Raw genomic sequence first — 230,686 nt, forward strand, 5'->3', positions numbered from 1 at the left:
GTTTCACGCTTCGTGCGGCATCGTTGGGCTCGTTGAGTCCGGGCTCGCCGGTTTATCTTCGCGGCGTGCAAGTGGGGCAGATACTGGGGTATTCGCTTGCGGCAGGTTCCCGCAACGTCCTCATCGACGCTTTCGTCAAGGCGCCGTTTGATCGCTTCGTCACGTTCGATACACGGTGGTGGCAGGCAAGCGGGATCGAGATGCGATTCGGGTCCGGCGGCGTGCGTATGCAGGCGGAGTCGATTATGGCGGTTGTCGCGGGTGGCGTGGCGTTCGAACCGCTCGGCGGCGTGTCTGCGGCATCCGCCGCGAGCGGGCAGACCTTTGCGCTCGCGGACAATCGCGAAGACGCGATGCGTAACGACGACGGGCTAGCCGCCGTGGTGCGAATGCGCTTCGCGCAGTCGGTTAGAGGATTGTCGGTCGGCGCACCGGTCGAATTCCGCGGCGTCGATTTGGGCACGGTAATCGCGGTCGATATCGACCTGAATCCGGAGCACGATCGCTTCGATATGCTGGTCACCCTGCAGTTGTATCCGTCGCGACTCGGACGAAACTATCGCGACGCGCTGGGAGACGGCACCGGGGCGCCCGCAAAAAACCTCCTGCAGCAGCTTGTCGCGCGGGGGCTTCGCGGGCAGTTGCGCATGGGAAGCCCGCTGACCGGACAGAAGTATGTGGCGCTCGATGTCTTTCCGCATGCCCCCGCGGCCCGAGTCGATATGAGCCATGCTCCCATCGAACTGCCGTCGGTGCCGAATACCCTCGAAGAACTTCAGGATCAGTTGGCGAATATCATTCGCAAACTCGACCGTATGCCGCTACAGGAGATCGGGAGCAATCTGAACGCATCGTTGGCGCATTCGAATGACTTGTTCGAACGTCTCGACGGGGAACTCGTACCGGCGGCGGAGGCCACGCTCGCGTCCGCCCGGGAAGCGTTTCGCTCTGCAAACGATACGCTCGACCAGCAGGCGCCGTTGCCGCGCGACGTCGACCAGGCGTTGATCGAACTCCGGCGCGCATCGGTGAGCGTGAATGCGCTTTCCGAATATCTCGAGCGGCATCCAGAATCGTTCGTTTGGGGGAAGGGCGCGGATCAATGAGGGGATCGAAAGCAGGGGCCGCCCCGTGCCGCATAGACCCTCTCGCACCGCTGCCGTGGACGCGGATTATGAGGGGACGACGCGACTATGCGCGGAGGACCCGGCCCGGTACGCCGTTCCCGTGTCTGTTTCGCAGGGCGTGTCGAACTCGTCTGCAGAACTAAAATCTGGAAATGCATCGTCAGAGCAAAAAATATAGCCGTCGCCGTAGCGCGTTTGAATATACTGGCGCCCGCTCGGCGAGGTGCCCAACAGTTTGCGTAGGCGGCAGACGATCACGTTGAGGCTGCGTTCGTTGAGCTTCGACCTCCTGTCGAGCTGGCTCAGAATGCAGGGACGCGACATCACGCGCATACGGTTGCTGGCCAGCACCGTCAGCACGGAAAACTCCAGCGGGGAAGCCGCAATCTCCTTGCCGTGTTTGAGCAGACGCGCACCCGCGGGGGCGAGTTCGAAGTTGTCGAAAACGATCGGCTTGTAATCGCGCGGGATCCTCGGCAAAGCCGGGCTGCAACGCAGCGCGTGACGCAGGCGTGCGAGCAGCTCGCGCGCATCGAAGGGATCGACGACATAATCGTTCGCACCGATCTCGAAGGCCAGCACTTTGTCGACTACGTCGTCGGACCGGCTGATGACGATGACCGGAAGCAGGCAGCCTGTTTCGCGCAGGCGCCGGAGTACCGAAAGTCCGTCGTTTGCCGGCAGGTCGTGGCGCAGGACGATGGCCGACGGGTACTCGAGCGCAAGGCGCCGCTCCAGCGCCTCGGCGCCGTACAGGACCGACATGTCGATCTGATTGCGCTGCAGATGCGCACGCAAGGTGTCCCGGCATGCCGGATCGGGCTCGACGACTAGCACCTGAATGTCCACGGGTTCTGTTCCTTTCGACGACTGACGCTGCGCGGCACCACGAAGGCGAGATGGCCGGCGCAGGCAAACCGATCATACGGAGCAACTGTGCAAGAAAGATGGGGAAATCTGGAGAAAATGTGGATTGAGGCGTACGCCGAAAGCTTTCGGCAGGCTTTGGGCGAAAATAGCGGCAGCCGGCTACCGGCACACTGCGGGCGCGGCGATCCGACCGTTTCACGCCCGAGTCCCTGGGACACGGCCAGCACTCCATGAAAATCACCACGACATCGAAACTCTTTTTCGCGATCCTCGGAGCCTGCGTGCTCGTGGCGGTTGCGTCAGGCATCGCGGTACGCCTGAGCTTCGACTATGCCTTTGTCGATTTTCTGCAGGAGCAAAGCGAGCCGGACATCCGGGCGATCGAGCAGGAGCTCGAAGCGTCTTACGCTCAGCACGGCAACTGGGATTTTCTGCGCCAGGAGGCGCAAGATCGCGGCCGTCCGCCGATGGCCATGGGCGCGCCGCCGGACCTGCCGTCCGAGGTAGCGGGCGGCCCGCGCGGGCCGGAAGGCTTACCCCCGCCAGGCAACGACGGCGGGCCGTCGCCTCGCGACTTTGCCGGGCGGGCGCAACCGCCCCGTCCGCCCTTTACGGTCTACGACACGCACAGGAAGCCCGTCACGAGCGAAGGTCCTCCCGCGCCGCCGGACTCCGCGCGCCGCGCGCTCGTGGTGGCCGGGCACACGGTGGGCTGGCTCGCGGTGGCGGGCCCGGCGGCGCTGGTCGACAGCGCGGGCCAGCGCTTCAAGCAGCGCGAGGCGCAGGCAACGTGGATCATCGTCGGCTTTACGATTCTGCTTTCCGCCGCGATCTCGATCCTGCTTGCGCGTATTCTGCTGGCGCCCGTGAAGCGCATCGTCGGCGCCACGCACCGGCTGGCAGGCGGCGATTACGCTACGCGCGTCAGCGAAACCGGCGGCGACGAATTGCAGACGCTCGCGAGCAATTTCAACCAGCTCGCGCAGTCGCTCGAAAAGAACGAGCGGATGCGGCGAGACTTCATTGCCGACATTTCGCACGAGTTGCGCACGCCGCTCTCGGTGTTGCGCGGCGAGCTCGAAGCCATCGAGGACGGCGTGCGCCGCCCGGATGCCGCGACCCTCGCCTCGCTGCAAGCCGAAGTGGGGATGCTCAACCAGTTGATCGACGACCTCTACGAACTCGCGCTGGCGGATATCGGCCAGCTCTCGTTCGAGATGGTTTCGCTCGATGTCGTGCCGGTCGTCGAAGCGGCCTGCGACGCCTTCCGCGAGCGCCTCGCGGCAAGAAGCATCGCGCTCGAATTCGAGGCCGAGGGCGGGAGCGGCGAGACCGCCATTTCCGGCGATCCTTACCGGCTCACCCAACTCTGCAAGAACCTGCTGGAAAACGCGCTGCGCTACACGAACGCGGGTGGTCTCGCGCGCGTGGCGATCAGGACTGCGGAGGATACGGTGATCGTCGACGTGCAAGACTCGTATCCGCCCGTTCCCGATCCGCTGTTGCCGCATCTGTTCGAACGCTTCTTCCGCGTCGATTCCTCGCGCAGCCGCCAGAGTGGCGGCGCGGGCCTTGGGCTTGCACTGTGCAAGCACATCGTTCAACGCCACAACGGCACCATCGAGGCCTCCCGCTCGCCGCTTGGCGGTCTGAGGATACTCGTTCGACTCCCACGTCTGAATTCCGCTCATGACTGACGCCGCCGCCCCCTCCACCGTCCTGATCGTCGAGGACGAGCCGAAGCTCTCGGCCCTGCTGGCCGACTATCTGGCCGCCGAGAACTTTACGCCGGCGATCCTCGAAGACGGCCGCGACGTCGTGCCTTACGTGCGCGAGCAGCAGCCCGCCATGGTGCTGCTCGACCTGATGCTTCCCGGGCGCACCGGACTCGACGTATGCCGTGAACTGCGGACGTTTTCGGAAATTCCCGTGATGATCATCACGGCGCGCGTGGACGAGATCGATCGCCTGCTCGGTCTCGAACTGGGCGCGGACGACTACGTGTGCAAGCCGTTCAGCCCGCGTGAAGTGGTTGCTCGCGTGAAGGCCATACTGCGCCGCGCCGAGGTTCGCTCGCGCGCCGGGCACGAGGGCGAAGACGCCGTGCCGTCGCCCTTCGTGATCGACAGGCAACACCATGTCGCGAAGCTCGATGGCAAGGAGCTCAACCTCACGCCGGTCGAATTCCGGCTCCTCGCGTTGCTGCATGCCGGCGCGGGGCGCATCTACGCGCGCGACTATTTGCTGCGGACGCTCTACGACGATCATCGCGTCGTGGCGGACCGTACCATCGACTCGCACGTGAAGAATCTGCGCAAGAAAATCGAGGCGATCCGTCCAGGTCAGGAATTGGTTCGGTCGATCTACGGTGTGGGGTATCGTCTGGAGAATGTTCCCGTAAGCGACTGAGCGGGGCGGGTTCATTGCGCGGTAGCGCTTTCCGCTGATCCACTAACAATCCGAAATTTTCCGGAAACCTGTTGCCCGGTTCGATGCGTTATGCTGATTTCCGCCGCACACGCCAGCTTTCTCCCCTAGCCTGGCTGCGCGGTGTATCAACCAGAGCCCTTTGTAACGCCCCCGGCCCCTCCGGGGGTTTTTTTCGTCAGCCGCGGCAGGCTACACATTGGCTTCGGTATAAGTGACGAACGGCAGGAGCGACTGGATCGACCGGTACATGCCGTTGTCGCGCGACGCCTCGATCATCGCGTTCACCAGCCGGCTCGCCATTCCGTCGAGGGGATGCGAGATCACCAGATCGACTTGCCCTTCGATCAGCGCCTGCCGGGTGATCTGGGTGAGATCCATGCATACCGTGACCAGTCTTCGCGGCACGTCATCGTCCTGCAACGCCTGAATCACGCCCTCGATGCCGCCGCCCGCCACGAAGATGCCCACCAGGTCCGGCTGGCGCCTGAGCAGGTCGAGCGTCGCCTCGTGAGCCAGATGAATGTCTTCCAGGCTGACCAGGGTTTCCATCACCTCGAAGTCCGGGGCGTACTCGCGCATATAGCCGCGGAAACTGATTTCCGCCTGCTCCTGGCACAGATAGCGGTGGCTGCCCAGCATGACGACTACCTTGCCCGGCGTTTTACTGAGCCGCGAGACGGCCCAGGCCGCGGTGCGCCCAACCTTGCGATGATCGATGCCGACGTGCCCGGCGCAGCCTTGCGCGCTCAGATCGGAAAGCAGGGCGAACACCGGCGTGCCCTCGTGGGCGAGCTGGTCGATGGCCTGGCTGATCTGCGGATGATCGGCCGCCACTATGGCAACGGCGTCCACTTTGCCGGACAGCGCCTGCAGCTTCGCCGCGACATGCCGTGGCGTCAGTTCGTCCAGATGCTCGATCACGGCTTTGACGGGAGCGGCGCTGTACGTGCCGGCGGCCGTATGCAGCGCATCGCCCAGGTCGCGATAGAACTGGACGCTGCGCTTTTGAAGGAGGAAGCCGAGCTTGTAGCCATCCGTACGCTCGTCGATGCGATGCCGGATCAGACCGGCCCGGCGAAAGCCGAGTCGTTCGGCCGCTTCGAGCACCTGTTGTGCGGTCTCGGGCCGGACCTTGGCGCGCTTGTTGATGACCCGGTCCACCGTGGCCACGCCTACGCCCGCTTCGCGGGCCACATCCATCATGGTCGGATACATGGCTACCTGCCTTCCTTCCTGATAAAAAACTATCAAATATGCCCGGCATGTGATGATGGATCGTGAGGCGAAATCCCTGAACCTCGTTGGCGAGGCGCAGTGCCTCACTATACTCGAAATCAGCGACAGGCCATCGCAATCAACAGGGTCTCGAAGATCGTTCGAGAGCGTTCGTGACGGGCATGGGATGATGCGAAATGATAGATTCCGCGAGGGTGCGAGATTACCGGCTGGATGGGCCGCGAGGCCGGGAGGCGGCGGCGAAGGGGCTGGTGTCGGCGCAATGGTTCGCCTGCACGGTGGACCGCAAGACGATGAAGGCACTGATGCGGCGCAGCGACTGGCAAGGCCTCCAGTATCTGGGGAGCTGGCTGCTTCTGCTGATGGGCAGCGGCGTGCTGGCCTGGCACTGCTGGGGGACGATCTGGGCCGTGCCGGCGTTCGCGCTATACGGTCTGTTCTACGCGGCCGGCGAGCATGGCGCGCATGAGCTTTCGCACGGCACACCGTTCAGGACTACCTGGCTTAACAAGGTCTTTTTTCAACTGACTTCGTTTCTCGCGCTGCACGAGACGGTCTACTGGCGCTGGAGCCACGTGCGCCATCACACCAACACGCTGATTGCCGGCAACGACCGTGAAATTGCCTTTCCGCGCCCGGTCAGTCTGCTCGGCCTGCTCGCCGACTTCTTTTTCCTGAAGTCCGGCACGATCGAGGTGCTGCGCACCATCCGTCATGCCTTCGGCAGCGTGAGCAACGCGACGCGAACATTCGTGCCAGCATCGGAAATCGGGCGGATGGTCTTCTCCAGCCGGATCTATACGGCGATCTTCGCCGCAACCGCGGCGTGGTGCGTCGCCATTCACAGCATCCTGCCAGCCCTGTTCATCGTTCTGCCGCGCTTTTACGGTTCGCCGCTCACGCAGGTCTTCAACATCACCCAGCATGCGGGCCTCGCCGAAGATGTGCTGGACCATCGTCTGAACACGCGCACCGTGCTGTTCAACCCGCTGTTCGGCTTCCTCTACATGAAGATGAACTATCACATCGAGCACCACATGTTTCCGATGGTGCCGTTCTACAACCTGCCGAAACTGCACGCGCTGATTCAGGCCCAATGTCCGCCGGCGCCGCGCGGATTATTCGCCGCCTACCGCGAAATCATCCCGGCCCTGTGGCGCCAGCGTAAAGATCCGGACTACTGCATCCGGCGCCCGTTGCCGCAACAGGCCGAAGTGCGTCTGACGCCGGGCGAGACAGCGCCGGTCAAGACCACCTACGCCTGATAGCGGTGAGGGGCGATGCCGACGACGCGCTTGAACATGTTGGAAAACGCCGTCGGGCTGCTGTAGCCGAGTTCGTAGGCTACGCGGGTGATCGACTCGCCCTGCGCAAACCGGGCAATGGCGGCGAGCAGACATGCCTGCTGCCGCCAGGCGACGAAGCTGATTCCCAACTCCTCGCGGAACAGCCGGGTAAAACTGCGGCGGCTGAGTCCTGTGCGGCGTGCCGCTTCGTCGAGACTGAGCGACACGGACGGCGCGGCCAGCAGGTCCCGGCAAAGCGCCGCCAGGCGCGGCTCGTCTGGCAAGGGGGCATTGAGCGGCAACGGCTGCATGGTGGCGATCTCATCGAGGAGCAACGCCATGATCCGTTCCGCGCGTGTCATCGGTTTGTATAGCGCGGGCTGATGCACGGCTTCCGAGATCAGATTCCTGAGCAAGGCGGACGTACCCAGGACACAGCATTGCCGGGGCAGCCGGCTGGCCTGTTTCGCACGTTCGTCGACAAAGGCGTTGAGCATGCGCACCTGGCCGCTCATTCGCATCTCGTGGGGAAACTCGGCGGGAAGCCACACGGCGCACCGGGGCGGAACCATCCAGTTTCCCGCACTCGTCAATACCGTCATCGCTCCTTCGGCCGCGTAGGCAAACTGACCGCGCGCATGCGTGTGGTCGGGATGGACGAAACCCGAAGGATAAAGACGCTCCGTGGCGATGACGTCCCGCGGGACTTCCACGTAGCTGACCGGAATGGCGGTTGGCATGGCCCGAACTATTGTCAGATTGACCTGATTATAAGAGCCCGATGAGGCACCGGCATTTACCATGCGGGCAACGGGTACGACCGGCTTTCCTGTTGTTCAATCATGGCGTGGAGAAACACCAATGGCACTGCGTAACGAACCCATGTTGGCCCGATATAGCCAATGGGCGAACGAGACGATTTACGACGTGGTGGCGGGGCTGCCCGAGGAGGCGGTCACGGCGCCCCTGGAGACGACCTTCGGCAGCGTGCTGCGCACGTTGGGGCATGGCTACGCCGTGGGTGCGATTTTCCAGGCTCATCTGGAACAGCGTTCCCATGGATTCACCGTGCGCAATGTTCCGGATTCGACGACGTTCGGCGCACTGCGCGCGATGCAACGGGACCTCGATACGCGGTTGGTGACGTGGATCGACACGGTGAACGCGCTCGAACTGGACGAGCCTGTCCGCTTTCGATTCCTTGATGGCGGCGAAGGCACGATGACGCGGCGCGAAATCCTCTTCCACGTCGTCAATCACTACACATTTCACCGCGGGTTCGTCGTGGATACGTTGCGCCGCATGTCGGCGGCGGTGCCGGCAACCGACCTGACCGTCTATCTGTGCGAGCGCGCTTGCCAGTCATGACGCGTCTACGTCGGCTTCCTGGCAGGGATGCCCCGAGCGAGGCGTCAGTGAATCGCGTCGAGCGACGGGGTTTCGGCTGGCCGTGCCGTTTCGTTGTTCCGGTACACGATCGGTGGCACACCGAACTGTTTGCGGAACTCGCGTCCCAGGTGAGAGGCGTCCGAAAACCCGCAGCTCGATGCGATGTCGGCGACGGTTCGATCCGAACTCGTGAGCAGCCACGCGGCCGTGCGCAGGCGGATCTGGTTGGCGAACGCGCGCGGGCTTTTCCCCGTCTCCGCCTTGAACAGACGCTCCAGTTGCCGCGGCGAAAGGTTCAGCTTGCAGGCCAGCTCCTCTAGCGGCACCGTCCGCCCGACCTGCTGCTCCATCAGGAGAATGGCGCGCTTCACCTTGGGGTGCGTGGCCGGCTCCAGCCCCGGCGGCTGAGGCTGGGGGGCGTTGCCTTGCTGCAGCTCGCCCACGAGCAGGATACGCAGCGCCTTTTGCACCGTGGCGTGGTCGAAGTGGCGCAGCAAAATGGCGGCGGCCACGTCGATGGCGGCGCGCCCGCCCGAGCAGGTGATGCGCCGCCGGTCGATCACGAACAGGCGGTCGGCCACGAGGGCGTCGGCATTGACGGCCGGAAAGCGCTCGACGAAATCCCAGTAGTGGAACCAGCTCACGCAGATGCGGTGCCCGTCCAGCACGCCCGCGCGCATGAGCGCGAACACGCCCGTGCAGATGCCGACGAGCGTGGTGCCCGCCTGCGCCGCGCGGCGCACGTACTTCAAGGTTTCCTCGCTGGCCTGCGGGCCCGAATGCAGCAGGCCGCCCACCACGACGAGATAGTCGACCGGCGGCGCGTCCTCGAACGTCTCCCATGGCGTGACCTGGATACCGCAACTCGCGCGCACGGGCGCGAGCGATTCGCCGATTACGCGCCACGAGCAGCGCACGGGCTTGCTGTAGTCGCCTTCGTCGGCGGAGAGCCGCAGCATGTCGACGAAGCCCGAGAAGGCCGTCAACGTGAAATTGGGCAGCAGCACGATGCCGAAGCGGATGTGCTCCTTGGGCAAGGCGTCGACGGACGTGACCGGCAGCGGATCGGGCATGGCGAAAAGCGAAGCGAAAAAGGCCCACGCGGGCCACGGCGTACGCCCCGCGGGCTGCGGGGCCGGTCACTCAAGCGTCGCTGATCGGCGCTCGCGACACTTGTGTTTTTGCGCCATCTATCTTCGCATAAACGAACAATCGGGGCTGCCGCGCCTGCGGTGGCGGCCTTGTCCCACGGCCATGCCGCTTTTGTTCTATCGGCGGAATTTTCGCTTTGGTGAAGTGACGTCATGCCGGATCGCCACGATCCGCCCACTTCCGGCGTCATTTTTCAGCAGGCATTTCATGAACGTCAGCGTCTTCGACCTGTTCAAGATCGGCATCGGTCCTTCCAGTTCCCATACGGTAGGCCCGATGATCGCCGCGTGCCGGTTCGCCTCTCACGTGGAGGATGCGAACCTGCTCGGCTTCGTGCGCCACCTGAAGATCGAGCTGTACGGCTCGCTCGGCGCGACCGGCAAGGGCCACGGTACCGACAAGGCCGTGCTGATGGGGCTGGAGGGCCATCTGCCCGACCTGATCGACCCCGACCTGGTCGAGCCGCGTCTCGAAGCCATCCGCAAGGACAAGCGCCTCGTGCTGCTCGGCAAGCATGCCGTGCCGTTCGACATGCGCGAGCATCTCGCGTTCTACCGCCGGCTCATGAGCGGCACGCATGGCGTTGCGCATCCGAACGGCATGCGCTTCCAGGCGTTCGACGAGAACGGTCAACTGCTCGTGGAGAAGGAGTATTACTCCGTCGGCGGTGGCTTCGTGGTCAATCGCGACGGCGACCGCATCAACGGGCTGCGTCCCGCCGGCGAGGTGCCTTACCCGTTTCGCACCGGCGACGACCTCATGCGCGTGTGCCGCGAGAGCGGGCTTTCGATCGCCGAAGTCGCGCTGCGCAACGAATGCGTCTCGCGCAGCGAGCAGGACGTGCGCGACGGCCTCCTCGCGATCTGGCGCACCATGGCCGCCTGCGTCGAGCGCGGCTGCCGCCTGCACGGCGAGCTGCCGGGCCCGATGCGCGTGAAGCGGCGCGCGGCCGACCTCGCGGTGCAATTGCGCGCGCGTTCCGAGGAGTCGCTGCGCGACCCGCTTTCGATGCTCGACTGGGTGAACCTCTACGCCATGGCCGTCAACGAGGAAAACGCCGCGGGCGGGCGCGTCGTCACCGCGCCGACCAATGGCGCGGCAGGCGTGATTCCGGCTGTTCTGCACTACTACGTGAAGTTCGTGCCGGGGTCGAACGAGGACGGCATCGTCGACTTTCTGCTGACGGCCGCCGCGATCGGGATCATCTACAAGGAAACGGCGTCGATCTCGGGCGCCGAGGTGGGCTGCCAGGGCGAGGTGGGCGTGGCGTGCTCGATGGCCGCCGCCGCGCTCGCGGCCGTGATGGGTGGTACGCCCACGCAGGTAGAGAACGCAGCCGAGATCGGCATGGAGCACAACCTCGGCATGACCTGCGATCCCGTAGGCGGCCTCGTGCAGATTCCCTGCATCGAGCGCAACGCCATGGGCGCGATCAAGGCGCTCAACGCTTCGCGCATGGCGCTCAAGGGCGACGGGAAGCACTACGTGTCGCTCGACAGCGTGATCAAGACCATGCGCGAAACCGGCGCCGACATGAAAACGAAATACAAAGAGACGTCGCGCGGCGGGCTTGCCGTGAACGTCATCGAATGCTAGGGCCTGAGAGGTCGCAGTGAGAGACCGCATTGAGAGAGCACACATGAGCAACGAACGAGGGAGCAGCCGATGAGCCGCTATTCGATTTTCAGTCTGTTTCGCAACGGATTGTCGTATCACGAGAACTGGGAGCGGCAGTGGCGCAGCCCGGAGCCGAAGAAGGAGTACGACGTGGTGATCGTCGGCGGCGGCGGGCATGGTCTCGCCACCGCGTACTACCTTGCGAAAGAGCATGGCGTGAAGAACATCGCGGTGCTGGAGAAGGGCTGGATAGGCGGCGGCAATACGGCGCGCAACACGACCATCGTGCGCTCGAACTACCTGTGGGACGAATCGGCTGCGCTCTACGAGAAGGCGATGAAGCTGTGGGAAGGGCTTGCCCAGGACCTCAACTACAACGTGATGTTCAGCCAGCGTGGCGTGATGAATCTTGCCCATACGCTGCAGGACGTGCGCGATACGCAGCGGCGTGTCAATGCGAACCGCCTGAACGGCGTGGACGCGGAGTTCCTCACGCCCGAGCAGATCCAGGCCATCGAGCCGACCATCAACCTGAACAGCCGCTACCCCGTACTCGGCGCCTCGATCCAGCGCCGCGGCGGCGTGGCCCGCCACGACGCGGTGGCGTGGGGCTTCGCGCGCGGCGCCGACCAGCGCGGCGTGGACATTATCCAGAACTGCCAGGTAACCGGCATCCGCCGCAACGGCGGCGCCGTGACGGGCGTCGATACCGTGAAGGGCTTCATCAAGGCGAAGAAGGTGGCCGTGGTCGCGGCCGGCAACACCACGACGCTCGCGGACATGGCCGGCGTGCGGTTGCCGCTCGAAAGCCACCCGTTGCAGGCGCTCGTTTCCGAGCCCATCAAGCCCGTCGTGAACACGGTGGTGATGTCGAACGCGGTGCACGCGTACATCAGCCAGTCCGACAAGGGCGACCTCGTGATCGGCGCGGGCATCGACCAGTACACGGGCTTCGGCCAGCGCGGCAGCTTCAACATCATCGAGGGCACCTTGCAGGCGATCGTCGAAATGTTCCCGGTGTTTTCGCGCGTGCGCATGAACCGGCAGTGGGGCGGCATCGTCGATGTCTCGCCCGACGCGTGCCCGATCATCAGCAAGACCGGCGTGAAGGGTTTGTACTTCAACTGCGGCTGGGGCACGGGCGGCTTCAAGGCGACGCCGGGCTCGGGCTGGGTCTTCGCGCACACCGTCGCGAAGGACGAGCCGCACCCGCTCAATGCGCCGTTCTCGCTGGACCGCTTCTACACGGGCCATCTGATCGACGAGCACGGCGCGGCTGCCGTGGCGCATTAAGTGTGCACCGAGCGTGCACCAGGCGCGCAATGAACGTGCAGTGAAGGGATAACGGAGAAAAACCATGTTGCTGATCGAATGTCCGTGGTGCGGACCGCGTGCCGAATCGGAATTCACCTGCGGCGGCGAGGCGGATATCGCGCGCCCGCTCGAAACCGACAAGCTCACCGACGAGGAGTGGGGCGATTACCTGTTCATGCGCCATAACCCGCGCGGCGAGCATCGCGAGCAATGGCTGCACGCGCAGGGCTGCCGACGCTGGTTCAAGGTCACGCGCGACACCGTGACCTACGCGATTCACGGATACGAAACGTTTGGCCCGGATACCACCGGTGCCTCCGCCGCCGGCGGGGCGCAGGAACACACGCAAGGGAGCAGGACGCGATGAGCCAGAAGAACCGACTCGGTGCGGGCGGACGCATCAACCGTGCGATTCCGCTGAGCTTCACGTTCAACGGCCGCACGTATCAGGGCTACCAGGGCGACACGCTCGCTTCGGCGCTGCTCGCCAACGACGTGCATTTCGTCGCGCGCAGCTTCAAGTATCACCGGCCGCGCGGCATCGTGACGGCGGACGTTGCCGAGCCGAATGCCGTCGTGCAGCTCGAACGCGGCGCGTATGCGGTGCCGAACGCTCGCGCGACGGAAGTGGAGCTGTATCAGGGCCTCGTGGCGACGAGCGTGAATGCCGAGCCGAGCCTCGAAAACGATCGCATGGCGGTCAACCAGAAGTTTTCGCGCTTCCTGCCTGCGGGCTTCTACTACAAGACCTTCATGTGGCCGCGCAAATGGTGGCCGAAGTACGAGGAAAAGATCCGCGACGCGGCGGGTCTTGGCAAGGCGCCCGAAGTGCGCGACGCCGACCGCTACGACAAGTGCTACGCGCATTGCGACGTGCTCGTGATCGGCGGCGGACCGACGGGGCTCGCCGCGGCGCACACCGCGGGCCTCGCCGGCGCACGCGTGATCCTCGTGGACGACCAGCGCGAGCCCGGCGGCAGCCTGCTTGGGTGCAAGGCCGAGATCGAAGGGCGTCCCGCGATCCATTGGGTCGAAAAGATCGAGGCGGAACTCGCGAAGATGCCGGACGTGAAGATCCTCACGCGCAGCACGGCGTTCGGTTACCAGGACCACAATCTCGTTACGGTCACGCAGCGGCTGACCGATCATCTGCCCGTCTCCACGCGCCAGGGCACGCGCGAGCTGCTCTGGAAAATCCGCGCGAAGCGCGTGATTCTCGCGACGGGCGCGCACGAGCGTCCCATCGTGTTCGGCAACAACGACCTGCCGGGCGTCATGATGGCCTCGGCGGTGTCGACCTATATCCATCGCTACGGCGTGATTCCGGGTCGCAATGCAGTGGTGTTCACGAACAACGATGCGGGCTATCGCTGCGCGCTGGACCTCAAGTCCTGCGGCGCGAACGTGACGGTCGTGGACGCGCGCCCGCAAGGCGAAGGCGCGTTGCAGTCCGCTGCGCGCCGCCAGGGTGTGAAGGTCATGTACAACGCGGCCATCATGGCCGCGCATGGCAAGCTGCGCGTCAGTTCGGTCGACGTGGTCGCCTGTACGAACGGGCAGACGGGCGCGAAGCTCGCCACGCTCGGCTGCGATCTCGTGGCGATGTCGGGCGGCTTCAGCCCTGTGCTGCATCTGTTCGCGCAGTCGGGCGGCAAGGCGCACTGGAACGACGAGAAAGCCTGCTTCATGCCGGGCAAGCGCGTGCAGCCCGAAGTGAGCGTGGGCGCGGCGGTGGGCGAGTTCGGCCTCGCGCGCGGGCTCAAGCTTGCGGTGGACGCGGGCCTCGACGCCGCGCAATCGCTCGGCTTCGCGCTGGCCCGCCCGACGGTGCCCAAGGTGGCGGAGCCGGACGAGACGCCTTTGCAGCCGCTGTGGCTCGTCGGCAGCCGCGAGGCTGCGCCGCGCGGCCCGAAGCAGTTCGTCGACTTCCAGAACGACGTGGCGGCGTCCGATATCCTGCTGGCGGCACGCGAAGGCTTCGAGTCCGTCGAGCACGTGAAGCGCTATACGGCCATGGGCTTCGGCACCGATCAGGGCAAGCTCGGCAATATCAACGGCATGGCCATTCTGGCTGCCGCGCTCGGCAAGACGATTCCCGAAACCGGCACGACCACGTTCCGCCCGAACTACACGCCCGTTTCGTTCGGTACGTTCGCGGGCCGCGAACTGGGCGATTTCCTCGACCCGATCCGCAAGACCTGCATTCACGAGTGGCACGAGGAGCAGGGCGCGGAGTTCGAAGACGTGGGCAACTGGAAGCGCCCCTGGTACTACCCGCGCGCGGGCGAGGACCTGCATGCGGCCGTCGCGCGCGAGTGCCTCGCAGTCCGTAACAGCGTTGGCATTCTCGATGCGTCCACGCTCGGCAAAATCGACATCCAGGGTCCCGATGCGGCGAAGCTGCTGAACTGGGTGTACACGAACCCCTGGAGCAAGCTCGAAGTGGGCAAGTGCCGTTATGGGCTCATGCTCGACGAGAACGGCATGGTGTTCGACGACGGCGTCACGGTGCGCCTGGCCGACCAGCACTATCTGATGACCACCACCACGGGCGGCGCCGCACGCGTGCTCACGTGGCTCGAACGCTGGCTGCAGACCGAGTGGCCGGACATGAAGGTGCGGCTTGCCTCCGTCACCGATCATTGGGCGACGTTCGCCGTGGTGGGGCCGAAGAGCCGCAAGGTCCTGCAGAAAGTGTGCAGCGACGTCGACTTCGCCAATGAGGCGTTTCCGTTCATGACCTACCGCACGGGCACGGTGGCGGGCGTGGCCGCGCGCGTGATGCGCATCAGCTTCTCGGGCGAACTCGCCTACGAAGTGAACGTGCCGGCCAACCTGGGCCGCGCGGTGTGGGAGGCGCTGATGGCGGCGGGCGACGAGTTCGGCATCACGCCGTACGGCACCGAAACCATGCACGTGCTGCGCGCGGAGAAGGGCTACATCATCGTTGGTCAGGATACCGATGGATCGATGACGCCGATCGACCTTGGCATGGACGGGCTGGTCGCGAAGTCGAAGGATTTCCTCGGCCGGCGCTCGCTGTTCCGCTCCGATACGGCGAAGCCGGGACGCAAGCAGCTCGTGGGCCTCCTGACCGAAGACGCGAAGCTCGTGCTGCCCGAAGGCAGCCAGATTACCGCGGGGCCCGTAACGGGCGACACGGCGCCGATGCTTGGGCACGTGACGTCGAGCTACTACAGCCCGATCCTGAAGCGCTCGATTGCGATGGCGGTGGTCAAGGGCGGTCTTGGCAAGATGGGCGAGCAGGTCACGATTCCGCTCGCGAACGGCAGGCAGGCCACCGCGAAGATCGCGAGCCCGGTCTTCTACGATACCGAAGGAGTGCGTCAACATGTGGAATGAAGCGAGAAGCAACGAGACGGCGGTGCTCGCGGACATCGTGCAGCGCTCGGCCGGAAAGGTGTGGCAGGAGTCGCCGCTCGTCGGCGTGGCCGATCTGCTCGAGGCTCATCAAGCCGGCAAATCGAGGGCGATTCGTCTGAGCGAGCGACCCTTTTGCGATCTGGTGAACCTGCGCGGCGACGCGGCCGATCGCGCGTTTGTCGAGGCTGTCGAGCGCGTGACCGGTTGCAGCTTGCCGGTGCGCCCCAATACGACCGCACGCGGCGAGGCTTGCGACCTGCTCTGGCTCGGTCCCGACGAGTGGCTCGTGCGCTCTCGCGAGCCGCAGCCGGCAAGGTTCGAAGCGGCGCTGGCCGCCGCGCTCGCTGGCCAGTTCGCCTCGGCTGTCGACGTGGGCAGCGGGTTTACCGTGCTCGAACTGAGCGGAACACAGGTGCGCGACGTGCTGGCGCGCGGGTGTCCGCTCGACCTCCATCCGAGCTTGCTCGCGCCCGGCCAGTGCGCACAGAGCCATTATTTCAAGGCCTCGATCGTTCTCGTGCCCATCAGCGGGGAGGCTTACGAGGTGATCGTGCGGCGCAGCTTCGCCGACTACTTCGTGCGGATCCTGCTGGACGCGGCCGCGCCGCTCGTCGCATGAAGCCCTTCGACGACCTGCGCGCCATCCTCGCTTCGCCCGGGACCAGCGGACCGGGGCGGGGCTGGCGCGTGTTTGTCGACGAACTCGCGATCGAGACGCGCGTGGGCATTCACGCGCACGAACACCTTGCGCCGCAGCCGCTCGTGATGGACGCGAGCCTCGTGTACCGGTGCGACCCTTCTGAAGCGAGCATCGATACGCTGATCGACTACGAGCAGTACTGCAATCGCATCTGTGCGTTTCTCACGACGAAACCTCATACGCGGCTGCTCGAAACGCTGGCCATGGAGATCGCGGAACTGTCGTTCTCCGGATGGCCGGCGCTCGATGCGCTCACGCTCACGCTATACAAGCCGAAGATACGCGAGGGCACGCGGCGTTTGGGAATCGAGCTCGACTGGACGCGCGCCGACTACGAGGCGCGCCGCGCGGGGCAAGCGGTACGCGACGCGTCGTGCGGCGAGGTTCGCGTTCATGGCTCGGGCATATACCGTTGAACTGACCGAGCGCGCTTACGCGGAGGGTGACGCGCAGGCCGCGCTTGCGCTACTCGAACAGAGCATGGCGCGCGGGCAGCGGCGCATTGCTTTGCTGCGCTATTTGCAGGCGCAGTATCTCGATGCGCCGCTCGATGGGCACCATCATGACTATGTGCGGCGCGTGGCTGCGGGGATGAGTGCGGGGGCGCTGGAGGCGCTGCTTGTGGAGGCGCGGAAGCGGGCGTGTCGCATAACACGCTCTTCGCCCCGCCCGCTAATCTGAAACGCAAGAGACACCGGGCCAGCTATGTACCTCCCGACTGCCGCTTTCGGGCATAGCGGGCGATGACGAACCATGCAACACCCAGTACGAGCGCAACCGTCATGCACGATGTGATAGTCAGGCAAAGAAGACAAAGCATTTCAATATCGTCTTCGTTATACAAAGCACTAATGCCACTTGCCCGAACTGCGGCACGCATCGAGCTCCAGAGCCAATCCGGCATCCATAGCGATGACCGGGAGATAAACGCCCCCAGGAACCAGCCGCCCAGGCATGACATCATGACAAATCCAAGGACGCGCGCGCCGCGCAGTATCATCGTTTTCATCGCACTTCAACCGTGCCGTAAGCGCGCAACGTGCTACCGGGAACCGGCAAGTCGGGCTTATGGGCGCGGATGTACCGCCGTAGTTGGTCAAAGGCAAATGGGTTGACAACGGTAATGCAACCTTCACTAAGGTGTGCCGGCCCTTCAGGATGGATACGAAAGTTCCCGCGCCTGATACCGTCAATCATGGTTGAGTCTCCCGTGACAGGGTTCCATAGTGCGAACCACTTCGTTCGATCCGTTGTTCCATAACCGTACTCCGACCAGAGGTCACGCGCCCAACCCAGTATTCCGCCCGACTGCCGATCAACGATGTAATAGGTTCCCGCTGGAAGCGGACCAAGGCCTTCAGTTGCAGTCGCTTGTGGATCGTCGCGTCCCCAACTCGTGCCGGAATAGGCTGAGACTGAACCAAAGCCAGAACAATACAACGAGGAGGTTACCCTGTCGTTTAGCGCGAATGTGCATCGTACAGGCATAGCGTCTCCTTAGATGTAGTTCCAAATGTCTTTGAAAATCATGTTGCCGTCCGAATATGCCCAGGTGATTTCTTCATAGCGGAATTCAACGATTTCAAAGTGATTCCTGTTCTGGTTAGAAAGCTCTTTGATATTCTGAACTCGCGGCGATATGCCAACCACTTTCACGTTCTTCATGAATATCGTGAAATAAGCCTCTTCCCGTCCCGCTTCAGTCGCTCGATAGAATCTGATTTCTCCAGACTGCAACGTCAGGCCACATGCGACGGCTTGATAGAGAAGCGTCGACGAACAATCAATTTCCTTTTCGATGGCCAGAGGGCGATGCGTTCGTGTTCCCACAAGTCGCCCCGTATTGCCGTCTGCAGGGGAATGCAGCCCGTGGCTCAAGCTAAGAACCTCAATGCTTCCTTCACGACCTAGAACGTCGCTCGAACCTTGAATATTTGCGCCACCTTCGTCTTTCAGCCACAGGTGCAGAGGAACTGCCATTGTGAAATCTCCAGGGAAAAGGAATGCGACAGGAACATCGGCATGTAATTAGCCGATGTTTTCCTTGATAAGCGATCGAAGCGAGAAGGCGATATCGGACTACTCCGAAATACATGCGCAGCTTCATTGTTGCCAGGCTGCCTTGATATCGGACAAGAATCACCTTGAGCTTCCCCTGAGGATTCGCCGGACAGAGGCAGTCAATACGCTAACGAATTCCCGCGCAAACTGGACTCGTACGGCATGCGATGCTCGATGAGCCAAAAGAGCAGTTGCCGGGATAGGTGCCGACGGAAGGCATCTTCAACAGTTTGCTAAAAGCGATGCCGCATGCCCACCACGCTGAGAAACTGCGACCGGCCCGTACCGTAAAACCCTTCGTCCCCCACCGAAGCCGTAGCGGGAACCAGAGCGTCGGCGTCGCTCAATGTGTCGCCGCTGGCATGTTGATAAACCGCCGAGACGTAAATGTCCGTTCGCTTCGAAAGGAAGTAATCGGACCCGAGCGAAACCTGGTTATAGTTCGCCCCCGCTCCGCTGCCGGTTGCCCGCGTGAAGCTATAGCCGGCGGCCAGCCCCAGTAGCGGGCCCGGCATGTAGTGCAGGAACGCCGATCCGCTATTGAAATTGAGCGTGGCGTTGGTGTCGAACTGATGGAAGCGGGAGTTGCTGTAAGCCGCGCCGACCGCCAATGGTCCGAAGGAATACTGACCACCCAGGCGGCCGATCTCGTTGGATCGGATATTGGCAAACTGAACGATCGGGTTGTCATAGTTGAGTCCGTCCGCACTGGTCGATGCCGTGACGGCCGGAATACCGCCGATGAGTGCCGTCTGGTTGTCGACGCGATTGACCATATAGCCGCCGGCAAGCGAGAGCGCACCGTTGGTATAGGAAACGGCGGCGGAATAAACGCTACCTGCCGAAGCGGATCCGGCGACGCCGTTCAACGAAGCCATGGCTTCCAGCGTGAAGCCTGCGAGGGTCGGGCTGACGTACTTGATCGAATCGTTGATATGGAGCAGCGCGTCGTAGTTATCGACATTGCCCACCGTGGCAAACAGCGCGCCGAAGTCGATATCCGCGGTCAAGGGTTCGACCAGGTCGGTGATGGGATCGTACTGCCGGCCGAACGTCAGCGTCCCGTATTTGTCGGATGCGAGACCGACCCACGATTGCAGGCTGAAAAGCGTGTTCTTTTCGGCAAGTGCGCCGGAGGTCGGGACAATGATACTTTGCAGGTCGAAGATTGCCGACAGTCCACCGCCCAGATCCTCCTTGCCTTTCACACCGAATCCGCTCGACTGGATATTGCTGTTGACGAAGCCGATCCGGTGAGCTGCGCTGGTTCCCCCCGCGTTCGTGACGTAGCCTATTGAGGTGTCAAGCACACCGTATAACGTGACGCTGCTCTGTGCATGACTCGTGGCCGGAATCCACGCGGACGCGCTGAATATCAGGGCTGGGATGGCGCGGTACCTACTGGGACGCGGCGGCCTGTGACGAAGTTCGATCATTTCTTCCTCTTGCGTTGACGGTTTTTTAATTCGGATAACTACATATAATGAATAGAATGAGCGGGGATATCCCCGCGCACCCGTTCAATGTGCGGCGCTAGTGCGCCCCGACTGCCGCATTCACGGCTTCCAGACCATTCGCGCCGCCCACGGTCGTCACGCCTTCGAGCCAGGTCTTGAGTAAATCCTCATGCGCTTTCAAGGCATTCCTGGCGGCCGTGTCCATATCGACCTTGTCTTGCAGGACGCTCGCGATGAGCTGATTCTCGAGGTCGACGTTGAAGGTAATCTGGCGGAATAGCCTGCCGAGATTGGCGCACTGGTCGGCAAAGCCCACGCGCGTCACGGTATTGACGGTGGCACCGCCGTAGTTGGGACCGAAATAGGTGTCCCCGCCCGAGAGATAGGTGAGGTGAAATTTCGTGTTCATGAGGTGAGGCTCCCACGCGAGAAACACGATCCATTTCTTCTGCTTCACTGCGCGGTCGACCTGCGTGAGCATGCCTGTCTCGCTCGATTCGACCAGGTGCCAGTCGCCGAGGCCAAACGCTTTGTCGCCTATCATCTTCGTGATGTTCTGGTTCGCGGGCGCACCGGGTTCGATGCCATAGATCTTTTCGTCGAACTTGTCTGCGTTTTTGGCCAGGTCGGCAAACGAATGCACACCGGCCGCGGCGACGTAGTCGGGTACGGCAAGCGTGAACTTCGCATTCGTCAGGTTGGCATGCAGCACGACGATCGAATGACTGTCCACGAATGGCTTGATGAGTGGCGCCTGCGCCGGCATCCAGTTCCCGAGGAACACATCCAGTTGGCCTTTCCTGAGTCCTTCATAGGTGATCGGCACGGACAGGTTCATGACGTTTTGCTGATAGCCGAGCGCCTTGAGTACGACGCCGGTAACCGCATTGGTTGCGTCGATGTCGGTCCAGCCGGGAGCCGCCATGCGGACCTGCCTGCACGCTTGCGGCTCTTGAGCTTGCGCGGCCAGCGTCGGGGCAAGCGTTGCCCCAAGCAGCGCCGTGAGTGCGATGTATCTGAGCCAGGTGGGCCCGATTGGCTTCATGCTTTCCTCCTTCTTTCGTTTGCCTGGTGGGTGGCGGTATCGGTATCGGATGGCGGATTTACTCGTGCGTCACGCGTGGAAAGCGCGCCATGGCTTCGAGCGTGTCGAGTTCGATGTGATTGCGCATATAGCGCTGGCTCGCGTCGGAGAACGGTTGCCAGTCCCACGACTGGATGCGCCCTTGCGTGGTCGCCGCATAGTGGAAGCGCCGGCGCCGCTGGCTCGCCAGCACTGCGGCATGCAGGCCGGCCAGGTCCCAGCGCACGCCAATCTCGTCGCGAAACGCGCGCACCGTTTGCGCGTGCGCCGGGTCCTCCGCCAGATTGCTGCGTTCCTGCGGGTCCGCAACGAGATCGAATAGCTGATCCGGATCGGCTGGCGTGTGGATGAACTTGAAGCGCCCGCGGCGGATCATCACGATCGGTGCAATCGCGCCTTCGGCGAGATATTCGCCGAACACCTCATCGTGGCCGCCGTTGTCGAGCAAGTGCGGCACGAGACTTCTGCCGTCCACCGGATCGGGCCACGCAGGTTCGCGCTCGCCGGTCGCCAGCTCGACGAGAGTCGGCAGCAGATCGATCGTCGAAACCGAGCCCGCTACGCGATGCGCGTCGAAGTGCTTCGGAGCGTGCACGATCAGCGGTACGCGGCTCGCGTTTTCGAAGAACGTCATCTTGTACCAGAGACCTCGTTCGCCGAGCATGTCGCCGTGATCGGAGGTGACGATCACGATCGTGTCGTTCGCGAGACCGCTTGCGTTCAGCGCGTCGAGAATCGCACCGAACTGGGTGTCGACATACGAGAGCGCGCCGTAGTAAGCGCGCCGGGCGTTCCGGACCTGCTGCGCCGTCGGCGGCGTGCGGTCGGTCTCGCAAACGTGGCGCAGGCGCTTCGAATGCGGATCGCTCTCGTCATGGCTCAGCGTGGTGCGCGGCAGGTCGATGTCCTCGTCGCGGTACAGATTCCAGTACTCCTCTGGAATAGCATACGGGTCGTGGGGATGCGTCAGCGAGGCGACCACGCAGAAAGGCCGGACATCGTTGCCCGCCTGACGTTCGCGCGCAATGTCGAACAGCTTCTGGCGGGTCGTGAACGTCACTTCGTCGTCGAAATCCAGTTGGTTGGTGCGCACGCACGTACCGGCTTCGAGCACCGAGCTCATGTTGTGATACCAGCTTGGCCGAACGTCGGGCCGATCCCAATCCGGCACCCAGCCGAAGTCCGCCGGATAGATGTCGGTCGTGAGGCGTTCTTCGAAGCCGTGCAGTTGGTCCGGCCCGCAGAAGTGCATCTTTCCGGAGAGGACGGTGCGATAGCCGGCGGCGCGCAGATAGTGGGCGAAGGTCAGCGTTTGTGCCGGAAATTCGGCGGCGTTATCGTAGGCGCCGATCTTCGACGGCAATTGACCCGCCATCAGCGAAAAGCGGGACGGCGCGCAAAGCGGGCTCGGGCAATAGGCGGAGTCGAAAACCACGCCTTCGCGGGCGAGCGCGTCGATGCGGGGCGTCCTCGAGACCGCGTTGCCGTAAGCGCGCAGCGACGACGGTGTCATCTGGTCCGCCATGAGGACGAGGAGATTAGGTTTGCTCGGATGATTCATGGATAGGGGCGGGATTCACGTTGACCGGCGGCTCGACAGGCGAGGCGTGTACGACGCCAATATGTCGGGTCATAATGCGCTCGTGAAGACCACGGCAGCTTATATCCGTATAAGGGAGCGTTATGTCCGGAGAGGAGCGTTTGCCTCCGATGCAGGCTTTGGCCGTGTTCGAGTCCGCGGCACGGCACGCAAGTTTTTCCGCCGCGGCCCGCGAGCTCGGGTCGACGCAACCCGCGGTCAGCCAGCGCATCGTGCAGTTGGAGGCTGACCTTGGGGTTCCGCTGTTTGAGCGCGGGCATCGCGGTGTCGTGCTGACGCCTCACGGGGAGCGGCTGTATGAGGCGGTGCGCGAGGGCCTTGCGACGATCCGCGAAGCCACTGTCGAAATCCGTGCGCGGCGGGCCGGCGGCGCACTGACGATTCTCACCGACGCGGGCTTCGCGACCTATTGGCTCATGCCGCGTCTTGCCGATCTGCGGCGCCTCATGCCCGATGTCGATGTCAGGATCGTCACGTCGCAACAGGGCTTCGACCCGCGTCGCGATCGTGCCGATGTCGCGATTGCGTTCGGCGATGGTGACTGGGCTCCCTGTACGTCTTCGCGTCTGTTCCAGGAGCAGGTGACGCCGGTGTGCTCACCGGGTTTTGCCGAGCGTCATTGGCCGGCGAGCGGGGCGGCCGGTCTGGTGACGTTGCCGCTGCTGCACGTGCAGCCCACCGAGCCGGCGCGCTGGATGTCATGGCGCGACTGGTTCGTCGCGCACGATCTGCCGGCGCCCGCCGATGGGCACGGGATCACGTTCAACAGCTATTCGCTGGTGATCGAGGCGGCAGTGATGGGCCAGGGCGTGGCGCTGGGCTGGACGCCGCTCGTGGACGGGCTGATCGCAACCGGCCAGTTGGTACAACTGATCGATACGCCTGTCAGGACGGCGCGCGGTTATTTCCTTGTGCGACCGCTGGCCCGGCCCGAGGCGCCCGCCGTGCCGCCGTTTCGCCGTTGGTTGTTCGATGCGTGCAATGCGGCCACGCGGGTCCACGGAGGCCTCTAGCGGGTTGGAACGGTTTCGGCGATCGCGCCTCGCCCGGCATCGGCGTTAGACATGTCTCGCGCCACGCCGCCGCGCGCCGGCGCGCCGTTCGCGACGTAATACGCGGCATGGGAGCGCGCGAGCGCCGGCCGGTTGCGAATGCGGTCGGCGATCTTCTCGGCGATCATGATGGTCGGTGCATTGAGATTGCCCGTCGTGATCTGCGGCATGATGGACGCGTCGACAATCCGCAGTCCCTCGACGCCATGCACGCGCCCTTCGGCGTCGACTACGGCCATGTCGTCGTATCCCATTGCGCAGGAGCATGAAGGATGGTAGGCCGTCTCGGCCCGGCCGCGCACGAATGCGTCGAGTTCGGCATCGGTCTTGTACTGCGCGCCGGGGTTCAGCTCTTCGCCGCGGAAGCGGTCCAGCGCGGGCTGGCGCATGATTTCGCGCGTGACGCGGATCGCGTCGCGGAACTCGCGCCAGTCGAGCGCTTCGGCCATATAGTTGAAGAGGATCGACGGATGCTGGCGCGGATCGCGCGAGCGCACCTTCACGCGGCCGCGGCTAGGCGAGCGCATGGACCCGACGTGCGCCTGGAAGCCGTGCATGCGGATCGCGTTGGTGCCGTTGTAGTTGATGGCGACCGGCAGGAAGTGGTACTGAATATTGGGCCACAGGTCGTCGTCGCGCGTGCGGATGAAGCCGCCGGCTTCGAAATGATTACTCGCACCGATGCCTGTGCCCCTGAGCAGCCATTCGAGGCCGATGGCCGGCTGGTTGTGCAGCAGCAGCGCGGGATACAGCGAGACGGGTTCCTTGCACGCGTACTGCATGTACATCTCCAGGTGATCCTGAAGATTTTGCCCGACACCGGGCAGATCGAGCACGACCGGGATGCCGAGTTCGCGCAGCCAGGCGCCGGGCCCGACGCCGGAGCGCTGGAGGATTTGCGGCGAGGCGATCGCGCCGCCGCACAGCAGCACTTCGCGGCGGGCGTGGGCCGTGACCGTGGTGTTCGAGTCGCCGTGCAGATACGCCACGCCGTTCGCGCGCTTGCCGCTAAAGAGGATGCGATCGGTCAGCGCGTGCGTGATGATGGTGAGGCCGGGGCGGCTGCGTGCCTGGTCGAGGTAGCCGCGCGCGGTGCTGGCGCGTCGTCCCTTTGCGGTGACGGTGCGGTCCATCGGGCCGAAGCCTTCCTGGCGATAGCCGTTCAGGTCGTCCGTGCGCGCGTAGCCCGCCTGCACGCCGGCCTCGACCATGGCCTCGAAAAGCGGATTGACACCGGGCTTGCTGGTGGTGACGTGCACGGGACCGTCGCCGCCGTGATAGTCGTTCGGCCCCACGTCGCGCGTTTCGGCCTTGCGGAAGTAGGGCAGGCAATCGCGATAGGCCCAGTTTTCGAGGCCGGAACGCCGCGCCCAGTGATCGTAATCGAGCGCATTGCCGCGGATATAGCACATGCCGTTGATGAGCGACGAGCCGCCCAGCCCCTTGCCGCGCCCGCATTCCATGCGGCGGTTGTTCATGTGCGGTTCGGGCTCGGTTTCATAGGCCCAGTTGTAGCGCCGGCCTTGCAGCGGGTACGCGAGCGCGGCGGGCATTTGCGTGCGAAAGTCGAAGCGATAGTCGGGACCGCCCGCTTCGAGCAGCAGCACCGAGACATCGGGGTCTTCGGTCAGCCGCGTCGCCAGCACGTTGCCGGCCGAACCCGCGCCGATGATGATGTAGTCGTACTCTTTGGCGACCATGCCGCGCTCCTTCAGGACATCGGCGGCGCCCGGGCCCGTGCGGCCCGCCGCGCCTATGATGATGGTGTTGTAGTCTTCCCTTGCCATGCCTTGCTCCTTCGCGGCGTCGGCATCGTCCGCACGTGGGCGCTCAGAACGCGGGCCGGTATGGCCCCAGCTCCACCTGAACCGACTTGAGCTGCGTGTAGTGCAGCAGCGTCGCAATGCCATTTTCGCGGCCGATGCCCGATTGCTTGTAGCCGCCCACCGGCATTTGCGCGGGCGACTCGCCCCACGTATTGATCCAGCAGATGCCCGCTTCGAGACGATGGATCACGCGATGCGCGCGGGCGAGCCGCTCCGTGACGACGCCCGCGGCGAGCCCGTAGTGCGTATCGTTCGCGCGCGCGACGACCTCGTCTTCGTCGTCGAACGTCAGGAGGCTCATGACCGGCCCGAAAATCTCGTCGCGCACGATCTTCATGTCGTCGCGACAGTCGGCGAACACGGTTGGCGGCACATAGAGGCCGCGCGCGAAATCGCCGCCGAGGCGCTCGCCGCCCGTCACGAGCCGCGCGCCTTCGCGCCGGCCGATTTCGATGTAGCCGAGCACCTTGTCGAGCTGCGCGGCGCTCGCCAGCGGGCCGAAGTTCGTGGCGGGATCGGTGGGCTGGCCCACGCGAATGCGTTGGACGCGTTCGATAACGCGCGCTTCGAACGCCGCTTGAATCGAGCGATGCACGAATACGCGCGTGCCGTTCGTGCAGACCTGGCCCGAGCTGAAGAAGTTTGCGGTCACGGCGATGTCGGCGGCGCGGTCGAGGTCGGCGTCGTCGAACACGATGAGGGGCGACTTGCCGCCCAGTTCCATCGTCACGTCCTTGAGCGAGGAGCCGCCCGCGAGCGCCATGACCTTGCGGCCCGTTTCGACGCTGCCCGTAAAGGAGATCTTCGCGATGTCCGGATGCACGCCGAGCATGGCGCCCACGCGCCCGTCGCCGTGCACGACGTTGAACACGCCGGGCGGCACGCCGGCTTCCCGATAGATCTCCGCGAGCTTCGTGGCGGTGAGCGGCGTGACCTCGCTCGGCTTGAAGACCATGGCGTTGCCCGCGGCGAGCGCGGGCGCGGACTTCCAGCAGGCGATCTGCAGCGGATAGTTCCAGGCGCCGATGCCTGCCGTCACGCCCAGCGGTTCGCGGCGCGTGTAGACGAACGAGTCGGCGCGCAGCGGGATCTGCTGGCCTTCGATGGCGGGGGCGAGGCCCGCGTAGTACTCGATCACGTCTGCGCCGGTGACGATATCCACCGTGCGCGTTTCGGCGAGCGGCTTGCCGGTGTCGAGGGTTTCGAGCCACGCGAGTTCGTTGTTGCGCGCGCGCAGCAGCTCGACGGCCCGGCGCAGGATGCGCGAACGCTCCATCGCGTCGAGCGCGGCCCAGACTCGCTGGCCTTCGCGGGCGGCGTGCACGGCGCGGTCGACGTCGGCTTCGCTCGCCTGCTGGCAGACCGCGAGCGTTTCGCCCGTGGCCGGATCGATCGTCTCGAAGGTCTCGCCGCTGGTGGCGTCGACATAGTCTCCGCCGATGTAGAGCCGTTGCAGGCCGTAGGGGGTCATCGTCAGGAATCCTTGTCTTGTGTCGCGTGAATCAGTCTCTGCCGCCTAGCAGCAGGTCGATGTACTCGTTGGCGAGGCGCAGGGCGGCTCGCGTGTCGAACACTCCTCCGGCGAGCGCGCCGCTCAGCCACAGGCCGTCGATCATCGCGGCGAGGCCGCTCGCGGCACGGCGGGCGCGGGCGCGTGGCAGCGCCCTGGTGAATTCCGCGCTGAGATTCGAGTAGAGCCGCCGGCGGTTGACGCGTTGCAGACGGCTTAGCGTGGGCTCGTGCATGCTCTGCGACCAGAACGCGAGCCATGTCTTCATGACGGGCCCGCTGACCTGCGAAACGTCGAAGTTCGCGGCGACGATCGCGCGCAGGCGCGCGCGCGGTTCGGCCTTCGCGGCCCGGCGCCGCCGCGTGGTGGCGGCCCACAGGTCGCGCAGGATGTGCCGCATCGTCGCTTCGAGCAGGCCGTCCTTGTCGCCGAAGTAGTGGCTCACGATGCCGGTCGAAATATTGGCGCGCTGCGCAACGAGAGCGAGCGTCGTGCCGGAAAGGCCCGCTTCGTCGATGGTCAGCAGCGTCGCGTCGATTAGCTGGGCGCGGCGCAGCTCGCGCATCCCGACTTTCGGCATGGTGTGTCCCCTGGGTGAGAGCGGCCAGATTAGCGGTTTTTTATTGAACGTTCAATCAACAAAAAATCGCTTTCGAAGCGTAGAACCCGGTCGTGTCGCATACGGGCAAACCGGCGTCGCGTTTTGCACATTCGGCTGGGCGGGCGGCGGGCTACCCTCGGCATGTCGGCCTGAATGCGTTTGCCGCAGGGCAGGTCGCGACGGGACGCAGGGTGGCAAGGCGCGTCGAATGCAACGTAGTTGACAACGTCAGTGGACATGGAGACGAAACGATGAGCAGCAATCGCGGTGTCGTATATGTAGGGCAGGGCAAGGTGGAGGTGCGGCCGATCGACTATCCGAAGATGGTCGATCCGCGCGGGCGCGCCATCGGCCACGGCGTGATCCTCAAGGTGGTGTCGACCAACATCTGCGGTTCGGACCAGCACATGGTGCGCGGGCGCACGACCGCCGAGGTCGGGCTCGTGCTTGGCCACGAGATCACGGGCGAGGTGATCGAAGTGGGGCGCGACGTGGAGACGCTGAGCGTCGGCGATCTGGTTTCGGTGCCGTTCAATGTCGCCTGCGGCCGCTGCCCGACCTGCAAGGAGCAGCATACGGGCGTGTGCCTGAACGTGAACCCCGCGCGAGCGGGCGGCGCTTACGGCTACGTCGACATGGGCGGCTGGATAGGCGGGCAGGCCGAGTACGTGCTGGTGCCGTACGCCGACTTCAATCTGCTGAAGTTTCCCGACCGTGATCGCGCGATGGAAAAGATCCGCGATCTCACGTGCCTTTCCGACATTCTGCCCACGGGCTATCACGGCGCCGTGATGGCGGGCGTGAAGCCCGGCGCGACGGTCTATATTGCGGGCGCCGGCCCGGTGGGCATGGCCGCCGCCGCTTCTGCCCGCCTGCTCGGCGCGGCCTGCACGATCGTCGGCGACATGAACGCCGAACGCCTGGCGCACGCGCGCGCCGTGGGCTTCGAGACCGTCGATCTTTCGCGCGATGCGACGCTCGGCGAGCAGATCGCCGCGATCCTCGGCAAGCCGGAGGTGGACTGCGCGGTGGACTGCGTGGGCTTCGAGGCGCATGGCCACGGTAGCCACGGCCAACATGAAGAGGCGCCGGCCACCGTGCTCAACTCGCTCATGGACATCACGCGCGTGGCCGGCGCGATCGGCATTCCGGGCCTGTACGTCACCGACGACCCCGGCTCGGCCGACGCGGCCGCGCGCAAGGGCAGCCTGAGCATCCGCTTCGGGCTGGGCTGGGCGAAGTCGCACTCGTTGCACACGGGCCAGACGCCGGTGATGAAGTACAACCGCAACCTCATGCAGGCGATTCTGTGGGACCGCTTGCCGATTGCCGACATCGTCAACGTGACCGTCGTGTCGCTGGACGAGGCGCCGGAAGGCTACCGGAAATTCGACGGCGGTGCACCGCGCAAATTCGTCATCGATCCGCACGGGCTGCTGAAAGCGGCATGAAGAGAGGGGCGCCATGCCCCTTGAACCTGCTGCTGTCCTGGGTTGTGCTGAGCCTGATACGACTCGATCAGGAGTGCAATGTAAGGCTATTGACAGTAGCGGGATTGACCGCATGCGCCATGGGCGCCACCTGCATGCGCCGCTCCTGCGTGGGAGCGGTGCCGAACGCGTCGCGATAGCTCTTGCTGAAATGGCAGGCCGATTGAAAGCCGCATGCCATCGTGATGTGCATGATCGACATGTCGGTCTGCAGCAGGAGTTCGCGCGCGCGGCGCAGGCGCAAGGTCAGATAGTAGTGCGTCGGGGTCATGCCGAGGTGTTCGCGAAAGAGCCGCTGCAACTGGCGCTGCGACATGTTCGCGAGCCGCGCGAGCTCTTCGCGCGAAAGCGGCTCTTCGATGTTGTTTTCCATCAGCGAGATCACCTCGAACAGCGATTTGTTCGCGGAGCCGAGGCGCGCGACGAGCGGCATGCGCTGCTGGGCGCTCGTGTCGCGCACGTGCTCGATGATGAACTGCTCGGCGATCTGCGTGACGCGCGCCGTCCCCACGCGCGGCACGATGAGATGCAGCATCATGTCGAGCGGCGCGACGCCGCCCGTGCAGGTGACGCGGTCGCGGTCGACGACGAAGAGTTCTTTCAGAAAGCGCGTATCGGGGAACTCCTCCTTCAGCGCCGACATGTTTTCCCAGTGGATCGCGCAGGCATAGCCGGCCAGCAGGCCGGCCTTCGCCAGCGCATAGGTGCCCGTGCAGAGGCTGCCGAGCGGCGTATCGGAGCGTGCGAACTGGCGCAATGCGGCCAGATGCGCCGGCTGCGTTTCGCGCTGCACGTTGATGCCGCCGCACACGAACACGATATCGGGCCGCCCCACGCATTCCACGGGGCCCGTATCCACCGAAAGCCCGTTGCTCGCGACGACGGGCCCGCCGGTCGGGCTGACGACCGACCAGCGGTAGAGCGTTTCGCCGCTCAGATAGTTGGCCATGCGCAGCACTTCGATGGCGTTCGTGAACGCGATCATCGTGAAGTTCGGCAACGGCATGAACGCAAAATGCGTCAACGAGGACGCGCGAGCCGGCGACATGATGCGGGAGGTCCTTCTGCTTTATGTGTGGGGACAGCGCGAACAGGTGCAGTGAGTGCGGTGCGCGGCTGTAGTCTCAAATTCTGCGCGTGGGTGCAACAAGCGTGCCATACGGCCAAACCCTGGCTAAACCCTGGTGCAAACCCAGGCGGGCTCGACGCGCCCGACCCTTTATGCGGAACCGGTACATCGATTGGTGCACTGCGGGTTGCACCGCGAGTGCACTGCGGCCGCGCACCCGCGCACGGTCGTGCGGCGGTTGCACGCAAACCGTGCCCGCCCGCCTTCACTTGTCGAAATTGGACGTGCATGGCGGAAATGGAAAAGAACGCGTCTGAATTCGTAAATTGACCGCTGCGGCGAAAGACAAGAATAGAGCCGTCGGTGAGGTGGTGAAACACGAGGCCAGTCGGGCGAAGCGCGCATCCGGCACAGCCACGGCGGCACTGCTTCCCATTACTAACGGACCCACGGACGCCAACGGAACCCCCCATGTCGAACGCCAACCCCTTCTTCGCGCAGTCCCTTGCAGAACGCGACGGCGCCGTGCGCCACTCCCTCCTCAAGGAACTGGAACGTCAGCAATCCCAGGTAGAGATGATCGCTTCGGAAAACATCGTCTCGCGAGCGGTGCTGGAAGCGCAGGGCAGCGTGCTGACGAACAAGTATGCGGAGGGCTATCCGGGCAAGCGCTACTACGGCGGCTGCGAATTCGCCGACGAGATCGAGGCGCTCGCGCTCTCGCGCATCAAGCAGTTGTTCGACGCGGGGTTCGCCAACGTGCAGCCGCATTCGGGCGCACAGGCCAATGGCGCCGTGATGCTGGCGCTCGCGAAGCCGGGCGATACCGTGCTCGGCATGTCGCTCGATGCGGGCGGCCACCTCACGCACGGTGCGAAGGCCGCACTCTCGGGCAAGTGGTTTAACGCCGTGCAGTACGGCGTGGACCGCGAGACGCAGCGCATCGACTACGAGCAGGTGGAGCGTCTCGCGCATGACCACAAGCCCGCGCTCATCATCGCCGGCTTCTCGGCCTATCCGCGCGAGCTGGATTTCGCACGCTTTCGCGCCATTGCAGACAGCGTGGGCGCGCGGCTCATGGTCGACATGGCGCATATTGCGGGTGTGATCGCGGCCGGCCGTCACGCGAATCCGGTTGAGCACGCGCACGTCGTCACCTCGACCACGCACAAGACGCTGCGCGGTCCGCGCGGCGGCTTCGTGCTGACCAACGACGAGGAGATCGCGAAGAAGATCAACTCGGCCGTGTTCCCCGGCCTGCAGGGCGGCCCGCTCATGCACGTGATCGCCGGCAAGGCGGTGGCGTTCGGCGAGGCGCTGCAGGACAGCTTCAAGATCTATATCGATGCCGTGCTCGCCAATGCGAAAGCGCTGGGCGAAGTGCTGACGGCGGGCGGCGTCGATCTCGTGACGGGCGGCACCGACAATCATCTGCTGCTCGTCGACCTGCGTCCGAAGGGGCTCAAGGGCAACCAGGTCGAGCAGGCGCTCGAACGCGCGGGCATCACCTGCAACAAGAACGGCATTCCGTTCGATCCCGAGAAGCCGACCGTGACTTCCGGCATACGCCTCGGCACGCCCGCGGGCACGACGCGCGGCTTCGGCGTGGCGGAGTTCCGCGAGATCGGCCGCCTGATTCTGGAGGTGTTCGACGCGTTGCGCGCGCAACCGGAAGGCGACGCGGCGACCGAACAGCGCGTGCGTCGCGAAATCTTCGCGCTCTGCGAGCGCTTCCCGATCTACTGATCGCGCGTCGAAACCGCGCGAACGACAACACGAACGAAGACGGAGTCAAGCATGAGCAACCTGCATGAGAACAGCATTGTCATCGACGGCCTGAACATCTCGAAGTTCGAGCGGCCGGTGTTCGAAGACATGAGAAAGGGCGGAGTGACCGCGGCGAACTGCACGGTCTCCGTATGGGAGAGCTTCGCGAAGACGGTGGACAACATCGCCACGATGAAGCAGATGATCCGCGATAACAGCGAGCTGCTGACACTCGTTCGGATTACCGACGATATTGCCAGGGCGAAGCGGGAAAACCGTACGGGCGTCATCCTCGGCTTCCAGAACGCGCATGCGTTCGAGGACAACCTGGGGTACATCGAAGCGTTCGCCGACATGGGCGTGCGCGTCGTGCAGCTCTGCTACAACACGCAGAACCTCGTCGGGACCGGCTGCTACGAGCGCGACGGCGGCCTTTCGGATTTCGGCCGCGAAGTGATCGCCGAAATGAACCGCGTGGGCATCATGGTCGATCTTTCGCATGTGGGCGGCAACACCTCGTCGGAGGCCATCGCATTCTCGAAGAAGCCGGTGTGCTACTCGCATTGCCTGCCCTCGGGACTCAAGGAGCACCCGCGCAACAAGTCCGACGCGCAGTTGAAGGAGATCGCCGACGCCGGCGGCTTCGTGGGCGTGACCATGTTCGCGCCGTTCCTCAAGCGCGGCATCGACGCGACCGTGGAGGACTATATCGAGGCCATCGGCTACGTGGTCAATCTGATCGGCGAAGACTCGGTGGGCATCGGCACGGACTTCACCCAGGGCTACAGCGTCGACTTCTTCGACTGGCTCACGCACGACAAGGGCCGCTATCGCCGCCTCACGAACTTCGGCAAGGTCGTGAACCCGGAAGGCATTCGCACCATCGGCGAGTTTCCGAATCTCACGCGCGCGATGGAGCGTGCCGGCTGGAGCGAGACGCGCATCCGCAAGATCATGGGCGAAAACTGGGTCCGCGTGTTCCGTGACGTGTGGGGCGCCTGAGCGCTCCCCTCTTTTTCACTCGACGGCCTGAAAACAAGGTGCCGCCGGCGTGCTCCGCCACGCCGGCGCAGGCATCGCTCACCCTACGGAGTCCCCGCATGCAACCGCAACTGCCCATCGACGTCGATGCCGAAACCGGTGTCTGGAAGACCGACGCCCTGCCGATGCTCTACGTGCCCCGGCATTTCTTCACGAACAACCACACGGCCGTGGAGGAAGCGCTCGGGCGCGAAGCCTACGCCGAAATTCTGTACCGGGCCGGCTACAAGTCCGCGTACCACTGGTGCGAGAAGGAAGCAAAGCAGCACGGCCTCACCGGCATGGCCGTGTTCGAGCATTACCTGAAGCGCCTCTCGCAGCGCGGCTGGGGCCTCTTCAGGATCGTCGAGGCCGACCCGGCCGCGTCCCGCGCCACGATCGAACTGCGGCACTCGTCGTTCGTGCTCGCACAGCCCGGCAAGGAAGGCAAGCTCTGCTACATGTTTTCCGGCTGGTTCGCGGGAGCGATGGACTGGGTGAACGATACGGCGGCCGGAAGCGCCGCCGCGGCGCCGCGCGCACAGTCGCGCGAAGTGCAGTGCGCGGCCGAGCACCACGCGTGCTGCCTGTTCGAAGTCTCGCCGATCGCGCACTGAGGCAGACGAGCCGTTTTTTCAACTGTATTTCGCGCAAGAGGCGCCCGCGATGCGTTATCCCAATCTGTTCAAGCCCATGACGCTGAATCAGCTAACCCTGCGTAACCGCATTGTCAGCACCGCGCATGCCGAGGTCTACGCCGAGCCGGGCGGGCTGCCCGGCGATCGCTATATCCGCTACTACGAGGAGAAGGCGAAGGGCGGCGTGGGCCTTGCCGTGTGCGGCGGCTCGAGCCCGGTGTCGATCGACAGCCCGCAAGGCTGGTGGAAGTCGGTCAACCTCGCGACGGACAAGGTGATCGATCCGCTCGCGCGCCTCGCCGAAGCCATGCATCGTCACGGCGCGAAGATCATGATCCAGGCAACGCACATGGGCCGCCGCACGGCCTTCCACGGCGAGCACTGGCCGCATCTGGTGTCGCCCTCGGGCGTGCGCGAGCCCGTACACCGCGGCAACGCCAAGATCATCGAGGTCGAGGAAATTCGCCGCATCATCGGCGACTTTGCGGCTGCGGCGAAGCGCGTGAAGGACGCGGGCATGGACGGCATCGAAATTTCGGCTGCGCACCAGCATCTGATCGACCAGTTCTGGAGCCCCCGCACGAATCATCGCACCGACGAATGGGGCGGCAGCCTGCAGAACCGGCTGCGCTTCGGCGTGGAGGTGCTCAACGCCGTGCGCGAAGCGGTGGGCCGCGACTTCTGTGTCGGCCTGCGCATGTGCGGCGACGAGTTTCACGAGGACGGGCTCGATCACGAGCAGTTGAAGGAGATCGCCCACGCGATGGCGGAGACGGGCCTGATCGATTACGTCGGCGTGATCGGATCGGGCGCGGATACGCACAACACGCTGGCGAACTGCATGCCGCCGATGGCGCTGCCGCCCGAGCCGTTCGTGCATCTCGCGGCCGGCATCAAGTCGGTGGTCAAGCTGCCGGTCATGCATGCGCAGAGCATTCGCGACGCGGGCCAGGCCGAGCGCCTGCTCGCGAGCGGCATGATCGACCTCGTGGGCATGACGCGCGCGCAGATCGCCGACCCGCATATGGTCATCAAGATCCGCGACGGCCGCGAGGACGAGATCAAGCAGTGCGTGGGCGCGAACTACTGCATCGACCGCCAGTACAACGGCCTCGACGTGCTGTGCGTGCAGAACGCGGCCACCTCGCGCGAAGCGACGATGCCGCACGTGATCGAGAAGTCGCGCGGTCCGCGCCGCAAGGTAGTCGTGGTGGGCGCGGGGCCGGCGGGGCTCGAAGCGGCGCGCGTGGCGCGCTCGCGCGGCCACGACGTCGTGCTGTTCGAGAAGTCGGACGCCGTGGGCGGCCAGATCCTGCTGGCGGCGAGGGCGCCGCAGCGCGAGCAGATGGCCGGCATCGTGCGCTGGTTCGACATGGAAACGAAGCGCCTTGGCGTGGACCGGCGCCTTGGCGTGGCAGCCGACGAGAAGACGATTCTCGCGGAAAAACCCGACATCGTCGTGCTCGCCACGGGCGGCAGCAGCTTTACGCAGCAGGTGCCGGACTGGGGCGTGGAAGCGGGGCTCGCGGTGAGCTCGTGGGACATTCTTTCGGGGCGTGTCGAGCCGGGGCAGAACGTGCTGGTCTACGACGGCGTGAGCACGCATGCGGGCGCCGGGGTGGCGGATTTCATTTCGAGCCGCGGCTCGAAAGTGGAGATCGTGACGCCGGACGTCAAGGTGGCCGACGACGTGGGCGGCACGACTTTCCCCATCTTCTATCGCCGGCTCTACGCGCAGGGCGTGATTCACACGCCGAACTACTGGCTCGACCGTGTTTATGAAGAAGGCGGCAAGAAGATCGCGGTGCTGCGCAACGAGTACACCGAGGAACAGGAAGAACGGGCCGTCGATCAGGTCGTGATCGAAAACGGCGTGACGCCGAACGACGCGCTGTACTGGTCGCTGAAGCCGGAGTCGGTGAACCGCGGGCAGGTGGACGTGCAGCGGCTTTTCGCGGCCGAGCCGCAGCCGTGGCTTGCCGAAACGCTCGGTAACGGACGATTCCTGCTGTTCCGCGTGGGCGACTGCATCTCCATGCACAACATTCACGGCGCCATTTACGATGCGCTGCGTCTTTGCAAGGACTTCTGACGATGAACCCGGCGCTCCTCATTACCGCATTGCTTTGGGCATCGGTGGCCGGTCTCGCCTTTGCGCTCGCGAAGCGCGCCGCCTACTGGCGGCTCGGCCGGGTGACTGCGGACAGCCGCTTCGGCTGGACGAATCTGTTCGCCATCCCGAAGCGGTATTTCGTGGACCTGCACCATGTGGTGGCCCGCGATCCGTACATTGCGAAGACGCACGTTGCCACGGCGGGCGGGGCGATTGCCGCGTTCGGCCTCGTGTTCGTCAACTACGGACTGGCGATCTATTCGCCGTGGCTCGAACGGCTGATCTTTCTCGCCGCGCTCGTGATGCTTGTGGGCACGGTGTTCGTCTGGCGGCGCCGTCACGGCACGCAGGCAGTGCCGGCGCGCCTCTCGCGCGGGCCGTGGGACACGCTGCCGTGGCTGCTGGGCTCGTTCGCGCTGGGGCTGCTGCTCTATGTCGCCGTGCCGGCCTCGGCCCTGTCCGGCGGCCTCGCGGTACTGTTCGCAGTGCTGATCGCGGCCGGCGCGCTTGCCATGACGCTCGGTGCGGCACGCGGCGGCCCGATGAAGCATGCGCTCGCCGGCTTGCTGCATCTGGCGTTTCACCCGCGCCAGGCCCGCTTTGCCGCTCATGCCGCTACCGGTGGCGGTGCGACTCAACGGCACGAAGCGGCGGTGCCGCCCACCGCGCTCAAGCCCGTCGATCTCGAGCAGAACGAATACGGCGTAGGCAAACCCGTCGAATTCCGCTGGAACCAGCTCCTGAGCTTCGACGCCTGCGTGCAGTGCGGCAAGTGCGAAGCCGCATGTCCGGCCTTCGCCGCCGGCCAGCCGCTGAACCCGAAGAAGCTGATTCAGGACCTCGTGACCGGCATGGTGGGCGGTACGGACAGCGCCTATAGCGGCAGCCCGACGCCGGGCATCGAGGTGGGCCGGCACGGCGGCAAGCCGCAACTGCCGATCGTCTCCAGCCTGATCGAGGCGCAGACGCTGTGGTCCTGCACGACCTGCCGCGCCTGCGTGCACGAATGCCCCATGCTGATCGAGCATGTCGATGCGATCGTCGACATGCGCCGCAACCAGACGCTCGTGCACGGCAGCGTGCCGGGCAAGGGGCCGGAGGTGCTCGCGAACCTGCGCGAGACGGGCACGGCGGGCGGCTACGACAAGGCCGCGCGCTACGACTGGGCGGTCGATCTCGACGCACCCGTCGCGCAGCCTGGCCAGGCCGTGGACGTCCTGCTCGTGGCCGGAGAGGGCGCATTCGACATGCGCTACCAGCGCACGCTGCGCGCGCTCGTGAAGGTGCTCAACAAGGCGGGCGTGAACTACGCGGTGCTCGGCGGCCAGGAAACCGATACGGGCGACGTGGCGCGCCGCCTCGGCGACGAAGCGACGTTCCAGCAGATGGCGAAGCAGCTCGTCGGCACGCTGTCGGGCTTGCGCTTCACGCGCATCGTCACGGCAGACCCGCATGTGATGCATAGCCTGCGCAACGAATACCGGGCGCTCGGCGCGCGCTTCGAGGTGCTGCACCACACCACGTTCCTCGCGGAGCTCGTCGCGAGCGGCAAGCTCGCGCCCGGCGTGCTCGACGCGTGGCGCGACCGCACGCTCACGTATCACGACCCGTGCTACCTCGGCCGCTACAACGGCGAAACGGAAGCGCCGCGCAAGCTGCTGCGGACCATCGGCATCAAGGTCGTCGAAATGGAGCGGCATGGGCAGCGGGGCCGCTGCTGCGGGGGCGGAGGCGGCGCGCCGCTGACCGACATTCCCGGCAAGCAGCGCATTCCCGACATCCGCATGGCCGACGCGCGCGCCGTCGGCGCGGACACGGTCGCGGTGGGTTGCCCCAACTGCACGGCCATGCTGGAAGGCGTGGTCGGGCCGCGTCCCGAAGTGCTCGACGTGGCCGAACTCGTTGCCGCGGCGCTGGAGTGAAACGATGACTACGACACTCAAACGTATCGATCCGCGCCGGCCCTTCACGATCACGGCGGCAGGGCTGCGCCGGATCACGCTTGGCGCGGCGGACGAGACGCACGCTTTGCACGATGAAGCCGCGCAGTTCGCTGCGGCCATGCCAACGGCGCATGGCGCAAGCACGAAGCCGCGCCGCACGATGCAGGCGGCGCAGCGCACGCTGCTCGTGGCCGCCCACAGCGACCGTGGGGCGCTCGACGAGCATGCCCGCCAGACCCTCGCGGCCGCCGCCCTGATCGCAGGCGCCGCCACGCAGGTCGTGCTCGTGGTGTTCGGCGCCTTTCACGACGACGGCGGCGCGCTGGGCGCGGACAAGATCATCGAGCTGGCCTCGTTCGGCAGCCGCGCGTTCGCACCCGAACGCGAGGTGCAGGCGCTGGCGGCCTGCGTAGCGCGTTTCGCGCCCGACCACGTGCTGCTTCCCGACAACGCCTACGGCGACGGCGACCTGGGCCGGCGCTATGCCGCGCTGGCCGGCGCGAGCGCCGCGACGAACGTGGTGCAGATCGACGCCGCGCAAGTGGGCGCCTATGTGCATGCCAGGCGGTCGCTGGCCATGCGTGCGCTGCCGGGAGTCGTGTTGCTCGCACCGGGCGCCGTGGACCCGCGCCTGCCGTTCGTCGGCGCGGGCGAGCGGATCGCGGCGGATATCGGCGAACCCCTCGACGCCGCCGATGCCGCCGATAGCCGCTACGCCGATCGGGGTATTGAGGCCGTCGACGCCGCGCGAGTCGCGCTGGAAGAAGCCGATTTCATCGTCTCGGCGGGCAACGGCGTGAGCGACGTGGCCGCGTTCGGCCAGTTGGCCGAGGCGTTCGGCGCGGCGGTGGGGGCGAGCCGCGTTGCCGTGGACAACGGTCTCTTCCGGCGAGACCAGCAGATAGGCGCGACGGGCAAGACCGTGGAGGCGAGCGTCTACGTGGCATTCGGGATTTCGGGGGCGGTCCAGCATCTGCAGGGCATCAAGGACTGCCGGCACGTGATCGCGGTGAACCTCGACGCGAGCGCGCCGATCGTCAAGCGCGCCAACCTGACCATCGTGGGCGATACGCAGTCGACCATCGCCTCGCTGATCGACGAGATCGGCCGCGCGCGCGAGGCGGCGTCGCATCCTCGGGATGCCGCAAGACTCAATCAGGAAACCGAAGGAGTGCCGGCATGAACGGAAAGCTGGAGAAGATCGCCGTGCTGGTCTCCGCGGGGCGGCACCCCGTGAGCGGCGTGGCGCGTTACAGCCGCAACGACGCAGCCGCGCTGGAGATCGGCCGCGCGCTCGCGGCGCGGCACGGCGCGCGCTGCGACGTGGTGCACGCCGGCGACGCCGCGAATCCGGCGCTCGCGGAATATCTGGCGCTGGGGGCCGCGCGCGTCGAAGTGCTCGCTTGCGAGGATACGGACGACATCGCCGCCGTGCTGGCATCGCGCGTTTCCGGCTACGACCTCGTGCTCACCGGCACGCGTGCGGAAGGCGCGTTCGACAGCGGCATGCTGCCTTATCGGCTGGCTCACCGGCTGGGTTATCCGCTCGTGAATGCGGCGGTTGAGGTCACCGCGGAGGCGGGGCGCGCAGCGGTGCGCCAATTCATGCCCAAGGGCGTGCGCCGCGCGGTGGACGTGGCGCTGCCCGCCGTCGTGGCGATTCATCCGCTTGCTGCCGCCACGGCGCGCTACGCCTACGCGCGCCTGCGCAGCGGCGCAATCGAGACCCGCGAAACAGCCGCTGCGCCCTGCGCCGAAGCCGCGCAATGGGCGCTGGCCCCGGCCACGCGCCGGCCGGTGCGCCTCGCGGCGGCGGAGAAGCGTTCCGGCCATCAGCGCATGCTTTCGGCCACCACGACGGAAAGTCGTGGCGGCCGCGTCGTAATTGATGGAACTTCGGTCGAAAAAGCACAAGTGATACTTGCCTATTTGCGCGAGCATCAACTCATTGATTATTGAATTTGCGCCGTCCAGGCCTGGCCTGGCGGCACAGCCCCACCCTGGAGCACACATGAAAGTTTCGGCAGACATCCGCGCGCTCGTCGACCGCCGCAAGAAGGGCTACAGCCTCGAGGCGCCGTTTTATGTGAGCGATGAAATCTTTGCCCTCGATATGGAGGCGATTTTCCGCAAGCACTGGATCCAGGTGGCTGTGGAGCCGGACATTCCCGAGCCGGGCGACTACGTCACGGTGGAGCTGGGCAGCGATTCGATCCTGATCGTGCGCGACGACGACGGCGTGGTGCGGGCATTCCACAATGTCTGCCGGCATCGCGGCGCGCGGCTGTGCAACGAAGAGAAGGGCGCCGTCGGCAATATCGTCTGCCCCTATCATAGCTGGACCTATAGCCTCACGGGCGAGCTGCGTTTCGCCGAGCACATGGGCGACCAGTTCGACCGCTGCAAGCACAGCCTGAAGACCGTCCACGTGGAGAGCCTGGGCGGGCTCATCTTCATTTGCCTCGCACCCACGCCGCCCGTCGACTTCGCCGTGATGCGCGCCGCGATGGAGCCCTATCTGCTGCCGCACGACATGGCGAACTGCAAGGTGGCCGCCTCGATCGACATCATCGAGAAAGGCAACTGGAAGCTGACGATGGAAAACAATCGGGAGTGCTATCACTGCGTGGCGAACCATCCCGAGCTGACCATCTCGCTCTACGAGTACGGCTTCGGCTACCAGCCGAGCGCCGCCAACGCGGAAGGCATGGCGGCCTTTGAGCGGACCTGCGAGGAACGCGCGCAGCAGTGGGAAACCCTGAGCCTGCCGTCGGTCGAAGTGGACCGCCTGCTGGACGTCACGGGCTTTCGCACGCAGCGCCTGCCGCTCGACCGCAGCGGCGAGTCGCAGACGCTCGACGCGAAGATCGCCTCGAAGAAGCTGCTGGGCGAGTTTCGCCAGGCCGATCTGGGCGGCCTGTCGTTCTGGACCCAGCCCAACTCCTGGCACCATTTCATGAGCGACCACGTCGTGACCTTCTCGGTCATTCCGCTTTCCGCCGGGGAGACGCTCGTGCGCACGAAATGGCTCGTGCACAAGGATGCGCAGGAAGGCGTGGACTACGACGTGAACAACCTCACGGCGGTCTGGCGCGCGACCAACGACCAGGACCGGGCGCTCGTCGAATACTCGCAGAGCGGTGCGCAAAGCAGTGCTTACGAACCGGGCCCATATTCGCCGTACACCGAGGGCCTCGTCGAGAAGTTCTGCGACTGGTACGTGGCGCGGCTTGCCGAGCAGATCGAGGCCTGAACGTACGCGCCGTACATACGTTCTTGACGGACCTATCACCGACTGCCGGAGAGCAGCTGGAGGACACCATGATGCGGGATGCGGCAACCTTCGAGCCGCTCGAGGGGCGGCTTACGAAGCCGGAATTCTGGAGCGCGCTGCCGGCGCGCTGGACGAGCGACGTCGAGGAGACGCTCGAGTGCTGCCAGGTGCGCGACGAGACCCACGACGTGAAGAGCTTTTTCTTTCGCTCTCCGCAAGGCCGGGCGTTCGCGTTCGAACCGGGGCAGTTCATCACGCTCGAACTCGAGATAGACGGCGAGACCGTGAACCGCTGCTACACGATCTCCTCGTCGCCCACGCGCCCCCACACGCTCTCGATCACGGTCAAGCGCGTGCCGGGCGGCGTGGTTTCGAACTGGCTGCACGACCATCTGCGCGAAGGGGCGCACGTGCGCGTACTGGGACCCTCGGGCGAGTTTACGTGTGCGCGCCATCCGGCGGCCAAGTACCTGTTCCTCTCGGCCGGCTCGGGCATTACGCCCCTCATGTCGATGAGCCGCGCGCACCACGAGCTGAGCGAGGACCGCGACATCGTGTTCGTGCATAGCGCACGCACGCCCGGCGACATCATCTTCGCGCGCGAGCTCGACCTGATGGCGGCGAACCAGCAACGGTTCCGCACCTCGTATGTGTGCGAGCGCTTGGGGGCGAACACGAACTGGCCCGGCGTCACGGGTTTTCTGAGCCTGCCGCTGCTGCGCCTTATCGCGCCGGACTTCATGGAGCGCGAGATCTTCACCTGCGGGCCCGCGCCGTACATGAAGGCGGTGCGCGATCTGCTCGACGAAGCGGGCTTCGACCGGGCACGCTATCACGAAGAGAGTTTCTCGTTCGAGACGCTCGCCGATGCGCCGGCAGACACGCAAGAGGCCGTGCAGGAGGCCGCCGGCGCCGAGGAACAAGACTTCGCCGTGAGCTTCGCGCGCAGCCATCGCGAGATCCGCTGCACGGCGGGGCAGTCGGTGCTCGAAGCGGCCCGCGCGGCGGGCGTGCGGCTGCCCGCCTCGTGTACGCAGGGGATGTGCGGCACCTGCAAGGTCAAGCTGGTATCCGGCCAGGTGCAGATGCAGCATAACGGCGGCATACGCCAGAGGGAAATTGACCAGGGTATGGTGCTGCTATGCTGCAGCAAGCCGCTCACCGATCTGGTCGTCGACAAGTAGCGGCGCGCCGTGGGGCGAATATCAGGTCGGACGAATCGAACATGGCTGGAGACACCCGATGGAACATGCAGGACCGGGCATGCGCAACATCGAAGGGACATTGGAAGGTGGCGTTGGACACGATGAAAATCACACGCTGCAGCGTGGCCTGAGCTGGAAGGACGCGTTCTGGGTCACGAGCGGCGTGCCGGGCGGCGTGCTGTTCACGATCGGCTGCGTATCGGCCACCGTTGGCCAGCCCGCGTGGGCGATCTGGGTCGCCGCGGTCCTGATGGGCCTGATCCAGAGCGCGACCTATGCGGAAATCTCCGGGCTCTTTCCGCACAAGTCGGGCGGGGCCTCCGTTTACGGCGCGATGGCGTGGGTGCGCTACAGCAAGCTCATCGCGCCGGTTTCCGTGTGGTGCAACTGGCTTGCCTGGTCGCCCATGCTCGCGCTCGGCACCGGGCTTGCCGCGAGCTACATGCTCACGAGCCTCTTCGCGCCTGACGCCGCGATCAACACCTGGCAACTGACCCTCGTCGATCTCGGCTTCGTCAAGCACGGTCTCTCGTTGCGCATCAACGCGACCTTCCTCGTCGCCGCGGCATTTCTGCTCGTGACGTTCCGCCTGCAGCACGGCGGCGCGTCGAAGGCCGCGCGCACGCAGCGCATTCTGGGCATCGCTTCGCTCGCGCCGCTCGTGATTGTCGGCGTGGTGCCGTTCGTGACGGGCGACGTGCCCGCCGCTCATCTGTGGCCGCTGATGCCGCTCGGCCACGACGCCCAGGGCGCGGTGACGGCCGCGGTGTCCGGCAAATGGAACGGCAGCGGCATCACGATGGCGTTCGGCGCGATGTTTCTCGCGGGCTGGGCCGCGTACGGCTTCGAAACCGCGGTCTGCTATACGCGCGAGTTCCGCAACCCGCGGCGCGATACGGCGCGGGCCATCTTCTGGTCGGGCCTCTTGTGTCTGTTCGTAATGACGCTCGTGCCGCTCGCATTCCAGGGCGTGCTCGGCACGGCGGGGATGCTCGATCCGAAGATCGTGGACGGCACGGGCGTGGGCGAGGCGATGGCGCGCATGGTGGGCGGCAGCGGCCTCGTGGTGAATCTGCTGGTCGTCATGCTCGTGCTCACCATCCTGCTCATCGTGATGACCTCGATGATGGGCTCGTCGCGCACGCTCTACCAGGCCTCGGCCGACGGGTGGCTGCCGCGCTACCTTTCGCACGTGAACGAGCACGGCGCGCCCACGCGCGCGATGTGGACCGACCTCGGGTTCAATCTGATCCTGTTGCTGATGTCCGACTACATGACGGTGCTGGCCATCTCGAACGTCTGCTACATGATCTTCGTATTCCTGAATCTCCAGTCGGGCTGGATTCATCGCATGGATCGCCCCAGGGCGGAGCGGCCGTTCCGCTGTCCGACCTGGCTGCTCGCGGCGGGCGCGCTGTGCGGCTACCTCGATCTCGCGTTCATTGGCGCAGGCGCGGATTTGCAGGGCATCGGCACGATGCGCAACGGCCTGATCGCGATGCTGCTGATCGTGCCGGTGTTCCTGTACCGCCACTTCTGGCAGGACCGTGGCCGCTTTCCCGCACGCATGGCGCAGGACATGGCGCTGCAGGACGAGGCGCACAACACCGGCATCCGGCGCTGGCTGCCGTATGGCGCGCTCGTGCTCGCGGTCCTGGTGGTCTGGCTTTCGCATCACCTGGCGAAGCCGTACTTCTGATTCTTTCGTTCTGCCACTGGTCAAGGCGAGGCTCGCCATCGCGGCCTCGCCGGCTGTCTTTGCAGCCTCTACTCACAGCACGACAGTCCGCTCGCCGTTGATGAACACGCGGCGCTCCACGAACGCCTTGACGGCTCGCGCGAGCGTCACGCATTCCACGTCGCGTCCCACGGCCAGGAGCCGCTCCGGGCCCAGCGAATGGTCCACGCGCTGCACCTCCTGCTCGATGATGGGGCCTTCGTCGAGATCGTCGGTGACGAAATGCGCCGTTGCCCCGATCAGCTTGACGCCGCGCGCATGCGCCTGGTGATAGGGGCGTGCGCCCTTGAAGCCCGGCAGGAACGAGTGGTGGATGTTGATCGCGCGCCCCGCGAGCCGGCGGCTCGTTGCATCGGAAAGGATCTGCATGTAGCGCGCGAGAATCAGCAGTTCCGCGCCGCTCGATTCGAACAGTTCGAGCACGCGCGCTTCCTGCTGCGCCCGCGTCTCGGGCGTCACGGGCAAGTGGTGAAACGCAAGCCCGTGTTGCCGCGCGAGCGGTTCGAAGTCGGCATGGTTCGACGCGACGCCCACGATGTCCATCTGCAGCTCGCCCATGCGCCAGCGAAACAGCAGGTCGGCGAGGCAGTGTTCGAGCCGCGAAACCATGATCAGCACCTTGGGGCGCACCGCTACGTCGTGTATGGCCCAGGTCATGCCGAAGTCGCGCGCGATGGGCTGAAAACCGTCGCGCAGCGCGGCGAGATCGAGCGCGGCGGGGCCTGCGTCCGTGACTTCGTGAAAGACGCAGCGCACGAAAAAGCGCGAGCTGATGTCGTCGTCGAAGACCGTGAGTTCGTCGATGTAGCAATGGCGCTTGTCGAGGTAGCCGACGACGGCGGCCACCTGGCCTGCCGCGCTCGGACAGGACAGCGTCAGAACATAAGGATGGGGACGAACGGTTGCGGGCATGCGGATTCTCCGGATGTCGAAAGAAAGGCCTCGTGCGCGGCACCGGTTTTGCGCGGCGCGAGTGCACGGGCGGTGGCGCGAGTACACCGTATTTCCTTCGGGCTGCATAGAATCGGCGCGCCGTATCGCCGGTATCGGCACGCCAACCGGAGTGCCGGGCGGAGCGCCCGAACGGCGGCACGGCGCGAGATGGACGCCGTTGTCGCAAACCGACCAATCCGTGTCGTCTTTGATGGCGTTACCCGAAATATGGGCAGTTACTGTGCATACCACGGCGGCGCGTTGCGGGCGCCGCCGGCACAGGCCAGGGCGCTTTTCCGGTATCGGCCGGACGGTACGTAAGGGGCATTCCCTTGCGGGCCGTGGCGGCGGCTGCGAGCCCCGGTTTCTCCATCCTCGGCACACGGGAGTGAATCGAACCATGAAAAGACTGGATGCCGCCATGCTGACCGGTGTGGCCGTTGCGCTTGCGAGTCTCGCGAACACGAGCCATGCGCAAAGCAGCGTCACGCTGTTCGGCGCGCTGGACGAAGGCCTGAACTACACGAATAACACGGGGGGCAAGAGCGCATGGCAGATGGCCAGCGTGGACCTCGTCACGAGCCGCTGGGGGATCAAGGGCACCGAAGATCTGGGCGGCGGACTCAGTGCGATCTTCGACCTCGAAAGCGGCTTCATGATGGAAAACGGGCAACTCTACTATGGCGGACGCCTGTTCGGCTATCAGTCGTATGTCGGACTCCAGGACACCCGCTTCGGCACGCTGACGTTCGGGCGCCAGTTCGATTCGATCGTCGACGTGATCGGGCCGCTCACCGTCAACAGCAGTTGGGGCGGCTATCTGTTCGCGCATCCGCTCGATAACGACAACACGGACGGCAGCTTCCACGCGAGCAACGCCGTCAAGTACACGTCGGCCACTTACGCGGGCTTGTCGGGCACCGCGCTCTACGGCTTCAGCAACGAGGCGGGATTTGCGCAGAACCGCGTCTACAGCCTCGGCCTCACCTATAACTGGTCGACGCTCACGGTCGGCGCGGCCTTCGAGGACCTTTCGGGGGCGGGTACGACGACCGGCGGCGCCGTCGCCACCAACGACATGGGCTTCTCCGCGCAAAGCCAGAAAATCTGGGGCATCGGCGCGAACTACGGCATCGGGCCCGTGGTGCTCGGCGCGGTCTATACGCATACGAATGTGGACCAGCCTTCGGCGTCGATCTATGTGGGTCCGCTCGCGGCGAACGGACTGCGTTTCGACAACGCGGAATTCAGCGTCAAATACAATCTGACGCCGACGTTCTTCGTGGGTGGTATGTACACCTATACGCGCGCCGAAGTGCAGCAGGACTCGGGCGATGCCACGCCGCACTGGAACGAGGGCGGTGTGATGGCGCAGTACAACTTCTCGAAACGCACCGCGGTGTACGGCCAGTTCGTGTACCAGAAGGTGTCGGGCAACACGAGCGGGACTATCCTCGACTACGCGTATATCCCGGGGTCGGCGGGCGTTTCGTCGAATTCGCACCAGATAGTCGGGCGCCTTGCGATCACGCACAGCTTCTGATGGAGCGGGGCAAGCCCATGAGCCTCGGTGCAATGCAGCATCCCTCGCGAACGGGCTTTCGCGCGAGGGAAAGCGAAGGTAGGGTGGCGGTCCGGCGGGGCGTGTCGCTTTTCCGCAAGCACCTGTCGGAATTCGTCGGTTAGCGGCGGTTTTTTCTGGCAACTATATAGACACACTGTGCGGGCCGGCGCCTGCACCACGAGGAGATGGAGTCGATGAAATCGCCAAAGATCGTGGTTGAAGGTTTGTGTAAGGTATTCGGGGACAACCCGAAAATCGCGCGCGACATGCTGGCGCGCGGTGCCTCCAAGGACGAAGTGTTTGCGAAGACCGGCCACGTGGTCGGCGTTCATAACGTGTCCTTCGACGTCAAGGAAGGCGAGATTTTCGTGCTGATGGGGCTTTCGGGCTCCGGCAAATCCACGCTGATCCGTCTCGTCAACCGGCTCGTCGAGCCGACGGCGGGCAAGGTCGTCATCGACGGTCACGACATCGCCGCGGTGCGCCGCTCCGAACTCACGGCGCTGCGCCGCACCGACATGAGCATGGTGTTCCAGTCGTTCGCGCTGATGCCGCAGCGCACCGTGCTCTCGAATGCCGCGTTCGGCCTCGAGGTGGCCGGCATGAACCGCAAGGCGCGCGAGCGGCGCGCGCTCGAAGTGCTCGAACAGGTCGGCCTCGCCGCCTTCGCAAAGAAGCTGCCGGCCGAGCTTTCGGGCGGCATGCAGCAGCGCGTGGGTCTTGCGCGCGCCCTTGCGGTCAACCCTTCGCTGATGATCATGGACGAGGCGTTCTCCGCGCTCGATCCGCTCAAGCGCAAGGAAATGCAGAACGTGCTGCTGGAACTGCAGAAGAACCAGCGCCGCACGATCATGTTCGTTTCGCACGATCTCGAAGAGGCGCTGCGCATCGGCAATCGCATCGCGATCATGGAGGGCGGGCGCGTGGTGCAGATCGGCACGCCGCAGGAGATCATCGCCAACCCCGCGGACGACTACGTGCGGGCCTTCTTCGAAGGCGTCGATACGAGCCGCTACCTGACGGCCGGCGACCTGATGCAGTCCAACAGCGTGCCGCTCGTGCGCCAGTTCGACCCGTCGGGCATCGCCGCCTCGTTGAATGGCAGTGCGGAATATGCGTTCGTGCTCGATGCGGAGCAGCGCATTCGCGGTTTCGTGACGCGCGAGGCGATAGGCAGCGCGTCGCCGTCGCTGCGCAAGGTCGAGAGCATCCGGCGCGCTACGCCGCTCGATCAGGTGGTATCGCGCGTCTGTGCGAGCCGCACGGCGCTGCCGGTGGTCGACGAAACGGACCGCTATTGCGGTTCCGTCGATCAGGCTTCCGTTCTGAAGGTCATTACGCGCAGTCGAGGTGCCCATGTCTGAGATCATTCCCCTGGGAAGCTGGGTCGACCAGTCCGTCCACTATCTGCTCGATCACGACGCCAGCACGTTCGATTCGATCGGCCGCTTCATCGAAGGCCTCGCCGCATTGATCGAGCACGGGCTTCAGGCCATCCCGATGGGCGTCATGATGGCGCTCTTCATCGGTGTCGGGCTCTGGCGCGTGGGCTGGCGCTTCGCGCTGTTCGCCGCGCTGTCGCTGTTCCTGATCTATGCGACGGGCTTCTGGGACCAGACGATCATCACGCTCGCGCTGACGCTGTCCTCCACGCTCATCAGCCTCGTGCTGGGCGTGCCGCTTGGCATCTGGACCGCGAAGAACAAGCACGTGGCCATGATCGTGCGTCCGATCCTCGACCTCATGCAGACCATGCCGGCATTCGTCTATCTGATTCCGGCCGCCATGCTCTTCGGCCTCGGCCGCGTGCCTGGGATACTCTCGACCGTCATCTTCGCCATGCCGCCCGCGGTGCGTCTGACGAGCCTCGGCATTCGCCAGGTGAACCGGGAGATCGTGGAGGCGGGCCAGGCGTTCGGCTGCACGCCGTGGCAGCTACTCTACAAGGTGCAGTTTCCTAACGCGCTGCCTTCGATCATGCAGGGCGTGAACCAGACGATCATGATGGCGCTCTCGATGGTGATCATCGCTTCGATGGTCGGCGCGGGCGGTCTCGGCAACGACGTGCTCGCCAGTATCCAGCGGCTCGACATCGGCCTTGGCTTCGAGAGCGGTCTTTCGGTCGTGCTGCTTGCGATCATGCTGGACCGCATTACGGAAAGCTTCGGCCGCACGCCCGGCACGGCGCCCGCACCGCGCTTCGCGGGATTGCGCAACGTGATGCGCGTCAGGCGCGAGCATCCGGTCGCCGCACAAAGCTGAACCGGCCCCAGGGAGCGCAGCGTGGTGTCCACGACCGACCGACTCGATCTTGCCAGGCCTGAATATTTCGGGTTCCTTACGTTGCCGAGTTTTTCGATGATCGCCTTCAGCACCGCCGTGGAAGTGCTGCGCATGGCGAACTACCTGGCCCGCGAGACGCACTATCGCTGGTCGGTCATCACGCCGGACGGCGCGACGGCGCACGCGAGCAACGGCATCGCGCTCAGGCCGACCACGACGCTCGAAGCGGCCGGCATGCCCGACGTGCTGATCGTGTGCGGCGGCACGCGGGTTCGCAGTGCCGTGAGCGAGGAGGTGAAGGCGCTGCTTCACGGCGCCGCCGATCGCGGCGTGCTGCTGGGCGGGGTCTGTACCGGGGCGTACGCGCTGATGTCCGCGGGCTTGCTCGACGGCTACCACTGCACTTCGCATTGGGAGGACCTGCCGGCGCTGCACGCCGAGTTTCCCAACGTGCGCTTCGCAGACGAGCTGTTCGTGATCGATCGCGACCGGCTCACCTGCACGGGCGGTACGGCGCCGCTCGACATGATGCTCAACCTCGTCAGCCTGCGTTTCGGACGCAATCTCGCGGCGCAGATCTCGGAGCAGTTCATTCTCGAACGGATTCGCCGGGACAGCGATCAGCAGCCGATTCCCATCGACGCGCGCATGGGGCCTTCGCGCGCGGAACTGATCGAGGTCGTGCGCCTGATGGAGGCCAATATCGAGGAGCCGCTTTCGCTCGACGAACTGGCGCGGCTCGTCAAGCTTTCACAGCGGCATTTGCAACGCATCTTCAAGGTCTGCCTGAATGTTTCCCCCACGCATTACTACCTGAACCTGCGCCTGCGCCGGGCGCGCGAGCTGTTGCGCGCGACCGACGCCACGATCGCCGAGGTGACCACGTCCTGCGGATTTCATTCGCCATGTCACTTCAGCAAGGCCTATCGCGCCCAGTTCGGCCACGCGCCCAGCGCCGAGCGGCGTCAGTCCGGTCGCGTGTAACCCCTGTTGATTTTTTCGTGTCTGTCGCCGCTTCCAACGAGAGGATGTTCATGAAACGCAATCATCTGAAAATCGCCGCTGGCGTGCTTGCTCTTGCCGCCACCAGTGCCCACGCGACGGACCCGGCGGCTTGCCGCACCGTGCGCTTCGCGGACGTCGGCTGGACCGACATCGCCGCGACCACGGGGCTTGCCTCGACGCTGTTCGAGGGGCTGGGCTATAACCCGACCAAAACCATCGCGTCCGTGCCCATTACGTTCGCGGGCATCAAGAGCAAGCAGATCGACGTATTTCTCGGCTACTGGGCGCCGACGATGGACCCGATCATCGACCCGTTCGTAAAGGCCGGCAGCATCAAGGTATTGCCGACACCGAATCTCACCGGCGCGAAATACACGCTCGCCGTGCCCGATTATGTCTATAACGGCGGCCTCAAGACGTTCGCCGATATTCAGAAGTACGCCGACAAGCTCGACGACAAGGTGTACGGGATCGAGCCCGGCAATGACGGCAACGCGCTGATCAACAAGATGATCCAGGGGAATCAGTTCGGCCTCGGCAAGTTCAAGCTCGTCGAATCGAGCGAAGCGGGCATGCTCGTGGAGGTCAACCGCGCGATTCGCGAGAAGAAGTGGATCGTGTTCCTCGGGTGGGAGCCGCACCCGATGAATGTTCAGATGAAGATCGACTATCTGGCCGGCGGCGACGACGTGTTCGGGCCGAACTATGGCGAGGCCAAGGTGTTCACGGCCACGCCGCCCGACTATGCGGCGCGATGCCCGAACGCGGCGAAGCTCGTTTCGAACCTGAAATTCACCACGGCGATCGAAAATCACGTGATGGTTCCCATCATGAACAAGGAGGACCCGAACAAGGCGGCGCTCGAATGGCTGAAGGCGAATCCGCAGACGCTCGACCCATGGCTGGCAGGCGTGCAGACTTTCGACGGGAAGGACGGGTTGCAGGCGGTGAAGGCTTATCTGGCCGCCCATTGACAGGCTGAAGGGGCTGGCCGGGGTTCAGTCCGGCCGCCCGGCGCGGATGGATGGGGCGGGCGCGATGGTGCGGCCCGAAAGCCGCATACGTTCGGGCGTTAGCGTCCGCCGCCCTCATAGACGGTGAGATAGTTCTTCACGTCGGTGACGCCCGGCACCTGGCCCGCCACGGTGGCCGCGTCGTCAACTTCCTTCTGGTGGGCAACCTCGCCGGCCAGGTCGACTTCCCCATGCTTGGCGATCACGCGAACATCGGCGACGTCGATTTTCGCCTTGCTGAGTGCGCTCACCACCTGGCGCTCCAGTTGATGATTCGCTTTTCGGGCCGCGGAGCGGCTCATCGGCGCGCTCGCGTCCGAACTTTGCGCGAAGGATACGGAAGGCAGGGCGGTAACTGCGAGAGCGACGGACAGTGCGGCGGTCGCCGCCGCGCGTTCAACGATTGATTTCATTGCCAGACTCCATAGTTGTTGGAATTTCGGAACCCGTTCGGGCAAGAAGCGGGCAAAAAGCGGGCAAAAAGACCTCGTCGGTGAGCTCCTGCAATGGGAGCCGGGGCCAGTTGACTGGCTCGCGATAGATGATACACGAGGGTTTTGCGGGACGCGTTGGGGCGGGACATGGCCTTGCGCGCGTTGCCGCCTGCGTGAAGACACCGCGCTACGGCTTCAACGCCTGTCCGATGCAGTGGAAGCGTATCCAGAGTAATCAGGACTGCGACCTGCATGGCGGCACGCAACTTGCGCGCCAGCGTTGTGCACGTTGAAATCAAAAGTACACATTGTTTGCTTACGCTTCATCGTATCGACGGTGCCCGAGTATCCGCGGGGCATTGGGCAGATCATTACGCGGGTATTCAAAAGGCTTCATGCGGGGCTGACTCTCCCGTAAAAATGCGGCACGAATTATTAGAACGAACGTGCGCGCTACTTCGCATAGCCCGGATTTTTGCGGAAACTTGTCGCCGAAATGCTCATCCCACATATTGCAATTCACTATTGAACAGTTATGATGAGCCCGCGTGATCTCGAACGTCACGGTTCGAACAAGCGGGGAAACGACGAGTCGATCAGCAACTTCTCGCCCGAGGGACGCAAGGGGCGGGAAGGTTATTCAGTCTTGCAGCGGCGTAGACCGACACTATAAGGAGACGACATGCTGAGCCCTCATGAGTTTGCCACTCTCATGCTGATCAAGGACTCACCCGATCAGGTCGAACTGGATCGAGCCGAGCTCGATACCCTGTTGGCACGACATCTCGTATCCCTCGAAGAAGGGACAGCAGGGCGCAGACCCTGCATCACGAGCGACGGCAAATCTGTTCTGCAAGCCGTCGGTTGCATTCACTAGACCCAAGACATCCGGACTGCCCGGCCTGAAAGTACAAAGCCGTACCTCCAGGCATCTCACGGCAGTCCGGCGCGCAAGACCGGCGCGTCCAGCACATAACAACGAATTCTGATCGAATGGGGGCGCTGCCTGTTTTTAAGCAGTGCGTAATGATTCAGATGGGGTTTTGATAGGCGCGTCTATGCCGTGCGCATTGGCCGTGCCCGATTTTGTTCAAGGAGGATGTTCCATGGCAAGGCAAATCGCGGTCGTGACCGGTGGTATGGGGGGTATTGGCGAAGCGGTCAGTGTCAGGCTGCACGACGCCGGATACGCGGTTATCGTGACGCATTCGCCGGGCAATACCGGTGCGAACGAGTGGCTCGCAAAGAGAGAGTCGCAAGGGCGGCAGTTCCTTGCGTATCCGGTCGACGTGGCCGACTACGACTCGTGCCAGCGATGCGTCCGGCAGATCGCGGCGGAGGTGGGCCCCGTGGATATCCTGGTGAACAACGCCGGAATCACGCGCGACGCGAGCTTCAGGAAGCTCGACAAGGTGAACTGGGATGCGGTGTTGCGCACCAATCTCGACTCGGTCTTCAACATGACCAAGCCCGTCTGCGAAGGCATGGTCGAACGCGGCTGGGGGCGTATCGTCAACGTCTCGTCGATCATCGGTTCGAAGGGCGGCTTCGGGCAGACGAACTACGCGGCTGCGAAAGCGGGCATGCACGGCTTTACGAAGTCACTTGCACTCGAAGTCGCGAAGCGTGGCGTGACGGTCAACACGATCTCGCCTGGCTACATTGCCACGAAGATGGTCATGGCCGTGCCGCAGGAGATTCTCGACACGAAGATCATCCCGCAGATTCCCGTGGGCCGCCTTGGCGAACCCGAGGAGATCGCCGCGCTGGTGCAGTACCTGTGCTCGCGCGAGGCCGGTTTCGTTACCGGCGCCAACATCGCGATCAACGGCGGCCAGCATCTGCAGTGACGGGTGCCATAGCCGCGGAGGCCCGGACGTGCGGCGAGGGAAGGACCCGCACCGCTGAGTCCGGTCAGGCCGCGTGAGCTGAAAGCGGGTGCCGGGGCCGGCACCCGTCGCGTGGGGCGCGTATTACCAGGGCACCGTCCTGCCGAGATAGTCGAGATATTCAAGGCCGGGCCGTCCGTGCTTCGCAAGCAGCACGTTCACGAGATTCGGCACGCTTTCCTCTAGGGTCAGGCGCGCATCGGGCCCGCCCAGGGCCGTGCGAACCCAGCCGGGCGCCATCAGCACGAAGGCCCGCCTGGTCGTGGCCTCGCTTGCCGCTTGCCGAACCGAAAAGCTGCGCATGAACATGTTCAGCGCGGCCTTGCTGCCGCGATAAATCTCGCGCAACGCCACCGTATTGTTGGCGATGCTGCCTTGCCCGGACGACATCGCACCTATCAGCCCGGCAGGCGAGACGAGATGCTGAAGCGCCTCCATGACGCGCATGGGGCTCAGCGCATTGGTGATCATCACCTCCACGAAATTTTCCGTCGATGCCTCGCCGATGGTCGTCTGCTGTTTGTCGGCCGTGCCGGCATTCACGAACAGCATGTCGAAAACTCTGCCCTCGAGTCTGTCGCGTAGCGCGGCAAGCTGGGCAGGCTCGTTGATATCCAGGACCTCGATCTCGAGGCGCCCCTCATGTTCGTCGGCCAGATCGTGCAGCAGCGTTCGCGTCGTCCCGCCGCGCACGGTGCCGACCACATTCCATCCCTTTTTCAGAAATTCGCCGGCCATCGCATGGCCGAGACCCCGTGAGGCGCCGACGATCAGAACGGTCGGGGCCGGTTGACTGGTGGAGGCAGAAAGCATGGAGAGTTATCCTTTGTTCGATCACACGTGCAAGATAGTCAAAAGCCTGAACGGGCACAAGACGCAACGAATGCAAGCCACAGTTGCATGGCGCGCCATGCCAAAACAGGCGCCTGCGGTAGACTGCGGCGATGGACGATCTGGATTTGAACCTTCTCGTTGCCCTCGACGTGCTGCTGGAGGAAGGCAGCGTTACGGGTGCGGCTCGCCGGCTTGGCTTGAGCACGTCGGCGATGAGCCGGACACTCGCACGGCTACGGTCGGCAACCGGCGATCCCTTGCTCGTGCGAGCCGGACGCGGGCTCGTGCCGACTCCGCATGCCGCGGCGTTGCGCGCCCGCGTGCATGCGCTCACCGGCGAGGTGCGAGCCGTACTTAGGCCTCCTGATGGAGGAGTCGATCTCGCTGCGCTCTCTTCGACCTTCACGATACGCGCCGGCGAGTGGTTCATGGAGCTGATCTCCGCGCCGCTCGTGGCGGCACTCACCGAAGCCGCGCCCCATATTCGCCTGCGCTTCGCACCGAAGCCCGACAAGGATGCCCGTCTGCTGCGCGACGGCCGCATCGACCTCGAAGTGGGCCTGCGCGGGGAGTGGGCGCCCGAGTTGTGCGAGGAATTGCTGTTTCGCGACGAATTTGTCGGCGTCGTACGGACCGGGCATCCGCTTCTTGCCGGCGGGAAGGTCACGCCTGAGCGCTTTGCGGCCTGCCGGCACGTCATGGCGTCGCCGGTCGGCGAATTCAGCGGGCCGGTGGACGACGCCCTCGACAAGCTCGGGATCGCAAGAGCCGTCAGCGTCGTGGTGCCGGGCTTCCCGGATGCCATGCGGCTCGTGCGCACGTCCGATTTCGTTGCGACGGTGCCGGGCTGCTGCCTCGGGAACGCGCTGACACGCCGTCACGCCACCGCGTCGGGGCTCAAGCGCTTTGCCTTGCCGGTGTCGTTGCCGAAACACAGCGTATCGGCCATGTGGCATCCGCGCATGGAGGCCGACCCCGCGCATCGATGGCTGCGCAATACGGTCATTGCGCTTTGCAGGCAGGCCTGGCCTGCTGCGTGAGAGGGCCGGCGGGGCGCCGCCCCATTCTTCACGATTCGTATCTTATGGATTCACGGATTCCGCGTTTCATGCCCAAAGCGCTTGCGGCTACCATTCGCCGATACCAGGTGGATACGACACGTCGGCAAGACGTGCGGTAGCCTCAAATACAGGAGACGTCATGGGCACTAGCAGATCCGGCCGGCGCGATATGCCGCTTTCCCTCGCCAGTCTGGCGATCGTATTTCTCTCGGTTGGCGGCCTGGCCGCTTTTCCCAGACAGTCGATCGCGGGCGCGGAGCAGGTTCTTTACTGGTGTACGACGGTCTTCGCCTCGCCGGTTCTGCTGTTCGCGTTCGGCTCGCTGCTGTTCGTCGTCGGGCTCGCCTGCAGCAAGTACGGCAAGATCCGGCTTGGCGAGGGCGCTCCCGACTATTCGACGGTCTCCTGGATCTTCATGTTCATCCTCTCGGGGCTGGGTTCGTCGGCGCTGTACTGGGGCTTCCTGGACTGGGCCTATTACTATCACACGCCCGGATTGAACCTGCCGCCGGATTCGCCGCAGTCGCTGAAATTCAGCGTGGCCTATTCGTTCTTCCATTCCGGTCTGAGCGCCTGGGCCATCTACGCGATTGGCTCGGTCGCGATGTGCTATCACTTCCACGTCCGCAAAAACAAAGGACTGAGCCTGGCCTCGATGGTGGAAGCGATTACCGGTTGCCGCGCGAGCGGTCCGGTCGGCCGTCTGGTCGACCTGCTGTTCATGCTGTGCATGTTCGGAGCACTGACGATTTCGCTCGTGCTTTCCGCCACGACGTTTTCCCGCCTGCTGTCCAACCTGACCGGCATTCCCGATACGTTCGCGACCCAGGTGACCATCATCGTCGCGGTAGCCGTGCTGTTCACGCTGAGTTCGTGGATCGGCATGGACGGCGGCATGAAGCGGCTCAGCCAGATGGTGTGCTGGGGCGTGCTGGCGTTGACCGCGTACATTTATCTGTGCGGCCCTACCCAGTTCATCACCAGCAATTCGCTTTCCAGCCTGGGGCTGATGCTGACGAACTTCGTCGACATGAGCCTGTTCACGGATCCGATGGGCGACGGCAAATTCACCCGCGAATGGACGGTGTTCTACTGGCTGTGGTGGATTTCCTATGCGCCGGGCGTGGCGCTCTTCGTGACCCGCGTGTCGCGCGGACGCACCATTCGGGAAGTCATTCTGGCGATGATGCTGGGCGGCTGCGTGGGGGTGTGGTTCGTGTTCGGCGTGCTGGAGAACTATAGCCTGCACAACTTCATCACCGGCGTCGTCAACGTGCCGGGCGTATTGAACCAGCAGAGCGGCGAAGTCGCGATTGGCTTGCTACTCCAGCATCTGCCGGCGGGCCGCCTCGTGATCGTGTTCTTCCTGCTGCTGATGGCGGTTTTCCTCGCTGCGCACATGGATGCGGTGGGCTACGCCGTGTCGGCAACCTGCACCCGCGATCTGGCGGAGGGGCAGGACCCCGCGCCGAGAGACCGGTTGTTCTGGTGCATCATGCTCACGCTGGTGCCGCTGGCGGTGATCTTCACCAGGGCACCGCTCAATACCATGAAGACGGCTGTGATCGTTACCGCGATTCCGTTCCTTCTGATCATGCTGGTCAAGGTGTACGGCCTGCTCAAATGGCTGCGCGAAGACTATGGCCATGTTCCGGGGCACCTGATCGAAGAGCAGGGCGGCATGCTGGTGGCCCAAGAACACCTGCCCGGTTGAGCGAGCACGACATGCAGCGTAGCTACCCGCTCAGCAGGGAGATGTGCGAGTTCGTGGAGGCCAGCGCGGCCTTTTGCGCGGAAGACGACAGTGTGAAGGCCGGCCGGGCCGCCTACGACGCGCTATGCCGGCACTTCACCCCCACGCGCGACGCCGGCGTGGCCATCGAGGAGCTGTGCGTTGCCGGAGAGGACGGGCCGGTTCCGATCCGGCTTTATCGCCCGGTTGGCGAGGCTCCGGCGCAGGGTTGGCCATGCGTGTTGTACCTGCATGGCGGCGGTTGGGTGGTCGGCGGGTTGGACTCGCACGAATTCATGACGATGCCGATGGCGCGCGACCTGTCCGCCGTGGTGGTCGCGGTTGATTATCGGTTGGCGCCGGAGCATGTGTTTCCGGCGGCGTTCGACGACTGCCTGGCGGCGTGGCGGTATCTGCTGGCGCAGGGCCGCGGCCACGGGATCGATCCGTCCAGACTGGTGCTGGCTGGCGATAGCGCCGGCGGCAACCTGGCGGCGGCGTTGTGTCTGGAAATCGCTCGTGTCGGCGGCCCGGCTCCGCGGGGACAGGCGCTGATCTACCCGGTGCTGGGTACCGACCAGAGCCTGCCGTCCTGGCGTGAGAATGCCGATGCGCCGCTATTGAGCGCCGCCGACGCGGATTACTACCTGAAGGTCTATGCGCCCGCCCCGTCCAGTCATGGGGACCCGCGCCTGGCGCCCCTTGCGGCGCCTTCATTGGCCGGGATGCCGCCGGCTTTCGTGGCGGTAGCCGAATTCGATCCCCTGCGTGACGATGGCCAGCGCTACGTCGAGCGGTTGCGTGCCGCCGGCGCGGCAGCGCAGCTTCATTTCGGGCGCGGATTGCTGCACGGCTGCATGCGGGCAATGCGCAGTTGCCCCGAGACGGCCTGCCTGTATCGGGCATTTATCGACGCGATAGCGGCAATGCTGGAGCAACGGCCCGGCAACCGCACGGTGTTGTAGCGCGCTTCCCGCTTGTCGACGCGGTCTCATGGAGATCGTCGACAAGCGAGTTCAGTCTTGACCAATCGATATCAATTAGTTGTACATAAATAATATAAGGAAGGAGATTCGGACGTGAAAAACTGCATTCTGCTTTGCACCGCACTCGGCACTATCGGAATGACGACACAGGCATTCGCCAGCGACAGTTCGGTTACCTTGTATGGCGTAATCGACGAGTCGATCCAGTACATCCATAACGTGGGTGGCGAACACTACCAGTTGGGGCTGCAGAGCAGCAACTGGTACACCAACCGCTGGGGTATCAAGGGCAGTGAGGACCTGGGCGGCGGCTTGAGCACGGTGTTCAGGCTGGAATCGGAGTTCGACCTCAATACCGGGAAGGCGGACGGCATTTTCAATCGCCAGTCGTACGTGGGGTTGTCCAGCAACCGCTGGGGAACGCTGACCGTGGGCAAGCAGCTCGACATCATGCAGGACATGGTCGTGCCGGTGCAGGGCGATAACTTTCTCGAATATTTCACGGCGCCGGGCGACATCGATCTCGCCGATGGGTCGACGCTCATTTCGAATGCGGTGCAGTGGGCGAGTCCGGTCTGGAACGGCTTGCAGATGGAAGCGCAATACTCGTTCGGAGGCGTCGCGGGTTCCATGAGCTCCGGTTCGACCGCAAGCATTGCCGGTCTGTACACGGGGAAGGCGCTGACGCTGGCGGCCGGCTTCTTCCATGCCGACAACGGTAATCCGGCATTTTCCGGGCGCGGTATCAACTCGACCAACAACGGCATGTTCAGTACACCGGTCAATTCGCATTACGCGAGTGCCAGCAAGATCAACGTCGCGCGGACGGGGGCGTCCTACGCGATCGGGTCCGTAACGTTCGGGGGCTACTACAGCTACTCGGAATATCTGCCGGACGGGTATTCGACATTCTCGAAGGCGGAGCGCTTCAATAATGGCGAGGTCTGGGCCTATTGGCAGGTGACCACGGCAGTCGGACTGGAAGCCGGCTACGATTACCTGAAATCGCACGGCGATTCGAGCGCGACGTACAACCAGTTCTCGCTGGCCAGCGACTACTCGCTGAGCAAACGGACCCGGTTGTATGCGACAGCGGCCTTTACCCACGCTTCGGGCAGCAATGGCGCCGGACCGGCCCAGGCGGTGATTGCCGATTCGTGGGGATGGGAAGGCGGCAACAGCAAGCAGGCGCTATTCGTGCTCGGGATTCAACACAAGTTCTGAGTTTCCGCGGCGCTGCCATTTGCTATGCTGATGGCTTGCGGCCGATCACGCTTTTTACGCGTCGGCGCGCGGATTCCCACCTCGTGCGCGTGAAATGGAAAACCCCCGACTGAATTATTCGCTGCGCCAGCTTCGCTATTTCGTCACGACGGCCGAAGTGTTGTCGTTCACGTCGGCAGCGAAGCTGATGCATATCTCGCAGCCCTCGATCTCGACCGCGATCGCCGAACTGGAGGACTCGCTGGGCGTGCAGCTTTTCATCCGGCATCACGCGTCGGGGCTTTCGCTGACGCAGGCCGGACGCGAGATTCTCGGCAAGACGCGCGACCTGCTGAAGAACGCGGAAGAGCTGCAGGCTTCCGCGCGCGGGATGGATACGGGCATGACCGGCACCATCGCGCTCGGTTGCCTGACTTCGCTCGCGCCGCCGCTCCTGGCCGGGCTCGTCAGCAGCTTTCTGTCCGATCATGCCGGTATCGGCTTCAGGACCACGGAAGCACATCAGGAAGACTTGTTCACGGGCTTGCACGACGGCACGCTCGACCTTGCGCTGACCTACGACATCGACCTCACCGCCGACATCGAGTTTCGTCCACTGGTGCGCCTGCCGCCGTATGTGATCCTGCCCACGGACCATCCGCTGGCGCAGCATCGTTCGGTGACGCTGGCGAGCCTCGTGGGCCAGCCCTATGTGATGCTGGATCTGCCGCACAGCCGCGAATATTTTTCGTCGCTCTTCGACGCCGTGGGAGAGCGGCCCGTGCCGGCGTTCCGGTCGGCCCAGCCGGAAGTGGTGCGGGGCATGGTGGCGAACGGCCTTGGGTACAGCATCCTGAATTTTCCGCTCAAGTCCACGCAGACCGTGGATGGCGCGGACTTCGTGGTCAAGCGCTTCAAGGACGACGTTGCCGCCACCACGCTCGGGATTGCCCAGTCGCGCAACATGAAGCCGCGACAGGTGGTGCAGCGTTTTGCATCCTTCGCCGAGACGGTGATCAAGAAGCAGCACGCCAAGGTTTGAACGGACCGCCATGCCGATGCCCCGTCGGCATGGCGGTGCCGGCGGGGTATCGACGCACGCATCAGGCGCGCTCTCGTCAGAACGAGTAGATGAACTGCGCGCCGAGCAGGTCGTTGTTCCTGCTGTACGAACCGTCGCTGCGCAGGAACACCTGCTGCGTGGCCCAGTCGTGGCGATACTCCACCTTGACCGTGATCTGCTGCGTCGGATAGAACAGCAGGTCCAGCGTCACGTCCTGGCGGGTGGCGCCCTTGCAGTCGAAGCCCAGACCGCCGTTGGCCTGCGAATTCGCAAGGCACTCCGAACCAATGCCGAAGCCGTTGTACGGGTCCATGCCGTTGCCGTTCAGCGCAATGCCGCCGCCCCCGCCGCCGTTCTTGCCGTCGGCCAGCACGTCGTAGCGCGCCGTCACGCCCATGCGGCCCACCACCGGAGCGTTGAACTTGTGGTGCGCGAGCAGCGACAGGCCGTACCACTGCGCGTTGCCGCCGTTGTACGCCGCACGCTGCTGCTGGCCGTAGTCCACTTCGGCGTTGTACTGCGTGTCCGCGAGCGTGTAGGTGGCATCGGCCTCGCCGAAGAAGAAGTAGCCCCCCGAGCTCGTCGCCTGGCCACCCGGTCCGTAGACCACCTGGCCGTCGGCGTTGGTGGCGCTCGAGAGCGTCTGGCGTCCGATGTTGAACGAGCCGCCGATATCCAGCGCGCTGGACCACGTGTAGTCGGTGCGGGCCGTGAAGGTCGGGATCTTGTTGCTGGTGGTGATCGGGTCGCCCAGCGCGTTGGTGCCCGTCTGCGTGACCGAGCCGTAGGTGCGGTACTGCTCGTTGCCGACCATGAACTTCCACGCCCAGTTGCTGCCGTCGGGCGACCAGTTCCAGCCCACGCCCACGTAGCTGCCCGGATCGGAGAAGTCGTAGAGCAGGCCGTGGGTGAGGGTGAGCATCTGGTTGGACTGCTGCACCTCGTAGCCGCCGAAGCTGGGCATCAGACCCGCGACGAAGGTGCCCGTGGCGGTGACCGGCACGGTGATGACGGCGGTGTTCAGGATGTCGTCGCCGGTGCTGCCGTGCTCGTTCTGCAGCAGCGTGATGCCGTTGCCGCGGTTGGGCATGAGGGTGACTTCGGCAGACGGCGCCATCGGTCCGACCCCGAAGGTCTTCTTGATGTCGAGGTAGAGGTCGCCGAAGGTGCTGTTGAAGTAGTTATAGGAGCTTTCGTGGTTCGCGAAGAGGAACGACGAGGTGCTCGCGGCGCGGTTGTAGATGTAGCTCGGGTCGATGTAGCCGGTGATCGAGAGGCCGGCGATGGGGCCGGTGTTGGCCGCGTCGGAGAGCGAATCGACCTTGAGCTGCTGGTTGGCGACCTGCTGCTTGATGGCGTCGAGATCGTCGTTGGTCAGGTGCGCGGGCGCCTTGCCGTAGCCGGGCGAGGAGGCGTCCACTTCCTGGGCCGGAGCGGCGGCTACCGGTGCTGCTGCCGCTGCGGTCTGCGCCGTGGCCTTCGTGTTCTTCGACTGCGCGAGCTCCGTCTTCAGCGATTTCACTTCTTTCTGCAGCGAACTGAGTTCCTGCTGCAGGGCCTTGATCTGGTCGCTGGTCGTATCGGCCATGGCCAGGCCTGGCAGGGCTCCGGCTACCAGCAGACAGATTAACTTCTTCCTCATCAACATTCTCCTTGTGGGTCGTTCCTGCAAAGACTTCGGCATGGGGTGCGCAAACCCCCGTCGGCGTGCAGTCCGTCCCCGGGACCGCCCGCCCTTCTTCCGCACGTGGACCGTGCGCTGTCGCTTCGCTTTGTGCTTCGGGTTGTGCTTCGGTGTACTACGGATACAGGTTCGGATGTCTCTCAGGCCCTGCGGGTGCTTGCGGTTCGGGCCGTGGCTGGATCGCAACCCGACCCGGAGCGCGCCGGAATCAGGCGCGAATCACGCCGCGCGGCGTCCCAGCGGCGCCCCCACGGCGCCCACCGGCGCGGCAGGCGGCTCCGCCCCGGCCGGATCGGGCTGGATGAAGGCCATCTGCATGTCGCGCATGCGTTTCTTCTCGCGGGCCATCATGATCTGGTTGGCCACGATCACCCCGATCGTCACCGCGCTGATAAAGAGCGTGGCCAGCGCATTCATCTCGGGATTGAGCCCCAGGCGCACCCGCGAGAACACCACCAGCGGCAGCGTGGTCGAGCCCGGGCCCGAGAGGAACGCGGAGAGCACCAGATCGTCGATCGAGAGCGTGAACGAGAGCAGCCAGCCCGAGATGAGCGCCTGCGAGATCAGCGGCAGCGTGATCACGAAGAACACCTTGAAGGGTGTCGCGCCCAGATCGAGCGCGGCCTCCTCCAGCGAGCGGTTCATCTCCTTGACCCGCGACTGCACGATGATCGCCACGTACGAGACGCACAGCATCACGTGGCCGATCCACATGGTCAGCACGCCCCGGCCCTTCGGCCAGCCCAGGAACTGCTCCATCGCCACGAACAGCAGCAGCAGCGAGATGCCCTGGATCACCTCGGGAATCACCAGCGGCGCGTTGATCATGCCCGCGAAGAGCGCAAAACCCCGGAAGCGCCCCATGCGCGCGAGCACATAGCCCGACCACGTGCCGATCACGACCGAGGCGAACGCGGTCATCAGGCCGATCTTCAGCGACAGCCACGCGGCGTTGAGCAGTTCGTCGTCCTGCAGGAGCGCGGCGTACCACTTCAGCGAGAAGCCCGACCAGACGGTGACGAGCTTCGATTCGTTGAAGGAATACACCACGAGGCTGATGATCGGGATGTACAGGAACAGAAAGCCGAGTGTAAGCACACCGGTGGAGAGGGTGCGGTTGGGCCTGATCATTTGCCTTGCTCCAGTTGCCTGACCTGGTTGTGCTGGAAGAGGGCCATCGGCACGAGCAGCAGCAGCACCATCGCCACCGTGACGGCCGAGGCCATCGGCCAGTCCATGTTGTTGAAGAACTCGTCCCACATCACGCGGCCGATCATGAGGGTGTCGGCGCCGCCGAGCAGTTCGGGGATCACGTACTCGCCCACCGCGGGGATGAACACGAGCAGGCTGCCGGCGATGATGCCGTTCTTCGAGAGCGGCAGCGTAATGCGGGTGAAAGCGACCCAGGGCTTCGCGCCGAGATCGTAGGCGGCCTCGAGCAGGGTGAGGTCCATCTTGACGAGGTGGGCGTAGAGGGGCATGACCATGAAGGGGAGGTAGGAATAGACCATGCCGATGTAGACGCCCGCGTCGGAGTGATAGAGGCGCAGGGGCGAGTGGATGAGGCCGATGGCCATGAGGGCGTGGTTCAGGAGCCCGTCGTCCTTGAGGATGCCGATCCAGGCGTAGACGCGGATCAGGAAGGAGGTCCAGAAGGGCAGCATGACGCCCATCATGAGGAGGTTGCGGGTGGCGGGGTTCGAGCGGGCGATGTAGTAGGCGACGGGGTAGCCGATGAGCAGGCACAGGAGGGTGGAGACGGCCGCCATCTTCAGGGAGCTGATGTAGGTGGCGATGTAGAGGTCGTCCTGGAGGAGGAAGGCGTAGTGGCCGAGCTGCAGGGCGAAATGGACGACGCCGTCCTTCATCCCGACGAGGTTGGTGTAGGGGGGCACGGCCATCATCTGGTCGGCGAAGCTGATCTTGAACACGAGCACGAAGGGCACGGCGAAGAAGAGCGTGAGCCAGAGGAAGGGCACGCCGATGACGGCGGTGCGGCCGGAGGGCACGAAGCGGGAGAACAGGCGCGAGAAGACGCGCAGCGCGCCGCCGGAAGCGGCAGAGGCATGGGTGGAGGGCAGGGAAGTACTCATGGTGTCCTCTTCCTCATTGCGTGAGCACGACGCCGCTGGCGGGCGACCAGGAGACGTAGACGTCGTCGTTCCAGGCGGGCGCGCCCTCGCTCATGAGGTGCGAGCTGGAGAGGTTGGAGACGACCACCTTGCCGCCGGGCAGGCGCACGTGGTAGAGCGAGTAGCTGCCCATGTAGGCGACGTCGGAGACGACGCCGCGTGCCCAGTTGTGGGGCGTGCCGGGCTTCTCGCGGGTGACGCGCACGCGCTCGGGGCGCACCGAGATGCCCACGGGCATGCCCAGCGGCCCGGTGATGCCGTGGCTGACGTACATGCGCGTTTCGAGGTCCCCGCTCTCGACGAAGATGTGGTCGGGCTCGTCCTCGACGACCTTGCCCTCGAAGAGGTTGGTCGAGCCGATGAATTCGGCGGAGAAGCGGCTGTTGGGGAATTCGTAGACGTCGGAGGGCGTGCCGGTCTGCACGATGCGGCCCTCGCTCATGACGGCGAGGCGGTTGGCCATGGTCATGGCCTCTTCCTGGTCGTGGGTGACCATGACGCAGGTGACGTCGACCTTGTCGATGATGCCGACGAGTTCGAGCTGGGTCTTCTGGCGGATCTTCTTGTCGAGTGCGGACATGGGCTCGTCGAGGAGCAGGAGCTTGGGGCGCTTGACGAGCGAGCGGGCGAGCGCGACGCGCTGCTGCTGTCCGCCGGAGAGCTGGTGGGGCTTGCGCTGGGCGTAGCGGCTCATCTGCACGAGGTTCAGGGCGTCGGCGACGCGCTCCCTGATCTCGTTCCTGGGCGTGCCTTCCTGCTTGAGGCCGAAGGCGACGTTGGCCTCGACGCTCATGTGGGGGAAGAGGGCGTAGGACTGGAACATCATGTTGACGGGACGCCGGTAGGGAGGCAGCGTCGCGAGGTCTTCGCCGTCGACGTAGATGCGCCCGGAGGTGGCGGTTTCGAGCCCGGCGAGCATGCGCAGCAGGGTGGACTTGCCGCAGCCGGAGCTGCCGAGCAGGGCGAAGAGTTCGTTCTTCGCGACGCTCAGGCTCACGTTGTCCACCGCGGTGCTCTCGCCGAACTTCTTGACGACGTTTTCGATGCGGACGAACGCGTCGTTGGTGGTGGCCTTGGTGCCCGATGCACCCGCGGCCGGATTGGCGTTGACTTGTGGCGTCGATTTCATGATGTAACCTTGGTTCCTGTCTGATCGCAGGCGCGAACGGTCCCGCACGGGGCGCATGACGCGACTCGCGAAATAAGTACTGCGAACGGAGCTCGTTGGGGGTTGCGCGCGTCGTCAGGGGAAAAGGGCGCGGCGCGCGCAACCGGACTTCGGACTACGACTGATGGCGCGGAGAGGTCGAGCGATCCCTCCGGCGCACTGTCTCCTTCACTCTCCTTCAGGGGTTTTGCGCAATCAGTGACCCGTCTTGAGCTGCGCCCACAGACGGTTTTCCAGACGCAGGATGTCGGCCGGCATCGGCTTCATCAGCGTCATCTTCTTCAGAACGTCTTCCGGCGGGTACACGGTCGGATCCTGAACCACGGCCGGCGTCACGAACTGGTGAGCAGCCTTGTTGGCGGTCGGGTAGAACACTTCGTTCGTGATCTGTGCGTTGACCTTCGGATCCTCGATGTAGTTGATCCAGGCGAGCGCGGCTTCGGGATGCGGCGCGTCCTTCGGGATCACCATGCTGTCGAACCAGATGAGGCCGCCTTCCTTCGCGTTGGCGAACCTGATCTCGTAGCTGCGCTTCGAATCGGCCGCGCGGCGGCGCGCGATGCCCACGTCGCCGGACCAGCCGAAGGTCACGCAGATATCGTTGTTCGCGAGGTCGTTGATGTAGCCCGACGAGTTGAACTGCGTGATATACGGGCGGACTTTCTTCAGCACTTCGAAAGCGGCCTGATAGTCGGACGGGTTCGTGCTGTTCGGGTCCTTGTGCATGTACTGCAGCGTCGCGGCGAATACGTCCACGGCCTGGTCGAGGAACGACACGCCGCAGCTCTTGAGCTTCGAAAGATTGTCCGGGTCGAACACGAGCGCCCAGCTATTCACCGGCGCGTTGTCGCCCAGCGCCTTCTTGACCGCTTCCACGTTGTAGCCGATGCCGTCGGTGCCGTAAGCATAGGGCGCGGCGTACTGGTTGCCGGGGTCCGCCTCGGCAATGATCTTCATGATGGCCGGATCGAGATGCGAGAGGTTCGGCAGCTTCGATTTGTCGAGCTTCAGATAGACGCCGGCCTGGATCTGCCTCGCCATGTAGTTCGACGTGGGCACGACGATGTCGTAGCCCGAGCTGCCGGCCAGCAGCTTGGCTTGCAGCGTGTCGTCGCTGTCGTAGTTGTCGTACTTGACCTTGATGCCCGTCTGCTTCTCGAAGTCGGGAATCGTGTCCTTGCCGATGTAGTCGGACCAGTTGTAGACGTTGATCTGCGTGTCCGCCGCACTGGCCGGTGCGCATTGGAGTGCGCCAAGGCTCGCCAGCGTGGCCAGCGAGGTGGCCGTAATGGCGGGACGAATACGGCACCAGTAAGGATAGCTAATCATAGTGTTTTCCCTAAAATGAAGAAGCGGGCGCGTGGGCTCGCTGTGGCTCGTGTAAAAGCGGGTAATGCTTGAAAAGGCTCGAGAAGGCTCGAGAAGCCGGTTCGAAGCGGCGTGAAAGTGCGAATCTTCAGACGTGCAGCAGCAAATGCTTGCGTTCCCACGAACTGATCACGCGGAAGAACGCCTGGTATTCGGTCTCCTTGAGGGCGACATAGGCCTTGACGAACGCCTCGCCCAGCATTTCCTTCAGCGGGTCGGCGCGCCGCATCAGCGCGAGCCCCTCTTCGAGGTTGCGCGGCAGCTCGTACGACTCCCGGTAGCCGTCGCTCGTCAGCGGGACAGTGGGCTCGAGGCCTTGCGTCATGCCCAGATAGCCGGCGGCCAGCGTGGCGGCGATGGCCAGATACGGATTGCAGTCCACGCCGGGAATGCGGTTTTCCACGCGGCGGGCGGCGGGCGACGAATGCGGCACGCGAAAACCCACGGTGCGATTGTCGTAACCCCATTGCACGCTGATCGGCGCCGCCATGAAGCGCGAGAGGCGGCGATACGAATTGATGTAGGGGGCGAAGATTGGCATGAGCGCGGGAGTGTAGGTCTGCAGACCCGCGATATACGAGTGAAAGAGGGCGCTGGGTTTGCCGCCGGGCTCGCTGAAGAGATTGCGGCCGCTCTGCGCGTCGATCAGGCTCTGATGGACGTGCATCGCGGAACCGGGTTCGTCTTCCATCGGCTTGGCCATGAACGTCGCGTACATCTGGTGCCGCAACGCCGCCTCGCGCACGGTGCGCTTGAAGAGGAACACCTGGTCGGCGAGCTTGAGCGCATCGCCGTGCAGAAAGTTGATTTCCATCTGCGCGGCCCCGACTTCGTGAATCAGCGTGTCGACTTCGAGGTCCTGAATATCGCAGTACTCGTAGATGTCTTCGAACAAGGGATCGAATTCGTTGACGGCCTCGATCGAATACGACTGCCCGCCCGTTTCCGGGCGGCCGGTGCGGCCTACGGGCGGCTGCAGCGGCAGATCGGGGTCGCGGTTCGTGTCGACCAGATAGAACTCGAGTTCCGGCGCCACCACCGGTGTCCAGCCTTTCGCGTCATAGAGTGCGAGCACCCGGCGCAGCACGTGGCGCGGCGAGATCGCAACGGGCGTGCCGTCGAAGTGCATGCAGTCGTGAATCACTTGCGCCGTGGGATCGACGGCCCAGGGAACGATGCGCAGCGTCGAAGGATCGGGCACGCACACCATGTCGGGGTCGGTCACGCCGGTCAGCGTGCCGTCTTCGGGGTAGTCGCCCGTGACGGTCTGGATCATCACCGCCTGCGGCAAGCGCATCGACTCGCCCGCTTCGAACTTGCTGCGGGGGATGATCTTGCCGCGCGCGATCCCGGACATGTCGGGAATGATCGCCTCGATTTCGGTGACGCGATGCTTCTTCAGGAAATCGTCGATCTCGTTCATGCCGCTCATTGCATCCTTCATTGCATTCACTCGATGGCACTGCCGCGTAGGGTGGCGCGGGCAGCGAATCGGCCCGGCGCCGGTTGGTCCCGCGTTGAGCACGGCCCTCGTTCAACGGGCGGTGCATTGCGAACGACGGCTGAAGCGTAGCACCGGCCAATAAGGGGTAAAAAAATAGTTTTCTTAGTCCATGCATAGGTTTTGGCTATTCAGGAAAATGGCGTGCTGCAGCAAATGAAAGGTGCAACATGCAATGCCCCCATGGTCATTCGGAATTGCATAGAAAAAAACGATGCACTAGCCAGAAATTCCGTTCTTTATGTTCTCTTTTTGCCCAGGCACAGTGCGCTCATGGCTTTCGACGGTCGCGGTAGCGGAGCCGCCGGAGGTATCCACTAACAGGAGAGTCTTCGTGAATCCAGCAACAGCAACGGTGCGCAGCTACGCCGACTGGCAACGTCTTGCCGCGGACGTCTCCCCGAGAACCCAGGCTCACATTGGCGGCCGCTTCGTGCCCGCGCGCAGCGGCAAGACCTTCACGGCGATCGATCCCGCCACGGGCGCGGCGATTGCCGAGGTGGCCTCGTGCGACGCCGCCGACGTGGACGACGCCGTGCGCGCCGCCCGCGCGTCGTTCGCGGCCGGCGTCTGGTCGCGCGCCACGCCGGGCCAACGCAAGCTCGTGCTCTGCCGTCTTGGCGAACTGATCGCCGCGCACGGCAGCGAGCTCGCGCTGCTCGACTCGCTCAATATGGGCAAGCGCGTAGCCGACGCGTTCGACATCGACGTGCCGGCTGCCGGCAGCCTGTTCGCCTGGTACGGCGAAGCGGTGGACAAACTCTCCGGCGAGGTGCCCGCGACCGATCCCGGCAATCTCGCGATCGTGACGCGCGAGCCGCTGGGTGTGGTGGGCGCCGTCGTGCCCTGGAATTTCCCGCTCGATATGGTTGCGTGGAAGGTGGCGCCGGCGCTCGCGGCCGGCAACAGTGTGGTGCTCAAGCCCGCGGAGCAGTCGCCGCTTTCGGCGCTGCGTCTTGCCGAACTGGCGCTCGAAGCCGGCTTGCCGGCCGGTGTGCTGAACGTCGTGCCGGGCTTCGGCGAAACCGCCGGCCGCGCGCTCGGGATGCACCCCGATGTCGATGTGCTCGCGTTCACGGGTTCGACGGCGATCGGCAAGAAGTTTCTCGAATACGCGGGCCAGTCGAACATGAAGCAGGTCTGGCTCGAATGCGGCGGCAAGAGCCCCAACCTCGTGTTCGAAGACACGGACGACCTGGACCTTGCGGCGCGCAAGGCCTGCTTCGGCATCTTCTTCAATCAGGGCGAGGTCTGTTCGGCGAACTCGCGCCTCTTCGTGCAGCGTTCGATACACGACGCGTTCGTCGAGCGGCTCGTTGCCTGCGCGCGCGACTTCTACCCGGGCGATCCGCTCGACCCCGTGAGCGGCATGGGAGCGATCGTCGATCAGGCGCAGCATGCGCGCGTGCTCGAATGGATCGAGCGCGGGCGCAAGAGCGCGACGCTCGCCACCGGAGGCGGTGCGCCGCTCGTGAACGGCAAGGGCCTGTTCGTCGAGCCGACGATCTTCGTCGACGTGAAGGCGGACAACCCGCTCGCCCGCGAAGAGATCTTCGGCCCGGTGCTTTCGGTGCTCGCGTTCGACAGCGAAGACGAAGCGGTGCAGCTCGCAAATGATTCGATCTACGGCCTTGCCGCCTCGGTATGGACCGGCAGCCTCGCGCGCGCCCATCGCGTCTCGCAGCGCCTGCGCGCCGGCACGGTGTCCGTCAACACGGTCGACGCGCTGAGCGCCCAGACGCCGTTCGGCGGCTTCGGCCAGTCGGGCTTCGGCCGCGATCTCTCGCTGCACGCGCTCGACAAATACACGGGCCTGAAGACCACCTGGATCACCTGGTGAATGCGCCCCGGATCAAACCGCCTTATCCATTGGAGTCTGGAAAAATGAATGCACACGACTTGCCGCAGCGCACGACGCGCGACTATCAACAGAGCGATGCCGCGCACCACCTGCACGCCTTCGTCGATCAGAAAGCCCTGAACGAGGAAGGGCCGCGCGTGATGGTGCGGGGCGAGGGCGTCCACCTTTGGGACAACGACGGCAACCGCTATCTGGACGGCATGTCCGGGCTGTGGTGCACCAATGTCGGATACGGCCGCCAGGAACTGATCGACGCGGCCTCGCGGCAGATGAAAGAACTTTCGTACTACAACATGTTCTTTCACACCACGCATCCTGCGGTGATTCAACTCTCGGAGAAGCTGTTCTCGCTGCTGGGCGATCGCTTCTCGCACGTCGTCTACACGAACTCGGGCTCCGAGTCGAACGAGGTGCTGATCCGCACGGTGCGCCGTTTCTGGGACGTGATGGGCAAGCCGCAGAAGAAGGTGCTGATTGGCCGCGTGAACGGCTATCACGGTTCGACGGTGGGCAGCGCTTCGCTGGGCGGCATGGCCTTCATGCACGAAATGGGCGACCTGCCGATTCCGAACATCACGCACGTGGACGAGCCCTACTGGTACGCCAATGGCGGCGACCTCACGCCGGAGGCGTTCGGCAAAGCGGCGGCGCTCTCGCTCGAACGCAAGATTCTCGAACTGGGCGCGGACCGCGTCGCCGCCTTCGTCGCCGAGCCGTTCCAGGGCGCGGGCGGCATGATCTTCCCGCCGGACGGCTACTGGCAGGAGATCGAGCGCATCTGCCGTCAATACGACGTGCTGCTCTGCGCCGACGAGGTGATCGGTGGCTTCGGGCGCACGGGCGAGTGGTTCGCGCACCGTCATTTCGGCTTCGAGCCGGACCTGATCTGCGTGGCCAAGGGCCTGACCTCGGGCTATGTGCCGATGGGCGGCCTCATCATGAGCCGGCGCGTGGGCGAGGCGCTCGTCGAGAAGGGCGGCGTCTATGCCCATGGTCTGACTTACTCGGGGCACCCGGTCGCCGCCGCCGTCGCGCTCGCGAATCTCGACGTGCTCGATCGCGGCGGGCTCGTCGAGCGGACGAAGACCGATACCGGACCGTATCTGCAGAAGGCGCTGCGCGACGCGTTCGCCGATCACCCGCTCGTTGGCGAAATTCAGGGGGTGGGCGCCGTGGCGGCGATCCAGTTCGCGAAGGACAAGGCCACGCGCGAGCGCTTCGCGAACGAAGCGGATCTGACCTGGCATAGCCGCTCCGCCGGCTTCGACCTCGGCGTGATCGTGCGCTCGACGAATGGGCGCCTCATCGTTGCGCCGCCGCTCGTGATCGATCATGCCCAGATCGACGAACTGGTGGACAAGATGCGCCAGGCGGTCGACACAACGGCAAAGACGATCGCCCGATAACGCATCAAAGCATCGCGACCCCGGATCGTGCCCCCGACGGGGGGCACGTCTGTCATCCAACGGTGGGCGAACCGGATCAATAGTTAGGCATACCTATTAAATGGCCGGATGGGCCGGTATGCATGGCAGAAGGAAAACGCTATGAAAAATGAAAACATTTCAGTCGACACGCTCGTAGTCGGCGCCGGCCAGGCCGGTGTCGCCATGAGCGAACACCTGAGCCGGCTGGGCATCTCGCACCTCGTGCTCGAGCGCAGCCGCGTTGCAGAACGTTGGCGCACGGGCCGGTGGGACTCGCTGGTGGCCAACGGGCCGGCCTGGCACGACCGCTTTCCTGGCATGGAATTCGAGGGCTTCGCGCCGGACGCGTTCGTGCCGAAGGAATCGATTGCCGACTACTTCGAAGCCTACGCGAAGCAGTTCGACGCGCCCATTCGAACGGGCGTGGAAGTGACCCGCGTGGTACGCAACGAAGGGCGCCCGGGCTTCGCCGTCGAAACGAGCGAGGGCGTGGTCGAAGCGATGCGCGTCGTGGTGGCGACGGGGCCGTTTCAGCGCCCGGTCATTCCGCCGATCGCACCGCAAGCCGCGAATATCGAGCAGATCCACTCCGCCGACTATCGCAATCCCGGCCAATTGCCCGAAGGGGCCGTGCTCGTGGTGGGCGCAGGCTCGTCGGGCGTGCAGATCGCCGACGAACTGCAGCGCGCGGGCAAGCAGGTTTACCTCTCGGTGGGGGCGCACGACCGGCCGCCGCGCGCGTATCGCAACCGCGATTTTTGCTGGTGGCTGGGCGTGCTGGGCGAATGGGACGCGGAGACCGTCACGCCGGGCAAGGAGCACGTGACGATCGCCGTGAGCGGTGCGCGCGGCGGCCATACGGTCGATTTCCGCAGGCTCGCGCATCAGGGCATCACGCTCGTCGGCCTGACGAAATCGTTCGACGGCCCGGTCGTGAGCTTCGAGCCGGACCTCGCGCTCAATATCGCGCGCGGCGACGAAAACTACCGCGCGCTGCTCGACGCGGCCGACGCGTGGATCGCCCGCAACGGCGTCGATCTGCCGGAGGAACCGGAAGCACGCGCCACGCTTCCCGATCCGGATTGCCTCACGCATCCAATACTCGAACTCGATCTCGCGAAGGCGGGGATCACGTCGATCATTTGGGCGACGGGCTACGCCGTCGATTACGGCTGGCTGCAGGTGAATGCCTTCGACGCGAAAGGCAAGCCGCGGCACCAGCGCGGCGTGTCGAGCGAGCCGGGCATTTATTTCCTCGGCCTGCCGTGGCTGTCGCGGCGCGGCTCGGCATTCATCTGGGGCGTGTGGCACGACGCCAGACACATTGCCGACCATATCGTCACGCAACGCAAGTATCTCGCCTATCGCGATCCCGGGCAGCGCGAAGACGAAGCGCCGCGTGCGCCCGCGTCCGACCGTGCGTGCCGGACCGCGCAGGCGAACAACATCAACGAACTGGGAGTCTTCTAATGCCGACGCATACGCGCATTCGCATGTTCAACACGCGGGATACCTACCCGAATCAGTCGCTCGACAACGATTTGTGCCAGGCCGTGCGCGCCGGCAACACCGTGTATGTGCGCGGCCAGGTGGGCACCGATTTCGACGGACGCCTCGTAGGTCTTGGCGATCCGCAGGCCCAGGCGGAGCAGGCGATGAAGAACGTCAAGCAGTTGCTCGAAGAGGCGGGCAGCGATCTGTCGCACATCGTCAAGACGACGACCTATCTGATCGATCCGCGCTATCGCGAGCCCGTGTATCAGGAAGTCGGCAAGTGGCTCAAGGGCGTCTTTCCGATTTCCACGGGCCTCGTGGTGTCGGCGCTCGGGCAGCCGCAGTGGCTCATGGAGATCGACGTGATTGCGGTGATTCCGGATAACTGGACACCGGATCCGGCCCGAGGACAGCGATCATGACTTTCTCCATCGTCGGACGCTGCCCCGAAAGCGAACAGCTTGGTATCGCCATCAGTTCGTCGAGCATCGCGGTGGGCGCCCGCTGCCCCTGGGCGCGTGCGGGTGTCGGCGTCGTGGCGAGCCAGAACGTGACCTTGCCGGCCCTGGGCCCGCGCATTCTCGACCTGCTGGAGAACCACCAGATCGAGCCCGGCACCGCCATGCAGCAGGCGCTCGACGCCGACCGGTGGAGCCAGTACCGGCAGGTGACGGTGATCGACCGTCAGGGGCGCACCGCGTTCTTCAGCGGCAAAGAGGCGCTTGGCACGCACAACGCCATGGCCGGCAGGCAATGCGTTGCCGCCGGTAATCTGCTGGCCGGCGCGCACGTCATCGGCGCGATGGTCGAGGCGTTCGAAAGCGCGCAGGGCCTGCTCGCGGATCGACTGCTCGCGGCCATGCACGGCGCCATGAAGGCGGGCGGCGAAGCCGGGCCCGTGCATTCCGCGGCATTGAAGGTGATGGGAGAGGTGGCGTGGCCGATGGTCGACCTGCGCGTGGACTGGGCCGACGACGATCCCGTCGGTCGTCTCGACAGTCTCTGGCAGGCCTACCGTCCGCAAATGCAGGACTATCTTGCGCGGGCGCTGAACCCCACTGCCGCGCCGAGCTACGGAGTCCCAGGCGATGAATGAGACGTCAAGCCGGGTACTGCTCGAACGGCTGGTGGGTTTCCCCACCGTGAGCCGCGACTCGAATCTCGCGCTGATTGCATTCATAGAGGAGTACCTGGCGCAATACGGCGTGGAGTGCGAGTTGTTCCACAACACCGGGCGCACCAAGGCGAATCTCTTTGCGACCCTCGGGCCGCGGGATCGTGGCGGCGTCGTGCTGTCCGGCCACACCGACGTCGTGCCGGTGGACGGGCAGGACTGGACGCTCGACCCGTTCCGTCTGACCGAGCGCGACGGACGTCTGTATGGCCGCGGCACGGCCGACATGAAGGGCTTTATCGCGTCGGTTCTGGCCGCGGTGCCGCGCTTTGTCGAGCAGGACTTGCAGTTTCCGGTGCATCTTGCCTTCTCCTATGACGAGGAAGTGGGCTGCCTGAGCAATCGTCAATAGTGGTGTACGGGCGGGACGGCATGATCAGGCGGCCAGCGCTTGAGGAGCCGGTGTGCTTTCAATCACCGGGTTTCCGTCTTTGAACGGAACGCCCTTCAGAAGCTGATCAATTTTCTCGGCGCTGCGAATCTTCCTCCAGGTCTGCCCGGCCGCTTCAATCAGCTTGAACGCCATCGCCAGGAAGGTCGCGCGCGACAGACAGTTGCGCGTGCGGCTCGTGCGATGGCGTACCGTCGCAAACGTCGATTCGATCGGATTCGTGGTCCGCACATGCTGCCAGTGCTCCGCAGGGACATCGTAGAACGTGAGCAGTGCGTCTCGATCCTTCGTGAGCTTCTCGACAGCCTTCGGGTACTTGGCCGCGTACACGTCGACGAACTGATTGAACGCAACAATCGCATCGGCGCGCGTCGCGGCATTCCAGATCTCTGCGAGCGCCGCCTTGGCCTTGCCGTGCTGCGATTTGGGCATCGCGTTGAGGATATTTCCGACCTTATGAAACCAGCAGCGCTGATGTCGCGTTTGCGGGAACACCTCATCGAGTGCCGCCCATAGTCCCATCGCGCCGTCACCAACCGCGAGCAGTGGCGGCGCCTGCAGGCCGCGCGCTTTCAGATCGAGCAGCAGTTCAATCCACGACTGTTTCGACTCGCGGTAACCGTCGCTGAGCGCAACGCGCTCCTTGCCGCCGTCCGGTTTCACGCCGATGATCACGAGCAGGCACTGCCCGTCCGAATCCTCTGTGCGGGCTTGAGTATGGATGCCGTCGGCCCACCAGTAGACCCAGCGCGAGGCGGACAGGTCGCGCTTGTTCCACTTCTCGTACTCTTCTGACCATGCGGCCTTCAGGCGGCTCACGACGCTCGCTGACAGCCCTTTAGCCTGCTCGCCGAGCAGCTCGGACAGTGCGTCGCCCATGTCGCCGGTTGAGACGCCTCGCAGGTACAGCCACGGCAGCGACGATGACACGCGCGGCGACTTGCGCACATAGGGCGGCACGATCGTCGAATTGAACTTGATGCCGGAGCTCGAGCGGTCGCGAACCTTCGGTACCTTGACCGGCACCGGGCCTACCGCCGTGACGATCTCGCGCTCTGGCAGGTAGCCGTTGCGCACGACCGCGCGCCGGCCGTCCATCGTCTTCACATTCGAATATTGCTCGAGCATCGCCGCCAGTTCCGCCTCGATTGCCTGCTGGATGATCCGCCGCGCCCCTTGCTGGATCAGATCGTCCAGGCCGGGTGCGCCCTCAAATTGCGGTTCTGCTGTTTGACTGCTGCTCGTTTCCTGCGTATGTTTCGCCATGGTGGTGGAGTTCGATTGAGGAAGTGTTACCGTGGAAAGCAACATTCTCCATCAATCGCCACCGCCTTCTCCTGCCTCCTCCCTACGCCGCATACACCACTTCCGACGATAACTCGGGCTGCCTCGGCGTGCGGCCGATGCTGGCCGAACTGGCACGGCGCCCGCACCGGCCGCGGCTCTGCCTGATCGGCGAACCGACCGCGCTCAAGCCGGTGCTGGGCCACAAGGGCAAGCTCGCGATGCGTTGCCACGTGAAGGGCGCCGCCTGCCACTCGGCCTATGCGCCGTATGGCGTCAACGCGATCCAGTATGCGGCGCGCCTGATCGGGCGCCTGGACGAGATCGGAGCCCAACTGGCTGCGCCCGAACATCACGATACCCGTTTCGATCCGCCGTATTCGACCGTGCAGACGGGTGTGATCAAGGGTGGACGCGCGCTGAACATCGTGCCCGCCGAATGCGAGTTCGATTTCGAAGTGCGGGCGCTGCCCGATTTCGATGCCCGGGAGGTGGCGGACCAACTGCAAGGCTATGCGGAACGCGATTTGCTGCCGGCCATGCGGGCCGTGCATCTTGGGACGGAGGTGCGTTTCCAGTCGCTGAGCGCTTACCCGGGACTCGCCACGCCGCCCGATAGCGAAGCGGCGCGGCTACTGGCGCTGCTGACCGGATCGACGGAGTTCGACACGGTGGCGTTCGGCACCGAAGGCGGGCTGTTCGAACAGGCCGGAATCCCGACGGTGGTTTGCGGCCCCGGAAGCATGGACCAGGGGCATAAGCCCGACGAATTCATCAGCACGGCACAGCTTGCGGGCTGCGATGCGATGCTGGCGCGTCTTGGCGATTACCTGGAGCGCCCTCAACGTTAGCGGCGCCCCGGGAAGGCTTAGTGATAGCCCGGATCCCCTTCCCGCACCTTGCCGCGAAACACGCGATACTGCATGGCGTTGTAGACCAGGATGACCGGCAGCACGATGACCGTGCCCACCAGCGTGAAGAGCTGGCTGGAATGGCTCGACGAAGCCTCCCAGATCGTGAGCGAGGGCGGGACGATGTTCGGCCAGATGCTGATGACGAGCCCCGTGAAGCCCAGAAAGCAGATCGCGAGCGTGAGGAGGAACGGCGTGGCTTCGTGGCGGCGCGCCACGGAGCGCAGGATGCCCCACACGCAGGCGACGACGAGTACGGGCACGGGCAGGAACCAGCCGAGATTGCCGCTGGCGAACCAGCGCGCCTCGACGGCTGGCAGGCCCAGCACCGTCCACAGGCTCACGATGACGATGGCCGCGAGCAGCACGATGGCGAGCGGACGCATCAACTGGCGCATCTTGCGCTGCAGTTCGCCATCGGTCTTGAGAATGAGCCAGCCGCAAGCCAGCGTCGCATAGGTGATCAGGACACCGAAACCGCAGAACACGCTGAACGGCGAGAACCAGTCGAACGGGTCGCCGGCGAAGCGGTCGTCGACAATCTTGATGCCTTGCAGCAGCGACCCGAGCACGATGCCCTGGCACATCGCCGCGAGCGCCGAGCCGCCCATGAACGCCAGGTCCCACGCGTGCTGCGTGCGGTTGGCCTTGGCGCGCAACTCGAACGCCGCGCCGCGGAAGATGAGCCCGACGACCATGAGGATGAGCGGCATGTAGTTGGCCGGCAGCAGCGTGGCGTAGACCACGGGAAACGCGCCATACAGGCCGGCGCCGCCCAGCACGAGAAAGGTTTCGTTGCCGTCCCAGACTGGCGCGACGGTGTTGAGCATGACCTCGCGTTCCCCCTTGCCTTCGAAGAACGGGAATAGCAGCCCGATGCCGAGGTCGAAGCCGTCGAGCATCACGTAGATGAAGACGCCGAGGCCGATGATGGCGGCCCAGATCACGGGGAGATCGATTTGCATGGCGTCACTCTCCTGTCACGGCGTCCAGCGCCCGGTTGTGCAATCCCGGATGCTTCAGCGATTCGCGGCTTTCGGTGCCTTCCGCCGGGCCCTTTTTCATCATCTTCAACATGTAGTAGACGCCCGAGCCGAACACGAGGAAATACACGATCACGAGGATCAGCAGCGATACGCCGGCCTGCTGGGCGCCGATGGGCGACACGGAATCGATGGTGCGCACCACGCCGTAGACGGTCCACGGCTGGCGGCCGACTTCGGTCGTGATCCAGCCGGCCAGCAGCGCCACGATGCCCGAGGGCCCCATGCAGAACACGAGCCACTGGAACCAGCGCGTTTCATAGAGGCGCCCGCGCAAGCGCAGCCACAGACCGAGCAGGGCGGTCAGCAGCATCAGCATGCCAAGGCCCGCCATGAGCCGGAAGGTCCAGAAGATGATGGGCGAGTAAGGGCGGTCCTGCGGCGCAAACTCCTTGAGCCCGCGAATTTCGCCGTCCCAACTATGCGTGAGGATCAGGCTGCCCAGATGCGGAATCCGCACGGCGTAGCGCGTGACTTCCGCCTTCATGTCCGGCAGGCCCACGAGGTTGAGCGCCGTGCCGCCGTGCTCGGTCTCCCATAGCCCTTCGATGGCGGCGATCTTGGCCGGCTGGTACTCGCGCGTGTTCAGGCCGTGCGCGTCGCCCACGAAGATCTGTACGGGCGCGAGCACGAGCAGAATGCCGAGCGCCATCGAAAAGCTGCGCCTGACGGGCACGTCGCGCCGCCCGTGCAGCAGGTGCCAGGCGCCGCAGGCCGCCACGATGAAGGCGGCGACGATGAACGCCGCAATCGTCATGTGCGCGAGCCGGAACGGAAACGAGGGATTGAAGATGACCTTGAACCAGTCCACCGGCACGAGGCGGCCGTTTTCGACGGCATAGCCCTGCGGCGTCTGCATGAAGCTGTTGGACGCGAGTATCCAGAACGTGGAGATCAGGGTGCCGACCGCGACCATCAGCGTCGCGAAGAAATGCCCCTTCGGACTCACGCGATTCCAGCCGAACAACATGACGCCGAGAAAGCCAGCTTCGAGAAAGAAGGCGGTGAGCACTTCGTAGGTCAGGAGCGGCCCGGTGATGTTGCCGGCAGCCAGGGCAAAGCCGCTCCAGTTCGTGCCGAACTCGTAGGCCATCACCACGCCGGAGACGACGCCCATGCCGAACCCTACCGCGAAGATCTTCGACCAGAAGCGGTACATGTCCTTGTAGGCCGCGTCGCCGGTCATCAAAAGGCGCCATTCGAGCACGGCGAGAAAGCTCGCCATGCCGATGCTGATGGCGGGAAAGACGATATGAAACGAAACCGTGAACGCAAACTGCAGCCTGGCCAGATGAAAGGCGTCGAAGATTTGCATGATGGATCAGAGCTCCAGGTAACGCCTGCGTTTCGACGGGCAGCGCGCTCCCGCCTTGCATCGTGCACGCCGCCGCGAGTCGCGAACGACAATGGAATGGGCAATGAAGGTCGCAGTGAACATTTCGCCTGTTGCGTTTGGAGTTACGATTGCCGGACATCCAGGCACATCGCCTCGCATCCGGCGCGAATTCAGGGGCGGCGTGGCGAGCCGGCGGGTTCTCGTCTGGCGAAGGCCGCAGGCTACTTGTGGATCATCGCGGTCACGAGCAGGTGAAATGGAAGCGTAAGCAGCAGGGCGCCGCCCACGCCGACGCACCAGAGAATGGCGATCCACTTCAGGTCGTGCAGGAAACCGCGACCACGCTCTGTGGGTTCGCGCTTCATCGTTGTGCCCTCACCGGATGTTTAGCCATGCTCGACAGGGCATTATGGCACCGGGTCGCGCCGCCGATCAAACCAGGAGCCAACCATGGCACAGAACGAACAAGCCGCGTGCTACGGGTTCGACATTAGCGCGCGGTCCAGGTGCAACCGGCTCGGCGGATGGATTGCCCACGTCGAGATCCATCACGAGGGCCGGCTCTTTGCAACCTGCAGCCCCGATACGGTGCAACCGGAGTGGTTGACGGAGGCCGAGGCCAACCGTGACGGGATCGAGCGGGGATGCCGGTTCATCGGCCACATGATGCGCGATCCGCAGGACCGCTCGTGGGTGGCGCTGCGGGCCCGCGCCGAGCAGTGGTTCTTCAGGATCGAGGCCACGCAGGAGGCCGAGCAGATCCTGCGCGAGCTGGCGGCGCGTTAGTTCTCACCACGATAGCGGCTGCGTAAAGATCTGGCCGCCATAGCCCCGGACGACTTCTTCAACCTCGTCGAGGGGCGGCTCGCGGGTTTCGAGGATCAGTGCGACGTTTCCGGCCTGCAACTCGGTTTCGATCGCGCTCGTGAGCTTGCTGTCGAGCACGTGCTCGACAGCATGGCCCGCGAGTCCCGCAGCGGCCCCGGCAGCTACCCCGGCAATCGCACCGGCCGGGCCGCCGAGCAGGCCGACGAGCCCCCCGGTCACGGCGCCGATGACCGTGCCCCAGTACGATTCGGTGTACTGCTCGAGTACGGTCGCCTTGCCGTCCGCGCCTTTCTCGACCATCACGCCGCTTTCGATCTTGAACCCGTCGCCGTCTTTTTCGAAATTGTGGAGGTCGCGGGCGGCTCGTTGCGCCATGTCCGGATTGTCGAAAGTGGCGGCAATCAGTTCTTGGGTCATGTTGACGCTCCTTGGCGGATGAACGGCACTCACTAAAGATACGCAGTTGGCGCGCGCATGGCAGATTAAATCTACCGATACGGATTATCGGTCGAATGCTTCGACGATCCTGCGCCCGATGTTTTCCGATAGGCTCGTTTCGCCGATGCAGTGCGGTGCGGCAATGCCGACCGCGCTCATGAGTGCGCGTGCGATCGGGGGTCTTTTACAAAATGCTGTCTCCAGTCCTGGCGTGCGGAATAGCGCCGAGGGTCAACGTGGCCAGATATGTCACTAGATGGGCCGGATTGGACAGTCCCGGCACTTCCCTTTGAAGCTACGATAGCCACGACACGATTCCGGGGCGCTCGCCTTTGGCGGCTGGCCGCACCGGATGCTCGTGATATCGTTTGAACACAGGGTTCGCCATGACGCCGCGTTGCCGGGTATCGAAACCGCGCTGCGGCGATTCACGGAAGCGCGCTGGCAAGGTTTGCCATATCCATCGAGGTAGGGCGCGCAAGCTGGCGCAGGCGTGCCCGCGGTTGCCGGAGAGCCGTTCTGAAGCGGGCCCGGGGGAGACTCAGCATGAATTCGAATGACCTGATCGCACAATACGGCCCACGCGAATCGATGGAATACGACGTGGTGATCGTAGGCGGCGGCCCGGCGGGCCTGTCGGCTGCGATCCGCCTGAAGCAGCTCGCAGCAGAAAAAGGCGTCGAGACCGGCGTGTGCGTACTGGAAAAAGGCTCGGAAATCGGGGCGCATATCCTCTCGGGCGCGGTCATGGACCCGCGCGCCTTGAATGAGCTGATCCCCGACTGGAAGGAACGGGGCGCACCGCTGAACGTGCCCGTCACCGAAGATAAATTTCTTTTCCTGTCGGAAACCGGCGCGAAGGCCGTGCCGAACTGGGCGCTGCCCGAGAACTTCAGGAACCACGGCAACTACGTCATCAGCCTCGCGAACGTCACGCGCTGGCTGGGCCAGCAGGCCGAGGCGCTGGGCGTGGAGATCTTCCCGGGCTTTCCGGCGGCCGAAGTGCTCTTCAACGACGATGGCTCGGTGAAGGGCGTCGCCACCGGCAACATGGGCATCGGCAAGGATGGCGAGCCGACCGAGAACTTCCAGCTCGGCATGGAGCTGCACGCGAAGTACACGCTGTTCGCCGAAGGCTGCCGCGGGCACCTGGGGCGTCAACTGAACGAGAAGTTCAAGCTCGACCGCGACGCGGACCCGCAGGTCTACGGCATCGGCATCAAGGAGCTGTGGGAGATCGATCCGGCAAAGCACCAGCCGGGGCTCGTGATCCACACGGCCGGCTGGCCGCTGCAAAACGACACCTACGGCGGCTCGTTCCTCTATCACATCGACAACAACCAGGTGATGGTGGGCTTCGTGGTGGGTCTCGCCTACACGAACCCGTATCTCTCGCCGTTCGAGGAATTCCAGCGCTACAAGACGCACCCGGCCATCCGCCAGTACCTGGAAGGCGGCAAGCGGGTCTCGTATGGCGCGCGGGCGATGACGGCCGGTGGCCTGATGTCGCTGCCGAAGCTGGTGTTCCCGGGCGGCGCGCTGGTGGGCGACGACGCGGGGTTCCTGAACGCCGCGCGCATCAAGGGCAGCCATGCGGCGATCAAGACCGGGATGCTGGCGGCGGAAGCGGCGTTCGAAGCGGTGCAGGCGGGGCGCCAGAGCGATGAGCTCGCCGCGTACCCGGAAGCATTCAGGCAGTCGTGGCTGTACACGGAACTCTACAAGGCGCGCAACTTCAAGCAGTGGATGAGCAAGGGGCTGTACCTGGGCACGCTGATGGTGGGCATCGAGCAGAAGCTGCTGGGCGGCAACGTGCCGTGGACGCTGCATCACCAGCATCGCGACAACGAGATGCTGAAACCCGCGTCGCAGTGCCAGCCGATCGAGTATCCGAAGCCGGATGGCAGGCTGACGTTCGACCGGCTCTCGTCGGTGTTTATCTCGAACACGAATCACGAGGAGAACCAGCCGGCGCACCTGACGCTGAAAGACGCATCCGTGCCGGTGAATGTGAACCTGCGCACCTATGCGGGCCCGGAGGGGCGTTTCTGCCCGGCCGCGGTGTACGAGTTCGTGAAGGACGACTCGAACGAAGACCGTCTGCAGATCAACGCGCAGAACTGCGTGCACTGCAAGACCTGCGACATCAAGGACCCGACGCAGAACATCGTGTGGGTCACGCCCGAAGGCGGCGGTGGACCGAATTATCCGAACATGTAGTGCATGAACGCGCGTGAATGCGCGAACGAACCGGAGCAACACTATGAGCAATGCAGCGAAGGAAGTGGTGGTGGTGAGCGGCGTCCGTACCGCGATCGGCGATTTCGGCGGTAGCCTCAAGGATTTCGCGCCGACCGATCTCGGCGCGCGCGTCGTGCGCGAGGTGCTCTCGCGTGCGAACGTGTCCGGCGAAGAGGTCGGCCACGTCGTGTTCGGCAATGTCATCCATACGGAGCCGAGGGACATGTACCTCGCGCGCGTCGCGGCGATCGACGGCGGCGTCGCGCAGCACACGCCCGCGCTGACCGTGAACCGCCTGTGCGGCTCCGGCCTGCAGGCGATCGTTTCGGCGGCGCAGACCATCCTGCTTGGCGACGCGGAGATCGCGATCGGCGGCGGTGCCGAGAGCATGAGCCGCGCGCCGTACACGGTGCCGGCCGCGCGCTTTGGTCAGCGCATGGGCGACGGCAAGCTGATCGACATGATGCTGGGCGCGCTGCACGATCCGTTCCAGACGATCCACATGGGCGTGACGGCAGAGAACGTCGCGAAGCAATTCGGCATCACGCGCGAGGCGCAAGACGCGCTCGCGCTCGAGTCGCACCGCCGCGCCGCGCGCGCGATTGCCGAAGGGCGTTTCAAGGATCAGATCCTGCCCGTCGCGCTCAAGTCGAAGAAGGGCGAAGTGCTGTTCGACACCGACGAGCACGTGCGCCACGAGGCGAGCGCCGACGACTTCTCGAAGCTCAAGCCGGTGTTCGCGAAGGAGAACGGCACGGTGACGGCCGGCAACGCGTCGGGCATCAACGACGCGGCGGCGGCCGTGCTGATGATGGAGCGCGGCGTTGCCGAAAAGCGCGGCGCGAAGCCGCTCGCGCGCCTCGTGTCCTATGCGCACGCGGGCGTGGACCCGGCGTACATGGGGATCGGCCCCGTGCCGGCATCGCGCCTCGCGCTCGAACGCGCGGGCATCACGGCTGCCGACCTCGACGTGATCGAGTCGAACGAGGCGTTTGCCGCGCAGGCCTGCGCGGTCGCGAAAGAGCTTGGGCTCGATCCCGCGAAGGTCAATCCGAACGGCTCGGGCATCTCGCTTGGCCATCCGGTGGGGGCAACGGGTGCGCTCATTACGGTGAAAGCGCTGTACGAGCTCAAGCGTATCGGCGGCCGTTATGCGCTCGTGACGATGTGCATCGGCGGTGGCCAGGGGATTGCGGCCATCTTCGAAAACCTGCAGTAATGCGCGGCTATCAAGAGGCTATCAAGAACGTCTGAACCCGCTGGCTGGCGGGTGCCGATAACCGGCAGCTCGCCAGCCACATCCTGTCTCTCTCCTGATCCCCGGCAAGCCTGCTTTCCGGTGGCCGCTCCAGAAACCCGGGACGAACAGCTACCTGTTTGATACCTCCGGGTGTTGCTCCAAACATACTGGCGACAAAGAATCGCATTACCGGCCTGCACGCGCGGTATCCGAAGCAGTATTCGATTCAGGCAGGCTACGCGCGTGCGTCAGACGGCCGCGTCGGCGCGAGGCGCGAACCTGCGTTCCCGTATGGCATCAGGAGGAGAGCAGTCATGTTGAGCGCGGAAAAAAACAGGCTATTGACCCAGGTTGGTCCAGGAACGCCGATGGGTGAATACCTCCGCCGCTATTGGCATCCCATCGCAGGCGCGACGGAATTCGACGACAAGGCGGTGCGCCCGATACGCCTGTTCGGCGAAGATCTCGTCTTGTTCAAGGATCTGTCCGGCCGCTACGGACTCGTGCAACGGTATTGCCCGCATCGGAACGCGGATCTCGCGTTCGGCTTCGTCGAGCGCGAGGGACTGCGTTGCGCCTACCACGGCTGGCAGTTCGAGGCCGGCGGACAATGCGTGCATCAGCCCTTCGAGGAGATCGTCGATCCCGAGGCGCGCCTGCGCAAGAAGACGAAGGTCGCCGCCTATGAAGTGCGCGAGAAGGCCGGCATGCTATGGGCCTACATGGGGCCTGCGCCCGCGCCGGAACTGCCGGACTGGGATCTCTTCAACTACAAAGACGGCTTTGCGCAGGCCGTTTTCGCGGAACTGCCGTGCAACTGGTTCCAGTGCCAGGAAAACTCGATCGATCCGATCCATTTCGAATGGACGCACAACAACTGGACCGCCCGCCTGCAGGATAGCGAGGCCGAGTACGTGCCCACGCACCTGAAAACGCAGTACGAGGAATTCGAGTACGGGTTCGTCTACAAGCGCTTGCGGGCGGCGGAGACCCAGCAGAATCCGATGTGGACTATCGGCCGCGTGACCCTGTGGCCGAACGCGTTCTATCTGGGCCATCACTTCGAATGGCGCGTGCCGATCGACGACGAAAACACGCTTAGCGTGTTGTGGGTTTTCAGCCGCGTGCCGAAAGAGCAGGAGCCCTACGTACAGGAGCGCATCCCGTCATGGTATGGCCCGCTCTACGACGAAAACGGCGAATGGATCAAGACTCACGTGGCGAACCAGGACTTCGCCGCCTGGGTGGGGCAAGGCCGCATCACGGACCGCACGAAGGAGACACTCGGTGCAAGCGACCGTGGCATTGTGATGCTGCGCAAACGCTTCTTCGACGAACTCGATGCGGTGGCCGCGGGCAAGCAGCCGAAGGGACTGATTACCGACAGCGCAATCAACCGGAACATTGTGCTGCCTTCCGCCTGCCGCGACGAGCTCATCAACGGCTTGCCGCGCGAGGAGCAGGACCGGCATCCGCTACTCGGGCCCTACCTGCGCGACTTCATCGGCCAGGCCGGCCAGCCCCTGGATGTGACGCTGGCCTACGAGGCCGCGATCGGCCAGAAGACGCGCGGCGCCACGTCCTTCGTGGTGCATGGCGCCGCTCCCGAGGCCATGGTGGAATCCGACTAACCTCGCAGTTGCCGGGCAGTTGCTTCGCAGTTGCCGGATACTCCGGCGCATACGCTTTCCATGAGGGCGCGCCACGCGCCGCTCATGGAAAGCCACCCATCGGCCGCCCTCGACGCGGCGACGGCACGAACAGGGGAGGAAGACGAAAGCAGATCGATCCATTATTGATAGTTCGTAGTACTACAAATATCGAGCGAGATATCCGGACCCGGATGACGTCGCGATAAGGTCCGCACGTAACTGTCCCTTCACTACAAGATCAATTTCATGAAGACCACCCTGAAACTCGCCGCCATGGCGGCGATGGCATGCCTGTGCGTACCAGGCCACGCACAGAGCTCGATTACGCTGTATGGCCTGCTGGACGAGGGCATAACCTACGTCAGCAACGAGGGCGGCAATCGCTTCATTGGCGCCATGTCGGGCGTGAATTTCGGCAGCCGCTGGGGTTTGCGCGGCACCGAGGTGCTCGGCGGAGGCTATAGCGCGATTTTCGACCTCGAAAGCGACCTCGATCTCAACACAGGCTCCTATGTTCCGGGCATTGGCAGCGCGCTGTTCGGCCGCCAGGCCTGGGTCGGTCTGTCGACGCCGTACGGCACCGTCACGCTCGGCCGCCAGTACGACTTCGCATGGGACTTCATGACGCTCGGCTATTTCAGCCCGGCGGGCTATGCGCTGGCAACCGGCGGGCATATCGGCGACGTGGACCGGCAGGGCGGCGACCGCCTGAACAACGCGGTCAAGTACACGACACCGGTCTACGACGGGGTTCAACTGGGTCTCATGTATGCCTTTGGCGGCGTCCCGGGCAGTCTCGCCAAAGACAGCGCGTTCAGCACGGGGCTGCGCTACGACGGCGGCAGTCTGCAGCTTGCGGCGGTCTACACGAGCGTGAGGAATCCTGCGTTTTTCGACCCCTATGGCCAATTGGGCGTGTCGTCGTTCCTTGGCCAGGCGACGACCTCGGGCGGCGTGGATGCTTACCCCGACGGCAACTTCGCGATCGACCGGCAGTCGTCGGCGGAGTTTGGGGCCTCGTATAACTTCGGCAGCCTGACGGCGGCAGGCAACATCACGGCGACGACGTTCAAGGGTTACGGCCAGTCGCAGACGGTCTGGATCTACGAAGGCGGCGTGATCTGGCAGATCACGCCGTTCCTGCAGGGCATTGCCGCATACGAGTACGAGAGGACCGATCACGTTCACTGGAACCAGCCGACGGTGGGAGCCTATTACTTTCTCTCGAAGCGCACGAGTTTCTATGCGGCCGTGTCGTACCAGGTCGCTTCGGGCGATGTCGTTGCCCAGCAGGGGCAGGATTTCTACTGGTATACGCCCTCGTCGAACCATGAACAGGCTGCTGCTCGCATTGCGATCATCCACAAGTTCTGACTCCCATGGAGTCCGGCTATCCGGCGCCGGGACGCAGCGTTCCCGGCTTGCCTCGCTGGCCCGTGATGCGTTCGCCGTACCCGATGTGCGCTGTATGAATTTTGTTTGATGAATGGAAAACGATGACGCATTCTCCCTTGTTGCAGGCACGCGTGCGAACGCTGCGCCACGAAGCCGCTGGTGTGCTGGGCGTCGAGCTCGTGCCCGAAGCCGGCCACCGCTTTCCCGCCTTCACAGCGGGCTCCCATATCGATCTGCACCTGCCGAACGGCGTGACGCGCAGCTACTCGCTCGTCAACTCACCCGACGAAACCGGCCGCTACGTACTGGGCGTGCTGCTCGACCCGAAGAGCCGCGGCGGATCGCGCTTCGTGCACGAGAGCCTGCACTGCGGCGCCGTGTTGACGATCGGCGCGCCGCGCAACCTTTTCGCACTCGACGAAAGCGCCGATGAAAGCGTGCTGATCGCGGGCGGAATCGGTGTGACGCCGATTCTTTGCATGTACCGGCGCCTGCGCGAACTGGGCAAGGCGGCACGCGTAGTCTATTGCGCGCGCAGCCGCACGCAGGCGGCGTTTCTCGATGCGTTCGCCGCGCTCGGCGGCGACGTCGTGCTGTGGTTCGACGACGAGCACGACGGTCAGGCGTTCGACCTGGCGGCTTTTCTGGCCGGGCAGAACAAAGCGGCACACGCCTATTGCTGCGGGCCGCTGCCCATGCTGGCTGCGTACGAGGCGGCATGCGCGTCCGCGGGTCTCGTCAACGTGCACCTCGAACGCTTTGCGGCCGCTCCGGCCGCGCTTGCCGCTCCGGTGGGCGCTTACGTCGTGCACCTCCAGCGCAGTGGCCGGACGATCGACGTGCCGGCCGGCGCGCGCCTGCTCGACACGCTGCTTGCGGCGGGGGTGGCATGCGACTATAGCTGCGGCGAGGGGATTTGCGGGGCCTGCGAAACGGCGGTCCTCGAAGGCGCGCCCGAGCACCGCGACAGCGTGCTGAGCGAGGCCGAGCGATCGGCCGGAAAGTCGATGATGATCTGCGTCTCCGGCGCGAGGCGCGGCAGCAGGCTGGTGCTGGATCTCTGACGCCGGTGGTCACTTGCGCCTCGCCAGGGCAGGGCCGCTCTTCTGGCCCAGCCGGCTCAGCATCAGCCTGACGAACGCATCCGTGACGCCCGGCAGCGTACGCCCGCGCTTTTTCACGAGCGCTGTGGCGCGCACGAAGGCCGGATCGTCGATCGGTCTCGCGACCAGTTCGGGTTCCGCGAGCACCTCGCGCGCGCTTTGCGGCAGGATCGTGAGGCCAAGGCCGCCGCGCACCATGGCCACGGCCGTCATCATGTAGGTGGGCTCGCAGGCGATCTCGGGTGTGGCGCCGCTGGCCTTGAGCGCCGCATCCACCACGCTGCGCACGCTCGTGCCCGGTGCCGTCAGCACGAGCGGCGAGCGCGCGAGGTCCGCCACGCCGATGCGCCGCTTGCGGGCCAGCGCGTGCGTTTTCGGGCAGACCGCCACCAGCCGGTCGGAGCCGCGATAGAGCACGTCGAGCGAAGCGTCGAACACGTCGCCGCCGGTCAGCCCGATATCCACTTCCTCGCTGCGCACGAGTGCAAGGACGTGACTTGCCACCGCGTCGCGAATCAGAAACGTCGAGCGCGGCACCTGCTGCCGGAATGCGCGGATCAGGTCGGGCAGCGTGCTCGCCGCGAAGGTGGGCAGGCATGCGAGCCGGACCGTGCCGCTCGATCCGCCGCCCAGCGCCCGGGCGTCGCGCAGCACCCGCTCCATGTCTTCCAGCGAGCGCTGCAGCAGCGGCAGCAATTCGCGGCCCGTTTGCGTGAGCGCCACGCTGCGGCTGTTGCGGTCGAAGAGCCGGGCGCCGACGATCTCTTCCAGACGCCGGATCTGCACGGTCAACGCCGGCTGGGAGAGATGCAGTTGCGCGGCGGCACGCGTGAAGTTGCCGGCCGTCGCGACGGTGACGAACGCACGAATTTCCCGCAGATTCAGATCCATAGCGTTCTCTGATTGCTGCAATCAAATCATTTCAATTGCGTTATTGCAGCGTCGAACTTACCCTCCCTCTCATCAAAAGACAAGACTGGAGACACGACCATGCTGCCTGTGCTGGGGCTTCTCACGATTGCCGTCCTGCTCGGCGCCATCCTTTCACGGCGCATGTCGCCGCTCGTCGCGCTCATCGTCGTGCCCATCGCGGCCTCGTTGATCGGTGGTTTCGGATTCCATACGAGCAAGTTCGTGATCGACGGGCTGAAGAGCCTCGCGCCCGTGGTCGGCATGTTCGTATTCGCGATCCTGTACTTCGGCACCATCACGGACGCCGGCACGCTCGACCCGATCATCGACCGCATCCTGCGGGCCGTGGGCACGCGTCCCACGCGCATCGTCATGGGCACGACGCTGCTCGCGCTCCTGATCCACCTGGACGGCTCGGGCGCGGTGTGCTTCCTCGTGACGATTCCGGCCATGCTGCCGCTCTACGACCGGCTGCAAATGGACCGGCGCGTGCTGGCGGCGGCGGCTTCGATGGCGGCGGGCATCAACTTCCTGCCGTGGACGGGGCCGATGATCCGCGCGTCCGCTTCGCTGCATCTGCCTGTTTCGGCGCTGTTCAATCCGCTGATTCCGGTGCAGGCAATCGGTCTCGTGTTCGTGTTCGGCGCGGCCTGGTGGCTCGGGCGCCGCGAGGAGAAGCGCCTTGGCGTGGCGGCGGCGGGCGGCGAAATCGCCTTGCCGAAGCGCGAGCTGACCCCCGAGGAAGCGGCGCTGCGGCGCCCGCGCAACTTCTGGTTCAACATCGTGCTCACGGTGATCGTGCTCGGCCTGATGGTGGTGATGGGCGAGAAGATTCCGCCCGCGCTCGTGTTCATGGTGGGGCTGTGCATTGTGCTGATGGTGAACTATCCGAATGTCGACATGCAGCGCAAACGTATCGACGCCCACGCGCGCGCCGCGCTGATGATGGCGGGCATTCTGCTGGCGGCGGGCGTGTTCACCGGCGTCATGCAGGGCAGCGGCATGCTCAAGGCGATGGCGCAGGCGGCGGTGGGCTTCGTGCCGCCGTCGCTCGCGAGTCACATTCCCGTCGTGCTCGGGCTGCTGGCCATGCCGCTCAGCATGTTGTTCGACCCGGACTCGTTTTACTTCGGTGTGCTACCGGTGATTGCCGAGGTGGCCGGGCAATTCGGCGTGCCCGCGGCGCACGTGGGCCAGGCGGCGCTGCTGGGCCAGATGACGACGGGCTTTCCCGTGAGCCCGCTCACGCCCGCCACGTTCCTCGTCGTCGGCCTGTGCGGTATCGAACTGGCCGAGCACCAGAAGTTTACGTTTCCGTTGCTGTTCGGCGCGTCGATCGTGATGACGATCGCCTGCGTCGTGCTGGGCATTTTCTGATCAGGTTCTATCGGATGGTGGTGTTGAAATGACAGCGACCCAAGGGACAGGCAACCCGAGCGGACCCGGCGCGGCGCGGCGCGTCAGGATAGGCGCCGGCGCGGGTTATTCGGGAGACCGGATCGAACCGGCCGTCGAGCTGGTGGAACACGGCAAGCTCGATTATCTGGTGTTCGAATGTCTCGCGGAGCGGACCATCGCCATCGCGCAGCAGGCGCGGCGCAAGGATCCGCAGCTCGGCTACGATCCGCTGCTCGAAGCACGCATGCGCGCCGTGCTGCCCGGCGCCGCGCGCAACGGCGTGCGCATCGTCTCGAACATGGGGGCCGCCAATCCGCAGGCGGCCGCGCGCAGGACAGCGCAGATCGCGCGCGAGCTCGGCCTGGGCGGACTGAAAATCGCAGCGGTGAGCGGCGACGACGTGCTCGACGTCGTGCTGCGCGAGCCGTTTCGCTTCGAGGAGTCGGGCGACGATGTCGCGCGTTACCGCGAGCGTATCGTTTCGGCGAATGCCTATCTGGGCGCGGCGCCGATTGTCGAGGCGCTCGCCGCCGGTGCCGATATCGTGTTGACGGGCCGCGTGGCGGACCCGTCGCTGTTCACGGCACCGTTGATTCACGAGTTCGGCTGGCGCTTCGACGACTGGGCCACGCTCGGCCAGGCGACCGTGGTCGGCCACCTGCTCGAATGCGCGGGGCAGGTCACGGGCGGCTATTTTGCCGACCCGGGCTACAAGGACGTGCCCGATCTCGCGCGCCTCGGCTTTCCGGTCGGCGAGGTCGCGGCCGACGGTTCGGTCACGATCACGAAGCTGCCGCAGGCGGGCGGGCGCGTTAGCGCGGCGACCTGCAAGGAACAGCTCATCTACGAGATTCACGATCCAGCCCGCTACTTGCAGCCGGATGTCGTCGCCGATTTCACGGAAGTGGAGATTGTCGAGGAAGCGACCGACCGCGTGCGCATTAGCGGTGGGCGCGGAAGCGCAAGGACGGCCACGCTGAAGGTCTCGGTGGCCTATGTCGACGGTTTCATCGGCGAAGGGCAGATTTCGTATGGCGGACCGGGCGCCGTTGCACGGGCGCAGCTCGCGCTCGATATCGTGCGCGAGCGCCTGGCGGCGACGGGCGTCGCTACGGACGAATTGCGCTTCGATCTGATCGGGCTGAATTCGCTGTATGGGGAAACGGGCGCCGCGCAGCGCAACGAGCCGGCCGAAGTGCGCGTGCGCGTAGCCGGCCGCACAGCCGATGCTAGCGAGGCGCTGCGCATCGGCAACGAGGTCGAAACGCTCTATACGAACGGGCCCGCGGGCGGCGGCGGCGTGACGAAGTCGGTGCGCGAGGTGCTGGCCGTGCAGTCGGTGCTGTTGCCGCGCGGCTTCGTCACGCCCGGATTCGCCTTCGTGGAGGCATGAGATGAAACTACGCGAACTCGCGCATTCGCGCACGGGCGACAAGGGCAATACGCTGAACGTTTCGGTGATCTGCCGCGATCCGAAGCACTACGAACATTTGCGTGAAGCGCTGGGTGCGGAGCGCGTCAAGGCGTGGCTTGCCGATTTCGTGCATGGCGAGGTGGTGCGTTATGAACTGCCGCGACTCGCGGCGTTCAATTTCGTGCTCGGCCAGGCGCTGGGCGGCGGCGTGACGCGCTCGCTCGCCCTCGATGCGCATGGAAAGTCGGTCAGCTCGATCGTGCTCGATCTCGAGATCGAGGCTCCGGCCAACTAACGATACGTCCAGGTCCGTCCTGGCACGGTGCGCCGGATATCCGTAGCCGTTCTGTGCGCAAACTTTGCGCGTGCGCAATAGCTGTCGGAATACACCTTCCGCGTTGTACGCGCACAACCATTCGTTCCCTCGGTGCCGATTATATTTTCGCCCGTCCGGCTGGGGCAACGTTGCCCCGTCGATCTGCAAACCGCAGACGGATGTCGGCCGGGAAACGGGAACGAACATGATGAAACTCAAGCTTCAAAAAACACTGGTTGCTTTCGGTGTACTTGGCGCATTCAGCATCGCAGCGCACGCGCAAAGCAGCGTCACGCTCTATGGTTCGATCGATGCGGGCCTGCTGTATGTCAATAACTGGCAGGGCCACAGCAATTGGGCGGAAAACAGCAGCACGCTGTCGAACACGTATTTCGGTCTGCGCGGTGCTGAAGACCTGGGCGGCGGGACCAAGGCGATCTTCCGGCTCGAGAGCGGTTTCGACCTGACGAATGGCGGTCTCGCCGGCAATGCGCTGTTTAACCGTCAGGCCTACGTCGGCCTCCAGAGCAAGGACTACGGCACGCTCACGCTGGGCCGTCAGTACGATTCCGTGGTCGATTACCTGTCGCCGCTGTCGCTGGCCGGCCAGGCCGGCGGTGTCAACGTCGCGGCGCATCCGCTGAACAACGACAACATCGGCGCCCAGTACTCTATTGCCAATGCGGTCAAGTACGAGAGCATCAATTATTCGGGCTTCCACTTCGGCGCGCTGTACGGTTTCAGCAATCAGGCCGGCGGTTTCGCCAACGGCCGCGCATGGAGTGTCGGCGCCGGCTATTCGAACGGTCCGCTGACGATTGCCGCGGCTTACGATCAGTCGAACGACGACCCCAATGGCGTCGCCAATACGGGTGGCGCGGTCGTGGTTCCGCAAGGCGCGAGCCTGCAGCGCACGTACGGCGTGGGCGCGAACTATGCATTCGGCCCGGGCACGGTCGGCGTGCTCTGGACGCAGACCCAGCTTCAGAATACGAATCTCGCGGGTGCGGACCTTCCCCTCGACGCGCGCTTCGACAACATCGAGCTGAACGGCACCTACGGGCTTACGCCGGCGCTCGCGCTGGTGGGCGAGTACACGTACACCTGGGGTAAGACATCGGGTTCGGGCACGGAATCGAGCAGTCCGAAATGGCATTCGGCAACGCTGGGCGTGGACTATTCGCTCAGCAAGCGCACCGATCTGTATTTTGCTGGCGTGTACCAGCATGCCGCAGGCGACATCTACAACGACGGCCAAGGCTATGTGCTGAGCAACTCGACGTCCATCGCCGATTTGTTGCCGGCGTCGTCGACGCCCAATCAGGTGGGTGTAGCCGCCGGGATGCGTCATCGCTTCTAAATCCGGAATCGGGTCGGCGGGGCGCCGCGCGGCGCCTCTCTGATTACGCCGTACTCTGTGTCGACGGGCGTGCCAGCTACGATTCGCGGCTGGCACGCCCGTTGTGTTTGAAGCCATCTTGCCCGGAGTGCCGGGAAACAGGACGCCATGAAAGGTTTCGCAAGGCTAGCTCTCTCCATCGCCGTACTGATTCACCTCGCCGCCTGTGCGGGGATCGACCGTAGCCGCGAGGAGGCTTTGAACTGGGCAGCCGATGTCGATGTAACGCAGGCGCAGAACGATGTGGCGATCCGCCTGCCGGAAAATGTCCTGTTCGACTTTGGCAGCTCGGATCTGCGCGCCGATACCCGCGCCGCCATCGCTCGTTCGGCCGCGATGGTGGCACGCAGCGACAAGCGGGTCGTGGTCGAAGGCCACACCGACAACGTCGGATCACGCGACGCCAATCTGGCTCTGTCCGACGCCCGTGCCCAGGTCGTCGCAGCGGCACTGGAGCGCGATGGCATTGCCGCCTCCCGCATTACGATTCGCGGCTACGCCTCCGATCATCCGATCGCGGATAACGACACCGAAGAAGGGCGCGCGCAGAATCGCCGGGCGGAAATCAGGATCGTGGACGAGTCGGTCGACAAGGTGCTCGGCCGGGCGCCGAAATGGACGAAATGGCCGAACGGCGATGCGGACAGCGCGGTGTCCCGCGAACGGCAAACAACCGGCGAAGAAAGCGCGTCATCCCGCGAACGGCCCGCGACGCCAGGTCCGGCCGCGCCGGCGGAAAATGGAGCCGCGCGCTTCGTATGGCCGGTACAGGGCCACGTCGCTCAAGCGTTCGTCGAGGGGAAAACGCGCGGGATGCTCATTGCCGGAAACGCGGGCGAGCCCGTGAAGGCCGTGGCGAGCGGTTTCGTGGTCTATGCAGGCAACGCGGTCGAAGCTTATGGGCCGCTTGTCATCGTCCAGCACCGCGACGGATTCGTGACCGCCTACGCGCACAACGGGCGTTTGCTGGTCAAGAGTCGCCAGGTTGTCGCGCAGGGGCAGCCCATTGCAGAAATGGGCGCGGACGCGACGGGCAACGGTATGCTGCAGTTCGAGATCCGCCGCAACGGTCAGCAACTCGATCCCCTGAAGTATCTTCCGCAGCCGGAAAACTGAACCGGCGCGCTTGTCCGGCGCGCTTGTGCGGCTCTATCGCTTTCGCTTCGCGCGTTTGGGCCCGGTTGCGCTGCGCCAGCCCGAAATCGCGACCGCGATCAGCATCGGGCCGCCCAGCAGGGTGATGAGGGTACCGGCCAGGCTGCCTTTCCATGCGCCGTCCGTTACGTCCGTATTCATGACGGCCTGGCCGGAGAACGTTGGAGAGACGCGCAATTGCGTTGTCTCCGGCGCGTTGCAATAACGTGCCTTGATTTCGGCCATCTGCCCGGCAGTGACAATCTCGCGCGGGTTATGGTGCGGATACCGGGGCGCGCCGGGGGGTGTCCAGTTTTCTTCAAGATGCTGCGCCTCGCCGGGTCCGAAGCGCCATCTGGCGGAAAAATCCCAGTAATCATCGTAGCGGCCGCTGCGCAGCGTGGCGTCGCAAGCGTCGAGATGCGCGGTGACGACGGGCCAGTTGCGCGCCAGGAGCATTTTGCTCGTGTCGAAAAGCCCCACCATGCCCGCTATGGACAAGATGGCGCCGAACACGAACAGGATCGCCGACCGAAGCCAGACTCCCTTCTTCGCGAGGCCGCCGGTGCGCGGTGGCGGTGTTGAGGCGCCGGGAGAGGTGCGAGCCATGCGGGTCGTCTATTTGCGGTCGGCACGCCATGCGGAAGACTTGCCGCATCCCAACAGCATGCAGCTCATCGCGCATAAGGTGGCTAAGGCTTTCATCTGGCTCCTGGTTCAGCCGCGCCGCGCCATCACGCGTTCGAGCGAAATCTTCAAGTGCCGCTGCATCGCGGCCTGCGCCTGGATCGCGTCGCGCGCTTCGAGCGCTTCCAGGATGTCGCGATGCTCGGCAAGCGCCGCGAGCCACGTCGTCTCGCTCTCGAAGTGGTCGCGCAGCTTCGAGGAAAGCGGGGTATGGCGCTTGTCGTACAGCGTTCCCACGGTTTGCACGAGGATCTCGTTGCCCGTCATCTGCGCGATCGCGACATGGAACGCGCGGTCTTCCGCTTCCGGAATGTGCCCGGCGTGGACTTCGCGCTCCATCGCGTTGTAAATCGCGCGCAGTGCTTTCAGAATCCTGGGCGTGCAGAACGCCGCGACGCTTCCCGCAATCGCGCCTTCCAGCACGGCGCGCGCGTTCATGACGTCGACGAGGCTGTCGCCCAGTTCTTCCTCGGCCGGCGCGGCATGCGGGGCCGCCGCGCACACGTAAACGCCGGACCCCATGCGGATTTCCACGCGCCCCTCCAGCTCCAGCACCACCAGCGCCTCGCGCACCGAAGGCCGCGATACGCCGAGCCGCTCGGCCAGCGCGCGCTCGGAAGGCAGACGCCCGTGGCTCGCGAAGTCCGGCTCGGCGATCAGCGCGCGCAGCTTGTCGGCGATCTGCAGGTAGAGGCGGCGGGATTCGGCGGGTTTGGCGACCACGAGGGTTCCTGTCGTTGGGTGCTGCCGTTGTGTGATGCCGCGGGCCTTGCGCGGCCCGAAAGCGGGGAGCCGCGATTGTAAATCGAAGCGGCCGTGGCCCAGCCTGTGCGCGTGCGCCGCGGCCCGGACCCCCGGGTAAAGGTGGCTTGACCAATTCTATTATGGCTTGTATTTTCGCAACTGGTCAGGCCACTCTAGAGCGAGTGGCCGGCGCGCGTCGCGTTCCAGGACGCGCGTTTCTTCGCACGCAGCCCAACCCTCCCATGAAAACCGTCATCTGCGAACAACCGGGCCGGCTCGAAGTCGTCGAACGGCCCAAGCCCGAGGCCGCCCCCGGCGATGTGCTGATCCGCGTGAAGCGCATCGGCGTCTGCGGCACCGACCTGCACATCTTCACGGGCAACCAGCCCTATCTGTCGTATCCGCGCGTGATGGGCCACGAGCTCTCCGGCGTCGTCGAGTCGGCGCCGCCCGGCGCGCGCGTGAAGGCGGGCGATGCCGTCTACGTGATGCCTTACCTTTCGTGCGGACGCTGCGTGGCGTGCCGCGCGGGCAAGACCAACTGCTGCACGAACATTCGCGTGCTGGGCGTGCACGCGGACGGCGGCATGGCCGAATACCTCGCGGTTCCGCACGAGTTCGTGTTCCCGGCGCATGGCGTGTCGCTCGACCAGGCCGCGATGATCGAATTTCTCGCCATCGGCGCGCACGCGGTGGCGCGGGCCGACGTGCAGGCCGGCGCGCGCGTGCTCGTGGTCGGCGCGGGGCCGATCGGCATGGCGGCCCTGATCTTCGCCAGGCTGCGCGGCGCGCGCGTCGTAGTGCTCGACGCTCGCGTGGACCGGCTGGCGGTCTGCAAGGCGTCGCTAGGGGCCGACAGCACGGTGACGCTCGATACGTCGGGCGCAGGCGCCGACGCACGGGCGCTCGGCGAGTGGACGGACGGTGAATACTTCGACGTCGTGTTCGACGCCACGGGCAACGCGGGCGCGATGGAGCGCGGCCTCGAATTCGTCGCGCATGGCGGCAAGTACGTGCTGATCTCGATCGTCAATGCGCGCATTGGCTTCTCCGATCCGGAGTTCCACAAGCGCGAGACGACGCTGCTCGCGAGCCGCAACGCGACGCCCGCCGATTTCGAGACCGTGCTCGACGCCATGCGTGCGGGCAAGATTCCCACTGACGTGCTGAACACGCACCGGCTCGAACTCGATACGTTGCCCGAAACGTTCCCTGGGCTGCTCGCGCCCGAGGCCGGGGTGATCAAGGCGCTCGTCGCCTGCTGAAAGGGAATACAGCATGGGACAACCGATTTTGCAGTTCGGCACGAGCCGCTTTCTCCAGGCGCATGCCGATCTGTTCGTGTCCGAAGCGCTGCGCGAAGGGCGCGCGCTCGGGCGCATCACGGTCGTGCAGACCACCTCGAATCCCGAGAGCCGCTCGCGCATCGAGGCGTTGCGCGAACGCGGCCGCTACCCCGTGCGGATTCGCGGCGTGCGGCACGAGACGACGATCGACGAGACCCGCGAGTGCGATGCGATTGCCGAAGCGCTCGACGCGAACCTCGATTGGTCCGCCGTGCGCGAGCGTTTCGCGCACGATGCGCGTGTGGTGATCTCGAACACAGGCGACACGGGCTATGCGCGCTATCCGGAAGACAGCGCCGATCTGCTCGCGCCTGGCGCACGCGTGCCGCGTGGTTTCGTCGCGAAACTAGCGGTGTTGCTGAAGGCCCGCTACGATGCCGGCGCCGAGCCGCTCACGCTGTATCCCTGCGAACTCGTGACGCGCAATGGCGACACGTTGCGCGCGCTCGTCGCGCAGCTCGCGCGCGAGTGGAACGCCGCGCCGGGCTTCGTCGAGTATGTCGAGCACGGCTGCATGTGGGTGAACTCGCTGGTGGACCGGATCGTGTCCGAGCCGATCGCGCCCGTGGGAGCCATTGCGGAGCCCTACGCGCTCTGGGCGATCGAGCGGCAAGCGGGCATGGTGCTGCCGTGCGAACACGAGTCGATCGTCGTGACCGACGATCTCGACCACTATGTACGGCTCAAGCTGCTGTTGCTGAACCTGGGGCACACGTATCTCGCCGAGCGTTGGCTCGCGGAGGGGCGGGCGGCCGACGAGAACACGCTGCACGCGATGCGCGACCCGGCGATGCGCGGCGAGCTCGAAGCGCTGTGGCGCGAGGAAGTGGTGCCGGTATTCGACGCACTAGGCAAGGGCGACGCGGCGCGCGCCTATCTCGACGAACTGCGCGAGCGCTTCGGCAATCCCTTCCTCGATCACCGGCTGGCCGACATCGCCCGCAATCACGAGGAAAAGAAGGCGCGGCGTTTCGCGCCCGTCATCGATCTGGCACGCGAGCTAGGTCTCGAGCTGGCGCAGCCGCGCTTGCGTGCGGCGGTCGCTGCGCGTGCGCCCGCCTGAAGGACAGCATCCCGGCAACGATACCCCTGAGAGGAGACAGCTCCATGAGGAAGATGCGTTGGGTAGTCGTGTTTCTGAGCTTTCTGGCCATCGCGGTCAATTACATCGACCGGGCGAACCTCGCCGTTGCCGCGCCGCAGATCGAGAAGGCGCTCGGCATCGGCCCGGCCGACATGGGCCTCTTGCTGAGCGGATTCTTCTGGACTTATGCGCTCATGCAGATGCCGTTCGGCTGGTTCGTGGATCGCGTCGGCGCGCGCATTGCGCTGCCGCTGGCAGTCGGCTGGTGGTCGGTGTTCACGGCGACGACGGCCTTCGCGACGAGCGTGGTGGGGATGTTCGGCTGCCGGCTTCTGCTCGGCATGGGCGAGGCGGGCGCCTATCCGTCGTGCGCGAAGCTCGTGAGCCAGTGGTTTCGCCGCGAGGAACGCGCGATCGCAACGAGCATCTTCGATAGCGGCTCGCGCGTGGGCTCCGCGCTGTCGATTCCCGTCGTCGCGCTGATCGTCGGCACGCTCGGCTGGCGGGCCGCGTTCGTCATCACGGGTCTGTTGGGCGTGGTGTGGGTGATCGGCTGGTTCGCGATCTACCGCGCGCCCGCGCACGGCGACATGACGGGCGAGCCCGACGCGGCTCCCGCGCCGCAACGCAATGCCCGCGAAAATGGCGGCGTGACCTGGGCGTCGCTGTTCCGCTACCGCACGCTGTGGGGGATGATGCTCGGCTTCTTTTGCCTGAACTTCGTCATCTACTTTTTCATCACCTGGTTCCCGAGCTATCTCGTGCAGACGCGCGGCTTCTCGCTGAAGTCGCTCGGTTCGCTCGGGATGATTCCGGCGCTGATCTCGATTCCGGGCGGCTGGCTGGGCGGCTGGGCCTCGGACGCGCTCGTGCGCCGCGGCTGGAGCCTCACCGCGGCGCGCAAGACCTGCATGGTGGGCGGCATGCTGGCCTCGTCGGCGATCACGCTTTCGGCCTTCACGTCGGACACCTGGCTCATGCTCGCGTGCTTCGGCATTTCGTACGGCAGCCTTGCGTTCGCCGCCGCAAGCATCTGGGCGCTGCCGGCCGACGTCGCGCCGACGCCGGGCCACGTCGCTTCGATAGGCGGGATCCAGAACTTTGCCTCGAACATCGCCGGTATCGTCATCACGACGTTCACCGGCGCGATGGTGGCGTTGACGAAGGGCTCGTTCACGATTCCACTCGTGGTTGCGGGCGGTTTTTGCGTGCTCGGCGCGTTCAGCTATCTCGTGATCGTCGGCCGGATCGAACCGTTGCCGGTCAAGCACGCGCAGGACGAGCTACCCGGAACCACGCGTTCGTCTATCTGAGCAATACGGTTAGGATGCCTTAACGTGAGCGGGCGGCGGTGAACGGCGTCAGTCGGCGGGACCCGGCTGAGCCGCCGTCGGTTCAGCGCTCAGGAACCGGGCGATGGAGTGGCCGCTGATCGCGCGGCTATAGAGAAAGCCCTGCGCCTGGGTGCAGCCGTTCTCCAGCAGGAAGTCGCGATGGCGGCGGGTCTCCACGCCTTCGGCGATCAGCTCGAAATTGAAGGCCTTCGCCACGGCGATGACCGCAAGCGTGATCGCTTCCATTTCCGGGTCCTGACCGATTTCCTTCACGAACGCACGGTCGATCTTGAGGCGGTCCACGCGGAAGCGTTTCAGGTAGCTCAGGCTCGAATAGCCGGTGCCGAAGTCGTCGATGGCGATGCGCACGCCCAGGTCGCGCAGGCTGGCGAGAATCTTCGCCGCATGTTCAGGATGGCGTATCAGTGCGCCCTCCGTCACTTCGAGCTCCAGCAGCTCGGGGACGAGACCCGAATCGCCGAGCGCGCGGCGCACCTGATCGACGAGGTCGGAGTGTTCGAGCTGCAGCGGCGAGACATTGACCGAAACGCGCAGGCGGCTACCCGGCATGGCGTTCCACCGCGCCCCTTCGTTGCAGGCTTCGCGCAGGACCCATTCGCCAATCGCGCGGATGAGGCCGGTGTCCTCCGCGAGGGGAATGAACACCGCCGGCGAGACCTCGCCGAGTTCGGAGTCGGTCCAGCGCAGGAGCGCTTCGGCGCCGACCATGCCGCCGCTTGCCATGTCGAACTGCGGCTGGTACATCACGTTGAGCTCGCTGTTCTTGAACGCGCGGCGCAATCGCGTCGAAACGCGCAGGCGCGACGCCGCGGCCTCGCTTAGTTCCGGACGATAGAACTGGTACTGGTTTCGTCCATTGTGCTTCGCGAGATACATGGCGGCGTCGGCGTTGCGGATCAGCGTGTCGGCGTCGGCGCCGTCGGTGGGAAAGACGCTGATGCCCATGCTCGCTTCGATGAAAAGCTCGTGAGCGGAAATCCGCACGGGCTCCGTCATGACGACGAGCAGCTCGTCCAGTAACGCGGCGACCTCACTGCGCGAAATGCCCTCGGTCACCACCATGAATTCGTCGCCGCCGTAGCGCGCGACCGTGCCGCTGCCGCCGATCATGCGTTCGAGACGCCTTGCGATCTGGCCCAGCAGCGCGTCGCCGATGCGATGACCCAGCGAGTCGTTGACTTCCTTGAAATGATCGAGGTCCAGGAAGATGACGGCGACAGGGTCGCCCGAGCGCGCCGCGCGCTGCAGCGCCGCGGCGAGCTTGTCATCCAGTTGCTTGCGGTTCGGCAGGCCGGTGAGCGTATCGTACTGGGCCTGGCGTTCGAGTTCGGCCTGATAGCGGATCACGGCGGTCACGTCGCTCATGATGGCGACGTGATGCGTGACCTTGCCGTTCGGCGCGGGCACCGGCGCGACCAGCATGTTGATCCAGTAGACGTCGCCATCGCGATGCCGGCATTGCAGCGTGAGGTTCGCGTCGGCGTCGGACTGCAGCGCGGCGTGGACTTCGGCCCAGCCGCTTGCTGCCTCGTTTGCCGTTTCGCTGGCGGCTGTGCTTGTTATCGCGCTTGTTACCGCGCTTGTTACGGCATTTGCCGCTGCATGGCCCGCGCCATCGGGCGTGTCGCGCACCGCGAAGAGCGTGCCGAAGTCCTTGCCCGCAACCTCTTCGAATCGCAGGCCCGTCAGCTTTTCGAACGCGCGGTTGACGTACCTGACGGGGTGCGCGTGCTCCTTTGCCTGGGCGATGACGATCCCGCTGATACTCGCGTCGAGCGCGCGGCCCTGCAGACGCAGCGCCAACTGCGACTCGCGCGTCGCCGTGATGTTTTCGTAGGCGGTCAGCACGCCCACGCCGGTGCCCGACGGGTCGATCAACGGCAGCTTCGTTTCGGCGATCCAGACGGTGCTGCCGTCCACGGCAATGGCCTCGCGTTCGATGCGCTTCTTCACGAGTTCGCCGGTCATGATCCGGATGTCTTCCGCGCGCACCGCGGCCGGATCGTCGCCCCAGCGCAACTGGTCGTCGGTCAGCCCGACGAGCGCCTTGCGCGAGACCAGTCCCGCGTCTTTCGCATAGATCTCGTTGCCGCCTGCGTAGCGGTGCGAAGAATCTTTCCAGGCAATGCCGGTGGGAATATTGTCGAGCACATATTCGAGCATCTGCATCGAGCGGAACAGCTCGGCCTGCGCGGCGAGCTCTTTCGTCATGTCCTCCATGACGCATAGCGTCGCACGCCGGCCGTCGAGTTCCGTGTGCAGATGAAAGACCGCCATCGAAAGCATTTCGCCCTGCTTCGTGCGGTGAGACCAGATGCCGGCCATGCCGTCCTGCAGCCCCCGGGCCTGCGGAACCGTGGCGCCGTGCAACGGGGTCTCGCCGGTGCGGATATCGTCGAGCGTCATGCGCAGCATTTCGTCGGCGCGATATCCCATGGCCTCGACGGCCATATCGTTGACGGCGACGATGCGGCCCGATTCGTCGTCGACGATCCAGATCGGCAGCGGGTTACGCACGAAGAGGCGCTGGTACTTCTCGCGGTTGGAGTCGGCGGTACGCAAGGCCACGCGCAGCGACTTCGTGATGCGTCCGTTGCGGTACAGGAGCGCGAGCAGCATGAGGGCCGCGGCGAGACCCGAGCCGAGCAGCAGGTCGGAGACCACTTCCGCGTCGTGCGAAGCCTTGCTGACCGAGGTGTCGAGATGTTCGTCCTCGGCCATGCGCACTTCGCCGATCTTCTGCATGGTCTGGAAGAAGCGGGCGTCGAGCTCCCCGAGCTTGGGCGCGCCGATCGTCACGCTGCCTGGCTTGAGCAGCGCGCGCATGGCCAACTCGTTACTGAGCTTGCCGAGGTGCCGGATCATGTCCTTCAGTTCGTCGAGCAGGGCAATGCAGCGCGATTCGCTGCCGCAGGATTGTTGCGCCGCGCTCGCGTAATCGAGCAGTGCCGGCAGCGGATAGATGTAGGCAGAGGCCGGCCGTCTGAAGAAAGGCCGCATGCCGACCACGGTATAGAGCTGTTCGTGTTCGTCGAGCAGCGCGTCCTGGAGCGCGTCGAGATTGCGCTTGAGGAGCGCCACGGATTGCTGCTGGCCGAGCGTGTGGTTCTGTTCCTGCGTTTGACGCAGCGCGAGCGTCGTATTGAGCCCGATGGCGGCCAGAATGGCGGCGACGGCGAGCCCGGTGACGAGCCGCGTGCGCAACCTGCCGGAAAGCGCGGCGCTCACGTCCCTGAACGTCGGGCCATGCGCGTCTTTGCTCCTGTTATCTGGTGCACCGCGTGCTTTCATTGCCTGGCCCCGCCCTTGCATGCACAGGGCATAACGGCAGGGCTACCGGAGAACTTGAGGGTGCAACCCCGCGCGGGTGTAGAGGGTTTCTACGGCTTGTCGCATGCTTGTGTGTCATTGGGATGTAATAGAGCCGTTGTTGTTCGCGCGCCTTTCATCCGTGTCTGATAGTCCCTGCTTTCGTCCCATGCTGATATTGCCTGTCAGGGCGAAATCTTTGCCCGGATTGTCACCGGTTGCGTTACCGGCAGACACGTTCAAACCATCAACGGAGGCTTCGCAATGGCAGTTCCTTTGCATCTATGGTTGAAAGATGATGGCGGCGCGGACATTCCTGGGTCCAGCGAGGTTTTGGGCCGCGAAGGCAGCATCGAAGTTTTGAGTCTGTCGCACGGCCTGAATATGCCTGCGGACGGTCAAACTGGAAAGTTGATGGGCACGCGCACGCATCGCCCACTCACCATCGAAAAGGAAATCGATCGTTCGTCCGCGCTTCTTTATCGAGCCGTAGCATGCGGGCTAACGTTGCAGTCTGGAGAGTTGAGGTTCTATCGGACGAACGAGGCGGGGCTAGAAGAGGTTTACTTTATCATTCTTATGAAAAACGTGAAGGTCGTTGGAATTTCTCCGCGAGTTCTGAATATCAAGGAGGCCACAAATCAGCATCGAAATCACTTTGAAGTGGTGGAATTTCGCTATGAGGAAATTACGTGGAATTACACCGAGGGCAACATGATATTCAAAGATTCCTGGAACTACTTCTAAGGGATCGACACTATGCCTGTCTTTTGTACCTTCACACTCAATAATCGGGAAATGTCTACGCTCGTTTGCTCTGGCTACGGCGCAGTAGACGCCTATTCTGGACACGACAGGGGCCGCGATAGTCCAGTTGATGTCGCCGACGTTGGTGTCGGGGCTATCCCGCCCGGCACGTACTATATCGTTGACCGTCAATCAGGCGGGCGTATGGGCTGGCTTCGCGATATGCTTGGTCCCTTTGTCGGTACGACCGATCGGCGTTTATGGTTTATGCTTTGGAACCCCTACACCGGAGATAGCACGATGATCAACGGTATCAGGCGCGGGAATTTCCGGCTGCATCCAGACGGGCCACACCATGAAAGCGATGGCTGTATCACGGTTAAAAATCCGGCTGAGTTCGACCGGCTTCAACATCATATCCGCCAGCACGCCCCGGATCTGCCCGTGCCGGGTAGCGACATGAAAGCGTACGGCCAGGTTGATGTGCGATGAAGCGATTAGCATTCGTCGGTTGGTGCATTGGGTCGCTTGGTCTATGGCTTGCCATGGTTTTCTTTATTGGTCATTTTATTTTGTCTCATATCTGGTATGAAATTCCCATCAATTTTTACCAGATAACGAATGATTTTGCGCTATGGGTGGTGCGTAAATTCAAACCAGGCTATGACCCCGGAGTGTTACAAATGGATGACCCCGGACTCCTGGTCCTGGTTATTGCAACAGGGTTGATTTGCGCCGCCATTGTTATACCCGTTGGCACCTTTGGATGGCGGCGATTCAGTGCAAGACGCGCACCACGGGAATCCAGGTAACCTGGGACTTGGCCCCGCTTCGGCGGGGCCTTTCATTCGAATTTCAATGCGCCAGCCTGCCGCTCATATAACCACGCTTCCCTGCTTCCCAGGCGGCAACTCACGCACGACCACATATTCAGGATCGCGCTGCTGCTTTGCGAAGATCGTGAGAATCTCCCGCCACGCGGGCCACAGGCCGGAGTAAGGCACGGGCATCTGCGCAGCCACGGTCTCATGAAATTTCGGCAGCGCGTGGAATGGCACACTGGGGAACATGTGACGTTCGACGTGATAGTTCATGTTCCAGTAAAGAAAACGCACGACAGGATTTAGCTTCACGGTGCGGCTCGAGACGCGATGGTCGAGCACGTTCTCCTTGAGGCCTGTGTTGCGTGAGGGCGCAGAGTTCGTGCAGCCAGGTGCCGTAAGCGCGCGCCAAAAAGAGAAACAGCACCGGCAGCCAGCTATGTGCGAGGATCGCCCAGACGAAGATGGCCCCGTAGCAGGCGAGCAGGATGCGCGAGTTTTCGCACATCTTCTTGTACTCCTTCTCCGGCATTACAACCGGGGCACGCCTTCCTGGCTGCCGCTACAAACTCCAATCTCGATCTACCTTCGGGAGAACCTGCCGCCGGAACACTGAAGACTGCGCGCCCCAGCCAATTTGACGAGATTTCGTCAACGTTTCCGTTGAGCGATCCGTTCGCCGCGCTTATTTTTGATCTCGAGAGCAGATGAACTGACGGGCCGGGCAACCCACGGCGAACCGGATCAAGGAGACAGCGGTGTCGAACACGCAAACAGGCTCGCGCGAGGCGTCCGCCTTCGCGGGGCATCAGGCTTACCGGCTGATAGGCGGTGCGGGCGAGGCGGCGCGCGCCGCGGGCCTCGTCAATGCCGAGTGGTACAAGTGCCCCGTGCCGCGGGCCACCATGAAGGCCTTGATGCAGCGCGACGACGCGCGCGCGATTCGCGACACGCTGATCTGGTACGCGGCGATCGTGGCGAGCGGCGTGCTCGCGGGATTCGCGTGGCATGCGCATTCGCTGTGGGCCATCCCCGCCTTCTTCCTGTATGGCACGCTCTATTGCAGCCCGGCCGACTCGCGCTGGCACGAGTGCGGGCACGGCACGGCGTTCAAGACGCGCTGGATGAACGACGTGGTTTATCAGCTCGCCTCGTTCCAGGTCTTCCGGCGCCCCACGGTCTGGCGCTGGAGTCACGCGCGGCATCATACCGATACGCTGGTGGTCGGCCGCGATCCCGAGATCGGCGCGCCGCGCCCGACGGATTGGTTCGCCATCCTGCTCAACGTCTTCGCGATCAAGCATGTCGCGAACGAAGTGCCGAAGATCGTTTCCGCGGCCTTCGGCAACGTCGGTGCGGAAGAGAAAACCTTCATACCCGAATCCGAGTGGCCGAAGGTCGTGCGCGAAGCGCGCCTCACGCTCCTCGTTTATGCGGCCGTGGTGGCCGCCTGCATCGGCTTCCATTCGGTGCTGCCGCTCCTGTATATCGGCTTGCCCAGTCTCTATGGCGCGTGGCTCTACCTCTATTTCGGCCTCACGCAGCACGCGGGGCTGCCGGAGAACGTCCTCGACCACCGCAAGAACTGTCGCACGGTCATGATGAATCCCGTGTTCCGCTTCCTCTACTGGAACATGAACTACCACATCGAACATCACATGTTCCCGATGATCCCGTTCCATGCGCTGCCGCGGCTGCACGAGTTCGTCAGGGCGGACATGCCGCCTGCCTATTCGAGCAGCCTGGCCGCCTACGCCGAGATCATCCCCGCGCTCGTGCGGCAGACGCGCAACCCCGAATATCACGTCACGCGGCCAGTGCCGGGCATTAGCTGAGAGACGAAGCAGTCCTGAACATATCGATAACGAATCGAGGAGACACGACATGACGCAATGGATCGACGCAGCCGCGCTGGACGAGATCGAGGACGAGGACGTCATGCGCTTCGATCACGGCGGCCAGACCTATGCCCTTTATCGCGTGGACGGCGACGTCTACGCGAGCGACGGGCTCTGCACGCACGAGCACGTACACCTGTGCGACGGCCTCGTGATGGGCCACACGATCGAATGCCCGAAGCACAACGGCCGCTTCGACATCCGCGACGGACGGGCGCTCTGTGCGCCCGTATGCGAAAAGCTCAAGATTTATCCGGCCAGGGTAGAGGCCGGACGCATCTTCATCGAGATCTGACGCCATGGGCAGCGAACGCGTAATGGCTATCGTGGGTGCGGGTCACGTGGGCGGCCGCGCTGCGCAAACCCTGCGCGAGGCGGGCTGGGACGGCCGCATCGTGCTGATCGGCGCGGAGCCGTATTTGCCGTACGAGCGGCCGCCGCTCTCGAAAGCCGTGCTGACGGGCGAACGCGAACCGGGCCAATGCGGCCTGCGTGCACCGCAAGCGTGGCGCGAGGACCAGATCGAGCACCGGGTTGCGACGGTGCGCTCGCTGGACCCTGCCGCGCGCACGCTGCATCTGGATGATGGCGCAACGATCGTCTACGAGGCGCTGCTGCTGGCAACTGGCGGTCATGCGCGGCGCCTTTCGGTGCCGGGCGCATCCGGCGCGCGCGTGCAATGCCTGCGCACGCTGGACGACGCTGCGGCGATCGGACCGGGGCTCGCGCCGGGGGCATGCGTTGTCGTGGTGGGCGGCGGCTTCATCGGCCTCGAAGTGGCGGCCTCGGCCCGCGCGCGCGGATGCGAGGTGACGGTGGTGGAGGGCGGCGTGCGCCTGCTCGGACGTGCCGTGCCGGCCGCGATCGCCGCGCGCGCTCATGCGCTGCACGAGCGCAACGGCGTGCGGATCCTGTTGAATTCCGCACCGCGTGCGTTCGAGCCGCGCGATGACGGAGGGCTTGCCGTGGTGCTGGAAGACGGCCAGGTGCTGCGTGCGGATACGGTGGTGGTCGGTATCGGCATCGAGCCGGCCGACGAGTTGGCGCGGGCGGCCGGACTGGCTATCGAGCGCGGGATTCTCGTTGACGAAATGCTCCAGACTTCGGCGCCCGGCATCTACGCGGCGGGCGATGTCGCCGTGTTTCCCAGCCGGTTCGGCGCGCATCGCATTCGCCAGGAGACCTGGCACAACGCGGAAACCCAGGCGCGCGTCGCGGCGCGCAACATGCTGGGCGCGCAGGAGGCGTACCGCGAAACGCCCTGGTTCTGGTCCGACCAATACGACCATCAACTGCAGGTGGCAGGCGAGCCTGCGCTTGGGCAGCGCACGATCGTGCGTGCGATAAACGGCAACGGGGAGATCTATTTCGATCTGGATGTCGAAGGAAAGCTGGTTGGCGCGAGCGGCTTCGGCCCGGCGAGCGGTTTCGCGAAGGAAATGCGGCTCGCGCGAATGCTGGTCGAGCGCGGTGGCGCGCACGACCCCGAGCAACTGGCCAATCCCGAAGTCAAGCTCAAGAGCCTGCTCTAAACGCAGTACCCCTGCGACTCGCTACCCCCGCCGCAACGGAGACATGATGGCGCAACGACTGCAGGTGTTCCAGTCCCTCTGGGCAATGGAACGCCGCCATACCGATGGCTACGAGCGCTCGCTCGAAGAAAACGTGCGGATGATTGCCGAAGCCGGTTTTGACGGTGTCAGCGCGCACTGCACGAAGCGCGAAGACGTGAAGCGGCTGGCCGAATTGCGCAAGGCCTACGGGCTGGCGGCGGAAGGGCAATGCTTTCCCGCCACCATCGACGATCTGCAGCCCGTGCTCGAACTGGCGACCGAGTTTGGTTTGCACCATGTCGATCTGCAACCCGACGTGCGTCCGCGCACCCTCAAGGAAGCCCTGGTCCTGGTGGATGGCTGGCGGCGTCTTGCGGAGCAGGTGGACATGCCCGTCTACATCGAGACACATCGCGACCGCCTGACCACGGACCTCTACTTCACACTCGATCTGCTCGATGCGCGTCCCGATCTCCCGCTGCTCGGAGATCTTTCGCATTACCTCGTCGGGCGCGAGTTCGCGTGGCCCGTCTCGCAGGAGAATCATGCGCTGATCCAGCGGATTCTCGACAATTCCTGGGCCTTTCACGGCCGCGTGGCGAGCCGCGAGCAGGTGCAGATCGAAATCTCGTTCGCGCCGCACCGGAAGTGGGTGGATCTGTTTCTCGACTGGTGGCGCTATGGCTTTCGCTCGTGGCGCCGACGTGCGGGCGAGAACGACACGCTCGCCTTCACCTGCGAACTCGGGCCGCAGCCGTACGCCATCGTCGGCCGGGACGGCAACGACACCACCGACCGCTGGGCCGAATCGCTGCTGATGCGGGACTGGATACGCGAACTGTGGAGCGAACTGGACACTCTGGCGCCGGCGTCGGGCGAGCGAGCAGCGGTGTGAACCTGCCTGGCAGGACTTAGCTTCTTGCGACCAGATAAGGGTCGCGCCGCACGTTCGCCGAGCAGAAAATGCGGAACTCCACCGGTCCCGGCGGCGCGGGGGTTTCCACCACGCCGCACGCGTTCAGGACGTGCTGCAAGGCGGAGATGATCTGTCCGTCCGGGTCCTGGTCGATCGCAATGTCCATCGTGCCCTGCTCGATGTACTGGCGGTGCAGGTCGAGCATCTCGTGCCCGGCCCAGACCACGTGCCCGGTTGCCCCCACCTTGCGTAACGCCGCCTCGATGCCTGCCGACGCATAGCCGCTGTTGTAAATGCCGGCCACGTCGCCGCGCTTGAGCTCCTTCAGGACCGCGCGGTGACAGCGGTCCGCATCGTCGAAATGCTCCATCGCCTCGCCGTCGCAGATCAGGTCGGGAAACGCCTCGGCCAACTGTGCCCGGCAGCCGCTGATGCGGTCCACGTGCGCGCGATAGTCCTTGCGCGAACACACGAGCAGAATCCGGCCGGGCCCCTTCGCGAGGCGTCCGAGCAAGTAGCCCGCCGTGCGGCCTGCGCTCACGTTGTCGATGCCGGCGTAATGAATTCGTTCGACCTCCGCAATATCGGTCACCATCGTGACCACGGGTTCGCCCCGCGCGATCACCGTGCGCAGCGCCTCGCGCACGGCAGCCGTGTCGCGCGTCGTGACGATCAAACCGGCGCGCTTGTAGTTCGGGCGCAGGATGGCGCGCGTGATCACGTCGTCGTCGGCTTCCGGGAGGATCTGGCGATGCAGGACGATGCGCCGGTCGAGCATTTGCATCGAGCGCTCGAGCCCTTGCGCCACGCGCTGAAAGAACGGCGTGGCGTTTTGCGGCAGCAGGACGTCGATATGCACGAGGCCATGGCTCGTGGCCGGCAGGACGCGCGGCACGCCAAGCTGCCGCGCCGCCGCCACGACGCGTGCGCGCATGGCCGCGGAGACGCTGCCGCGCTCGTTCAGCACGCGATCGACGGTGGCGGGACTGACGCCCGCCGCTTCGGCAATATCGGCGAACCGCGCGCCGCGTTTGCGGCGCGGCGAGGGGGTGTCGGTCATGGAGTGTCTCCGGATCTGTCGCGACTCATTCGAGCGGAAATCCGCCCTCGAACGATTGCCGCAGGAACTCGGTGAAGCGCGTGACGGCGCGTGGCACGTGCGCGCCGTACGGGCGCACGACATGCAGTTGCGACGCATACGCGCCCACCGGCCGCCAGTTGGGCAGGAGTACGACGAGTTTGCGCCCCTGCAGCGCGCTCTGGGCGCTGAAATCGGGCAGGAGCGCGATGCCCAGGTGTTCGAGCGCGGCGTCGCGCAAGGCTTCGCTGTTGTTGGCCGAGACCGGGCCGTTCACGGTCACGCTGACGCGGGTGTTCTCGGCGCGGCGGCCCGGTTTCTCGAACGACCAGACGCCGGGGCCCGGCGTGCGCGGATAGTAGAGGCAGTCGTGTGCCGCGAGATCGGCCGGCGTGTGCGGCGTGCCGCGCCTTCGGAGGTAGGCCGGCGTGGCGGCAATGACGGAGTGCGTGTCGCAGAGCTTGAAGGCCACGTGCGTTTCCGGCACTTGCGCGCTATGACGGATCGCGAGGTCGAAGCCTTCGGTCGCGATCGAGGTGAGCCGGTCGGAAAGCTCCAGTTGCACGCGTACCTCGGGATTCGCGCGCACGAATTGCGCGAGGCGCGGCACGAGCTGCTGGCGCGCGAACGCGACGGGCGCCGTGACGCGCACGGTGCCGCGCACCACGTCGGCCATCTCGCGCACGTTCGCGAAGCTCGCGGCGATGCGTTCGAATTCCGCGCGCGTTTCCTCCACGAGTTGCCGCCCCGCCTCGGTAAAGCGCACGCTGCGCGTGGTGCGCTGCACCAGTGCGACACCCGCCGCGCGCTCCAGCTCCGCAATGCGCTGGCTCATGGCCGCCTTGCTCACGCCGAGGCGTGCCGCCGCCGCCGTGTAGCTGCCTTGCTCCGCGAGCACGCTGAGCCAGTGCAGATGCGCCCAGAGCGCCTCGATCTTCTGCGTGTCCATGCCGATGATTCCCGCCGAACGTCTCCTGATCAGGGTCCGATCATAGCACCGCGCCGACCCATCTTTCACCATTCGCGTTGCGGATTGTTCGCCATCGAAAACAATCAATTCAGCCGCCGTGGCTTTGCAGGGCCGGGCGGTCTACGTACACTGGGTCCCATCGAACAACCCGCAAGGAGATGACATGCAGGCCTATACCGATAGCGCAGACGTGGTTCACTACATTGGCGGCAAGACTGTACGCGGCGCCGGCGACCGCACCCAGGCGGTCTTCAATCCCGCGACCGGTACCGCCGCCCGCCGCCTCGTGCTGGGCGAGCTGGCCGACGTGGATGCCGCCGTGGCTAGCGCGAAAGCCGCGTTCCCGGGTTGGAGCAACACGCCGCCCATCCGCCGTGCGCGCGTCATGCTGCGCTTTCTGGAGTTGATGAACCGCCACAAGGACGAACTCGCCGCCATCATCACGGCCGAGCATGGCAAGGTATTTGCCGACTCGCAGGGCGAGGTTGCGCGCGGTATCGACGTCATCGAATTTGCTTGCGGGATTCCGCAACTGCTCAAGGGCGACTACACGGAGCAGGTTTCGACGGGCATGGACAACTGGACCGTGCGCCAGCCGCTGGGCGTGGTGGCCGGCATCACGCCGTTCAACTTTCCCTGCATGGTGCCGTGCTGGATGTTCCCGGTTGCGCTGGCTGCCGGCTGCACGTTCATCCTCAAGCCGAGCGAGCGCGACCCGTCGGCGTCGCTCTTCATGGCGCGTCTGCTCAAGGAAGCGGGCCTGCCGGACGGCGTGTTCAACGTCGTGCAGGGCGACAAGGTCGTGGTCGACGCGCTGCTCGCGCACCGCGACGTGAAGGCGGTGAGCTTCGTGGGCTCGACGCCGATCGCGAACTATATCTACGAGACCGGCGCGAAGCACGGCAAGCGCGTCCAGGCGCTGGGTGGCGCGAAGAACCATATGGTCGTGATGCCCGACGCCGACCTCGACCAGGCCGTGGACGCGCTGATCGGCGCAGGCTACGGTTCGGCGGGCGAGCGCTGCATGGCGATCTCGGTGGCGGTGCTGGTGGGCGACGTGGCCGACAAGATCGTGCCGCGTCTGGCCGAGCGCGCGAAGAGCCTCGTCGTCAAGAACGGCATGGAAGCGGATGCCGAAATGGGGCCGGTGGTGACGCAGCAGGCGCTGGAACGCATCGAGGGCTACATCGCAACCGGCGTCGAAGAGGGCGCGACGCTCGTGGTGGACGGCCGCGGCCTGAAGGTGCCGGGGCACGAGAGCGGCTTCTTCACGGGCGGTACGCTGTTCGACAACGTCACGCCCGAAATGCGCATCTACAAGGAAGAAATCTTTGGCCCGGTGCTGGCGTGCGTGCGCGTGAAGGACTTTGCCGAGGCCGTGCAACTGATCAACGACCACGAGTTCGGCAACGGCGTGGCCTGTTTCACGCGTGACGGCCACGTGGCGCGCGAGTTCGGCCGCCAGATCGAGGTGGGCATGGTGGGCATCAACGTGCCGATTCCGGTGCCGATGGCTTGGCACGGCTTCGGCGGCTGGAAGCGCAGCCTGTTCGGCGACATGCACGCCTACGGCGAGGAAGGCGTGCGCTTCTACACGAAGCAGAAGTCGATCATGCAGCGCTGGCCGGAAAGCACCGAAAAGGGCGCCGAATTCACGATGCCCGTTGCGAAGTAACGAAGCCGCGTAACCACGCAGTCGCAGTCATTGTGCCGCGAGCCCGTTTTTTACGGGCTCGCGGCGCTTTTGCATGGCGCGTCCCCATCAAGGTCGCGCGCAGCGCGATTCAGGCCTTGGCGTTCGCGGCTTTTTCCCGCGCGGCCCCCCTCGCCGCCGGGGCGGCGAGGGGGGCCGCGCCGCCGGTCTCCGCGCTGAGCAGCACGCCGGCCGAGACGATATAGGCCGCCGCGCTTTCGATATCGCCGCGCAAGGCGGCGCATGCCGCGTCGCTGTCGCGCCGGCGCAGGGCGTCGAGCAGCTTGCTGTGGTGCTTGACGGCGACGCGTTCGCCCACGCGCTTCGAGCCGGAGCGCAGATCGTAGTTGAGAATCGGCCCGATGCGCAGCCACAGCGTTTCGATCATCTGCAGCAGCATGGGCATGCGCGCCGCGTCGTAGATGGCGAAGTGGAACGCCTGATTCATGGCGATCACCCTGGCGCCGTCGGGCCGCGTCTTTTCCATTTCGTCGGCGAACCGCGCGTGCAGCGCCTGCAGACGCTGGAGCTCGTCTTCCTCGATGCGCGCGGCCGCCTGCGCCGTGGCGAGACCTTCCACATTCACGCGGATCTGCGTGATCTCCCCGAACTGGCTGATGCTCATGGTCGGCACGCGCAGCGCACGGTTGGGCGTGAGTTCGAGCGCCTGTTCGGCCACCAGCCGGTGCACCGCCTCGCGCACGGGCATCACGCTCACGCCGAGCGCCGCCGCGATGTTGCGCAGCGAGATCTGCTCGCCCGGCATCATCTGTCCGGTGATGAGGAGGTCGCGCAATTGCGCGTAGACGTCGCGGCTGAGCGTCTGGCGCGTCAGCGGGGTCACGAGTTCGTTCAGGGCCATGGCTCGATCATAGCACATAGGGTATCCCCGATATGATATCTGTGATCACAGTTATAGCATTCAGTCCGGATACGATGCACTCATGGAGACGACGGACATGTGGAAGGATGAATCGCTCGCTGGCAAGCGGGTGCTGGTGACGGCCGGCGCGGACGGCATTGGGCTGGAGATCACGCGGGCCTTCGTGGAAGCGGGCGCGCGGGTGGCCGTGTGCGACGTCTCGGGGCCTGGCCTCGAGCGCGTGGCGGCTGAGTTGCCCGGCGTGCTGGCCGTGAGGGCGGACGTGTCGAGCGAGAGCGATGTCGCGGCGCTCTTCGAACGCGTGGATGCGTCGCTGGGCGGGCTCGACGTGCTCGTCAACAATGCGGGCGTGGCGGGGCCGACCGGCGGCGTGGAAACGCTTTCGCTCGCCGACTGGGAGCGCACGCTCGCCGTCAATCTCACGGGGCAATTCCTGTGTGCGCGAGCTGCCGTGCCGCGGTTGCGCCAGGGCCGCGCGCCGGCCATCGTGAATCTTTCCTCGGCTGCGGGGCACCTGGGCATGCCGGGTCGTTCGGTCTACTCAGCTTCGAAGTGGGCGGTGGTGGGCTTCACGAAGTCGCTGGCGCTCGAACTCGGGCCGCAAGGTATTCGCGTGAATACGGTGTTGCCGGGCGCCGTGGACGGGCCGCGCATTCGCGCTGTGATTGCCGCCAAGGCCGAATCGCTCGGCAAGCCGGTGGAGGAAGTGACCCGCAGCTACACGTCGCAGGCCGCGCTGGGCCGCATGGTGACAATGCGCGACATCGCCAACATGGTGCGTTTCGCCTGCAGCGATCAGGCCGCGAGCGTGCATGGGCAGGAACTCGTCGTCGACGGCTTGACGCAGGCGCTCAGTTAAGCCGCGCAGCCGCGCCATCATTCAACGATTCAACGGGCGCGCGGACGCGCGCCACGACCCGGACCGGGAAGGAGACACCATGGCCAAGCGAGCCAAAGCCATCATCACCTGCGCACCAACGGGCGCGATTCATACGCCGAGCATGTCGCCGCATCTGCCGGTCACCGCCGACGAAATCGCCGAGGCCGCCATCGAGGCTGCCCGCGCGGGCGCCGCCGTCCTGCACCTGCACGCCCGCGACCCGCACGACGGCCGGCCCTCTCAGGACCCCGAACTGTTTCGTCCGTTCCTCGCGAAGATCAGCGCCGCGACCGACGCGGTGATCAACATCACGACGGGCGGCAGTCCGCATATGACGGTCGAGGAGCGCATGCGGCCCGCAACCACCTTCAAGCCGGAGCTGGCCTCGCTGAACATGGGCTCGATGAACTTCGGCCTTTTTCCGATGCTGGAGCGCTTCAAGGAATTCCGCCACGACTGGGAGCGCGAGCATCTGGAGAACAGCCGCAACCTGATCTTCAAGAACACATACCAGGACATCGAGAACATCCTGCGCATCGGTTCGGCGAACGGCACGCGCTTCGAGTTCGAGTGCTACGACGTGAGCCATCTGTACAACCTCAAGCACTTCGTCGATCGCGGCCTCGTAACCGGGCCCGTGTTCGTTCAGACGGTGTTCGGCATCCTGGGCGGCATTGGTCCGGACCCCGAAGATTTGATGCACATGCATCGCACGGCGCAGCGCCTGTTCGGCGACCGGTTCCGCTGGTCGATCCTCGGCGCCGGCCGCAACCAGATTCCGCTGGCCACCATCGGCGCGGCCATGGGGGCGAACGTGCGCGTGGGTCTGGAAGATTCGCTCTGGATCGGGCCGGGCCAACTGGCGGCTTCGAGCGCGGAACAGGTCGTGCGCATTCGCACCGTGCTCGATGCTCTCAATATCGACGTGGCCTCGCCCGACGAAGCCCGCGACATTCTGGAACTGAAGGGCGCGGCGGGTGCGGCCTTCCAGGCTTGACGCCGCGCTCATGCCCGCGCTTCCGCTTTTTCTCACCTGACCTTCAGGGTCGCACGCCGGGGCACCCGCCCCGCGTGCCGTGGAGACTTCCGCCCATGCCAACCGCTCATGTTTCCGGCGCCTCGCTTCCGGAGTCCGCCGACCGAACGCTAACCTCGCTGCTCTTTCGCAGGCTGATGCCGCTGCTGGTACTCGCCTACGTGATCAGCTTCGTCGACCGCACCAATATCGCGCTTGCCAAGTCGCACCTTGCCGTCGACCTCCATATCTCGGCGGCGGCGTACGGGCTGGGCGCCGGTCTCTTCTTCCTCTCGTACGCGCTGCTCGAAATCCCGAGCAATCTGATCATGCATCGTGTCGGCGCGCGCTTCTGGATCGCGCGCATCATGATCACATGGGGCGTGCTTTCGGCGGCGATGGCGTTCGTGCAGGGCCCCACCTCGTTTTACGTCATGCGGTTGCTGCTGGGCGTGGCCGAAGCCGGCCTCTTTCCCGGCGTGATGCTGTACCTGACTTACTGGTTCGGGCGCGAGGACCGCGCGCGGGCCGTCGGCTATTTTCTGCTGGGCGTGTGCATTGCCAACATCGTGAGCGGCCCGCTGGGAGGCGCGCTGCTGGAGATGGACGGCGTGCTGGGCCTGAAGGGCTGGCAGTGGATGTTCCTCGCCGAAGGCCTGCCCGCCGTGGTGCTGGCGTTCGTCGTCTGGCGCAAGCTTCCCGATGGGCCCGACTCCGCGCCGTGGCTCACGCCCGCCCAGGCGGAAGAGGTGCGCCGCAGGCTCGACAGCGAGGCGTCGGGCGCGGCGGCGCGGGCGGGGCATTCGTCTTTCGCGGCGGTGCGCGACCCGCAGGTGTGGCTCGCGATCTTCATCTACTTCTGTCACCAGATCTCCATCTACACGGTGATCTTCTTCCTGCCCGGCATCATCGGAACCTACGGGAAGCTCACGCCGCTGCAGATCGGTCTGCTCAATTCGCTGCCCTGGATTGCCGCGGCCGTGGGCGCGGCATGGCTGCCGAAATACGCCGATACGCCGCAACGCGGGCGCCGCCTGCTGCTGCTCGGTCTCATCGTCATGGCAGCGGGGCTTCTGATCGCGGCCTTTACGGGTCCGGCGCTGGCGCTGACCGGCTTCTCGCTCACCGCGCTGATGTTCTTCGTCGTGCAGTCGATCGTGTTCGTGTTCCCGGCGTCGCGTCTTTCCGGCATGGCGCTGGCGGGCGGACTCGCGCTCATCAACACCTGCGGGCTCGTGGGCGGCTTCCTCGGTCCCTCGGTGATGGGCGTGATCGAGCAGACGACCGGCAGCACGCGCAACGGGCTCATCATCATGGCCGTGCTGCTGCTCGTGGCGGCGGTGGGCGCACCTTTCATGCGGCAGGGCCACGAGTGAGCGCACCGCGGCGCCGGCCGGCCCTTGCGCGGGGCGGCGCGCGGCGCCTGTTGCGCTGCACGAAAGGGAAAACCATGAATCGATAACATCAGACGTCTGATGTACATTCGAGCCAAACGTGGTGACAAGCGTGGCTACGAAAGGACAGCATGCGTCTGAGTGTCGACCAATCGATGAGCGAGCGGATCCAGGACTCGCTGCTGGCGATGATCCGCGAGCGCTCGCTCAAGCCTGGCGATCAGATCCCCACGGAAACCGAGTTGTGCGAACTGCTTGGCGTCGGCCGTTCGAGCCTGCGCGAAGCGGTGGCGCAGATGATTTCGCACGGCGTCCTCACGCGCGTGCAGGGCAAGGGCACCTTCGTCAGACAGGTGGTGCTGAAGCTGCAGGGCGGCCTGGATGATCTGATGTCCGTGACGGACATGATCCGCAGCGTCGGCGCCGTGCCGTCCACGAGCCGCTTGCAGGTGAAGACGATTGCCGCCTCCGACAATCTCGCGCAGAAGCTCGGCATTGCGGTAGGGGATCCCTGCATGCGGGTGGAGCGCGTGCGTCGCGCGGACGACGCGATTGCGGCGTACTGCATCGACATCGTGCCGAAGTCGGTGTTCGACGAGCACGAGCTGGGCGAGTCGCTCTTCGGTACGCTCGAGCGCGCCGGCATCCGGCTCTCGCATACGCACAGCTCGATCCAGCCCACGATACTCACGCCGCGCGACCTGCCGGAGCTGCAGGAGAGCTTCGGACTGTTCCTGCTGATCGACGAAGTGGATTTCGACGACACGGGGCGCGCGGTTTGCTATAGCAACGACTACTACAACACCAGCATCTTCAAGTTCGATCTCGTACGCAAGCGGCGGTAGAAGGACCTTCGTCTCCCTTTCCGGACAGGAAAAACGATGCAATTCGAGGCTTTCAGTGCTTCCGAACTGGCCGCATACCTGCGGGGCATTCCTGCCGTCAGCGAGCGGCTGGGCGGCGACAGCGACCTGGAGGTCGTGGAAGTCGGCGACGGCAACCTGAACTACGTGTACTTCGTTAGCAGTGCGCGCGATCCGCGGCACAGCGTCGTCGTCAAACAGGCGCCGCCGTTTCTGCGGCTCGTGGGCGAAGCCTGGCCGTTGCCGCGCGAGCGCATGGAGCGTGAGGTGGCGGCGTTGCGTTCGTTCGGGGCGCTGTGCCCGCAGCACGTGCCGAGCGTGTATCACGCCGACAGCGAGAAGTACCTGATGGTGATGCAGCGGCTCGCCTCGCATCGCGTGTTGCGCCAGGGGCTGACCGAAGGGATCGTGTATCCGTGGCTCGCCGACCATATCTCCACGTTTCTCGCGCGCACGCTGTTTCACGGCTCCGATCTGGCTCTCGCGCCCGGCGCGAAGAAGGAAGCCGTGCGCGCCAACATCAACACGGAGCTGTGCCGGATTACCGAGGACCTCGTTTTCACGTTCCCGTTCGAAGACGACCCGTCGAACGTGTACAGTCCGGCGCTGCCCGCCGGCGCCATCGCGCGGCTGCGTTCGCACGAGCCGCTGCGCCGCGCGGCCGGCGAGATGAAGTGGGCCTTCATGAACCATGCGGAGACGCTCGTGCATGGCGATCTGCACACGGGCTCGATCATGGCGAACGAAAGCGAGACCTATGTGATCGATCCCGAGTTCGCGTTCTACGGGCCGTTCGGTTTCGACACGGGGGCGTTCATCGCGAACCTGCTGCTGGCGTACTATGCGCGCGACTGGCACGATCGCCTGCGCGGCCGCGACCCGCGCGATTATCAGCGCTGGCTGCTTGAGCAGGTCATCCAGGTCTGGAACGGTTTCGCGGAGAAGTTCGCGGGTCTGTGGCGCATGCACGAACGCGAGGCGGGCCGCGCCTTCATCGGCGGTCCCGCCGATACGCGCGCGGCCGATGCGTTCCGCGAGGACTTCATGCGGCGCCTCTTTGCGGATACGCTAGGCTTTGCGGGCTGCAAGATGATCCGGCGTATCGTCGGCATGGCGAAGGTCTCGGAAATCACCAGCATCCAGGACGACGCGGTGCGCGCGCGCGTGGAAGTGCGCTGCCTGCGTCTTGCCGAGGCGCTGCTCGTGCGGCGGCGCGAACTCGCCTCGATCGAGGCCGTCGTGGCGCTCGCTGCCGAAGTGCTCGCGCAGCCGCAGGACGGCGAAGCTTGAGCGTGCAGAGAAATGTGTAGCGAAGCGTGGAGTCGAGCAGATCCCTTGCACGCGCGGAAATGATACGGAATAGCGGCATCGACGGAGAATACATGGCCCGGCAGCCGATGAAATCGAGTCTTCCCCCCACTATCGCGTGGCGCGACGACACCCTCCTGTTACTCGACCAGACGCGCCTGCCGCGTGAGTGCGTGGTCGAGGCGGCCGCCAGCGTGGAGGCGGTGTGGCGCGCGATCCACGAGTTGCGCGTGCGTGGTGCGCCGGCCATTGGCGTAGCGGCCGCATACGGGTTGTGCGTGGCGATGCAGCGCGAGCGGTCCGCGTCGCGCGAAGTCTTCCTCGCGAGGCTGGAACAACATGCCGCGTATCTGGACAGTGCGCGGCCCACGGCCGTGAATCTGCGCTGGGCGCTCGACCGCATGCGCAACCATATCCGGGGTGTTCGCGCCCAGACAGGAATGGAGCTTTACGAAGCGCTCGTGGCCGAGGCGGTCCGCATTCACCGCGAGGATGTCGATCTGTGCGCGCGGATTGGCGAACAGGGGCGCGAACTGATCGCCGCGGGTAGCGGCGTGCTCACGCATTGCAACGCAGGTGCGCTCGCGACGACGGGCATCGGCACCGCGACGGCGCCGCTGTATCGCGCGCATGGCGACGGCGTGGCGTTTCGCGTCTACGCGGACGAAACGCGGCCGCTCCTGCAAGGCGCGCGGCTTACCGCCTACGAGCTTCAGCAGGCGGGGCTCGATGTCACGCTGATCACGGACAGCATGGCGCCCGCGCTGATGGCGCAGGGACTTGTCGATCTCGTGATCGTCGGCACCGACCGCGTGGCCGCGAACGGCGATGTCGCGAACAAGATCGGCACGCTTGGCGTCGCGATCGCGGCGAAGCATTTCGGCATTCCGTTCTATGTCGCGTGCCCTTCGTCCACGCTCGATCTGCGCACCGCGCGCGGCGCGGACATCGTCATCGAAGAGCGCGGCGCCGACGAAGTGGCGCAGTTCGGCGGGCAGCGCACCGCGCCGGCGGGCATCAAGGTGCGCAATCCGGCTTTCGACGTGACGCCGCATGAACTCGTCACCGGCATCGTGACGGAACTCGGTATCGTGCGCGCGCCGTTCGAGGCTAATCTGGCGGCGCTGTTCGCGCCCGGGGAAGCGGCATGAGCGGCGTGGGCGACATGCGCGACGCGGGCCAGCACCACGCAGGCGAGGCGGCGGCGCGCGCGAGAGAGGTGCGGGCCGAAGCCGAACTGCGCCAGCAGATCGTCGATACCGCGGGCGAGATGGAGCGCCTGGGCATCAATCAGGGCACCTCGGGCAACGTCAGCGCACGCTGGCGCGACGGACTCCTGATCACGCCGAGCGGCGTGCCCTGCGCGTCGCTCGCGCGCGAGCGCATCGTCTGGATGCCCCTCGACGTGCGCGACGACGATCCGCTCTTCGAAACGCAGCGTCCTTCGTCGGAGTGGCGCTTTCATCGCGACATCCTGCGCGCGCGGCCCGAGGTGGGCGCCGTGGTCCATACCCACTCGAATGCGGCGACGGCGCTCGCGATTCACGGCCGCGGCATTCCCGCCCATCACTACATGGTGGCCGCGGCGGGCGGCAATTCGATTCGCTGCGCAACCTACGCGACGTTTGGCAGCCAGGCGCTGTCCGATCATGCGCTCGACGCGCTGCGCGACCGGCTCGCATGCCTGCTCGCGCATCACGGTGTCATTGCGCTCGGCCGCGATCTTGCGCGGGCGTTGTGGCTCGCGAACGAAGTGGAAGTGCTGGCGAAGCAGTATCTGCTCGCGTGTCAGCTCGGCGAGCCGCCGCTGCTCTCGGACGCGCAGATGGAGGAAGTGGTGGAAAAGTTCAAGGGGTACGGACCGCGCAGGTGAAACATGACGGCGCGCCCGGAGCAGTCGCGGCAGTGCGGTACACACGGAAAGTCACGTATTCAGCAGAAATCCAACCCGCAGGGGACCAGATCACGTGCTGAAGCGCTAACTCTGGTCGACAAACAGGAGACAGTCATGACGTGGAGTTCGGCAGGTTTCGACAGATGGGCGGCGCCGCGTGCGCGCATGGGCGTTTCGATGGGCGCCGTGGTCCTGGCTTTCGCGGCGATGTTGAGCGGCTGTTCGAAGAGCGAGTCGCCGACGTCCAGCGACGCCTCGTCCGGCGCGGCGGCGGCGAATGCACCGGCAAGCGCGCCGGCGCAGGCCGACGCGGCGCCCGCGGGCGGCAAACTGAAGGTCGGGTTCTCGATCGCCACCCTCAACAACGCCTTCTTCGTAGGCTTGAAGAATGGCGTGGAGCGGGGCGCGAAGCAGCAAGGCTTCGACCTCGTGCAGACCAACGCGAACGGCGACGCGCAGCAGCAGGTCAACGACGCAATGAACCTCCTGAGCCAGGGCGTCAACGCGCTCGTGCTCAATCCGATCGATTCGAAGGCGATCATCCCGGCGGTCGAGAAGGCGAATTCGATGAACGTGCCGGTCTTCATGCTCGACCGTGGCTCGGACGGCGGCAAGGTCACGTCGTTCGTCGCATCGGATAACGTGGCGCTGGGCGCCACCGGCGCGAAGTGGATTGCCGACCAGTTGACGAAGCGCTATGGCTCGCCGAAGGGCAACGTGGTCGATCTGATCGGCCTCGTCGGCACCACCGCGGCGACGGATCGCGAGAAAGGCTTCTCGCAGGAAATCGCGAAGTATCCGGACATCAAGGTGGTCGCGCGTCAGGAAGGCGGCTTCGATCAGGAGAAGTCGCTCAACGCGATGACGAGTATCCTGCAGAAGTTTCCGAAGATCGATGCGGTGTTCGGCGCGAACGACGACAACACGGTGGGCGCCGAGAAGGCGATCGACAATGCGGGCCGCTACAAGCCGCTGGGCGATCCGGACCACATCATGGTCATCGGCGCGGACGGCACGGCCCAGGCGCTGCAGGCGATCCGGGCGGGCAAGCAGGATGCGACGATCTCGCAGAACCCGATCGGCATGTCGGCGAAGGCGATGAGCTTCATCACGGACTACGAAGCGAAGAAGGACGTGCCCGCGAACTACGCGTGGCCGACCTATCTGATCGACAAGTCGAACATCGATTCGGACGGCGTGAAGCAATACGGTTTGTGGGCGCTCGAAGTCTCGCAGTAACGCGCTTCGATCAACGCGTCTGGCGCACGCGCAAGCGGCGTGCGCCGGCGGGCAGGATGAACGGATGAAACGCGAACCAGGTTCAGCATTGCATGCACCGCGGCGCAAGCATGGCGGCACCGCGGCGAATGCCGCCGCCCATGCGGCGAAGGCGGATTCGCCGCTCCTGCGCATGAGCGGCATCGTCAAGAGCTTTCCCGGCGTGAAGGCGCTGCGCGGCGTGAGCCTCGAACTGCACGCGGGCCACGTGATGGCGATCGTCGGCGAGAACGGCGCGGGCAAGTCCTCGCTGATCAAGACGCTGTCCGGCGCCTACGAGCCGGACGAGGGCACGATCGAGATCGACGGGAGGCCGCTCGCGCGCGGCACCCAGGCCGCGATCGATGCGGGCGTGGCCGTGATCTATCAGGAGCTCTCGCTCGTCAACGACATGACGGTGGCCGAGAATCTTTTCCTCGGCCGCATGCCCGCGCGCTATGGCTTTCTCGCCCAGCGCGAGGCGCAGGCCATGGCGCGCGAGGCGCTGGCGCAGGTGGGGCTGGAAGGTGTGTCCCCTTCGATGCGCGTGGGCGACCTGCCGCTCAACAAGCGCCAGCTCGTGGAAGTGGCGAAGGCGCTCGCGCGCGAGGCCCGCATTCTCGTGATGGACGAACCCACGGCCGCGCTGCAGCACCACGACATCGAGAACCTCTATGCGGTGGTGCGCCGTTTGCGCGCGGCGGGCATGGGCATCATCTTCATTTCGCACCACCTCGAAGAAGTGTTCGAGCTGGCCGATTCCGCGGTGGTGATGCGCGACGGCGCGACGGTGGGCGCGCGGCCCATGTCCGAATGGACCGAGCCCGCGCTCGTGCAGGCCATGGTGGCCCGCAATCTCGACTCGTTCTATCCGTGGCAGCCGCGCGCGTATGGCGACGTCGTGCTCGAAGCGCGCAACGTGGCGAGCGCACCCATGCTGCGCAATGCGAGCTTCAGCGTGCGCGCCGGCGAGATCGTGGGGATAGGCGGGATTGCGGGCGCGGGACGCACGGAGCTTCTGAAGACGCTGTGCGGCGCGCTGCCGCTAACCGGCGGCGAGCTGCGGCTGCGCGGGCGCAGGCTCGCGCTGCGCTCGCCCGCGCAGGGCGTGCGCGAAGGCATTGTCTACACCGCGGAGGACCGCAAGCTCGAAGGACTCGTGCTCGACGCGAGCATCGAGGAGAACATCGCGCTTTCCAGCTTGCGCGCACTCGTGCGCGGCGGCTTCGTCAGCGCCGCACGCAAGCGCCGTCTTGCGCGCGAGGCGACCGGGCGCTTCGGGGTGCGTGCGCCTTCGGTCATGCAGCTTACGGGCAATCTCTCGGGCGGCAACCAGCAGAAGGTGATCCTCGGGCGCGCGACCGCCACCTCGCCCGCCGTGATCCTGCTCGACGAGCCCACGCGCGGCATCGACGTGGGCGCGAAGACCGAGATCTATGCGCATATCGTGGAGATGGCGCGAGTGGGCGCCGCCGTCGTGCTCGTGAGCTCGGAACTGCCCGAACTGCTCGGCATGTCCGACCGCGTGCTCGTGATGTATCGCGGCAGCATCGTCGGCGAACTGGCGCGCGAGGACGCCAGCTCCGAGACGATCATTCAATGGGCCACCACCGGAGTTGCAGCATGACATCCACCACCGTTTCCCCGAACGATTCGGAAACCCCGCAGCAGCGTATGCTGCGGCAGTTGCGGAGCGGTCTCGGGCCGCTGATCGCGGCGCTCGTGCTGATCTGCATCGCCCTTTCGATTGCCTCGCCCGAATTTCTCACCACGAGCACGCTCACGAGCGTCATGGTGCAGGTCTCGGTGGTGGGCATTGCGGCCGTGGGCGGCACGTTCGTGATCATCACGTCGGGCATCGATCTTTCGGTCGGCTCGCTCGTCGCGCTGTCCGGCATGGTGGCGGCGACCGCGATGGCGGGCGCGAGCCCCGGCGCGGTCGGGCTCGGCGTGGCGGGTCTCGCCATTGCGCTCGTGACGGGCGCGGCGGTGGGGGCGCTCAACGGCTTCGCCATTGCGTGGCTGCGTCTCGTGCCGTTCATCGTCACGCTCGCGATGATGGCGATGGGGCGCGGCCTCACGCTCGCCATTTCGGACGGGCAGACGAAGTTCGATTTCCCTTCCGTGTTCACCGCATTCGGCGCGAAGACTCTGGCGGGCCTCCCCATGCCGATGCTCGTCATGCTGGTCGTGTTCGTGAGCGGCCACGTGCTGTTGCGCAAGACCGCATTCGGCCACCAGGTGTTCGCCGTGGGCGGCAACAAGGAAGCGGCTCGGCTGGCCGGCATTCCCGTCAATCGCGTGATTTTCCTGACCTATACGTTTGCCGGGCTGACCGCCGCCATCGCCGGCATCGTGCTGGCCGGGCGCCTCAACTCCGCCTTGCCCTCCGCGGCGAACGGGCTGGAGCTGCAGGTGATCGCCGGGATCGTGATCGGCGGCACGTCGCTCTCCGGCGGCCGCGGCTCGATTGTCGGCACGTTTATCGGCGTGGTGCTGATCGGTGTGATCAACGTCGGGCTCTCGCTGCTCGGCGTCAATCCGTTCTGGACGCAGTTCATCCAGGGCGGCGTGATCCTCGCAGCCGTGCTGCTCGATGCGCTCAGCCAGCGGCGCAAGCGCTAGGCGCGCGCTGCCTCATCCCTGACTGGCGGCCTGCCTGCCGCCGATTCTGGAGACGCGAGACGTGAAAAAGATCATCAATCACCCGGATCATTTCGTCGATGAAATGATCGACGCGTTGCTGCTTGCCCATCCGGGCTGGCTCAAACCCGTGACCGCCGACCGCCGCGCGCTCGTACGCGCCGACGCGCCGCGCGCGGGCAAGGTCGGCATCGTGACGGGCGGCGGCTCGGGACACTTGCCCGGTTTTCTCGGCTACGTCGGCAAGGGGCTGGCGAGCGGCGTCGCCGTCGGCAACGTGTTTTCCTCCCCGTCCTCCGAGCAGATCTACGAGGCCACGAAGGCCGTGCAGGGCGGCGCGGGCGTGCTCTACCTGTACGGCAACTATGGCGGCGACGTGTTCAACTTCGACCTCGCCGCCGATCTCGCGGATGCGGACGGGATCGAAACGCGCACGGTGCTCGTGGCGGACGACGTCGCGTCCGCGCCGCCCGAGCGGGCCTCCGAACGGCGCGGCGTGGCGGGCATGGTGTTCGGCTTCAAATGCGCGGGGGCGGCTGCCGAGCGCGGCGATACGCTCGACGACGTGGCGCGGATCGCGGCGAAGGCGAACGGCGCGACGCGCACGATGGGGGTGGGGCTGTCTCCCACGATCCTGCCTGCGGCGGGCAAGCCCACGTTCACGCTGCCCGAAGGCGAGATGGAGATCGGCATCGGCATTCACGGCGAACCCGGCACGCACCGCGGCAAGCTGGAGAATGCGGATACGATTGCCGAGCGGCTCTCGGCCGGGATTCTGCGCGATCTGCAGGCGAAAGCCGGATCGAGCGTCGCGCTGCTCGTCAACGGGCTTGGCGCCACGCCGCTCGAAGAGCTGTATCTGCTTTACCGGCGTGCGGCGCGCGAAATTGCTGCCGCGGGGCTGCGCGTGACGCGCGCGTATGTGGGCGAGTATGTGACGAGCCTCGAAATGGCAGGGGCGTCGATTACCGTGATGCAGCTCGACGAAGAGCTCGACACGCTGCTCGACGCGCCGGTGCACTCGCCGCTCTGGCGCGAAGGCTGGCGAGTCGACGAGGGAGGGGCGCGATGAGCCTGACCGTAGACGAACTGCGTACCCGGCTCGTCGACACCTTGCGTGCGATGCCGGCGTGCGCCGAAGAGTTGCGCGAACTCGACGCCGCACTCGGCGATGGCGATCTGGGCGTTACCGTCAAGGCGGGCTCGCTGGCGGCGGCCGAGGCGATTGAAAAGCTGCCGGCCGACGCCACGGTTTCCGATGTGCTGATAGCGACCGGCAAGGCGTTCTCCACCGCGAATCCCTCGACGTTCGCCGCGCTCATGGGCGGCGGCATGCTGGCCGCCGCAAAGACGGTGGCGGGTCGGCGCGAAGTCGGCAAGGCCGATGCATTGGCCGCAGGAAGAGCGCTGGCCGCGCGTATTGCCGAGCGCGGCAAGTCGCAGCCGGGCGACAAGACCGTGCTCGATGCGCTCGTGCCGAGCCTCGACGCGCTCGAAGCGGCAAGCGGCGACGAGCGTGCACAACTCGACGCGATGATCGCGACAGCGTCGCAGCAGGTGCGCGAGACAGCCGCGCTGCAGTCGAAGAAGGGGCGGGCGGGATGGTTGCAGGAACGCAGCGCGGGTCATGCCGATCCGGGCGCGACCGCGTGGCTGCGGTTTCTCGAAGCGTGGCGCCGATGAGGGCAATGAAACTCACGCCGCGAGGGAAATCACGCGGCGTGCGGTCGGGATGCTAAAAACGGCTTCAAAAACTCTGGTTCACAAACCCTGCGTAGTACCAGGCATTTGTCCGCCGGCCGCGCCACCCGTGCAATCGCGCTCATATTTGGCATGGAGACGCGCTTCGGCTTTCTCGATGTCCGAGGGATAGTAGACGTCGATCCGGGCCGGATCATAGCCGACTGCCTCCAGCTCGCGCAATTCGCGCATCAGTTGCTTGTGGGTGACGGCTCCATTGGACTTCACGAACGGATAGGACTGGCATTCGTGTGCCGTCAACGGTGCCGCCATCGTTGCTGGCGCATACGCCGAACCTAGACCCAGAACGATCGCTGCAGCGCCCAAAAGAGTAGCATTCCTCATAATTACCTCCGGTTTGTCACGCTTGATCTGGTCACCTTTCTGACCGGTCACCCAAACGCAAGATTTATGTTAGACCGAGTCAGGAAAATTGAAATGTCCCTGACGTTAACTTTATTTAATCCAGGTGGCGGGGTCGCACAGGCGCCGTATCCGGGGGAGGGCGCCTGACGCAGCACGGCCGGCGTCCTCCCCCGGGCCGGCGTCACGGTGCGCAGTGCTCTTGCCAGTCGTGATGCTGCAAGACCTTGTGGCAGACCTGGAAGCGGGCTGCGTGAACGGGGCTGGAGAGAACCATGGCGAGCCCCAGAATGGCGGCGATAGTGGCGAGCTTCATGATGAAACCTCCTGACGGTAGAGCGAAATCCCTCCGGCAAGGCCAGAGCGGCCACGCAACGGAAGCGCCCCGAGCAGGCATCTTCGGTGCCGCGGCATTGACAAACTTAGTCGAGCTAACCGGCGCATACCAATAGCCAGGGATTAAGCTTTCTTAACGCAGGACCGGCATGGCAGGCAGGACGTGCGCGGAACGGCGCGTGCATGGGGGTTTCGGGCGAACGCGCGCTGAAGGCTAAAAGAGTTTTAATGTTCGAGACATTGTTCCGCGCAGGCCCAATCGCTAACTTGTCGCCACCAGACAGGCACACAGAAGGCGAAGCTTCCATGCAACAACCCCTGCGGATAGAACGGGTCGACGAAGACGGGCGCCGTGGTCTCAGGCTCACGGTGGGCGACGACGTGACCCTGTTGGACGGAGAGGGCGTCGAGGCGCTGATCGAGCAACTGGCGCTGTACCGGTCCGCCATGAAGCCGCCGATTCCCGACACCATGCAGCCGCGCCACAACTATCACGTCGCGCTGGATCCCTGCTGGTACGCCGAGCCGGCGCGCCTCTTCGACGCCACCGTGGTGTTCTTTCGCCACGAGGGCCTGGGCTGGACCGGCCACGCGTTCGACGATCAACGGCGCAGGCGCTGGCTTGGCGAACTGCGTGCGGCCGTCCGCGCGATCGAGGGCAAGGACCGCAAGGGAGCGAAGCCATGCTAGATTCGCGGCCGCGCTCCACCCGCGCATCCGAGGTCGAACTCGAAATCGTCAACGAGTACGGCGCGAATGCGCTCATGCTCAAGCTGGGCAATAGCCGGGTGCTGCTCGACCCGGCCTCGATCAGCGAACTGATCGAGGCGCTCGGCCTGGCCCGGGTCGAGCTCTTGCCGGCCGTGCCGGCGCAGGTGCCGCGCGACCAGCAGTTCCCCATCGAAACCGAGCCGCGCTGGAAGACGATCGTCGACCCGGGGTTCGCGGGCGTGCTGCTCTTCCTGCGGCATAGCGGGTACGGATGGGCGGGTTTTGCGATTCCGCTGGCAAGCGCCCACCGTCTGCTCGAAATCGGGCACCGGCCCGTGATGCCTCCGGGCAGCCTGAGCGTGAACTAGCCGAAGACGCCGCGCGCCCGCGGTATCTTCGAAAACTGAAATTCAGTTTTTCATTTTCGTTGAGCGAAATGCGTTGATACTCTTTTTTGTCGCGAATCGTTCATCGAAGGGCGCAAAGATTAACAACACTTAATCCAGGTGGCGATAGCGCGTTAGGTGCCGTCATGCATCATTGCGCCACACCGAATGACAGGGCGGCGAGGCGGTTTGTTTTGCAGCGCCGCAAAGATCCTGAGCAGCCGCGGCCAGCGGCTGCGCATTACCCAGATGTGCGACTCATGACCCGGATACTTTCCGTCGACGATGACGAGCTGATATTGCAGGAGATCCAGACCTCGCTTTGCGCGTTCGGGCACGAGGTGGAAACGGCGACCACGGGGCGTCTCGGCCTCGCCAAGATCATGACCGGTCCGTACGACGTCGTGACCCTCGACCGCGCGTTGCCCGACGTGGATGGGCTTGCCGTGCTCACGACCATGCGCAGCGTGGGCATCAACACGCCGGTGCTGATCCTGAGCGCCATGTCGAATCTCGACGAACGCGTGCGGGGCCTGCGCGCGGGCGGGGACGATTATCTGGTCAAGCCGTTTTCGCCCGAGGAGATGGCCGCGCGCATCGAGGTGCTGCTGCGGCGCAGCGGGCAGTCGTCGCCGACGGCGACCTCGCTCAGCCTTGGCGACCTCGAGCTCGATCTCATCTCGCGCCGTGCCCAGTTCCATCACTGCGCGATCGACCTGCTGCCCACGGAGCTGCGTATTCTGGAGTACATGCTGCGTCACCCGGGGCAGGTGTTGACCCGGACCATGATTTTCGAGGAGGTCTGGGGTTACCGGTTCGATCCGGGAACCAATGTGATCGATGTACACGTGAGCCGGCTGCGTACCAAGCTCGCCAAGGTGGGCGACAGTCCTGCCGTTAAAACAGTTCGTGGCTCCGGCTACATGCTGGCGGAGTGAGCGCGACGCGAAATGTTGCACGCTGCGGTTGCATGCGGCGCGAGCCGCGCTCCCTGCTGACCATTCTTTCCCTTTCGTTCCTGAGTTCCAATGAACGCAATCGTTCTGGTCGCCCTGAAACGTCCGCTGACGTTCGTGGTGATGAGCATACTGATCGTCCTGTTCGGCGGTCTGGCGGTGGTCAAAACACCCACCGACATTTTCCCGAACATCAAAATTCCCGTCGTCGCGGTCGTCTGGACCTATAACGGTCTGTCGCCGCAGGACATGTCGGGCCGTGTGATCTACTACTACGAGCGCTCGCTGACGACCACGGTCGAGAACATCGAGCATATCGAGAGCCAGTCGCTCTACGGGCGCGGCATCGTCAAGATCTTTTTCCAGCCAGGCACGGACATCGCCGCTGCGCAGGCCCAGATCACCTCGATCTCGCAGACGGTGCTCAAACAGATGCCCGCGGGCATCACGCCGCCGCAGGTGCTGTCGTACAACGCCTCCTCCGTTCCGGTGCTGGACCTGCAGGTTTCGGCGCCCGGCATGACGGCAGCCCAGGTCTACGACATGGCGTCGAACCTGATCCGTCCGCAGCTCGTGGCGGTCCCGGGCGCCGCCATTCCGACACCGTATGGCGGCGCGCAGCTGAACGTCGAAATCGACCTCGACCAGACCAAGCTGCTCGCACACGGCCTTTCGGCCACCGACGTCGGCAAGGCGCTCGCGGCGCAGAACGTGGTGCTGCCGGCCGGCGACCAGAAGATCGGCGCGCTCGACTATATGGTGCAGACCAATGCGACGCCGATCCAGGTGGACACCTTCAACAACATGCCGATCAAGACCGTGAACGGTGCCACGGTCTTCCTGCGCGACGTCGCCTACGTGCACCGCGGCTCGCCGCCGCAGATCAACGCAGTGCTCGTGAAAGGCAAGCAGGCCGTGCTGATCCAGATCCTGAAGAGCGGCGACGCTTCGACGCTCTCGGTCGTCGACGGCATCAAGAAGGCGCTGCCGGGCATTCTGCGCACGCTGCCGCCCGGCGTGGAGATCAAGCCCCTCAACGACGCCTCGGGCTTCGTGAAGGATTCCGTGCGCGAGGTGGTGCAGGAAATGATCACGGCGGCGATCCTCACGGGCCTGACCGTGCTGCTGTTCCTCGGCAGCTGGCGCTCCACGCTGATCGTCGCGACCTCTATTCCGCTCGCCATTCTCTGCTCGGTGCTGACGCTCTCGTGGCTCGGCCAGACCATCAACGTGATGACGCTGGGGGGGCTCGCGCTGGCGGTCGGGATTCTGGTGGACGACGCGACGGTGATGATCGAGAACATCGACACCCACCTCGAAGCCGGCGCGGAGCTCGAGCCCGGCATCATCGCGGCGGCGAACCAGATCGTCGTGCCGACCTTCGTCGCCACGCTGTGTATCTGTATCGTCTGGCTGCCGCTGTTCCAGCTGAGCGGCGTGGCCGGCTACCTGTTCCTGCCGATGGCCGAGGCCATCGTCTTCGCGATGATCGCCTCGTTCATCCTCTCGCGTACGCTCGTGCCGACCATGGCGGCATGGCTGCTGCGCGGCCAGGTGGCGGAGCATGCGCACGGCGGCGGCCACAGTGCGCCGCCCGGCGTATTCGGACGTTTCCAGCGCGGCTTCGAGCATGCGTTCTCGAACTTCCGGGATCGCTATCGCGAAGTGCTGACCAGCGTGGTCGGGAACCGCCGTCGCTTCGTGCCGATCTTCGCGCTGTGCGCGTTCGGCTCGCTCGTGCTGATCGCCTTCCTCGGCCGTGACTTCTTCCCCGGCATCAAGTCTGGCGAAATCGACATGCACATGCGTGCGCCGATCGGCACGCGCCTTGAAGAAGCGTCGAAGCTGGCGGTGCTCGTCAACGGCTCGATCCGCCAGTTGCTGCCCGGCAAGGTGACCAACGTGCTCGACAACTGCGGCCTGCCGGCGAGCGGTATCAACGAGGCGTATAACTCGACCGGCACGATCGGCCCGCAGGATTGCGACATTACGATCAGTCTCGCGAGCGAGCGCTCGCCCGTGGACGACTACCGCTACACGCTGCGGCGCGAGCTGCCCAAGCTGTATCCGGGCACCCAGTTCACGTTCCTGCCTGGCGACATCACGGCGAAGATCCTGAACTTCGGCCTGCCCGCGCCGATCGACGTGCAGATCGCCGGCCGCGGCCAGGAGGCGAACTTCGCCTACGCGCAGAAGATCGCCGCGCGCCTGCGCAAGATTCCTGGCGCCACCGACGTCAACATCCAGCAGGCTTTCAATGAGCCGACACTGAAGATCACGGCTTCGCGCTCGTTCGCCTCGGGCCTGAACCTCACGGAAGCGGACATCGCGAACAACGCGCTCGCCACGCTCTCGGGCAGCGGCCAGACGGCGCCGACCTACTGGCTCGACACTTCGAACGGCGTGTCGCACCTCGTGAACATGCAGACGCCGCAGAACGAGCTGGAGTCCATGAACGACCTGGAGACGATTCCCATCGACACGGGCACCGGCACGCCGGACGCGCAGCATGCGCAGCTGCTGGGCGCGCTGAGCCGCATCACGCAGATGGGCACGCCCTTGCTGGCCACGCACTACAGCATCTTGCCGGCCATCGACATCTTCGTGAGCAACCAGCGGCGCGATCTCGGCGGCGTGTACGACGACGTGCAGAAGATCGTGAACGACATGCAGGGCGAGCTGCCGCACGGCGCCAGCGTGCACCTGCGCGGCCAGGCGCAGACCATGAGCAGCGCCTACGCGCAGCTGCTGGGCGGTCTCGCGCTGTCGATCCTGCTCGTGTATCTCGTCATCGTGGTCAACTTCCAGTCCTGGCTCGATCCGTTCATCATCATCACCGCGCTGCCGGCGGCCCTTGCCGGCATCGTGTGGAGTCTTTTCGTGACGCACACCACGCTTTCGGTCCCCGCGCTCACGGGCGCCATCATGTGCATGGGCACGGCGACCGCGAACTCGATTCTGGTCGTTTCGTTTGCCCGCGAGCACCTCGCGCAATACGGCAACGCCGTCGAGGCCGCGATCGAGGCCGGTTTCAGCCGGATCCGTCCGGTGCTGATGACGGCGCTCGCCATGATGATCGGCATGCTGCCCATGTCTTTCAGCAATACCCAGAATGCGCCGCTCGGACGCGCCGTGATCGGCGGTCTGATGTTCGCCACGTTTGCTACGCTGCTTTTCGTCCCTTGTGTGTTCGCGCTGCTGCACCGGGATCATCAACCTTCCAAGGAGGCACAGTCATGAGCGCAAACAGGGAAGCACCGGTTCCCCGGCGATTCGGGCCGCGGACCTGGCTTATCGGCGCGGGCGTGATTGCTGCCGTCGTCGTCGCCATCGGCGTGATCCAGCGGCACAACAACATGGCGGACCTGCGCGCCGTCGCCAACGAAGATTCGGTTCCGTCCGTGCAGCTCATCTCGCCCCAGAACGGGCCGGCCCAGAACACGCTCACGCTGCCGGGCACGGTCCGCGCGTGGTACACGGCGCCGATCTATGCGCAGGTCTCGGGCTACGTGCTGAAGTGGAACAAGGACTACGGCGGGCTCGTCAAGTCGGGCGAGACGCTTGCCACGATCGACGCCCCGGCCGTGGACGAGCAGTATCAGCGCGCGATCGCCGACCTCGACGTCGCGCAGACCAACTACAACCTGGCGGCGCTCACCGCGAAGCGCTATCAGGCGCTGGCGGGCACGCAGGCCGTGTCGCAGCAGGAAGTGGACGTGCAGGTGGCCGACGCCGCCGCGCAGGCAGCCAAGGTGCGCGCGGCCCAGCACGAAGTGGCCCGTTTCCGGGTGCTCGAAGGCTTCAAGCGCATCGTGGCGCCCTTCGACGGCGTGGTGACGGCGCGCAACACCGACGTGGGCAACTACGTGAATGGGGCGGGCGGCGACGTGAGCTCGCGCGGCGCGGCGGACGAACTCTTCACGGTCTCCGACATTCACGAGATGCGCGTGTTCGTTTCGGTGCCGCAGGACTACGCGAACATCCTCAAGCCCGGCCTCACGGCCACGCTGTCGCTGCCGCAGTACCCGGACCGCGTGTTCGACGCGACCTTCGCCACGAGCGCCAACGCGTTCAACCCGCAGACGCGCACCGTGACGACCGAACTGCTCGTGCCGAACCCGGATCACCTGATCTGGCCGGGCGGCTACGCGAACGTGCATTTCAAGGTGCCGCTCGACCGCAATATCCCGGTCGTGCCCGAACAGGCGCTGCTGTTCCGCTCCGACGGCATGCAGGTGGCGCTCGTCGGACCCAACGATCGCGTGCATCTGCAGGACGTGAAGCTCGGGACCAACTTCGGAAAGACAGTGCAGGTGGTGTCGGGCCTGAAGCCCACCGACAAGATCGTGCTGAATCCTTCCGCGGGTATTCTCGAAGGCCAGCAGGTTCGCATCGTGACGGGCGCGAAGGGCACCGAGGTGCCGGGCGAGACGACGTCGGCTTCGGCCCCGGCTGCGGCGTCGGCTGCGGCGCTGACACCGGCAGAAGACGAGGACGGCTCCTGATGAAACGCATGACCCGCATTGCGGCACTCGTGGCGGTGTCGTTGCTCGCCGGCTGCGATCTCGCGCCCACCTATCATCCGCCCGAGATGATCCTGCCCGCCTCGTACACGGGCACGGGTCCGTTCGTGACGGCGAATCCCTCGGACCAGTTGCAGCGCGGGCCGTGGTGGCAGATGTTCGGCGATACGCAGCTCGACCAGCTCGAAGCGCAGCTCGACGCCGCCAACCCCGATCTCGCCGCCGCGCGCGAAACCTTTACGCAGGCGCAGGACGTTGTGGCCGCAGCGCGCTCGGGCCTGTTCCCGCAGATCGGGCTGAACGCCTACACCAGCCAGAACGGCGAATCGGCGCACACGCTGTTCCATAACAACAGCGGCACGATGCACGAGGCGTCGAACTTCTGGGGCGGGCAAGCGTCATGGGGGCCCGACTTCTGGGACCAGACACGCAACCTGACCCGCGAGGCCCAGAGCAACGCGCAGGGCGTGGCCGCCGCGGTGGCCGACGCGCGGCTCTCGCTCGAAATGGAGCTCGCGTCCGACTACATGGCGATCTGGGGCTACGACAAGCAGCACGAGATCTACAAGCAGGCCATCAAGGCCTACAGCACGGCGGTCTCCATCACGCAGATGCGGCTGGCGGGCAAGATCTCGTCCGGGCTCGACGTGGGGCGCGCGGAGAACCAGCTCGCCTCGGCGCAGGCCGCGGACACGGAGGTGCTGGCGCAGCGCACCGTTCTGGAGCATGCGGTGGCCGTTCTGGTCGGCGCCAATCCGGTCGACTTTCGTCTGACCACGATGCCGGAGCACGACTATGCGATCCCGACGGTGCCGGTCAGCATGCCGTCGCTGCTCCTGCAGCGGCGCCCGGACATCGCGCAGGCCGAGCGCAACATGGCGGCGGCCAACCGGGCGATCGGCGTCTCGCGCGCCGCGTTCTACCCGAACGTGCGGCTTTCCGCCATGGGCGGCTTCGAGGACTCGGGCTGGGGGCTGACGACGCTCTCCAACAGCCTGTGGGCCTTTGGGGCGTCGGCGGTGCTGCCGCTCTTCGAAGGCGGACTGCGGCGCGCCGAGCTGCAGGCAAGCTGGTCGGTGTTCAACGAAGCCAGCGACGACTACCGCTCGACCGTGCTGCAGGCCTTCCGCGAAGTGGAGGACAATCTCGCGCTGACCGACCGCCTCGCCACCGAGGCGCAACAGCAGCAGGCGGCGGTGGATGCGGCGGTGCGGGTGCAGAACATGTCGCTCAGTCTGTACACCGAAGGACTCGACAACTACCTGAACGTGACGGTCGCGCAGATCGCGGCGCTCGATGCGCAGATTGCCGAAGCACAGGTGCAGACGCGGCGCCTGCAGACGTCGGTTGCGCTGATCGGCGCGCTGGGCGGCGGCTGGAGCACGGCCGACCTGCCCACGCCGAAGCAGACGATCCCTTTCGGGCCGCTTGCGTATGGCTCACATTCTGCAAGCGACGCGGCCGCCGAGGCGCGATAATGAGTGGTCAGTTGTAAGGGGGAGGCAGGACGATGGGTTTCAAGGACATCCTGGTGCATGTCGACGCCAGCGAGGCCGGTCAGGTGCGTCTGCTGCGCGGCGCCGATCTGGCGGCCCGGCACGGCGCCAGATTGAGCGCGCTGCATGTGCGTGAGCGCAGCATTGCGCAGCAGCGGCGGCTCAAGGCCTCCGAGCTCGGGCTCATGCCGGGCGGCCAGGCAGGATCGCTGCGCGCCACGATCGAAAGCGAGCTCGACGAGCAGGCCGACATGCTGCACGCCATGCTCGCCGATCTCGGCCGCCAGCGCGGAGTCGAGGTGGAATGGCAAGGCGCCGACGGCCGTGCGCGCGTGATCGTTCCGCAGCGCGCACGTTACGCAGACCTGAGCATCGTCGGCCACGATCCGCTGGAGGACATCGATTTGCCCGAGGAATATTCGTTCGCGGAGACGGTGCTCTTCACGACGGGCCGGCCGGTGCTGATCATGCCGCCGGGCGGCGGCTCCGACGTCGACAGCCTGCCCGGCGAGTGTCCGCTCGGTCGCCGGGTGGCGCTCGCCTGGAACGGCAGCCCGGCGTGCGCTCGCACGCTGTCGGCCGCGTTGCCGCTGATCGAGTGCGCGCAGTCCACCGTTGTGCTCGTCATGGACAGCGACGAACCGGCACGCCCCGAACAGCTCGCCCCCACGGTTGTGCTGGATCATCTGCGACGCCATGCCGTCAACGTGGAAATTCGCACGCTCGAGCGTGGCGGGCCGGCTACCGGCAGTTTGCTGCAAGGCGCTGCGCTGGACGAAGGGGCGGACCTGCTGATCGCCGGCGCGCACGGTCGCGCCATGCTCTGGGAAAAGCTGCTGGGCGGCGTGACGCGGACCCTGCTTGCGGAGATGAAGCTGCCGCTCGCGATGTGCGGCTAGGGTGGGCGTGCGTTTTGCTCTGCAACACGGTCCGGCGCCGGCCTCGCGCTAAATGAAGGTTAATGCGGATGATCCGGATCGGTTAAATGACGATGCTGGGCAATGCGTATCCTGAACGAAATTTCATGAAACGACAGGGGAAACTCGCGCGATCTACGGAGACGAGATGCCGGTTTGCAACGACGAAGCAGTGATCGGGCTATGGTGAGCATGGGCTGGACGGTTCGCAAACCGAAGCCGCAGCGCGACGCGACAGCGTCGCCGGCGCATGCGCGCGCGTTGCAGGCGCCGGGCCAGCACTGGCGCACGACGACGTTTCGCTGGCTGACCGCCTACGCGGCGATCTTCTCGCTCGCGTTCATGGCGCTGATCGGTCTGATCGAGTATTCGGTCACGCGCGCCATGGAGCGCGAGACCGACAGCGGCCTGCGCTGGCAACTGCGCTATTTCGATGCGCGCGGCGACGCCGAGCTGCCTGGCGCGATCGCCGCGCGGCTTGCGCGAGAAAGCCCCCACCAGAACCACTACGGACTCTTCACTCCGGACGGCAGCTACGTGGCCGGCGATCTCGACGTTCTGCCGGCCGCGTTGAGGCTCGATTCGGTCGGGCAGGCGCACGAGCGCACGAGCGGGCAAAACGTCGAGTTGCGCGTCGACGACGCCTCGCGCGAGCTGCGCATCATGGGCGAGGTGAGACCGAACGGTCAGCGTCTCGTCGTCGCGCGCTCGCTCGACGACGTGCGGCGCGTGCGCGGCGATCTCATCCATGCGCTGGTGTTCGGCGGCATTCTGTGCCTTGGCGCCAGCGTGCTGGGCGGCCTGCTCATCAGCGTGCACCAGATGCGCCGCGTGTCGGCCATCCGCAAGGCCACCGCTTCCATCGCGTCGGGCCATCTCTCGGCGCGCTTGCCCAATAGCGGCCGCGACGAACTCGCCATGCTGGCGCAGCTCGTCAACCGCATGCTGGACGAGGTCGAGCGCCTCATGGCCGAAGTGAAGCTCGCCACGGATGGCATCGCGCACGATCTGCGCACGCCGCTCGTGCGTCTGCGCGCGCGCCTCTCGAACGCCAGCAGCGAAGCCACGGGGCGCAACGCCGAGGACCTCGCGGCGGTGGTCGCCGCGGCCCGCGAGGAAGTCGACGGGCTGCTCGACCGCTTCACCGCGATGCTGCGCATTGCGGAGCTCGGCTCGCGCCAGCGGCGTGCGGCGTTTTCCGAGCTCGACCTCGAGCCGCTGGTCGCCGATCTGTGCGATCTCTACGAGCCTCTCGCCGAAGAGAAGCAGGTGGTGCTGGAGCGGCATCTTGCCCCGGTTGCGCCGGTCTCGGGCGACCGCGCGCTGTTGTTCGAAGCATTCAGCAATCTGCTCGACAACGCCGTGAAATTCACGCCCGAGGGCGGGACCGTGCGCGTGCGCCTCGAAACGGTGGCGGCGGGCGCCAGCATCAGCATCGCGGACAGCGGACCCGGCATCCCCGAAGACGAGCGCACGCTCGTGCTCGACCAGCTCTATCGCGGCAGACAGACGCGGCACCTGCCGGGCAGCGGTCTTGGGCTCGGGATCGTTTCGGCCATCATCGGCCTGCACGATTTTGCGCTGGACATCAGCGGATCGAGCCACGGCACGGTCGTGCGCGTCGACTGCTGGCCGCATAACCTGTAACGGACCTCGACCGAATGAGAGTGTTGCTTACGGCGACTGCCGACACGACCCGCCACTACATGCAAAAGGCGTTGACCGAGAGTCTCAACAGCGTCGAAGCGACCGACGATCTTTTTTATGCCTCGCATCTCGCGCGAATCGAAGAATTCGACGCGATCGTCATCTGCCGGCAGAGCGAGGAGGATCTCGACACGCTGTTCGAAGTGCTGACCGATCTGCGTCACATCGACAATGCGCCTGCCATTGTGATTGCGCTGGGCCGGGCGACGCCGGTCGAATGCGCGCGGCTTCTGAGAGCGGGCGCCGACGCCTGTTACGTCCAGCCCTATTCGGTGCTCGAAATACACGAACGCATCCAGGCGCTGCGCCGCAACGTGGCCTATGCGGCGGGGCAGAACCAGGCCGACATGCACACGCTGCGGCTCGATCCGATGACGCGCGAAGCGGTGGACGGCGAACTGCGCATTCCGCTCACCACGCGCGAATTCCTCCTGATCGAATGCCTGCTGCGGCGGCCGAATGCGCCTGTCGCGCGCGAGCAGCTTACGCGCTACGCGTGGCCCGAGCGCGAGGATGTCGAACCGTCGAGCGTCAATCTCGTCGTGTCGAGGCTGCGGCGCAAGCTGAAGGCCTCCGGCGCGCACTTTCGGCTCGATACCGTGAACCGCTACGGCTATCAGCTCACTACGGTGCCGGATCTCTCTTCGGCGTGAAATCGGCCTGAAGTCGAGGTCAGCGCACCGGGGCCCGTCCTTCTTACGAACCGAAGTAGGGCGTGCAGAAGTCGGGCGGGCCGACACAGCCGCCGGGCCCGTTAGCCGTGCCTTGCAGCGACGAGCAGCCCGCCAGGGCGAAGATGCCGATCGCCACCACGACGAGGCGGCGTGCCAGAACGCCAGTGCGATGTCTTGTCATGTTGAATACCCTCCCTTTCTCCCGACCCGCAAATTCAGAGGTACCCGTCGGGCACATGAGAGTCAGGATAGTCAGGCCTACCTACCAAAACGGTCGCGTGAAGATGAAGAGATTGTTAGGTGGCGCGCTATCGCCCTCAACCGAGCAGGTAACCCGTGCCGCGCACCGTGCGGATCAGCGAAGGTATGCCCGGTACGTCGATGCGGCTGCGCAGGCGGCCGATGTGCACGTCCACGACATTGCTCGTCGGGTCGTAGCGGCCGCCCCAGACCGACTCGTAGATCATCGTGCGTGTCAGCACCATGCGCGGGTGGCGCATCAGATACTCGATGAGGCTCATCTCGGCGGGCCGCAGCTTGAGGAGCTTGCCGTTCGACACCAGCGTGTGGCGCACGAGATCGAGTTCGAGCGGCGGGACGCGCAGGATCGTCTCCGGCGCGCTGGTGTGCCGGTAGCGGCGCAGGATGGCCTCCACGCGGGCCAGCATTTCCTCGGGCACGAACGGGCGCGAGAGATAGTCGTCGCAGCCGGCGCGCAGGCCTTGCACGCGCTCCTCGACCGCCTGCGACGAACTCAGCAGAACAATGGGCGTATCGAGACCCACACTGCGCATCGTGGTGACGATCGCGAGACCGTCGAGATCGGGCAGCCGCCGCTCGATGGTGACCGCGTCGTACTGGCCGGAGAGGGCGAGCGCAATGCCTTCGCGTCCCGTGCGGGCGACTTCCACGTCGAAGCCGGACTGCGCAAGACGCGGGGCGACGGCGTCGCGGCCAACCGCTTGATCTTCAATCGCGAGAACTCGATGCATGATGTCGGCTGGAACAGGGCAGGTGAATAAAGGTCGCGTGCGCGAGGTCGCGGACGGCTAGTCGCGACGGGTGTCAGGCGACGACGTGGTGGGCGCTCGGCTGGGTTCCGGGCGTCATGGTGCGAAAGCGTTCGACGGCGAAGTCGATGAAGTTCCGCACCTTGATGCTCAGATAGCTGCGGCCCGGGTAGACCAGCGACAGACTGCGTTCGCCGCCGTTGATCGCGTACTGGTTCAGGACCGGCAGCAGGCGGTTATGTGCGAGGTCGTCGGCGATGCAGGGCAGCGGCAGGACGCCGATACCCATGTCGGCGAGCACCGCCGCGCGCACCGTAGCGTAGCTGTTCGCCACGAACGGCCCGGTCGCGCCGATGCGGTGTTGCGATGCACCGTTGCTGAATTCCCACGTGCGCGGACCGTTCCCGGCCACGAGCAGGTCGTGGCTGGCCAGATCGAGCGGCGTGTGCGGGGCGCCGCGCCGCGCCAGGTAGCCCGGCGTCGCCACGGCGATCTCGCGGATCGTCGTGAGCTCGCGACGTACCAGCGTGGCATTGATGGGCTGCCGGTCGATGGCGAAGCACAGGTCGAAGCCGCCTTCGATCAGATCGAGATGCGTGTCGAAAATCGTGACGTCGAAGTCGACGCGCGGATTGGCCTCGTGATAGGCGCCAAGCAGCGATGCGAAGTCGTGACCCGCGAAGATCGAATGCGAGGCGATGCGCAGAACGCCGCTCGGGTCGCGCGTGGTCCGTACGAGCTCCGACTCCATGTCGTCGAGCTTTTCGATCACGGCGCGGCAGCCTTCCAGATAGAGCTGCCCGGCCTCGGTCAGCGAGAGCGAGCGCGTGGAGCGGTTCAACAGGCGCATGTTCAGATGCGCTTCGAGCATGCCGATGCTGCGCGTGACGGCCGCCGCGGACATGCCGAGCTGCTTGCCGGCAAGGCCGAAGCTGTTCAGCTCCACGACTTTCGTGAACACGCGCATGGCTTGAAGCTGATTCATGGGCAACCCGCCGTGAATGTCACGCGCGATTGCTGCGGCAGTTGGGGATACACCGCGTTGTCTCCGTCTTTCGACCGGTGGCGCGTCGCGCAGCGCACGGTCTCTATCATTGATTAATTCATTATCGACCGCCCGAATGCCGGGCTGGATAAAGATGCAACAGGGTGAAGATTAAACCTCTGTCATCAATTTGACGCGGTACGAACGATGCAATGCGATTGCCGCTTCACGATTACGGCTTCGGAGATGGGGGCGGCGGGATGCAGGAGAAACTGGGCGGGGCGTTTGCGCTGCACTGCAAACGTAAGGTGCGGAGGGGGACAGCGTAGCGTCGGGCGGTGCGAACACCGCCCGACGCAATAACAACAAAACGATTACTGCGGCGTCTTCACGCTCAGCTTGTTGCTGACCGACGTCACGCCGTCGACCTTCTGCGTCGTATCGGCGGCCAGGTTGATCTGGTCCTGGCTGACACAGCTGCCGGTCAGCGTCACGACACCGCCGCTAGCGACCTTGACGTAGATATGGGTCGGATCGAGGCCCTTGGTCTTCGACAGGGCGCGATGGATCTTGCGGGCGAGCGCGCGGTTGGCCGCCTTCGACGCCTTGGCCGAGGTCGGTGCCGCTGCCATCGGAGCAGATGCCGACGTATCGCTGGCCTGTGCGTGGGCGCCCAGAGCCAGCGTCAGTGCGAACGCGGCCGTGGTTGCCTTGGCAACTTGTATCAACTTCATATCGATTCTCCTATGCCCTGAAAATTATTCGTTGAGTAACTGGGTGAATGTCCGCCGCGGGAAGCGCATGTTTTGCGATGCGACCTCCCGCGGCGCGAGTCGATGCTTGTTGCCGATACTGCGGAAACTACATCAGAACTGCGTCATGATACCGACGTTAGCCGCGAACTGGCTGTGACCGTAGCCAGGACCGTCGTTGACGAACGAGCTGCCGCTCGAGCCAGAGCCGCCGTTGACCTGGCTTTGGCCAGCCGTGCCGTACGGGTCGGAGTAGCCGTTGCCAAGACCGATGTTCGACGTCGAGCTGTTGTGGATGTAACCCAGTTCAGTGTAGAAGAACGTGCGCTTCGACAGATTGTAGGTGCCAGCCAGCGTGTACATCGTGGCGTTGCCGTTGCCGTTGTTGGCGTTGGCGTGGTAGATCGCGCCGGTAAGAGCCGTAGCCGCGTTGATCTGCCAGGCCACGCCGCCCCATTCGTGATCGACCGCGGTCGGCAGGCCGGCACCCGACGGCGCAGCGGCGCCGCCGTAGCCATACTCGTCGGCGCCCGGCGCCGACAGGTGCTGGTAGCCCGCGTAGAACTTGACCGGGCCGAGCGTGTAGTTGCCGCCGGCGATGATCGAACGCGAGAACAGGTAGACGTTGCTGAAGTTGCCGAACGCGTCGCGGGTTTCGTCGTAGATCGCCTGCAGTTCGAAGGCCGAAGCGTTGTACTGGATCTTGAAGCCGTCCGAACGGCCCTGCGCGGTGCCACCGAGCTGGTTCGGGCCAGAGCTGCCCGGCGAGGTGACGCTGCCGTTCCAGTTCGGGCTGTTGGCCAGATCATACTGGCCCTTCAACGTCAGGCCGTAGAGCAGCGGCGAGGTGTATTCCACGCTGTTGCCTGCCTGTGCCCAGTTACGGCCGCGCACCAGGGTGGCGATTGCGTACTGCTGCATCAGTTGCGGGTCGAGATCCCAGCTGTCCTGAATGATTTCAGCAGCACCGGCGTAACCGATCTTGAACGTACCCCAAGCATCGTTCGTCAGACCGACGCGGGCTTCGCGACCGAACAGCGAGCCGTTGTTGTATGTGCCGTTCGTCATGTTCAGGCCCATTTCCATCTTGAAGATGGCCTTCGTGCCACCGCCGAGATCTTCAGCGCCTTTGAGGCCGAGTTCCGACTCACCCCAGTCACCGCTTTCCATCTGCACGGCGTTGCCGCCGTAGATGCCCTGGCGGTACTGGACGCCGACATCCAGTCGACCATACAGGGTCACGCTGCTTTGTGCATGGGCGACGATTCCCGCAGACATGAGTGCCGCGGCGAGCAAAGCCTTCTTCATTCTCTCCTCCATACCTTCGCAAAAAAAGAGTTGGGTTGTAGTACTACTAACTTTGCCCAATGGTTGTTATACCGTGAGCGAAGACGCCTGTTGCAAGCAGGGCACCTCGAATCACTTCCGGGGGCGCCGCCGCTTTTGCCCTGCGTCCTGGGCGATCACGCTTGCTGTTGTCAGGGAGCGAAACTACTTTCTGCTGCGTTCTTTTGTTTATTTTCACAACAAATGTATCAAAGGCGACCGGGCGAGGCGAGGGAAGAATGCGGTGGTGTTGCGAATTGTCGCCAAATTACAAAGGGGGAAAAGGCATGCCAATGCACCGAGGCTTTATGGTCGTAATAAGTCTTTGTTTTTAAAGGAGTGTCCACTTGCCTGTCGATTTCGCAAGGTTACTCTCTATTGATTGATTTATTTTTTTGTGCAATGGTCGAAAATTTTCATGAACGAAGATTTAATGTCCCGGGAAGGCCGCGCCATGGCCTGCTGGCGGGGATGTGGGCGATTTCCTTCGACTCGGGACCGGCCAATTCTAAAGCACAAGAAAGGATTTTGTATTATTAGAAAGGAAAATGAAATATATCGGGCGCACACCCGCTTCATTGCCGTTCCAGATAGCCTGGATTAACGATGCGCCACGCAACAGAGCGCAGGGGAGTGCGGGGAGAGGTACTTTTTGCACTCCGGATTGTATCTCTCACGAGAATAGTGAATTCGCCATTTCAGGGTTTATCTGTAGGTGGTACTACCTATAGACTCCGGTTCAAGGTTCCTGCGGGGAGCCGCCTACAAGTCCCTTTCCGGAGCGTTTACCATGAAGCATTCCCTCGTTGCTGTTGTCGTTGCCGCTGCTCTCGCCGTTCCCGCGGTGTCGTTTGCTCAATCCAGTGACTCGCTGACGCGTGCCCAGGTGCGTGCCGAACTGGCCCAGGTCGAACAAGCTGGCTACAACCCGGCACGCATGAACCCGCGTACCTATACGTCGGACATTCAAGCTGCGCAGGCGCGTGTGGCGCAAGAAAATACGGCTTACGGCTCGTCGATGGGCGGTGCCTCGCAAGCCGGCGCGAAGTAAGACGTCGCGCGCGGTATTCGCAACCCGCCTGCCATGCAGGCGGGTTGGTTCGATTCCCCCGTTCGCGGGGAATGTTGTTCCTCTCGTTTTTCCCCCGCTTTTTCTCGAATTCCCCCCGCTGTAGCCGTCGGCGCCGCGTTGTGCGTGGCGAAGGCGCGCGACCGCGCCCCGCTCGGGCCTGTGCAATAATTCCCGGTCTGCCCAGGGCGCGACTCAAGAGGTTGTACGCACGGGCGCGCGAGGGCCTTCAATCCCGTGGCCCGCCATTTCCTGCGACCTTTCTACAGCACCCACGATGCCCACATACCGTTCCAAAACCTCCACCGCCGGCCGCAACATGGCGGGTGCGCGCTCCCTGTGGCGCGCCACCGGCATGAAAGACGACGATTTCGCCAAGCCGATCATCGCGGTGGTCAACTCGTTCACCCAGTTCGTGCCGGGCCACGTGCACCTGAAGGACCTGGGCCAGCTCGTCGCGCGCGAGATCGAGGCCGCGGGCGGCGTGGCCAAGGAATTCAACACGATCGCCGTCGACGACGGCATCGCCATGGGCCACGACGGCATGCTGTACTCGCTGCCGAGCCGCGACATCATTGCGGACTCGGTGGAGTACATGGTCAACGCGCACTGCGCCGACGCCATGGTGTGCATCTCGAACTGCGACAAGATCACTCCCGGCATGCTGATGGCCGCGATGCGCCTGAACATCCCGGTGATTTTCGTTTCCGGCGGTCCGATGGAAGCCGGCAAGACGCGCCTGGCGAATCCCGCCACGAAGGCCATCGAGATCAAGAAGCTCGACCTCATCGACGCCATGGTGATCGCCGCCGACACGAAGTATTCCGATGCCGAAGTGGCGGAAGTGGAGCGCTCGGCCTGCCCGACCTGCGGCTCGTGCTCGGGTATGTTCACGGCCAACTCGATGAACTGCCTGACCGAGGCGCTCGGTCTCTCGCTGCCCGGCAACGGCACGGTGGTGGCCACGCATGCGGACCGCGAGCAGCTCTTCAAGCGCGCCGGCCGCCGTATCGTCGAGCTTACGCGCCAGCATTACGAACAGGACGACGAGCGCGTCCTGCCGCGCTCGGTGGGTGTCAAGGCGTTCGAGAACGCCATGACGCTGGACATCGCCATGGGCGGCTCCACCAATACGATCCTGCACCTGCTGGCCGTGGCACAGGAGGCGGGCATCGACTTCACGATGGCCGACATCGACCGTCTCTCGCGCGTCGTGCCGCAGTTGTGCAAGGTGGCGCCCAACACGAACAAGTACCACATCGAAGACGTGCATCGCGCGGGCGGCATCATGGCCATCCTCGGCGAGCTCGACCGCGCCGGCAAGCTGCATACCGACGTGCCGACGGTGCACGCCCCCACGCTCAAGGACGCCTTGCAGCAGTGGGACATCGTCCATACCCGCGACGACGCCGTGAAAAACTTCTACCTGGCCGGGCCGGCCGGCATTCCCACGCAGGTGGCGTTCAGCCAGGACTCGCGCTGGCCGAGCCTCGATCTCGACCGCGCCGAGGGCTGCATCCGCTCGTATGAGCACGCGTTCTCGAAGGAAGGCGGCCTCGCCGTGCTGACGGGCAACATCGCGCGCAATGGTTGCGTGGTGAAGACCGCCGGCGTGGACGACAGCCTGCTCGTGTTCGAGGGCACGGCTCACGTGACCGAATCGCAGGACGAAGCCGTGGAGAACATCCTCAACGACAAGGTCAAGGCCGGCGACGTCGTGATCGTGCGCTACGAAGGTCCGAAGGGCGGCCCCGGCATGCAGGAAATGCTGTACCCCACGAGCTACATCAAGTCGAAGGGCCTCGGCAAGGCATGCGCGCTGCTGACCGACGGGCGCTTCTCGGGCGGCACCTCGGGCCTTTCGATCGGACACTGCTCGCCGGAGGCGGCGGCCGGCGGCGCTATCGGCCTCGTGCGCGACGGCGACCGGATCCGCATCGACATCCCCAACCGCACGATCGATGTGCTGGTGTCCGACGAAGAACTGGCGCGCCGCCGCGAAGCGCAGAACGCGCTCGGGTGGAAGCCTGCGAAGCCGCGTCCGCGCAAGGTGTCGGCTGCGCTCAAGGCTTACGCGAAGCTGGTCATGTCGGCGGACAAGGGCGCGGTGCGCGATCTGTCCTTGCTGGACGACTGAACGGGCCGGCGGGCTGCGTGCCCGCCTGTCCGTTGGCGAGGGCCGCTCTTCGGAGCGGCTTTTTTTTCGTTTCGGCCGACCGCTAGATCCACCGCCAGATGCCCGCGTGCCAGCCGGTCAGCGGGATATGAGCCCAGGTGGCGACCAGCCAGACGACGAGGCCCCCAAGCAGCGCATGCAGGCCGAACCCGCCCAGCCGCGCGCGACCCGCAATGATTGCCGCAAACGGCACGTAGCTCGTTTTCGCTTCCCAGGCAGGCCAGCGTTCGGGCTCGAGCCGCTCCTTCTTGTGGTCCTGCAAGGCGGCGCCCACGAGCGCGAGGACGATCATGGCCGCGGCCAGCACGATGCTTTTCGTCACCGGGAACACGGCGATATGGCAGAGCCCCCAGAGCGCGAACGACCACATCATCGGGTGGCGCGTGATCGCGTACACGCCGCGCGCCGTTTCGGGGAACGGCGCGGGCCGCCCGCCCGTGGCCAGCGCGGGATTGCGGATCAGCGAGCCCATCAGCAGGATCGACGCGATCAGCATGACGAGGGACACCAGCGCCCAGAGGGCGTCGCCGGCCTGCCACAGGGGCTCGGTGAGCGGCGCCTTGAGGTAGGCGGCGATCAGCCAGCCGAAGGTCGCGAAGGCGACCAGCGAGTAGACCCCCTGAAATCCCGCTTCGCCGATTGCGCCGGCCAACGGTTTGCGCAGGGGATGAGACAGAAGGAAATGGCTGGCCACGAAGGCGACAGCCGCCGCCACAACCGCGTCGATGCTTCCCATAAGCCTTGCTCCTGTTAGACGATATTCATCAGCGCCAGCGCCGTTTCCTGCAGCGGCACGAGCACGCGCTGCACGGCCTTCTCCGCCGACTCCCGGCCGATCGGCATGTTGGTGCTCAATGCGGCCACGACCTCGCCGTGGCGATTCTTGACCGGTACGGCGATGCCGCGCACGCCGGACTGCAACTGCTGTTCGACGAGTGCGTAACCGCTGGCGCGTGCGATCCGGATCGCTTCGAGGAGCGGCGTGCGCGCGGTCAGCGTGTGCGGCGTGAACGGATGCAGATCGACGGTGCCGAGCCAGCGGCGCACGGCCTCCTGGTCGGGGTGGTGCGCGAGCAGCACCATGCCCGGGGAGGTGAGCGGCACCGGCACGCGCGCGCCCAGCACGAACCCGGTCGTCATCACGCGGGAGGCGCTGTTGCGGGCAATGAAGACAAGCTCCCACGCGTCGAGCACGCTCACGTACACGGACTCGTTGATGCGGGCGCTCAGTTGCTGCAGATACGGCTGCACGAGCCTCGGCAGGCGCGCGGAATCGAAGTACGACCAACCCACGCGCAGCACGCGCGGCGTGAGGCCGAACTGCTTGCCGTCGCCGGCAACATAGCCCAGATGTTGCAGCGTAAGCAGATAGCGGCGCGCCGCCGTGCGCGTGAGGCCGGTGCGGGCGGCCGCCTCGGAGGGCGTCATGCGGGCGTGTTCGCTGTCGAAGGCTTCGAGGATCGCGAGACCCTTTTCCAGCCCCGCGATCCAGTCGCGCCTCGCAAGCGGCGGGCGATCCATGCACTCGGTCCTGTCTGGTTTCATGCCGGCCGGTTGGCCGGCGCAATTACTGGCTTACTGTCCGCCCGACGGCCGCGTTGCCCCCAGGGCGAGGCGAGCCTGTTCGAGCGCCGCGAGATTGCCCGCGCCAAAGCCTTCGTCGCCGCGCCGCTCGACGATCTCCAGCGCCATCTCGCCCAGCCCGCGGCGCACGAAGGTCTGCAGGAAGAGGCGCGGCGCGCCGGGGCCCGTGGTGTCGCCATCGACGAGGATATGCCGGCTTCTCAGCGCGTCGATGTCGAGTCCATGCCCGGGCAGGCGTGCGTCGAGCTGGTCGTAATACGGAGCGGGCGGCTCGACCAGTTCGAGGCCGGCCTCGCGCAGCCGATCGACTGCCGAAAAGATGTCTTTCGTCGAGAGCGCCACGTGCTGCACGCCATCCGTCGCGTGCTCGTGCAGGTAGCGGTGCATCAGCGCCGTACGCGGCGCGCCTTCCTCGTACACCGGAATGCGGATCAGGTTGCCCGGCGACACCATCACGCCCGAGGCTTCCGAAACATGCCAGTTCGCGTTCGTTTCGGGCGTATCGGAGAAGTGCAGCACCGTGCGATAGAAGTCCGTCCACTCGGCGAGCGTGCCGCGGCTCACGACCTGGGTGAGGTGATCGACCGTCTCCAGACCGGTGCCTGCGACGACGGCCTGCACGTTGTCGATGCCGTCCTGCGGCACGAAGTCGACGTCGAATACCGACTCGTCTCCGCCCGGCTTGCCGCGCCAGCGCTCGACGAAATAGATCAGCGAATGGCCGATGCCCTGGATGGCGGGAATGCGCAACTCCTGCGGCCCGATCGTTTCGTTGTCGAAGCGCCAGGCGCCCCAGCGTATTGCCTGGTGGCAGGCTTGCTGGGCGTGCTCGACGCGCATGCCGATGGCCACGACGCCCACGCCGTTTACGTCGGCGAAACGGCTCGCGAACGAATCGGGCTGCGCGTTGACGAGGAAATTGATGTCGCCCTGCCGGTACAGCGTGACGGCCTTCGACCGGTGCCGGGCCACGGCGCGAAAGCCGAGGCGGATGAACAACTGCGCCAGCGCCGCGGGATCCGGCGAGGCGAACTCCACGAACTCGAGACCGCGAATGCCTAGAGGATTGTCGCCGGGATTGCCACCAGGATTGCCGCCGGATCGCGTATCAGACATGGAGAGCATTTTCGGTCATGCGGTGGGTGCCGGAGGGCGGCGGGAGGTTTGCGTGCAGTCTATCAAGCGAGCCGGAACGGGTGCAAGCCGGCACAAGGAGACGCAAGCGCGAACGCCCCGGGCCCGGCGCTTGCGCGCGGGCTCGGGGCGTTCTTCGCGCCGCAACGCAACGCGGCGGGGCGGGGCGTCAGGCGGCGCGCATGCGGGCGGCGACGACGAGCGAGATCAGGCAGCCGGCGGCGAGGTAGCCGGCGACGAGGTGCCAGGAGCCGCCGGCCACCCCCACGAGCGCGACCGCGATGAACGGCGTGAAGCCGCCGCCCACCACGCTCGCGAACTGGTAGCCGACGCCGGCGCCGCTGTAGCGATACTCCGTGCCGAACAGTTCGGTGAAAAGCGGCTGCTGCACGCTCACCACCATGTCGTGCGCGAGATTGGCGAGCAGTATGGAGAAGATGACGATCCATGCGACGGACCGGGCTTCGAGCGCGAGGAAGAACGGGATGGCCGAGGCGAGGCCGACCACGGCGCCGATCATGTAGATGCGGCGCAGGCCGAAGCGGTCGGCGAGCACGGCGAAGAACGGGATCGTCGCGCAGCTGATCGCGCCGACCATGAGGCCGATGCTGAGGAACACGTCGCGCGACATGCCGAGGTTCGTCGTCGAGTAGCTGAGCGCGAAGGCGGTGACGATGTACATCGTGAACAGTTCGGCGAGGCGCAGCGCGACGATCAGCAGGAAGGCCTTCGGATGCTGCGTGAGCGCCTCGATCACGGGCATGCGAACCTTGTGATGGGCATGCTCGACCTTCTCGACGAACTCCTGCGACTCGTCCATGCTCCGGCGCACCCACAGGCCGATCAGCACGAGCACGATGCTGAGCACGAACGGCACGCGCCAGGCCCAGGCCTTGAACGCCGCTTCGCCGAACGTGTGATTGAGCACCCAGACGATGCCGGTGGCGAGCACGAGACCCACGCCGTAGCCCACCTGAACGCCGCTGCTATAGAACGCCTTTTTGTGCTGCGGCGCCGATTCCACGGCCATGAGCGCCGCGCCGCCCCATTCGCCGCCCACGGCGAAACCCTGCAGCGCGCGCAGGACGACGAGCAGCACGGGCGCCCACCAGCCGATCGTGGCGAAGGTCGGCAAAAAGCCGATCGCGACCGTCGAGAGACCCATCATCATGACGGTCAGCACGAGCATGCGCTTGCGGCCGAGCCGGTCGCCATAGTGGCCGAAGACGACGCCGCCGAGCGGACGGAACAGGAAACCCACGCCGAACGTCGCGAATGCGGCGAGCGTGCCCATCGTCGGACTTACCTTGGGGAAAAAGGCCGAGTTGAAGACGAGCGCGGCGACGATGCCGTAGAGCAGGAAGTCGTACCAGTCGACGACGGCGCCCACGAAGCTGCCGATGGCCGCGCGCCGCGCGCGGGATGGGGAGCGGCGCGAAGCTGTCGCATCGGGGGTGTCAAAGGCGGGGGTCATCGTGTCTCCTGAGGCTGGCGCGAACGCGGTGCGCGGCCGGGTCTTGTGGCAGTGCCCCGGCGTCGTGCCGGGGTGGGGCGTTGGGTGAAGCGAGCATAGGCCGCATGGCACGCTACGGCAATCGCTGCGCGCCCGTCTACGCGCGTTGAACGCACATGCGTGTGCGATTATCGAACGGTTTGCGGGTTAGCACCAATGCGCTGCGGTCCCGCTTTGCCGTCCTGGAGGGTCCGGGGCACAATGCCAGTCCGGACAACGATCCGAACCAGTTCCGCATGAGCGGCGCCGCGGCCCGGGTTTGCCGCGCGCGAGCGAACGAGAACGACTCAAGGAGCCGAGCGCGATGAAGTATTCGAATCTGGTCGAGCGCCTGCAGGGCAGGCGAACGACGGCGTGGGAGATCCATCATGCCGCCCAGCAGGCGGCGGCGCGTGGCGAGGACGTGATCGTGCTGAGCGTGGGGGACCCCGACTTCGGCACGCCGGAGGCGATCGTGGAACGCGCGGTGGCCGCGCTGCGCGCAGGCGACACCCACTACACCACGATCATGGGCCGCGAGCCGCTGCGCGAGGCCATTGCGCGCGAGCACGCGAACAGCAGCGGGCGCCCGGTCGGCAAGGAGCACGTCATGCTCTGCGCGGGCGCGCAGAACGGCCTGTTCGCCACGTCGCTGTGCCTGTGCGAAGCCGGCGACGAGGTGCTCGTGCCCGAGCCGATGTATCTGACCTACGAGGCCGCGATACGCGCTTCGGGCGCGACGCTCGTGCCGGTGCCCGTGGATCCGGCGCACGGTTTTCATCTCGACTGCGACGCGCTTGCCGCCGCGGTGACGCCGCGCACGCGCGCGATCTTCTTCGCGACGCCCTGCAATCCGACCAGTGTGGTGATGCCGCGCGAGGACCTCGAACGTATCGCGCAGATCGCGAAGGCGCACGATCTCTGGGTCGTTTCCGACGAGGTCTACGCCGACCTCACCTTCGAGCGCGAGCACGTGAGCATCGCCACGCTGGACGGTATGGCGGAGCGTACCGTCACGCTGGGCAGCCTCTCGAAATCGCATGCGATGGCGGGCTGGCGGCTCGGCTGGGCGATTGCGCCGGAAACGCTGGTCGGCCATTTCAGCCGGCTCGCGCTTTGCATGTTTTACGGACTGCCAGGTTTTATTCAGGAGGCGGCGTTGACCGCGCTGGAGCACCGCGCACCGATCGTCGCCGACATGCGCGAGCTATACCGGCGCCGGCGCGATATCGTCTACGAGCGGCTGAGCGGTGTGCCCGGCCTGCGTTGCCTGCTGCCGGAGGCGGGCATGTTCATGATGATCGACGTGCGCGGCACGGGGCTCGATACGCACGAATTCACTTGGCAGTTGTTCAACGCGCAGAAGGTCTCGGTGCTCGATGCGAGCGCGTTCGGAGAGACGGCCAACGGCTATGTCCGTCTTGGCTTCGTGGTCGACGAACCTCGGCTCTTCGAGGCCTGCGAGCGGATCGCGGCCTTCGCGCGCGAGCGCTTCGACCGCTCAGCGCTCGCCGTCCAGTAGATCGTTGAGCAATTCGTCGAAGGCGGCTTGGGCGTCTTCCAGCTCCTGCAGGGCGGCGTCGAACGTCGTCAGGGCAAACTGGGAGGGGCGGCCGTCGCCGGCCGGCGGAAACTGCGACTGTAACGAAGTGAACGCCGACTGGACGCGCTGCGTAGCGGTCAGCACGCGCTCCATGGCCTGGGATTCTTCGGCTCGCGCCTGTTCTGGGGTCATCGAAAGCTCCGGTGTGAGAGGGGTGAAATGGGCAGCGTGGAGACGGGAGGTGCTCACGGCAGGGGGAGGCCGTTGTCGGCTTTCACCTCGCGCAGCGACAGCGCCGACTCCACCGCGGTCACGCCCGGCAGGCCGCGCAACTGGTCGCGCATGAAGGTGCCGTAGTCGTCCAGGTCGCGCGCGACGATCTGCAGGATGTAATCCGCGGTGCCCGATACGTTATGGCAGGAGAGGATACGCTCAATCGCGCAGACTTCGCGCTCGAAGCGATCCGCGAGCGTGCGGTCGTGCTGGGCGAAGCGCACGTACACGAACGCCACCACGCCGAACCCGAGTGCGCGGCGCGACAGCACCGTGCGGTAGCGTTCGATATAGCCGTCCTGCTCGAGCCGCTTGAGGCGGCGGGCGCACGGCGTCTCGCTCAGCCCGACCGTTTCGGCGAGCCGCGCATTCGAGATGCGCGCGTCCGTTTGCAGCGCGCGCAGGATCGCCCTGTCCAGTTTGTCGATGTCGCTCATGAGGCGGGAGGGGATTTCCTTGATGGATGGGGAAATTTTAGTGCATTGCTCCAAACGTGGCGAGGAGGCGCAAGAAAATCGCCAGAAATCGCTCCTTCGTTGGCGGCAACATAGAGCCTCCATCCAACGAGGTCATCATGATTTCCGCCCACCTGCTGCTCATGTTCGTCGTCGCCCTGATCATCGTTAGCGCCTTGCCCGGCGCGGACATGGCGCTCGTGATGCAGACCAGCATGAGCCGCGGCGCGAGGAGCGGCTTCGCGGCGGCTTGCGGCCTCGGCATTGCGCGCGCGACGCACGTTACGCTCTCGGCCTGCGGCCTAGCGGCGCTGCTGCACAATGCGCCGTGGCTTTACGACGGGGTGCGCTATGTCGGTGCGGTCTATCTGGGGTGGGTGGCGCTGCAAATCTTCCGGGCGCCGGTCTTCGCGCTGCCGGAGGCGGGCACTCAGACGGCCGTGGCACGTTCGCGCCGCGCGGACTTCGTCAAGGGCCTGCTGACGAACCTGCTCAATCCCAAGGCGTTGCTGTTCTGCTCCGTGCTGCTGCCGCAGTTCATCCGGCCGCAGGCGGGGTCGGTGTGGCTGCAGGTGTTGCAACTGGGCATTCTGCTCGTTATCGTCTGCGCGCTTTTCGACATGCTCTACGTGCTGGGCGCCGCGCGCATTGCCGTATGGTTGCGCAAGCATCCGGTTGCGCAGACCGTGCAGAAGTGGGCGTTTTCTTCGGCGCTGGTGGCCTTTGCGGTGCGCCTGTCTCTCGATTGAGGGGCGGCGCGAGACACCGCCGTCCTGATGCTCCGGTGGCTTCGGTGCGAGGGTGCGGGCCGCTGCGAAGCGGCCCGCGTCGCTTTACCCGCCGCTTACCTTCTTACGGGCGCCCGAGGTAGTCGAGCTTGCCGAGTTCGACGCCGTTGTGGCGCAGGATGTCGTAAGCCGTCGTGACGTGGAAGTAGAAGTTGGGCAGCACGAAGGCCAGCAGATAATTCACACCGCTGAACTCGATCGGACCGCTGCGCATCTTGAGCGTGATGCTGCGGCCTTCCGAACCGTCGATCTGTTCGGGCTTGAACATGTTCAGATAGTCGATGGTCTTCTGGATGCGCGAATGCAGTTCGTCGAACGTCACCTCGACGTCCTCGAACTTCGGCGCCTCCACGTCCGCAAGACGCGCGGCGCAGCCCTTGGCCGTATCGGTGGCGATATGGATCTGGCGCGTGAGCGGCAGCATGTCGGGGAAGAGCCGTGCGGCGGTCAGCACCGACGGGTCGATCTGCTTTTCGGCCGCGTGCGCCTGCGCCTTGCCGATGATGGTTTGCAGACTGGTGAGGCCGCGGATCAGGACGGGCACCGAGGCTTGATACATGGTGATAGACATGGGAATTCCTCGTTTCTTCGAATGAGCGAGCTGCGCCCGGGCGGGCGCCGGCTGGCGGCTCATTATGCTCTATCGGTTTTCTCGCTGCCATTGGCCATACGGCCGGCTTTGCGCGAGCTCGCGTGGGCTGCTGCGTCGCCGTCCGGGCTATTTCCTTGCCCAGGCGCTAACGATTTGCATTGCGAAATAAAATTGTCATGTAGAAACCGGGGTTTGACTCACATGTCGTTTATGTGACGCGTTATGAGGCGCTGCTGCGCCCGGTGGCGGAATTGAGCGGCATTCGCCACGAAGAATTTCGAATATGTTTTAATAATCCCGGTAGACAATCCATTCCGCATCTTATGGTGCGCCTACCCATGAACGCAGAAAAGGCAGAAAGACGCCGCATCGCGCGCAGCATGGCTGTGGTTCCGACCCGTCGCGCGCGCGTGCGGCACATTGTGCTGTTGCTGCTCACCGTTGCCGGCGGCATGCACCATCTGGCCGCCGCGGCGCAGGACGCGCAGTTGCTGGATTCGCGCGTGACCCAGCAATCGGTTGGCGAAACGATCTGCCGTCCGGGCTATGCCGATACCGTCGCGCCGCCGTTCGACGAGTCGATGGCGTTGAAGGACAGGCTGCTCGCGCAGCGTGGCATCGAGGCCGACGAAGGCGCCGATTATGCGCTCGACCGGCGCGTGCCCATCGTGCTCGGCGGATCGCCGGATGCGGTCGAGAACTACGACCTGCTGCCGTGGGGCGGGCATGGCGGGGAGCGCCGCAAGGCGCTGTTGACGGTCCGGTTGAAGCGCTGCGTGTGTGCGGGCCAGATGTCGCTGGCCGATGCCCAGAACGCCATCCTCGGTAACTGGGTGAGCGAATATGAGCGCCTCACTCGCATGGCCTGCGGTGCGAGCACTTCGGCAGACCTCACGGCAGCCAGCGACGACGGTCAGTGAGCGCTCCCATACCGGTGGGCCTGCCGGTTGCGTTCGATTGGCGAAACGGTAAAGCGGGTTTCATCTCAACGGCAATATGCCGCAGCGCAGGAGTCTCGAATTGAGACTATGCTGAGATTAGTCAAAAAAGAAGGAGTTGTGAAATGATCGCGTCCACCCTGTTGCTGCTTTCTGTCGCGGCGCTGCTCGGCCAGGTGGTGTGGACTCGCGCACGTTCGCGTGCAAGCCTGCAACCCGTCCGCGTGCGTGCGGATCGCGCGCGCTATCCGCGCTAGCCTGGCCATGCCGCATCTCACGGTCTGGAATGTTCCCGCGTCCTGCAGCGAGCAGGAAGTCCGCGACTTTTTCACGCGTGAACTCGGTCACTATGCGAAAGACGTGACGGTGTACGACGTCGGTACGCCCAACGCGCACGCCGACCTTGAATTGCACGCCGATGTGCCCTACGTTGCCGAGGCGGTCGCGCGCCAGTTGCAGGGCCGGCATCTCGCGGGCGTTGCGCTGCAGGTGAGCGCCGATCCGTTCGAGGGCGAGTCCGCCCAGCCGTAACGTTCCCTTTGTTTCGCATGGCGCGAGTTCTCGCGTACGCCGCCTCGCCAGCGCTGCGAGGGTCGGCGCTTTCCTGTTCCGGTTTCCGAACGTCTGGTATTACGCCGCTTCCCTTCACACCGAACGCATAATCAGGCCGTAATCACTCGGGCCGTACTCGAACGATGAACAACAAGATTTCGCGCCGGCCTGGCGTGCGCGTAAAGGCCGGCATACGGGGCGGCGCCTCCTGTTTTTCCTTGCGGCGTGCCGGCCGCTCGTTGCCGCCGGCGTTGCGTCTCGCGCTCTGCGCCAGCGCGTGCTGGGCGGTGAGTCCCGCGTGGTCGGCCGACGCCGCGTCGGCGGCTGCGGCGCACGTGGCATCGGGGGCCGTGCAAGTCGCGCCTGCTTCGGCCGGGACGGCGCCGCGAGCCGTATCGAGCGCTGGATCCCGTGCCGCGTCGGCGCCGGTTTCGTCGGCTGTGCCTGCTTCCGCGGCGATACCCGCGCCGGGTGCTTCGTCCGCGTCGGGCGCCGCACCGGCCTCTGGCAGCGCGACATCGGCCGCCGCCGCTTCTGCCGCTGCCGCTTCAGCACCCACTGGAGCCTCGGCGCCTGCAGGGTTCACGTTGCCCGAACATCCCACGCTCACGCCCGAGCAGGCCGCCGAGGAAATGCACCGTGCGCTGCAAATGCGCGCGGTATTCGCACGCGCAGTCACGCGCCGCCTGAGCGTGCCGCTCGCGGACCAGCACGCCTACGGCGAACGTCTCCAGACGGCGCTCGAAGCGGCGAACCTCGGCGAGCTGGCGGGCGAATTCGTCGTCCTCGTGGATCGTTCCGCGAACGTCCAGGCGCTTTTCATCTACTTTCGCGCGACGCCCGGCGAACGCTGGCAGATGATCGGCGCCTCGCCCGTTGCGACGGGACGGCCCGGCGAGTTCGATCACTTCCTCACGCCGCTCGGTGTCTTCGAGCACACCCCGGGCAATATGGACTTCCGCGCCGAAGGCACGATGAACGACAACGGCATACGCGGCTATGGCAAGCGCGACATGCGCATCTACGACTTCGGCTGGGTAAACGGCGAACGCGGCTGGGGCAAGGGCGGCTACTCGCAGATGCGCTTCCAGATGCATGCCACGGATCCCGACCGGCTCGAGCCGCTGCTCGGCATTCGCCATTCGAAGGGCTGCGTGCGGATTCCGGCGTCGCTGAATATGTTCTTCGATCACTACGGCATCATCGACGCCGAGTATGAAGCGCTCGTCGCGTCGGGCAAGTCGCTCTGGGTGCTGCATCCGGATCGCGAGGCCACGCCCTGGGCGGGGCGCTTCGTCGTCGTCATCGATTCGGAGCGCAAGACGCGTCCCGCCTGGGCGCCCGCTCCCGGCAGCAAGGCGCGCGCGAAGGTGCCCGCAGGTGGCGATACGGCCGATTAAGGGCAGAACGGCGGACGAAACCGGGGACGTACCCGGGCACGGGACGGCGCGCCGCGTGCCGTCATGGTTCAGGCGCGCGACGCCTTGCGCATTGCGCGAGCGGGCGCATCGCCGGTCTGATCGCGCCGCGCGATCAGCACGCCCACGAGCGCCACGCCGAAGCCCGCGATCTGCAGCGGTGTGAGCGTTTCGCGGAAGAGCAGCCAGCTTTCGAGCGCCGCGAGCGGCGGCGCGAGAAAGAGCAGGGCCGTGGCGCGCGCCGCGTCGCCGCGGCGGACCATCCGCACCAGCAGTGTCACGCCCGCTCCCGACAGCATGGCGATACCCCAGGCGAGCGAAAACCAGAGCGTCGCCGAGGCGACCCAGCGCGTTTCCCCCAGCGCCAGCGCGAGCAGCGCGGCAACGATCGCCGCGCCCGCGTTCTGCACGGCGCTCGCGCTGCGAATATCGGCCTCGGCGAGCGAGGTCTTCTGATAGAGCGTGCCCGCTGTGATCGAGCCGACTGCCGCCACCGCGACGATCACCACGAGCAGCGGGTTCACGTGTCCCGGGAGCGCGTGGCCCGGCGCGGATGCGCCGTGCGCGGCCGCCTGCAGCTTCGGCAGCAGCACGAGCACCACACCCGCGAGCCCGAGCGCCATGCCGGCCCAGCGGCGCGGCGCGAGTCGCTCGCCGAAGAGCCGCGCGGCGAAGGCGGCCGTGAGCAACGGCTGGAGCGCGCCGAGCAGGGCCATGACGCCTGCGCTCAAACCTTGCGCGACGGCCCAGTAGCCTGCGCCGAGATAGATCCCCTGCAGCAGCGCGCCGGCGAACAGGTGTTTGCCGAGCTGGCGTCCGCGCGGCCACGGCGCGCGCGCGATCAGCGCGACGCCCGCGAACAACGCGGCCGTCCCCGCGAAACGCGCGAGCAGAAACAGGTTGGGGTCGGCGTAGGGGGCGATGGCGCGGGCAACGACGAAACCCGTCGACCAGAGGATAACGAACAGGGCGGGAGCGAGGGCGGCGAGCATCGGTGTCGGTTGCAGGGGAGCGCGCATGCGCGGGGGATCCGAAAGGCCGGCAGTATCGCCCGGCCGCCGCGACGCGTCTTGTTCAGGACTGCAATGCCCCACGCCCAACCCCAGGCTGCCGGGCGGCCGCCCGCTTCAGTGCCCCAGCCAGACCGCCGCCAAGCCGACGGCCGCGCCGCACAGCGCGCAGGCGGCAAGCAGGGTGCGCGTACGCCGGTATTCGCGGCGCAGCGCTTCGGCGAGATCGGCGTGCGGCGCGCTCGCCGCCGCGGGATGGCCGTGCCGCGGCCCCGCGTGGTGCTGCAGGAAATGAAAGAGCATTTGCGGCACGCGCGGCGCGATCTGCGCCAGATGAGGCAGCTCCTGCGAGAGCCGCCGGATCCAGCCGCGATGGTCGAGATCGCGCTGCGCCAGGCCGGCGAGCGTGCTTTGCGCGATACCCCATGCGTCGACGCCGGGGTGAATCGTCCGCGCGAGATCCTCCGCCTGGCTGAATGCGCGTTGCGCCGCCACGAGCCGCGGCGACACCTCGCCGCCGAACGGCTGCACGGCGTGCAGCAGTTGGTGGAAGAGCGCGCCGGCGCTGCGAGTGTCGGCAGCGTCCGCGAAATGCGCTTCGCTGCGCGTGCGCAGCTCGGCTTCGATCTGCTCGGTGCGCGCGTGCGCGGGCACATGGCCGGCGGCATGATGCAACTGGGCAAGCTGCCCGTAGTCCTGCTGGAACAGCGCCGTCGCGCCGTGTACGAAGAATTCGCGTTCGGGTGAGGACAGGCTCGTCATCATCGCCGGACCGGCGAGCACCAGACGTCCGCGTGTCGGCTCTTCGACGCTGACCGAGACATGCCGTGCGTCGATGGCCGCGTGGAAGAAGCCGTGCTCGAACGCCTGTTGCGTGACGACTTCGATCAGGTTGGTCGCAACCCGCGTCACGTTGATGCCATGCTCGGCGAGCCCGGCCAGATCGGTGGCGCCGACCGTGTCGATATGCTGGACGGCAAGCGTGTGCGGCGTGCACAGATCCCAGATCACGTCGGGCACGGCAATGCGCGGGTTGTCGGCGAGATGATGGCCGGCCTGGCTCAGGTTCGCGGCCTGCGCGCGCAGATCGAAGCGGCGCTGCAGATCCTCGCGCAGCACCAGCGCCAGCTCGCGTAGCCGCAGCTCGCGCGCGGCGTGCGAGAAACGCTCCAGCCAGCGCGCGGCGCCGCAGAGCAGCGCGGCTTCGTCGTCGACGGCTTCGATGTGGTCGGTGCGCAGCACGCGCAGCGTCACCCTCTGATGGCCGTTGATGGGCAGCGCCAGCCGCGCGACGTGCGTTTGCTCGCACCAGCCGTGATGGACCGGCGTGGGGGCGATCCACGAGAACACGGTCTTCGGTGGCTTGCCGAGTGCGGCATGGAGCGCCGCGTCGAGGCCCTCTGGCGCGAGCGGCTCATCGAGGCGCTCGAGCGCTTCGATGGCGTCGTGCAGGGTCGTCGCGGCGAGCTCGGGACGTGCCGCCATCGTTTGCGCGAACGTGGCCGCGAGCGGCGCGAGTTGAGGCAGCACCCCGTGCAGGCTGGAGGCGAAACGGGCGTCGTCGCGCAGGCGCGAAGCCAGCGTGAGGAACCAGTGCAGCTTGTGATGTTCGGGCGCCGCGAGCCAGAGCAGCCTGACGCCGTAACGCAGCGCACAAAAGAGGAGTCGGAGTTGTCGGAGTTTCGAACGCATCGATGCCGTTGTCGATGAAAGCCGTGCCGCCCGCGGGGCAGGACATGGGGCACAGGGCGAGAGTAGCAGGGTTGCGTGTCGGGCGGCAGTGCGATTTCGCCGGGGGCGGATTGCTGCTGCTTCGCGTCTCGCCAGGCGTGGGCTGCAGGCAAGGGCATGCCGTGCGCCCCCTACGTAATACAATACAGCGGCCTTTCCGAATCCACGCGCGCCATGCGCCGCACATCGAGATGCTTGCAGAACAACGTCACCAATACATCCTTTCGCAAGTCAACAGGAATGGCGCGCTTTCGGTGTCCGAGCTCGTGCGCGAGCTGCGTGTCTCGCGCGAGACCATCCGGCGCGATCTGAATACGCTCGCTGAGCGCGGGCTGCTCGTCACGACCCACGGCGGTGCGCTTTCGAGCGGCCGGCGCGAGCCCGATATCGACGTGCGCGAGGCGGCCAACGCCAACGCGAAGCGCATGATCGGCGAGCGTGCGGCCGCGTTCGTGCCCGACGGCGCCTCGGTCATCATCGACTCGGGCAGCACGACGCACGCCGTGGCGCGCGCGCTCACCGACCGCCATCGGCTGACCGTCTACACCAATGACTGGCGCATTGCGCTGCTGCTCGGCCGCCGCAACGAAAACCGCGTGACCTTGCTGGGCGGCGAGCTGTCCGATCACGAAGAGGCCACATTCGGCCTCGACACCGTGCAGCAGCTCGACCAGTATCACGCCGACTATGCGTTCGTCGGCGCGGGCGGCATCACCGTCGACGGCTGGCTGACCGATTACTCGCGCATGGTCGCCGAGGTGCGCAGCCGCATGCTCATGGCCACGGGCTGCGCGATCGTCGTGGCCGACCAGTCGAAGTTCGGGCGCGTGACGCCGGTGCGGATCAACGGCTTCGAACGGGTGCGCTACGTCATTACCGAGGGCGCGCCGGAGAAGTCGGTCGTGCTCGCGATCGCGGCGCGCGGGCCCGAACTGATCGTCGCCTCAGTCTGAGGCGAAAGCCGGCCGGCGCGACGATTTGCGCCGGGTTCCCTAGGCGGCTTTTCTCCGCCATTCCGATCTGCCGATTGCACCGCGAAGACGCCACCAAGGTGCCGCGCCACGCTGCAATTTCGCTCAAATCGAAAATTGGCAATTTGTGGAATTTTTTGTCGATTGCCACATTCGTCACGGCAGTGTCACGGAAATTTGAGATTCTCTCGATGCCCATTCAGATGGGCTTGCACGTCAGGCGGGCCACAGCCGGCGCCGTGTGCAGGCCGCGGTTTTCGGGCCGGGCCGGGCGGATTGCAAACAAGTGGCAATTCGTGGCGGCGCCGGCCGGGGCAAGGCAGGCGGCAGAGTCCGCCGACGTTCGATCACACACGCATCGGGTATCCCCGAGCAACCCCGGTTTTTGCCTTCGGAGAGCGACATGAACCACAGGAATTCCCATCGCGCGGGTTTCGCACGCAAACTGCTGCCGACGCTGGCTGCCGCGCTGATGCTGGAAGGCTTCGCGCTGAGCGCGCACGCGGCCAACGCAGTCGTGCTCTACACGGCCGACGGTCTCGAAAATCTCTATCGTGATGTGCTGCCGGCTTTCGAGAAGCAGGAAGGCGTCAAGGTCAACATCGTGACGGCGGGCAGCGGCGAAGTCGTGAACCGCGCCACCGTCGAGAAGGATTCGCCGAAGGCCGACGTTCTCGTCACGCTGCCGCCGTTCATCCAGCAGGCGCAGCAAAACGGTCTGCTGCAGCCGTACCAGAGCGTGAACTACAAGAACGTGCCGGCGATGGCGAAGTCGGCGGACGGTTCGTGGGCCACGTTCGTGAACAACTACTTCTCGTTCGCGATCAACCCGGACGTCGTGAAGAACCAGCCGAAGACCTTTGCCGACCTCCTGCAACCGGACTACTCGGGCAAGGTCGCGTACTCGAACCCGGCGACGGCGGGCGACGGCATGGCCGTCATCATCCTGACGACTTCGCTGATGGGCGAAGACAAGGCGTTCGACTATCTGAAGAAGCTCGAGCAGAGCGCGAAATTCCACACGAAGGGCACGGGCTACCTCGACGTGCTGCTCTCGCGCAACGAAATCGCGGTGGCCAACGGCGACCTGCAGATGGATCTCGACGACGCGGCCAACGGCGGTCTTTCGCTCAAGCCGATCTTCCTCGCGGCCGACGCCGGCGGTCATCCCACGACGTTCCAGCTCCCGTACGCGATCGGCCTGATCAAGAACGGCCCGAACCAGGCCGAAGGCAAGAAGCTGATCGACTACCTGATGTCGACGCAGGTGCAGTCGAAGGTGCCGGACATCTTCGGCATCCCCGGCCGCACGGACGTTGCGCTCACGGGCAAGAACGGCGAGGCGGTCAAGCAGGCGATTGCGGGCGTCAAGCTGATTCCGGTGGACTGGAATCAGGTGATGGCGAAGAAGGGCGACTGGGCCACGCGCTGGAAGAACGAAGTGATCGGCTCGTCGGGCAAGCAGCTCGAAGTCGTCAAGCCGCAGTAAGCGTGGTTGGTAGTCGGTAATAAGCGAAGGAGATGAACCCGGTGAATACTGCAAGCCTCTCGCCGGCCGGCATGGCCCGCGCCCTGCCGGACCAGTCCGGCATCACGGGCGCAACGGAAACCGCAGGCGCAACGGAAACCGCGGGCGTCCAGATCGACCGTCTGAGCGTCCGTTTCGGCACCCGCACTGTCCTCGACGATCTGTCGCTCACGATCCGGCGCGGCGAGCTGTTGACCGTGCTCGGCCGCAGCGGTTGTGGCAAGACCACGCTGCTGCGTTTCATCGCCGGGTTCATCGAGGCCGATGAACTCGCCGGCTCGCTCCACGTAGCGGGCCGCGACCTGACCCATGTGCCGCCGCATCGGCGCAATCTGGGTCTCCTCTTTCAGAGCTACGCGCTGTTCCCGCACCTTTCGGTGTTCGAGAACGTCGCGTTCGGGCTCAAGGCACGCGGCGTGCCGTCGCGCGATATCGCGCGGCGCGTGGCCGACGCGCTCAAACTCGTGCAGCTCGGCGACGCGGGCCACATCATGCCCGCGCAGCTTTCCGGGGGCATGCAGCAGCGCGTGGCGCTCGCGCGCGCGCTCGTGATCGAGCCGGACGTGCTGCTGCTCGACGAGCCGCTCTCCGCGCTCGACGCCAATCTGCGCCATTCGGTGCGCTCCGAGCTCAAGGCGCTGCACGAGCGCCTGCCCGATCTCACGATTGTCTGCGTGACGCACGATCAGGACGATGCGCTCGTGCTCTCCGATCGCACCTTGCTCATGCGCGACGGTCGTATCGCGCAGCTCGGCACGCCGCAGGAACTCTACGACACGCCGAACGACGCCTATGTGGCGCGCTATCTTGGCGCGGCGAACCTGTTGCCGCCGAACGTCGTGTTCCCGGTGGGCGACGCGCGCCACGACGTGCGCGACAGGCTCGCTTGCCTGCGGCCGGAGAGCCTGCGCATCGTGCCGCTCGGCGAGGGCTCGCTGCACGGCACGGTCGAATCGGTCGAATGGTACGGCTCGGTGCTCTCGGTGCCGGTGCTGCTCGACGCCATGCCGAACGAGCCGGTGTTCGTCACCCTGCAGCGCGGCCACGGCATGACGCCGGAGAAAGGCATGCGCGTATCCCTGCGTTACGAGGCGGAAGATGTCGTCCTTATCAACCCCTGATTCCGCGCTCCCGCTGGCGGGCGCCGACGCGCACGCGGCCGCCGTGCGCCGCCGCGAGCGCCGCGCGCAGTGGCACATCGCGTTTTTGCTCGTGTTCGTGCTCGGGCCGATCGTCGTCTATCCGCTCGTGCGTCTCGTGCTGCTGAGCCTCACCGGTGCGCACGGCTTGAGCTTCGGCGCCTACGCGACGTTCTTCGGCAATCCCGATTCGCGCGGCGTGATCGGCACGACGCTCTGGATCCTCTGCGTGAGCGCGGGCCTCGCCTCGGTGCTCGGCGTCGCGCTTGCCGCGATGCTGTTCTTCAAGCCGTTTCCGGGGGCGCGCCTCGTGACGCGCTTCCTCGAACTGTTCGTGGCGTTTCCCTCGTTTCTCGTCGCCTTTACGCTGATCTTTCTCTACGGCTCGCAGGGTTCGGTGAGCATCGGGCTGCAGCGCCTCTTCCATCTGCAGGCGCCGCCGCTCGACTTCCTGTTCGGCATGGGCGGCGTGATCCTCGCGGAAGTCGTGTTCTACGCGCCATTCGTGGTGCGTCCCACGCTCGCCGCGTTCGCGCTGCTCGACATGCGGCTGATCGAAGCCGCGCGCAGTCTCGGCGCGAACACGTGGATGGTCGCCGCGCGCGTGATCCTGCCGCTTGCGTGGCCGGGCATCGCGGCGGGCACGATCCTGTGCTTCCTGCTGACGTTCAACGAGTTCGGCATTTTGCTCGTGCTCGGCAGCGCGCACCTCGTCACGCTGCCGGTGGCGATTTACAGCTCGGCGACGGTCGACCTCGATCTGCCGACTGCCGCCGCCGGCGCGGTCGTGATGCTCGCCATGTCGCTTTCGCTCTATACGTTGTACCGGCGCGTGAACCGCCGTTCCCAAGGAGGCGCGCGTCATGGCCGCTAATCCCGATCGCATGGCGCTGCCGCCGCTGCATCCCCGCGCGAAGGCGGCCGAGCGCAATCTCGCTGCGCGCATGGCGGGCGTCGCGCTGGCGGGCTTCGCCGCGCTGCTGTGTTTCTGGCTGTTCGTGCTGCCGGTGATTGTCGTGGCGCTGTCGAGCGTCGCATCGCACTGGTCCGGCACGATCCTTCCCGATGGCTTCAGCATGCGCTGGTTCGAGCGTCTCGGTTCGGATGACTTTGACGCACTCCTCACGAGTTTCGAGGTGGGTTTCGGCGTGGCGGTGCTCGGCACCGTACTGGGACTGTGGCTCGCGCTGGTGCTCGAGGGGCGCGACCGGCGCGGCCTTGGCGTGGTGGTCGATACGCTGGCGATGGTGCCTAACGGCATACCGAGCGTCGTGCTCGGCCTCGCGGTGCTGATTGCCTACCATAAGGCGCCGCTCGATCTCTCGGGGTCTGCCGCGATCGTCGTGCTGGTGCAGCTCGCGCTCGTGCTGCCGTTCTGTTATCGCTGTGCGTCGGCCGCGTTGCGGCCCGAACTGACCATTCTGCGCGAGGCTGCGGCCAGCCTCGGTGCGCCGCCGTCGATGGTGCTGCGCCGTGTCGTGCTGCCTCAACTCGTGCCGGCGATCCGCGCGAGTCTCGCGCTTGGCTTTGCGCTGTCGCTGGGCGAGCTGGGCGCGACGCTCACGGTGTATCCGCCGGGCTTTGCCACGGTGCCGATCGTCGTGGTGGGCGCGGTGGAGCGTGGCTATTACCTGCCGGCGTCGGCGCTATCGCTGATCCTCCTGATCGTGTCGCTGGCGGCGTTGCTGGTGATCGCGGCGCGGGTGCCGCGACGCCGGGCGGACTGAGGATTCGAGGCGGCGCGAGCTGCAATGGTAGAGGCGGAAAGCGGGAGCGTGTGGGCTGCCGCTATGGAACTGGGAGCAAGTGGGATGGCATTGAGTCTGGCGGATATCAAGGGATTGTTCGACGGCTACGGCGCGCTCGCGTACAGCGGGGAGCCGGTCACGCAACTGGAGCACGCGCTGCAAAGTGGCGCGCTGGCCGAGGAGGAGGGCGCGAGCGAGGAACTGGTGGCGGCGGCGTTCCTCCACGACCTCGGTCACCTTCTCAATCGCCAGGGCGAGACGCCGACCGAGCGCGGTATCGACGACCTCCACCAGTACTACGCACTGCCGTTTCTGCGCGCGGTGCTGCCGGATAGCGTGCTCGAGCCAATCAAGCTGCACGTGGATGCGAAGCGTTATCTCTGTGCGACCGACGAGGGCTATTTCGGCTGCCTGTCGGCAGATTCGGTTCGTAGCCTGGAACTGCAGGGCGGCATTTACAGCGAAGAACAGGCGCGCGAGTTTGCGAAGCGCCCGTTCGCGGAGGACGCGGTGCGTCTGCGCCGCTGGGACGACCTCGCGAAGGCGGCTGGCAAACCGACGCCGGATCTGAATCATTATTTGCGGATCGTCGAACGCGTGATGTCGCGTCACGTGTGATCAGGGTCGATCTGGCGCTGCCGGATCAGTGCTTCTCGGGGCTCCGCCCGGGGCCTCGAAAAAACTGCTTGCAAGAAGGGGACCGGGTCACTAGAATCTCGGTCTTTCGCGCTTTCGACGAGAGCGCGGGGAGACGGGAAGCCTGGGGCGAAAGCCTTGTGGCGCCGGGGTCTTCCGGGTGGTGGGCAGGTTGGCGGCAGGTTAAGCGAAGTAAAAAACCTGTTGACAGATCACCCGGCAGTCTCCATAATCTCGTTTCTCTGCTGCAGACGCAGCGACGCAGGAAGAAGCCGGCAGTTGATGAGTTTTAGCGGCGTTTTTGCGAACGATCTTTAAAAATTTACAGCCGACAGGTGTGGGCGCTTGATGCGGTGGGCGGGCCGGTGGATTCTTCGGAGTCTGTCGGAAAGCACAAGTATCAAGAGTCTCACACTAAAGTAAGTCAGGTTTTTGAATTTATTCAGAACCTGTCAGCTTTGAGTGAGCGACCTGTTCCGAGAGGGACAGAAAACAGTAACAGGTTTGAACTGAAGAGTTTGATCCTGGCTCAGATTGAACGCTGGCGGCATGCCTTACACATGCAAGTCGAACGGCAGCGCGGGAGCAATCCTGGCGGCGAGTGGCGAACGGGTGAGTAATACATCGGAACGTGTCCTGGAGTGGGGGATAGCCCGGCGAAAGCCGGATTAATACCGCATACGCTCTGAGGAGGAAAGCGGGGGATCTTCGGACCTCGCGCTCAAGGGGCGGCCGATGGCAGATTAGGTAGTTGGTGGGGTAAAGGCCTACCAAGCCGACGATCTGTAGCTGGTCTGAGAGGACGACCAGCCACACTGGGACTGAGACACGGCCCAGACTCCTACGGGAGGCAGCAGTGGGGAATTTTGGACAATGGGGGCAACCCTGATCCAGCAATGCCGCGTGTGTGAAGAAGGCCTTCGGGTTGTAAAGCACTTTTGTCCGGGAAGAAATCCTCTTCGATAATACCGGGGGGGGATGACGGTACCGGAAGAATAAGCACCGGCTAACTACGTGCCAGCAGCCGCGGTAATACGTAGGGTGCGAGCGTTAATCGGAATTACTGGGCGTAAAGCGTGCGCAGGCGGTGATGTAAGACCGATGTGAAATCCCCGGGCTTAACCTGGGAACTGCATTGGTGACTGCATCGCTGGAGTATGGCAGAGGGGGGTAGAATTCCACGTGTAGCAGTGAAATGCGTAGAGATGTGGAGGAATACCGATGGCGAAGGCAGCCCCCTGGGCCAATACTGACGCTCATGCACGAAAGCGTGGGGAGCAAACAGGATTAGATACCCTGGTAGTCCACGCCCTAAACGATGTCAACTGGTTGTCGGGCCTTCATTGGCTTGGTAACGTAGCTAACGCGTGAAGTTGACCGCCTGGGGAGTACGGTCGCAAGATTAAAACTCAAAGGAATTGACGGGGACCCGCACAAGCGGTGGATGATGTGGATTAATTCGATGCAACGCGAAAAACCTTACCTACCCTTGACATGGATGGAAGTCTGCCGAGAGGTGGATGTGCCCGAAAGGGAGCCATCACACAGGTGCTGCATGGCTGTCGTCAGCTCGTGTCGTGAGATGTTGGGTTAAGTCCCGCAACGAGCGCAACCCTTGTCCCCAGTTGCTACGCAAGAGCACTCCGGGGAGACTGCCGGTGACAAACCGGAGGAAGGTGGGGATGACGTCAAGTCCTCATGGCCCTTATGGGTAGGGCTTCACACGTCATACAATGGTCGGAACAGAGGGTTGCCAAGCCGCGAGGTGGAGCCAATCCCAGAAAACCGATCGTAGTCCGGATCGCAGTCTGCAACTCGACTGCGTGAAGCTGGAATCGCTAGTAATCGCGGATCAGCATGCCGCGGTGAATACGTTCCCGGGTCTTGTACACACCGCCCGTCACACCATGGGAGTGGGTTTTGCCAGAAGTGGCTAGTCTAACCGCAAGGAGGACGGTCACCACGGCAGGATTCATGACTGGGGTGAAGTCGTAACAAGGTAGCCGTATCGGAAGGTGCGGCTGGATCACCTCCTTTCCAGAGCTTTCTGCTCACTGCGTGTTAAGCGCTCACACTTGTCGGCTGTAGAAAAGACAGACTCAGGGGTCTGTAGCTCAGTCGGTTAGAGCACCGTCTTGATAAGGCGGGGGTCGATGGTTCGAATCCATCCAGACCCACCACTGTCTGTGGACGGGCAGATCCCTTGAGAATGTGACTGGGGGATTAGCTCAGCTGGGAGAGCACCTGCTTTGCAAGCAGGGGGTCGTCGGTTCGATCCCGTCATCCTCCACCAATCCTTAATGCCTAGTGTCCGGTTTGAACACAAACCGGGTATTACGCATTGGCGATTGAGCCAGTCAGAGCGGTACGTAAAGTATCGGCTGTCGTTCTTTAACAATCAGGAAGAAGTAGTAAAGAGATTCATCTGAACGCGTCTAGAGATGGGCGTCAGTAAGTGAATCAGGGTTGTGATTGTATCGAAGTATTTTTTAAGTGATCGAAAGATTGCTTTGGAATACGGCACAACGCGAAAACTCAGCCTGTAGCGAGTGAGTCCGGACGTGGCAACACGAAAGAGACACACCCGTTATAGGGTCAAGCGAACAAGTGCATGTGGTGGATGCCTTGGCGATCACAGGCGATGAAGGACGCGGTAGCCTGCGAAAAGCCCCGGGGAGCTGGCAAACAAGCTTTGATCCGGGGATGTCCGAATGGGGAAACCCACTCCGTATGGAGTATCCGTAGCTGAATCCATAGGCTACGTGAAGCGAACGCGGCGAACTGAAACATCTAAGTAGCCGCAGGAAAAGAAATCAACCGAGATTCCCAGAGTAGTGGCGAGCGAAATGGGATCAGCCTGTACTCTTTATCTGAACTGTTAGCCAAACACTCTGGAAAGTGTGGCCATAGCGGGTGATAGCCCCGTAGGCGAAAACAGATTGGAAGAACTGGGTGTACGACAAGTAGGGCGGGACACGTGAAATCCTGTCTGAAGATGGGGGGACCATCCTCCAAGGCTAAATACTCGTGATCGACCGATAGTGAACCAGTACCGTGAGGGAAAGGCGAAAAGAACCCCGGGAGGGGAGTGAAACAGATCCTGAAACCGCATGCATACAAACAGTCGGAGCCTCGCAAGGGGTGACGGCGTACCTTTTGTATAATGGGTCAGCGACTTACATTCAGTGGCGAGCTTAACCGGATAGGGCAGGCGTAGCGAAAGCGAGTCCGAACAGGGCGATTAGTCGCTGGGTGTAGACCCGAAACCAGGTGATCTATCCATGGCCAGGTTGAAGGCACGGTAACACGTGCTGGAGGACCGAACCCACTAACGTTGAAAAGTTAGGGGATGAGCTGTGGATAGGGGTGAAAGGCTAAACAAACCTGGAAATAGCTGGTTCTCTCCGAAAACTATTTAGGTAGTGCCTCGTGTCTCACCTTCGGGGGTAGAGCACTGTCATGGTTGAAGGGTCCATTGCGGATTACTTCGCCATAGCAAACTCCGAATACCGAAGAGTGCAATCACGGGAGACAGACATCGGGTGCTAACGTCCGGTGTCAAGAGGGAAACAACCCAGACCGCCAGCTAAGGTCCCCAAATATGGCTAAGTGGGAAACGAAGTGGGAAGGCTAAAACAGTCAGGAGGTTGGCTTAGAAGCAGCCACCCTTTAAAGAAAGCGTAATAGCTCACTGATCGAGTCGTCCTGCGCGGAAGATGTAACGGGGCTAAGCCATATACCGAAGCTGCGGATGCACATTTATGTGCATGGTAGGAGAGCGTTCTGTAAGCCTGCGAAGGTGCACCGGAAGGTGTGCTGGAGGTATCAGAAGTGCGAATGCTGACATGAGTAGCGATAAAGGGGGTGAAAGGCCCCCTCGCCGTAAGCCCAAGGTTTCCTACGCAACGTTCATCGGCGTAGGGTGAGTCGGCCCCTAAGGCGAGGCAGAAATGCGTAGCTGATGGGAAGCAGGTCAATATTCCTGCACCGGCGTGAAATGCGATGGGGGGACGGATCGCGGAAGGTTGTCCGGGTGTTGGAAGTCCCGGTCGCTGCATTGGAGAAGGCGCTTTGGCAAATCCGGGCGCAGGATTCAAGGGTGTGGCGCGAGCTTCTTCGGAAGCGAAGCAACTGGAAGGGGTTCCAGGAAAAGCCTCTAAGCTTCAGTTTCACGTTGACCGTACCGCAAACCGACACAGGTGGGCGAGATGAGTATTCTAAGGCGCTTGAGAGAACTCGGGAGAAGGAACTCGGCAAATTGGTACCGTAACTTCGGGATAAGGTACGCCCTGGTAGCTTGACCGGCCTGCGCCGGAAGGGTGAAGGGGTTGCAATAAACTGGTGGCTGCGACTGTTTAATAAAAACACAGCACTCTGCAAACACGAAAGTGGACGTATAGGGTGTGACGCCTGCCCGGTGCCGGAAGATTAAATGATGGGGTGCAAGCTCTTGATTGAAGTCCCGGTAAACGGCGGCCGTAACTATAACGGTCCTAAGGTAGCGAAATTCCTTGTCGGGTAAGTTCCGACCTGCACGAATGGCGTAACGATGGCCACACTGTCTCCTCCCGAGACTCAGCGAAGTTGAAGTGTTTGTGATGATGCAATCTCCCCGCGGCTAGACGGAAAGACCCCATGAACCTTTACTGCAGCTTTGCATTGGACTTTGAACCGGTTTGTGTAGGATAGGTGGGAGGCTGTGAAGCGGGAACGCCAGTTCTCGTGGAGCCGTCCTTGAAATACCACCCTGATCTGTTTGAGGTTCTAACCCTGGTCCGTGAATCCGGATCGGGGACAGTGCATGGCAGGCAGTTTGACTGGGGCGGTCTCCTCCCAAAGGGTAACGGAGGAGTACGAAGGTACGCTAGGTACGGTCGGAAATCGTGCTGATAGTGCAATGGCATAAGCGTGCTTGACTGTGAGACTGACAAGTCGAACAGGTGCGAAAGCAGGTCATAGTGATCCGGTGGTTCTGTATGGAAGGGCCATCGCTCAACGGATAAAAGGTACTCTGGGGATAACAGGCTGATACCGCCCAAGAGTTCATATCGACGGCGGTGTTTGGCACCTCGATGTCGGCTCATCTCATCCTGGGGCTGTAGCCGGTCCCAAGGGTATGGCTGTTCGCCATTTAAAGAGGTACGTGAGCTGGGTTTAAAACGTCGTGAGACAGTTTGGTCCCTATCTGCCGTGGGCGCTGGAAGTTTGAGGGGGCCTGCTCCTAGTACGAGAGGACCGGAGTGGACGAACCTCTGGTGTACCGGTTGTCACGCCAGTGGCATTGCCGGGTAGCTATGTTCGGAAGAGATAACCGCTGAAAGCATCTAAGCGGGAAACTCGCCTCAAGATGAGACTTCCCCGGAGCTTCGAGCTCCTTGAAGGGTCGTTCGAGACCAGGACGTTGATAGGTCAGGTGTGGAAGCGCAGTAATGCGTTAAGCTAACTGATACTAATTGCCCGTAAGGCTTGATCCTATAACAGGTGTGCCTCGCTCCCGACGTGGAGTGAAGTGCGCACAGGTTGAGAGATCGGTGTTGTGCCACAAACAACACAACCCCAACAAGAAACCTCTTTACGCTTCTTCCCGACTGGCTGTGGCGCAGGAAACTGCGACGCAGCAACCCGTCATGCCTGATGACCATAGCGAGCTGGTCCCACCCCTTCCCATCCCGAACAGGACCGTGAAACAGCTCCACGCCGATGATAGTGCGGATTGCCCGTGTGAAAGTAGGTAATCGTCAGGCTCCTCATGCTGTAACCCGGAACCCCGGCCTCTCCCACAGAGCGCCGGGGTTTCGGCGTTTACGGCCCGCATCCCGCATCCGGGACCCCGGCGTCCGGTGCAAATCCCGCGCACAAAAAAACCGCCCCGAAGGACGGCTTCGTCATCCTGGCTGGCGCGAAACGATTCAATGCGCGCTGTTCTGCAACCGGCCAGCCGCCGCCGGCACCATCGCCGCGTCGGCCAGCGCTTCTTCGGCGAGTTGTTCCTGCGTCAGCTCTTCAAGTAGCGCCATGTCGCGGGCAATGACTTCGGGAAGATGCGCGCGCAGGAACTCGACCCACGTCTTCGTCTTGGCGTCGACGAATTTGCGCGACGGATACAGCGCGTAGACATTCGTCTTCTGCAACTTGTGCTGCGGCAGCACGCGCACGAGCGTCCCGTTGCGCAGTCCTTCGATTGCCGTATAGACCGGCAGCACGCCTATCCCCATGCCTTCGCGTATCGCCACGGCCAGCGACTCCGCAATATTGACCTGCACCGGCCCGTCGACATGCATCTCGATGCTGCCCTCGGGGCCTTCGAGCGTCCATTCTTGCGCCGGCAGCGCGGGCGTCTTCAGGATCAGGCATTCGTGATGCGACAGGTCGGCAGGCGTACGCGGTGATCCATGCATATGCACATAAGCCGGCGACGCACACAGGATGCTGTAGGTCGTCCCAAGCTGGTGCGAAACGAGGTCCGAATTCGGCAGCGACGACGCCGTGACCACCGATACATCGCTGCTGCCTTCGAACAGATCGGGCATGCGCTGCGAGAGCGTCAGCTCGACCGTGACCTCGGGATGCAGCGCCCGATAGCGCGAGATCGCCGGCAGTACGTATTGTTGCCCGATACTCGCGAAGCTATGCATGCGCAGTGCGCCCGCGGGCCGCTCGTGCGCGCAGCTCGCTTCTTCTTCGGCGCTATCGACGTCGGCGAGGATCTGCATGCAACGTTTCAGATAAAGCTCGCCCGCCGGCGTCAGCGCGAGACGGCGCGTCGAACGGTTGAGCAGCCGGGTGCGCAGATGCGCCTCCAGCTCCGACACGGCGCGCGACATGGCGCCCGTTGTCGAATCGAGCGACTGGGCCGCCGCGGTAAAACTGCCCGCTTCTACGACGCGGACAAATACCCGCATATTTTGTAACGTATCCATCTAATCTTCTTGTTCGGCACGGAAACGATATTGTCCGCCTCGCAAGCCTCGTGATTGTTGAGTGATCTGGAACGGACGTTCCCCGTCCGTCCCGTTAATCCGCTGCGGTGACGCTCCTACAATCGGCGGCCTGGTAACAGACCGAGCGTAGTGCCATTCCCATGACCCGCCAGCACGCGATTCATCGAGCGTTCGACTCGCGTCGGCGCAAGGAAGCGCTTGGGCGTGCGAAAAAGCAGGCGACCCGGCGCGCGCTGCGCGACTGGTCCGCCACCGACGGCGCGATCTGGCTGCATCTCTTCAAGACGGTCGCGGCAGGCCTGCTCGCGATGGGCATGGCGATGCTGCTCGATCTGCCGCAGCCACGCATTGCGATGACCACCGTGTTCGTGCTGATGCAGCCGCTCTCGGGCATGGTTTTCGCGAAGAGCGTGTACCGGATCGTCGGGACGGTTGTCGGCATGATCGCCGCGGTTGTGCTGGGTGGCGTGTTCATCCAGCAACCCGAACTCTACATCGCCGGGATAGCGGGGTGGATGGCCGCCTGTACGGCGGCTGCCATGAGGAATCGGCATTTTCGCTGGTATGCATTCGTGCTGGCCGGCTACACCGCTGCGCTGATCGGCATTCCGCTCGTGCAGCAACCCAACGGACTCTTCCTCGCCGCACTCGGGCGCGGTGCCGAAGTAGCGGTTGGCATACTCTGTTCGGGCATGGTGAGCGCCGTAATCGTGCCCCGGCAGACCGGCTTGCTGCTAGAGCAGACCTTACGCACACGCTTCGTCGATTTTACTGCGTTCGCCTCCGATGTGCTGTCAGGCCGGCTGGAGCGGGGCGCGTTCGAGGGCCGCTTTGCGCATCTTGTCGACGATGTGGTGGGTTTCGAGACGACGCGCGCCTTTGCCTTCTTCGAAGATCCGGCGATGCGTTCGCGCAGTCCTCTGCTAGCGCGCCTGAACAGCGAATTCATGGACGTTTGCGCGCGTCTGCACGCACTGCGTCAACTGCTCAAGCGCCTGCGCGGGAGCGATTCGGCGATCGCCCCCCTGGCACCGTATTTCAGCGAGCTTGCCGCACGGCTCGCGCAACGGCCGCGGCGCGGCGAATCCGATCGCGAATACGCGCTGCGTCTCGCCGATGCCCTGGAGGCGTGGCAGCGCACGCTGCCGCGCCACGTGCGCGAGACCCGGCGACCGCTCGAAGCCGCCACACCGGATTGGCTTCAGGACTTCGATACGTCCGCCGAACTCGTCTGGCGCTTCACATCGGAGATCGTTCGATACAGCCGTACCTATGCGTCCGTGACGCAGCCGCAGCTCGCACAGGCGCGGCGTACGGCGCGCTACGAGCCACGCACGAGCGGGTATGTCGTGGCTTTCACGTTCGTGCGCACGGCAGTCGTGGTGTCGGCGCTGGGCGCGTTCTGGATCGAAACCGACTGGCCGAGCGGCGGCATGGCGGTGATTGCGGCGGCGCTGACCTGTGCGCTGACATCGTCGACGCCGGGCGCCACGCGCATGGCGGCCCAGATGGCTGCCGGCGCGGCGTGCGCTGCGCTCGCGGGCTATCTCTTCACGTGCTACGTCTACCCGAACGTCGACGGGTTCCCGCTGCTCTGCGCCGTTCTCGCGCCGGTGCTGGCGCTGGGCGCCTTTCTCGCGACGCGTCCGCGCATTTCGGGTGTGGGCGTGGGCTTTTCGGTGTTCTTCTGCCTGCTGGCCGGCCCCGACAACGTGATCGCCTATGCGCCCGACCTCCTGATCAACAACGGCATCGCAGTCGTCGCGACGCTGCTGGTCGCCGCGCTCGCCTTCGCGGTGGTGTTCCCCCCGCGCATGAAATGGCTCATCGCACATCTGTGCGCCGCGTTGCGCTACCAGGTCGCGATTGCGTGCCGCGGCGAACTGGCGGGACTGGGCGAACGCTTCCAGTCCGGCACGCACGATTTGATGCATCAGTTGCGCCTGCTGCTCAACGGGGACGCGCGGGCGCACCGGCGCGCACTACGCTGGATGCTCGTCACACTCGAAGTGGGCCATGCGGTCGTGGATCTGCGTCACGAGGCGCAGGCGGCCGCCTGGCTGGCCGATCTCGACGCACGCTGGCGACCGTCGCTCGCTCGCGTGCAGGCCGACATTGCGCGGCTATTCGAGCGGCCCGACGCGCAGAGGCTTGAACGGGCGCTCGCCTCGGTGCGCGCGGCCACCTGGGTGGCGCAGGCGGCGCGCGATGCGGTTCACGAGGTGCGCGAGCGCCGCCACGAGGTCCAGCGGCTCCTTTCCCATCTGCATTTCATCCGCAGCGCACTGCTGGATCGCGACGCGCCGCTCGGCACGTTTGCGCGCCGCCGGGCGCGCGGTTCGGCGCGCTCTTCCGGCGCCCGCTGAAAAGCACGCGCTGCCGGGGCCACGGCAGACCGGAAGGGCGATCTTGCCGCGCGCTGGAAAGATGCCTTCTACCGGACCGCATTAATCAAATCGGGCCCGAGCCCTATAGTGAGGTCACTGCCCGGCAGTACCCGTTAGCCATGGAGAGTGAAATGAAAGCCGTGAAGATCGCTGTTGTTGCCTGCTCGCTGTTTGCTGCCGCCGCTGCCTGGGCGCAGAGCGAGGCACCGGCCGTGACCGTCTCGCAGGTCTCCCAGGCTGCCGGGGCGAACGCTCAACAGCCCGCTGCGAAGCCGGGAGCGCCGGTCGAATGCGTCGGTCCCGTCAGCTTCTGCAACATCTACTTCGGTAGCTGAGCCACGACAGAATATTTCTGGAGACGTTGTGATGTACGAAGACCGTATTCGTTGTGCCGCCCTGCGCGGCAAGATCACCACGGCCGCCGAGGCGGCGCAGCTCGTGCGCAACGGCATGCGTGTCGGCGCGAGCGGCTTCACGCGAGCGGGCGACACGAAGGCCGTGCCGATCGCGCTGGCCCGCCGCGCACGCGAGGAGAAGGAGCCGCTGCGCATCACGCTGATGACGGGAGCTTCGCTCGGTCACGACGTCGATCGCGCGCTGACCGAAGCGGGCGTGCTCGAACGCCGCCTGCCGTTCCAGGTCGATACCACGTTGCGCCGTGCCATCAACCGCGGCGAGGTGATGTTCGTCGACCAGCATCTCTCCGAAACCGTCGAGATGCTGCGCGCCAACCTGCTCGGCAAGCTGGACCTCGCGATCATCGAGGCGGCCGCGATCACGGAGACGGGCGGCATCGTGCCCACCACGTCGGTCGGCAACTCCGCGAGCTTCGCGATCCTCGCCGAGAAGGTGATCGTCGAAATCAATCTCGCGCAGCCGCTCGCGCTCGAAGGCCTGCACGACGTCTGGATTCCGGGCCGCCGTCCGCATCGCGATCCGCTGCCTGTCGTGCGCCCGCAGGATCGCGTCGGCACGACGATCATCGACATTGCGCCCGAGAAGATCGCGGCCATCGTGATCACCAACGAAGCGGACAGCCCATCCACCGTCCTGCCCGCCGACGACGAAACCGCGCGCATTGCCGGCCACCTGATCGAGTTCCTCCAGCACGAAGTCGCGCATGGCCGCATGAGCGCGCAACTGCCGCCGCTGCAGGCCGGCATTGGCACGATTGCGAACGCGGTGCTTTCGGGTTTCGTGAACTCGCCGTTCGAGGCGCTGACGATGTACTCCGAAGTCCTCCAGGACTCGACCTTCGATCTCATCGACGCGGGCAAGATGGTGTTCGCGTCGGGCGCTTCGATGACGCTCTCCGCGCAGCGCCAGGCCCAGGTGCTGGCCGAACTCGACCGCTACCGCGACAAGCTCGTGCTGCGCCCGCAGGAGGTGAGCAACCACCCGGAAGTGATCCGGCGCCTCGGTCTGATTGCGCTGAACACGGCGCTCGAATGCGATATCTACGGCAACGTGAATTCGACCCACGTGGGCGGCACGCACATGATGAACGGCATTGGCGGATCGGGCGATTTCGCGCGCAACGCCGCGTGCGCGATCTTCGCGACGAAGGCCATCGCGAAGGATGGCTGCATTTCGAGCATCGTGCCGATGGTGCCGCACGTGGACCATAACGAGCATGACGTGGACGTGATCGTGACGGAGCAGGGTCTCGCCGATCTGCGCGGCCTCGCGCCTCGCGAGCGCGCCACGCTCGTCATCGAACGCTGCGCGCATCCGCTCTATCGCGACCTGCTGCGCGACTACTACCAGGACGCGCTGAAGCACGGCGGCCAGACGCCGCACGATCTCGCGAAGGCGTATGCGATGCATCTGCGTTTCAGCGAGACCGGTTCGATGCTGCCCGAAGGCACGGGGGGCCTCGTCGCCAACGCTTGACCTACCCGCGGACATGAAAAAACGGGAGTGCCGGTCACGGCACTCCCGTTTTGTTCGTGTGGGACGCTCAGCCGGCTACGCGCGTTTGAATAGCCGGATGACGAATAGCAGGATGACTGCGCCCACGACGGCCGTAATGATCGAGCTGATCCAGCCGCCGCCCACCGAGATGTGGAGGATCCCGGCCAGCCAGCCGCCGATGAACGCGCCCACGATCCCGACGATGATATCGACGATCAACCCGAAGCCGCCGCCCTTGACGAGCACGCCGGCAAGCCAGCCCGCGACTGCGCCGATGATGAGCCAGGCGATGATGCCGTGTTCCATATTGAGCACTCCCCTTGTTGGTGTGAAAAATCCACGGTGATGTGCAGCTTAGACCAAGGGCGGGATCGCGTCCATGTTGCGTGGCCAGAATTGACACTTATTAAAAAGTGTCAGGCATCGTTTGAAATTACGCAACAAAATTGAAATGAAAATGAAAGACTGAGCGTTGCGGCGCGTCATTCAGGGGCGACCTCGGTATCCACGGCCGTCCAGCTCACGCTCGAAACACCTTTTTCCATGCTGAGGCGGCTCGCCATCAGTTCGAGCTTGGACTGGAATTTCGGGTGCGTGCGCAGCGTGGCCGTGACCCGCAGGCGCTGGGGCTGGTCGGGAACGTCTTCGCTCGTGAGGCTCTGGAACGAGAGCGGCGTCGAGTACATGGAATTGGAGAGCACGGTGCGAATGTGGATCTCGTCCTCTTCGCGGCAGACCACCGTGAGCACGTATTCGCGCACGAGATCGGCGGCTCCCACCGGCGTGGCGTTGATGATGCGGCTCACCTCGCGCAGCACGGTATTGATGAGCAGCACGGCCACCGTGCCCGCCGCCGCCGGGCCATAGTGGCCCGCGCCCGAGAGCACCCCGACGGCCGCCGAGCACCAGAGCGTCGCCGCCGTGTTGATGCCCTGGATGGAGCCCTTGTCCCGCATGATCACGCCGCCGCCCAGGAAGCCGACGCCCGAGACCACATACGCCGCGATCTGCGTGATGCCGGACGTGCCGTTGCCGGTCAGCACGCCGAGCGTGACGAAGAGGCACGCGCCGGTCGCGACGAGGACGATTGTGCGCAGGCCAGCCGTGCGTTGACGAATCTGGCGTTCCAGCCCGATGGCGACACCGCAGGAAAACGCCATGAGAAGGCGCAGAACGAATTCGAGAGTCATCGTTTTGTCATGTAAGCGCCGTGGCCGATGCCAGAAGCGTCGCGCGGCAATGCAATGCGCGACGCCGGCAGCGCCCTGGATCATACGCGGCGCGGCATGCCTCGCCAAGCTGTCCGCGCCGTCATTTGCAGGTCAGCATCGGGCCACGGCCTCTCCTGCACACTGGCGCCATTGGCGTTTTTGCAATCGGGCAGGACGGCAGGACGAACAGGAGTCTGGGATGGATACGCTGCGCAATATGCGGATCTTCGTAAGGGTCGTGGAGTCGGGTAGCTTCACACGAGCGGCCGCGAGCGAAGCGATGACGACGGCGCAGGTCTCGCGCGCCGTCACCGACCTCGAAGCGCGCCTGCGCGCGCGGCTTTTGAACCGCACCACGCGGCGCATGGCGTTGACCGAGGCCGGAGAGCGCTACCTCGAGAACTGCAAGCGCATTCTCGCCGATATCGAGCAGGCCGAAGCCGAGGCCGCCGCGGCCCAGGCGAACCCGTCGGGCAAGCTGCGCGTCTACGGCGGCACGAGCTTCGGCCAGCACTACGTGATGCCGCTGATCGCGCGCTACCAGCAGCATCAGCCCGAGGTCGCGGTCGATCTGACCATCGCCCAGCAGATGCCCGACATCATCGAGGAGGGCTTCGACGTGGCCGTGGTGGTGGCCGCCGAGCTCGAGGACTCCGCGCTGATTTCCCAGCATCTCGGCAGCACGGTGGCGATCCTGTGCGCCTCGCCCGAGTATCTTCATGCGCGCGGCGTGCCGCAGTCGCTCGACGAACTCGAAGGCCACACCTGCCTGCATCTCACCGATGCGAGCCTGCCGGCGGGCCAGTGGGCTTCCGTGGGGTCGCACGGCGCGACGCCGCTCCAGGTGAACAATCCCGAGGCGCTCGCCCTCGCGATCCGCGAGGGCATGGGCATCGGTCCGCTGCCGGTGCCGGTGGCGCTGCCGGGCCTCGCCGACGGGTCGCTCGTGCGCGTGCTGCCCAAGCACTGGCTGGAGGGCTTGAACATCTACGCCCTTTACGCCTCGCGCCGCTATCTGGACGCCAAGATCCGGACCTTCGTCGACTTCCTGCGCGAAAAGGTGCCGCGTATGCTCGCCGAGCAGGAAGCCGCGCTCGCGGCCTACGGCGGGCTGCGGCCGCGCCGTGGCGCATCGCCGCCGCTGCGTGCCCACGACCGCGACCCGGCGCTCGCTCGCGACGCCGACCGGCTGCGGCTTGTCAACTGAGGCAGCGAGGTAGCGAAGTAGCGGCCAGACCTGGTTCGATCGATGCGCCAGGGGTTTCCGCCGCGCGGAGCCCGGAAGATCGCCTGTTTGCTGCGGTGCAACTTTGGACCGTGCGCAGGGCGATTCTTGCGTGTTCCGAAAACCGTTGCCGCGGATTATTTCCAGCCTGACAATTTCGCCATTTTGGCGCCAGCAAAGCGCCACCGCCGTTGCCTATCATGCGGCACCGTCCCAAAAATGCGTTTCGGGTAAGCCACGCCTGCCCGTCAGCCCTAATGCCTGCCTGAAACAGTCACATGTGGATTGTCAATCTCGCACTGAAGCGGCCTTACACGTTCATCGTGATGGCCATCCTGATCGTGCTGGCCACGCCGTTCGCCCTCATGAGGATGGCGACCGACGTGCTGCCGAACATCAATATCCCCGTGATCAGCATCATCTGGTCGTACACGGGGCTTTCCGCCAAGGACGTGGCTGACCGCATCACGTCGGTCAACGAGCGCGGCCTGACCACGACCGTCAGCAACATCGAACATATCGAGTCGCAGTCGCTGCCGGGCATCGCCGTCATCAAGCTGTTCCTGCAGCCGGGCGCGAACCAGCAGTCGGCGATCGCGCAGGCCGTGGCCTTCGAACAGGCCACGCTCAAGCAGATGCCGCCCGGCGCCACGCCGCCCCTCGTCATCAGCTACTCGGCATCGAGCATCCCGGTGATTCAGCTCGGCCTGTCGAGCAACACGATGAGCGAGCAGTCGATCGCGGACATCGCGATGAACTTCCTGCGCCCGCAGATCATCACGATTCCGGGCGCCCAGGTTCCGTATCCGTACGGCGGCAAGACGCGCGTGATCGCCGTCGACATCGACACGCGCGCGATCATCGCGAAGGGCCTCACGCCCTCCGACATCGTCAACGCCGTCAATGCGCAGAACCTGATCTTGCCGACCGGCACCGCGAAGCTGGGGCAGACCGAGTACGAGGTGGACACCAATGCCTCGCCCGAGACGATCGCGGGCCTGAACCACATTCCCGTGCAGACGGTCAACGGCGCGACGACCTACCTCGGCGACGTGGCCCACGTGCGCGACGGCTTTTCGCCGCAAACCAACGTCGTGCGCCAGGACGGCGTGCGCGGCGTGCTGGTTTCGGTGCTCAAGAATGGCGACGCCTCCACGCTGCAGGTGGTGAGCAGCCTGAAGGCGCTGCTGCCGCAGGTGCGCGAGACGCTTCCCCCCGCGCTCGTCGTCAAGCCGCTGTTCGACCAGTCGATCTTCGTGTCGGCGGCGGTGCAGGGCGTGTTGCGCGAGGCGCTGATCGCCGCCGCGCTCACGGCCGTGATGATCCTGGTCTTTCTCGGCAACTGGCGCAGCACGCTGATCATCGCGGTGTCGATTCCGCTGTCGATTCTCGCGTCGATCCTCGCGCTCTTCGCGCTCGGCGAGACCATCAACATCATGACGCTCGGCGGCCTCGCGCTGGCGGTGGGGATTCTCGTCGACGACGCGACCGTGACGATCGAGAACATCGAGCGTCACCTGCATCTCGGCGCGGACCTTCACGATGGCATCCTGGAGGGCGCGGGCGAGATCGCGGTGCCGGCGCTCGTCTCCACGATGTGTATCTGCATCGTGTTCGTGCCGATGTTTTTCCTCACCGGCGTGGCGCGCTTCCTGTTCGTGCCGCTCGCGGAGGCGGTGGTGTTCGCGATGATCGCGTCGTATATCCTCTCGCGTACGCTGGTGCCGACGCTCGCAATGCTGCTCTTCACGCACGGCGGCCCCGATGCGGGCCACGCGCACGCGGGCGCCTCGCGCTCGTGGTTCGCGCGCTTTCATGAGCGCTTCAATTACGGCTTCGAGCGCGTGCGCGCCAACTACATCGCACTGCTGAGCTTGCTGCTCGCGAGGCGGCGCGTGTTCGGCACGACGTTTCTCGCGTTCTGCCTCGTTTCGCTCGGTCTGGTGTTCTTCCTCGGCCGCGACTTTTTCCCCAGCGTCGATGCGGGCAACATCCGCCTGCACATGCGTGCGCCGACGGGGTACCGGATCGAGGAGACGGCGCGTCTCGCGGACGAAGTGGAGAAGACCATCCGCGAGGTCGTGCCGCCGGACCAGCTCGAAACGATCGTCGATAATCTCGGCCTGCCGTACAGCGGCATCAACCTCTCGTACAGCAATGCGGGGACCATGGGCACGCTCGACGGCGAAATCCAGATTGCGCTCAAGCCCGACCACGACCCCTCGCGCCTCTATATCGACAAGCTGCGCCAGTTGCTGCCGCAGCGCTTTCCGGGCGTGGAATTCTTCTTTCAGCCCGCGGACATCATCACGCAGATCCTGAACTTCGGTCAGCCCGCGGCGATCGACGTGCAGGTGGTGGGCACGAATCTCGGCCAGAACATGGCGCTCGCGAGCGAACTGCTCAAAGCGGTGCGCCAGATGCCGGGCGCCGTCGACTCGCGCATCGAGCAGCGCAACGACGAGCCGGCGCTCACGCTCGCGATGGACCGCACGCGCATGCAGCAGTTGAGCCTGAGCCCGCAGAACGTCGCGCAGGACGTGCTGGTCGCGCTGGCCGGCAGCACGCAAACGGCGCCGGCGTTCTGGGTGAGCCCGCAGAACGGTGTGGAGTATCCGCTTACCGTGCAGACGCCGCAGTATCGCGAAGCATCGGTGAATGAACTGATGGGCACGCCGGTCTCGGTGCGCCCGGGCGAGCCGCTGCAGCTCGTGAGCAACCTCGTGCGGTTGCAGCCGCACGTCGGTCCCGCCATCGTCACGCACTACAACATCCGCCCCGTGATCGACCTGCTCGTGAGCGTGGAAGGCAGCGACCTCGGCAGCGTGGGCTCGCATATCGACGATCTCATCAAGACCGTGCAGGCGCACGCGCCGCGCGGCACGACCATCACGATGCGCGGCCAGATCACCACCATGCGTACCTCGTACGTGGGGTTGGGCGTAGGCATTGCGATGGCCATCGTGCTCGTCTATCTGCTGATCGTCGTGAATTTCCAGTCGTGGGCCGACCCGCTCATCATCATCAGCGCGCTGCCGGCGGCTCTCGCGGGCATTGCCTGGATGCTGTTCATCACCGGTACGCACCTGAGCGTGCCGGCGCTCACCGGGGCTATCATGACCGTGGGCGTGGCGACGGCCAACAGTATTCTCGTCGTGGCGTTCGCGCGTCAGCGGCTCGCCGCGGGCGTGACGCCGCTCGCGGCCGCGCTCGAAGCCGGCGCGACGCGGATTCGCCCCGTGCTGATGACGGCGTTCGCGATGATGATCGGCATGGTGCCGATGGCGCTCGGTCTCGGCGAAGGCGCGGAGCAGAACGCGCCGCTGGGCCGCGCCGTGATCGGCGGCCTGCTCTTTGCTACGGTATCCACATTACTGTTCGTGCCGCTGATGTTTGCGACGGTGCATGGCCGGCTTGCGCAGCGCGCAGAGCAAAAGCGCGAACGTGAAGCACGGCGCGGCAGACATTGATTCGGACAACATGCAATCCGGTTACGCTCAATCTGGTCGATGACATGAACGAACCCCATCATCACTCATCCCTCGACATTGCCGTCGGCGGCGCCCAGCACGGCATGGATCTGCCCGCGCGCCATCAGGCGGGCCGGCGGGCGCGGCTCGCCGCGATCATCGTCGCGCTGCTGCTCGCGGCAGGCGCCGTGCGCACGATCGTCTCGAACATCGAGAACTCGCATCGTCTCGCGGAGGTCACGAAGCAGAACGCGAAGCAGTATGTGAGCGTCGTGAATCCGGTGCCTGCCGGTGCGAGCGGCAGCATCGTCCTGCCGGGCACGCTGCGCGGCTTCATCGAGTCGCCGATCTACTCGCGCGCGAACGGCTATGTGTCGCATTGGTATGTCGATATCGGCGCCCACGTGCAGCAGGGCCAGTTGCTGGCCGAGATCGACACGCCCGAGATCGATCAGGAATTCCAGCAGGCGCAGGCGCAGCGCACCCAGGCCGAAGCGACGCTCGCGCTCGCGAAGACCTCGCTCGACCGCGCGCAGGGGCTGCGCCAGCGCGATGCGGTTTCGCAGCAGGAGCTGGACGACCGCCAGGGCGCGTACAACCAGGACGTGGCGAACCTCGCGGCCGCCGAAGCGAACATGCGCAGGCTCACCGAAACGAAGGGCTTCCAGCGCATCGTCGCGCCCTTCACGGGCGTCATTACGCAGCGCAATATCGATATCGGCGACCTCGTGAATGCGGGCAACGGCGGCACGGGCCGCGCGCTCTTTGCGATCGCGCAGTCGGATCCGCTGCGGCTCTATGTGGACGTGCCGCAGACCTACGCGCAGCAGATCGTGGTGGGCGAGCCCGTGAGCGTGACGCAACAGGAAATGCCGGGCGTGACGTTCGAGGGCAAGGTGACGAATACCTCGGGCGCGATCAACACGGGCACGCGCACGCTGCAGGTGGAGATCATGATGCCGAACCACGACGGCAGGCTGCTGCCCGGCACCTACGTGCAGGCTTCGCTGAACACCGACGCGGCCGGCATGCTCACGGTGCCCGGCAATACGCTGCTGTTCCGCGCCGAGGGGCCGCGCCTTGCCGTGGTGGGTGCGGACAACAAGGTGCGACTGAAGCCCGTCGAGATCACCCAGGATCTCGGGCAGACACTCTTGATCGGTCACGGGCTCGAGCGCTCGGATCGCGTCGTGCTGAACCCGAGCGATTCGATTGCCAACGGCGACGACGTGACGGTCGTGACCCCGGGCGCGGGCGGAGCCCATGGCGCGAGCGGCGCGGGCACGAAGCGGAGCGCGACGTGAGCATGAGGCGCAATGCGCAGCCGCGCCATGCCGCAGTGGTGCTGGCGGTGCTCGGAACCGCGTGCCTGGCGGCCTGCACGGTCGGCCCGGACTACCATGCGCCGCAAACGGCCAGCCCGGCTGCCTGGACCATGGACCCGGCCGATTCGTACTGGCACGCCGCGCAGCCCTCGCATGCAGCGCTCGATCCGCAATGGTGGAAGGTGTTCGACAACGCCGAGCTGAACGGGCTGGAAGAACAGGCGCTGGCGGAAAACCAGACGCTGCGCGTGGCCGTGGCGCACTACGAGCAGGCAAGCGCGACACTGGCTTCGGTGTCCTCGCAACAGGCGCCGCAGGTCACGCTCGACGCGAGCGCGGCGCGCGAGCGCATTTCGGCGAACCGGCCGCTGACCAACTATACGGTGCCGAACACCTCGACGGTGCAGAACGATCTCGGGATCGGCCCCGCCATCAGCTACGAGCTGGACCTGTTCGGCCGCATCCGCCGCATGGTCGAGTCGGCGCAAGCCTCGACGGAGCAGGCCGGCGACGATCTCGCGAACGCGCGCCTCGTGCTCACGGCCCAGCTCGCGACGAGCTATTTCTCGCTGCGCGAGCTGGACGACGAGATCGACGTCGTGAACCAGTCGGTCGTGCTGCAGCAGAAGGCGCTCGACTTCGTCAATTCGCAGCACGATCTCGGCGCGGTTTCGGGGCTCAACGTGGCGCAGCAGAAAGCGCAGCTCGACGCGACGCAGACCCAGGCGCAGTTGCTCGTGAACCAGCGTCAGCAGATCCAGAATGCGATCGCGGTGCTGGTGGGCAAGCCCGCGCCCGAGTTTTCGATCGCTTCCGCCGTCACGCCGCTGCCGGTGCCGGCGCTCCCCACGGGCCTGCCGAGCGAACTGATGCAGCGCCGGCCCGACGTCGCATCGGCCGAGCGCGCGATGGCCGCCGCCAACGCGCAGATCGGCGTGGCGCGCTCGGCGTACTACCCGGACATCACGCTTTCGCCCACGCTGGGCTGGGAGTCCACGCGCTTCAGCACGCTCTTCACGGCGCCCAGCCTCATGTGGTCGCTCGGCGCGAGCGCGAGCGAGATACTGTTCGACGGCGGCAAGCGCGCCGCGGGCGTGAATTACGCGCAGGCGGGCTACGAGTCGGCGGAAGCCTCCTACCGGCAGACGGTGCTGACCGCATTCCAGGAGGTGCAGAATGCGGTGACGGGCCTCTCCGTCCTGGAGCGCGCGTCGGACGAGGGCCAGGCGGCCGTGGACGACGCGCGCAACGCGTACGATCTCGCGAATGACCGCTATCAGGGCGGCCTCGTGGCGTTCCTCGACGTGCTTACCGCCGAGCAGCAGCTACTTGCCAGCGAGCGCACGGAGGTGCAGATTCATGGTCAGCAGGTGGCGACCGTGGTCTATCTGGCGAAGGCGCTGGGCGGCGGCTGGAGCACCGACGAGCGCGAGCTGGCCTGCAGCGCAGGCACGTGCCGCGAAATGCCGGCGGCGGGCAAGGGTTAGAATCCCGCTCGCGCAAAGGGGAGAGAAGGAGGGAGAAGCGGGTATGAAGGTCCTGGTGATCGAAGACGAACGCAAGGTCGTGGACTACCTGCGCAGCGGGTTGACCGAACAGGGGTGGATCGTCGATGTTGCGATGGACGGCGAAGAAGGCGCGTGGATGGCCACGGAGTACGACTTCGACGTGATCGTGCTCGACGTGATGCTGCCCAAGCTCGACGGCTTCGGCGTACTGCGCGCGGTGCGCGCGAAGAAGGGCACGCCCGTCATCATGCTGACCGCGCGCGACCGCGTGGACGACCGCGTGCACGGTTTGCGCGACGGCGCCGACGACTATCTGACGAAGCCCTTCTCGTTCCTCGAACTGGTCGAGCGGCTGCGCGCGCTCACGCGCCGCGCCCGCGCGCAGGAGTCGACGCTGATCACGGTGGGCGACCTGCAGGTAGACCTCATCAGCCGCCGCGCGACGCGCGACGGCGTGCGGCTCGATCTCACGGCCAAGGAGTTCCAGTTGCTTTCCGTGCTCGCACGGCGGCGCGGCGAGATTCTTTCGAAGACGCTCATCACCGAGCTCGTCTGGGACGTGAACTTCGAAAGCAACGCGAACGTCGTCGAGACGGCCATCAAGCGCCTGCGCGCCAAGCTCGACGGCCCGCACCCGGCCAAGCTGCTGCACACCATCCGCGGCATGGGCTACGTGCTCGAAGTGCGCGAGGATGGGGGCCAGCCGTCATGAAACACTCGATCTCGCTGCGGCTTTCGGCCATGTTCGCGGCGGTATCGCTCGTGGTGTTCACGCTCACCGGCACGGGGCTCTTCCTGCTGATGAAGACCCAGCTCCTCGACGATCTGCGCGCGACGGTCGACGCGCGCGCGCACATCGCCCTGCTGATCGTCTCGCACGCGTCCGACGCGCAGAAGTGGGCCCTCGTCCAGGAGAAGCTGCGCGACCTCTCGCCGGCGGACAGCAGCATGCACTACTACGTGGAAGGCCCCGACCCGCGCTTTCGCTTCGGCACGCCCATCGCGGGCACGGTCACCGACACGCTCGATGCGCATCATCGGCTCGTGCGGCCGCCCGGCGGCGACTACGACGTCGCCATCACCACGCTTCTCGTGCCCGCGAGCGGCGACCGCCCGGAGGTGACGCTCGTCGTCGCGAGCGACTGCAAACGCACCGAGCAGTTGCTGCAACGTTTCGGCATCGTCATTGCCGTGCTGGTTGCGGCCTCCACCATCGCGGTCGCGCTCTTGAGCCGCGCCGTGACGCGCTTCGGTCTCGCTCCGCTCACGCGCCTGTCGCGCCAGGCGGCGCAACTGAGTCCGTCGAATCGCCGGCAGCGTCTGCACGACGACGAACTGCCCGAAGAACTGCACGAGCTGGCCACGTCGTTCAACGGCGCGCTCGAACGGCTCGACAAGGCCTACGAACGGCTCGAATCGTTCAACGCCGATGTCGCGCACGAACTGCGCACGCCGGTCAGCATCCTGATCGGCCAGACCCAGGTGGCGCTCACGCGCGATCGTTCGGTGGAGCAATTGCGGCTGACGCTGCAATCGAATCTGGAGGAGTTCGAACGTCTGCGCGTGATCGTCAACGACATGCTGTTCCTCTCGCGCAGCGACCGCGGCGAGCGGGCGACAGATCTGGCCGAGGTCTCGCTGCGTGCCGAGCTCGAACGCATGCTGGAGTTCCTGGAAATGCCGCTGGAAGACGCGCAACTGCGCGTCGCGGTGCAGGGCGAGGCGCGGGCGTGGGTCAACACGTCGCTGATCGGCCGGGCCGTGAGCAATCTCTTCGTCAACGCGATCCAGCATTCGACGGCCGGCACCACGCTGCGGGCGACGATCGCGCCGCAGGACGGCCACGTCGAGATCGCCGTCTCGAATCCGGGCGAGCCGCTCGACCCCGTCGTGCGCGAGCACATCTTCGACCGCTTCTATCGTCTCCAGGAGGCGCGCTCGAACAGCCACGAGAATCACGGCCTCGGGCTCTCGATCGTCAAGGCGGTGGCGGAGATGCACGGCGGCACGGTGTTCGTGCGCAGCGCCGGGGGCGTCAATACGTTCGGCTTTTCGGTGGCGGTCGACGGCGAGCGGGCCGGCGACCCGGTCGTGACGGAGGCCATGCACAACGGCCGCGCGGGCTTGCCGCTGCACGTCTCTTCATAAGCCGCTGTCGCCGCCTTCCTTTTTCTCTGCGGTGGCGGCGCGGTCCATCTGGTCGCGCCGCAGCAGGTCCCAGCAACTGATGAACAGCGCGGCGACGAGCGGCCCGATCACGAAGCCGTTGATGCCGATAAGCGAGATGCCGCCCAGCGTCGAAATCAGCACGACCCAGTCGGGCAGCCGCGTGTCCTTGCCGACCAGCACGGGGCGCAGCACGTTGTCCACGGTGCCGATCACGACGGAGCCGAACACCGCGAGCCCGATGCCCTTGGCGATCGCGCCGGTCGAGAGGAAGTAGATGGCGACGGGCCCCCAGACGAGCGCGGCGCCCACGGCGGGCAGGAGCGAGAGCAGCATCATCACGAAGCCCCACAGCAGCGCGCCCTGGATGCCCAGCACCGCGAGCGCGATGCCGCCGAGCGTCCCCTGAACGAAGGCCACGGCCAGATTGCCCTTGACGGTCGCACGGATCACGGTCGTGAACTTGCGCACGAGGTGCTGCTTGTGCGCTTCGTCGAGCGGGATCGCGCTGCGGATCAGCGCCGAGATTTCGCGGCCGTCGCGCACGAGGAAGTACAGCAGGTAAAGCATCACGCAGAAGCTGATGGCGAGCTGCATGGTGATCTGGCCGAGGCTCAGCGCGCGTGTCGCAATGAACTGGCTGATCTGCGCGGCGCCCGCCGAGAGGCGCGCCTGGAGCCCGCTGAGGTCCATGAGGTCGTAGCGCGCGAGCAGGTTCTGCAGCGAGGCGGGCAGCGCATGGACGATCCGGCTGAAGAATGCGCCAATGTCGAGACTGCCCGACTTGATCTGGCTATAGGCGTAGGCGACCTGCTGGATCAGCGTGCCCGCCACGAGCGTGAGCGGCAGGATCACGATCACGACGCAGATCGCCAGCGTGATGAGCGCGGCGAGATTGCGGCGGCGGCCAAGCCGCGCGACGAAGTAGCGCTGCACGGGCTGGAAGATCAGCGCGAGGATGGCGGCCCACATCACGGTGCTGAAAAACGGCGCGAGGATGAAGCAGAGCGCGATGGAAACCGCGAGCAGCAGCAGGTAGAACGCGGTCTGGTGAAGCGTCTTGTTGCCTGCCATGCCGCCTCACTCCGCGCCCACGAGGCGCACGCGCGTGATTTCCGAGGGCGCGCCAAGGCGCTTGGGCGGCCCCCAGTAGCCCGTGCCGCGGCTCGTGTAGACCCACAGGCTGCCGAGCCGGGCCAGCCCCGCCGTGAACGGCTGCTGCAGCCGCACGAGGAAATTCCACGGAAAGATCTGGCCGCCGTGCGTGTGGCCCGAGAGCTGCAGCGTGTAGCCCGCGTCGGCGGCGGCGTGCGCCGTGCGCGGCTGGTGCGCGAGCAGCACGCGCGTTTCGACGTCCGCGGGCGCGCCCGCCAGCGCCGCCGCCGGGTCGCTGCGCTGGGCGGGGTCGAAATGGCCCGCGGTGTAGTCGGTGACGCCCGCGAGCACGAGGCGCGCCTCGCGATGCTCGATCACCACGTGCTGGTTCATCAGCACCGTGAGGCCGATGCGGCGGAACTCGGCCACCCAGGCGTCGGCGCCCGAGTAGTACTCGTGGTTGCCCGTCACCGCGTACACGCCGTGGCGCGCCGCCAGCGTGCCGAGCGGCGCCGTGTGGCGCGCGAGCTGCGCGACGCTGCCGTCCACCACGTCGCCCGTGATCGCCACGACGTCGGGTTCGAGCCGGTTCACGGCGCGCACGATCGCCTCGACATAGTCGTGCTTGATCGTCGGCCCGACGTGAATGTCGCTGAGCTGGACGATCGTGAAGCCTTCGAGGGCGTCGGGCAGGCCGCGGATCGGCACGTCCACTGTGCGCACGGGCGCGCGCCGCCGGGCATTGAAGAAGCCGATGGCGCTAGAGAGCAGCGCGAGCGCGATCACGGCCGCCGCGCTGCCGGTGCGCCAGTCCGCCAGGTTCACGGCGCGCGGCCAGATCGCCTCGACGGTCATCAGCGAGGCCAGCACGAGATCGCGCGCAATCGTGAGCATCAGGAGCGACGAGAAGAAGCCCATGGCGAGCATCCCCACCCACGCCAGGCGGTCGGCGAGCGGCTGGCGCCGGATGGTGCGCGCGAGCATGCCGGGCGGGATCACGAGGCACGAGAGCACGAGCCACAGCGCCGCGAGCCATTTGCCGGCGGCCGGCGCCGGCAGGTCGGGGATCAGCCGGAAGCCGACATAGACGTGCAGCAGCACGCCGATGATGATGAAGCGCACGAAGAAGGACAGTCGGGGCATGGCGGGCCAATGGAGGCGAAGAGGGGCGAAGGGCGGGAGCGGAGGGCAAGCCGGCAGGGAGCGCGGGCGCGCTGGGCGCTTCGGTTGCGAAGCATTCTACCGGCAAGCGCAGGCGGCGTGCCGGGGCGGTCGATGCATCCCTTTTTGAAGGGCGGCACAGCTGCACGCGGGTTGTGCGCCTCCGTGCGCGATCCCCCTCAAGTTTTCTGCCAGGAAGCCGTAATGCACCAGGTTGTTGCGTACTGGCGACGCATCCTTTTCAAGCGACATCCGGACATGCCGAATACCACGCCCGGTTCCGAACGGACCACAGATGCATAAAAAAGGCCTGGCCGGATTCGTGCAACGGCTGCGCGGCTCGTTGCACGCAGGCCCGAACGCGATCGTCGTGGGGGGCGTGGTCGCCGCGTTCACGCTTGCCGTGCTGTGCGCCGTCGCCCTCTACCAGAGCCGCACGGACGCGCTGGAGCACGCCCAGGAAAGCTCGCACAGCATCGCGCTCGCGGCCCAGCGCGATATCGAGCGCAATTTCGAAATCTACGCCATGTCGCTGCGGGCGGTTGCCGACGGCATGACCCAGCCCGACGTCATGGCGCTGCCGCCGCATCTGCGCCGCATGGTGCTGTTCGATCGCGCCGCCACCGCCGACTATCAGGGCGGCATGTACGTGCTCGATGCGTCCGGCAATATCGTCGTCGATTCGGAAAGCGACGTGCCCCGCAAGGGCAACTTTGCGGACCGCCCCTGGTTCACGGTGCATCGCGACCATGCCGATGCCGGGCTGTTCATCAGCGATCCTTACGTTCCGCGCCTGGGCGGGGGCTTGCGCATGGCGCTCAGCGTGCGTCTGTCGCATCCCGACGGCTCTTTTGCGGGCGTCGCCGTCATGGCGATCCGGCTCGAATACTTCCAGCGGCTCTTCGAGGGGCTCGCGGTGGGTCCGCATGGGGCGATGTCGCTCGTCGGCACGGACGGCGTCATGATCATGCGCGAGCCGTTCGAGCCGGGCATTCCGGGGCGCAGCGTCGTCGCGGCCAGCACGTTCCGCCACCTCGCCAACGCGCCCGAAGGGTACTTCCCGGCCACCTCGGTCGTCGACGGCGTGCGGCGGTATTGCTACTTCCGCCGGTTTGCGCACCTGCCGTTCATTATCGTGGTGGCCGAAGCGGAGCCCGACATCTTCGGACCTTGGCGGCGCCGGGCCGGCAAGCTCGCCTCGGTGATGGCGCTCTTCGCGCTCGTGCTCATCGGCCTGTCCGTTCAACTCAGCGCGCAGTTGCGCCGGCGCATGCGCGCGGAGTCGGAGTTGAGGCTGCTCGCGAGAACCGACGGGCTCACGGGACTCGCGAACCGGCGCCGGCTCGACGAAACGCTCGAGCACGAGTGGCGCCGGGCGCGGCGAACCCGGCGCAGCCTCGCGATTCTTTTCATCGACGTCGACTGCTTCAAGGCGTTCAACGACCGCTACGGTCATCAGGCCGGGGACGACGCGCTCGCCGCCGTCGCCCGCTGCATGGCATCGTGTCTGCGGGCCGCCGACACGGCTGCGCGCTACGGCGGCGAGGAATTCCTCACGGTATTGCCGGAGACTTCGGAGTCCGATGCAGTGGCGCTGGCTGGGCGCATTCGCGAGGCGGTCTGGGAGCTCGCCATCGAACATGCGGCCAGCACGTTCGGGCGTATCACGGTGAGCATCGGCATCGCCAGTTCGCAGTCCGGGGAGATCGCGAGTCTCGACGAACTCATCCGCGTGGCCGACGAAGCCTTGTACCGGGCCAAGGCCGCGGGGCGCAACGGGATCGTCGCCGGACCGCGCGGCGCCCGCCGCGAGGCGCGCGCGGCGGCGCATTCCACGGTGGCCTGAAGGGCCGGCGGAGCAACGATGCGCCGCGTTCGGCTATACTCGCCCAATGGATACGAAACCGACCTCGCTGAACCTGCGTCGCTGGTGGCTCGCCTGAACCAGGCGGCCCGTTTCTCCATGCACTTTCAAAACGTGATGCCGCCAGTCCTGGCGGCATTTTCGTATCTGCGCTCGTGGCTGGCGGCATCGAACCGATGGGACGACAGCACACCATGACATCCGCGAATTCCCCCGTTATCCTCACCGGTGACCGGCCCACCGGCCCGCTTCATCTTGGCCACTACGTCGGCTCGCTGCGCGCGCGTGTTCAATTGCAGCACGAGGCCCGGCAGTTCCTGCTGCTGGCGGATACCCAGGCGCTGACCGACAACGTGGGGCGGCACCAGCGCGTCACCGCGAACGTCGTCGAGGTCGCGCTCGACTACCTGGCGGTCGGCATCGATCCGGAGAAGTCGACGCTCTGCATCCAGTCGCAGGTGCCGGAGTTGGCCGAACTCTCGCAGTACCTGCTCAACCTCGTGACGGTCGCGCGCCTCGAACGCAATCCCACCATCAAGGAGGAGATTCGCCTGCGCGGCTTCGAGCGCGACATCCCGGCGGGCTTCCTCACCTATCCCGTGAGCCAGGCGGCCGATATCGCGGCGTTCAAGGCCACGCACGTGCCGGTGGGCGCCGACCAGTTGCCGATGATCGAGCAGACCAACGAACTCGTGCGCCGCTTCAATCTCACGGTGGAGCGGCCGGTTCTGGTCGAGTGCGAGGCCGTGCTGTCGACCGTTCCGCGGCTGCCGGGTATCGACGGCAAGGCCAAGATGAGCAAGTCGCTCGGCAACGCGATCGCGCTGGGCGCCACGCCCGACGAGATCACGCAGGCGGTCAACGACATGTATACCGATCCGGGCCACCTCCGCGTGAGCGACCCCGGCCAGGTCGAGGGCAATGTCGTTTTCGCGTTTCTCGATGCGTTCGAGCCCGACGCCGGCAAGGTGGCCGAACTGAAGGCCCGGTATCGCCGGGGCGGGCTAGGCGATGCCGTGGTCAAGCGGATGCTGAACGAGCGGCTGCAGGCGCTGCTCGCGCCGATACGCGCGCGGCGCCGCGAGCTCGAAGCGGACCGGGCCGAGGTGCTGGCGCTTCTGCGGCGCGGCACGATGCGCGCGCGCGAGGAGGCGGGCGAGACCTTGTCCGAGGCGAAGCGCGCGCTGGGCCTCGATTACTTCGCGGGTCCGGCATGAGCGTATCTGGTGTAATAATGGCCGCCACTTTTCCCCGTCGTTGAGCGCACACCCGATGTCCCGCTACGATCGCCTTTCCGCCGCGTTGCTGCGAGGCTTGCTTTGGTGCCTGGTCTGGCCGGCAAGCCTTGCCTCGGCGCACCCGCACGTGTGGATCGCGTACACGGCGAGCATCCGGATGGAAAACACGTCGATCGTCGCGCTCGACGAAACCTGGCGCTTTACGGAAGGCTTTCCCGTGCAGCTCGCCGGTATCGATCAGTTGCCCGCGAACGGTCTGCTGAGTGCGGCGCAAACGCAGCAGTTTCACGATCAGGCGTTCGTCTCGCTGGCCCATGCGTTCTTTTTCACGCACCTTTTCGTCGACGGTAATCCTCAGACCTTCGGCGAGCCGACCGGCTTCAAGGTGTCGGTCGCGGACGGCAAGATCACGTACGCGTTCCGGCTACCGCTCGCCGCGCCCGTGGACATACGCGGCAAGCAGGTCGAGCTTGGCGTGTGGGACCCTTCGTACTATGTGGACTACGAAGCGCAGTCCGACGGCGCCGTGGCGTTCGCGCCCGGCGCGCCCGCGAGCTGTTCGGTGCATACGGTCGTCGACAAGGCGCACCCGATCTTCAACGGATTCGTCTTGCCGCATGCGAGTGCGTTGACATGCTAGCTCGCGGGCTCATGCGCTGCCGCCGCGCGTTCGCTTGCTGGTTCGCCGCGTGGTTGACGCTCGCGCTCGTCACGATGTGTGCCGGCGCGCAAGCCCAGACGGTGGACGTGTTCGGCCAGCCGGTGGCCGCATCGGGGGCCGCGGCAGCGGCTGCCGCAGCTTCCGCGCCGGCCAGCGTGGCCACGCCGCCGGCCTGGTGGATACGCGACATGCCGGATTTCGTCCGGACCGGCGTGGGCGCCTGGCTGCGCGTGCAGGCGGACTGGAACGCACGGATCGAGGGTTTCCTCGCGCAGTGGCCGCATGGCGCGTCGCTGGCCGCATGGGCGACGTTGATCGCCGTGTCGTTCGGTTATGGCGTCCTTCACGCGTTCGGCCCCGGTCATGGCAAGGTCGTGGTCGGAACGTGGCTGGCGTCTCGCCGCGCGCGCGTGGCGGATGCCGTGCTGCTGGGTAGCTGGACCGCTATCGTCCAGGCGCTCAGCGCGATCGGGCTCGTGCTCGGCGCCGCCGGGTTCGCGCACGCGGGCCTCATGAGCGTGATGCCGCGTGCGGCATCCATGGAAACCATCAGCTACCTGCTGCTTTGCGTCACGAGTGCCTGGGCGATCCGGTCGAGGCGGGCGCGCGATCAATGCTGCGAGGAACCGCCGGTAGTGAGGTTTCCGCGCGCCGCAGAGGAGGCAAGCGGCGGCCGGCCGGCCCAGGGCGCGTATCTGCGCGAACGTCTCGCGAGCGCGTCGCAAGCGGCTGGAGGCAAGACGAATTCCGCGTTCCGTGCGACAGCGGACGTTCGCTCGACGCCGAAGGCGCCGGCACGCTCGCGACTGAGGCAGATCGGTCCACTCGGGCTTGCCGCCGGCGTGCGGCCCTGCATCGGCGCCATCTTCGCGCTGGTCACGTCCATGGCGGTCGGGGCGCTCGTGGCCGGCGTCGTCGCGACGTTCGCGATGGCCGCGGGCGTGGCGACGACGGTCGTGCTGACGGGGCTCGGCAGCATCGGCGCGAATCGCACGCTGGCGCGCCTCGCACTGCGGCTGCGCCTGCGCCCGGCTCGTGTGGGACGCATCGTTTCGATCGGCGCGATTGTCGTGATCCTGCTGATCTCCGCGCTGCAACTCGCGCTGCTGCTCGGCGGAGTGACGACGGCGTCCTTGTCGTAGACCGCGGATCTTCGCCATGCCGTAAACGGAACGCGGCGGCCGGGTCAGGGCGCCCCGGCCGCCGCGTCGACTGCGGACTGATTAGTGCTTCAGGCAGGTATCCGCGTTCTTCCAGGTGCAGGTGTCGAGCCCGGTATGGATGAGCGGCTTCACCGTCTTGCCCTGGGCGAGGTCGCGCATGATCATCGCGGCCTGGTAGCCCATCTCCTCAGGCCGCTGACCCACGAGGATGTTGACCTTGTGGTCCTTCAGGGCCTGCAGCTCCGGTCCGAGCGTATCCGCCGAGACGATGACGAACTGGCCGCTCTTGATCTTGTCCATGATCGGCCCGACCACCTGCGAATAGGCTTCCGGCGCGAAGAGCGGCCAGCCGCCCTCCAGCACGAAGGCGTCGAGGCCGGTGGGATTCGCCGTGAGCGTGTCCTGCATCATCTGGTTCGCCTTGGCGGCGTCGTCGTTCACATAGAGCGGGCAGGCGCTGATTTCATGCCAGCCGTTCTCGCCCGCGAGCTTTTCGATCCCCTTCTTGCCGGAGAGCGCATCGCGCGTGCCCTGGGCGCGCTGGTTGATGTTCTCGGCCGCGGGATTGCCCATCACGAGGCAGATATTGCCGCCCTTCGGCATCAGCAACTTGAGCTGCTCGCCGAGCTTGAAGCCCAGCTCGTAGTTGTCGGTGCCGACATAGCTCTTGCGCAGCGAAGCATCCTTCGGCAGCAGGTCGGCGTCCGTCGTGATGACTGGGACCGAGCCGTTGTGGTGCCGCAGGACTTCCGCCACGGCCGGCGCGTTCGAGGGCGAAATCGCCATCGCCGCGACACCCTTGGTCAGCAGGTCGTCGATGATCTGCACTTCCGCGCTTTCGTCAGCCGCTGTCGCGGGTCCCGTGTAGTAGCAGTTGAACCCTTGCTTGTGGAGTTCCTTGTTCGCCCGTTCGCATCCCTGGCGCATGAGGTCGAAGTAGGGGTTGTCGAGCCCCTTCACCACCAGCGCCAGCGTTTTGTCTGCCGAGAAGGCGGGACTACTCAGCATTGCCAGCCCGCCGATTGCAGCAAGACACCACATCCATGCCTTTCTCATTGTCGCCTCCTGTGTTGCGCCGGGTCTACGGCGCCTGTGTCTCATCACACACCTCGTCAACATCGTATGAAAAGCCCGCTTTCACCTGCCTGCGCATCCGGGCTCACCCGCAGCATCGCGCGATGCGGCCGGATGGCGTCCGGTCGTCGCGCGCGGTGTCCTGCGTCCTCCGTACCCCGGCGCCGTTCGCGGCACCCGGATACCCTCAATTGCGTTGCCGGTCTCCGCTGAACCGGTTGAGCAGCACCGCGACGATGATGAAGCTGCCGACCACCGTGCCCTGCCAGAACGAATCGACGCCGAGCAGGATCAGGCTGTTGCGGATGACTTCGATGAGCGCCGCGCCCACGACCGTGCCGAAGGCGCTGCCGACGCCGCCCGCAAGATTGCTGCCGCCGATCACGGTCGCCGCGATGACGCGCAGTTCGTCGCCGGTGCCGAGGCCGGTCGTCACCGCGCCGAGCCAGCCGACTTCGAGGATGGCCGCGACGCCCGCCATGAGGCCGCCGAGCACGTAGACGGAACAGATGATGCGGCGCACCGGCACGCCCGCGAGGTTGGCCGCGTGGCGGTTGCCGCCGACGGCGAAGACGTAGCGGCCCCAGCGCGTCCAGCGGAAGGCGAACCAGAAGGCGACGGCGAGCACGACGAGGAACCACACGGGATTGGCGACGCCGAGGGTCTTGCCGCCGCCGAGCGCAAGCAGCTGGCTGCCGTCCGGCCCGAACTCGAAAATGGTGCGGCTGCGCGAGATCACGAGCGCGAGACTGCGGCCGATGCTCAGCATGCCGAGCGTGACGACGAAGGGCTGCATGTCGAGGTAAGCGATGAGCACGCCGTTCACGAGCCCGACAAGCCCGGCGGTCAACAGCGCCATGCCGATGCCGGCCCAGATGGGGTAGCCGGCGTTCATGACCACCGAGAGCACGATGCCGGAGACGCCGATCGTCGAACCGACGGAAATGTCGATGCCGCCCGTAATGATCACGGCCATCATGCCGAGCGCGACAATGGCGACGAAAGCGAAGTTGCGCGTTACGTTGAAGAGGTTTTGCGAGGTCGCGAAGCTCGACGTCACGAACGACAGTACGATGCAGCCGATGATGGTGGCGAGCACCACCCAGAATACCTGGCTCGCGACGAGCCCGCTCCACGGCGTATGGGTCTTCGTTGCCTGCGGGTCGTCGAGCAGTGTCGGCGTGGGGGTCGGCCTTCCAGGCGGCTCGTTCAATTCTTGGCTCCCGTGCATGTCCGGCTCAGGCGGCGGCGATGGCGCCGGTAATGAGGCCCGTCACTTCTTCCGGCGAGGACGCCTCCGTGCTCTTGTCCGCGACCTTGCGCCCGCGCCGCATGACGATCACGCGGTGGGCGACGGAGAAGACGTCGGGCATGCGGTGGCTGATCAGAATGACGGCGATGCCGTGATCGGACAGCCGCTTGATGAGTTCGAGCACCTCCGCCACCTGGCGCACGCTGATCGCGGCCGTCGGCTCGTCCATGATGACGAGGCGCGCTTCGGAAAGGCGCGTGCGGGCGATCGCCACCGCCTGCCGTTGGCCGCCCGACATCTGCCGCACGAGGTCGTGCGGGCGCGTTTCGGATTTGAGTTCCTTGAAGAGTTCGCCGGCGCGCCGGAACATGGTCGCGTGATCGAGCACGCGAAAAGGCCAGAACCCGATCCGCGGTTCGCGGCCGAGAAAGACATTGGCGGCTGCCGTGAGGTTGTCGCAGAGCGCGAGGTCCTGATAGACGACCTCGATCCCGCGGGCGCGCGCATCGATCGGTTTGCTGAAATGGACCGGCTTGCCGTCGATGAGCATTTCGCCATGCGAAGGCGGGAAGTTGCCGGCGATCACCTTGGCCAGCGTGGACTTTCCGGCTCCATTGTCGCCCATGAGCCCGACCACCTGGCCCGGCTCCAGACTGAGCGTCACGTCGGTCAGGGCGTGAATGGCGCCGAAGTACCTTGAAACGCCTCTGAGCTCCAATAGACTCATGGACTGTCGCGCTCGCTCCGATAGAGATCCGCCGCCCCCGCAGAGCGACGAGTAGATAGTCAAACTAAATGATTTTTAGAGCACGATCGCCATTTTTGCAAGGCCGTTTAGGCAGTCATTTTCATGGCCACTTTTACAGCCGGTTTATCGGGCGCACGGGAGGAAAGGGGCCTCGGATGGGCGTCATCCGAAGCGGACGCTCCATTACAATGGCCTTTTGAACGCCCTCCGCGCTACGCCTGTATTTTATGTCGCAAAGTGACCTTGTTTTCGCCCCGAGCCTTACTGCATCGAGAGGCCCATGCCTATGACGCGCCGCAAAACGACTGGAAAAGTGACGAAAGCGGATCTGCGGGAGCTTTCGGAGTTTCGCTATCGACTGCGTCGATTCTTGCGGTATTCGGAAGAAATCGTCCATGCCGAGGGCGTCACGCCGCTGCAATACATGCTGATGCTGCACACGCGTGCTTTCCCCGACCGCGACTGGGCCACGGTGGGCGAACTGGCGGAGCGTCTGCAGGCGTCCTCGCATGGGACCGTCGCGCTCGTCACGCGCTGCGAGGCGGCCGGGCTCGTCCGCCGGGTGCCGGGTTCGCATGACCGGCGGCAGGTTCAGGTGCACCTCACGCCGGAGGGCGAGCGTTGCCTCGCGAAACTGGCTGCACTGCACAAGTCGGAGGTTCAGGCCTTCGGCTGGGCGTTTCGCGAGGAACACGACGACCGGCGACGGCAATCCGCGGGCCAGGAGTCAGGCGGGTTCTGAGGGCTTGCGCTACGGCTGCGGTTGATAAACGAGGTCGGCGCGCCGGTTCTGGGCCCACGATGCTTCGTCGTGCCCGAGGGCGACGGGCTTTTCCTTCCCAAGGCTGACCGCTTCGATCTGCGAATCGGGCACGCCGAGCGTTTCGAGTTCATGCAGCACGGCCTGCGAGCGGCGCTCGCCGAGCGCAAGGTTGTACTCGTCCGAGCCGCGCTCGTCGGTGTTGCCCTGGATGAGCACGTGCTGGCCCGGATGGCGTCGCAGGTAGTCGGCGAGCGCGCGCAACAGCGGCTGGTAGTCGCCCTTCACCGTGTCGCTGTCGAAATCGAAATAGAGGTTGCGCTTCGCGAGCGGGCCGTTGGGATTGTTGAGCTCGTCGGTCGCTGCGGTCGCTGCCATCGGTTCGGAGACCGGTTGCGAGGCCGCTGGGTTCGTGTTTGCCGTGCCGGTGGCCTGGGGCGCCGATGCCGGGTGATGGCATCCGGCAAGGAGCGCGGCCAGCAGCATGGCGGCGCAGGATCGATGCAAATTCATTCGGTTTCCGGGAAAGAGGCCGGGCGCGGGCACCCCGGTCGCACGTTGCAGTCTAGCGAGCAATGGTACACGACGCCTCGGTAATTTCCCGCGCCGCGAAAGTCCGTGAATTTAAGTTTCGTTTAAGCCTGCCCGCCTAAATTGCCATACATGTCACGTCGTGATCGTTCTTTGCAATGGGCTTTCGATCATTGCAGGAAACGATGGCGCGTGACCGTTGTGCCTCAGCTTTGACGGACAGGACGTCCGGTTGCCGTTGGCAGCGACGGCGGCAACTTCCCCTCACCCAGCGTCGCCGCTGGGTTTTTTTTCGGGTGTTCGAGATGCGCCGGGAAGCCGAGGTAGAGGTCTACGGGGTCGAAATGAGTCTTGCAGACAAGGTGGAACGCCGCTTGCTGGGCACGGCACGCATTCTGTGTATCGTCGCGCTGGTCGCTGCTGTGATGGGCATGATCGCCGTTGTCTTCGCGCTTGCCGCGCCCGCAGGTACGGGTGTGATCGCCGACCCGCCCGTCGCGGCCAGCGACGTGCTGGGCACGATCCCGGGCACCGAGGCGGCCAACGACGCGTTGTCGAACGGCGCGGCGCCCACGCTCGACGTGGCGGGCGCCGCGGGCCTCGTGGTGCCGGCTGCGCTTCGCGCGGTGCTGAATCAGGACGACGCGAGCCAGACGGTGCTCGATGGCTGGCTGGGAAGCGTGCCGCCCCCGGACCGGCAGCCGTTCCTGGACGAACTTTCCGACGTGATCGCGCGCGCCAGCCAGCACGCGGCGACCTGGGAATGGGACGATCGGGAACGCTATGTGGCGGCGGCGATGAGCCAGTACGCGCATATGAAGATCGAGCGTGTTACGTTGGCCGCCAACGCCATCGAGGCCGAGAACAATCGAAGCGGGCAATTCCGGTCGTCGCTCGGAATACTGCTGGCGCTCGCGGGCTTTCTCACGGTGCTGATCCTGCTCATGGCGATCGAGCGCAATACGCGGTCCTTGCGCGGGCAGCGGCAGGGCTGAGTCAACGCAACGTAGCCGCGCCCGCATCGAACTCCCGCACCCAGCTCGCGCGCCAGCCATCGCGCGTGGCTTCATCGACCCACGCACCGTCGATGCCGTTGAGCATGAACGCGCGCAGATCGTCGATGCCGAAGCCGAAGTGGCTGAACATCAGTTCCCACGCCTCGCTGGGTGTGACCTTGTGCAGCGTCGGGTCGTCGGTATTCGGATGGATCTTGAGGCCGAGGCCCGGCATCCGGCGGATCGGATGGCGTTCCGCCCATTGGTCGGCGGGCAGCGTGCGCAGATACCAGGAGTTGGTCGGGACCACGGTGAACACGATTCCTGCTGCCGCATAACGCGTGGCCAGCGCGGGATTGTCCACGATCGTATAGCCGTGGTCCACGCGGTCCACCTTCAGCAGGTCCACGGCGGTCTCCACGTTGCGCCAGGGCATGCCGAATTCCCCCGCGTGCGCGGTGGTCCGGAACCCTGCTTCGCGCGCGTGACGATAAGCTTTCCAGAACAATTCGGGTGGCCGGTCGTTCTCGCGATAGTCGATGCCAAGCCCGGCCACCTCCTCGACGCGGTGCTGCTTCATCCATTCCACCAGCGCCACGGCTTCGTCCGGATCGGCTTCGCGGTCGATGCTCGGGATCAGCCGCGCCGAGATGGCGAAATCGCGCGCCGCGTCGCGAATCGCCATGACGATCGCGGCCTGCGCGTCGCCGTATGCAATCTTCGATACGCGCACGGTGCCGGTGGGGTTCCAAAAGAATTCGGCGTGACGCACGTTGTGCGCCGAGGCGTCCTCGAGATATTCGTAAGCAATGCGATGCAGGTCGTCGGGCTCGGCCAGCAGGTGTTCGTCGAGCGCGCGCAGGACGCGCAACACGCCAACCGGCTTCTCGCCGCGCGTGTAGAACGCGTCGATCTCCTCGCGCGTGATCGGCGCCCGACGCTTTTCGGCGAGATCGACAAAGGTCTGGTGGCGGACCGCGCCGAGCAGATGGCAATGCAGTTCGACTTTTGGAATCGCCCGGAAGAATGCCCGATGGGCCGGCGTCACCACGATGCCGGTGCGGGAGGCGGGTACGTTGCCTGGTGTCTCGTTCATGTTTTCTATGGTGTTGCGATCAGACGGATTTACTGCGCGGATTCACCGTGCGGCTTCAATGCGGCTTGACGACGGTCCAGAAATAGTAGCCGAGCGGAACGGCCAGCACGGCAAGGCCCCACGGCACCTCGCTCAGGCGCCCGGCGAGCAGTTTCACGAGCACGTAGACGAGGAGGCCGCCGGCAATGCCGGTGCCGAAGCTGTTGGACATCAGCGTGAGCAGCACCATGAACAGCACCGGCACGGCGTCGGTGAAATCGCTGAGCTGCGCGTGGCGGATCGTGCTGAACATCGAAAGGCCGATCAGGATCAGCGCGGGTGCGGTGGCTTCCTTCGGAATGCTTAGCGCCACCGGAACGAACAGGAGTGTCAGCGCGAACATCGCGGCGGCGGCGAGCGACGAGAGGCCGCTGCGGCCGCCCGCTTCGGCGCCCGCGGCCGATTCGACGAGCGCCGTCATCGCCGGAATGCCGAGCACGGGACCAAGCATCGCGGCGATGGAGTCGACGAGGAAGGGCCGGTTGATGTTCGGCAGGTTGCCGTGTTCATCGAGCAGATTGGCCTTGGCGCCGACGGCGAGCGTCGTGCCGAGCGTGGAGAAGAACTCGGCGGCGAAGAACGCGAACAGGTACGGCAAGGCGGCGATGGTCAGCGCGCTGCGAATGTCGAGCTTGAAGGATACCGGCATGATGTCGTGCGGCAGCGCGATCGGCGCAGCGGGCAGGTGCGTGACGCCGAGCGGCACCCCCACGGCCGCGGCAATCAGGATGGCCCAGAGTATCGCGCCCGGCACGCGGCGGCCCTGCAGCAGCACGGCGGCCGCGAGACCGGTCAACGCGACGAGCGTGCCCGGCCGCGAGAAGTCGCCGAGGGCGAGGGCATTGGTCTTCGCATTGGCGACGACCATGCCCGCATTGCGAAAGCCGAGCACGGCGATGAATAGGCCGATCGAAGCGCCGAGACTGAGCTTGATCTGCGCGGGGATCAGCCGCACCACGAGGCTGCGCGCGCCGAGCAGCGTGAGGACGAGAAAGAGGGCGCCGGAGACGAAGGCGATGCCAAGCCCGGTCTGCCAGGCGACGTGCTCCGTTGCCGCGAGCGTGACGCCGACGATCACCGATCCGCCGATACCCGGCCCCACCATGAACGGCAGATTGGTATAGAGCCCCATGAAAAGGGTGCCCGCGACGAACAGGATGATGGTCGAAGTCGTGGCCGCGCCGCGATCCATGCCGCCCGTCGCGAGCAGCGAGGGGATCACGACGAGCAGATAGGCGGCGGCAAGAAACGACGTGATGCCGGCGAGCGCCTCGATTCTCGGCGTCGTATTGCGCGCACGCAGGGCGAAATGCCGGTCCAGCCAGCCCGTAGTTGCGGTAGTTACGGTAGCCGCGGTGGTCGCGACGGCGCCGCGATCGCCGTCTGAGGGCGGCGCGCCGATTGCTCCCGGAGTTGCGGAATCGGCGGAAGAGTCCTTACTCATCGAACATTTTCTCCTCTTGAGGTTCAACCTTATACTGCTGCGCATCGCGTCTTTCCAGCGCCCCGCCATGTCCAGCCGCTCATCCCTGCTTCCCGCGCTCACGCTCAAACAGATCCAGTACTTCGTGGTGCTCGCGCATGCCGGCAGCTTCACGCAGGCCGCCCGCGAACTGGCGCTGACTCAGCCGGCCCTGACCGCGGCGATTCGCCAGATCGAGAACCTGCTGGGAGGCGCGCTGTTCGCCCGCTCGGCCCATCGCCTCACGCTGACCGATGCGGGCGCCAGCGTGCTTCCGCTCGCCGAACGCCTGCTCAATAGCGCGCGCGGCACGTTCGACGACATGGCCAGCACCTTCGCCGAACGCGCGCGAACCGTGCGCATCGGCCTGATTCCCTCGGTGGCCGGCCGCCTGATGCAGGCGCTGACGGCGCTCGGCGAACGGGAGCCGTCGCTGCGCTTCGTCGTGCAGGATCTGCCCAACAGCGCGTTGCTCGAAGCGATCCGCGAAGGGCGCGTCGATCTGGGTATTGGCGTGCACGAACCCGAAGTCGCGGACACCGACGCCGTGCTGCACTACCAGCCGCTCATCGAAGACGAGATCGTGGTGGTCACGCGGCGCGACGATCCGCTCGCGAAGCGCCGCACGGTGAACTGGAGCCGGCTGACCGATCGCCCGCTCGCGGTATTCGTGCGCGGCAGCGTGAGCGACGCGCTGCAACGTACCGGGATGGCCGAGAATTTGCGCCTGAGCGTCAGCTATCGCATGGAATACACCGAGTCGCTCTACGCACTCGTGCGCAACGGTCTTGCGCTTGCGGTGCTGCCCAGCCTCTACACGATGCATCTGCACGATCCGGAGCTCATCGCGATACGGCTCGACAAGCCGTGCGTCACGCGCTCCATTGCGCTTATTTCGCTGGCCGACGACGACCGGGGGCCGCATGTGCGCATCTGCAGGGAATGGATCGCCGCGAAGCTTTAACGCCATGTCCTCTCCGGTATGTCAGTGCCGCGCGGGCGGCTCGCCTTGCCTGCGCGCTGGAAACTGGCCACCACTATACGGATCCGCAGAATAAAAAATAATTTTGTTTTTTTATAGGATCGAAGATTGAATTTATGGCCACCGATTCGACGGGCGCAACGCCTGCGGGGGCCGCACACGACGCCGGCTAGAATAAATTGAATTTATAGACAGATAACAATAATAAGTTTTTGTTTTCTACGCGACCTGCATACACTGCGGGCAATCAAGCGGATGGCGGCCGTGAACGGGTTGACCCGCGCCGGCCCGCGCCGCTCACGTGACCGCATGACCCGCAAACAGGCAGACGATCCCTGCATCGCAACGGATTCATCAAGGACTCCTGCTTAAACGGCCGGCCATGAAATCCCGGAACGCGTGCAAGCCGATTCATTTCAAAGCTGTGCTCACACCAAAATGGGGATCCGTTCCATGAAAAAGTGGCTTCTTTTCGCTTCCGTACTGGGCGTGTCCGGCGCCGCGCATGCGCAAAGCAGCGTGACGCTCTATGGTCGCATCGATACGGGCCTGCAGTATCAGACCGGCATGCCGCAAGGCAACGCATTCACGATGGAAAGCGGAAACTGGGACGTGCCGCGTTTCGGCGTGAAAGGCTCGGAGGAGATTGGCGGCGGAACCAAGATCATCTTCACGCTGGAGGCCGGCTTCAATTCGCTGAACGGCCAGCTCGGCGGCACGCTGTTCAGCCGGCAGGCGATCGTCGGCGCGACCAATGACGCCTGGGGCACGTTCAAGGTCGGCAACATGGGCGAGTACGAACTTCAGCAGGACAGCTTCGAACTCGACCCGCAGTTGATGATGCTCTATGGCATCCAGACGCTGGTGCGTGGCCGCAACTGGTCGACGGCTTCGAACGGGTTCGAATATACGTCGCCGACGCTGGGCGGCCTGCGGGTGAAGGGGCAGTACGATCTGACCAATAGCGCCACATGGAACGCGGGCAATCCGGGCAGCGGCCCGGGGCAGCTTGGCGGTCCGCAGGGGCGCTCGGACGGCATCGAGTTTCTCTACGACATCGGCAGTGCGCGCCTGATGGCGATTTACGACGAGATTCGTGACAGCAATGGCCAGTTCGACAACGTCTACGTGAACTCGCGCTCGATCATGGCCGGCGGCACGTACACGATCGGCGGGGTGACGTTCTACGGCGGCTATCAGTTGCTCGACGCGCCGCAGGCGTCCAATGTCGGCTACTTCGGCGACGGCGCGCCGACCGCGCAGCCTTCGGGTACGTCGCTGCCAACCCAGGCCGAGCAGGAATGGCTTGGCGCACGCTGGAACGTGACGGCCTTTACGTCGTTCGGCGCGGCCGTCTATCACACGAACGCGAACCACGGCAACGGCAACGCCACGCTCTACACGTTGACGGCAACGTACGCGCTCTCGAAGCGCACCACGTTCTATTCGGAAGTGGCGACCGTGCGCAACAGCTCGACTTCCAATATCGGGCTGGGCGACGGCTATAGCGATCCCTATGGCGCGAACGAGGTCAACGACCCAGCGAGCGGCGCGGCGAACACCCGCACCGATCCGAATTTTGGCGGCTCACAAACGGGCGTGTTCGCGGGCATTCTGACGCGGTTCTGATCCGGGTCTGCCGCGCGCGGCGCGCAAGCAGCGCCGCCGCAGGCTAGCCGAAATCGTGCGGTTCTCCTATTGGTGGAAGTCACAAGTCTTCGACGGTGAGAGGAAAGTTGCGTCGGCACCGTTTGCCTTCGCGTGGCAACGCGTTTCCTCTCCACCTGGCGTTGCGTTTCGCGGTCTCGAGAACGTTGACGACAATGCATTCGTCGCCCATATTGTTGCGATTGCCGAACGCGCCGGTTTCGCGGCGCCTTGAATGCACAGAACGACAACAAACTCAACCCAGGAGACACAGATGCACGGCAGGCAACTGGCGGTATGCGCGCTGTTCGCGGTGGCGGGATTGGCGTCAGGCAGCGCGGGCGCCGCGACGGACATCACGATCGCACACGTCTACGACGACAGCGGCCCGCTGTCGGTATACGGCAAGCAAACCGACACGGGGCTCATGCTGGGCATCGAGTACGAGACGCAGGGCACGATGAGCGTGGACGGTCACAAGCTCGTCGTCATTCACAAGGATACCCAGGGAAAGCCCGATGTCGCCCGCGCGCAGCTCGAAGCGGCGTATAACGACGACCACGCCGACGTTGCCGTCGGGGCGACCGGCTCCGGCGAGGCGCTGGCGATGGAGCCGATCGCGCAGCAGTACCAGAAGGTCCTGCTCGTCGACTCGGCCGTGGCCGATTCGGTCACCGGCAAGAACTGGAACCGCTATGTGTTCCGCTCGGCGCGCAATTCCTCGCAGGACGCGATTGCGAATGCACGGGCGCTCGACCAGCCGGGCGTGGAAATCGCCACGCTGGCACAGGACTATGCGTTCGGGCGTGACGGCATCAAGGCCTTCAAGGGCGCGCTGAAGAACGCCAAGGTCGTGCACGAAGAGTACCTGCCGCTGAATACGACCGACTTCACGGCCGCGGCCCAACACCTGTTCGATTCGCTGAAGGATCAACCCGGCCGCAAGGTCATCTTCATTCTGTGGGCCGGGCAGGGCAATCCGTTCAAGATCGCCGATCTCGATCCGCAGCGCTACGGCATCCAGATCGCGACGGGCGGCAACATCCTGCCGGCGCTTGCTGCATACAAGCGTTTCCCGGGCATGGAAGGCGCAACGTATTACTACTACGGCATCCCGAAGAACAAGGCCAACGACTGGCTGGTCTCCACCTATGAAGCGCGCTACAAGGAACCGCCCGACTTCTTTACCGTCTGCGGCGTGGCGGCCGGCATCGCGCTCGTCGACGCGCTGAAGAAGACCGGCGGCGACCCGAATGCCGACAAGCTGATCGGCGCGATGGAAGGCATGTCGTTCGAGACGCCGAAGGGGGCGATGACGTTCCGCAAGCAGGACCACCAGGCCATGCAGTCCATGTATCACTTCAAGATCGCGGTCGATCCGAAGCTGACGTGGGCCGTGCCGGAGCTGGTCAACGAGATCAAGGCCTCCGACATGGACGTGCCCATCGAGAACCATCAGTGAGCACGCCCGGGAGCACACCCGGCAGGACGCTCGAAACGCGCGAACTGACGATCCGCTTTGGCGGCCATGTGGCCGTCAATGCGGTGTCGTGCACGTTCCGGGCGGGCGAACTGACGTGCATCGTCGGCCCCAACGGGGCCGGCAAGACGACCTTTTTCAACCTGATCTCGGGGCAGTTGCCGCCGAGCGCCGGCCACGTGCTGCTTGACGGTCAAGACGTCACGCGCCTCCCGGTGCCGGCGAAGACGCGACGCGGCATCGGCCGCGCCTTTCAGCTCACCAACCTGTTTCCGCGCCTCTCAGTGTTCGAGAACGTGCGGCTCGCCGTGCAGGCGCGCCGGCACAAGGCGTTCGATCTGCTCTCGGTGTGGAGTGCGCATCGCGCGCTGCGCGAGCAGGCCGAAGCCTGCCTCGAGCGGGTGGCGCTGGCGGAAAAGCGGCATCTCCCGGCGGCTTCGCTGCCGCATGGCGATCAGCGCAAGCTGGAGGTGGCGATGATGCTCGCGCTCGAACCCCGCGTCTTCATGTTCGACGAACCCACGGCCGGCATGAGCGTCGACGAGGTGCCGGTGATCCTCGACCTGATTCACGAAATCAAGCGCGACAGCAGCAAGATCGTGCTGCTCGTCGAGCACAAGATGGACGTGGTGCGTTCGCTCGCCGACCGCATTATCGTGCTGCACAACGGCACGCTCGTGGCCGACGGCGATCCGGCCGAGGCGATGGCCTCGCCGATCGTGCAGCAGGCCTATCTGGGCGTCGCGTCCTGACCCGAAGGCCTGCCATGACCGAGAACCCCATCCTGAGGCTGCATGACGTCGAGACCCACATCGGCCCGTATCACATCCTGCACGGCGTGAGCTTCGAGGTGCCGCGCGGCGGCGTGACGATGCTGCTGGGCCGCAACGGCGCCGGCAAGACCACGACGCTGCGCACCATCATGGGCATGTGGCGGCCGAGCGCGGGCACCATCGAGTTCGACGGCGTACCGATCGCGAAACAGCGCACGGCGGATATCGCGCGTGCCGGCATTGCCTATGTGCCCGAAAACATGGGCGTGTTCGCGGACCTGACCGTTGCCGAGAACATGCGGCTCGCGGCGCGCAGCGGCGATCTGGACTCCGAACGGCTCGACTGGGTGTTCCGCATGTTTCCGGCGCTCAAGACGTTCTGGCGCCAGCGCGCGGGCGTGCTGTCGGGCGGCCAGAAGCAGATGCTCTCGGTGGCGCGCGCCATCATCGAGCCGCGCCAGTTGCTGATCGTCGACGAACCGACCAAGGGGCTCGCGCCCGCGATCATCCAGAACATGATCGAAGTGTTCCTCGAACTGCGGCAGACCGCGATCTCGATCCTGCTGGTCGAACAGAACTTCCATATGGCGCGCTCGGTGGGCGACACGGTCGCGGTGATGGACGACGGGCGCGTCGTTCATCGCGGAACGATGGCCGGCCTTGCCGCGGACGAAGCGCTGCAGCAACGTTTGTTGGGATTGTCGCTCGCGGCGCACCAGTGATCCGCGGTGAGCCGCTGCGATCCGGATAAAGAGGAGACCCAAACACGTGAGCACCGTTACCCCGAAGTCTCAGGCAGGCGCAGCGGCTGCGCCTGCTGCCTTGCCCCAAGCGCGGCTCGACTGGATCCCGCTCGCGCTGGTGCCGCTCGTGATCGTGCTCGCGTACCCGCTCGTCGGCAGCGGATCGACCTGGTTCACGCTGAGCGTGGCGGGACTGGCGATGGGCATGATCATCTTCGTCGTCGCGTCGGGCCTGACACTCGTGTTCGGCCTCATGGACGTCCTCAACTTCGGCCATGGGGCTTTCGTGGCGCTCGGGGCCTATGTGGGCGCATCGGTCATGCTGCCGCTGGCCGCATGGAGCTCCGCGGACAGCATGGGCCTGAATCTCGGCGTGCTCGGTCTCGCGGCCTTCGCCGCGATGGCGGCGGGGGCCGCCATCGGTTTCGTGTTCGAGCGCCTGGCCGTGCGGCCGGTCTACGGCCAGCACCTCAAGCAGATCCTCGTCACGATGGGCGGCATGATCGTTGCGCAGGAAGCGATCAAGGTGATCTGGGGCGGCCAGGACATTGCGCTGGCGGTGCCGGCTCACCTCGAAGGCGCTGTCCTGCTGGGCGGCGCGGCGATCGAGAAGTATCGTCTGCTCGCCATGGCGCTGGGACTGGCCGTGTTCGTGGCGATGCTGCTCGTGCTGAGCCGCACGCGCATCGGCTTGCTGATCCGCGCCGGCGTGGAAAGCCGCGAAATGGTCGAAGCGCTCGGCTACCGGATCAATCGCGTGTTCATCGGCGTATTCGTGGTTGGCGCGGCGCTCGCCGGACTCGGCGGCGCGCTCTGGGGACTCTACCAGCAGAACGTTTCGGTCACGATCGGCGCCCAGCTCAACGTGCTGATCTTCATGGTCGTCATTATCGGCGGGCTCGGCTCGACCACCGGCTGTTTCATCGGCGCCTTGCTGATCGGGCTGATGGAAAACTACACGAGCTTCCTCTTCCCCCAGGTGGCGATGTTCTCCGATATCGCCCTGATGATGCTGGTCCTGCTCTGGCGCCCGCAGGGGCTCTATCCCGTGGCCCGGCGCTGAATGCGGAGCGTAACGTTGATGAATCGACTGCTTTCTGCCGACCTGCCCGGCAGCCGCACGCTCTCCGGTCTCGTGGCGGCGCTGCTGTTTGCGCTGGCCTTTGCGCCGTTTCTGTTCACGGGCGCGCGCGCCATCGACACTGCGGCGAAGATCTGCATCTTCGTCGTGCTCGCGGCGAGCTACGATCTGTTGCTCGGCTACACCGGCATTGTTTCGTTCGCCCACACGATGTTCTTCGGCATCGGCAGCTATGGGGTGGCGATTGCGATGTCGCGCTTCGAGCCCGGTTGGGCGTCGCTCCTCCTTGGCACGTGCGCCGCGCTTGCCGTCTCCCTGGTGCTGGCGGCGCTGATCGGGGTGTTTTCGCTGCGGGTGCGCGCGATCTTCTTCGCGATGATCACGCTCGCGGTGGCCACGGCTTTTGGCGGGCTGGTCTCGCGCCTGTCCGACTGGACCGGCGGCGAGGATGGTCTGACCTTCAGCGTGCCGAGGTGGCTCAGCCCAGCCTTCTCGCTCGGCGAGCGGCGCTGGTTCGGCGTGCATCCCGATGGCCGGCTGCTTGCGTATTACTTCGTCTTTGCCATCGCGCTGGTGCTGTTCCTCGTGTTGCTGCGCATCGTCAATTCGCCGTTCGGGCGCGTTCTGCAGGCGATACGTGAAAACGCGTTCCGCGCCGAGGCGATCGGCTACCGCACCTTCGTCTATCGCACCGTCGCCACCGTGCTCTCGGCCCTGTTCGCCACGCTGGCCGGAGCCCTGATGGCGCTCTGGCTCGGCTATAACGGTCCCGACACGTCGCTATCGCTCAACGTCATGGTCAATATCCTGCTCATGGTGGTGATAGGCGGGATGGGCACACTGTATGGCGCGGCCGTCGGTGCAGCGTTGTTCGTCGTCACGCAGACCTATCTGCAAGACCTGATGCGCTTCGCCAGCCACGCCGTATCGGCAGTGCCGGTCCTGTCGCGCCTCTTCGATCCGGAGCGCTGGCTTTTGTGGCTCGGGTTGCTGTTCATTCTCTGCGTTTATTACTTTCCACAGGGTATCGTAGGGCGCTTGCGCGAGACCCGTCGCCGGTCGGGTGGCGCATAGTCCGTATCCGTAGCATATCGACGGCCCGCTCTCGACTCATCAGACGCTCGACGAGATGGGAGCCGATCCGCTGTACGCGCCGGCATTGAGCCAGGACGCCTCCAGGGCGGTCCGGCACCGCGTGCTATAGTGCGTGGACCCTCCACCGCCAGATCAATGCCCATGACCTGCGACGCGTGCACCGGAATGCAGGAGAGTCCAGATCCGACCGGCCATGACGGGCTGGTCGAGACGCGCAACCCGGTGCGCATGCGCCGGCTTCGGCGGCCCGCCATCATGGTGCGGTATTACCGGTGCGGCCACTGCGGCACCCGTTGGCTATCTGAAAGTGATCCGATTTGTCCCAGTAAGGTGGAGTGGGTCTGCCTGCATTACTCCTCCAACGTTCTCTTTCCCGTGTCGGCTTTGGATCCGGGCGCAGCCGGCGGTGTCCCTGTGCTGAAGCCTGACCCCACAGCGGGTAGCTCGACGGCGTCGAACACGTCGCCGCAGCACAAGTTCAGCTAACGGCTTGCCGGGCAATGCCCAATTTCGGGGCAACCCAGGGTCCATTCAGGGCCAACTGCGCGTAACCAGACCGGCGTCCTCGGCTGCGGGGCAATGATGACGGCTCGCAAAATCGGCTGTGACCCCGCCGGAAGTCGAGAGCCTGCGAATCAGCGGACGGCTGGCCGCAAACTGCGGCCACCTGGGCAGACCGGAACCATTGGGATTGCCATCGCGTACGAAATTGATCCAGTACGCGCGCATCTGCCGCCCGAGCATCGCGTCCTTGCCCTGCAGCGGGCCATTGGCATTGTCGAACAGATAGCCCAGATCGGTGGTGTGGTACGACGTGTTTGCCAGCGACCAGGTTTTGCGCGGCTGCTGCTGAGGCGGATCCGGCTGGTCGAGTTCGTAGCCGAATACCGTTGTGTAGCGGGACATGTCTTGACGCGCCATGTCGATATAGCAGGAAAATCGCAGATCGCCCACGGCATCGCCCAGCGCGGCAGCCGGCGATGCCGACTTGTCGAGCGGATAAAGCGTCTCTGCTGCTTTGGCGAGCGGCCCGAAGGTGGATTCCAGGCCTGCTGCGTAGTCTTTGGCGTTGAGCTTGCGGTTCAACTGCGCTTCCTGTCCTGAGGCGAACAGGTAGTCTTCATGCAGATTGGTGCCCACAAGCACAGGCATCCGGTTGAACGTTCCTTGCTGGAACGCGGCATAGGGATCGACTGGCAGCAGTTCAGGATCCTGTACCAGATGCATCTTGCGCCAGCCCTTGAGAATCGAGGTGACCGGCAGGGCCCGCAGGCAGGTGGCCTGCTCTGCGCCAGCAGGACACCCCAGGTCGCTCGCGAGCTTTTCGCCCGCAGCGTAGGCCGTCTTTCGCGAATTGACGTGAGCGTCATCGACGCCGCTCTGGACGATCGCACGCTGGAACAACCCTTTCGCCCGGGGCGACGCGAGCAGCGCCAACGCCGAATTCGCACCTGCGGATTCGCCGGCCACCGTGACCCGTGCCGGATCGCCGCCGAACGCGGCGATGTTTCGCTGCACCCATCGCAATGCGGCCAGCTGATCGCGAATCAGCTCGTTGCCGGATAGCGCGTTGCCGCTGTCCAGCGAAGGTAGCGCCAACAGGCCCAATGGACCGAGCCGGTAATCGATGCTGACCACGACAATGCCGCCTTCGTGCACCAACGCCGAAGGATCGTACTGGCTGGCGCTCGCATAGCCTTCCTGCCAGCCTCCGCCGTGAATCCACACCAGCACGGGGCGCGGCGTGTCGTGTGCGGCCGGCGCGAAGACATTAAGGTAGAGGCAGTCTTCGTTGTCGCTCGCCCGTCCGGCGGGGTCTCCGGAGGCGGGTTGCGCACAGGCCGGCGCGTCATGGGTGGCGTCGCGCACGCCTTGCCAGGACGGTACCGGCCGAGGAGGCGCAAAGCGCAATGGGCCCACGGGCGCTGCAGCATAAGGAATGGCCTTGAAAACGGCCATGCCGCTTTCCGCGCTTCCGCGCAGCGTGCCGTCGGCAATCGCGACTTCCACTGGGTCGGCGGCAAAGGCCGATGCGGCGAGGGAACCGGCAACGCACAGGACGAGGGCAGCGCGAAGGCCCGCGGCGCGGGCCCTGTCGAATGTTGTGGACATGATCAGGATTGCTTCGTTTCAGAAGAGGCCAATCTTGCCGCCGGCGTTCAGCCACAGGCGGAAGGCCTCACGCTGGTCGTGCGACAGCAGCGGCGTGACCGCTTGCTTGTTGCCCAGTAGCATGAAATTTCCGCTATCGAGCGGTGGCCATTTCATCAGGCCAGCGCCGTCTGGATTGCCGGTACGAATGAAATTCACCCAGTAGGACTGAACCACACGGGAGATCGCATGGTCCTTTGCCGTGAAGGGGCGGTTGCCCACGTCCATCGTGCCGAAGACGTAGGGAATCTCGGCGCTATGGAAGGTGCCGAAACGAGCGGCAAGCGGTCCGGGTTCGGGATGGTCGAACCGGTAGCCGTAGGCGGGCGCCGCCCGCTCGCCGCGAGCCTGCGACCAGGCAATCACGCCCGCGGTAGCCGAGTCCGCCAGCAGATGCCGTACGGCAGCGGAGACGTCGGCATCGGTCTGCGCCGGATACAGCGCTGCGAAGCGGTCGGCGTAGGGCAGGTAGTGTTCCTGCAACAGTTGCCGATACGCGGTCGTCGTGGCGATTTGCCAGGCAGGACTGAACGCACTGGCTTCGTCGTGATTCGAGCCCAGCAGCACCGGAACGTCGGTTCGCTCGACGGTGCCGGGCGGAATGAAACTGCCGTTGTCGACCGGCCAGAAGTGGGCGTTCTGGCCAAGGCGCGGGTCGGTCTGCAAGGCGATCAACTGATCCGCGGAAACGGCACGCAGCGCGGTCAGGTCCTGCGCGCCCGTCAGGCCGACCAGCTTTTCGCCCAGTGCATCGGCCTCGGCGAGCGGAGCCAGTTCGGTATGAGACCACGAATTGCTTTCGGCGATGGCGCGCGCAAAGAGCCCCTTTGCGGAGGGCGCGGCCAACAGATGATGGACGGAGATCGCGCCCGCGGACTGCCCCTCGATCGTCACTCGCGAGGGATCTCCGCCGAAGCGGGAAATATTGGCCTGGACCCATCGCAGCGCCGCAACCTGGTCCATCATGCCGAACTCGCCCGAACCGTCGTGTTCCGCGTCGAGATCCGGGGTGGAGAGGAATCCGAAGAGGCCAAGCCGGTAGTTGATGGTGACGACGATGATGCCGCGCCGGGCCAACTGTGCGCCATCGTAGACCGGGACCGCGCCCGAGCCCTCGACGTATCCGCCGCCGTGAAGCCAGACGACGACCGGCAAGCGGGCGTCGTGGCGCAGCGAGGGCGTCCAGACGTTCAGGTACAGGCAGTCCTCGCTGAACGGCGGGTCGGACAGATACTCCGCCGTCCAGGGAATCACCTCGCCAGGATTGCGGCGCGACTGCTCGCAGCTTGCGGCAAACTGCGTCGCATCGCGCACGCCGCTCCAGGGTACCGGTGGTTTGGGGGCGCGCCACCGCAGGTCGCCAACGGGCGGCGCCGCGTAGGGGATGCCCTTGAACACCTGTACCGTTCCCTCGGTGCTGCCGCTTAACTTGCCATCGTGGAGTTCGACCTCCGGCGCCGCGGCTGCTGTCCCGATCGACAGCAAGACGAGGAGCATCATCAGGATCAGCCGGGTCACGACAATTCCTCCTTGTTTGCGGTGATCGCATTCGCATCGAATCGCGAGGCCATGAGCGCGGCCAGCCCGCGTCGCCCGTCGATGGAGGCGGGCGCGCTCGTGACGCCATGTTTCGCGAGCAGGCTGGCTTCGACGGCGTCCGCCGCCGCCTTGCCCGTTTCCAGCGCGCCCATTGGTTGGCCGACGTTGCGGGCAAGGCCGGCCGCCTGGGTCGCCGCGATGCCGAGCGCGTGACGCATGCGAAGTTCATCGAGTCCGAGCAGACGGGAGACGGCAAGCGTTGCGCCCAGGATGCCCAATGACGAGGCAACGTTCCAGCGCGCGCGGAAGCCTTCGCTGTCGACGGCGGCCAGCAGTCTTTCCGCAGCCTGCGTGCCGACGGCGACCGCTGCCGCGATGTCGTCTTCCGAAGCCTGGATACGGAGGCCCATCGCCATGGCCGCACCGACTACCGGCGTTGCTACCTGTGGCTCGCTGTGACTGGCCAACGTGGTCCCAATCTCCCAGGCGCTCAAGCGGGCGTCGTTGAGATTGCCTTCGCTCAGTGCCCGTAGTGCGGTATCCGATTCATGTGTGCTACCCACCTGCAACCAGGCTTGTGCAATGGCTGAGCGGGCGGCATCGAGTGCATGGGTGCCGGGCGTCGATACCGCCAGCTTCGTCAGTGCCTCGGATACGTCGGAATGTGCGGCGGGACTATGCATGGTGCGGGTCCTTGTTGGGAGTGCATAACGAAAACAAGGCGTCGAGCCTGGCGGCGCTTTCGATATGACCAATAAAATCCGCGACACGCGCCGCTGCGCCTGTGCCCAGAGCCGGGTCGACAAGCAGCCGAACCTTGTCGAGCAATTCATCGTCGGTCAGCGGCTTTGCGAGGCTGCCGCGCGCGTGCTCGACATGATGCGTAACCGTCGAGCCATCCTTCATGCGTGCCTCGATGAACACCTCGTCGCGATCGACGCCTGGGTCCGGCGCAAGCGTGATGCGAGCACGCAGCGCCTTGACGTCGTCACGAGTCACACGGCTGTCCTCGTATTGGGCCAGTCCCACTTGCCGGTCGCACAGGGCCGCAGCGACGCCATGAATCGCGCTGAAGCGCGCCTGCAGCCCGTCGTTGGGCTGCGCATTGCCCATCAGTTCAGGCACGAGCGGGTGACAGCGCAACTTGATTGCGTCGATCTCCCTGATGTCCGCAATCTGCCGCGAGAGCGTCAGACCGCCGTCGATTGCCGGATGCGCGACGATTCCGCAGGGATACGGCTTGTACGTGTTGAGGAGCAGTTCCCAGCGTTCGCCGAATGCGTCGTTCATCAGCGCGAAGTCCACCTTCGTCGAGAGCGAATGCGAATAGCCGCCAGCCGCTTCGAAGACGCCCGGCGCGACGCGCTGGCCGCTTTGCGCAAGCCGCGCGGCGGCAATGCCATTGGCGGCTGCCTTGCCTGCATGGTAGGGCTTCGTCATCGTGCCGAACGCCTCGCGCTGACCAACGAACATCGATGCTGCGATCGAGATGGCATCGGCGAGCTGGGCTTCGCGCAGCCCGAGCAGCAACGCGGCCGTCACGGCACAGCCTATGACGCCGCAGGTTCCCGTAATGTGCCAGCCGCGATCGTAGTGCTCGGGCGAGATCGACATGCCGACACGCAGTTGCGCCTCGCAGCCAAGGGCGAACGCCCGCAACGCTCGCTCGCCAGTCGGCCGCGTTTGCGGAGCCAGTGCCGTCAGGACGGCCAGCACCGACGCCGCCGGATGAATGACCGTTGCCAGATGCGTGTCGTCGAAATCGTCGACGTGACCCGCAAAGCCGTTGGCGAGCGCCGCGAAGTGCACGTCGGCGCGTTCGGTACGCCCGAGCACGGGCGCAATCGTGCCGCCGCCAAGTTCGCGTGCGGCCGCGAGTATCGCATCGACACCGGGATGGCGAGCCGCACCGACGGTCGTGCCGACCACATTGAGGAACGAACGCTTTGCCTCGTTCGCAACGGCAGACGGCAACGGTCGGCCAGCCAGCATGTCGATGCCTTGCGCGAACACGGCGGCAATGGAACTCATTGCGACAACTCCTCGAGACGGATGCCGTTGGTCCGCGGGCCCAGGGCCCCGACGGCCACGACGATCAGAAACATGGCGAACGAAATCAGCACGAACACGGCAGGGACGCCGTAGCGCTTGAGCAGCGCCGCCACCCAGAATCCCACGAAGATCGAACTGACGCGGCTCCAGCTGAACACGAAGCCGACCGCCCGGGCCCGAATGCGCGTGGGGTAGAGCTCGGCCTGATAGGTGTGGAAGATGCCGATCAGCCAGTTGTTGGCGATCGTCACGAGGCTGCCGAAAACGAGGATCAGGACCGGCTCGCGCGTGAAGCCGAACAGGACGCCGGCACACGCCACCACGATTGCACAGCCCACCAGTTGCCACTTGCGCTGAAATTTTTCCGCGCATGCCATCGCGCCAATTGCGCCGAGCGGCGTCGTGATGGCGATCAGCATCGTATAGAACAGCGAGTGTGTGATCGTAATGCCCTTCGAATAGAGCAGCACCGGCACCCAGGCGCCGAAGCCGTACACACCGAACGTCTGGCAGAAATTGAAAAGCGACAGCATGATGGTGCGGCGCAGATACCGTCCGTGCCACATTTCGGCCCATGAACCGGCGCCTTCCGCCTCGGTCGAAAGGGCGTCCGGGCACGCCGCCGAAAGCGGCCGGCCTGTCTCCTGCACGATCTTGTGCTCGATGGCGTCGACGATTCTGCGAGCCTCGTCCGTGCGCCCGCGGCTTTCGAGCCAGCGCGGCGACTCGGGTAGGCCCCGCCGCATGAACCAGATCAGCACGGCCCCGGCGGAGCCGATGATCATCACCCAGCGCCAGCCGGCAAGTCCGAGCAGGGTGTGCGGAACGAGCGCCCAGGAAATGAGCGCGACGGTAGGGACCGAGGTCAGGATCACCAGAATGCTGAATGCCAGGTACTTGCCGCGCGTGCGGTGAGGCGTCAGTTCGGAAATATAGGTATCCACAGTAATTAGCTGAACGCCGATGCCGACGCCCGCGATGAAGCGCCAGGCGTCCATGGCCACGGGCGAGTTCTGGAACGCGGCGATCAACGTCGCGACCGAGTAGACCAGCATGGCGCAGGTGAAGACGGACCGCCGGCCGATGCGATCCGTGATGCCGCCAAGCGCAACCGTGCCGACGAACATGCCCGCAAAGAACGCGCCGAGAAAGCTCGCGAAGCCGTTGACGTCGAAAACTCCTTTCGTGGTCGCGTGATACAGGCCGCTTGCGATGAGCCCCAGCGAGATGTAGGCGGCCATGAACATGTCGTAGAACTCGAACCACCCGCCAATGGCGATGCGCACGACGAGTCCCCGGAAATAGCGGGTTGGCGGCAAGCGGTCGAGGCGCGCGGAGACGCTGGGCTCGACGCCCGGCGAACCGGCCATCCGCTGCTCCATGTACATGGCGTCTCCTTGCCAGAGCAGGCAATAGCAGCTATTAGTGTCGACAGTCGACTCAGTATAGATCTTAAGTCAATGCTAACAAGGGCTAAGTCGCATTAAGTGTATACACTTACTGCGATGCGGTTTTGCAATCACCCCCGTTTTCGCTTTCTCCCGGGGGCGTTTCGAGGAATGCCTGATGGACAGGGACGACAGCGCGATGCCGCTCACGGAAGACCACGAACTGACGCCCGTTGCCGGGATCGTCGACTGGGTGGCACGGGGAATCATCGAAGGCCGCCTGAAACCAGGCGACGACCTGAATTCCGTCGACCTGGCCAGGCGCTTCGGAGTGAGCCGCACGCCGGTGCGCGAGGCGCTCTTCACGCTGGTTCGAGAGGGGCTCGTGGACTGGCAGGCGAGACGGCGTCCGCGTGTCGCTGTCCTGCAACTGAAGGAAGTCAGGGAGATCTACGAACTGCGCGCGCTGCTTTATGGGCAGGTGTCGCTCGCCATTGCCGAGCATGCGGGCGACGAGGACATCGAGGCACTCTGGCGCGCGCACAGTCGGCTTGCCGATGTTGCGGCGAAGGGTGACGTGGATGGCTACTTTTGGGCCAACGTCGCGTTTCGCGACGAGGAGCTTCGAATCAGCCGCAACGGCACAATCAAGGCCGTGCTTGATTCGATGCGCATGCGTACGAACCGGCTGCGGCATCTGAGCACCTCATTGCCCGGCCGGATGCAACGATCGTGTACCGATCATCAGCGCTTGTGTGAGGCCTACGCGGAGCACGATGGTGTGCTGGCAGCCGCGCTCAACCGGTCGATCGTGATGGGAGCGTTGCGCGCGATTGAACAGGCATGGAGCGAATCTCCCGCAAGCCCGTCATGACCCTCGCGGTGGCCGGTCCCTCCTTCCTGAATCTTTGATTTGCCTGGATGTGCCGGCTGGCATTGCAGGCCGGTCAACTTCGTCCGTATTAAACATCGTCGATGTTTGCGCCGATTTTCTATGTTTTGTGTAAATCGGCTTGAAGAAATTATCCTGGGCGCAGGAATCAGATAATCGGAGAGGATTGGTATTTTTATAGATTGTAATCAATTTGATATTGTCTGATAAATGGATCGGGAGAGTGATGTTTAAAACGAGGGGCTGCTCTGTGGAGATGTTGATATGAGCTTGAACACCAGGTGGAGCGGGCGATGGAGGGGGATTGGGACTCTCAGATGCATTTAATCTGGAGAATAAGGTATTGCCGGCAGTAACAGGGTAATTAACAACATTTGACGTTTTGGGGGTATGTATTTTGCATTGTTTGTAGGTGCGCGAGAATTATTGCCGATAGAATCGCATCTCGAAATTATCAGAAACTTGCTGCCGGCTGTTCGAGTATTCGTTCGCAATTTCGATTGCCTCTTTCCCAAAGTTCGCGTTTTCCAGCGAACAGGGTAAAACTGACTTGGTTAGTAGTATGAACAAATCATATAAATCAATCTGGAACGAAGCACTCGGGGCCTGGGTAGCTGCATCGGAACTCGACTCCGGCCGAGGCAAGCCGAGCAGGTCGGCCGTCGCGAAGGCGGTGGCGGCAGCCATCCTGCTATCGTCCTGCGCGGTCGACGTTGCTCATGCCCAGTACACGGCCGGTAACGGAACGGTGGGCTCGAACAGTTCCTCGTCCATCGCAATCGGATCGAACACCTCATCTGCTGTCGTCTCCGCGAACAGTCCGTACTCCATCGCAATCGGGAACAACGCCACGGCGTCCGCGGCCAGTTCCACGGCAATTGGTTCTGGTGCGAAGTCGAGCGGGATGGGTGCCTTTGCACTGGGTGACGATTCGTCCGCAAGCGGGACCTCTGCTGTTGCCATCGGGGGCGGTCAGGGGACGGGATCCGGTGGATCAACCGCGAGTGGCAGCAACTCCGTTGCAATCGGAAGCGGTTCCGATTCTGCCGGCACGTCCAGTGTCGCCGTCGGCAATCTGGCTACGGCTTCGACTTCGAATGGCGTGGCAATTGGTCTGAACGCCGTTGCGACGAATGCTTCGGATGTCGCGCTTGGGTCAAACTCCGTCACTGCCGCTGCTAGTCCGACCTCCGGCATTACCATTGGCAATACTTCGTACTCGTTTGCGGGGACAAGTCCGGCGAGCGTCGTCAGTGTTGGCGCATCGGGCGCGGAGCGTCAGATCACCAATGTCGCGGCCGGTCAGATCACGGCGACCAGCACCAACGCAATCAACGGATCGCAGTTGTTTGCGACGATTCAATCGATAAATTCGCTGTCGACGTCAACCTCGACGGGGCTCAGCACGACCAACAGCACGGTGGGCAGTCTGTCGAGTTCGACGTCGACAGGTCTGAGCTCGCTTTCCACTTCGACCTCGACGACGGCCAGCTCGCTTTCAACGGGCTTGAGCACGACCAAAAGCACGGTGAGCAGCCTGTCGAGTTCGACATCGACCGGCATCGGCTCGCTGTCTACGGGGCTCGGGTCACTTTCTACATCGACTTCGACGACCGCCAGTTCGTTGTCGACGGGTTTGAGCACGACGAACAGCACGGTGGGTAGCTTGTCGAGTTCGACTTCGACCGGAATTAGCTCGTTGTCGACGGGGCTGAATTCGCTTTCGACTTCGACTTCGACGACGGCCAGTTCATTGTCGACAGGCCTGAGTACGACGAACAGCACGGTGGGCAGCTTGTCGAGCTCGACTTCGACGGGAATTAGCTCGTTATCGACGGGCCTGAGTTCGCTTTCGACGTCGACTTCGACGACGGCCAGCTCACTTTCAACGGGCTTGAGCACGACCAGGAGCACCGTGAGTAGCCTGTCGAGCTCGACGTCGACCGGTATTGGCTCTCTGTCGACGGGCTTGGGCTCGCTTTCTACATCGACTTCAACGGCGGCCAGCTCGCTGTCGACCGGGTTGAGCACGACGAACAGCTCGGTAGTCAGCCTGTCGACTTCGGCTTCGACGGGGATCACTTCACTTTCGACCTCGACATCGACTGCGATTGCCGCTGCAACGACGCACTATTTCAGCGTCAACGACAATGGTATGCAGCAAGGCAACTATAACGACGACGGTGCGACAGGTGTCAACGCGCTTGCGGCCGGCACCAATGCGTCGGCTTCAGGCGCCAGCAGCGTTGCGGTTGGCGATGGTGCCACTGCCGGCGCCAACGGTGCCGTTGCCATGGGTCAGAACGCCAGCGCCGGCGCGACCGGTGCCCTGGCGCTCGGTGCGGGTTCCACGGCCAACGTGGCCGGCTCCGTCGCACTGGGATCGGCTGCTGTTACGACCGGTACCGCCAATTCGGTGACTGGCGGCACCGGAGTAGTCAGTAGTACTACAATTGCTGGAACCACGTTCGGTACCTATGCCGGCACCAGCTCGGCGGCGGGTGTCGTCAGCGTGGGTACGCCTGGCAATGAGCGCCGGATTCAGAACGTGGCGGCTGGCCTCGTGAGCGCGACCAGTACCGACGCGGTTAACGGCAGCCAGCTCTACGCTGTTGCCAGTACGACTTTGTCGGGCATCACCAGCCTGTCGACGTCGACTTCGACAGGGATCAGCTCGTTGTCGACGGGTGTGTCGTCGCTGTCCACGGGACTCTCCACGACCAATAGTTCGGTAACGTCTCTGTCCAGTACGCTTTCGTCTACGTCGGGCGCGATTTCTTCGCTTTCGACGGGGCTTAGCACGACTGACAGCGCGGTGGGCAGCCTGTCGAGTTCGACTTCGACTGGTATTGGCTCGCTGTCAACGGGCTTGAGCACGACCAACAGTTCGGTGGGCAGCCTGTCGACTTCGGCTTCGACTGGACTGAGCTCGCTTTCCACGTCCACGTCGACGATAGCTAGCTCGCTGTCGACCGGTCTGAGCACGACCAACAGCACGGTGGGTAGTCTGTCGACATCGACTTCGACGGGCCTCGGCTCGCTGTCGACGGGCCTCGGCTCGCTGTCGACGGGCGTAAGTTCGCTGTCGACGGGCCTCAGCACGACCAACAGCTCGGTGGGCAGTTTGTCCACTTCGACCTCGACCGGCCTTAACTCGCTGTCGACCTCGGCTTCAACTGGTCTTGCTTCGCTCTCCACGTCAACGTCGACGGGGCTAACCTCACTTTCGACGTCAACTTCGACGACGGCCAGCTCATTGTCGACTGGCTTGAGCACGACCAACAGTTCGGTGGGAAGTCTGTCCACGTCGACCTCGACGGGCCTCGGCTCGCTGTCGACCTCGGCATCGACTGGTCTTGCTTCGCTGTCCACGTCCACGTCTACGACGACGAGCTCGCTGTCGACCGGCTTGAGCACGACGAACAGCACGGTGGGTAGCCTGTCCACGTCGACTTCGACCGGCCTCACCTCGCTGTCGACCTCGGCTTCGACTGGTCTTGCTTCGCTCTCCACGTCAACGTCCACGACGACGAGCTCACTGTCGACCGGCTTGAGCACGACGAACAGCACGGTGGGCAGCCTCTCCACGTCGACTTCGACGGGCTTCAGCTCGCTGTCCACGTCCACGTCCACGACGACGAGCTCACTGTCGACCGGCCTGAGCACGACGAACAGCACGGTGGGCAGCCTCTCCACGTCAACTTCGACGGGCTTCAGCTCGCTGTCCACGTCCACGTCCACGACGACGAGCTCGCTGTCGACCGGCTTGAGCACGACGAACAGCTCTGTGGGTAGCCTGTCCACGTCGACTTCGACGGGCCTCAGCTCGCTGTCCACGACGGCCAGCTCACTGTCGACCGGCCTGAGCACGACGAACAGCACGGTGAGCAGCCTGTCCACGTCAACCTCAACGGGCCTCAACTCACTGTCGACTGGCCTGAGCACAACCGGCAGCGCAGTGAGCAGTCTGTCGACCTCGACTTCGACGACGGCCAGCTCGTTGTCAACCGGTCTTAGCACAACTAACAGTTCGATGAGTAGCCTGTCCACGTCGACTTCGACGGGCTTCAACTCGCTGTCCACGTCCACGTCCACGACGGCCAGCTTGCTGTCGACGGGCCTGAGCACGACGAATAGCACGGTAAGCAGCCTGTCCACGTCGACCTCGACGGGCCTCAGCTCGCTCTCGACCGGTCTGAGCACGACTAACAGTTCGGTGGGAAGCCTGTCCACGTCGACTTCGACAAGCCTCGGCTCGCTGTCGACGGGTCTGAGCACGACCAACAGCACGGTGAGCAGTTTGTCCACCTCGACTTCGGCGGGATTGAGCTCGCTGTCGACCTCGGCATCGACCGGTCTTGCTTCGCTCTCCACGTCCACGTCGACGACGGCCAGCTCATTGTCGACCGGCCTGAGCACAACCGGCAGCGCGGTGAACAGTCTGTCGACCTCGACTTCGACGACGGCCAGCTCGTTGTCGACCGGCCTGAGCACGACCAACAGCACCGTAAGCAGTCTGTCCACTTCGACTTCGACGGGTTTCAACTCGCTGTCCACTGGCGTAAGCTCACTGTCAACCGGCCTGAGCACAACCAACGCCAACGTAACCAGCCTGTCGACCTCGGTCTCGACCGGCCTCACCTCGCTGTCGACGGGCGTGGCCAATTCGGTTCAATACGACAATGCAGCGCACACGAGCGTGACGCTGGGCGGCGTCGGCGCGACCACGCCGGTGACGCTCACCAACGTCGCCGCCGGCGTCAATCCGACCGATGCCGTCAACTTCGGACAACTGACATCGCTGTCGACGTCGACGGTCTCCGGCATCACTTCGTTGTCGACGGGTTTGAGCACGACCAACAGCAACGTCGCCTCCCTGTCCACGGGACTGACCACCACCAACAGCAACGTCGCTTCCTTGTCGACGAGCCTCAATACGACCAACACCAACGTCGCTTCGCTGTCCACGGGCCTGAACACCACGACCAGCAACGTGACGGCACTGTCGACGGGCATTGCCAACGGCACGGTTGGCCTGGTGCAGCAGGTGGGCGGCGCGCCCGGCAACGGCGCGATCACCGTGGGCGCCAGCACGGGCGGCACCGCCGTCGATTTCGCCGGCACCGACGGCAACCGGCAGTTGACCGGCGTTGCCGCCGGCACTGCGGCAACCGATGCGGTGAACGTCAGCCAACTGAATGCCGTTGCCTCGGTGGCCAGCAACGCGGTCCAGTACGACAACGCGGCGCACACGAGTGTCACGCTGGGCGGCGTCGGCGCGACCACCGAGGTCGCGCTGACCAACGTCGCCGCAGGCGCGTTGACGGCAACCAGCACCGATGCCGTCAACGGCAGCCAGTTGTACGCACTCGAATCCGCGCTCGGCGCCATCACCGTTCAGGTGTCGGGAGAATCCGGAACCACGGGCACGGGGAGTTCAACGAGCTCGAAGTACGTCGCGGTGAATTCGACGGCAAGCGCGGCAAGCGCCACGGGAACCGAGGCCGTGGCGGTGGGCGGGGCGTCGAACGCAAGCGGCAACTATGGTGTTGCGATCGGCTCTGCGGCGCAGGCAAGCGGCGCGAACTCGACGGCGATCGGCGCGAATGCGGTAGTGTCGGCCACGAACTCGGTGGCGATCGGAGCCGGTTCGGTGGCGAGCGAGGCCAATACGGTTTCGGTCGGCTCGCCGGGCAACGAGAGAACTATCTCGAACGTCGCGCCGGGCGTGAACCCGACCGATGCGGTAAACGTTGCACAATTGCAAAGCGTTCAGCAAACTATCAACCAGGTTGCGCAGACCGCCTACTCGGGCATCGCAATGGCGGGCGCGCTGGCCGCGCTGCCGCAGGTGGAGCAAGGCAAGTCGTTCCAGCTCGGTGCCGGCGTCGGCAACTACGGGGGATACACGGCACTGGCCATTGGCGGCAGTGCGCGGATCACCGAGAACACGATCGTGAAGATGGGGGTCAGCACCACCAGCGGCGGCAACCATGTGCTGTACAACGCTGGGGTGGGCTACTCCTGGTAATACAGTATCGGCACGACCGGAACGCGGGTAATCGTTTGATCGACGGGTTAAGAAAGCATGCGCATCGGAATTTCTGTCGTGACCCACGAGGACCAGAACATCTGGGAGAATGGTCTCGGACAGAACATCATTTTTCTCGCCGGGCTGTTTCAACGGCTGCCCTTCGTGACGTCGGTCTCGCTGATCGACGTCGGCGATCAGGGTGTGATGCCGCCTCAGGTCAACATGAATTCGCTGGATCTGAGAATCATGAGGACTCCGGAGGCAACGAACGAAGTCGATGTCATTGTCGAGATGGGGGGCGCGCTCGACGTCCAATGGCTGGACCTGATGCGCGCGCGCGGGAAGAAGGTGGTGTTCTACTGCTGCGGCCAGCCGTTTGCCGGACTTGCCGAGCCGGCAGTATTTGGCAAGCCTACACATTTTTCGCGTCCAAACCGCTGCGACGAGATATGGGTGCTGCCCGAGTATCGGGATTTCGCGAGCTTTCAGCGGGTGCTTCATCGCTGCCCGGTGCACGTGGTGCCGTATTTGTGGCATCCGCAATTCGTCGAGCAACGCGCACGGGAGGTGGCAGCGGTGCTGGGCGTTCCGTACGGCTACCAGCCCCGCACGCCGGGGGAGACCGGCGAGTCCCGCGGCCTGCGCGTGGCGATCTTCGAGCCGAACATTTCCGTCGCGAAGACTTCGAGCATTCCGATGCTGGTCTGCGACGAGGCGTACCGTGCCGCACCCGCCACGGTAACGGCGATGCACGTGCTCAACACGCTGCACCTCAAGGATCATCCGACCATGCTCTATTTTGCCAACTCGCTGGATCTGGTTCGCCAGCACAAGGCAACGTTTCATGGGCGGCACGATATCGTCGGCTTCATGACGCAATACGCCGACGCCGTCGTTTCGCATCAATGGCAGAACGACCAGAATTACAGTTATATGGACGCGCTGTACGGCGATTACCCGCTGATCCACAATTCCCCCTGGCTAAAGGATGCGGGCTATTACTATCCCGACTTCGATGCGCTGCAAGGCGCGGAGCAACTGCTGCGCGCGGCGGCCGGGCATGAAAGCGGCCTCGACGACTATCGTGCCCGCTCGCGCCGGGTGTTCGACGCCGTGAATCCCTTCAGCCAGCCCAATCTCGACGAGTACGCGTCGAGATTGTTGCATCTGTGCCGCGACGCGAAATTTACTCGCCAGGCCGTGAGCACATCATGAGCATCGAGCAAAATTCGCTGCTCACGCCGCGCAAATTGCGCGTGGGCGTGTCGATATTCGTGCGCAAAGGCGAGCAGTCCATCTGGGAAAACGGGATCTACCAGAACTGCATTTTCCTGGTGATGCTGCTCATGCGTTCGCCGCTGGTCGAAATGACTTATCTGGTGGCGGGCGGCGGCGACGGCGAACCCGCCGACGCGAAGCATTTCCTGGCCGATTCGCCGGTGCCGCTCATCGACATGAACGAAGCCGCGGCGACGCTCGACGTCATGATCGAAATGAGCGCCCAGCTTGCGCGCGAGTGGGTCGTGGCGTTTCGCGAGCGCGGCGGCAAGATCGTGTCGATGCGGGTTGGCAACGACTATGTCATCGACATCGAGCGCATGGTGTTCGACAAGCCGAATGGCTTGCTGATCACGGGGGCGCCTTATCACGAGGTGTGGACGCTCGCGGAATACGAGAAGACCTGTGTGCCGTATTTCCGCAGCACATTCCGTACGCCGGTGCGGGTGATGCCGCATCTGTGGAGTCCGTTCGTGCTGGAGCGCGAAGCCGCAAAGCTGCCGGAGGGTGTTCGCTTCGGCTACCGCCCCGGCCGCAGGCGCTGGCGGGCGGGCATTTTCGAGCCGAACATCTGTATGGTGAAGACGAGCTTCGTTCCGCTTCTGACCTGCGAGGCCGCGCACCGTGCCAATCCGGACATGCTCGAGCGTGTGTGGGCCTACAACACGTTCCATATGAAGGAGCACACGGGTTTCAACGGCTTCGCACACAGCCTCGATATCGTGAAGCATGGCCTGACCTCGTTCGAAGGGCGCTTTCCGTTCTGCAGGGTAGTGGCTGCCGATGTCGATGCGGTAGTCACCCATCATTGGGAAAACGCGCAGAATTACGTGTATTACGAGGCGCTGTATGGCGGCTATCCGCTCATCCATAACTCGCATCTGATTGGCGATTGCGGGTACCGCTACGACGGATTCGATTGCGAGGAAGGCGGCCGTGCCTTGCAGCGAGCCTATGCGGAACACGACGCGGATCTCGACGCGTACCAGCGAAGCGCGCGTGCGTTTCTCGCGCAACTGGATCCCGTGAGCGAAGCTAATGTGCGAATCTATACGGAAGCCATTGCGGCGCTGTATCCATGAGTTCATTTCGTACAACGATCCGGATGATCCACAAGCTCGTGCTGGCCGCCACGCTGTTGCTGCTGAGCGCCGGGGCATTTGCGCAAGGGGTGCTCGTGCCACAAGGGCAGGCCGGGCCGCGTAATTCGCTGGTCGTCGCGGCGACTTCGGTTGGGGTTCGCAATTGTTTGCCGGCCATGACGGCATTGTCGACGCTCGGTGTGCAGGGAGCCAGCAATAACGACGTGCTGTTCGACTGGGACCGTACCCGCGCGGGGAACAGCACGGTCTTCTCGCTGATCGGGCTGGAGTTTCCCGACAGCAACGCGGCAATGTCGATAACGGGCGTGCCCGAGGCCGACGGTTCGTGCTCGGTCTCGGCAGAGCGCATTTCGGTCGCGCCCCTGGGTTGCCAGGTTGTGGCCAAGAAAGAGCTGGCCGGCTATCGCGCGACGAAATTGCTGCCCCATATGATGGTTTACACCGACACCAAAGATCCGGGCTCGTCGGTGTCGCTGATCGACGAGCAGGTGGGCTGCCTCGTGATCCGCCGGTACGTGAAGTTCTCGGCGGGGGCTCCGGGGCGAGGCGGTTGAGCGGTCAGGCGGTTTGTCACGCCTGGCCCGGATGCCGATACGATCTTCACGACCGGGTTGCAATGACATGAACGCGACGGAAATCATTCGACCATGAACGGGTTACGGATCGGCATCACGATTGGCTTGCATCACGAGGCTGAAACGCTGTGGAATAACGGCATCAAGCAAAACGCCGTTTTTCTGGCGGAAGCTTTGCGGAATTGTTCGCAGGTGGCCAGCGCCGTGCTCGTCAATACGACGCAGGTGCCAATTACTCCGGCCTTGCCTTGGGATCTGGCGCGCTATCCTACGCAGTCCTTCGATGCGGCGAAAGATGACATCGACGTATTGATCGAACTGGGCGGACAGATCGATCCGGCGCAGACCGAATATCTCAAGCAGCGCGGCGCGCGGATCGTGTCCTACTGCTGCGGCTTCGAATATGTTCATGCGATGGAGTCGGTGCTGTTCCGCAAGCCGATGTGGGGCGAGAATCTTTTCGTCAACCAGCGCTATGACGATATCTGGATCATTCCGCAGGTGGCGAATATCAGCCGCTCCTACTTCGAGGTCCTGCGCAGGCAGACCGGGCGGGTTGTGCCATTTATCTGGAGTCCGCAGTTTCTCGACGAACGTGCCGGGAATTTGCCGGATGGGGGAGCGTATCGGCCGGGCAACGGTCCGAAGCGCCTGAGCGTGATGGAGCCGAACATCAATGTCGTGAAGTTTTGCCTGTATCCGGCGTTGATTGCGGAACTGGCGTATCGCCGGCGGCCCGACAGCATCGCCATACTGCAGGTGACGAACGCCGACCAGATCGCGCGTGAGAGCATGGAATTCATCACCCTGATGAATCAACTCGATATCGTGCGTGCGCACAAGGCCGTATTCCTGGGGCGTCATGAAACACCGGTTTTTCTGGCCGAAAATACCGATATCGTCGTTTCGCATCAACTCGAAAATCCGCTCAACTATTTTTATCTCGAAGTTTGCTGGCAGGGCTACGCGTTGGTACACAACGCGCACCTGTGCGCAGACCTCGGTTACTACTACCGCGATAACGACGCGGAAGAGGGCGCGCGCCGCCTGATCGAAGCCATCGAGACGCACGACGCCCACGCTTCGTGGTATCGGGAGCGGCAACGCACGGAGATTGCCCGTTATCTGCCGGACAACCGGCAACTGGTCACCACCTATGCCGCGCTGCTCGACGATTTGATGGCGAGGCCTCTCCGCTAGCCCATGGCAACCCCGGACACACCGTTTTCGCGTATCCAGCAGCGTCTCCTGAAGGGCGATCTGATCCATGCCTCACGCGAAATCGATACCTGGCTGGCGATGGCGCCCGGCGATGCCAGCGCTTTGACGGCGTACGCCTTTCTGATGCGCCTGCGCGGCCGGTTTCAGGTTGCCGCCGAGACGCTGGAACGTTCGCTTGCGCGGGTACCTCGCTATGCGCCAAGCCTGATCGAGATGGCGCGGCTCGCGCGTCACGAAGGGCAACTGGAGCGCGCGCAGACCTGGTACGAGGAGGCGCATCGCTGCGCGCCCGAGGCGACGGAGTGGTTCGACGAATGGCACGATCTGCTGCAGCAAATGCAACGTCATGCTCAGGCGGCCCAGGTGGCCCAGCGCTGGTGCAATGCTCAGCCGGATTCGGCGAAAGCCTGGTTTTCTTTGGGGCTCAGCCATCAGCACAACGAAGATTCTGCCGAGGCAAAGGAAGCGTACCATCGCGCGATGGCGCTCGATGCGCGGTATCCGATGTTGTGCAACAACCTGTCGGCATGGCATAGCTCGATGGGCGACTACGACACCGCCCTCCGCATGTGCGATGAGGCCATCCGTCTCGATCCGGAGAATGCGCTCGCCTGGACCAATGCGGCGAATATCTGGTGCAAGCTGCGCATGCCCGGCAACGCGCTGATCGCCGCGGAGCGGGCCTGCGCGCTGTCGCCGGATTATGCGCTGGCGTTGCTGGCCTTGAGTAATGCGCTAAAAGAGCTGCAGCGCTTCGACGAAGCATTCGATGCCGTGTTGCGGGCCGCGCGCGCAGCGCCTGCCGATCCGAAAATCCAGTGGTCGCTTGCGATGCTGCAATTGCTGCATGGCGACTACGAAAACGGTCTGGTGAACCACGAGGCGCGCTGGCACGGCTCGCCGGAACTGGCGGGGACGCAGCATTTCCATGAGGAGCGGCGCTGGCAAGGCGAAGATCTCGCGGGCAAGACGTTGTTCGTCTGGGGCGAGCAGGGCCTGGGCGACGCCTTGCAGTTCGTGCGCTTTGTGCCGCAGATCGCGCAACGGGTACGCGAAGCGGGCGGGGCGCTCATTTACTGTTGCTTTGCAGGGCTGTTTCCGCTGTTCGAACGCGGCCTCAAGCAGCATGGCGTGACTGTCGTTCCCCACAATGCGATAGACGTACCCGAATTCGACTATCACGTGCCGGTCGGTAGCCTGCCGCTGATGTTAAATGTACGTGCCGAAACGCTGGCCGCGCCGCAACGCTACATCGAGCCCGATCCCGCGAGCGTGGCGCGATGGCGTGCGACGCTGCCGCAAGACGGCAGACTCAAGGTCGGGCTCGTATGGAGCGGCAGCCGGACCCATCAGCGCAATCCGCTTCGTGCGGTTCCGCCCGACTTGTATGCGCGGTCATTGAGCGGCCTGCGTAACGTCGAGTTCTACAGTCTGCAGATCGACGGCAGAGAGGAGGCCGAGGCGATGGCCGCGCAGGGATTGACCGTGGTGGATCGCACGCCGGAACTCACGTCGTTCGACGAGACGGCCGCGTTGATCTCCAACCTCGATCTGGTGATTACCGTTTGCACGAGTATGGCGCATCTTTCGGGTGCGCTCGGCAAGCGGACCTGGCTGCTGCTCGACGTGAATCCCCATTGGGCCTGGATGCTCGAACGCAGCGACAGCCCGTGGTATCCCACATTGACGCTCTACCGCCAGCCAGACTACGAGGACTGGGGCCCGGTGCTGGAGCGCGTGCGGGCCGATCTTCTGGCACTGACTCCGTGAAATCGGGCCCCGGATCATGATCGTTCTCAGCCACTTCCATCGCGTGGCTTCCGCCAGCCTCGCAAACCACCGTCACTATGCAGCGCGATACGGATATCGTCACGAGTGGGTCGACGCATCGAGATTTCCGGAGACCTTGCCGTTGCGCTGTCTATACCGGTACGAGGTGCTGCTCAATGTGCTGAGGCACGCCGCGCCCGACGAACTCGTGCTGTTGCTGAGCGAAGATGCGGCGATCGTCGATCCGATGCCACTCGACGATCTGATGACAGGACGGGACTGGTTGCTGGTGATGACGGCCTCACATGGGCTGCCGCAGGTCGACGTGCAGATCTGGCGCAATACGGCTCGCGTTCGCGAGATCGTGTTCCGGACGATCAAACGATGCCGGCTGGGGGGCGA

At 64.8% G+C, this 230,686-nt stretch carries 196 protein-coding genes, 2 tRNA genes, 3 rRNA genes and 5 pseudogenes (2 of these 206 cut by a window edge); 137 read left to right on the top strand and 69 right to left on the bottom strand.

The window, feature by feature from the left end:
- Positions 1-1,106, top strand: the 3' portion of a protein-coding gene (locus tag WJ542_RS25355) for a PqiB family protein (RefSeq protein WP_411192220.1). The gene continues 451 nt to the left of window position 1, outside the view; the window shows 1,106 of its 1,557 coding nt (coding positions 452-1,557); its start codon lies off the left edge, out of view; its stop codon occupies positions 1,104-1,106.
- Positions 1,107-1,172: 66 nt separating this feature from the next.
- Here WJ542_RS25355 and WJ542_RS25360 read toward each other — a convergent pair whose 3' ends face one another.
- Positions 1,173-1,976, bottom strand: coding sequence for a response regulator transcription factor (locus tag WJ542_RS25360; protein ID WP_411192221.1), 804 nt, complete (start codon positions 1,974-1,976; stop codon positions 1,173-1,175).
- Positions 1,977-2,227: 251 nt separating this feature from the next.
- Here WJ542_RS25360 and WJ542_RS25365 point away from each other — a divergent pair, with 251 nt between their 5' ends.
- Together WJ542_RS25365 and WJ542_RS25370 are read left to right on the top strand one after the other, a co-directional pair.
- Positions 2,228-3,694 carry an ATP-binding protein gene (locus WJ542_RS25365; protein WP_411192222.1) on the top strand — a complete coding sequence of 489 codons (1,467 nt, stop codon included), beginning with the start codon at positions 2,228-2,230 and terminating at the stop codon, positions 3,692-3,694.
- Positions 3,687-4,406: a response regulator gene (locus WJ542_RS25370; RefSeq protein WP_411192223.1), complete on the top strand. Its 720-nt coding sequence runs from the start codon at positions 3,687-3,689 to the stop codon at positions 4,404-4,406. Before WJ542_RS25365 ends, WJ542_RS25370 begins: the two co-directional genes overlap by 8 nt.
- 210 nt (positions 4,407-4,616) lie before the next feature.
- Here WJ542_RS25370 and WJ542_RS25375 read toward each other — a convergent pair whose 3' ends face one another.
- The gene (locus WJ542_RS25375) at positions 4,617-5,642 is read right to left on the bottom strand and encodes a LacI family DNA-binding transcriptional regulator (protein ID WP_411192224.1); all 1,026 of its coding nucleotides are present in this window, start codon (positions 5,640-5,642) and stop codon (positions 4,617-4,619) included.
- Positions 5,643-5,839: 197 nt separating this feature from the next.
- On the opposite strand from WJ542_RS25375, the gene WJ542_RS25380 reads away from it, so the two are divergent.
- Positions 5,840-6,928, top strand: coding sequence for a fatty acid desaturase (locus WJ542_RS25380; protein ID WP_411192225.1), 1,089 nt, complete (start codon positions 5,840-5,842; stop codon positions 6,926-6,928).
- On the opposite strand, the gene WJ542_RS25385 is transcribed toward WJ542_RS25380, so the two are convergent.
- On the bottom strand, positions 6,919-7,689 hold the full coding sequence (locus WJ542_RS25385; RefSeq protein ID WP_411192226.1) for an AraC family transcriptional regulator: 771 nt from the start codon (positions 7,687-7,689) through the stop codon (positions 6,919-6,921). The two genes, WJ542_RS25380 and WJ542_RS25385, sit on opposite strands and share 10 nt — an antisense overlap.
- 121 nt (positions 7,690-7,810) lie before the next feature.
- Here WJ542_RS25385 and WJ542_RS25390 point away from each other — a divergent pair, with 121 nt between their 5' ends.
- Positions 7,811-8,317, top strand: a complete 507-nt coding sequence (locus tag WJ542_RS25390) for a DinB family protein (RefSeq protein ID WP_411192227.1) — start codon at positions 7,811-7,813, stop codon at positions 8,315-8,317.
- Between the two features lie 44 nt (positions 8,318-8,361).
- Here the strand turns inward: WJ542_RS25390 and WJ542_RS25395 are convergent, their stop codons facing one another.
- Complete coding sequence (locus WJ542_RS25395) at positions 8,362-9,411, bottom strand: GlxA family transcriptional regulator (protein WP_411192228.1); 1,050 nt, start codon at positions 9,409-9,411, stop codon at positions 8,362-8,364.
- 286 nt (positions 9,412-9,697) lie between these two features.
- Between WJ542_RS25395 and WJ542_RS25400 the strand changes: the two genes are divergently transcribed.
- The 6 genes from WJ542_RS25400 (at position 9,698) to WJ542_RS25425 (ending at position 16,921) form a co-directional block, all read left to right on the top strand.
- Positions 9,698-11,086, top strand: a complete 1,389-nt coding sequence (locus tag WJ542_RS25400) for an L-serine ammonia-lyase (RefSeq protein WP_411192229.1) — start codon at positions 9,698-9,700, stop codon at positions 11,084-11,086.
- Between the two features lie 69 nt (positions 11,087-11,155).
- On the top strand, positions 11,156-12,400 hold the full coding sequence (locus WJ542_RS25405; protein ID WP_411192230.1) for a sarcosine oxidase subunit beta family protein: 1,245 nt from the start codon (positions 11,156-11,158) through the stop codon (positions 12,398-12,400).
- Positions 12,401-12,464: 64 nt separating this feature from the next.
- Entirely contained in the window at positions 12,465-12,788 is a 324-nt protein-coding gene (locus tag WJ542_RS25410; RefSeq protein ID WP_411192231.1) for a sarcosine oxidase subunit delta, read from the top strand.
- A complete protein-coding gene (locus WJ542_RS25415; protein ID WP_411192232.1) occupies positions 12,785-15,784 on the top strand; it encodes a sarcosine oxidase subunit alpha family protein in 3,000 nt (999 codons plus the stop codon). Before WJ542_RS25410 ends, WJ542_RS25415 begins: the two co-directional genes overlap by 4 nt.
- Positions 15,774-16,424: a sarcosine oxidase subunit gamma gene (locus WJ542_RS25420; protein WP_411192233.1), complete on the top strand. Its 651-nt coding sequence runs from the start codon at positions 15,774-15,776 to the stop codon at positions 16,422-16,424. Before WJ542_RS25415 ends, WJ542_RS25420 begins: the two co-directional genes overlap by 11 nt.
- Positions 16,421-16,921 carry a dihydroneopterin aldolase gene (locus WJ542_RS25425; RefSeq protein ID WP_411192234.1) on the top strand — a complete coding sequence of 167 codons (501 nt, stop codon included), beginning with the start codon at positions 16,421-16,423 and terminating at the stop codon, positions 16,919-16,921. The genes WJ542_RS25420 and WJ542_RS25425 overlap by 4 nt, the downstream gene beginning before the upstream one ends.
- A gap of 589 nt (positions 16,922-17,510) precedes the next feature.
- Here WJ542_RS25425 and WJ542_RS25430 read toward each other — a convergent pair.
- Positions 17,511-17,993: a DUF2778 domain-containing protein gene (locus WJ542_RS25430; RefSeq protein WP_411192235.1), complete on the bottom strand. Its 483-nt coding sequence runs from the start codon at positions 17,991-17,993 to the stop codon at positions 17,511-17,513.
- Positions 17,994-18,002: 9 nt separating this feature from the next.
- Positions 18,003-18,485, bottom strand: a complete 483-nt coding sequence (locus WJ542_RS25435) for an Hcp family type VI secretion system effector (RefSeq protein ID WP_411192236.1) — start codon at positions 18,483-18,485, stop codon at positions 18,003-18,005.
- A 189-nt stretch (positions 18,486-18,674) separates the two neighbouring features.
- On the opposite strand from WJ542_RS25435, the pseudogene WJ542_RS25440 reads away from it, so the two are divergent.
- A pseudogene (locus WJ542_RS25440) lies at positions 18,675-18,820 on the top strand (IS3 family transposase); the annotation flags it as partial.
- Here WJ542_RS25440 and WJ542_RS25445 read toward each other — a convergent pair.
- The 3 genes from WJ542_RS25445 to betC all read right to left on the bottom strand — a co-directional run bounded on the left by WJ542_RS25445 (position 18,800) and on the right by betC (position 22,668).
- Entirely contained in the window at positions 18,800-20,002 is a 1,203-nt protein-coding gene (locus WJ542_RS25445; protein WP_411192237.1) for a porin, read from the bottom strand. The pseudogene WJ542_RS25440 and the gene WJ542_RS25445 overlap by 21 nt on opposite strands.
- Positions 20,003-20,099: 97 nt before the next feature.
- A complete protein-coding gene (locus tag WJ542_RS25450) occupies positions 20,100-21,068 on the bottom strand; it encodes a choline ABC transporter substrate-binding protein (RefSeq protein ID WP_411192238.1) in 969 nt (322 codons plus the stop codon).
- Between the two features lie 58 nt (positions 21,069-21,126).
- Complete coding sequence (betC, locus tag WJ542_RS25455; RefSeq protein ID WP_411192239.1) at positions 21,127-22,668, bottom strand: choline-sulfatase; 1,542 nt, start codon at positions 22,666-22,668, stop codon at positions 21,127-21,129.
- A 149-nt stretch (positions 22,669-22,817) separates the two neighbouring features.
- On the opposite strand from betC, the gene WJ542_RS25460 reads away from it, so the two are divergent.
- Positions 22,818-23,720, top strand: coding sequence for a choline sulfate utilization transcriptional regulator (locus WJ542_RS25460; RefSeq protein ID WP_411192240.1), 903 nt, complete (start codon positions 22,818-22,820; stop codon positions 23,718-23,720).
- On the opposite strand, the gene betA is transcribed toward WJ542_RS25460, so the two are convergent.
- From betA to betI, 3 genes are all read right to left on the bottom strand, one after another.
- Positions 23,717-25,459 carry a choline dehydrogenase gene (gene betA, locus WJ542_RS25465; protein WP_411192542.1) on the bottom strand — a complete coding sequence of 581 codons (1,743 nt, stop codon included), beginning with the start codon at positions 25,457-25,459 and terminating at the stop codon, positions 23,717-23,719. The genes WJ542_RS25460 and betA overlap by 4 nt on opposite strands.
- Positions 25,460-25,589: 130 nt before the next feature.
- Complete coding sequence (betB, locus tag WJ542_RS25470; protein WP_411192241.1) at positions 25,590-27,056, bottom strand: betaine-aldehyde dehydrogenase; 1,467 nt, start codon at positions 27,054-27,056, stop codon at positions 25,590-25,592.
- A 31-nt stretch (positions 27,057-27,087) separates the two neighbouring features.
- Entirely contained in the window at positions 27,088-27,675 is a 588-nt protein-coding gene (gene betI, locus WJ542_RS25475) for a transcriptional regulator BetI (protein ID WP_411192242.1), read from the bottom strand.
- A gap of 272 nt (positions 27,676-27,947) precedes the next feature.
- On the opposite strand from betI, the gene fdhA reads away from it, so the two are divergent.
- Positions 27,948-29,147, top strand: a complete 1,200-nt coding sequence (fdhA, locus tag WJ542_RS25480; protein ID WP_411192243.1) for a formaldehyde dehydrogenase, glutathione-independent — start codon at positions 27,948-27,950, stop codon at positions 29,145-29,147.
- 67 nt (positions 29,148-29,214) lie between these two features.
- On the opposite strand, the gene WJ542_RS25485 is transcribed toward fdhA, so the two are convergent.
- Complete coding sequence (locus WJ542_RS25485) at positions 29,215-30,192, bottom strand: GlxA family transcriptional regulator (RefSeq protein WP_411192244.1); 978 nt, start codon at positions 30,190-30,192, stop codon at positions 29,215-29,217.
- Between WJ542_RS25485 and WJ542_RS25490 the strand changes: the two genes are divergently transcribed.
- The 11 genes from WJ542_RS25490 to WJ542_RS25540 all read left to right on the top strand — a co-directional run bounded on the left by WJ542_RS25490 (position 30,158) and on the right by WJ542_RS25540 (position 43,914).
- Positions 30,158-30,289, top strand: coding sequence for a hypothetical protein (locus WJ542_RS25490; protein ID WP_411192563.1), 132 nt, complete (start codon positions 30,158-30,160; stop codon positions 30,287-30,289). The two genes, WJ542_RS25485 and WJ542_RS25490, sit on opposite strands and share 35 nt — an antisense overlap.
- A 437-nt stretch (positions 30,290-30,726) precedes the next feature.
- Positions 30,727-32,001 carry a serine hydroxymethyltransferase gene (locus tag WJ542_RS25495; RefSeq protein ID WP_411192245.1) on the top strand — a complete coding sequence of 425 codons (1,275 nt, stop codon included), beginning with the start codon at positions 30,727-30,729 and terminating at the stop codon, positions 31,999-32,001.
- Positions 32,002-32,052: 51 nt separating this feature from the next.
- Entirely contained in the window at positions 32,053-33,024 is a 972-nt protein-coding gene (locus WJ542_RS25500) for a dipeptidase (RefSeq protein WP_411192246.1), read from the top strand.
- Positions 33,025-33,122: 98 nt separating this feature from the next.
- Complete coding sequence (locus WJ542_RS25505; protein ID WP_411192247.1) at positions 33,123-33,659, top strand: DUF5943 domain-containing protein; 537 nt, start codon at positions 33,123-33,125, stop codon at positions 33,657-33,659.
- Between the two features lie 49 nt (positions 33,660-33,708).
- Positions 33,709-35,772 (top strand): oxidoreductase, encoded by a 2,064-nt coding sequence (locus tag WJ542_RS25510; RefSeq protein WP_411192248.1) that lies wholly within the window; start codon positions 33,709-33,711, stop codon positions 35,770-35,772.
- Between the two features lie 2 nt (positions 35,773-35,774).
- Positions 35,775-37,715, top strand: coding sequence for a (Fe-S)-binding protein (locus tag WJ542_RS25515; protein ID WP_411192249.1), 1,941 nt, complete (start codon positions 35,775-35,777; stop codon positions 37,713-37,715).
- Positions 37,716-37,719: 4 nt separating this feature from the next.
- On the top strand, positions 37,720-38,919 hold the full coding sequence (locus tag WJ542_RS25520) for an electron transfer flavoprotein subunit alpha/FixB family protein (RefSeq protein ID WP_411192250.1): 1,200 nt from the start codon (positions 37,720-37,722) through the stop codon (positions 38,917-38,919).
- A complete protein-coding gene (locus tag WJ542_RS25525) occupies positions 38,916-39,695 on the top strand; it encodes an electron transfer flavoprotein subunit beta/FixA family protein (RefSeq protein ID WP_411192251.1) in 780 nt (259 codons plus the stop codon). The genes WJ542_RS25520 and WJ542_RS25525 overlap by 4 nt, the downstream gene beginning before the upstream one ends.
- Before the next feature lie 52 nt (positions 39,696-39,747).
- Positions 39,748-40,989 (top strand): aromatic ring-hydroxylating oxygenase subunit alpha, encoded by a 1,242-nt coding sequence (locus WJ542_RS25530; protein WP_411192252.1) that lies wholly within the window; start codon positions 39,748-39,750, stop codon positions 40,987-40,989.
- 68 nt (positions 40,990-41,057) lie between these two features.
- On the top strand, positions 41,058-42,194 hold the full coding sequence (locus WJ542_RS25535; protein ID WP_411192253.1) for an FAD-binding oxidoreductase: 1,137 nt from the start codon (positions 41,058-41,060) through the stop codon (positions 42,192-42,194).
- A 79-nt stretch (positions 42,195-42,273) separates the two neighbouring features.
- Entirely contained in the window at positions 42,274-43,914 is a 1,641-nt protein-coding gene (locus WJ542_RS25540) for a trimethylamine N-oxide permease (RefSeq protein ID WP_411192544.1), read from the top strand.
- Positions 43,915-43,986: 72 nt separating this feature from the next.
- Here WJ542_RS25540 and WJ542_RS25545 read toward each other — a convergent pair whose 3' ends face one another.
- A complete protein-coding gene (locus tag WJ542_RS25545) occupies positions 43,987-44,865 on the bottom strand; it encodes a formyltetrahydrofolate deformylase (RefSeq protein ID WP_411192254.1) in 879 nt (292 codons plus the stop codon).
- A gap of 442 nt (positions 44,866-45,307) precedes the next feature.
- Between WJ542_RS25545 and WJ542_RS25550 the strand changes: the two genes are divergently transcribed.
- The 5 genes and pseudogenes from WJ542_RS25550 to WJ542_RS25570 all read left to right on the top strand — a co-directional run bounded on the left by WJ542_RS25550 (position 45,308) and on the right by WJ542_RS25570 (position 50,712).
- The gene (locus tag WJ542_RS25550) at positions 45,308-46,429 is read left to right on the top strand and encodes a porin (protein ID WP_487007208.1); all 1,122 of its coding nucleotides are present in this window, start codon (positions 45,308-45,310) and stop codon (positions 46,427-46,429) included.
- Between the two features lie 102 nt (positions 46,430-46,531).
- Positions 46,532-47,814 (top strand): annotated as a pseudogene (locus WJ542_RS25555) (quaternary amine ABC transporter ATP-binding protein); the annotation flags it as partial.
- Positions 47,807-48,712, top strand: coding sequence for a choline ABC transporter permease subunit (gene choW / locus WJ542_RS25560; RefSeq protein WP_411192256.1), 906 nt, complete (start codon positions 47,807-47,809; stop codon positions 48,710-48,712). The pseudogene WJ542_RS25555 and the gene choW, both read left to right, overlap by 8 nt.
- A gap of 21 nt (positions 48,713-48,733) precedes the next feature.
- Entirely contained in the window at positions 48,734-49,717 is a 984-nt protein-coding gene (locus WJ542_RS25565; protein ID WP_411192257.1) for a GlxA family transcriptional regulator, read from the top strand.
- Between the two features lie 50 nt (positions 49,718-49,767).
- The gene (locus WJ542_RS25570; protein WP_411192258.1) at positions 49,768-50,712 is read left to right on the top strand and encodes a choline ABC transporter substrate-binding protein; all 945 of its coding nucleotides are present in this window, start codon (positions 49,768-49,770) and stop codon (positions 50,710-50,712) included.
- A gap of 98 nt (positions 50,713-50,810) precedes the next feature.
- On the opposite strand, the gene WJ542_RS25575 is transcribed toward WJ542_RS25570, so the two are convergent.
- On the bottom strand, positions 50,811-51,164 hold the full coding sequence (locus WJ542_RS25575) for a BON domain-containing protein (protein WP_411192259.1): 354 nt from the start codon (positions 51,162-51,164) through the stop codon (positions 50,811-50,813).
- Between the two features lie 703 nt (positions 51,165-51,867).
- On the opposite strand from WJ542_RS25575, the gene WJ542_RS25580 reads away from it, so the two are divergent.
- Both WJ542_RS25580 and phbB read left to right on the top strand, forming a co-directional pair.
- Complete coding sequence (locus WJ542_RS25580) at positions 51,868-52,062, top strand: hypothetical protein (RefSeq protein WP_411192260.1); 195 nt, start codon at positions 51,868-51,870, stop codon at positions 52,060-52,062.
- A gap of 229 nt (positions 52,063-52,291) precedes the next feature.
- Complete coding sequence (gene phbB / locus WJ542_RS25585) at positions 52,292-53,035, top strand: acetoacetyl-CoA reductase (protein ID WP_411192261.1); 744 nt, start codon at positions 52,292-52,294, stop codon at positions 53,033-53,035.
- 123 nt (positions 53,036-53,158) lie between these two features.
- On the opposite strand, the gene WJ542_RS25590 is transcribed toward phbB, so the two are convergent.
- Positions 53,159-53,887, bottom strand: a complete 729-nt coding sequence (locus WJ542_RS25590; protein ID WP_411192262.1) for an SDR family NAD(P)-dependent oxidoreductase — start codon at positions 53,885-53,887, stop codon at positions 53,159-53,161.
- 146 nt (positions 53,888-54,033) lie between these two features.
- Here WJ542_RS25590 and WJ542_RS25595 point away from each other — a divergent pair, with 146 nt between their 5' ends.
- From WJ542_RS25595 to WJ542_RS25615, 5 genes are all read left to right on the top strand, one after another.
- Positions 54,034-54,948, top strand: a complete 915-nt coding sequence (locus WJ542_RS25595; RefSeq protein ID WP_411192263.1) for a LysR family transcriptional regulator — start codon at positions 54,034-54,036, stop codon at positions 54,946-54,948.
- A 160-nt stretch (positions 54,949-55,108) separates the two neighbouring features.
- On the top strand, positions 55,109-56,683 hold the full coding sequence (locus WJ542_RS25600) for a BCCT family transporter (RefSeq protein ID WP_411192264.1): 1,575 nt from the start codon (positions 55,109-55,111) through the stop codon (positions 56,681-56,683).
- Positions 56,684-56,694: 11 nt separating this feature from the next.
- A complete protein-coding gene (locus WJ542_RS25605; RefSeq protein ID WP_411192265.1) occupies positions 56,695-57,666 on the top strand; it encodes an alpha/beta hydrolase in 972 nt (323 codons plus the stop codon).
- Between the two features lie 114 nt (positions 57,667-57,780).
- The gene (locus tag WJ542_RS25610) at positions 57,781-58,911 is read left to right on the top strand and encodes a porin (protein WP_411192266.1); all 1,131 of its coding nucleotides are present in this window, start codon (positions 57,781-57,783) and stop codon (positions 58,909-58,911) included.
- Between the two features lie 94 nt (positions 58,912-59,005).
- Positions 59,006-59,932 carry a LysR family transcriptional regulator gene (locus tag WJ542_RS25615; protein ID WP_411192267.1) on the top strand — a complete coding sequence of 309 codons (927 nt, stop codon included), beginning with the start codon at positions 59,006-59,008 and terminating at the stop codon, positions 59,930-59,932.
- Positions 59,933-60,008: 76 nt separating this feature from the next.
- Here the strand turns inward: WJ542_RS25615 and WJ542_RS25620 are convergent, their stop codons facing one another.
- The 6 genes from WJ542_RS25620 to WJ542_RS25645 all read right to left on the bottom strand — a co-directional run bounded on the left by WJ542_RS25620 (position 60,009) and on the right by WJ542_RS25645 (position 67,728).
- On the bottom strand, positions 60,009-61,595 hold the full coding sequence (locus WJ542_RS25620; protein ID WP_411192011.1) for a DUF3138 family protein: 1,587 nt from the start codon (positions 61,593-61,595) through the stop codon (positions 60,009-60,011).
- Positions 61,596-61,856: 261 nt separating this feature from the next.
- Positions 61,857-62,768: an ABC transporter permease subunit gene (locus WJ542_RS25625; protein WP_411192012.1), complete on the bottom strand. Its 912-nt coding sequence runs from the start codon at positions 62,766-62,768 to the stop codon at positions 61,857-61,859.
- The gene (locus tag WJ542_RS25630) at positions 62,765-63,730 is read right to left on the bottom strand and encodes an ABC transporter permease subunit (RefSeq protein WP_411192013.1); all 966 of its coding nucleotides are present in this window, start codon (positions 63,728-63,730) and stop codon (positions 62,765-62,767) included. The genes WJ542_RS25625 and WJ542_RS25630 overlap by 4 nt, the downstream gene beginning before the upstream one ends.
- Positions 63,731-63,743: 13 nt before the next feature.
- Positions 63,744-64,898, bottom strand: coding sequence for an ABC transporter ATP-binding protein (locus tag WJ542_RS25635; RefSeq protein WP_411192268.1), 1,155 nt, complete (start codon positions 64,896-64,898; stop codon positions 63,744-63,746).
- Positions 64,899-65,132: 234 nt separating this feature from the next.
- A complete protein-coding gene (locus WJ542_RS25640; protein WP_411192269.1) occupies positions 65,133-66,266 on the bottom strand; it encodes a polyamine ABC transporter substrate-binding protein in 1,134 nt (377 codons plus the stop codon).
- Positions 66,267-66,393: 127 nt separating this feature from the next.
- Complete coding sequence (locus tag WJ542_RS25645) at positions 66,394-67,728, bottom strand: glutamine synthetase family protein (protein WP_411192545.1); 1,335 nt, start codon at positions 67,726-67,728, stop codon at positions 66,394-66,396.
- 412 nt (positions 67,729-68,140) lie between these two features.
- Here WJ542_RS25645 and WJ542_RS25650 point away from each other — a divergent pair, with 412 nt between their 5' ends.
- The 6 genes and pseudogenes from WJ542_RS25650 to WJ542_RS25675 all read left to right on the top strand — a co-directional run.
- Complete coding sequence (locus tag WJ542_RS25650; RefSeq protein WP_411192270.1) at positions 68,141-69,646, top strand: aldehyde dehydrogenase; 1,506 nt, start codon at positions 68,141-68,143, stop codon at positions 69,644-69,646.
- Positions 69,647-69,690: 44 nt separating this feature from the next.
- Positions 69,691-71,073: an aspartate aminotransferase family protein gene (locus tag WJ542_RS25655; RefSeq protein ID WP_411192271.1), complete on the top strand. Its 1,383-nt coding sequence runs from the start codon at positions 69,691-69,693 to the stop codon at positions 71,071-71,073.
- 141 nt (positions 71,074-71,214) lie between these two features.
- A complete protein-coding gene (locus WJ542_RS25660; RefSeq protein ID WP_411192272.1) occupies positions 71,215-72,564 on the top strand; it encodes a flavin-containing monooxygenase in 1,350 nt (449 codons plus the stop codon).
- Complete coding sequence (locus tag WJ542_RS25665; protein ID WP_411192273.1) at positions 72,564-73,010, top strand: RidA family protein; 447 nt, start codon at positions 72,564-72,566, stop codon at positions 73,008-73,010. The genes WJ542_RS25660 and WJ542_RS25665 overlap by 1 nt, the downstream gene beginning before the upstream one ends.
- A complete protein-coding gene (locus WJ542_RS25670; protein WP_411192274.1) occupies positions 73,007-73,684 on the top strand; it encodes a DUF1028 domain-containing protein in 678 nt (225 codons plus the stop codon). The genes WJ542_RS25665 and WJ542_RS25670 overlap by 4 nt, the downstream gene beginning before the upstream one ends.
- A pseudogene (locus tag WJ542_RS25675) lies at positions 73,677-74,108 on the top strand (M20/M25/M40 family metallo-hydrolase); the annotation flags it as partial. The gene WJ542_RS25670 and the pseudogene WJ542_RS25675, both read left to right, overlap by 8 nt.
- A gap of 30 nt (positions 74,109-74,138) precedes the next feature.
- Here the strand turns inward: WJ542_RS25675 and WJ542_RS25680 are convergent.
- Positions 74,139-75,419: an IS256 family transposase gene (locus WJ542_RS25680; protein ID WP_411188333.1), complete on the bottom strand. Its 1,281-nt coding sequence runs from the start codon at positions 75,417-75,419 to the stop codon at positions 74,139-74,141.
- Positions 75,420-75,529: 110 nt separating this feature from the next.
- On the opposite strand from WJ542_RS25680, the pseudogene WJ542_RS25685 reads away from it, so the two are divergent.
- Positions 75,530-76,288, top strand: a pseudogene (locus WJ542_RS25685) (M20/M25/M40 family metallo-hydrolase); the annotation flags it as partial.
- Between the two features lie 17 nt (positions 76,289-76,305).
- Here WJ542_RS25685 and cydB read toward each other — a convergent pair.
- From cydB to WJ542_RS25700, 3 genes are all read right to left on the bottom strand, one after another.
- Positions 76,306-77,313: a cytochrome d ubiquinol oxidase subunit II gene (cydB, locus tag WJ542_RS25690; protein WP_411192275.1), complete on the bottom strand. Its 1,008-nt coding sequence runs from the start codon at positions 77,311-77,313 to the stop codon at positions 76,306-76,308.
- 4 nt (positions 77,314-77,317) lie between these two features.
- Positions 77,318-78,706: a cytochrome ubiquinol oxidase subunit I gene (locus WJ542_RS25695; protein WP_411192276.1), complete on the bottom strand. Its 1,389-nt coding sequence runs from the start codon at positions 78,704-78,706 to the stop codon at positions 77,318-77,320.
- A 242-nt stretch (positions 78,707-78,948) separates the two neighbouring features.
- Positions 78,949-79,092 (bottom strand): hypothetical protein, encoded by a 144-nt coding sequence (locus WJ542_RS25700; protein ID WP_411192277.1) that lies wholly within the window; start codon positions 79,090-79,092, stop codon positions 78,949-78,951.
- An 85-nt stretch (positions 79,093-79,177) separates the two neighbouring features.
- On the opposite strand from WJ542_RS25700, the gene WJ542_RS25705 reads away from it, so the two are divergent.
- Positions 79,178-79,513, top strand: coding sequence for a DUF6566 family protein (locus tag WJ542_RS25705; protein WP_411192278.1), 336 nt, complete (start codon positions 79,178-79,180; stop codon positions 79,511-79,513).
- A gap of 3 nt (positions 79,514-79,516) precedes the next feature.
- Here the strand turns inward: WJ542_RS25705 and WJ542_RS25710 are convergent, their stop codons facing one another.
- The gene (locus WJ542_RS25710; RefSeq protein WP_411192279.1) at positions 79,517-79,972 is read right to left on the bottom strand and encodes a DUF1269 domain-containing protein; all 456 of its coding nucleotides are present in this window, start codon (positions 79,970-79,972) and stop codon (positions 79,517-79,519) included.
- A gap of 567 nt (positions 79,973-80,539) precedes the next feature.
- Between WJ542_RS25710 and WJ542_RS25715 the strand changes: the two genes are divergently transcribed.
- The 5 genes from WJ542_RS25715 to WJ542_RS25735 all read left to right on the top strand — a co-directional run bounded on the left by WJ542_RS25715 (position 80,540) and on the right by WJ542_RS25735 (position 87,585).
- Positions 80,540-82,213 carry an electron transfer flavoprotein-ubiquinone oxidoreductase gene (locus WJ542_RS25715; protein ID WP_411192280.1) on the top strand — a complete coding sequence of 558 codons (1,674 nt, stop codon included), beginning with the start codon at positions 80,540-80,542 and terminating at the stop codon, positions 82,211-82,213.
- 43 nt (positions 82,214-82,256) lie between these two features.
- On the top strand, positions 82,257-83,453 hold the full coding sequence (gene bktB / locus WJ542_RS25720) for a beta-ketothiolase BktB (RefSeq protein ID WP_411192281.1): 1,197 nt from the start codon (positions 82,257-82,259) through the stop codon (positions 83,451-83,453).
- Between the two features lie 389 nt (positions 83,454-83,842).
- Complete coding sequence (locus WJ542_RS25725; RefSeq protein ID WP_411192282.1) at positions 83,843-85,105, top strand: Rieske 2Fe-2S domain-containing protein; 1,263 nt, start codon at positions 83,843-83,845, stop codon at positions 85,103-85,105.
- A 267-nt stretch (positions 85,106-85,372) separates the two neighbouring features.
- Positions 85,373-86,500 carry a porin gene (locus WJ542_RS25730; RefSeq protein ID WP_411192283.1) on the top strand — a complete coding sequence of 376 codons (1,128 nt, stop codon included), beginning with the start codon at positions 85,373-85,375 and terminating at the stop codon, positions 86,498-86,500.
- A gap of 122 nt (positions 86,501-86,622) precedes the next feature.
- On the top strand, positions 86,623-87,585 hold the full coding sequence (locus tag WJ542_RS25735) for a PDR/VanB family oxidoreductase (protein ID WP_411192284.1): 963 nt from the start codon (positions 86,623-86,625) through the stop codon (positions 87,583-87,585).
- A 9-nt stretch (positions 87,586-87,594) separates the two neighbouring features.
- Here the strand turns inward: WJ542_RS25735 and WJ542_RS25740 are convergent, their stop codons facing one another.
- Positions 87,595-88,515 (bottom strand): LysR family transcriptional regulator, encoded by a 921-nt coding sequence (locus WJ542_RS25740; protein ID WP_411192285.1) that lies wholly within the window; start codon positions 88,513-88,515, stop codon positions 87,595-87,597.
- Between the two features lie 99 nt (positions 88,516-88,614).
- On the opposite strand from WJ542_RS25740, the gene WJ542_RS25745 reads away from it, so the two are divergent.
- The 5 genes from WJ542_RS25745 to WJ542_RS25765 all read left to right on the top strand — a co-directional run bounded on the left by WJ542_RS25745 (position 88,615) and on the right by WJ542_RS25765 (position 94,179).
- Positions 88,615-89,913, top strand: a complete 1,299-nt coding sequence (locus WJ542_RS25745; RefSeq protein ID WP_411192286.1) for a CitMHS family transporter — start codon at positions 88,615-88,617, stop codon at positions 89,911-89,913.
- Positions 89,914-89,941: 28 nt separating this feature from the next.
- On the top strand, positions 89,942-91,327 hold the full coding sequence (locus tag WJ542_RS25750; protein ID WP_411192287.1) for an acyclic terpene utilization AtuA family protein: 1,386 nt from the start codon (positions 89,942-89,944) through the stop codon (positions 91,325-91,327).
- Between the two features lies 1 nt (position 91,328).
- A complete protein-coding gene (locus tag WJ542_RS25755; RefSeq protein ID WP_411192288.1) occupies positions 91,329-91,643 on the top strand; it encodes an AtuA-related protein in 315 nt (104 codons plus the stop codon).
- 226 nt (positions 91,644-91,869) lie between these two features.
- Entirely contained in the window at positions 91,870-93,024 is a 1,155-nt protein-coding gene (locus WJ542_RS25760) for a porin (RefSeq protein WP_411192289.1), read from the top strand.
- A gap of 147 nt (positions 93,025-93,171) precedes the next feature.
- Positions 93,172-94,179, top strand: coding sequence for a peptidoglycan DD-metalloendopeptidase family protein (locus tag WJ542_RS25765; RefSeq protein ID WP_411192290.1), 1,008 nt, complete (start codon positions 93,172-93,174; stop codon positions 94,177-94,179).
- A 33-nt stretch (positions 94,180-94,212) separates the two neighbouring features.
- Here the strand turns inward: WJ542_RS25765 and WJ542_RS25770 are convergent, their stop codons facing one another.
- Complete coding sequence (locus WJ542_RS25770; RefSeq protein ID WP_411192291.1) at positions 94,213-94,806, bottom strand: hypothetical protein; 594 nt, start codon at positions 94,804-94,806, stop codon at positions 94,213-94,215.
- Positions 94,807-94,914: 108 nt separating this feature from the next.
- Positions 94,915-95,607, bottom strand: a complete 693-nt coding sequence (locus WJ542_RS25775; protein ID WP_411192292.1) for a FadR/GntR family transcriptional regulator — start codon at positions 95,605-95,607, stop codon at positions 94,915-94,917.
- 263 nt (positions 95,608-95,870) lie between these two features.
- Between WJ542_RS25775 and WJ542_RS25780 the strand changes: the two genes are divergently transcribed.
- Genes WJ542_RS25780 through WJ542_RS25790 form a run of 3 tightly spaced genes read left to right on the top strand, consistent with a single transcriptional unit; the run spans position 95,871 to position 99,371 of the window.
- A complete protein-coding gene (locus tag WJ542_RS25780; RefSeq protein WP_411192293.1) occupies positions 95,871-96,893 on the top strand; it encodes a zinc-binding alcohol dehydrogenase family protein in 1,023 nt (340 codons plus the stop codon).
- Between the two features lie 13 nt (positions 96,894-96,906).
- Positions 96,907-98,037, top strand: coding sequence for a mannitol dehydrogenase family protein (locus WJ542_RS25785; RefSeq protein WP_411192294.1), 1,131 nt, complete (start codon positions 96,907-96,909; stop codon positions 98,035-98,037).
- Positions 98,038-98,081: 44 nt separating this feature from the next.
- Entirely contained in the window at positions 98,082-99,371 is a 1,290-nt protein-coding gene (locus tag WJ542_RS25790) for an MFS transporter (protein ID WP_411192295.1), read from the top strand.
- Positions 99,372-99,419: 48 nt separating this feature from the next.
- Here WJ542_RS25790 and WJ542_RS25795 read toward each other — a convergent pair whose 3' ends face one another.
- Positions 99,420-102,704: a sensor domain-containing protein gene (locus WJ542_RS25795; protein WP_411192296.1), complete on the bottom strand. Its 3,285-nt coding sequence runs from the start codon at positions 102,702-102,704 to the stop codon at positions 99,420-99,422.
- A 282-nt stretch (positions 102,705-102,986) separates the two neighbouring features.
- Here WJ542_RS25795 and tssD point away from each other — a divergent pair, with 282 nt between their 5' ends.
- The 3 genes from tssD to WJ542_RS25810 are packed head-to-tail and all read left to right on the top strand — an operon-like array spanning position 102,987 to position 104,281.
- Positions 102,987-103,469 carry a type VI secretion system tube protein TssD gene (tssD, locus tag WJ542_RS25800; RefSeq protein ID WP_411192297.1) on the top strand — a complete coding sequence of 161 codons (483 nt, stop codon included), beginning with the start codon at positions 102,987-102,989 and terminating at the stop codon, positions 103,467-103,469.
- 51 nt (positions 103,470-103,520) lie between these two features.
- Positions 103,521-103,961 (top strand): DUF2778 domain-containing protein, encoded by a 441-nt coding sequence (locus WJ542_RS25805; RefSeq protein ID WP_411192298.1) that lies wholly within the window; start codon positions 103,521-103,523, stop codon positions 103,959-103,961.
- Complete coding sequence (locus tag WJ542_RS25810) at positions 103,958-104,281, top strand: hypothetical protein (protein WP_411192299.1); 324 nt, start codon at positions 103,958-103,960, stop codon at positions 104,279-104,281. Before WJ542_RS25805 ends, WJ542_RS25810 begins: the two co-directional genes overlap by 4 nt.
- A gap of 63 nt (positions 104,282-104,344) precedes the next feature.
- Here the strand turns inward: WJ542_RS25810 and WJ542_RS25815 are convergent, their stop codons facing one another.
- Positions 104,345-104,632 carry a fatty acid desaturase gene (locus WJ542_RS25815; RefSeq protein ID WP_411192300.1) on the bottom strand — a complete coding sequence of 96 codons (288 nt, stop codon included), beginning with the start codon at positions 104,630-104,632 and terminating at the stop codon, positions 104,345-104,347.
- Between the two features lie 416 nt (positions 104,633-105,048).
- On the opposite strand from WJ542_RS25815, the gene WJ542_RS25820 reads away from it, so the two are divergent.
- From WJ542_RS25820 to WJ542_RS25835, 4 genes are read left to right on the top strand one after another with little or no spacing between them, the layout of a single operon-like run.
- Positions 105,049-106,125 carry a fatty acid desaturase family protein gene (locus WJ542_RS25820; RefSeq protein WP_411192301.1) on the top strand — a complete coding sequence of 359 codons (1,077 nt, stop codon included), beginning with the start codon at positions 105,049-105,051 and terminating at the stop codon, positions 106,123-106,125.
- A gap of 49 nt (positions 106,126-106,174) precedes the next feature.
- Positions 106,175-106,483, top strand: coding sequence for a non-heme iron oxygenase ferredoxin subunit (locus WJ542_RS25825; protein ID WP_411192302.1), 309 nt, complete (start codon positions 106,175-106,177; stop codon positions 106,481-106,483).
- 4 nt (positions 106,484-106,487) lie between these two features.
- Positions 106,488-107,720, top strand: coding sequence for an NAD(P)/FAD-dependent oxidoreductase (locus WJ542_RS25830; protein ID WP_411192303.1), 1,233 nt, complete (start codon positions 106,488-106,490; stop codon positions 107,718-107,720).
- 43 nt (positions 107,721-107,763) lie between these two features.
- Positions 107,764-108,636, top strand: a complete 873-nt coding sequence (locus tag WJ542_RS25835; protein WP_411192304.1) for a sugar phosphate isomerase/epimerase family protein — start codon at positions 107,764-107,766, stop codon at positions 108,634-108,636.
- A gap of 16 nt (positions 108,637-108,652) precedes the next feature.
- Here WJ542_RS25835 and WJ542_RS25840 read toward each other — a convergent pair whose 3' ends face one another.
- Both WJ542_RS25840 and WJ542_RS25845 read right to left on the bottom strand, forming a co-directional pair.
- Positions 108,653-109,717, bottom strand: coding sequence for a LacI family DNA-binding transcriptional regulator (locus tag WJ542_RS25840; RefSeq protein ID WP_411192305.1), 1,065 nt, complete (start codon positions 109,715-109,717; stop codon positions 108,653-108,655).
- A gap of 25 nt (positions 109,718-109,742) precedes the next feature.
- Positions 109,743-110,684 carry a LysR family transcriptional regulator gene (locus WJ542_RS25845; protein ID WP_411192306.1) on the bottom strand — a complete coding sequence of 314 codons (942 nt, stop codon included), beginning with the start codon at positions 110,682-110,684 and terminating at the stop codon, positions 109,743-109,745.
- Positions 110,685-110,868: 184 nt separating this feature from the next.
- Here WJ542_RS25845 and WJ542_RS25850 point away from each other — a divergent pair, with 184 nt between their 5' ends.
- Positions 110,869-112,380 (top strand): CoA-acylating methylmalonate-semialdehyde dehydrogenase, encoded by a 1,512-nt coding sequence (locus tag WJ542_RS25850; RefSeq protein WP_411192307.1) that lies wholly within the window; start codon positions 110,869-110,871, stop codon positions 112,378-112,380.
- 109 nt (positions 112,381-112,489) lie between these two features.
- Here WJ542_RS25850 and WJ542_RS25855 read toward each other — a convergent pair whose 3' ends face one another.
- A complete protein-coding gene (locus WJ542_RS25855; protein ID WP_411192308.1) occupies positions 112,490-113,260 on the bottom strand; it encodes a GntR family transcriptional regulator in 771 nt (256 codons plus the stop codon).
- A gap of 97 nt (positions 113,261-113,357) precedes the next feature.
- On the opposite strand from WJ542_RS25855, the gene WJ542_RS25860 reads away from it, so the two are divergent.
- The 12 genes from WJ542_RS25860 to WJ542_RS25915 all read left to right on the top strand — a co-directional run bounded on the left by WJ542_RS25860 (position 113,358) and on the right by WJ542_RS25915 (position 126,218).
- Positions 113,358-114,140: an SDR family oxidoreductase gene (locus WJ542_RS25860; protein ID WP_411192309.1), complete on the top strand. Its 783-nt coding sequence runs from the start codon at positions 113,358-113,360 to the stop codon at positions 114,138-114,140.
- A gap of 79 nt (positions 114,141-114,219) precedes the next feature.
- Entirely contained in the window at positions 114,220-115,158 is a 939-nt protein-coding gene (gene kce / locus WJ542_RS25865; RefSeq protein ID WP_411192310.1) for a 3,5-dioxohexanoate:acetyl-CoA acetone transferase, read from the top strand.
- Positions 115,159-115,253: 95 nt separating this feature from the next.
- Positions 115,254-116,552 (top strand): MFS transporter, encoded by a 1,299-nt coding sequence (locus WJ542_RS25870; RefSeq protein WP_411192311.1) that lies wholly within the window; start codon positions 115,254-115,256, stop codon positions 116,550-116,552.
- Between the two features lie 149 nt (positions 116,553-116,701).
- On the top strand, positions 116,702-117,415 hold the full coding sequence (locus WJ542_RS25875) for a GntR family transcriptional regulator (RefSeq protein WP_411192312.1): 714 nt from the start codon (positions 116,702-116,704) through the stop codon (positions 117,413-117,415).
- Between the two features lie 36 nt (positions 117,416-117,451).
- Positions 117,452-118,723 carry an S-methyl-5-thioribose kinase gene (gene mtnK / locus WJ542_RS25880; RefSeq protein WP_411192313.1) on the top strand — a complete coding sequence of 424 codons (1,272 nt, stop codon included), beginning with the start codon at positions 117,452-117,454 and terminating at the stop codon, positions 118,721-118,723.
- A 92-nt stretch (positions 118,724-118,815) separates the two neighbouring features.
- Positions 118,816-119,892 (top strand): S-methyl-5-thioribose-1-phosphate isomerase, encoded by a 1,077-nt coding sequence (mtnA, locus tag WJ542_RS25885; protein WP_411192314.1) that lies wholly within the window; start codon positions 118,816-118,818, stop codon positions 119,890-119,892.
- A complete protein-coding gene (locus WJ542_RS25890) occupies positions 119,889-120,614 on the top strand; it encodes a class II aldolase/adducin family protein (RefSeq protein ID WP_411192315.1) in 726 nt (241 codons plus the stop codon). Before mtnA ends, WJ542_RS25890 begins: the two co-directional genes overlap by 4 nt.
- Before the next feature lie 135 nt (positions 120,615-120,749).
- The gene (locus tag WJ542_RS25895) at positions 120,750-121,874 is read left to right on the top strand and encodes a sugar ABC transporter substrate-binding protein (protein ID WP_411192316.1); all 1,125 of its coding nucleotides are present in this window, start codon (positions 120,750-120,752) and stop codon (positions 121,872-121,874) included.
- A 64-nt stretch (positions 121,875-121,938) separates the two neighbouring features.
- Positions 121,939-123,519 (top strand): sugar ABC transporter ATP-binding protein, encoded by a 1,581-nt coding sequence (locus WJ542_RS25900; RefSeq protein WP_411192317.1) that lies wholly within the window; start codon positions 121,939-121,941, stop codon positions 123,517-123,519.
- Entirely contained in the window at positions 123,516-124,517 is a 1,002-nt protein-coding gene (locus tag WJ542_RS25905; RefSeq protein WP_411192318.1) for an ABC transporter permease, read from the top strand. The genes WJ542_RS25900 and WJ542_RS25905 overlap by 4 nt, the downstream gene beginning before the upstream one ends.
- A gap of 61 nt (positions 124,518-124,578) precedes the next feature.
- A complete protein-coding gene (locus tag WJ542_RS25910; RefSeq protein ID WP_411192319.1) occupies positions 124,579-125,607 on the top strand; it encodes a dihydroxyacetone kinase subunit DhaK in 1,029 nt (342 codons plus the stop codon).
- A complete protein-coding gene (locus WJ542_RS25915; protein WP_411192320.1) occupies positions 125,604-126,218 on the top strand; it encodes a DAK2 domain-containing protein in 615 nt (204 codons plus the stop codon). The genes WJ542_RS25910 and WJ542_RS25915 overlap by 4 nt, the downstream gene beginning before the upstream one ends.
- Before the next feature lie 78 nt (positions 126,219-126,296).
- On the opposite strand, the gene WJ542_RS25920 is transcribed toward WJ542_RS25915, so the two are convergent.
- Together WJ542_RS25920 and WJ542_RS25925 are read right to left on the bottom strand one after the other, a co-directional pair.
- On the bottom strand, positions 126,297-126,620 hold the full coding sequence (locus WJ542_RS25920; RefSeq protein ID WP_411192321.1) for a DUF4148 domain-containing protein: 324 nt from the start codon (positions 126,618-126,620) through the stop codon (positions 126,297-126,299).
- Positions 126,621-126,822: 202 nt separating this feature from the next.
- Entirely contained in the window at positions 126,823-126,954 is a 132-nt protein-coding gene (locus WJ542_RS25925) for a hypothetical protein (RefSeq protein WP_411192322.1), read from the bottom strand.
- A gap of 326 nt (positions 126,955-127,280) precedes the next feature.
- Here WJ542_RS25925 and WJ542_RS25930 point away from each other — a divergent pair, with 326 nt between their 5' ends.
- The 9 genes from WJ542_RS25930 to WJ542_RS25970 all read left to right on the top strand — a co-directional run bounded on the left by WJ542_RS25930 (position 127,281) and on the right by WJ542_RS25970 (position 138,323).
- Positions 127,281-127,664, top strand: a complete 384-nt coding sequence (locus WJ542_RS25930) for a hypothetical protein (RefSeq protein ID WP_411192323.1) — start codon at positions 127,281-127,283, stop codon at positions 127,662-127,664.
- The gene (locus WJ542_RS25935; RefSeq protein WP_411192324.1) at positions 127,658-128,053 is read left to right on the top strand and encodes a hypothetical protein; all 396 of its coding nucleotides are present in this window, start codon (positions 127,658-127,660) and stop codon (positions 128,051-128,053) included. The genes WJ542_RS25930 and WJ542_RS25935 overlap by 7 nt, the downstream gene beginning before the upstream one ends.
- A gap of 278 nt (positions 128,054-128,331) precedes the next feature.
- Entirely contained in the window at positions 128,332-129,009 is a 678-nt protein-coding gene (locus WJ542_RS25940) for a response regulator transcription factor (RefSeq protein ID WP_411192325.1), read from the top strand.
- A 90-nt stretch (positions 129,010-129,099) separates the two neighbouring features.
- Positions 129,100-132,267 (top strand): efflux RND transporter permease subunit, encoded by a 3,168-nt coding sequence (locus WJ542_RS25945; protein ID WP_411192326.1) that lies wholly within the window; start codon positions 129,100-129,102, stop codon positions 132,265-132,267.
- Positions 132,264-133,532, top strand: a complete 1,269-nt coding sequence (locus tag WJ542_RS25950; RefSeq protein WP_411192327.1) for an efflux RND transporter periplasmic adaptor subunit — start codon at positions 132,264-132,266, stop codon at positions 133,530-133,532. The genes WJ542_RS25945 and WJ542_RS25950 overlap by 4 nt, the downstream gene beginning before the upstream one ends.
- The gene (locus WJ542_RS25955) at positions 133,532-135,028 is read left to right on the top strand and encodes an efflux transporter outer membrane subunit (RefSeq protein WP_411192328.1); all 1,497 of its coding nucleotides are present in this window, start codon (positions 133,532-133,534) and stop codon (positions 135,026-135,028) included. The genes WJ542_RS25950 and WJ542_RS25955 overlap by 1 nt, the downstream gene beginning before the upstream one ends.
- A 32-nt stretch (positions 135,029-135,060) precedes the next feature.
- A complete protein-coding gene (locus WJ542_RS25960; RefSeq protein ID WP_411192329.1) occupies positions 135,061-135,945 on the top strand; it encodes a universal stress protein in 885 nt (294 codons plus the stop codon).
- Positions 135,946-136,155: 210 nt separating this feature from the next.
- Positions 136,156-137,610: a sensor histidine kinase gene (locus WJ542_RS25965; protein ID WP_411192330.1), complete on the top strand. Its 1,455-nt coding sequence runs from the start codon at positions 136,156-136,158 to the stop codon at positions 137,608-137,610.
- Between the two features lie 14 nt (positions 137,611-137,624).
- Complete coding sequence (locus WJ542_RS25970) at positions 137,625-138,323, top strand: winged helix-turn-helix transcriptional regulator (protein ID WP_411192331.1); 699 nt, start codon at positions 137,625-137,627, stop codon at positions 138,321-138,323.
- A 43-nt stretch (positions 138,324-138,366) separates the two neighbouring features.
- Here the strand turns inward: WJ542_RS25970 and WJ542_RS25975 are convergent, their stop codons facing one another.
- The 5 genes from WJ542_RS25975 to WJ542_RS25995 all read right to left on the bottom strand — a co-directional run bounded on the left by WJ542_RS25975 (position 138,367) and on the right by WJ542_RS25995 (position 142,399).
- Positions 138,367-138,525, bottom strand: coding sequence for a hypothetical protein (locus WJ542_RS25975; RefSeq protein ID WP_411192332.1), 159 nt, complete (start codon positions 138,523-138,525; stop codon positions 138,367-138,369).
- Between the two features lie 136 nt (positions 138,526-138,661).
- A complete protein-coding gene (locus WJ542_RS25980) occupies positions 138,662-139,336 on the bottom strand; it encodes a response regulator transcription factor (protein WP_411192333.1) in 675 nt (224 codons plus the stop codon).
- Between the two features lie 73 nt (positions 139,337-139,409).
- On the bottom strand, positions 139,410-140,339 hold the full coding sequence (locus tag WJ542_RS25985) for a LysR family transcriptional regulator (protein ID WP_411192334.1): 930 nt from the start codon (positions 140,337-140,339) through the stop codon (positions 139,410-139,412).
- A 374-nt stretch (positions 140,340-140,713) separates the two neighbouring features.
- Positions 140,714-141,073, bottom strand: a complete 360-nt coding sequence (locus WJ542_RS25990) for a BON domain-containing protein (RefSeq protein ID WP_411192335.1) — start codon at positions 141,071-141,073, stop codon at positions 140,714-140,716.
- Between the two features lie 132 nt (positions 141,074-141,205).
- The gene (locus WJ542_RS25995) at positions 141,206-142,399 is read right to left on the bottom strand and encodes a porin (protein WP_411192336.1); all 1,194 of its coding nucleotides are present in this window, start codon (positions 142,397-142,399) and stop codon (positions 141,206-141,208) included.
- Positions 142,400-143,207: 808 nt separating this feature from the next.
- Here WJ542_RS25995 and WJ542_RS26000 point away from each other — a divergent pair.
- Together WJ542_RS26000 and ilvD are read left to right on the top strand one after the other, a co-directional pair.
- Positions 143,208-143,468, top strand: coding sequence for a DUF4148 domain-containing protein (locus tag WJ542_RS26000; RefSeq protein WP_411192337.1), 261 nt, complete (start codon positions 143,208-143,210; stop codon positions 143,466-143,468).
- A gap of 295 nt (positions 143,469-143,763) precedes the next feature.
- Positions 143,764-145,623: a dihydroxy-acid dehydratase gene (gene ilvD / locus WJ542_RS26005; protein ID WP_411192338.1), complete on the top strand. Its 1,860-nt coding sequence runs from the start codon at positions 143,764-143,766 to the stop codon at positions 145,621-145,623.
- Positions 145,624-145,705: 82 nt separating this feature from the next.
- On the opposite strand, the gene WJ542_RS26010 is transcribed toward ilvD, so the two are convergent.
- From WJ542_RS26010 to shiA, 4 genes are all read right to left on the bottom strand, one after another.
- Positions 145,706-146,398: an NnrU family protein gene (locus WJ542_RS26010; protein ID WP_411192339.1), complete on the bottom strand. Its 693-nt coding sequence runs from the start codon at positions 146,396-146,398 to the stop codon at positions 145,706-145,708.
- A 14-nt stretch (positions 146,399-146,412) separates the two neighbouring features.
- Positions 146,413-147,183, bottom strand: coding sequence for an IclR family transcriptional regulator domain-containing protein (locus WJ542_RS26015; protein ID WP_411192340.1), 771 nt, complete (start codon positions 147,181-147,183; stop codon positions 146,413-146,415).
- Between the two features lie 54 nt (positions 147,184-147,237).
- The gene (locus tag WJ542_RS26020) at positions 147,238-148,362 is read right to left on the bottom strand and encodes a 4-hydroxyphenylpyruvate dioxygenase family protein (protein WP_411192341.1); all 1,125 of its coding nucleotides are present in this window, start codon (positions 148,360-148,362) and stop codon (positions 147,238-147,240) included.
- A gap of 187 nt (positions 148,363-148,549) precedes the next feature.
- Entirely contained in the window at positions 148,550-149,854 is a 1,305-nt protein-coding gene (gene shiA, locus WJ542_RS26025) for a shikimate transporter (protein WP_411192342.1), read from the bottom strand.
- Between the two features lie 343 nt (positions 149,855-150,197).
- On the opposite strand from shiA, the gene WJ542_RS26030 reads away from it, so the two are divergent.
- Positions 150,198-151,394 (top strand): pyridoxal phosphate-dependent aminotransferase, encoded by a 1,197-nt coding sequence (locus tag WJ542_RS26030; RefSeq protein WP_411192343.1) that lies wholly within the window; start codon positions 150,198-150,200, stop codon positions 151,392-151,394.
- Here WJ542_RS26030 and WJ542_RS26035 read toward each other — a convergent pair.
- Both WJ542_RS26035 and WJ542_RS26040 read right to left on the bottom strand, forming a co-directional pair.
- Positions 151,374-151,607 (bottom strand): hypothetical protein, encoded by a 234-nt coding sequence (locus tag WJ542_RS26035; RefSeq protein WP_411192344.1) that lies wholly within the window; start codon positions 151,605-151,607, stop codon positions 151,374-151,376. The genes WJ542_RS26030 and WJ542_RS26035 overlap by 21 nt on opposite strands.
- Positions 151,608-151,660: 53 nt before the next feature.
- Positions 151,661-152,125: an Lrp/AsnC family transcriptional regulator gene (locus WJ542_RS26040; RefSeq protein ID WP_027797543.1), complete on the bottom strand. Its 465-nt coding sequence runs from the start codon at positions 152,123-152,125 to the stop codon at positions 151,661-151,663.
- Positions 152,126-152,262: 137 nt separating this feature from the next.
- On the opposite strand from WJ542_RS26040, the gene WJ542_RS26045 reads away from it, so the two are divergent.
- Positions 152,263-152,892 (top strand): LysE family translocator, encoded by a 630-nt coding sequence (locus WJ542_RS26045; RefSeq protein ID WP_411192345.1) that lies wholly within the window; start codon positions 152,263-152,265, stop codon positions 152,890-152,892.
- A gap of 103 nt (positions 152,893-152,995) precedes the next feature.
- Here the strand turns inward: WJ542_RS26045 and WJ542_RS26050 are convergent, their stop codons facing one another.
- A complete protein-coding gene (locus WJ542_RS26050; protein ID WP_411192346.1) occupies positions 152,996-153,502 on the bottom strand; it encodes a DUF1993 domain-containing protein in 507 nt (168 codons plus the stop codon).
- Between the two features lie 233 nt (positions 153,503-153,735).
- Between WJ542_RS26050 and WJ542_RS26055 the strand changes: the two genes are divergently transcribed.
- The 4 genes from WJ542_RS26055 (at position 153,736) to WJ542_RS26070 (ending at position 156,413) form a co-directional block, all read left to right on the top strand.
- A complete protein-coding gene (locus WJ542_RS26055; RefSeq protein WP_411192347.1) occupies positions 153,736-154,443 on the top strand; it encodes a hypothetical protein in 708 nt (235 codons plus the stop codon).
- A 143-nt stretch (positions 154,444-154,586) separates the two neighbouring features.
- Complete coding sequence (locus tag WJ542_RS26060) at positions 154,587-154,718, top strand: hypothetical protein (RefSeq protein WP_411192348.1); 132 nt, start codon at positions 154,587-154,589, stop codon at positions 154,716-154,718.
- 7 nt (positions 154,719-154,725) lie between these two features.
- On the top strand, positions 154,726-154,992 hold the full coding sequence (locus tag WJ542_RS26065; protein WP_411192349.1) for an RNA-binding protein: 267 nt from the start codon (positions 154,726-154,728) through the stop codon (positions 154,990-154,992).
- Between the two features lie 164 nt (positions 154,993-155,156).
- Positions 155,157-156,413 carry a L,D-transpeptidase gene (locus WJ542_RS26070; RefSeq protein ID WP_411192350.1) on the top strand — a complete coding sequence of 419 codons (1,257 nt, stop codon included), beginning with the start codon at positions 155,157-155,159 and terminating at the stop codon, positions 156,411-156,413.
- A gap of 68 nt (positions 156,414-156,481) precedes the next feature.
- Here WJ542_RS26070 and WJ542_RS26075 read toward each other — a convergent pair whose 3' ends face one another.
- Positions 156,482-157,423 carry a DMT family transporter gene (locus WJ542_RS26075; protein WP_411192546.1) on the bottom strand — a complete coding sequence of 314 codons (942 nt, stop codon included), beginning with the start codon at positions 157,421-157,423 and terminating at the stop codon, positions 156,482-156,484.
- A 135-nt stretch (positions 157,424-157,558) separates the two neighbouring features.
- Entirely contained in the window at positions 157,559-159,133 is a 1,575-nt protein-coding gene (locus tag WJ542_RS26080; protein ID WP_411192351.1) for an ABC1 kinase family protein, read from the bottom strand.
- A 230-nt stretch (positions 159,134-159,363) separates the two neighbouring features.
- Between WJ542_RS26080 and WJ542_RS26085 the strand changes: the two genes are divergently transcribed.
- The 11 genes from WJ542_RS26085 to rrf all read left to right on the top strand — a co-directional run bounded on the left by WJ542_RS26085 (position 159,364) and on the right by rrf (position 170,938).
- The gene (locus WJ542_RS26085; RefSeq protein ID WP_411192352.1) at positions 159,364-160,125 is read left to right on the top strand and encodes a DeoR/GlpR family DNA-binding transcription regulator; all 762 of its coding nucleotides are present in this window, start codon (positions 159,364-159,366) and stop codon (positions 160,123-160,125) included.
- A 421-nt stretch (positions 160,126-160,546) separates the two neighbouring features.
- Positions 160,547-161,632, top strand: a complete 1,086-nt coding sequence (phnS, locus tag WJ542_RS26090; protein WP_411192353.1) for a 2-aminoethylphosphonate ABC transporter substrate-binding protein — start codon at positions 160,547-160,549, stop codon at positions 161,630-161,632.
- Positions 161,633-161,673: 41 nt separating this feature from the next.
- Positions 161,674-162,792, top strand: coding sequence for a 2-aminoethylphosphonate ABC transport system ATP-binding subunit PhnT (gene phnT / locus WJ542_RS26095; RefSeq protein ID WP_411192354.1), 1,119 nt, complete (start codon positions 161,674-161,676; stop codon positions 162,790-162,792).
- Positions 162,770-163,684, top strand: a complete 915-nt coding sequence (locus tag WJ542_RS26100) for a 2-aminoethylphosphonate ABC transporter permease subunit (protein WP_411192355.1) — start codon at positions 162,770-162,772, stop codon at positions 163,682-163,684. The genes phnT and WJ542_RS26100 overlap by 23 nt, the downstream gene beginning before the upstream one ends.
- A gap of 70 nt (positions 163,685-163,754) precedes the next feature.
- On the top strand, positions 163,755-164,537 hold the full coding sequence (gene phnV, locus WJ542_RS26105) for a 2-aminoethylphosphonate ABC transport system, membrane component PhnV (RefSeq protein WP_411192547.1): 783 nt from the start codon (positions 163,755-163,757) through the stop codon (positions 164,535-164,537).
- Between the two features lie 84 nt (positions 164,538-164,621).
- Positions 164,622-165,176 (top strand): phosphonate degradation HD-domain oxygenase, encoded by a 555-nt coding sequence (locus WJ542_RS26110; protein WP_411192356.1) that lies wholly within the window; start codon positions 164,622-164,624, stop codon positions 165,174-165,176.
- A 524-nt stretch (positions 165,177-165,700) separates the two neighbouring features.
- Positions 165,701-167,231 (top strand): 16S ribosomal RNA (locus WJ542_RS26115).
- 66 nt (positions 167,232-167,297) lie between these two features.
- Positions 167,298-167,374: transfer RNA gene (locus tag WJ542_RS26120), tRNA-Ile, on the top strand.
- Between the two features lie 37 nt (positions 167,375-167,411).
- Positions 167,412-167,487 (top strand) — tRNA-Ala (locus WJ542_RS26125).
- A 300-nt stretch (positions 167,488-167,787) separates the two neighbouring features.
- Positions 167,788-170,668 (top strand): 23S ribosomal RNA (locus WJ542_RS26130).
- Positions 170,669-170,824: 156 nt separating this feature from the next.
- Positions 170,825-170,938, top strand: a 5S ribosomal RNA gene (rrf, locus tag WJ542_RS26135).
- Together the 16S, 23S and 5S rRNA genes with 2 tRNA genes alongside form the textbook arrangement of a ribosomal RNA operon.
- Positions 170,939-171,103: 165 nt before the next feature.
- On the opposite strand, the gene WJ542_RS26140 is transcribed toward rrf, so the two are convergent.
- Entirely contained in the window at positions 171,104-172,114 is a 1,011-nt protein-coding gene (locus WJ542_RS26140) for a LysR family transcriptional regulator (protein WP_411192357.1), read from the bottom strand.
- A gap of 161 nt (positions 172,115-172,275) precedes the next feature.
- On the opposite strand from WJ542_RS26140, the gene WJ542_RS26145 reads away from it, so the two are divergent.
- The 3 genes from WJ542_RS26145 to scpC all read left to right on the top strand — a co-directional run bounded on the left by WJ542_RS26145 (position 172,276) and on the right by scpC (position 176,415).
- On the top strand, positions 172,276-174,501 hold the full coding sequence (locus WJ542_RS26145) for an FUSC family protein (protein WP_411192358.1): 2,226 nt from the start codon (positions 172,276-172,278) through the stop codon (positions 174,499-174,501).
- Between the two features lie 152 nt (positions 174,502-174,653).
- Positions 174,654-174,857 (top strand): hypothetical protein, encoded by a 204-nt coding sequence (locus tag WJ542_RS26150; protein WP_411192359.1) that lies wholly within the window; start codon positions 174,654-174,656, stop codon positions 174,855-174,857.
- Between the two features lie 31 nt (positions 174,858-174,888).
- Positions 174,889-176,415 (top strand): succinyl-CoA:acetate CoA-transferase ScpC, encoded by a 1,527-nt coding sequence (gene scpC / locus WJ542_RS26155; RefSeq protein WP_411192360.1) that lies wholly within the window; start codon positions 174,889-174,891, stop codon positions 176,413-176,415.
- A gap of 75 nt (positions 176,416-176,490) precedes the next feature.
- Here scpC and WJ542_RS26160 read toward each other — a convergent pair whose 3' ends face one another.
- Together WJ542_RS26160 and WJ542_RS26165 are read right to left on the bottom strand one after the other, a co-directional pair.
- The gene (locus WJ542_RS26160) at positions 176,491-176,742 is read right to left on the bottom strand and encodes a GlsB/YeaQ/YmgE family stress response membrane protein (RefSeq protein ID WP_411192361.1); all 252 of its coding nucleotides are present in this window, start codon (positions 176,740-176,742) and stop codon (positions 176,491-176,493) included.
- A 176-nt stretch (positions 176,743-176,918) separates the two neighbouring features.
- On the bottom strand, positions 176,919-177,626 hold the full coding sequence (locus WJ542_RS26165; RefSeq protein ID WP_411192362.1) for an MgtC/SapB family protein: 708 nt from the start codon (positions 177,624-177,626) through the stop codon (positions 176,919-176,921).
- Positions 177,627-177,846: 220 nt separating this feature from the next.
- Here WJ542_RS26165 and WJ542_RS26170 point away from each other — a divergent pair, with 220 nt between their 5' ends.
- The 6 genes from WJ542_RS26170 to WJ542_RS26195 all read left to right on the top strand — a co-directional run bounded on the left by WJ542_RS26170 (position 177,847) and on the right by WJ542_RS26195 (position 187,323).
- A complete protein-coding gene (locus WJ542_RS26170; RefSeq protein WP_411192363.1) occupies positions 177,847-178,854 on the top strand; it encodes a LysR family transcriptional regulator in 1,008 nt (335 codons plus the stop codon).
- 296 nt (positions 178,855-179,150) lie between these two features.
- A complete protein-coding gene (locus WJ542_RS26175) occupies positions 179,151-182,342 on the top strand; it encodes an efflux RND transporter permease subunit (RefSeq protein ID WP_411192364.1) in 3,192 nt (1,063 codons plus the stop codon).
- A gap of 44 nt (positions 182,343-182,386) precedes the next feature.
- Positions 182,387-183,646 (top strand): efflux RND transporter periplasmic adaptor subunit, encoded by a 1,260-nt coding sequence (locus WJ542_RS26180; protein WP_411192365.1) that lies wholly within the window; start codon positions 182,387-182,389, stop codon positions 183,644-183,646.
- 2 nt (positions 183,647-183,648) lie between these two features.
- A complete protein-coding gene (locus tag WJ542_RS26185) occupies positions 183,649-185,154 on the top strand; it encodes an efflux transporter outer membrane subunit (RefSeq protein WP_411192548.1) in 1,506 nt (501 codons plus the stop codon).
- A gap of 43 nt (positions 185,155-185,197) precedes the next feature.
- Positions 185,198-185,887, top strand: a complete 690-nt coding sequence (locus WJ542_RS26190) for a heavy metal response regulator transcription factor (RefSeq protein WP_411192366.1) — start codon at positions 185,198-185,200, stop codon at positions 185,885-185,887.
- The gene (locus tag WJ542_RS26195; RefSeq protein ID WP_411192367.1) at positions 185,884-187,323 is read left to right on the top strand and encodes a heavy metal sensor histidine kinase; all 1,440 of its coding nucleotides are present in this window, start codon (positions 185,884-185,886) and stop codon (positions 187,321-187,323) included. The genes WJ542_RS26190 and WJ542_RS26195 overlap by 4 nt, the downstream gene beginning before the upstream one ends.
- Here the strand turns inward: WJ542_RS26195 and WJ542_RS26200 are convergent.
- Together WJ542_RS26200 and WJ542_RS26205 are read right to left on the bottom strand one after the other, a co-directional pair.
- The gene (locus WJ542_RS26200; RefSeq protein ID WP_411192368.1) at positions 187,318-188,415 is read right to left on the bottom strand and encodes an AI-2E family transporter; all 1,098 of its coding nucleotides are present in this window, start codon (positions 188,413-188,415) and stop codon (positions 187,318-187,320) included. The two genes, WJ542_RS26195 and WJ542_RS26200, sit on opposite strands and share 6 nt — an antisense overlap.
- 6 nt (positions 188,416-188,421) lie before the next feature.
- Positions 188,422-189,579 (bottom strand): metallophosphoesterase, encoded by a 1,158-nt coding sequence (locus WJ542_RS26205; RefSeq protein WP_411192369.1) that lies wholly within the window; start codon positions 189,577-189,579, stop codon positions 188,422-188,424.
- A gap of 313 nt (positions 189,580-189,892) precedes the next feature.
- Between WJ542_RS26205 and WJ542_RS26210 the strand changes: the two genes are divergently transcribed.
- The 4 genes from WJ542_RS26210 to WJ542_RS26225 all read left to right on the top strand — a co-directional run bounded on the left by WJ542_RS26210 (position 189,893) and on the right by WJ542_RS26225 (position 194,502).
- Positions 189,893-191,443, top strand: a complete 1,551-nt coding sequence (locus WJ542_RS26210; protein WP_411192370.1) for a sensor domain-containing diguanylate cyclase — start codon at positions 189,893-189,895, stop codon at positions 191,441-191,443.
- Between the two features lie 212 nt (positions 191,444-191,655).
- Entirely contained in the window at positions 191,656-192,678 is a 1,023-nt protein-coding gene (trpS, locus tag WJ542_RS26215; RefSeq protein ID WP_411192371.1) for a tryptophan--tRNA ligase, read from the top strand.
- Positions 192,679-192,733: 55 nt separating this feature from the next.
- On the top strand, positions 192,734-193,339 hold the full coding sequence (locus tag WJ542_RS26220) for a DUF1007 family protein (RefSeq protein ID WP_411192372.1): 606 nt from the start codon (positions 192,734-192,736) through the stop codon (positions 193,337-193,339).
- Positions 193,333-194,502, top strand: a complete 1,170-nt coding sequence (locus tag WJ542_RS26225; protein ID WP_411192373.1) for a nickel/cobalt transporter — start codon at positions 193,333-193,335, stop codon at positions 194,500-194,502. The genes WJ542_RS26220 and WJ542_RS26225 overlap by 7 nt, the downstream gene beginning before the upstream one ends.
- Before the next feature lie 81 nt (positions 194,503-194,583).
- On the opposite strand, the gene WJ542_RS26230 is transcribed toward WJ542_RS26225, so the two are convergent.
- The 3 genes from WJ542_RS26230 to WJ542_RS26240 form a co-directional block, all read right to left on the bottom strand.
- Positions 194,584-195,579, bottom strand: coding sequence for a sugar-binding protein (locus WJ542_RS26230; RefSeq protein WP_411192374.1), 996 nt, complete (start codon positions 195,577-195,579; stop codon positions 194,584-194,586).
- Positions 195,580-195,784: 205 nt separating this feature from the next.
- On the bottom strand, positions 195,785-196,810 hold the full coding sequence (locus WJ542_RS26235) for an ABC transporter permease (protein WP_411192375.1): 1,026 nt from the start codon (positions 196,808-196,810) through the stop codon (positions 195,785-195,787).
- A gap of 25 nt (positions 196,811-196,835) precedes the next feature.
- A complete protein-coding gene (locus WJ542_RS26240; protein WP_411192376.1) occupies positions 196,836-197,576 on the bottom strand; it encodes an ATP-binding cassette domain-containing protein in 741 nt (246 codons plus the stop codon).
- Between the two features lie 307 nt (positions 197,577-197,883).
- Between WJ542_RS26240 and WJ542_RS26245 the strand changes: the two genes are divergently transcribed.
- Positions 197,884-198,339: a MarR family winged helix-turn-helix transcriptional regulator gene (locus WJ542_RS26245; protein ID WP_411192549.1), complete on the top strand. Its 456-nt coding sequence runs from the start codon at positions 197,884-197,886 to the stop codon at positions 198,337-198,339.
- A gap of 9 nt (positions 198,340-198,348) precedes the next feature.
- Here WJ542_RS26245 and pal read toward each other — a convergent pair whose 3' ends face one another.
- A complete protein-coding gene (gene pal, locus WJ542_RS26250) occupies positions 198,349-198,870 on the bottom strand; it encodes a peptidoglycan-associated lipoprotein Pal (protein WP_411192377.1) in 522 nt (173 codons plus the stop codon).
- A 362-nt stretch (positions 198,871-199,232) separates the two neighbouring features.
- Here pal and WJ542_RS26255 point away from each other — a divergent pair, with 362 nt between their 5' ends.
- On the top strand, positions 199,233-199,883 hold the full coding sequence (locus tag WJ542_RS26255) for a hypothetical protein (RefSeq protein WP_411192378.1): 651 nt from the start codon (positions 199,233-199,235) through the stop codon (positions 199,881-199,883).
- Between the two features lies 1 nt (position 199,884).
- On the opposite strand, the gene WJ542_RS26260 is transcribed toward WJ542_RS26255, so the two are convergent.
- Both WJ542_RS26260 and WJ542_RS26265 read right to left on the bottom strand, forming a co-directional pair.
- Positions 199,885-200,979, bottom strand: coding sequence for an adenosine deaminase family protein (locus tag WJ542_RS26260; RefSeq protein WP_411192379.1), 1,095 nt, complete (start codon positions 200,977-200,979; stop codon positions 199,885-199,887).
- A 55-nt stretch (positions 200,980-201,034) separates the two neighbouring features.
- Complete coding sequence (locus tag WJ542_RS26265; RefSeq protein ID WP_411192380.1) at positions 201,035-202,462, bottom strand: NCS2 family permease; 1,428 nt, start codon at positions 202,460-202,462, stop codon at positions 201,035-201,037.
- 67 nt (positions 202,463-202,529) lie between these two features.
- Here WJ542_RS26265 and WJ542_RS26270 point away from each other — a divergent pair, with 67 nt between their 5' ends.
- The 7 genes from WJ542_RS26270 (at position 202,530) to WJ542_RS26300 (ending at position 210,260) form a co-directional block, all read left to right on the top strand.
- On the top strand, positions 202,530-203,444 hold the full coding sequence (locus WJ542_RS26270) for a LysR family transcriptional regulator (protein ID WP_411192381.1): 915 nt from the start codon (positions 202,530-202,532) through the stop codon (positions 203,442-203,444).
- 471 nt (positions 203,445-203,915) lie between these two features.
- Positions 203,916-205,091 (top strand): porin, encoded by a 1,176-nt coding sequence (locus tag WJ542_RS26275; protein ID WP_411192382.1) that lies wholly within the window; start codon positions 203,916-203,918, stop codon positions 205,089-205,091.
- A gap of 292 nt (positions 205,092-205,383) precedes the next feature.
- A complete protein-coding gene (locus WJ542_RS26280) occupies positions 205,384-206,571 on the top strand; it encodes a substrate-binding domain-containing protein (protein WP_411192383.1) in 1,188 nt (395 codons plus the stop codon).
- Entirely contained in the window at positions 206,568-207,341 is a 774-nt protein-coding gene (locus WJ542_RS26285) for an ABC transporter ATP-binding protein (protein WP_411192384.1), read from the top strand. Before WJ542_RS26280 ends, WJ542_RS26285 begins: the two co-directional genes overlap by 4 nt.
- A 14-nt stretch (positions 207,342-207,355) precedes the next feature.
- Complete coding sequence (locus tag WJ542_RS26290) at positions 207,356-208,084, top strand: ABC transporter ATP-binding protein (protein WP_411192385.1); 729 nt, start codon at positions 207,356-207,358, stop codon at positions 208,082-208,084.
- Positions 208,085-208,130: 46 nt separating this feature from the next.
- On the top strand, positions 208,131-209,168 hold the full coding sequence (locus WJ542_RS26295) for a branched-chain amino acid ABC transporter permease (RefSeq protein WP_411192386.1): 1,038 nt from the start codon (positions 208,131-208,133) through the stop codon (positions 209,166-209,168).
- Positions 209,169-209,186: 18 nt separating this feature from the next.
- The gene (locus tag WJ542_RS26300; RefSeq protein WP_411192387.1) at positions 209,187-210,260 is read left to right on the top strand and encodes a branched-chain amino acid ABC transporter permease; all 1,074 of its coding nucleotides are present in this window, start codon (positions 209,187-209,189) and stop codon (positions 210,258-210,260) included.
- A 552-nt stretch (positions 210,261-210,812) separates the two neighbouring features.
- On the opposite strand, the gene WJ542_RS26305 is transcribed toward WJ542_RS26300, so the two are convergent.
- From WJ542_RS26305 to WJ542_RS26325, 5 genes are read right to left on the bottom strand one after another with little or no spacing between them, the layout of a single operon-like run.
- Entirely contained in the window at positions 210,813-212,393 is a 1,581-nt protein-coding gene (locus tag WJ542_RS26305; RefSeq protein ID WP_411192388.1) for a carboxylesterase/lipase family protein, read from the bottom strand.
- Positions 212,394-212,411: 18 nt separating this feature from the next.
- On the bottom strand, positions 212,412-213,950 hold the full coding sequence (locus WJ542_RS26310) for a carboxylesterase/lipase family protein (protein WP_411192389.1): 1,539 nt from the start codon (positions 213,948-213,950) through the stop codon (positions 212,412-212,414).
- Positions 213,947-214,654 (bottom strand): MmgE/PrpD family protein, encoded by a 708-nt coding sequence (locus tag WJ542_RS26315; protein ID WP_411192390.1) that lies wholly within the window; start codon positions 214,652-214,654, stop codon positions 213,947-213,949. Before WJ542_RS26315 ends, WJ542_RS26310 begins: the two co-directional genes overlap by 4 nt.
- On the bottom strand, positions 214,647-216,002 hold the full coding sequence (locus WJ542_RS26320; protein WP_411192391.1) for an MmgE/PrpD family protein: 1,356 nt from the start codon (positions 216,000-216,002) through the stop codon (positions 214,647-214,649). Before WJ542_RS26320 ends, WJ542_RS26315 begins: the two co-directional genes overlap by 8 nt.
- Entirely contained in the window at positions 215,999-217,411 is a 1,413-nt protein-coding gene (locus WJ542_RS26325; RefSeq protein ID WP_411192392.1) for an MFS transporter, read from the bottom strand. The genes WJ542_RS26320 and WJ542_RS26325 overlap by 4 nt, the downstream gene beginning before the upstream one ends.
- A 178-nt stretch (positions 217,412-217,589) precedes the next feature.
- Here WJ542_RS26325 and WJ542_RS26330 point away from each other — a divergent pair, with 178 nt between their 5' ends.
- Positions 217,590-218,285 (top strand): GntR family transcriptional regulator, encoded by a 696-nt coding sequence (locus WJ542_RS26330; RefSeq protein ID WP_411192393.1) that lies wholly within the window; start codon positions 217,590-217,592, stop codon positions 218,283-218,285.
- A 441-nt stretch (positions 218,286-218,726) separates the two neighbouring features.
- Here WJ542_RS26330 and WJ542_RS26335 read toward each other — a convergent pair whose 3' ends face one another.
- Positions 218,727-218,990 (bottom strand): hypothetical protein, encoded by a 264-nt coding sequence (locus tag WJ542_RS26335; protein ID WP_411192394.1) that lies wholly within the window; start codon positions 218,988-218,990, stop codon positions 218,727-218,729.
- Here WJ542_RS26335 and WJ542_RS26340 point away from each other — a divergent pair.
- Positions 218,887-219,657 (top strand): annotated as a pseudogene (locus tag WJ542_RS26340) (ESPR-type extended signal peptide-containing protein); the annotation flags it as partial. The gene WJ542_RS26335 and the pseudogene WJ542_RS26340 sit on opposite strands and share 104 nt — an antisense overlap.
- A 5-nt stretch (positions 219,658-219,662) precedes the next feature.
- Here WJ542_RS26340 and WJ542_RS31800 read toward each other — a convergent pair.
- Positions 219,663-220,385 (bottom strand): hypothetical protein, encoded by a 723-nt coding sequence (locus tag WJ542_RS31800; protein WP_462847660.1) that lies wholly within the window; start codon positions 220,383-220,385, stop codon positions 219,663-219,665.
- 73 nt (positions 220,386-220,458) lie between these two features.
- On the opposite strand from WJ542_RS31800, the gene WJ542_RS26345 reads away from it, so the two are divergent.
- From WJ542_RS26345 to WJ542_RS26375, 7 genes are all read left to right on the top strand, one after another.
- The gene (locus tag WJ542_RS26345) at positions 220,459-224,334 is read left to right on the top strand and encodes a YadA-like family protein (protein WP_462847734.1); all 3,876 of its coding nucleotides are present in this window, start codon (positions 220,459-220,461) and stop codon (positions 224,332-224,334) included.
- A gap of 57 nt (positions 224,335-224,391) precedes the next feature.
- On the top strand, positions 224,392-225,552 hold the full coding sequence (locus tag WJ542_RS26350) for a DUF2827 domain-containing protein (RefSeq protein ID WP_411192395.1): 1,161 nt from the start codon (positions 224,392-224,394) through the stop codon (positions 225,550-225,552).
- On the top strand, positions 225,549-226,697 hold the full coding sequence (locus WJ542_RS26355; protein ID WP_411192396.1) for a DUF2827 domain-containing protein: 1,149 nt from the start codon (positions 225,549-225,551) through the stop codon (positions 226,695-226,697). The genes WJ542_RS26350 and WJ542_RS26355 overlap by 4 nt, the downstream gene beginning before the upstream one ends.
- A gap of 23 nt (positions 226,698-226,720) precedes the next feature.
- Positions 226,721-227,272: a hypothetical protein gene (locus WJ542_RS26360; protein ID WP_411192397.1), complete on the top strand. Its 552-nt coding sequence runs from the start codon at positions 226,721-226,723 to the stop codon at positions 227,270-227,272.
- Positions 227,273-227,365: 93 nt separating this feature from the next.
- On the top strand, positions 227,366-228,493 hold the full coding sequence (locus WJ542_RS26365) for a DUF2827 domain-containing protein (RefSeq protein ID WP_411192398.1): 1,128 nt from the start codon (positions 227,366-227,368) through the stop codon (positions 228,491-228,493).
- Positions 228,494-228,592: 99 nt separating this feature from the next.
- Complete coding sequence (locus WJ542_RS26370) at positions 228,593-230,284, top strand: tetratricopeptide repeat protein (protein ID WP_411192399.1); 1,692 nt, start codon at positions 228,593-228,595, stop codon at positions 230,282-230,284.
- A 16-nt stretch (positions 230,285-230,300) separates the two neighbouring features.
- A protein-coding gene (locus WJ542_RS26375; RefSeq protein WP_411192400.1) for a galactosyl transferase GMA12/MNN10 domain protein crosses the window boundary here: on the top strand, positions 230,301-230,686 show its start. Its footprint extends 934 nt past the window's final position; the window shows 386 of its 1,320 coding nt (coding positions 1-386); the start codon lies at positions 230,301-230,303; the stop codon falls past the right edge of the window.

The organism is Paraburkholderia yinzeri (assembly GCF_046581065.1).
Classification (GTDB): domain Bacteria; phylum Pseudomonadota; class Gammaproteobacteria; order Burkholderiales; family Burkholderiaceae; genus Paraburkholderia.

Bases quoted from the DNA above. Each gene is read 5' to 3' on its own strand.
- WJ542_RS25365 (WP_411192222.1), top strand. From the start codon at position 2,228: ATGAAAATCACCACGACATCGAAACTCTTTTTCGCGATCCTCGGAGCC.
- WJ542_RS25370 (WP_411192223.1), top strand. From the start codon at position 3,687: ATGACTGACGCCGCCGCCCCCTCCACCGTCCTGATCGTCGAGGACGAG.
- WJ542_RS25375 (WP_411192224.1), bottom strand. From the start codon at position 5,642: ATGTATCCGACCATGATGGATGTGGCCCGCGAAGCGGGCGTAGGCGTG.
- WJ542_RS25380 (WP_411192225.1), top strand. From the start codon at position 5,840: ATGATAGATTCCGCGAGGGTGCGAGATTACCGGCTGGATGGGCCGCGA.
- WJ542_RS25385 (WP_411192226.1), bottom strand. From the start codon at position 7,689: ATGCCAACCGCCATTCCGGTCAGCTACGTGGAAGTCCCGCGGGACGTC.
- WJ542_RS25390 (WP_411192227.1), top strand. From the start codon at position 7,811: ATGGCACTGCGTAACGAACCCATGTTGGCCCGATATAGCCAATGGGCG.
- WJ542_RS25395 (WP_411192228.1), bottom strand. From the start codon at position 9,411: ATGCCCGATCCGCTGCCGGTCACGTCCGTCGACGCCTTGCCCAAGGAG.
- WJ542_RS25400 (WP_411192229.1), top strand. From the start codon at position 9,698: ATGAACGTCAGCGTCTTCGACCTGTTCAAGATCGGCATCGGTCCTTCC.
- WJ542_RS25405 (WP_411192230.1), top strand. From the start codon at position 11,156: ATGAGCCGCTATTCGATTTTCAGTCTGTTTCGCAACGGATTGTCGTAT.
- WJ542_RS25410 (WP_411192231.1), top strand. From the start codon at position 12,465: ATGTTGCTGATCGAATGTCCGTGGTGCGGACCGCGTGCCGAATCGGAA.
- WJ542_RS25415 (WP_411192232.1), top strand. From the start codon at position 12,785: ATGAGCCAGAAGAACCGACTCGGTGCGGGCGGACGCATCAACCGTGCG.
- WJ542_RS25420 (WP_411192233.1), top strand. From the start codon at position 15,774: ATGTGGAATGAAGCGAGAAGCAACGAGACGGCGGTGCTCGCGGACATC.
- WJ542_RS25425 (WP_411192234.1), top strand. From the start codon at position 16,421: ATGAAGCCCTTCGACGACCTGCGCGCCATCCTCGCTTCGCCCGGGACC.
- WJ542_RS25430 (WP_411192235.1), bottom strand. From the start codon at position 17,993: ATGCCTGTACGATGCACATTCGCGCTAAACGACAGGGTAACCTCCTCG.
- WJ542_RS25435 (WP_411192236.1), bottom strand. From the start codon at position 18,485: ATGGCAGTTCCTCTGCACCTGTGGCTGAAAGACGAAGGTGGCGCAAAT.
- WJ542_RS25445 (WP_411192237.1), bottom strand. From the start codon at position 20,002: ATGATCGAACTTCGTCACAGGCCGCCGCGTCCCAGTAGGTACCGCGCC.
- WJ542_RS25450 (WP_411192238.1), bottom strand. From the start codon at position 21,068: ATGAAGCCAATCGGGCCCACCTGGCTCAGATACATCGCACTCACGGCG.
- betC (WP_411192239.1), bottom strand. From the start codon at position 22,668: ATGAATCATCCGAGCAAACCTAATCTCCTCGTCCTCATGGCGGACCAG.
- WJ542_RS25460 (WP_411192240.1), top strand. From the start codon at position 22,818: ATGCAGGCTTTGGCCGTGTTCGAGTCCGCGGCACGGCACGCAAGTTTT.
- betA (WP_411192542.1), bottom strand. From the start codon at position 25,459: ATGGTCGCCAAAGAGTACGACTACATCATCATCGGCGCGGGTTCGGCC.
- betB (WP_411192241.1), bottom strand. From the start codon at position 27,056: ATGACCCCCTACGGCCTGCAACGGCTCTACATCGGCGGAGACTATGTC.
- betI (WP_411192242.1), bottom strand. From the start codon at position 27,675: ATGCCGAAAGTCGGGATGCGCGAGCTGCGCCGCGCCCAGCTAATCGAC.
- fdhA (WP_411192243.1), top strand. From the start codon at position 27,948: ATGAGCAGCAATCGCGGTGTCGTATATGTAGGGCAGGGCAAGGTGGAG.
- WJ542_RS25485 (WP_411192244.1), bottom strand. From the start codon at position 30,192: ATGCCGTTGCCGAACTTCACGATGATCGCGTTCACGAACGCCATCGAA.
- WJ542_RS25495 (WP_411192245.1), top strand. From the start codon at position 30,727: ATGTCGAACGCCAACCCCTTCTTCGCGCAGTCCCTTGCAGAACGCGAC.
- WJ542_RS25500 (WP_411192246.1), top strand. From the start codon at position 32,053: ATGAGCAACCTGCATGAGAACAGCATTGTCATCGACGGCCTGAACATC.
- WJ542_RS25505 (WP_411192247.1), top strand. From the start codon at position 33,123: ATGCAACCGCAACTGCCCATCGACGTCGATGCCGAAACCGGTGTCTGG.
- WJ542_RS25510 (WP_411192248.1), top strand. From the start codon at position 33,709: ATGCGTTATCCCAATCTGTTCAAGCCCATGACGCTGAATCAGCTAACC.
- WJ542_RS25515 (WP_411192249.1), top strand. From the start codon at position 35,775: ATGAACCCGGCGCTCCTCATTACCGCATTGCTTTGGGCATCGGTGGCC.
- WJ542_RS25520 (WP_411192250.1), top strand. From the start codon at position 37,720: ATGACTACGACACTCAAACGTATCGATCCGCGCCGGCCCTTCACGATC.
- WJ542_RS25525 (WP_411192251.1), top strand. From the start codon at position 38,916: ATGAACGGAAAGCTGGAGAAGATCGCCGTGCTGGTCTCCGCGGGGCGG.
- WJ542_RS25530 (WP_411192252.1), top strand. From the start codon at position 39,748: ATGAAAGTTTCGGCAGACATCCGCGCGCTCGTCGACCGCCGCAAGAAG.
- WJ542_RS25535 (WP_411192253.1), top strand. From the start codon at position 41,058: ATGATGCGGGATGCGGCAACCTTCGAGCCGCTCGAGGGGCGGCTTACG.
- WJ542_RS25540 (WP_411192544.1), top strand. From the start codon at position 42,274: ATGCGCAACATCGAAGGGACATTGGAAGGTGGCGTTGGACACGATGAA.
- WJ542_RS25545 (WP_411192254.1), bottom strand. From the start codon at position 44,865: ATGCCCGCAACCGTTCGTCCCCATCCTTATGTTCTGACGCTGTCCTGT.
- WJ542_RS25550 (WP_487007208.1), top strand. From the start codon at position 45,308: ATGCTGACCGGTGTGGCCGTTGCGCTTGCGAGTCTCGCGAACACGAGC.
- choW (WP_411192256.1), top strand. From the start codon at position 47,807: ATGTCTGAGATCATTCCCCTGGGAAGCTGGGTCGACCAGTCCGTCCAC.
- WJ542_RS25570 (WP_411192258.1), top strand. From the start codon at position 49,768: ATGAAACGCAATCATCTGAAAATCGCCGCTGGCGTGCTTGCTCTTGCC.
- WJ542_RS25575 (WP_411192259.1), bottom strand. From the start codon at position 51,164: ATGAAATCAATCGTTGAACGCGCGGCGGCGACCGCCGCACTGTCCGTC.
- WJ542_RS25580 (WP_411192260.1), top strand. From the start codon at position 51,868: ATGCTGAGCCCTCATGAGTTTGCCACTCTCATGCTGATCAAGGACTCA.
- phbB (WP_411192261.1), top strand. From the start codon at position 52,292: ATGGCAAGGCAAATCGCGGTCGTGACCGGTGGTATGGGGGGTATTGGC.
- WJ542_RS25590 (WP_411192262.1), bottom strand. From the start codon at position 53,887: ATGCTTTCTGCCTCCACCAGTCAACCGGCCCCGACCGTTCTGATCGTC.
- WJ542_RS25600 (WP_411192264.1), top strand. From the start codon at position 55,109: ATGGGCACTAGCAGATCCGGCCGGCGCGATATGCCGCTTTCCCTCGCC.
- WJ542_RS25605 (WP_411192265.1), top strand. From the start codon at position 56,695: ATGCAGCGTAGCTACCCGCTCAGCAGGGAGATGTGCGAGTTCGTGGAG.
- WJ542_RS25615 (WP_411192267.1), top strand. From the start codon at position 59,006: ATGGAAAACCCCCGACTGAATTATTCGCTGCGCCAGCTTCGCTATTTC.
- WJ542_RS25620 (WP_411192011.1), bottom strand. From the start codon at position 61,595: ATGAGGAAGAAGTTAATCTGTCTGCTGGTAGCCGGAGCCCTGCCAGGC.
- WJ542_RS25625 (WP_411192012.1), bottom strand. From the start codon at position 62,768: ATGATCAGGCCCAACCGCACCCTCTCCACCGGTGTGCTTACACTCGGC.
- WJ542_RS25630 (WP_411192013.1), bottom strand. From the start codon at position 63,730: ATGAGTACTTCCCTGCCCTCCACCCATGCCTCTGCCGCTTCCGGCGGC.
- WJ542_RS25635 (WP_411192268.1), bottom strand. From the start codon at position 64,898: ATGAAATCGACGCCACAAGTCAACGCCAATCCGGCCGCGGGTGCATCG.
- WJ542_RS25640 (WP_411192269.1), bottom strand. From the start codon at position 66,266: ATGATTAGCTATCCTTACTGGTGCCGTATTCGTCCCGCCATTACGGCC.
- WJ542_RS25645 (WP_411192545.1), bottom strand. From the start codon at position 67,728: ATGAACGAGATCGACGATTTCCTGAAGAAGCATCGCGTCACCGAAATC.
- WJ542_RS25655 (WP_411192271.1), top strand. From the start codon at position 69,691: ATGAATGCACACGACTTGCCGCAGCGCACGACGCGCGACTATCAACAG.
- WJ542_RS25660 (WP_411192272.1), top strand. From the start codon at position 71,215: ATGAAAAATGAAAACATTTCAGTCGACACGCTCGTAGTCGGCGCCGGC.
- WJ542_RS25665 (WP_411192273.1), top strand. From the start codon at position 72,564: ATGCCGACGCATACGCGCATTCGCATGTTCAACACGCGGGATACCTAC.
- WJ542_RS25670 (WP_411192274.1), top strand. From the start codon at position 73,007: ATGACTTTCTCCATCGTCGGACGCTGCCCCGAAAGCGAACAGCTTGGT.
- WJ542_RS25680 (WP_411188333.1), bottom strand. From the start codon at position 75,419: ATGGCGAAACATACGCAGGAAACGAGCAGCAGTCAAACAGCAGAACCG.
- cydB (WP_411192275.1), bottom strand. From the start codon at position 77,313: ATGCAAATCGATCTCCCCGTGATCTGGGCCGCCATCATCGGCCTCGGC.
- WJ542_RS25695 (WP_411192276.1), bottom strand. From the start codon at position 78,706: ATGCAAATCTTCGACGCCTTTCATCTGGCCAGGCTGCAGTTTGCGTTC.
- WJ542_RS25700 (WP_411192277.1), bottom strand. From the start codon at position 79,092: ATGAAGCGCGAACCCACAGAGCGTGGTCGCGGTTTCCTGCACGACCTG.
- WJ542_RS25705 (WP_411192278.1), top strand. From the start codon at position 79,178: ATGGCACAGAACGAACAAGCCGCGTGCTACGGGTTCGACATTAGCGCG.
- WJ542_RS25710 (WP_411192279.1), bottom strand. From the start codon at position 79,972: ATGACCCAAGAACTGATTGCCGCCACTTTCGACAATCCGGACATGGCG.
- WJ542_RS25715 (WP_411192280.1), top strand. From the start codon at position 80,540: ATGAATTCGAATGACCTGATCGCACAATACGGCCCACGCGAATCGATG.
- bktB (WP_411192281.1), top strand. From the start codon at position 82,257: ATGAGCAATGCAGCGAAGGAAGTGGTGGTGGTGAGCGGCGTCCGTACC.
- WJ542_RS25725 (WP_411192282.1), top strand. From the start codon at position 83,843: ATGGGTGAATACCTCCGCCGCTATTGGCATCCCATCGCAGGCGCGACG.
- WJ542_RS25730 (WP_411192283.1), top strand. From the start codon at position 85,373: ATGAAGACCACCCTGAAACTCGCCGCCATGGCGGCGATGGCATGCCTG.
- WJ542_RS25735 (WP_411192284.1), top strand. From the start codon at position 86,623: ATGACGCATTCTCCCTTGTTGCAGGCACGCGTGCGAACGCTGCGCCAC.
- WJ542_RS25740 (WP_411192285.1), bottom strand. From the start codon at position 88,515: ATGGATCTGAATCTGCGGGAAATTCGTGCGTTCGTCACCGTCGCGACG.
- WJ542_RS25745 (WP_411192286.1), top strand. From the start codon at position 88,615: ATGCTGCCTGTGCTGGGGCTTCTCACGATTGCCGTCCTGCTCGGCGCC.
- WJ542_RS25750 (WP_411192287.1), top strand. From the start codon at position 89,942: ATGACAGCGACCCAAGGGACAGGCAACCCGAGCGGACCCGGCGCGGCG.
- WJ542_RS25755 (WP_411192288.1), top strand. From the start codon at position 91,329: ATGAAACTACGCGAACTCGCGCATTCGCGCACGGGCGACAAGGGCAAT.
- WJ542_RS25760 (WP_411192289.1), top strand. From the start codon at position 91,870: ATGATGAAACTCAAGCTTCAAAAAACACTGGTTGCTTTCGGTGTACTT.
- WJ542_RS25765 (WP_411192290.1), top strand. From the start codon at position 93,172: ATGAAAGGTTTCGCAAGGCTAGCTCTCTCCATCGCCGTACTGATTCAC.
- WJ542_RS25770 (WP_411192291.1), bottom strand. From the start codon at position 94,806: ATGGCTCGCACCTCTCCCGGCGCCTCAACACCGCCACCGCGCACCGGC.
- WJ542_RS25780 (WP_411192293.1), top strand. From the start codon at position 95,871: ATGAAAACCGTCATCTGCGAACAACCGGGCCGGCTCGAAGTCGTCGAA.
- WJ542_RS25785 (WP_411192294.1), top strand. From the start codon at position 96,907: ATGGGACAACCGATTTTGCAGTTCGGCACGAGCCGCTTTCTCCAGGCG.
- WJ542_RS25790 (WP_411192295.1), top strand. From the start codon at position 98,082: ATGAGGAAGATGCGTTGGGTAGTCGTGTTTCTGAGCTTTCTGGCCATC.
- WJ542_RS25795 (WP_411192296.1), bottom strand. From the start codon at position 102,704: ATGAAAGCACGCGGTGCACCAGATAACAGGAGCAAAGACGCGCATGGC.
- tssD (WP_411192297.1), top strand. From the start codon at position 102,987: ATGGCAGTTCCTTTGCATCTATGGTTGAAAGATGATGGCGGCGCGGAC.
- WJ542_RS25805 (WP_411192298.1), top strand. From the start codon at position 103,521: ATGTCTACGCTCGTTTGCTCTGGCTACGGCGCAGTAGACGCCTATTCT.
- WJ542_RS25810 (WP_411192299.1), top strand. From the start codon at position 103,958: ATGAAGCGATTAGCATTCGTCGGTTGGTGCATTGGGTCGCTTGGTCTA.
- WJ542_RS25825 (WP_411192302.1), top strand. From the start codon at position 106,175: ATGACGCAATGGATCGACGCAGCCGCGCTGGACGAGATCGAGGACGAG.
- WJ542_RS25830 (WP_411192303.1), top strand. From the start codon at position 106,488: ATGGGCAGCGAACGCGTAATGGCTATCGTGGGTGCGGGTCACGTGGGC.
- WJ542_RS25835 (WP_411192304.1), top strand. From the start codon at position 107,764: ATGATGGCGCAACGACTGCAGGTGTTCCAGTCCCTCTGGGCAATGGAA.
- WJ542_RS25840 (WP_411192305.1), bottom strand. From the start codon at position 109,717: ATGACCGACACCCCCTCGCCGCGCCGCAAACGCGGCGCGCGGTTCGCC.
- WJ542_RS25845 (WP_411192306.1), bottom strand. From the start codon at position 110,684: ATGGACACGCAGAAGATCGAGGCGCTCTGGGCGCATCTGCACTGGCTC.
- WJ542_RS25850 (WP_411192307.1), top strand. From the start codon at position 110,869: ATGCAGGCCTATACCGATAGCGCAGACGTGGTTCACTACATTGGCGGC.
- WJ542_RS25855 (WP_411192308.1), bottom strand. From the start codon at position 113,260: ATGGCCCTGAACGAACTCGTGACCCCGCTGACGCGCCAGACGCTCAGC.
- WJ542_RS25860 (WP_411192309.1), top strand. From the start codon at position 113,358: ATGTGGAAGGATGAATCGCTCGCTGGCAAGCGGGTGCTGGTGACGGCC.
- kce (WP_411192310.1), top strand. From the start codon at position 114,220: ATGGCCAAGCGAGCCAAAGCCATCATCACCTGCGCACCAACGGGCGCG.
- WJ542_RS25870 (WP_411192311.1), top strand. From the start codon at position 115,254: ATGCCAACCGCTCATGTTTCCGGCGCCTCGCTTCCGGAGTCCGCCGAC.
- WJ542_RS25875 (WP_411192312.1), top strand. From the start codon at position 116,702: ATGCGTCTGAGTGTCGACCAATCGATGAGCGAGCGGATCCAGGACTCG.
- mtnK (WP_411192313.1), top strand. From the start codon at position 117,452: ATGCAATTCGAGGCTTTCAGTGCTTCCGAACTGGCCGCATACCTGCGG.
- mtnA (WP_411192314.1), top strand. From the start codon at position 118,816: ATGGCCCGGCAGCCGATGAAATCGAGTCTTCCCCCCACTATCGCGTGG.
- WJ542_RS25890 (WP_411192315.1), top strand. From the start codon at position 119,889: ATGAGCGGCGTGGGCGACATGCGCGACGCGGGCCAGCACCACGCAGGC.
- WJ542_RS25895 (WP_411192316.1), top strand. From the start codon at position 120,750: ATGACGTGGAGTTCGGCAGGTTTCGACAGATGGGCGGCGCCGCGTGCG.
- WJ542_RS25900 (WP_411192317.1), top strand. From the start codon at position 121,939: ATGAAACGCGAACCAGGTTCAGCATTGCATGCACCGCGGCGCAAGCAT.
- WJ542_RS25905 (WP_411192318.1), top strand. From the start codon at position 123,516: ATGACATCCACCACCGTTTCCCCGAACGATTCGGAAACCCCGCAGCAG.
- WJ542_RS25915 (WP_411192320.1), top strand. From the start codon at position 125,604: ATGAGCCTGACCGTAGACGAACTGCGTACCCGGCTCGTCGACACCTTG.
- WJ542_RS25920 (WP_411192321.1), bottom strand. From the start codon at position 126,620: ATGAGGAATGCTACTCTTTTGGGCGCTGCAGCGATCGTTCTGGGTCTA.
- WJ542_RS25925 (WP_411192322.1), bottom strand. From the start codon at position 126,954: ATGAAGCTCGCCACTATCGCCGCCATTCTGGGGCTCGCCATGGTTCTC.
- WJ542_RS25930 (WP_411192323.1), top strand. From the start codon at position 127,281: ATGCAACAACCCCTGCGGATAGAACGGGTCGACGAAGACGGGCGCCGT.
- WJ542_RS25935 (WP_411192324.1), top strand. From the start codon at position 127,658: ATGCTAGATTCGCGGCCGCGCTCCACCCGCGCATCCGAGGTCGAACTC.
- WJ542_RS25940 (WP_411192325.1), top strand. From the start codon at position 128,332: ATGACCCGGATACTTTCCGTCGACGATGACGAGCTGATATTGCAGGAG.
- WJ542_RS25945 (WP_411192326.1), top strand. From the start codon at position 129,100: ATGAACGCAATCGTTCTGGTCGCCCTGAAACGTCCGCTGACGTTCGTG.
- WJ542_RS25950 (WP_411192327.1), top strand. From the start codon at position 132,264: ATGAGCGCAAACAGGGAAGCACCGGTTCCCCGGCGATTCGGGCCGCGG.
- WJ542_RS25955 (WP_411192328.1), top strand. From the start codon at position 133,532: ATGAAACGCATGACCCGCATTGCGGCACTCGTGGCGGTGTCGTTGCTC.
- WJ542_RS25960 (WP_411192329.1), top strand. From the start codon at position 135,061: ATGGGTTTCAAGGACATCCTGGTGCATGTCGACGCCAGCGAGGCCGGT.
- WJ542_RS25965 (WP_411192330.1), top strand. From the start codon at position 136,156: ATGGGCTGGACGGTTCGCAAACCGAAGCCGCAGCGCGACGCGACAGCG.
- WJ542_RS25970 (WP_411192331.1), top strand. From the start codon at position 137,625: ATGAGAGTGTTGCTTACGGCGACTGCCGACACGACCCGCCACTACATG.
- WJ542_RS25975 (WP_411192332.1), bottom strand. From the start codon at position 138,525: ATGACAAGACATCGCACTGGCGTTCTGGCACGCCGCCTCGTCGTGGTG.
- WJ542_RS25980 (WP_411192333.1), bottom strand. From the start codon at position 139,336: ATGCATCGAGTTCTCGCGATTGAAGATCAAGCGGTTGGCCGCGACGCC.
- WJ542_RS25985 (WP_411192334.1), bottom strand. From the start codon at position 140,339: ATGAATCAGCTTCAAGCCATGCGCGTGTTCACGAAAGTCGTGGAGCTG.
- WJ542_RS25990 (WP_411192335.1), bottom strand. From the start codon at position 141,073: ATGAAGTTGATACAAGTTGCCAAGGCAACCACGGCCGCGTTCGCACTG.
- WJ542_RS25995 (WP_411192336.1), bottom strand. From the start codon at position 142,399: ATGAAGAAGGCTTTGCTCGCCGCGGCACTCATGTCTGCGGGAATCGTC.
- WJ542_RS26000 (WP_411192337.1), top strand. From the start codon at position 143,208: ATGAAGCATTCCCTCGTTGCTGTTGTCGTTGCCGCTGCTCTCGCCGTT.
- ilvD (WP_411192338.1), top strand. From the start codon at position 143,764: ATGCCCACATACCGTTCCAAAACCTCCACCGCCGGCCGCAACATGGCG.
- WJ542_RS26010 (WP_411192339.1), bottom strand. From the start codon at position 146,398: ATGGGAAGCATCGACGCGGTTGTGGCGGCGGCTGTCGCCTTCGTGGCC.
- WJ542_RS26015 (WP_411192340.1), bottom strand. From the start codon at position 147,183: ATGGATCGCCCGCCGCTTGCGAGGCGCGACTGGATCGCGGGGCTGGAA.
- WJ542_RS26020 (WP_411192341.1), bottom strand. From the start codon at position 148,362: ATGTCTGATACGCGATCCGGCGGCAATCCTGGTGGCAATCCCGGCGAC.
- shiA (WP_411192342.1), bottom strand. From the start codon at position 149,854: ATGACCCCCGCCTTTGACACCCCCGATGCGACAGCTTCGCGCCGCTCC.
- WJ542_RS26030 (WP_411192343.1), top strand. From the start codon at position 150,198: ATGAAGTATTCGAATCTGGTCGAGCGCCTGCAGGGCAGGCGAACGACG.
- WJ542_RS26035 (WP_411192344.1), bottom strand. From the start codon at position 151,607: ATGACCCCAGAACAGGCGCGAGCCGAAGAATCCCAGGCCATGGAGCGC.
- WJ542_RS26040 (WP_027797543.1), bottom strand. From the start codon at position 152,125: ATGAGCGACATCGACAAACTGGACAGGGCGATCCTGCGCGCGCTGCAA.
- WJ542_RS26045 (WP_411192345.1), top strand. From the start codon at position 152,263: ATGATTTCCGCCCACCTGCTGCTCATGTTCGTCGTCGCCCTGATCATC.
- WJ542_RS26050 (WP_411192346.1), bottom strand. From the start codon at position 153,502: ATGTCTATCACCATGTATCAAGCCTCGGTGCCCGTCCTGATCCGCGGC.
- WJ542_RS26060 (WP_411192348.1), top strand. From the start codon at position 154,587: ATGATCGCGTCCACCCTGTTGCTGCTTTCTGTCGCGGCGCTGCTCGGC.
- WJ542_RS26065 (WP_411192349.1), top strand. From the start codon at position 154,726: ATGCCGCATCTCACGGTCTGGAATGTTCCCGCGTCCTGCAGCGAGCAG.
- WJ542_RS26070 (WP_411192350.1), top strand. From the start codon at position 155,157: ATGAACAACAAGATTTCGCGCCGGCCTGGCGTGCGCGTAAAGGCCGGC.
- WJ542_RS26075 (WP_411192546.1), bottom strand. From the start codon at position 157,423: ATGCTCGCCGCCCTCGCTCCCGCCCTGTTCGTTATCCTCTGGTCGACG.
- WJ542_RS26080 (WP_411192351.1), bottom strand. From the start codon at position 159,133: ATGCGTTCGAAACTCCGACAACTCCGACTCCTCTTTTGTGCGCTGCGT.
- WJ542_RS26085 (WP_411192352.1), top strand. From the start codon at position 159,364: ATGCTTGCAGAACAACGTCACCAATACATCCTTTCGCAAGTCAACAGG.
- phnS (WP_411192353.1), top strand. From the start codon at position 160,547: ATGAACCACAGGAATTCCCATCGCGCGGGTTTCGCACGCAAACTGCTG.
- WJ542_RS26100 (WP_411192355.1), top strand. From the start codon at position 162,770: ATGTCGTCCTTATCAACCCCTGATTCCGCGCTCCCGCTGGCGGGCGCC.
- phnV (WP_411192547.1), top strand. From the start codon at position 163,755: ATGGCGGGCGTCGCGCTGGCGGGCTTCGCCGCGCTGCTGTGTTTCTGG.
- WJ542_RS26110 (WP_411192356.1), top strand. From the start codon at position 164,622: ATGGCATTGAGTCTGGCGGATATCAAGGGATTGTTCGACGGCTACGGC.
- WJ542_RS26140 (WP_411192357.1), bottom strand. From the start codon at position 172,114: ATGGATACGTTACAAAATATGCGGGTATTTGTCCGCGTCGTAGAAGCG.
- WJ542_RS26145 (WP_411192358.1), top strand. From the start codon at position 172,276: ATGACCCGCCAGCACGCGATTCATCGAGCGTTCGACTCGCGTCGGCGC.
- WJ542_RS26150 (WP_411192359.1), top strand. From the start codon at position 174,654: ATGAAAGCCGTGAAGATCGCTGTTGTTGCCTGCTCGCTGTTTGCTGCC.
- scpC (WP_411192360.1), top strand. From the start codon at position 174,889: ATGTACGAAGACCGTATTCGTTGTGCCGCCCTGCGCGGCAAGATCACC.
- WJ542_RS26160 (WP_411192361.1), bottom strand. From the start codon at position 176,742: ATGGAACACGGCATCATCGCCTGGCTCATCATCGGCGCAGTCGCGGGC.
- WJ542_RS26165 (WP_411192362.1), bottom strand. From the start codon at position 177,626: ATGACTCTCGAATTCGTTCTGCGCCTTCTCATGGCGTTTTCCTGCGGT.
- WJ542_RS26170 (WP_411192363.1), top strand. From the start codon at position 177,847: ATGGATACGCTGCGCAATATGCGGATCTTCGTAAGGGTCGTGGAGTCG.
- WJ542_RS26175 (WP_411192364.1), top strand. From the start codon at position 179,151: ATGTGGATTGTCAATCTCGCACTGAAGCGGCCTTACACGTTCATCGTG.
- WJ542_RS26180 (WP_411192365.1), top strand. From the start codon at position 182,387: ATGAACGAACCCCATCATCACTCATCCCTCGACATTGCCGTCGGCGGC.
- WJ542_RS26185 (WP_411192548.1), top strand. From the start codon at position 183,649: ATGAGGCGCAATGCGCAGCCGCGCCATGCCGCAGTGGTGCTGGCGGTG.
- WJ542_RS26190 (WP_411192366.1), top strand. From the start codon at position 185,198: ATGAAGGTCCTGGTGATCGAAGACGAACGCAAGGTCGTGGACTACCTG.
- WJ542_RS26195 (WP_411192367.1), top strand. From the start codon at position 185,884: ATGAAACACTCGATCTCGCTGCGGCTTTCGGCCATGTTCGCGGCGGTA.
- WJ542_RS26200 (WP_411192368.1), bottom strand. From the start codon at position 188,415: ATGGCAGGCAACAAGACGCTTCACCAGACCGCGTTCTACCTGCTGCTG.
- WJ542_RS26205 (WP_411192369.1), bottom strand. From the start codon at position 189,579: ATGCCCCGACTGTCCTTCTTCGTGCGCTTCATCATCATCGGCGTGCTG.
- WJ542_RS26210 (WP_411192370.1), top strand. From the start codon at position 189,893: ATGCATAAAAAAGGCCTGGCCGGATTCGTGCAACGGCTGCGCGGCTCG.
- trpS (WP_411192371.1), top strand. From the start codon at position 191,656: ATGACATCCGCGAATTCCCCCGTTATCCTCACCGGTGACCGGCCCACC.
- WJ542_RS26220 (WP_411192372.1), top strand. From the start codon at position 192,734: ATGTCCCGCTACGATCGCCTTTCCGCCGCGTTGCTGCGAGGCTTGCTT.
- WJ542_RS26225 (WP_411192373.1), top strand. From the start codon at position 193,333: ATGCTAGCTCGCGGGCTCATGCGCTGCCGCCGCGCGTTCGCTTGCTGG.
- WJ542_RS26230 (WP_411192374.1), bottom strand. From the start codon at position 195,579: ATGAGAAAGGCATGGATGTGGTGTCTTGCTGCAATCGGCGGGCTGGCA.
- WJ542_RS26240 (WP_411192376.1), bottom strand. From the start codon at position 197,576: ATGAGTCTATTGGAGCTCAGAGGCGTTTCAAGGTACTTCGGCGCCATT.
- WJ542_RS26245 (WP_411192549.1), top strand. From the start codon at position 197,884: ATGACGCGCCGCAAAACGACTGGAAAAGTGACGAAAGCGGATCTGCGG.
- pal (WP_411192377.1), bottom strand. From the start codon at position 198,870: ATGAATTTGCATCGATCCTGCGCCGCCATGCTGCTGGCCGCGCTCCTT.
- WJ542_RS26255 (WP_411192378.1), top strand. From the start codon at position 199,233: ATGAGTCTTGCAGACAAGGTGGAACGCCGCTTGCTGGGCACGGCACGC.
- WJ542_RS26260 (WP_411192379.1), bottom strand. From the start codon at position 200,979: ATGAACGAGACACCAGGCAACGTACCCGCCTCCCGCACCGGCATCGTG.
- WJ542_RS26265 (WP_411192380.1), bottom strand. From the start codon at position 202,462: ATGAGTAAGGACTCTTCCGCCGATTCCGCAACTCCGGGAGCAATCGGC.
- WJ542_RS26270 (WP_411192381.1), top strand. From the start codon at position 202,530: ATGTCCAGCCGCTCATCCCTGCTTCCCGCGCTCACGCTCAAACAGATC.
- WJ542_RS26275 (WP_411192382.1), top strand. From the start codon at position 203,916: ATGAAAAAGTGGCTTCTTTTCGCTTCCGTACTGGGCGTGTCCGGCGCC.
- WJ542_RS26280 (WP_411192383.1), top strand. From the start codon at position 205,384: ATGCACGGCAGGCAACTGGCGGTATGCGCGCTGTTCGCGGTGGCGGGA.
- WJ542_RS26290 (WP_411192385.1), top strand. From the start codon at position 207,356: ATGACCGAGAACCCCATCCTGAGGCTGCATGACGTCGAGACCCACATC.
- WJ542_RS26300 (WP_411192387.1), top strand. From the start codon at position 209,187: ATGAATCGACTGCTTTCTGCCGACCTGCCCGGCAGCCGCACGCTCTCC.
- WJ542_RS26305 (WP_411192388.1), bottom strand. From the start codon at position 212,393: ATGTCCACAACATTCGACAGGGCCCGCGCCGCGGGCCTTCGCGCTGCC.
- WJ542_RS26315 (WP_411192390.1), bottom strand. From the start codon at position 214,654: ATGCATAGTCCCGCCGCACATTCCGACGTATCCGAGGCACTGACGAAG.
- WJ542_RS26320 (WP_411192391.1), bottom strand. From the start codon at position 216,002: ATGAGTTCCATTGCCGCCGTGTTCGCGCAAGGCATCGACATGCTGGCT.
- WJ542_RS26325 (WP_411192392.1), bottom strand. From the start codon at position 217,411: ATGTACATGGAGCAGCGGATGGCCGGTTCGCCGGGCGTCGAGCCCAGC.
- WJ542_RS26330 (WP_411192393.1), top strand. From the start codon at position 217,590: ATGGACAGGGACGACAGCGCGATGCCGCTCACGGAAGACCACGAACTG.
- WJ542_RS26335 (WP_411192394.1), bottom strand. From the start codon at position 218,990: ATGGCTGCCGCCACCGCCTTCGCGACGGCCGACCTGCTCGGCTTGCCT.
- WJ542_RS26345 (WP_462847734.1), top strand. From the start codon at position 220,459: ATGCAGCAAGGCAACTATAACGACGACGGTGCGACAGGTGTCAACGCG.
- WJ542_RS26350 (WP_411192395.1), top strand. From the start codon at position 224,392: ATGCGCATCGGAATTTCTGTCGTGACCCACGAGGACCAGAACATCTGG.
- WJ542_RS26355 (WP_411192396.1), top strand. From the start codon at position 225,549: ATGAGCATCGAGCAAAATTCGCTGCTCACGCCGCGCAAATTGCGCGTG.
- WJ542_RS26360 (WP_411192397.1), top strand. From the start codon at position 226,721: ATGATCCACAAGCTCGTGCTGGCCGCCACGCTGTTGCTGCTGAGCGCC.
- WJ542_RS26365 (WP_411192398.1), top strand. From the start codon at position 227,366: ATGAACGGGTTACGGATCGGCATCACGATTGGCTTGCATCACGAGGCT.
- WJ542_RS26370 (WP_411192399.1), top strand. From the start codon at position 228,593: ATGGCGCCCGGCGATGCCAGCGCTTTGACGGCGTACGCCTTTCTGATG.